The sequence below is a fragment of the Ruegeria sp. TM1040 genome, from assembly GCF_000014065.1.
Classification (GTDB): domain Bacteria; phylum Pseudomonadota; class Alphaproteobacteria; order Rhodobacterales; family Rhodobacteraceae; genus Epibacterium.
The window spans coordinates 2,465,308-2,695,993 of record NC_008044.1; the positions used below are offsets into that span (position 1 = coordinate 2,465,308).

Annotated in this window: 209 protein-coding genes, 2 tRNA genes and 2 riboswitches (1 of these 213 cut by a window edge); of the genes, 86 read left to right on the top strand and 125 right to left on the bottom strand. The window is 59.9% G+C overall.

All coding sequences use genetic code 11. The features are described from left to right. Nucleotides 1-24 precede the first annotated feature (24 nt). The 12 genes from TM1040_RS16140 (at nt 25) to TM1040_RS16195 (ending at nt 11,902) form a co-directional block, all read left to right on the top strand. Nucleotides 25-219 carry a Flp family type IVb pilin gene (locus TM1040_RS16140; RefSeq protein WP_011539664.1) on the top strand — a complete coding sequence of 65 codons (195 nt, stop codon included), beginning with the start codon at nt 25-27 and terminating at the stop codon, nt 217-219. A gap of 133 nt (nt 220-352) precedes the next feature. Beyond that, nucleotides 353-1,216 carry a Flp pilus assembly protein CpaB gene (gene cpaB / locus TM1040_RS16145; RefSeq protein WP_011539665.1) on the top strand — a complete coding sequence of 288 codons (864 nt, stop codon included), beginning with the start codon at nt 353-355 and terminating at the stop codon, nt 1,214-1,216. A 213-nt stretch (nt 1,217-1,429) separates the two neighbouring features. Then, on the top strand, nt 1,430-2,839 hold the full coding sequence (locus TM1040_RS16150) for a type II and III secretion system protein family protein (RefSeq protein ID WP_044026877.1): 1,410 nt from the start codon (nt 1,430-1,432) through the stop codon (nt 2,837-2,839). Between the two features lie 21 nt (nt 2,840-2,860). Beyond that, nucleotides 2,861-3,484: an OmpA family protein gene (locus TM1040_RS16155; RefSeq protein ID WP_011539667.1), complete on the top strand. Its 624-nt coding sequence runs from the start codon at nt 2,861-2,863 to the stop codon at nt 3,482-3,484. A 249-nt stretch (nt 3,485-3,733) separates the two neighbouring features. Beyond that, a complete protein-coding gene (locus TM1040_RS16160; RefSeq protein WP_011539668.1) occupies nt 3,734-4,978 on the top strand; it encodes an AAA family ATPase in 1,245 nt (414 codons plus the stop codon). Nucleotides 4,979-5,010: 32 nt separating this feature from the next. After that, nucleotides 5,011-6,468 (top strand): CpaF family protein, encoded by a 1,458-nt coding sequence (locus TM1040_RS16165; RefSeq protein WP_011539669.1) that lies wholly within the window; start codon nt 5,011-5,013, stop codon nt 6,466-6,468. Further along, on the top strand, nt 6,468-7,436 hold the full coding sequence (locus TM1040_RS16170; RefSeq protein ID WP_011539670.1) for a type II secretion system F family protein: 969 nt from the start codon (nt 6,468-6,470) through the stop codon (nt 7,434-7,436). The genes TM1040_RS16165 and TM1040_RS16170 overlap by 1 nt, the downstream gene beginning before the upstream one ends. Nucleotides 7,437-7,446: 10 nt before the next feature. Next, nucleotides 7,447-8,418, top strand: coding sequence for a type II secretion system F family protein (locus tag TM1040_RS16175; RefSeq protein ID WP_011539671.1), 972 nt, complete (start codon nt 7,447-7,449; stop codon nt 8,416-8,418). A gap of 9 nt (nt 8,419-8,427) precedes the next feature. Further along, nucleotides 8,428-9,033 carry a tetratricopeptide repeat protein gene (locus TM1040_RS16180; protein ID WP_011539672.1) on the top strand — a complete coding sequence of 202 codons (606 nt, stop codon included), beginning with the start codon at nt 8,428-8,430 and terminating at the stop codon, nt 9,031-9,033. 33 nt (nt 9,034-9,066) lie between these two features. After that, nucleotides 9,067-9,918, top strand: a complete 852-nt coding sequence (locus tag TM1040_RS16185) for a tetratricopeptide repeat protein (RefSeq protein WP_011539673.1) — start codon at nt 9,067-9,069, stop codon at nt 9,916-9,918. 15 nt (nt 9,919-9,933) lie between these two features. Continuing rightward, nucleotides 9,934-10,431, top strand: a complete 498-nt coding sequence (locus TM1040_RS16190) for a prepilin peptidase (RefSeq protein ID WP_011539674.1) — start codon at nt 9,934-9,936, stop codon at nt 10,429-10,431. Nucleotides 10,432-10,594: 163 nt separating this feature from the next. Next, nucleotides 10,595-11,902: an ATP-binding protein gene (locus TM1040_RS16195; RefSeq protein ID WP_011539675.1), complete on the top strand. Its 1,308-nt coding sequence runs from the start codon at nt 10,595-10,597 to the stop codon at nt 11,900-11,902. Between the two features lie 112 nt (nt 11,903-12,014). Here the strand turns inward: TM1040_RS16195 and folD are convergent, their stop codons facing one another. From folD to ruvC, 18 genes are all read right to left on the bottom strand, one after another. Continuing rightward, complete coding sequence (gene folD, locus TM1040_RS16200; protein ID WP_011539676.1) at nt 12,015-12,917, bottom strand: bifunctional methylenetetrahydrofolate dehydrogenase/methenyltetrahydrofolate cyclohydrolase FolD; 903 nt, start codon at nt 12,915-12,917, stop codon at nt 12,015-12,017. A gap of 44 nt (nt 12,918-12,961) precedes the next feature. Further along, a complete protein-coding gene (locus TM1040_RS16205) occupies nt 12,962-13,267 on the bottom strand; it encodes a chorismate mutase (RefSeq protein WP_011539677.1) in 306 nt (101 codons plus the stop codon). A gap of 65 nt (nt 13,268-13,332) precedes the next feature. Beyond that, the gene (locus TM1040_RS16210; RefSeq protein ID WP_011539678.1) at nt 13,333-15,009 is read right to left on the bottom strand and encodes a formate--tetrahydrofolate ligase; all 1,677 of its coding nucleotides are present in this window, start codon (nt 15,007-15,009) and stop codon (nt 13,333-13,335) included. Between the two features lie 176 nt (nt 15,010-15,185). Then, complete coding sequence (locus TM1040_RS16215) at nt 15,186-15,767, bottom strand: MOSC domain-containing protein (protein ID WP_011539679.1); 582 nt, start codon at nt 15,765-15,767, stop codon at nt 15,186-15,188. Between the two features lie 48 nt (nt 15,768-15,815). Then, on the bottom strand, nt 15,816-16,538 hold the full coding sequence (locus tag TM1040_RS16220; protein WP_011539680.1) for a hypothetical protein: 723 nt from the start codon (nt 16,536-16,538) through the stop codon (nt 15,816-15,818). 167 nt (nt 16,539-16,705) lie between these two features. Further along, nucleotides 16,706-18,619, bottom strand: a complete 1,914-nt coding sequence (ftsH, locus tag TM1040_RS16225) for an ATP-dependent zinc metalloprotease FtsH (RefSeq protein WP_011539681.1) — start codon at nt 18,617-18,619, stop codon at nt 16,706-16,708. Nucleotides 18,620-18,708: 89 nt separating this feature from the next. Next, nucleotides 18,709-20,001: a tRNA lysidine(34) synthetase TilS gene (gene tilS, locus TM1040_RS16230; RefSeq protein ID WP_011539682.1), complete on the bottom strand. Its 1,293-nt coding sequence runs from the start codon at nt 19,999-20,001 to the stop codon at nt 18,709-18,711. Continuing rightward, the gene (locus tag TM1040_RS16235; RefSeq protein WP_011539683.1) at nt 19,992-20,843 is read right to left on the bottom strand and encodes a tetratricopeptide repeat protein; all 852 of its coding nucleotides are present in this window, start codon (nt 20,841-20,843) and stop codon (nt 19,992-19,994) included. The genes tilS and TM1040_RS16235 overlap by 10 nt, the downstream gene beginning before the upstream one ends. Nucleotides 20,844-20,848: 5 nt before the next feature. Next, nucleotides 20,849-21,352: a peptidoglycan-associated lipoprotein Pal gene (gene pal / locus TM1040_RS16240; protein ID WP_011539684.1), complete on the bottom strand. Its 504-nt coding sequence runs from the start codon at nt 21,350-21,352 to the stop codon at nt 20,849-20,851. Nucleotides 21,353-21,455: 103 nt separating this feature from the next. Beyond that, the gene (tolB, locus tag TM1040_RS16245) at nt 21,456-22,781 is read right to left on the bottom strand and encodes a Tol-Pal system beta propeller repeat protein TolB (protein WP_011539685.1); all 1,326 of its coding nucleotides are present in this window, start codon (nt 22,779-22,781) and stop codon (nt 21,456-21,458) included. Then, nucleotides 22,778-23,929, bottom strand: coding sequence for a hypothetical protein (locus tag TM1040_RS16250; RefSeq protein ID WP_011539686.1), 1,152 nt, complete (start codon nt 23,927-23,929; stop codon nt 22,778-22,780). Before TM1040_RS16250 ends, tolB begins: the two co-directional genes overlap by 4 nt. A gap of 13 nt (nt 23,930-23,942) precedes the next feature. Beyond that, nucleotides 23,943-24,431: a protein TolR gene (tolR, locus tag TM1040_RS16255; protein WP_011539687.1), complete on the bottom strand. Its 489-nt coding sequence runs from the start codon at nt 24,429-24,431 to the stop codon at nt 23,943-23,945. 3 nt (nt 24,432-24,434) lie between these two features. After that, complete coding sequence (tolQ, locus tag TM1040_RS16260; protein WP_011539688.1) at nt 24,435-25,130, bottom strand: protein TolQ; 696 nt, start codon at nt 25,128-25,130, stop codon at nt 24,435-24,437. A 114-nt stretch (nt 25,131-25,244) separates the two neighbouring features. Next, a complete protein-coding gene (gene ybgC, locus TM1040_RS16265) occupies nt 25,245-25,631 on the bottom strand; it encodes a tol-pal system-associated acyl-CoA thioesterase (protein WP_011539689.1) in 387 nt (128 codons plus the stop codon). Beyond that, the gene (locus tag TM1040_RS16270) at nt 25,628-26,293 is read right to left on the bottom strand and encodes a hypothetical protein (RefSeq protein ID WP_011539690.1); all 666 of its coding nucleotides are present in this window, start codon (nt 26,291-26,293) and stop codon (nt 25,628-25,630) included. The genes ybgC and TM1040_RS16270 overlap by 4 nt, the downstream gene beginning before the upstream one ends. A 236-nt stretch (nt 26,294-26,529) precedes the next feature. Then, a complete protein-coding gene (ruvB, locus tag TM1040_RS16275; protein ID WP_011539691.1) occupies nt 26,530-27,549 on the bottom strand; it encodes a Holliday junction branch migration DNA helicase RuvB in 1,020 nt (339 codons plus the stop codon). Nucleotides 27,550-27,560: 11 nt separating this feature from the next. Continuing rightward, nucleotides 27,561-28,250 carry a Holliday junction branch migration protein RuvA gene (ruvA, locus tag TM1040_RS16280; RefSeq protein WP_011539692.1) on the bottom strand — a complete coding sequence of 230 codons (690 nt, stop codon included), beginning with the start codon at nt 28,248-28,250 and terminating at the stop codon, nt 27,561-27,563. Beyond that, nucleotides 28,247-28,744: a crossover junction endodeoxyribonuclease RuvC gene (gene ruvC, locus TM1040_RS16285; protein WP_044026883.1), complete on the bottom strand. Its 498-nt coding sequence runs from the start codon at nt 28,742-28,744 to the stop codon at nt 28,247-28,249. The genes ruvA and ruvC overlap by 4 nt, the downstream gene beginning before the upstream one ends. A gap of 373 nt (nt 28,745-29,117) precedes the next feature. Here ruvC and TM1040_RS16290 point away from each other — a divergent pair, with 373 nt between their 5' ends. After that, nucleotides 29,118-29,336: a DUF1127 domain-containing protein gene (locus tag TM1040_RS16290; protein ID WP_011539694.1), complete on the top strand. Its 219-nt coding sequence runs from the start codon at nt 29,118-29,120 to the stop codon at nt 29,334-29,336. A 152-nt stretch (nt 29,337-29,488) separates the two neighbouring features. Here TM1040_RS16290 and TM1040_RS16295 read toward each other — a convergent pair whose 3' ends face one another. The 4 genes from TM1040_RS16295 to TM1040_RS16310 all read right to left on the bottom strand — a co-directional run bounded on the left by TM1040_RS16295 (nt 29,489) and on the right by TM1040_RS16310 (nt 34,475). Beyond that, complete coding sequence (locus TM1040_RS16295; RefSeq protein ID WP_254658834.1) at nt 29,489-29,836, bottom strand: hypothetical protein; 348 nt, start codon at nt 29,834-29,836, stop codon at nt 29,489-29,491. A gap of 112 nt (nt 29,837-29,948) precedes the next feature. After that, entirely contained in the window at nt 29,949-30,818 is an 870-nt protein-coding gene (locus tag TM1040_RS16300) for a 50S ribosomal protein L11 methyltransferase (protein WP_011539696.1), read from the bottom strand. Between the two features lie 111 nt (nt 30,819-30,929). After that, nucleotides 30,930-32,165 (bottom strand): MFS transporter, encoded by a 1,236-nt coding sequence (locus TM1040_RS16305; RefSeq protein WP_011539697.1) that lies wholly within the window; start codon nt 32,163-32,165, stop codon nt 30,930-30,932. A 102-nt stretch (nt 32,166-32,267) separates the two neighbouring features. Next, nucleotides 32,268-34,475, bottom strand: a complete 2,208-nt coding sequence (locus TM1040_RS16310) for a primosomal protein N' (RefSeq protein ID WP_011539698.1) — start codon at nt 34,473-34,475, stop codon at nt 32,268-32,270. A gap of 180 nt (nt 34,476-34,655) precedes the next feature. On the opposite strand from TM1040_RS16310, the gene fsa reads away from it, so the two are divergent. The 5 genes from fsa to TM1040_RS16335 all read left to right on the top strand — a co-directional run bounded on the left by fsa (nt 34,656) and on the right by TM1040_RS16335 (nt 38,457). Then, entirely contained in the window at nt 34,656-35,309 is a 654-nt protein-coding gene (fsa, locus tag TM1040_RS16315; protein WP_011539699.1) for a fructose-6-phosphate aldolase, read from the top strand. A 182-nt stretch (nt 35,310-35,491) separates the two neighbouring features. Further along, nucleotides 35,492-36,205 (top strand): DUF484 family protein, encoded by a 714-nt coding sequence (locus TM1040_RS16320; RefSeq protein ID WP_011539700.1) that lies wholly within the window; start codon nt 35,492-35,494, stop codon nt 36,203-36,205. Continuing rightward, nucleotides 36,202-37,137, top strand: a complete 936-nt coding sequence (locus tag TM1040_RS16325) for a tyrosine recombinase XerC (protein WP_011539701.1) — start codon at nt 36,202-36,204, stop codon at nt 37,135-37,137. Before TM1040_RS16320 ends, TM1040_RS16325 begins: the two co-directional genes overlap by 4 nt. Nucleotides 37,138-37,261: 124 nt before the next feature. Continuing rightward, nucleotides 37,262-37,954 carry a CDP-alcohol phosphatidyltransferase family protein gene (locus tag TM1040_RS16330; protein WP_011539702.1) on the top strand — a complete coding sequence of 231 codons (693 nt, stop codon included), beginning with the start codon at nt 37,262-37,264 and terminating at the stop codon, nt 37,952-37,954. Nucleotides 37,955-38,151: 197 nt separating this feature from the next. Next, nucleotides 38,152-38,457: a hypothetical protein gene (locus tag TM1040_RS16335; protein WP_011539703.1), complete on the top strand. Its 306-nt coding sequence runs from the start codon at nt 38,152-38,154 to the stop codon at nt 38,455-38,457. A 116-nt stretch (nt 38,458-38,573) separates the two neighbouring features. Here the strand turns inward: TM1040_RS16335 and truA are convergent, their stop codons facing one another. Then, nucleotides 38,574-39,353 (bottom strand): tRNA pseudouridine(38-40) synthase TruA, encoded by a 780-nt coding sequence (truA, locus tag TM1040_RS16340; RefSeq protein WP_011539704.1) that lies wholly within the window; start codon nt 39,351-39,353, stop codon nt 38,574-38,576. 202 nt (nt 39,354-39,555) lie between these two features. Here truA and TM1040_RS16345 point away from each other — a divergent pair, with 202 nt between their 5' ends. Genes TM1040_RS16345 through TM1040_RS16355 form a run of 3 tightly spaced genes read left to right on the top strand, consistent with a single transcriptional unit; the run spans nt 39,556 to nt 42,391 of the window. Further along, nucleotides 39,556-40,953 carry a YcjX family protein gene (locus tag TM1040_RS16345; RefSeq protein WP_011539705.1) on the top strand — a complete coding sequence of 466 codons (1,398 nt, stop codon included), beginning with the start codon at nt 39,556-39,558 and terminating at the stop codon, nt 40,951-40,953. Continuing rightward, complete coding sequence (locus TM1040_RS16350; protein WP_011539706.1) at nt 40,950-41,414, top strand: GNAT family N-acetyltransferase; 465 nt, start codon at nt 40,950-40,952, stop codon at nt 41,412-41,414. The genes TM1040_RS16345 and TM1040_RS16350 overlap by 4 nt, the downstream gene beginning before the upstream one ends. Further along, on the top strand, nt 41,411-42,391 hold the full coding sequence (locus TM1040_RS16355) for a YcjF family protein (protein ID WP_011539707.1): 981 nt from the start codon (nt 41,411-41,413) through the stop codon (nt 42,389-42,391). The genes TM1040_RS16350 and TM1040_RS16355 overlap by 4 nt, the downstream gene beginning before the upstream one ends. 22 nt (nt 42,392-42,413) lie before the next feature. Here TM1040_RS16355 and TM1040_RS16360 read toward each other — a convergent pair whose 3' ends face one another. Then, entirely contained in the window at nt 42,414-42,827 is a 414-nt protein-coding gene (locus TM1040_RS16360; protein WP_011539708.1) for a group III truncated hemoglobin, read from the bottom strand. 290 nt (nt 42,828-43,117) lie between these two features. Here TM1040_RS16360 and ileS point away from each other — a divergent pair, with 290 nt between their 5' ends. Next, the gene (gene ileS, locus TM1040_RS16365; protein WP_011539709.1) at nt 43,118-46,042 is read left to right on the top strand and encodes an isoleucine--tRNA ligase; all 2,925 of its coding nucleotides are present in this window, start codon (nt 43,118-43,120) and stop codon (nt 46,040-46,042) included. An 82-nt stretch (nt 46,043-46,124) separates the two neighbouring features. Here the strand turns inward: ileS and TM1040_RS16370 are convergent, their stop codons facing one another. From TM1040_RS16370 to gcvT, 4 genes are all read right to left on the bottom strand, one after another. Next, complete coding sequence (locus TM1040_RS16370) at nt 46,125-46,574, bottom strand: hypothetical protein (protein WP_011539710.1); 450 nt, start codon at nt 46,572-46,574, stop codon at nt 46,125-46,127. Nucleotides 46,575-47,346: 772 nt separating this feature from the next. Further along, nucleotides 47,347-50,196, bottom strand: coding sequence for an aminomethyl-transferring glycine dehydrogenase (gene gcvP / locus TM1040_RS16375; RefSeq protein WP_011539711.1), 2,850 nt, complete (start codon nt 50,194-50,196; stop codon nt 47,347-47,349). A 126-nt stretch (nt 50,197-50,322) separates the two neighbouring features. Continuing rightward, nucleotides 50,323-50,682, bottom strand: coding sequence for a glycine cleavage system protein GcvH (gene gcvH, locus TM1040_RS16380; protein ID WP_011539712.1), 360 nt, complete (start codon nt 50,680-50,682; stop codon nt 50,323-50,325). Nucleotides 50,683-50,723: 41 nt separating this feature from the next. After that, nucleotides 50,724-51,848 (bottom strand): glycine cleavage system aminomethyltransferase GcvT, encoded by a 1,125-nt coding sequence (gene gcvT / locus TM1040_RS16385; protein WP_011539713.1) that lies wholly within the window; start codon nt 51,846-51,848, stop codon nt 50,724-50,726. Between the two features lie 186 nt (nt 51,849-52,034). Then, a riboswitch (glycine riboswitch) is annotated at nt 52,035-52,140 on the bottom strand. A gap of 170 nt (nt 52,141-52,310) precedes the next feature. Here gcvT and TM1040_RS16390 point away from each other — a divergent pair. From TM1040_RS16390 to TM1040_RS16405, 4 genes are all read left to right on the top strand, one after another. Beyond that, nucleotides 52,311-53,300, top strand: coding sequence for a type I glyceraldehyde-3-phosphate dehydrogenase (locus TM1040_RS16390; protein WP_011539714.1), 990 nt, complete (start codon nt 52,311-52,313; stop codon nt 53,298-53,300). Between the two features lie 170 nt (nt 53,301-53,470). After that, nucleotides 53,471-55,303 carry an autotransporter assembly complex protein TamA gene (locus TM1040_RS16395; RefSeq protein WP_011539715.1) on the top strand — a complete coding sequence of 611 codons (1,833 nt, stop codon included), beginning with the start codon at nt 53,471-53,473 and terminating at the stop codon, nt 55,301-55,303. Continuing rightward, the gene (locus tag TM1040_RS16400; RefSeq protein ID WP_011539716.1) at nt 55,300-59,307 is read left to right on the top strand and encodes a translocation/assembly module TamB domain-containing protein; all 4,008 of its coding nucleotides are present in this window, start codon (nt 55,300-55,302) and stop codon (nt 59,305-59,307) included. The genes TM1040_RS16395 and TM1040_RS16400 overlap by 4 nt, the downstream gene beginning before the upstream one ends. A 3-nt stretch (nt 59,308-59,310) precedes the next feature. After that, the gene (locus TM1040_RS16405) at nt 59,311-60,309 is read left to right on the top strand and encodes a glycosyltransferase (protein ID WP_011539717.1); all 999 of its coding nucleotides are present in this window, start codon (nt 59,311-59,313) and stop codon (nt 60,307-60,309) included. Nucleotides 60,310-60,376: 67 nt separating this feature from the next. Here the strand turns inward: TM1040_RS16405 and TM1040_RS16410 are convergent, their stop codons facing one another. Beyond that, a complete protein-coding gene (locus tag TM1040_RS16410) occupies nt 60,377-61,099 on the bottom strand; it encodes a WecB/TagA/CpsF family glycosyltransferase (RefSeq protein ID WP_011539718.1) in 723 nt (240 codons plus the stop codon). A gap of 171 nt (nt 61,100-61,270) precedes the next feature. Here TM1040_RS16410 and TM1040_RS16415 point away from each other — a divergent pair, with 171 nt between their 5' ends. From TM1040_RS16415 to TM1040_RS16450, 8 genes are all read left to right on the top strand, one after another. Next, nucleotides 61,271-62,737, top strand: a complete 1,467-nt coding sequence (locus tag TM1040_RS16415) for a membrane protein (protein ID WP_011539719.1) — start codon at nt 61,271-61,273, stop codon at nt 62,735-62,737. A gap of 188 nt (nt 62,738-62,925) precedes the next feature. After that, a complete protein-coding gene (locus TM1040_RS16420) occupies nt 62,926-69,378 on the top strand; it encodes a type I polyketide synthase (RefSeq protein WP_011539720.1) in 6,453 nt (2,150 codons plus the stop codon). A 3-nt stretch (nt 69,379-69,381) separates the two neighbouring features. Next, complete coding sequence (locus tag TM1040_RS16425) at nt 69,382-70,404, top strand: glycosyltransferase family 2 protein (protein ID WP_011539721.1); 1,023 nt, start codon at nt 69,382-69,384, stop codon at nt 70,402-70,404. Continuing rightward, on the top strand, nt 70,401-74,960 hold the full coding sequence (locus TM1040_RS16430; protein ID WP_011539722.1) for a MupA/Atu3671 family FMN-dependent luciferase-like monooxygenase: 4,560 nt from the start codon (nt 70,401-70,403) through the stop codon (nt 74,958-74,960). Before TM1040_RS16425 ends, TM1040_RS16430 begins: the two co-directional genes overlap by 4 nt. After that, complete coding sequence (locus TM1040_RS16435; RefSeq protein WP_011539723.1) at nt 74,957-75,667, top strand: 4'-phosphopantetheinyl transferase family protein; 711 nt, start codon at nt 74,957-74,959, stop codon at nt 75,665-75,667. The genes TM1040_RS16430 and TM1040_RS16435 overlap by 4 nt, the downstream gene beginning before the upstream one ends. Further along, entirely contained in the window at nt 75,664-76,629 is a 966-nt protein-coding gene (locus TM1040_RS16440) for a hypothetical protein (protein WP_011539724.1), read from the top strand. The genes TM1040_RS16435 and TM1040_RS16440 overlap by 4 nt, the downstream gene beginning before the upstream one ends. Further along, nucleotides 76,626-79,163, top strand: coding sequence for a hypothetical protein (locus TM1040_RS16445; RefSeq protein ID WP_011539725.1), 2,538 nt, complete (start codon nt 76,626-76,628; stop codon nt 79,161-79,163). The genes TM1040_RS16440 and TM1040_RS16445 overlap by 4 nt, the downstream gene beginning before the upstream one ends. After that, entirely contained in the window at nt 79,160-80,002 is an 843-nt protein-coding gene (locus tag TM1040_RS16450; protein ID WP_011539726.1) for a glycosyltransferase, read from the top strand. Before TM1040_RS16445 ends, TM1040_RS16450 begins: the two co-directional genes overlap by 4 nt. A gap of 10 nt (nt 80,003-80,012) precedes the next feature. Here the strand turns inward: TM1040_RS16450 and TM1040_RS16455 are convergent, their stop codons facing one another. Then, nucleotides 80,013-81,227 (bottom strand): glycosyltransferase family 4 protein, encoded by a 1,215-nt coding sequence (locus TM1040_RS16455; RefSeq protein ID WP_011539727.1) that lies wholly within the window; start codon nt 81,225-81,227, stop codon nt 80,013-80,015. Nucleotides 81,228-81,431: 204 nt separating this feature from the next. Between TM1040_RS16455 and TM1040_RS16460 the strand changes: the two genes are divergently transcribed. Further along, entirely contained in the window at nt 81,432-82,784 is a 1,353-nt protein-coding gene (locus TM1040_RS16460) for an oligosaccharide flippase family protein (RefSeq protein ID WP_044026886.1), read from the top strand. A gap of 8 nt (nt 82,785-82,792) precedes the next feature. On the opposite strand, the gene TM1040_RS16465 is transcribed toward TM1040_RS16460, so the two are convergent. The 4 genes from TM1040_RS16465 to TM1040_RS16480 form a co-directional block, all read right to left on the bottom strand. Then, nucleotides 82,793-84,067: a chain-length determining protein gene (locus TM1040_RS16465; protein WP_011539729.1), complete on the bottom strand. Its 1,275-nt coding sequence runs from the start codon at nt 84,065-84,067 to the stop codon at nt 82,793-82,795. A gap of 33 nt (nt 84,068-84,100) precedes the next feature. Then, the gene (locus tag TM1040_RS16470) at nt 84,101-85,291 is read right to left on the bottom strand and encodes an exopolysaccharide biosynthesis protein (protein ID WP_254658836.1); all 1,191 of its coding nucleotides are present in this window, start codon (nt 85,289-85,291) and stop codon (nt 84,101-84,103) included. 151 nt (nt 85,292-85,442) lie between these two features. Beyond that, nucleotides 85,443-86,156 (bottom strand): sugar transferase, encoded by a 714-nt coding sequence (locus TM1040_RS16475; protein WP_011539731.1) that lies wholly within the window; start codon nt 86,154-86,156, stop codon nt 85,443-85,445. A gap of 370 nt (nt 86,157-86,526) precedes the next feature. Continuing rightward, complete coding sequence (locus tag TM1040_RS16480; protein WP_044026888.1) at nt 86,527-87,555, bottom strand: AraC family transcriptional regulator; 1,029 nt, start codon at nt 87,553-87,555, stop codon at nt 86,527-86,529. A gap of 461 nt (nt 87,556-88,016) precedes the next feature. On the opposite strand from TM1040_RS16480, the gene TM1040_RS16485 reads away from it, so the two are divergent. Beyond that, nucleotides 88,017-88,823 carry a 2-dehydro-3-deoxygalactonokinase gene (locus TM1040_RS16485; RefSeq protein ID WP_011539733.1) on the top strand — a complete coding sequence of 269 codons (807 nt, stop codon included), beginning with the start codon at nt 88,017-88,019 and terminating at the stop codon, nt 88,821-88,823. 33 nt (nt 88,824-88,856) lie between these two features. Here the strand turns inward: TM1040_RS16485 and TM1040_RS16490 are convergent, their stop codons facing one another. Further along, the gene (locus tag TM1040_RS16490; protein ID WP_011539734.1) at nt 88,857-89,657 is read right to left on the bottom strand and encodes a TIGR03084 family metal-binding protein; all 801 of its coding nucleotides are present in this window, start codon (nt 89,655-89,657) and stop codon (nt 88,857-88,859) included. A gap of 112 nt (nt 89,658-89,769) precedes the next feature. Then, entirely contained in the window at nt 89,770-90,891 is a 1,122-nt protein-coding gene (locus tag TM1040_RS16495) for a THUMP domain-containing class I SAM-dependent RNA methyltransferase (protein WP_011539735.1), read from the bottom strand. 275 nt (nt 90,892-91,166) lie between these two features. Here TM1040_RS16495 and TM1040_RS16500 point away from each other — a divergent pair, with 275 nt between their 5' ends. The 8 genes from TM1040_RS16500 to TM1040_RS16535 all read left to right on the top strand — a co-directional run bounded on the left by TM1040_RS16500 (nt 91,167) and on the right by TM1040_RS16535 (nt 99,040). Continuing rightward, on the top strand, nt 91,167-92,900 hold the full coding sequence (locus TM1040_RS16500; protein WP_011539736.1) for an ABC transporter substrate-binding protein: 1,734 nt from the start codon (nt 91,167-91,169) through the stop codon (nt 92,898-92,900). A 197-nt stretch (nt 92,901-93,097) separates the two neighbouring features. Beyond that, the gene (locus tag TM1040_RS16505) at nt 93,098-94,174 is read left to right on the top strand and encodes an ABC transporter ATP-binding protein (RefSeq protein WP_011539737.1); all 1,077 of its coding nucleotides are present in this window, start codon (nt 93,098-93,100) and stop codon (nt 94,172-94,174) included. A gap of 9 nt (nt 94,175-94,183) precedes the next feature. Beyond that, a complete protein-coding gene (locus tag TM1040_RS16510; RefSeq protein WP_011539738.1) occupies nt 94,184-95,257 on the top strand; it encodes an ABC transporter ATP-binding protein in 1,074 nt (357 codons plus the stop codon). Between the two features lie 5 nt (nt 95,258-95,262). After that, the gene (locus TM1040_RS16515; RefSeq protein ID WP_011539739.1) at nt 95,263-96,126 is read left to right on the top strand and encodes a carbohydrate ABC transporter permease; all 864 of its coding nucleotides are present in this window, start codon (nt 95,263-95,265) and stop codon (nt 96,124-96,126) included. Between the two features lie 11 nt (nt 96,127-96,137). Continuing rightward, nucleotides 96,138-96,935, top strand: a complete 798-nt coding sequence (locus TM1040_RS16520) for a carbohydrate ABC transporter permease (RefSeq protein ID WP_011539740.1) — start codon at nt 96,138-96,140, stop codon at nt 96,933-96,935. Nucleotide 96,936: 1 nt separating this feature from the next. Continuing rightward, on the top strand, nt 96,937-97,215 hold the full coding sequence (locus tag TM1040_RS16525; RefSeq protein WP_011539741.1) for a DUF2160 domain-containing protein: 279 nt from the start codon (nt 96,937-96,939) through the stop codon (nt 97,213-97,215). 297 nt (nt 97,216-97,512) lie between these two features. Then, nucleotides 97,513-97,908: a BlaI/MecI/CopY family transcriptional regulator gene (locus TM1040_RS16530; RefSeq protein ID WP_044026890.1), complete on the top strand. Its 396-nt coding sequence runs from the start codon at nt 97,513-97,515 to the stop codon at nt 97,906-97,908. Further along, nucleotides 97,898-99,040, top strand: a complete 1,143-nt coding sequence (locus TM1040_RS16535; protein ID WP_011539743.1) for a M56 family metallopeptidase — start codon at nt 97,898-97,900, stop codon at nt 99,038-99,040. The genes TM1040_RS16530 and TM1040_RS16535 overlap by 11 nt, the downstream gene beginning before the upstream one ends. 79 nt (nt 99,041-99,119) lie before the next feature. Here TM1040_RS16535 and TM1040_RS16540 read toward each other — a convergent pair whose 3' ends face one another. Next, a complete protein-coding gene (locus tag TM1040_RS16540; RefSeq protein WP_011539744.1) occupies nt 99,120-99,995 on the bottom strand; it encodes a 3-hydroxybutyryl-CoA dehydrogenase in 876 nt (291 codons plus the stop codon). Between the two features lie 168 nt (nt 99,996-100,163). On the opposite strand from TM1040_RS16540, the gene TM1040_RS16545 reads away from it, so the two are divergent. Continuing rightward, a complete protein-coding gene (locus TM1040_RS16545) occupies nt 100,164-100,988 on the top strand; it encodes a DUF6473 family protein (RefSeq protein ID WP_044027261.1) in 825 nt (274 codons plus the stop codon). Nucleotides 100,989-101,058: 70 nt separating this feature from the next. Here TM1040_RS16545 and TM1040_RS16550 read toward each other — a convergent pair whose 3' ends face one another. The 6 genes from TM1040_RS16550 to TM1040_RS16575 form a co-directional block, all read right to left on the bottom strand. Further along, entirely contained in the window at nt 101,059-101,988 is a 930-nt protein-coding gene (locus tag TM1040_RS16550; protein ID WP_011539746.1) for an electron transfer flavoprotein subunit alpha/FixB family protein, read from the bottom strand. After that, entirely contained in the window at nt 101,988-102,746 is a 759-nt protein-coding gene (locus TM1040_RS16555; RefSeq protein ID WP_011539747.1) for an electron transfer flavoprotein subunit beta/FixA family protein, read from the bottom strand. Before TM1040_RS16555 ends, TM1040_RS16550 begins: the two co-directional genes overlap by 1 nt. A gap of 308 nt (nt 102,747-103,054) precedes the next feature. Beyond that, nucleotides 103,055-103,627, bottom strand: coding sequence for a cob(I)yrinic acid a,c-diamide adenosyltransferase (locus TM1040_RS16560; RefSeq protein ID WP_011539748.1), 573 nt, complete (start codon nt 103,625-103,627; stop codon nt 103,055-103,057). Nucleotide 103,628: 1 nt separating this feature from the next. Next, nucleotides 103,629-103,832 (bottom strand): twin transmembrane helix small protein, encoded by a 204-nt coding sequence (locus TM1040_RS16565; protein ID WP_011539749.1) that lies wholly within the window; start codon nt 103,830-103,832, stop codon nt 103,629-103,631. 71 nt (nt 103,833-103,903) lie between these two features. Next, nucleotides 103,904-104,734, bottom strand: coding sequence for an SDR family NAD(P)-dependent oxidoreductase (locus tag TM1040_RS16570; protein WP_011539750.1), 831 nt, complete (start codon nt 104,732-104,734; stop codon nt 103,904-103,906). A gap of 30 nt (nt 104,735-104,764) precedes the next feature. After that, nucleotides 104,765-105,448, bottom strand: a complete 684-nt coding sequence (locus TM1040_RS16575; RefSeq protein WP_011539751.1) for an SH3 domain-containing protein — start codon at nt 105,446-105,448, stop codon at nt 104,765-104,767. 305 nt (nt 105,449-105,753) lie between these two features. Between TM1040_RS16575 and TM1040_RS16580 the strand changes: the two genes are divergently transcribed. From TM1040_RS16580 to TM1040_RS16600, 5 genes are all read left to right on the top strand, one after another. After that, a complete protein-coding gene (locus TM1040_RS16580; RefSeq protein WP_011539752.1) occupies nt 105,754-108,102 on the top strand; it encodes a DNA topoisomerase IV subunit A in 2,349 nt (782 codons plus the stop codon). 134 nt (nt 108,103-108,236) lie between these two features. Continuing rightward, the gene (locus TM1040_RS16585; RefSeq protein ID WP_011539753.1) at nt 108,237-108,821 is read left to right on the top strand and encodes a hypothetical protein; all 585 of its coding nucleotides are present in this window, start codon (nt 108,237-108,239) and stop codon (nt 108,819-108,821) included. A 113-nt stretch (nt 108,822-108,934) separates the two neighbouring features. Continuing rightward, on the top strand, nt 108,935-110,110 hold the full coding sequence (gene tuf / locus TM1040_RS16590) for an elongation factor Tu (protein ID WP_011537605.1): 1,176 nt from the start codon (nt 108,935-108,937) through the stop codon (nt 110,108-110,110). Nucleotides 110,111-110,385: 275 nt separating this feature from the next. Next, nucleotides 110,386-110,461, top strand: a tRNA-Trp gene (locus tag TM1040_RS16595). Nucleotides 110,462-110,867: 406 nt separating this feature from the next. Beyond that, nucleotides 110,868-110,957, top strand: a tRNA-Ser gene (locus TM1040_RS16600). A 394-nt stretch (nt 110,958-111,351) separates the two neighbouring features. Here the strand turns inward: TM1040_RS16600 and TM1040_RS16605 are convergent. The 7 genes from TM1040_RS16605 to TM1040_RS16635 are packed head-to-tail and all read right to left on the bottom strand — an operon-like array spanning nt 111,352 to nt 116,790. Beyond that, on the bottom strand, nt 111,352-112,251 hold the full coding sequence (locus TM1040_RS16605) for a lysophospholipid acyltransferase family protein (protein WP_193339798.1): 900 nt from the start codon (nt 112,249-112,251) through the stop codon (nt 111,352-111,354). A gap of 37 nt (nt 112,252-112,288) precedes the next feature. Beyond that, on the bottom strand, nt 112,289-112,558 hold the full coding sequence (locus tag TM1040_RS16610) for an HPr family phosphocarrier protein (RefSeq protein ID WP_011539755.1): 270 nt from the start codon (nt 112,556-112,558) through the stop codon (nt 112,289-112,291). A gap of 3 nt (nt 112,559-112,561) precedes the next feature. After that, nucleotides 112,562-112,966 carry a PTS sugar transporter subunit IIA gene (locus tag TM1040_RS16615; RefSeq protein WP_011539756.1) on the bottom strand — a complete coding sequence of 135 codons (405 nt, stop codon included), beginning with the start codon at nt 112,964-112,966 and terminating at the stop codon, nt 112,562-112,564. Between the two features lie 9 nt (nt 112,967-112,975). Continuing rightward, nucleotides 112,976-113,878 (bottom strand): RNase adapter RapZ, encoded by a 903-nt coding sequence (rapZ, locus tag TM1040_RS16620; RefSeq protein WP_011539757.1) that lies wholly within the window; start codon nt 113,876-113,878, stop codon nt 112,976-112,978. After that, nucleotides 113,850-114,311 carry an HPr kinase/phosphorylase gene (locus TM1040_RS16625; protein ID WP_254658837.1) on the bottom strand — a complete coding sequence of 154 codons (462 nt, stop codon included), beginning with the start codon at nt 114,309-114,311 and terminating at the stop codon, nt 113,850-113,852. The genes rapZ and TM1040_RS16625 overlap by 29 nt, the downstream gene beginning before the upstream one ends. A 4-nt stretch (nt 114,312-114,315) precedes the next feature. Then, nucleotides 114,316-116,049, bottom strand: a complete 1,734-nt coding sequence (locus tag TM1040_RS16630) for a sensor histidine kinase (protein WP_011539759.1) — start codon at nt 116,047-116,049, stop codon at nt 114,316-114,318. Between the two features lie 39 nt (nt 116,050-116,088). Continuing rightward, a complete protein-coding gene (locus TM1040_RS16635; protein WP_011539760.1) occupies nt 116,089-116,790 on the bottom strand; it encodes a response regulator transcription factor in 702 nt (233 codons plus the stop codon). Nucleotides 116,791-117,188: 398 nt separating this feature from the next. Here TM1040_RS16635 and TM1040_RS16640 point away from each other — a divergent pair, with 398 nt between their 5' ends. After that, nucleotides 117,189-118,787, top strand: a complete 1,599-nt coding sequence (locus TM1040_RS16640) for a phosphoenolpyruvate carboxykinase (RefSeq protein ID WP_011539761.1) — start codon at nt 117,189-117,191, stop codon at nt 118,785-118,787. A 120-nt stretch (nt 118,788-118,907) separates the two neighbouring features. On the opposite strand, the gene TM1040_RS16645 is transcribed toward TM1040_RS16640, so the two are convergent. Together TM1040_RS16645 and TM1040_RS16650 are read right to left on the bottom strand one after the other, a co-directional pair. Next, nucleotides 118,908-119,588: an SGNH/GDSL hydrolase family protein gene (locus TM1040_RS16645; RefSeq protein WP_011539762.1), complete on the bottom strand. Its 681-nt coding sequence runs from the start codon at nt 119,586-119,588 to the stop codon at nt 118,908-118,910. 96 nt (nt 119,589-119,684) lie between these two features. Further along, nucleotides 119,685-121,382 (bottom strand): acyl-CoA dehydrogenase family protein, encoded by a 1,698-nt coding sequence (locus TM1040_RS16650; protein WP_044027266.1) that lies wholly within the window; start codon nt 121,380-121,382, stop codon nt 119,685-119,687. A 147-nt stretch (nt 121,383-121,529) separates the two neighbouring features. Here TM1040_RS16650 and TM1040_RS16655 point away from each other — a divergent pair, with 147 nt between their 5' ends. Further along, complete coding sequence (locus tag TM1040_RS16655) at nt 121,530-122,297, top strand: sulfite exporter TauE/SafE family protein (RefSeq protein ID WP_011539764.1); 768 nt, start codon at nt 121,530-121,532, stop codon at nt 122,295-122,297. A gap of 4 nt (nt 122,298-122,301) precedes the next feature. Further along, on the top strand, nt 122,302-123,216 hold the full coding sequence (locus tag TM1040_RS16660; protein ID WP_011539765.1) for a cation diffusion facilitator family transporter: 915 nt from the start codon (nt 122,302-122,304) through the stop codon (nt 123,214-123,216). Nucleotides 123,217-123,257: 41 nt separating this feature from the next. Here TM1040_RS16660 and TM1040_RS16665 read toward each other — a convergent pair whose 3' ends face one another. The 4 genes from TM1040_RS16665 to TM1040_RS16680 all read right to left on the bottom strand — a co-directional run bounded on the left by TM1040_RS16665 (nt 123,258) and on the right by TM1040_RS16680 (nt 126,718). After that, nucleotides 123,258-123,803 carry an NADPH-dependent FMN reductase gene (locus TM1040_RS16665; RefSeq protein WP_011539766.1) on the bottom strand — a complete coding sequence of 182 codons (546 nt, stop codon included), beginning with the start codon at nt 123,801-123,803 and terminating at the stop codon, nt 123,258-123,260. A gap of 173 nt (nt 123,804-123,976) precedes the next feature. After that, complete coding sequence (locus TM1040_RS16670; RefSeq protein WP_011539767.1) at nt 123,977-124,642, bottom strand: OmpA family protein; 666 nt, start codon at nt 124,640-124,642, stop codon at nt 123,977-123,979. A gap of 188 nt (nt 124,643-124,830) precedes the next feature. Further along, a complete protein-coding gene (locus TM1040_RS16675) occupies nt 124,831-125,520 on the bottom strand; it encodes a helix-turn-helix transcriptional regulator (RefSeq protein WP_011539768.1) in 690 nt (229 codons plus the stop codon). A 346-nt stretch (nt 125,521-125,866) separates the two neighbouring features. After that, nucleotides 125,867-126,718, bottom strand: a complete 852-nt coding sequence (locus tag TM1040_RS16680; protein ID WP_011539769.1) for a methylated-DNA--[protein]-cysteine S-methyltransferase — start codon at nt 126,716-126,718, stop codon at nt 125,867-125,869. Between the two features lie 201 nt (nt 126,719-126,919). On the opposite strand from TM1040_RS16680, the gene nth reads away from it, so the two are divergent. From nth to TM1040_RS16695, 3 genes are all read left to right on the top strand, one after another. After that, entirely contained in the window at nt 126,920-127,564 is a 645-nt protein-coding gene (gene nth / locus TM1040_RS16685) for an endonuclease III (RefSeq protein WP_044026892.1), read from the top strand. Next, complete coding sequence (locus TM1040_RS16690) at nt 127,561-128,553, top strand: adenosine kinase (protein ID WP_011539771.1); 993 nt, start codon at nt 127,561-127,563, stop codon at nt 128,551-128,553. Before nth ends, TM1040_RS16690 begins: the two co-directional genes overlap by 4 nt. 347 nt (nt 128,554-128,900) lie before the next feature. Beyond that, nucleotides 128,901-131,267: a methyl-accepting chemotaxis protein gene (locus TM1040_RS16695; protein ID WP_011539772.1), complete on the top strand. Its 2,367-nt coding sequence runs from the start codon at nt 128,901-128,903 to the stop codon at nt 131,265-131,267. 81 nt (nt 131,268-131,348) lie between these two features. On the opposite strand, the gene TM1040_RS16700 is transcribed toward TM1040_RS16695, so the two are convergent. Then, nucleotides 131,349-131,837 (bottom strand): MarR family winged helix-turn-helix transcriptional regulator, encoded by a 489-nt coding sequence (locus TM1040_RS16700; protein WP_011539773.1) that lies wholly within the window; start codon nt 131,835-131,837, stop codon nt 131,349-131,351. Between the two features lie 106 nt (nt 131,838-131,943). Between TM1040_RS16700 and TM1040_RS16705 the strand changes: the two genes are divergently transcribed. After that, nucleotides 131,944-132,828: a DMT family transporter gene (locus TM1040_RS16705; protein WP_044026895.1), complete on the top strand. Its 885-nt coding sequence runs from the start codon at nt 131,944-131,946 to the stop codon at nt 132,826-132,828. A gap of 42 nt (nt 132,829-132,870) precedes the next feature. Here TM1040_RS16705 and TM1040_RS16710 read toward each other — a convergent pair whose 3' ends face one another. Beyond that, a complete protein-coding gene (locus TM1040_RS16710; protein ID WP_254658838.1) occupies nt 132,871-133,425 on the bottom strand; it encodes a hypothetical protein in 555 nt (184 codons plus the stop codon). Next, nucleotides 133,394-133,876, bottom strand: a complete 483-nt coding sequence (locus TM1040_RS16715; protein WP_044027267.1) for an RNA pyrophosphohydrolase — start codon at nt 133,874-133,876, stop codon at nt 133,394-133,396. Before TM1040_RS16715 ends, TM1040_RS16710 begins: the two co-directional genes overlap by 32 nt. A gap of 194 nt (nt 133,877-134,070) precedes the next feature. Between TM1040_RS16715 and TM1040_RS16720 the strand changes: the two genes are divergently transcribed. Next, nucleotides 134,071-136,098, top strand: a complete 2,028-nt coding sequence (locus TM1040_RS16720) for an NADPH-dependent 2,4-dienoyl-CoA reductase (protein ID WP_011539777.1) — start codon at nt 134,071-134,073, stop codon at nt 136,096-136,098. Between the two features lie 72 nt (nt 136,099-136,170). Here the strand turns inward: TM1040_RS16720 and TM1040_RS16725 are convergent, their stop codons facing one another. Together TM1040_RS16725 and TM1040_RS16730 are read right to left on the bottom strand one after the other, a co-directional pair. Next, entirely contained in the window at nt 136,171-137,232 is a 1,062-nt protein-coding gene (locus TM1040_RS16725) for an NAD(P)H-dependent flavin oxidoreductase (protein ID WP_011539778.1), read from the bottom strand. 179 nt (nt 137,233-137,411) lie between these two features. Beyond that, entirely contained in the window at nt 137,412-138,317 is a 906-nt protein-coding gene (locus TM1040_RS16730; RefSeq protein WP_011539779.1) for a LysR family transcriptional regulator, read from the bottom strand. Nucleotides 138,318-138,525: 208 nt separating this feature from the next. Between TM1040_RS16730 and TM1040_RS16735 the strand changes: the two genes are divergently transcribed. The 3 genes from TM1040_RS16735 to TM1040_RS16745 all read left to right on the top strand — a co-directional run bounded on the left by TM1040_RS16735 (nt 138,526) and on the right by TM1040_RS16745 (nt 140,065). Next, on the top strand, nt 138,526-138,858 hold the full coding sequence (locus TM1040_RS16735; protein ID WP_011539780.1) for an NIPSNAP family protein: 333 nt from the start codon (nt 138,526-138,528) through the stop codon (nt 138,856-138,858). Further along, nucleotides 138,855-139,211 carry an antibiotic biosynthesis monooxygenase family protein gene (locus TM1040_RS16740; RefSeq protein WP_011539781.1) on the top strand — a complete coding sequence of 119 codons (357 nt, stop codon included), beginning with the start codon at nt 138,855-138,857 and terminating at the stop codon, nt 139,209-139,211. Before TM1040_RS16735 ends, TM1040_RS16740 begins: the two co-directional genes overlap by 4 nt. Before the next feature lie 266 nt (nt 139,212-139,477). Then, nucleotides 139,478-140,065: a LysE family translocator gene (locus TM1040_RS16745; protein ID WP_011539782.1), complete on the top strand. Its 588-nt coding sequence runs from the start codon at nt 139,478-139,480 to the stop codon at nt 140,063-140,065. Nucleotides 140,066-140,072: 7 nt separating this feature from the next. Here TM1040_RS16745 and TM1040_RS16750 read toward each other — a convergent pair whose 3' ends face one another. The 4 genes from TM1040_RS16750 to TM1040_RS16765 are packed head-to-tail and all read right to left on the bottom strand — an operon-like array spanning nt 140,073 to nt 143,198. Then, nucleotides 140,073-141,131, bottom strand: a complete 1,059-nt coding sequence (locus TM1040_RS16750) for an OmpA family protein (protein ID WP_011539783.1) — start codon at nt 141,129-141,131, stop codon at nt 140,073-140,075. Between the two features lie 20 nt (nt 141,132-141,151). Next, complete coding sequence (locus TM1040_RS16755; protein ID WP_011539784.1) at nt 141,152-141,724, bottom strand: peroxidase-related enzyme; 573 nt, start codon at nt 141,722-141,724, stop codon at nt 141,152-141,154. Nucleotides 141,725-141,753: 29 nt separating this feature from the next. Beyond that, nucleotides 141,754-142,479, bottom strand: a complete 726-nt coding sequence (locus TM1040_RS16760; protein WP_011539785.1) for a GNAT family N-acetyltransferase — start codon at nt 142,477-142,479, stop codon at nt 141,754-141,756. Next, nucleotides 142,476-143,198, bottom strand: coding sequence for a competence/damage-inducible protein A (locus TM1040_RS16765; protein ID WP_011539786.1), 723 nt, complete (start codon nt 143,196-143,198; stop codon nt 142,476-142,478). The genes TM1040_RS16760 and TM1040_RS16765 overlap by 4 nt, the downstream gene beginning before the upstream one ends. A 120-nt stretch (nt 143,199-143,318) precedes the next feature. On the opposite strand from TM1040_RS16765, the gene sfsA reads away from it, so the two are divergent. Both sfsA and map read left to right on the top strand, forming a co-directional pair. Then, nucleotides 143,319-144,017: a DNA/RNA nuclease SfsA gene (sfsA, locus tag TM1040_RS16770; RefSeq protein WP_044026898.1), complete on the top strand. Its 699-nt coding sequence runs from the start codon at nt 143,319-143,321 to the stop codon at nt 144,015-144,017. Between the two features lie 183 nt (nt 144,018-144,200). Beyond that, nucleotides 144,201-145,016, top strand: coding sequence for a type I methionyl aminopeptidase (gene map / locus TM1040_RS16775; RefSeq protein WP_011539788.1), 816 nt, complete (start codon nt 144,201-144,203; stop codon nt 145,014-145,016). A 154-nt stretch (nt 145,017-145,170) separates the two neighbouring features. Here map and rsmD read toward each other — a convergent pair whose 3' ends face one another. Both rsmD and TM1040_RS16785 read right to left on the bottom strand, forming a co-directional pair. Further along, the gene (gene rsmD / locus TM1040_RS16780) at nt 145,171-145,728 is read right to left on the bottom strand and encodes a 16S rRNA (guanine(966)-N(2))-methyltransferase RsmD (RefSeq protein ID WP_011539789.1); all 558 of its coding nucleotides are present in this window, start codon (nt 145,726-145,728) and stop codon (nt 145,171-145,173) included. Then, nucleotides 145,725-146,936, bottom strand: a complete 1,212-nt coding sequence (locus TM1040_RS16785; protein WP_011539790.1) for an NAD(P)/FAD-dependent oxidoreductase — start codon at nt 146,934-146,936, stop codon at nt 145,725-145,727. The genes rsmD and TM1040_RS16785 overlap by 4 nt, the downstream gene beginning before the upstream one ends. 122 nt (nt 146,937-147,058) lie before the next feature. Between TM1040_RS16785 and TM1040_RS16790 the strand changes: the two genes are divergently transcribed. Together TM1040_RS16790 and TM1040_RS16795 are read left to right on the top strand one after the other, a co-directional pair. Next, nucleotides 147,059-147,544 (top strand): peroxiredoxin, encoded by a 486-nt coding sequence (locus tag TM1040_RS16790; protein WP_011539791.1) that lies wholly within the window; start codon nt 147,059-147,061, stop codon nt 147,542-147,544. 49 nt (nt 147,545-147,593) lie between these two features. Further along, complete coding sequence (locus tag TM1040_RS16795) at nt 147,594-148,463, top strand: CHAD domain-containing protein (protein ID WP_011539792.1); 870 nt, start codon at nt 147,594-147,596, stop codon at nt 148,461-148,463. 144 nt (nt 148,464-148,607) lie between these two features. Here the strand turns inward: TM1040_RS16795 and TM1040_RS16800 are convergent, their stop codons facing one another. The 6 genes from TM1040_RS16800 to TM1040_RS16825 all read right to left on the bottom strand — a co-directional run bounded on the left by TM1040_RS16800 (nt 148,608) and on the right by TM1040_RS16825 (nt 154,576). Beyond that, nucleotides 148,608-148,904 carry a 4a-hydroxytetrahydrobiopterin dehydratase gene (locus TM1040_RS16800; RefSeq protein WP_011539793.1) on the bottom strand — a complete coding sequence of 99 codons (297 nt, stop codon included), beginning with the start codon at nt 148,902-148,904 and terminating at the stop codon, nt 148,608-148,610. Continuing rightward, nucleotides 148,901-150,088, bottom strand: a complete 1,188-nt coding sequence (locus tag TM1040_RS16805) for a GNAT family N-acetyltransferase (RefSeq protein WP_011539794.1) — start codon at nt 150,086-150,088, stop codon at nt 148,901-148,903. The genes TM1040_RS16800 and TM1040_RS16805 overlap by 4 nt, the downstream gene beginning before the upstream one ends. A 47-nt stretch (nt 150,089-150,135) precedes the next feature. Continuing rightward, nucleotides 150,136-150,912: a glycerophosphodiester phosphodiesterase family protein gene (locus TM1040_RS16810; protein WP_011539795.1), complete on the bottom strand. Its 777-nt coding sequence runs from the start codon at nt 150,910-150,912 to the stop codon at nt 150,136-150,138. An 8-nt stretch (nt 150,913-150,920) separates the two neighbouring features. Then, entirely contained in the window at nt 150,921-151,382 is a 462-nt protein-coding gene (locus TM1040_RS16815; protein WP_011539796.1) for a RidA family protein, read from the bottom strand. 111 nt (nt 151,383-151,493) lie between these two features. Continuing rightward, a complete protein-coding gene (locus TM1040_RS16820) occupies nt 151,494-152,816 on the bottom strand; it encodes an HlyD family type I secretion periplasmic adaptor subunit (RefSeq protein WP_011539797.1) in 1,323 nt (440 codons plus the stop codon). Then, nucleotides 152,813-154,576 carry a type I secretion system permease/ATPase gene (locus TM1040_RS16825; RefSeq protein WP_011539798.1) on the bottom strand — a complete coding sequence of 588 codons (1,764 nt, stop codon included), beginning with the start codon at nt 154,574-154,576 and terminating at the stop codon, nt 152,813-152,815. Before TM1040_RS16825 ends, TM1040_RS16820 begins: the two co-directional genes overlap by 4 nt. Before the next feature lie 190 nt (nt 154,577-154,766). On the opposite strand from TM1040_RS16825, the gene TM1040_RS16830 reads away from it, so the two are divergent. Both TM1040_RS16830 and TM1040_RS16835 read left to right on the top strand, forming a co-directional pair. Next, nucleotides 154,767-155,528 carry an MlaA family lipoprotein gene (locus TM1040_RS16830; protein ID WP_044026899.1) on the top strand — a complete coding sequence of 254 codons (762 nt, stop codon included), beginning with the start codon at nt 154,767-154,769 and terminating at the stop codon, nt 155,526-155,528. A gap of 3 nt (nt 155,529-155,531) precedes the next feature. Next, nucleotides 155,532-156,122: an MlaC/ttg2D family ABC transporter substrate-binding protein gene (locus TM1040_RS16835; RefSeq protein ID WP_011539800.1), complete on the top strand. Its 591-nt coding sequence runs from the start codon at nt 155,532-155,534 to the stop codon at nt 156,120-156,122. Between the two features lie 131 nt (nt 156,123-156,253). Here the strand turns inward: TM1040_RS16835 and smpB are convergent, their stop codons facing one another. From smpB to TM1040_RS16850, 3 genes are all read right to left on the bottom strand, one after another. Then, nucleotides 156,254-156,730 carry an SsrA-binding protein SmpB gene (smpB, locus tag TM1040_RS16840; RefSeq protein ID WP_011539801.1) on the bottom strand — a complete coding sequence of 159 codons (477 nt, stop codon included), beginning with the start codon at nt 156,728-156,730 and terminating at the stop codon, nt 156,254-156,256. Between the two features lie 95 nt (nt 156,731-156,825). Continuing rightward, complete coding sequence (locus tag TM1040_RS16845; protein WP_011539802.1) at nt 156,826-157,692, bottom strand: DMT family transporter; 867 nt, start codon at nt 157,690-157,692, stop codon at nt 156,826-156,828. A gap of 72 nt (nt 157,693-157,764) precedes the next feature. Then, nucleotides 157,765-158,328, bottom strand: coding sequence for a helix-turn-helix domain-containing protein (locus tag TM1040_RS16850; protein ID WP_011539803.1), 564 nt, complete (start codon nt 158,326-158,328; stop codon nt 157,765-157,767). A gap of 141 nt (nt 158,329-158,469) precedes the next feature. On the opposite strand from TM1040_RS16850, the gene TM1040_RS16855 reads away from it, so the two are divergent. Together TM1040_RS16855 and ilvD are read left to right on the top strand one after the other, a co-directional pair. Further along, complete coding sequence (locus tag TM1040_RS16855; RefSeq protein ID WP_011539804.1) at nt 158,470-159,648, top strand: benzoate/H(+) symporter BenE family transporter; 1,179 nt, start codon at nt 158,470-158,472, stop codon at nt 159,646-159,648. A gap of 138 nt (nt 159,649-159,786) precedes the next feature. Continuing rightward, complete coding sequence (gene ilvD, locus TM1040_RS16860) at nt 159,787-161,631, top strand: dihydroxy-acid dehydratase (protein ID WP_011539805.1); 1,845 nt, start codon at nt 159,787-159,789, stop codon at nt 161,629-161,631. 221 nt (nt 161,632-161,852) lie between these two features. On the opposite strand, the gene TM1040_RS16865 is transcribed toward ilvD, so the two are convergent. After that, entirely contained in the window at nt 161,853-162,671 is an 819-nt protein-coding gene (locus tag TM1040_RS16865; RefSeq protein ID WP_011539806.1) for a sulfotransferase family protein, read from the bottom strand. Between the two features lie 136 nt (nt 162,672-162,807). Between TM1040_RS16865 and TM1040_RS16870 the strand changes: the two genes are divergently transcribed. Continuing rightward, nucleotides 162,808-164,385: a DUF5928 domain-containing protein gene (locus TM1040_RS16870; protein ID WP_011539807.1), complete on the top strand. Its 1,578-nt coding sequence runs from the start codon at nt 162,808-162,810 to the stop codon at nt 164,383-164,385. A gap of 80 nt (nt 164,386-164,465) precedes the next feature. Here the strand turns inward: TM1040_RS16870 and TM1040_RS16875 are convergent, their stop codons facing one another. The 4 genes from TM1040_RS16875 to TM1040_RS16890 form a co-directional block, all read right to left on the bottom strand. Continuing rightward, on the bottom strand, nt 164,466-165,200 hold the full coding sequence (locus TM1040_RS16875) for a substrate-binding periplasmic protein (protein WP_011539808.1): 735 nt from the start codon (nt 165,198-165,200) through the stop codon (nt 164,466-164,468). A gap of 158 nt (nt 165,201-165,358) precedes the next feature. Then, on the bottom strand, nt 165,359-165,997 hold the full coding sequence (locus TM1040_RS16880; protein ID WP_011539809.1) for a DUF1523 family protein: 639 nt from the start codon (nt 165,995-165,997) through the stop codon (nt 165,359-165,361). Nucleotides 165,998-166,164: 167 nt separating this feature from the next. Continuing rightward, nucleotides 166,165-167,373: an aminopeptidase P family protein gene (locus tag TM1040_RS16885; RefSeq protein ID WP_011539810.1), complete on the bottom strand. Its 1,209-nt coding sequence runs from the start codon at nt 167,371-167,373 to the stop codon at nt 166,165-166,167. A gap of 179 nt (nt 167,374-167,552) precedes the next feature. Beyond that, nucleotides 167,553-168,338, bottom strand: a complete 786-nt coding sequence (locus TM1040_RS16890; protein WP_011539811.1) for an alpha/beta hydrolase — start codon at nt 168,336-168,338, stop codon at nt 167,553-167,555. A 103-nt stretch (nt 168,339-168,441) separates the two neighbouring features. Between TM1040_RS16890 and TM1040_RS16895 the strand changes: the two genes are divergently transcribed. Continuing rightward, nucleotides 168,442-169,914, top strand: coding sequence for an NAD-dependent succinate-semialdehyde dehydrogenase (locus TM1040_RS16895; protein ID WP_011539812.1), 1,473 nt, complete (start codon nt 168,442-168,444; stop codon nt 169,912-169,914). A gap of 23 nt (nt 169,915-169,937) precedes the next feature. Here the strand turns inward: TM1040_RS16895 and TM1040_RS16900 are convergent, their stop codons facing one another. After that, nucleotides 169,938-170,363 (bottom strand): globin, encoded by a 426-nt coding sequence (locus TM1040_RS16900; protein WP_254658839.1) that lies wholly within the window; start codon nt 170,361-170,363, stop codon nt 169,938-169,940. A gap of 173 nt (nt 170,364-170,536) precedes the next feature. Between TM1040_RS16900 and TM1040_RS16905 the strand changes: the two genes are divergently transcribed. Both TM1040_RS16905 and TM1040_RS16910 read left to right on the top strand, forming a co-directional pair. Next, nucleotides 170,537-172,708, top strand: a complete 2,172-nt coding sequence (locus TM1040_RS16905; RefSeq protein ID WP_011539814.1) for an esterase-like activity of phytase family protein — start codon at nt 170,537-170,539, stop codon at nt 172,706-172,708. A gap of 169 nt (nt 172,709-172,877) precedes the next feature. Continuing rightward, a riboswitch (FMN riboswitch) is annotated at nt 172,878-173,012 on the top strand. Nucleotides 173,013-173,102: 90 nt separating this feature from the next. Further along, nucleotides 173,103-173,996: a DMT family transporter gene (locus TM1040_RS16910; protein ID WP_011539815.1), complete on the top strand. Its 894-nt coding sequence runs from the start codon at nt 173,103-173,105 to the stop codon at nt 173,994-173,996. On the opposite strand, the gene TM1040_RS16915 is transcribed toward TM1040_RS16910, so the two are convergent. The 6 genes from TM1040_RS16915 to TM1040_RS16940 all read right to left on the bottom strand — a co-directional run bounded on the left by TM1040_RS16915 (nt 173,976) and on the right by TM1040_RS16940 (nt 180,194). Then, complete coding sequence (locus TM1040_RS16915; protein WP_254658840.1) at nt 173,976-174,566, bottom strand: TetR/AcrR family transcriptional regulator; 591 nt, start codon at nt 174,564-174,566, stop codon at nt 173,976-173,978. The genes TM1040_RS16910 and TM1040_RS16915 overlap by 21 nt on opposite strands. 151 nt (nt 174,567-174,717) lie before the next feature. Then, the gene (locus TM1040_RS16920; RefSeq protein WP_011539817.1) at nt 174,718-175,185 is read right to left on the bottom strand and encodes an Hsp20 family protein; all 468 of its coding nucleotides are present in this window, start codon (nt 175,183-175,185) and stop codon (nt 174,718-174,720) included. Nucleotides 175,186-175,325: 140 nt separating this feature from the next. Continuing rightward, complete coding sequence (locus TM1040_RS16925) at nt 175,326-176,180, bottom strand: trypsin-like serine peptidase (RefSeq protein WP_011539818.1); 855 nt, start codon at nt 176,178-176,180, stop codon at nt 175,326-175,328. Between the two features lie 92 nt (nt 176,181-176,272). Next, nucleotides 176,273-177,592: a glycolate oxidase subunit GlcF gene (glcF, locus tag TM1040_RS16930; RefSeq protein WP_011539819.1), complete on the bottom strand. Its 1,320-nt coding sequence runs from the start codon at nt 177,590-177,592 to the stop codon at nt 176,273-176,275. 4 nt (nt 177,593-177,596) lie between these two features. After that, nucleotides 177,597-178,688, bottom strand: a complete 1,092-nt coding sequence (locus TM1040_RS16935) for an FAD-binding protein (protein WP_011539820.1) — start codon at nt 178,686-178,688, stop codon at nt 177,597-177,599. A 57-nt stretch (nt 178,689-178,745) separates the two neighbouring features. Continuing rightward, complete coding sequence (locus TM1040_RS16940; RefSeq protein ID WP_011539821.1) at nt 178,746-180,194, bottom strand: FAD-linked oxidase C-terminal domain-containing protein; 1,449 nt, start codon at nt 180,192-180,194, stop codon at nt 178,746-178,748. 81 nt (nt 180,195-180,275) lie between these two features. Here TM1040_RS16940 and TM1040_RS16945 point away from each other — a divergent pair, with 81 nt between their 5' ends. Continuing rightward, nucleotides 180,276-180,998: a DUF599 domain-containing protein gene (locus tag TM1040_RS16945; RefSeq protein ID WP_011539822.1), complete on the top strand. Its 723-nt coding sequence runs from the start codon at nt 180,276-180,278 to the stop codon at nt 180,996-180,998. A gap of 35 nt (nt 180,999-181,033) precedes the next feature. Then, nucleotides 181,034-181,393: a hypothetical protein gene (locus tag TM1040_RS16950; RefSeq protein ID WP_011539823.1), complete on the top strand. Its 360-nt coding sequence runs from the start codon at nt 181,034-181,036 to the stop codon at nt 181,391-181,393. 5 nt (nt 181,394-181,398) lie between these two features. Here TM1040_RS16950 and rlmH read toward each other — a convergent pair whose 3' ends face one another. The 3 genes from rlmH to TM1040_RS16965 all read right to left on the bottom strand — a co-directional run bounded on the left by rlmH (nt 181,399) and on the right by TM1040_RS16965 (nt 183,916). Continuing rightward, on the bottom strand, nt 181,399-181,869 hold the full coding sequence (rlmH, locus tag TM1040_RS16955) for a 23S rRNA (pseudouridine(1915)-N(3))-methyltransferase RlmH (RefSeq protein ID WP_011539824.1): 471 nt from the start codon (nt 181,867-181,869) through the stop codon (nt 181,399-181,401). 129 nt (nt 181,870-181,998) lie between these two features. Next, nucleotides 181,999-182,358 (bottom strand): ribosome silencing factor, encoded by a 360-nt coding sequence (gene rsfS / locus TM1040_RS16960; protein WP_011539825.1) that lies wholly within the window; start codon nt 182,356-182,358, stop codon nt 181,999-182,001. Nucleotides 182,359-182,488: 130 nt separating this feature from the next. Further along, nucleotides 182,489-183,916: a mechanosensitive ion channel family protein gene (locus TM1040_RS16965; RefSeq protein WP_011539826.1), complete on the bottom strand. Its 1,428-nt coding sequence runs from the start codon at nt 183,914-183,916 to the stop codon at nt 182,489-182,491. Nucleotides 183,917-184,033: 117 nt separating this feature from the next. Here TM1040_RS16965 and TM1040_RS20090 point away from each other — a divergent pair, with 117 nt between their 5' ends. Genes TM1040_RS20090 through leuD form a run of 3 tightly spaced genes read left to right on the top strand, consistent with a single transcriptional unit; the run spans nt 184,034 to nt 186,222 of the window. Continuing rightward, nucleotides 184,034-184,144, top strand: coding sequence for an isopropylmalate isomerase (locus TM1040_RS20090; protein WP_084789033.1), 111 nt, complete (start codon nt 184,034-184,036; stop codon nt 184,142-184,144). 56 nt (nt 184,145-184,200) lie between these two features. Further along, on the top strand, nt 184,201-185,604 hold the full coding sequence (leuC, locus tag TM1040_RS16970) for a 3-isopropylmalate dehydratase large subunit (RefSeq protein WP_011539827.1): 1,404 nt from the start codon (nt 184,201-184,203) through the stop codon (nt 185,602-185,604). Nucleotides 185,605-185,616: 12 nt separating this feature from the next. Next, nucleotides 185,617-186,222: a 3-isopropylmalate dehydratase small subunit gene (leuD, locus tag TM1040_RS16975; protein ID WP_011539828.1), complete on the top strand. Its 606-nt coding sequence runs from the start codon at nt 185,617-185,619 to the stop codon at nt 186,220-186,222. A gap of 398 nt (nt 186,223-186,620) precedes the next feature. On the opposite strand, the gene pheS is transcribed toward leuD, so the two are convergent. After that, nucleotides 186,621-187,694: a phenylalanine--tRNA ligase subunit alpha gene (gene pheS / locus TM1040_RS16985; protein WP_011539830.1), complete on the bottom strand. Its 1,074-nt coding sequence runs from the start codon at nt 187,692-187,694 to the stop codon at nt 186,621-186,623. A 221-nt stretch (nt 187,695-187,915) separates the two neighbouring features. Between pheS and TM1040_RS16990 the strand changes: the two genes are divergently transcribed. Beyond that, nucleotides 187,916-188,899 carry an adenylate/guanylate cyclase domain-containing protein gene (locus TM1040_RS16990; protein WP_011539831.1) on the top strand — a complete coding sequence of 328 codons (984 nt, stop codon included), beginning with the start codon at nt 187,916-187,918 and terminating at the stop codon, nt 188,897-188,899. 113 nt (nt 188,900-189,012) lie between these two features. Here the strand turns inward: TM1040_RS16990 and rplT are convergent, their stop codons facing one another. The 6 genes from rplT to TM1040_RS17020 form a co-directional block, all read right to left on the bottom strand. After that, on the bottom strand, nt 189,013-189,378 hold the full coding sequence (gene rplT, locus TM1040_RS16995; RefSeq protein WP_011539832.1) for a 50S ribosomal protein L20: 366 nt from the start codon (nt 189,376-189,378) through the stop codon (nt 189,013-189,015). A gap of 15 nt (nt 189,379-189,393) precedes the next feature. After that, a complete protein-coding gene (gene rpmI, locus TM1040_RS17000) occupies nt 189,394-189,594 on the bottom strand; it encodes a 50S ribosomal protein L35 (protein ID WP_009178285.1) in 201 nt (66 codons plus the stop codon). A gap of 116 nt (nt 189,595-189,710) precedes the next feature. Next, nucleotides 189,711-189,932, bottom strand: a complete 222-nt coding sequence (locus TM1040_RS17005) for a hypothetical protein (protein ID WP_011539833.1) — start codon at nt 189,930-189,932, stop codon at nt 189,711-189,713. A gap of 36 nt (nt 189,933-189,968) precedes the next feature. Continuing rightward, nucleotides 189,969-191,414, bottom strand: a complete 1,446-nt coding sequence (pyk, locus tag TM1040_RS17010) for a pyruvate kinase (protein WP_011539834.1) — start codon at nt 191,412-191,414, stop codon at nt 189,969-189,971. A gap of 347 nt (nt 191,415-191,761) precedes the next feature. Next, nucleotides 191,762-192,766, bottom strand: a complete 1,005-nt coding sequence (locus TM1040_RS17015; RefSeq protein ID WP_011539835.1) for an NAD(P)H-quinone oxidoreductase — start codon at nt 192,764-192,766, stop codon at nt 191,762-191,764. A gap of 116 nt (nt 192,767-192,882) precedes the next feature. Further along, nucleotides 192,883-193,593: a COQ9 family protein gene (locus TM1040_RS17020; protein WP_011539836.1), complete on the bottom strand. Its 711-nt coding sequence runs from the start codon at nt 193,591-193,593 to the stop codon at nt 192,883-192,885. A 117-nt stretch (nt 193,594-193,710) separates the two neighbouring features. Here TM1040_RS17020 and rpsU point away from each other — a divergent pair, with 117 nt between their 5' ends. Continuing rightward, entirely contained in the window at nt 193,711-193,917 is a 207-nt protein-coding gene (rpsU, locus tag TM1040_RS20095) for a 30S ribosomal protein S21 (RefSeq protein WP_005614280.1), read from the top strand. 145 nt (nt 193,918-194,062) lie between these two features. On the opposite strand, the gene uvrC is transcribed toward rpsU, so the two are convergent. The 7 genes from uvrC to TM1040_RS17060 all read right to left on the bottom strand — a co-directional run bounded on the left by uvrC (nt 194,063) and on the right by TM1040_RS17060 (nt 201,675). Then, on the bottom strand, nt 194,063-195,955 hold the full coding sequence (uvrC, locus tag TM1040_RS17030; protein WP_193339815.1) for an excinuclease ABC subunit UvrC: 1,893 nt from the start codon (nt 195,953-195,955) through the stop codon (nt 194,063-194,065). A gap of 324 nt (nt 195,956-196,279) precedes the next feature. Then, nucleotides 196,280-197,086: an SDR family oxidoreductase gene (locus TM1040_RS17035; protein WP_256378206.1), complete on the bottom strand. Its 807-nt coding sequence runs from the start codon at nt 197,084-197,086 to the stop codon at nt 196,280-196,282. A gap of 6 nt (nt 197,087-197,092) precedes the next feature. Beyond that, on the bottom strand, nt 197,093-198,037 hold the full coding sequence (locus TM1040_RS17040) for a calcium/sodium antiporter (protein ID WP_011539839.1): 945 nt from the start codon (nt 198,035-198,037) through the stop codon (nt 197,093-197,095). Nucleotides 198,038-198,208: 171 nt separating this feature from the next. After that, nucleotides 198,209-199,006 (bottom strand): S49 family peptidase, encoded by a 798-nt coding sequence (locus tag TM1040_RS17045; RefSeq protein WP_011539840.1) that lies wholly within the window; start codon nt 199,004-199,006, stop codon nt 198,209-198,211. 238 nt (nt 199,007-199,244) lie between these two features. Then, nucleotides 199,245-200,006 carry an ABC transporter permease gene (locus TM1040_RS17050; RefSeq protein WP_011539841.1) on the bottom strand — a complete coding sequence of 254 codons (762 nt, stop codon included), beginning with the start codon at nt 200,004-200,006 and terminating at the stop codon, nt 199,245-199,247. Further along, the gene (locus TM1040_RS17055; protein ID WP_011539842.1) at nt 200,003-200,932 is read right to left on the bottom strand and encodes an ABC transporter ATP-binding protein; all 930 of its coding nucleotides are present in this window, start codon (nt 200,930-200,932) and stop codon (nt 200,003-200,005) included. Before TM1040_RS17055 ends, TM1040_RS17050 begins: the two co-directional genes overlap by 4 nt. A 197-nt stretch (nt 200,933-201,129) precedes the next feature. Then, a complete protein-coding gene (locus TM1040_RS17060; RefSeq protein WP_011539843.1) occupies nt 201,130-201,675 on the bottom strand; it encodes a CoxG family protein in 546 nt (181 codons plus the stop codon). Between the two features lie 201 nt (nt 201,676-201,876). Here TM1040_RS17060 and TM1040_RS17065 point away from each other — a divergent pair, with 201 nt between their 5' ends. Then, nucleotides 201,877-202,998, top strand: a complete 1,122-nt coding sequence (locus TM1040_RS17065) for a CaiB/BaiF CoA transferase family protein (protein ID WP_011539844.1) — start codon at nt 201,877-201,879, stop codon at nt 202,996-202,998. A 58-nt stretch (nt 202,999-203,056) separates the two neighbouring features. On the opposite strand, the gene hemE is transcribed toward TM1040_RS17065, so the two are convergent. After that, complete coding sequence (gene hemE / locus TM1040_RS17070) at nt 203,057-204,094, bottom strand: uroporphyrinogen decarboxylase (protein ID WP_011539845.1); 1,038 nt, start codon at nt 204,092-204,094, stop codon at nt 203,057-203,059. Between the two features lie 120 nt (nt 204,095-204,214). On the opposite strand from hemE, the gene hemC reads away from it, so the two are divergent. Next, on the top strand, nt 204,215-205,171 hold the full coding sequence (gene hemC / locus TM1040_RS17075) for a hydroxymethylbilane synthase (RefSeq protein WP_011539846.1): 957 nt from the start codon (nt 204,215-204,217) through the stop codon (nt 205,169-205,171). Between the two features lie 218 nt (nt 205,172-205,389). On the opposite strand, the gene TM1040_RS17080 is transcribed toward hemC, so the two are convergent. The 5 genes from TM1040_RS17080 to clpS form a co-directional block, all read right to left on the bottom strand. Beyond that, nucleotides 205,390-206,268 carry a glycoside hydrolase family 25 protein gene (locus TM1040_RS17080; RefSeq protein ID WP_011539847.1) on the bottom strand — a complete coding sequence of 293 codons (879 nt, stop codon included), beginning with the start codon at nt 206,266-206,268 and terminating at the stop codon, nt 205,390-205,392. Between the two features lie 121 nt (nt 206,269-206,389). Next, a complete protein-coding gene (gene hemF / locus TM1040_RS17085) occupies nt 206,390-207,292 on the bottom strand; it encodes an oxygen-dependent coproporphyrinogen oxidase (RefSeq protein WP_011539848.1) in 903 nt (300 codons plus the stop codon). Nucleotides 207,293-207,331: 39 nt separating this feature from the next. Next, nucleotides 207,332-208,135 (bottom strand): SDR family NAD(P)-dependent oxidoreductase, encoded by an 804-nt coding sequence (locus TM1040_RS17090; RefSeq protein WP_011539849.1) that lies wholly within the window; start codon nt 208,133-208,135, stop codon nt 207,332-207,334. Nucleotides 208,136-208,298: 163 nt separating this feature from the next. Continuing rightward, nucleotides 208,299-209,285 (bottom strand): class I SAM-dependent methyltransferase, encoded by a 987-nt coding sequence (locus TM1040_RS17095; protein ID WP_011539850.1) that lies wholly within the window; start codon nt 209,283-209,285, stop codon nt 208,299-208,301. A 39-nt stretch (nt 209,286-209,324) separates the two neighbouring features. Continuing rightward, nucleotides 209,325-209,666, bottom strand: coding sequence for an ATP-dependent Clp protease adapter ClpS (gene clpS, locus TM1040_RS17100; protein ID WP_011539851.1), 342 nt, complete (start codon nt 209,664-209,666; stop codon nt 209,325-209,327). Between the two features lie 90 nt (nt 209,667-209,756). On the opposite strand from clpS, the gene TM1040_RS17105 reads away from it, so the two are divergent. Then, complete coding sequence (locus tag TM1040_RS17105; protein WP_011539852.1) at nt 209,757-210,470, top strand: HAD family hydrolase; 714 nt, start codon at nt 209,757-209,759, stop codon at nt 210,468-210,470. 316 nt (nt 210,471-210,786) lie between these two features. Continuing rightward, complete coding sequence (locus TM1040_RS17110; protein ID WP_044027271.1) at nt 210,787-212,478, top strand: D-alanyl-D-alanine carboxypeptidase family protein; 1,692 nt, start codon at nt 210,787-210,789, stop codon at nt 212,476-212,478. A 199-nt stretch (nt 212,479-212,677) separates the two neighbouring features. Here TM1040_RS17110 and ccoS read toward each other — a convergent pair whose 3' ends face one another. The 9 genes from ccoS to ccoN form a co-directional block, all read right to left on the bottom strand. Next, nucleotides 212,678-212,836: a cbb3-type cytochrome oxidase assembly protein CcoS gene (ccoS, locus tag TM1040_RS17115; RefSeq protein WP_005629952.1), complete on the bottom strand. Its 159-nt coding sequence runs from the start codon at nt 212,834-212,836 to the stop codon at nt 212,678-212,680. 18 nt (nt 212,837-212,854) lie between these two features. Beyond that, a complete protein-coding gene (locus TM1040_RS17120) occupies nt 212,855-215,038 on the bottom strand; it encodes a heavy metal translocating P-type ATPase (protein ID WP_011539854.1) in 2,184 nt (727 codons plus the stop codon). Between the two features lie 78 nt (nt 215,039-215,116). Beyond that, nucleotides 215,117-215,593 (bottom strand): FixH family protein, encoded by a 477-nt coding sequence (locus TM1040_RS17125; RefSeq protein ID WP_011539855.1) that lies wholly within the window; start codon nt 215,591-215,593, stop codon nt 215,117-215,119. 3 nt (nt 215,594-215,596) lie between these two features. Beyond that, nucleotides 215,597-217,027, bottom strand: a complete 1,431-nt coding sequence (ccoG, locus tag TM1040_RS17130; protein WP_011539856.1) for a cytochrome c oxidase accessory protein CcoG — start codon at nt 217,025-217,027, stop codon at nt 215,597-215,599. 147 nt (nt 217,028-217,174) lie between these two features. Continuing rightward, nucleotides 217,175-218,059 (bottom strand): LysR family transcriptional regulator, encoded by an 885-nt coding sequence (locus TM1040_RS17135; protein ID WP_011539857.1) that lies wholly within the window; start codon nt 218,057-218,059, stop codon nt 217,175-217,177. A gap of 676 nt (nt 218,060-218,735) precedes the next feature. Next, on the bottom strand, nt 218,736-219,620 hold the full coding sequence (gene ccoP, locus TM1040_RS17140; RefSeq protein ID WP_011539858.1) for a cytochrome-c oxidase, cbb3-type subunit III: 885 nt from the start codon (nt 219,618-219,620) through the stop codon (nt 218,736-218,738). Then, nucleotides 219,617-219,814 carry a CcoQ/FixQ family Cbb3-type cytochrome c oxidase assembly chaperone gene (locus TM1040_RS17145; protein ID WP_011539859.1) on the bottom strand — a complete coding sequence of 66 codons (198 nt, stop codon included), beginning with the start codon at nt 219,812-219,814 and terminating at the stop codon, nt 219,617-219,619. Before TM1040_RS17145 ends, ccoP begins: the two co-directional genes overlap by 4 nt. Before the next feature lie 14 nt (nt 219,815-219,828). Then, nucleotides 219,829-220,557, bottom strand: coding sequence for a cytochrome-c oxidase, cbb3-type subunit II (ccoO, locus tag TM1040_RS17150; protein WP_011539860.1), 729 nt, complete (start codon nt 220,555-220,557; stop codon nt 219,829-219,831). A 14-nt stretch (nt 220,558-220,571) separates the two neighbouring features. Beyond that, nucleotides 220,572-222,176, bottom strand: coding sequence for a cytochrome-c oxidase, cbb3-type subunit I (gene ccoN / locus TM1040_RS17155; RefSeq protein ID WP_011539861.1), 1,605 nt, complete (start codon nt 222,174-222,176; stop codon nt 220,572-220,574). A 223-nt stretch (nt 222,177-222,399) separates the two neighbouring features. Between ccoN and TM1040_RS17160 the strand changes: the two genes are divergently transcribed. Further along, a complete protein-coding gene (locus TM1040_RS17160) occupies nt 222,400-223,239 on the top strand; it encodes a universal stress protein (RefSeq protein ID WP_011539862.1) in 840 nt (279 codons plus the stop codon). A 177-nt stretch (nt 223,240-223,416) separates the two neighbouring features. Here TM1040_RS17160 and fnrL read toward each other — a convergent pair whose 3' ends face one another. Then, a complete protein-coding gene (gene fnrL / locus TM1040_RS17165; RefSeq protein WP_011539863.1) occupies nt 223,417-224,157 on the bottom strand; it encodes a transcriptional regulator FnrL in 741 nt (246 codons plus the stop codon). Nucleotides 224,158-224,217: 60 nt separating this feature from the next. Here fnrL and hemN point away from each other — a divergent pair, with 60 nt between their 5' ends. Next, nucleotides 224,218-225,573: an oxygen-independent coproporphyrinogen III oxidase gene (gene hemN / locus TM1040_RS17170; RefSeq protein ID WP_011539864.1), complete on the top strand. Its 1,356-nt coding sequence runs from the start codon at nt 224,218-224,220 to the stop codon at nt 225,571-225,573. Between the two features lie 90 nt (nt 225,574-225,663). Here the strand turns inward: hemN and TM1040_RS17175 are convergent, their stop codons facing one another. The 4 genes in view from TM1040_RS17175 to TM1040_RS17190 are tightly spaced (at most 55 nt apart) and all read right to left on the bottom strand, a layout consistent with a single transcriptional unit that may run on beyond the window. Next, nucleotides 225,664-227,256, bottom strand: coding sequence for an ABC transporter ATP-binding protein (locus TM1040_RS17175; protein ID WP_011539865.1), 1,593 nt, complete (start codon nt 227,254-227,256; stop codon nt 225,664-225,666). A 55-nt stretch (nt 227,257-227,311) separates the two neighbouring features. Further along, entirely contained in the window at nt 227,312-228,418 is a 1,107-nt protein-coding gene (locus TM1040_RS17180) for an ABC transporter permease (RefSeq protein ID WP_011539866.1), read from the bottom strand. A 4-nt stretch (nt 228,419-228,422) separates the two neighbouring features. After that, a complete protein-coding gene (locus tag TM1040_RS17185) occupies nt 228,423-229,511 on the bottom strand; it encodes a microcin C ABC transporter permease YejB (RefSeq protein WP_011539867.1) in 1,089 nt (362 codons plus the stop codon). A 7-nt stretch (nt 229,512-229,518) separates the two neighbouring features. Further along, a protein-coding gene (locus tag TM1040_RS17190) for an extracellular solute-binding protein (protein ID WP_044026907.1) crosses the window boundary here: on the bottom strand, nt 229,519-230,686 show its 3' portion. Its footprint extends 773 nt past the window's final position; only the last 1,168 of its 1,941 coding nucleotides appear in the window; its start codon lies off the right edge, out of view; it ends in the stop codon at nt 229,519-229,521.

Genomic DNA, 230,686 nt, shown 5'->3' on the forward strand with positions numbered 1-230,686 from the left:
CGGCACGTTCGCTGGAGGACATCCATGAAGACACTGAAGACATTCAGAGACAGCGAAGATGGCGCTGTTACCGTCGATTGGGTGGTTCTGGCGGCAATGGTTGTCGCGCTCGGCGCCCTTGCGGGCACCGCGATGAACACTGAAGTCACAGCCTTCCTCGGCACGCTCGCCGGGGACGTGGAGGCTTTTGTAACAGGCGCGCATAACGGCACGTTCTGAGACGGCAGACGACATGCGCAAGCCTCGGCTGGCCGTTTACTGGCCTCTAGCCCGACGCCGGGACGCATGTATCACGCAACCTATTCATTGCCCTCGGTGCAAAACGCCCTGAGCATCACGGAAAGGGACCAACATGAGAGCCGCATTTGGATTAGTGCTCATCGTGGGTGTCGCCCTGGCTGGCGGCGCCGTCATGATGGCGAAAAACTACATCGAGGCCTATCAACACGCTCTGGCCCAGGAACGGTCGAACCGCGATGCCGCAGTTCCGACCGTAAACGTCTTTGTGGCCAACAAGACGCTGACTTACGGTGAAGAGCTCACCAAGGAAAGTGTGCGGTCTGTGGCGTGGCCCGAGAACGCTCTGCCCGAGGGCGTTTTCCATGAGGAGGCGGAGCTTTTCCCCTCTGACAGCCCCAAGGACGCGCGCTTCGTGCTGCGCACCATGGAGAAGAACGAACCCCTCTTGGCCGTCAAAGTCACCGCCCCCGGCGAGGACGCAGGCATTACCTCCCGGCTTGAGAAAGGCATGCGCGCCTTTGCCATCCGCGTGGACGTCGCCAGCGGCGTATCAGGCTTTCTGCGTCCCGGAGATCGGGTCGACGTCTATTGGAGCGGGCAGCCCCCCGCACGCGGTGGCCAGGAACTCGGCGGCGAAGTGACCCGCCTGATCCAGAGCAACATCGAGCTGATCGCGGTCGACCAGATGTCGGGCGGCGACTTCAGCAGCGCGATCATCGCGCGCACCGTCACCGTCAAGGCGCAGCCCGAAGAAGTGGCCCGTCTGGCACAAGCACAAGCCACTGGCCGTTTGTCGCTGGCCTTGGTCGGCGCGCAGGATGACACCATCGCGTCCCTCGTCGAGGTTGATCAACGTGCCCTCTTCGGGCTTGGCGACCTCGAAGCGGCGGAACCGGTGAAAGAAGACAGGGTCTGCACTATTCGCAATCGACGCGGTGCAGAGGTGGTGGAAATCCCGATTCCCTGCACCGACTAGATTTTTCGTAAATAAACAGACAGTTAGAACGGGCCCGCGGATCAATCTGATCCTGCGGGCCTCCTCTATTGTGGCTCTGCCCCCTCAGCTTTCTCTTTAATAAACGCCTCGAAGTCATTGATTCTTGCAATGAAACACGAAGTCGCGCACATTAGCCGCAAAATCGGGGCGCAAAGACCCCACATCAGAGGCGTGATCGGAAAGGCAGGTCACATGTCAATTAGACGGTATTGTGCGGCGGCCCTCACGGGGCTGGCCCTCCTATTTGCTCATTCTCCCTCGCCCGCAGTGGCGCAGGGGATCAGCGTATTGAAAAAGGGCACCAACGCGGTTCTCGATGTGCCGATGAACCGGGCCGTGGTGGTCGAAGCCGATGTGCCCTTTGCGGAACTCAGCATCGCCAATCCCAGCATTGCGGATATTTCCTCACTGTCGGATCGCACGATCTATGTGCTGGGCAAATCGCCCGGCCTGACGACGCTGACGCTGCTGGACGGCTCTGGCGGGCTGATCACCAACGTGGATGTGCGCGTCGCTGCGGATGTGAGCGAGTTCAAACAGCGCCTGCAGCAGATCCTGCCCAATGAAAAGATCGAAGTGCGCACCGCCAATGATGGCATTGTTCTCTCTGGCACCGTTTCCAGTGCCCAACGCCTGCAGCGCGCGCTGGATCTGGCAGAACGCTATGCTCCGGATCGCGTCAGCAACCTGATGACCGTGGGCGGTATTCAGCAAGTGATGCTGAAGGTCCGCTTTGCCGAAATGGAGCGCTCCGTCAGTAAGTCGCTGGGTGGCTCCATGCTGATCAGATCTTCGGATGGCGCGATTGCCACCGGCTCCTTCCAGAACCGTGGCGGCAACGGAAATATCTTTGGCGACAGTGTCACAAGCCCCGTTCAGCTCCAGAGCGAGACCCTTGGCGCAGCCCTGTTCGGTTTCGACATTGGCGCGGTGCAGTTCAACGTGCTCCTGGAAGCACTCGAGCAAAAAGGTCTGGTACGCACCCTGGCGGAGCCGAACCTCTCGGCCCTTTCGGGTCAAGAAGCCAATTTCCTCGCCGGTGGTGAATATCCGGTCCCCGTTGCGCAAGAAGATGGCGTGATCACGGTTGAGTTCAAACCCTTCGGGATTGAGCTGAACTTCATCCCGCGCGTGGTTGATGGCGATCTGATCAATCTGGAGCTCAAGGCTGCAGTCTCGGCGATCGACACCACCAATTCCGCGACCTTTGACGGGTTCTCCATCAACGCCTTCTCGCGCCGCGAAACCGCAACGACGGTAGAGCTGCGCGATGGTGAGAGCTTTGCGATTGCCGGTCTCATTGAGGACGAGTTCCGCGACGGGGCCGCACAGGTGCCTTGGCTTGGCGATGTGCCGGTTCTGGGCGCCCTCTTCCGCAGTGCAGATTACGCCCGCAACCAGAGCGAATTGGTTATCATCGTCTCGGCTCATCTGGTGACCCCGACCCGCGGCGAAGCGCTGGCGCTGCCAACAGATCGCATTCGCCCCCCGAGCGAGAAGAATCTGTTCTTGTTCGGACAGACCGAACGCGCACAGGCCGGGGCTGCAGGCGAAGTTGCAAATCAGGACTTCAACGGCTCTTATGGCTATCTACTTGATTGATCCAGACAAACGGTGGCGCAGATGTTGAAATATGCAGCAATTTTGGGATTGGCCTTGGCGACCGGGGCCTGCGCCTACAAAGAGGCGGGCGAGCCCCTTGATCCGAAGTATTTTGGGTCCGCAAACGCCAACAACACCGCCGTGCTCTCGGGTGATCGCAGCTACCGGGTGCAACTTGCCACCCGTTTTGCCAACGAAGTTCCGTCAACAATCAACTTCGACTTTGACAGCGCGCGTCTGGATGGCGAGGCCCGCCGGGTTCTGGACACACAGGCCAAGTGGATCCGTCAGTTCCCGGAGGTGCGGTTCCGGGTCTATGGCCACACCGATGCGGTGGGCAGCCAGACCTACAACAAACGCCTTGGCTTGAGGCGCGCCCGCGCTGCGGTCAACTATTTGGTTTCGCGCGGCATTTCGCGCTCGCGGCTTGAGGCCGTCGCCTCCTTTGGCGAGACGCAGCCGTTGATCGTGACCGACCAGCGGGAACGCCGCAACCGGCGCACCGTCACCGAAGTCAGCGGCTTTGTCGCGGCGCGGGTGAACGAACTCGATGGCAAATACGCCGCCGTGATCTATCGCGACTATGTCGAGAGTGCGGTCTCCCCGACTACGATTTCGGCCAAAACCGCGCTCACGGACGAGTGATCCTCGGACCGGACGGGCCTGAGACAAATGAGCTGCGCGCCGATTTCAGGCGGGCAGTTCACCGCCTGCCAAAGCGGTAACAAGTTGTTAGGCATGATTAACATTCCCTACAATCGGAGTTTTTTGGCCCCAATCTCGCCCATATTGCGAACGACACTGATCCCATAGGCGCCGTGTCCCTTGTGAAGGAACCGGCGCTGGTCCAACATCGGCTGGGTGCCGGGGCCAAACAATGTGGGGATACTGGCGATGACGAGTGGGATTTCGCAAACGGAGGCTGTGCCGATCGCAGCCTGCACAATCAGTCGAGACGTTCAGAACTTCGATCTGCTGATCGAAGACATGGAAGCGGTTATGGGCGAGGCTTGGGGCGACCTTGGCTTTACTGAATCGCTCGCGTTTTTCTATCAACCCGAAGCCGAAACTCTGGAGTTCGTGGCGCTTGCGATTGACGCGGAGGATGAGGACAATCTTCCGCTGATGATAGAGATCATCACCCAGGCCAAATCCCGCAACATCAAGGTCATTCTGGTGGCAGAGGATGTGACGCCCGCCGCGCTGCACAAACTGCTGCGCCAAGGCGCGGATGAATTCATCCCCTACCCTCTGCCGGAACAGGAACTTGCGGCCGCCATTGACCGCTTGCGTAAACCCGAAGAGGCGCCCGCACCCGCAGCGGCGCCACAGCGGGCACATAAGTTGCATGCAGACAGCCAGCGCGAAGGCGCTGTGATCGTGACGCAGGGACTTGCCGGGGGGACCGGTGCGTCCACATTTGCCGTCAACCTCGCCTGGGAGCTTGCGGAGCTCAACTCGGGCGATCGCCCCTCTGTGTGCCTGCTTGATCTCGACCTGCAAACCGGCTCGGTGTCGACCTATCTCGACCTTCCGCGCCGCGAGGCGGTGATGGAGATGCTGAGCGAAACCGAAGCCATGGATGAGGACATCTTTGGCCAATCCCTGATTTCCTTTCAGGACAAGCTGCAGGTGCTCACGTCTCCGGCCGATATGGTGCCGCTGGAGTTCATCACGCCCGAAGATATTTTGCGGGTGGTTGAGATGGCACGGAGCCACTTTGATTTTGTGGTCATCGACATGCCGCACACAATGGTGCAGTGGACCGAAACGGTGCTGAACCTCGCGCATGTCTATTTTGCGATGATCGAACTGGATATGCGCTCGGCGCAGAACGCCTTGCGCGTCAAACGGGCCCTTCAGTCCGAAGACCTGCCCTTTGAAAAACTGCGTTTCCTGCTCAACAGAGCCCCGAGATTCACCGACCTCAACGGCAAAAGCCGGGTGAAGCGCCTTGCTGAAAGTCTTGGCATTTCTATCGACGTGCAACTCCCGGATGGCGGAAAAGCGATCCTGCACAGCTGTGATCATGGCCAACCGCTGGCGATCTCTGCCCCCAAGAACCCTCTGCGCAAGGAAATCGCCAAGCTGGCGAAGAACCTGCATGAGCTGGGACAGGCAGAGGCGGAAGCCGCCTAAGTCGCAACGCGACAGCACGGGAAGGTATCGAAATGTTTTCCAAGTACAAAAAGCAATCCTCTGCGCCTGCTGCCCCCGCAGCGGCCCCTGCCGCGGCTCCAAAACCTGCCGCCAGCCCCAGCGCACCTGCCGCCGGGGTCAAGGCCGTTCTGCGCCGTCCCGACCAGCGCAACGCAGCTGCCGCCGCACCGCAGGACCGTGAGCGCAAGCGCAAGGAACGGCTGAGCGAGATCAAAATTGATCTGCACAGAGAGCTTTTGGAGAACCTCAACCTCGCCGCGCTTGAAAAAGCCTCTGAATCTGAGCTGCGCAGCGAGATCGCAGCCATCTCCAATGAGGTGCTTCAGGAAAAAAGCATCGTTTTGAACCGCGAAGACCGTCAGCAGCTCATGAAAGAGCTGTATGACGAGGTCACGGGTCTTGGCCCGCTCGAAGCGCTTTTGAAGGATGATACCGTTTCCGATATTCTGGTGAACGGCCCCCAGCAGATCTTTATCGAACGTGCAGGTAAGCTCGAACTGAGCGACATTACCTTCAAGGATGAAAAGCACCTGATGCGGATCATCGACAAGATCGTCTCGGCTGTGGGGCGTCGAGTTGATGAATCAAATCCCTATGTGGATGCCCGTCTCCAGGATGGGTCGCGCTTTAATGCCATGGTGCCGCCGATTGCGGTAGATGGCTCACTGGTGTCGATCCGGAAATTCAAAAAGGACAAGTTACAGATCGACGATCTGGTAAACTTTGGTGCCTTCACCGAAGAAATGGCCGCCTATCTTCAGGCTGCTGTCTCGACCCGTCTGAATGTCATCGTGTCCGGCGGGACGGGCTCTGGTAAGACGACCACGCTCAACGCGCTGTCGAGCTTTATCGACAACTCCGAGCGCATCCTGACCATTGAGGATACGGCGGAACTGCAGTTGCAACAGACCCATGTGGGACGCATGGAAAGCCGCCCGCCCAACGTCGAGGGCAAGGGAGAGGTCAGCCCGCGCGACTGTCTGAAAAACGCGCTGCGGATGCGCCCGGATCGCATCATCGTCGGCGAAACGCGTGGCGCCGAAGTGATCGACATGCTGCAGGCGATGAACACGGGCCACGACGGCTCGATGACCACGATCCACGCAAACTCTGCCCGTGACGGGATCTCGCGTCTCGAGAACATGATCGCCATGGCCGGGATCGAGATGCCGATCAAGGCTGTGCGCAGCCAGATTGCCTCGGCTGTGAACCTGATCGTACAGGCCTCGCGCCTTCAGGATGGTTCGCGCCGGATGACCTCCATCACCGAGATCACCGGGATGGAAGGCGATGTTATCTCCATGCAGGAAATCTTTCGCTTCCAGCGCGTGGGCCTTACCCCCGACAACAAGATCATCGGCCATTTTACCGCGACCGGCGTGCGCAGCCATTTCTCGGAACGCTTCCGCCTCTGGGGCTATGACCTGCCGGCGTCGATCTACGAGCCAACCGTGATGGAGAGCCGCTGATGGAATTCGGGATTGAACCGCTTATCTACGGGCTGATCTTCATCGGCGTCCTGGTGCTGGTCGAAGGCATCTATCTGGTTGCCTTTGGCAAATCCATCAGCCTCAACAGCCGGGTGAACCGTCGCCTCGAGATGCTGGAAAAGGGCGGCAACCGGGAACAGGTGCTTGAGCAACTCCGCAAGGAGATGCAGCAGCACCTCAAATCTCAGTCTATCCCACTCTATTCCCTGCTGGCCGAGAAGGCGCAGAAGGCGGCCATCGCCTTTACACCGATCCAGTTGATCCTCGTCATGTGCGGTCTCACCGGCGTGGCCTTCATCGGGCTCAGCGTCGGCACACAAGCCGCGCTTCCTGTGCGCGTTCTTGGCTCGGTCATTATCGGTGTCGGGGCCGTATTCTTCTGGGTAAATTCCAAAGCCAAGAAACGCATGGCCAAAATCGAAGAGCAGCTCCCCGATGGGGTCGAGCTGATGGTGCGCTCGCTAAGGGTCGGTCATCCGTTTTCCTCGGCAGTGCAGATCGTGGCCAAAGAGGTCGAAGACCCGCTGGCCACCGAATTTGGAATCATCGCCGATGAATGCGCCTATGGCCGTGACGTGGGCGAAGCGCTGAAGGAAATGGCCGAACGTCTGGACATGCAGGATCTGCGCTTCCTCGCGGTCGCCGTGACGATCCAACAGCAATCGGGCGGCAACCTCGCCGAAGTGCTTGCAGGGCTTGCCAAAGTGATCCGCGCCCGTTTTCGACTGTTTCGCCGCGTAAAGGCGATCACGGCCGAGGCGCAGTGGTCGGGCAAATTCCTCTCTGGCTTTCCGCTCTTCGTGCTTGCTGGCACGCTGGTTTCAGACCCGCATTACTATGACAACGTGATCGACCACCCGTGGTTCATGCCCGCCTGTTTCATCGTGGGCGGCATGCTGACGGCAAATATCTTCGTGATGCGCAAGCTGACGAACATCCAGGTCTGAGGAGACAGCCATGGACCCGTTGACCCTTGTTCAAGATCTCCTGATCCAGCACCTAGGTGAGTTTGGCCCGCTGATGGCGGTTGGATTTCTCGGGCTGCTCTTGGTGGTTGTCGCCGCTTTCTTGCTGTTTAACCAGCCCGAAGACCCGCTGAAGAAATTGCAGCGCAACCTCTCCGCCGACCAGAACGCCAAACCCCAGAATGAGCGTCTGCGCCAGGCCAGCCGCAACGAGCAGCTTCAAAAGTTTGCCAACTTCCTCGAGCCCCAGGACGCCGAGGAACTCTCTGCAATGCAGTTGAAACTGCGGCAGGCGGGATACCAGTCCAAGGATGCGGTGCGGCTCTTTCACTTCCTGCAGTTTGCACTTGGCTTGGCGGGTTTGGGCTTTGGCCTGTTTCTCGTTTACGTCCTCAATGCCGACGTTGAATATACGACCAACCAGCTTGCGATGCGTGTCCTCGGTCCTGGTGCTGCGGCCTACTACCTGCCCCGCTACTGGATCACGCGCCGCATCGAGGAGCGCAAGCAAGCGATCACCCGCGCCTTCCCGGACGCGCTTGATATGATGCTGGTCTGCGTCGAAGCCGGACAGTCTCTGGATCAATCCATTGTACGTGTCGGCAAGGAACTGCAGGCCTCCTACCCCGAGCTTGCAGAAGAATTCGAGATCGTCGCCCATGAAATGAAAGCCGGTAAGGAAAAGGACAAGGTTCTGCGCGACATGGCCACACGCTGCGGCGTGCAGGATGTCGCCTCCTTTGTGACGGTGATGATCCAATCGGCTGCCTTCGGTACCTCGATCGCCGATGCGCTCCGGGTTTATGCCGGGGAAATGCGGGACAAACGCGTGATGCGCGCCGAGGAAGCCGCAAACAAGTTGCCAACCAAAATGACCCTTGCCACAATGGGGCTGACAGTTCCGCCCTTGCTGGCGATCCTGATTGCTCCTTCTGTTCAGGGGCTGGGAAACATAGGAAAATAGGCCAACAAAATGCAGTTTCGAAACGGGCGCACCCACCTTTTCCGCCTTGTTTCACCCACAGCCGCCATCAGTGCCCTTGCACTGATGGCGGCATGTGTTTCGGGACAGGGACAGCCCCTCAAGCCGGTGTCGCCAAATGGTGTCTGGGCCCCCGGCGTCGATCAGCGCGGCGAAAGCGTTCGGGCGCTGGAGGTCGGGCACAGGTTGCTGGCCGCGGATCAGTACGAACTGGCGATCGAGGCCTTCAACCGTGCCGCCCTCGAAGAGGGGCTCACAGCCGAAGTGCTGTCGGGTCTTGGCTCGGCCAACCTCGGGCTGGGACGGCTCGGACAGGCGGAAACGCTTTTGCGTCAAGCCGTTGACAAGGAACCCCAGTGGCCCGAAGCGCTCAACAACCTCGGCACCGTGCTCCTCGAGAAGGGGGAATATGCGGAGGCCGAACAGATCCTGCGCCGCGCCTATGCGCTCGACAATGGCCAAAGTGACGCAATCCGCGATAATTTGCGCCTCGCTCTCGAAAATCTTGACAACACAGGGCATACTGCCCCCACAGGCGATCAAGATAAACTGGTGCGAAAAGGCGGGGGCGTGTTCCTCATCGAAACGACACCGTAGCGCCAGAGGCAGAGCAGAAAAGGACGCAGCAAAATGCGCCACATGGGTCTATTGGCCGCAGGGCTGATTGGGGCGCTGTCCCTGACAGCGTGCAGCAAGGAAATTGATAAAGAAGCCGTCGACCGCGCGCTTCAGGACGTCAATGTCGTTGATGAAAGCAACCTCAACAGTGTCGTGCTCAACAGTGCCGACCCCAATGAGGCCGTCTCGTACTTTCAGCGCAGTGTGAAACAGTCACCGGATCGGATTGATCTGAACCGTGGACTGGCAAGCTCGCTTATTCGGGCCAAGCGCTATACCGAAGCAGCTGCCGCATGGCAGCGCGTGGTCGATCTGCCCGAGGCCCAAAGCGCCGACAGCGTCGAGCTCGCCGATGCCCTCATCCGCAACAACGAGTGGGATAAGGCGCGTCAGGTGCTTGATACCGTGCCGCCCACCCATGAGACCTTCAAACGCTACCGCCTCGAGGCCATGGTCGCGGATTCGGAACAAAACTGGAAGGCCTCTGACAGCTTTTACGAGACAGCCGTGGGCCTGACGACGAAACCGGCAGGCGTGTTCAACAACTGGGGCTATTCCAAGCTCACCCGCGGAGACTTCAGCGGGGCCGAGCGTCTCTTTGGCGAGGCGCTGCGTCAGGACCCAAGCCTCTTCACCGCCAAGAACAACCTCGTTCTGGCCCGCGGCGCGCAACGCAACTACAGCCTGCCCGTGATCGCAATGACCCAGACCGAGCGTGCGCAGCTCTTGCATACGATGGCGCTCTCTGCGGTGAAACAGGGCGATGTCAGCACGGGTGAAGGCCTCCTGCGGGAAGCCATCGAGACCCACCCGCAGCATTTTGATGCTGCCGCCCGCGCGCTGGAAGCGCTCGAAAACGGCTGATCGGAGCCGCGACAGATGCATTTCCCGCCCGAGGCCGCCCTGTGGTTCCTGCCCTTCGTTGTGCCGCTGTGCTATGTGGTGGCGCTGAACGATCTGCGCAGCATGCGCATTCCGAACTGGACGGTCGACACGCTTGGACTGATCTACATCCTGCTTGGCCTCCTGGTGATGCCGACATGGGCGGACTACGGCTGGCAGCTGCTGCATCTGCCTGTCGGCATCGCCATCGGATACCTGTTCTACGCCAGCGGTCTGGTCGGGGCGGGAGATGCAAAATTTGCAGGTGCCGCAGCGCCTTATGTGGCTTTTGCGGACCTGAAGCTGATCATGATCATCTTTGCGATTACGCTATTGTCGGGTTTTCTGGCCCATCGCCTTGCGCGCCACACCCCCCTGCGCCGCCTCGCACCCCATTGGCAGAGCTGGAATACGGGCGCGAAGTTTCCAATGGGATTGTGCCTTGGCGCGACCCTTGCGATCTACCTCGGTCTAGCGGCCTTTGTTCCAGTCTAGCCCCCTGCCCTGAAACGTCGGGCAAATATCCTGAAAATCACCGTGGTCCTTCGCGGAATTGCTGCAGGGCTGCCGTGGTCTTGCCACAGTGTTGAATAGTCTCTTTCCAAGATCAAACGTGACGGCATCGCCGTCCCAACCCGCGTGAAAAGAGGCTCGCCTGATGAACATGCAGAACCAGACGGTCATGGCTCCCCCGCCCCCCAAGGGGCTGGCAGAAATGCGTCTGCCACTGGTGATGATGCGGGACATCCTGCTGAAGACGATGTTTCGAAAGAACCTCGACATGGTGACCGATCTGGCCGGCGCGATCTGCCTGCCGACGTCTGTCACCCAAGAGCTTGTCGACCTCGCGCGTGGCCAGAAGCTCCTTGAGGCCACAGGGACCCTCAATGCCAATTCCGGCAATGAGATGGGCTATCAGCTGACCGACGCGGGCAAGGCCCGCGCGCTCGATGCGCTGTCGCAGTCGGAATATTTTGGCGCAATGCCGGTGCCGCTTGACGTGTACCGCGAACAGGTAAAGCGCCAGTCGATCCGCAATATCATGGTGACGCGCCAGCAGCTTACTTCGGCCATGGGCCACCTGATCCTGCCCGACAGCCTCCTGGACCACCTCGGCCCCGCCGTAAGCGCAGGCCGGTCGATCCTGATGTATGGTCCACCCGGCAACGGGAAATCCTCTATTTCCAATGGCATCCGGGACGCGCTTGGTGACCGGGTCTATGTGCCCCGCGCGATTGAATACGCCGGCCAGGTCATCACGGTGTACGATCCGATCGTCCACACCGAGGTCGCAGCAGAGCCCGTGGACCCCAATGCCCTGCGCAAGCGGCGCCGTTTTGACGAACGCTATGTCTGCTGCGAGCGCCCCACAGTGGTCACAGGCGGCGAGCTATCGTTGTCGATGCTGGATCTCGTCTACAACCCCACCGCGCGCACCTATCAGGCCCCGTTGCAACTCAAGTCGACCGGCGGCATTTTCATCGTCGACGACCTTGGACGCCAGGCCGAGAGCCCGCAGGCCCTGGTCAACCGCTGGATCGTCCCTCTGGAGGAAAGCAAAGATATCCTCGCGCTGCAATCGGGTGAAAAATTCGAAGTCCCCTTTGACACGCTGGTGATCTTCTCCACCAACTTCCACCCCAATGAGATCTTCGATCAGGCGGCCCTGCGCCGCATCTTCTTCAAGATCAAAATCGACGGGCCGGATCAGGAAAACTTCCTCAAGATCTTTGCCATGGTGGCGCGCAAGAAAGGCATGCCCCTCGATGAGGCCGCGCTGGTGCATCTTCTGAAGACGAAATACCCCACCATCGACAATGTCTACGCAAACTATCAGCCGGTGTTCCTGATCGACCAGATGATCTCCATCTGCGAGTTCGAAGGCATCCCCTATCAGATGTCGCCAGAACTGATCGACCGCGCTTGGGCAAACATGTTTGTCAGAGACGAAGTCATCGTCAAATAGTCCCGGCTCAAACGCCCTGCAAAACCAAAAGGCGCCGGAGGCAACAGCCCCGACGCCTTTTTCATCTTTTCAAAAATATCTCCGCCGGAGGCAGCGGCCCCTCAGGGCCGCATCAGGCCGTCAGGCCTTCGGGCTCGGAGAGATTGTTCGCACGACAGCAGGCCGTGACCGTATTCGCCAAAAGACAGGCAATCGTCATCGGACCAACCCCGCCGGGCACCGGTGTAATCGCCCCGGCGCGCGCCGCTGCGCTCTCATAGTGGACATCCCCCACCAGACGAGTCTTGCCCTCGCCCTTCTCAGGAGCGTCGATGCGGTTGATGCCAACGTCGATAACGGTTGCACCTTCCTTGATCCAGTCACCCGGAACCATCTCGGGACGGCCCACCGCCGCCACCACGATGTCGGCGCGGCGCACCACCTCGGGCAGATCCTTGGTCCGCGAATGCGCAATCGTCACCGTGCAGCTGTCCCCCAGCAAGAGCTGAGCCATCGGCTTGCCCACGATGTTGGAGCGGCCAATCACCACGGCATCGAGACCAGACAGCGAGCCATGATAGTCGCGCAACATCATCAGACAACCAAGCGGCGTACAGGGGACCATGGATTTTTGTCCCGTCCCAAGCAGGCCCACATTGGAGATATGAAAGCCATCGACATCTTTTTCCGGCGCGATGGAGTTGATCACCAGATCCTCGTCGAGATGCTTGGGCAGAGGCAGCTGCACCAGAATCCCATGCACTTCGGAGTCCTTGTTGAGCTGGTCAATCAGCGCCAGGAGATCCGCTTCGGAGGTGTCAGCGTCGAGCTTATGCTCGTAGGAGTTCATGCCCACCTCAACGGTCTGCTTGCCCTTGGAGCGCACATAGACCTGAGAGGCCGGATCTTCACCGACCAGCACAACCGCCAGCCCCGGAGTGATGCCGTGTTCTTCTTTCAGGCGGGTCACATGCTCGGTCACCTGACCGCGGACCTTGGCCGCAAAGGCCTTCCCGTCAATGATTTCTGCTGCCATCGTATCTATCCTTCTCAGGGGGCCGAACTCGATTGTGAGTCGGCTCAAATCTCGGGGATTTCACGCGCTTCCCGCGAAATCGACCAATCCACCATATCGCGCCAGATGCGCTCCACCAGTTCCGTATCGAGACCTTCCTCATCGGCGGTCTGACACGCATTGGAAACCACCTCTTCAACCCGGGACTGGATGCGCGCGGGCCATCCGTTTGCCTGTTTCAGGGTTACGGCACGGTCGATGTAGTCAACGCGTGCCCGAAGCAGCTTTACCAGCTCCACGTCGATGGCGTCGATCGCCTGACGCAGCTCGGTCATATCTACACAGTCTTGCGGCGGTTTGCGGTGGGTCATCTCTCTATCAAAACTCCTACGGCCCGAGGCATATGCCCCGGGCCGCAGATTGCCGATTTCGTGCCTTAGAACAAGCCTTCGATCAGGCCCTCTTCATTGAGGCAGATGCTTTCCGCCGCCGGGGTGCGTGGCAGACCCGGCATGGTCATGATCTCACCGCAAACCACCACGATAAAGCCCGCACCCGCCGAGAGGCGCACTTCGCGAACCGGAACCGAGTGGCCGGTGGGCGCACCGCGCAGGTTCGGATCGGTCGAGAACGAATACTGGGTCTTCGCCATGCAGACCGGCAGATGGCCATAGCCCGCTTCTTCCCACTCTTTCAGCTGGTTGCGGATCTTGGCATCGGCCAGAACCTCGTCAGCGCGATAGATGCGCTTGGCGATGGTTTCGATCTTCTCAAACAGCGGCATCTCATCGGGATAGAGCGGACCGAAGTTTGCACCGCCACCCTCAACAAGCTCGACCACCTTCTCAGCCAACGGCGCGGAGCCCTCGGAGCCCAGCTCCCAGTGGCGCGACAGGATCGCCTCGACGCCGTGAGAGGCGACATATTCCTTGACCGCATTGATCTCCGCATCGGTGTCGGTGACGAAGTGGTTGATCGCCACGACCGCAGGCACGCCAAAGGATTTGACGTTCTCGATGTGACGACCGAGGTTTGCACAGCCGTTCTTGACCGCCTCGACGTTTTCCGCGCCCAGATCCGCCTTGGCCACGCCACCGTTCATCTTCATGGCGCGCACGGTCGCAACGACCACCACCGCAGAGGGGGCGATGCCGGCCTTGCGGCATTTGATGTTCATGAACTTCTCGGCGCCGAGGTCGGCCCCAAAGCCTGCTTCTGTGACAACGTAATCCGCCACTTTGAGCGCGGTCTTGGTTGCGATCACGGAGTTACAGCCATGTGCGATGTTCGCAAACGGGCCACCGTGTACAAACGCCGGGTTGTTTTCCAGGGTCTGAACGAGGTTGGGCTGCATGGCGTCCTTCAGGAGAACGGTCATCGCGCCTTCGGCCTTGATGTCGCGGCAGTAAACCGGGGTCTTGTCGCGGCGATAGGCCACGATGATGTCGCCGAGACGCTTTTCCAGGTCCTTCAGGTCGTTGGCAAGGCAGAGGATCGCCATGACCTCGGAAGCCACGGTGATGTCAAAACCGGTTTCGCGCGGGAAGCCGTTGGACACCCCACCCAGCGACGCCGTGATCTGGCGCAGGGCGCGGTCGTTCATGTCGACCACACGACGCCATGCAACGCGGCGGATGTCGATTTCCTGCTCGTTGCCCCAGTAGATGTGGTTGTCGATCATGGCCGACAGCAACGAGTGCGCCGAGGTGATCGCATGGAAGTCGCCTGTGAAGTGGAGGTTCATTTCCTCCATCGGCACAACCTGCGCCATGCCGCCACCGGCGGCGCCACCCTTCATGCCGAAGTTCGGCCCGAGGGACGCTTCGCGGATACAGATCATCGCATTTTTGCCGATACGGTTCAGACCATCGCCCAGACCAACGGTGGTGGTGGTCTTGCCCTCACCCGCCGGGGTCGGGTTGATCGCGGTCACCAGCACCAGCTTGCCGTCTTCATTGCCCTGCACGGAGTTGATGAACTCTTGGCTCACCTTCGCCTTGTCGTGGCCATAGGGCAGCAGGTCGTCGTTTTTCATGCCCAGTTTGGCGCCGATCTCCTGGATCGGGAGCTTGTTCGCCGCGCGGGCGATCTCAATGTCACTCTTATAGCTCATAGCCGGTATTCCTAAATGTCGCGTTGCAGAGCCCGGTGGCGGACACCGAGTATGCCTCTACGATTAGCGAGTCTGAAACAAACCGCGCCATTGGTTTCCGACATAATTGCGATCCAGAACGTCGCTCTTCGTATTCGCACGCTGATCGCTAACACCGAAGCCTGAGGGTCGCACCCTTAGCGCTCTGCCGCCCAAGCGGGCTGGTCGGGCACAAAAAGACGCATCTGATCACCAAGAGCGAGCCGACCGGGGCGTTCGACCCAAGCGGTCACGCCGCGGCGATTTTCGGCGGCGGTTTTAAATTTCGGGCCAAAGCCTGTGTGGTCTTTCTCGATCTCGCGACCGGGCAGGATGCAGGGACGATTCTCGATGTCGACGGTGATCGTGACCCCATTTTTGCCCTGCAGGCGCGACGCAGGCGGCAGGTGGGTCAGGTCGGGAATACCGCGCAGCACGACTGTTGCGCCGAGATACCGCGGGTCAAGCGCCTCAAGCCCCATCTCTGCCGCGATCAGCGCGAGTTCCTCTTCGGAGAGAATCGTCAGTTGGCGCGTATTGCGGATCTCGGTGCCGGGGACATAGAGGTTCTTGACCCGCACACAGGAGGGACGCTGGGCCCCTTCGTGCCGCTCGCCTGCGACGCCACTGAACAGCAGATCCAACTCAGTGCGGGGCTGCGCCTGAATACCTGTATCGGCGGGAACCATCCCCAACCAAGTGATCTCTGCGCTGAATTGGGTTTCGCGTAATACCGGCATGATGCTCACGTCCTGCTGTCAAATTTTGTCGGCAGTCTAGACGAAGTTTCAAGAGCAACAAGCCATTGACCGACCGCCCCGTGCGCGTCGTCTCTGACCCTCAAAGTGGCAGATCGACCACGCGACGATCGCCGCAGCAAATAGCTCCAGTAACTCCTCGTAGACCAGTGCGCGCGCGATCAGGGTGGGATCCAGAATAACGCCAAAATCCGCGAATTTGCGTCCGATGCCATCAACGCCTTTGGCGACAACAATTGCACTCACCGCAAGTGCACCACCCCAGGACCAGAGGCTCAGTTGACGCAGCCCCTTAAGAAGCTCGGGCAGGTTCACGCGCAGCAGACGCCACACCACCAAGAGCACCAAGGCAATTATGGCAATGCCGATCACCTTCTCCCACAAAGGCGCGCCCCCGGAATAAAGCCGCAGTTGCAGGATGCCCTCGCTCAGAAAGCGCTTGTCGAAGTCCAGCTCGCGGCCACACAGTAGGAAAAACAGCGCGGAGAGCTGCCACTGGGTGCGCAGCGCGGTGCCGCCCACAAAGTAGAGCACCATGACAGCGCAGAGCCCCCAAAGTACCGCAGAGACTTTCTCGACCGGGCCGTCCTCATGTAACGCATCCTGAAACGCAGGATAGTGGGCTGCCGCCCCCCAAAGTGCCACACCCACGGCGAGGGTGATGAGGCAAGCGAATATAAAAGGCGCAGAACGCGGGTGAAACGCAGCCTCTGCGCGGGAGGCGGAGACCTCTTGAGGGGATTGGGAATACACGACAGCACCGAGTTAATGAAGGTGCCACTGCATATTCGAACGAAACGGTTCAGGTTCAAGGGGACTGTAACCGCTTTGTGACGCAGCTGTGTAAACCGCATGGGGCGCCCCGGCATATAAAAAAAGCCGCGGCAGAACCGCGGCTTTTCGTAATTCTTATCAGAAACTTAGGAAGAAGGCTCAGGTTCCATATCCCCTTCGGGCGGAGTTTTCTTGGACTTTGCCTTCGGGATCGCGGTGACGGAGGTGGCACCGGTGTCGGCGTCATCATCAGCGTCATCATCCGCCTGCGGCGGCTCGCCGTTCATCACGCGCTTGATCTCTTCGCCTGTCAGCGTCTCATATTCCAGAAGACCTTGTGCCAGACGCTCCCATTCATCCTTGTTCTCTTCAAGGATCTGATAAGCGCGTTGGTAGGCCTCCTCGATGAAGCGGCGGACCTCTTCTTCGATAAGCTCTTTGGTATTGGCAGAGACCGAGAACCCAGCCGTGTTGCCGGAATAGCCCTCATGCGCTTCGGCGTAGTCGATGTTACCGACCTTGTCGGACATCCCCCAGCGCAGCACCATGGCCCGCGCCAGTTGGCTCGCCTGCTGAATGTCGCCGGCGGGGCCATTGGACACATGGCCGGGGCCATATTTGATGATCTCGGCAGCCTTACCGGCCATGGTCATCGCCAACTTCTGCTCGCACTCGTCCTTGTGCCAGTTCAGACGGTCCATCTCAGGAAGGCTCACCACCATGCCAAGCGCGCCGCCACGGGGGATGATCGTCGCCTTGTAGACTGGATCACATTCCGGCAGCTTCAGACCAACCACAGCGTGACCTGCCTCGTGATAGGCAGTCTTTTCCTTCTGATCGGCGGTCAGCACCATGGAGCGGCGCTCGGCCCCCATCATGACTTTGTCCTTGGCGTTTTCAAAATCTTCCATGGTGACAAAGCGGCGGCCCACACGCGCAGCCATCAAAGCAGCCTCGTTCACAAGGTTCGCCAGATCCGCGCCGGAGAAGCCCGGGGTGCCACGCGCAATGATGCGCAGGTCCACGTCCGCACCCAGAGGGGTCTTGCGGGCATGCACGCCGAGGATCTTCTCGCGACCTTTGATGTCAGGGTTTCCGACGGTCACGTTGCGGTCAAAGCGGCCTGGACGCAGCAAGGCCGGGTCAAGCACGTCCTTGCGGTTGGTGGCCGCTAGGATGATCACGCCCTCGTTGGCCTCAAAGCCGTCCATTTCAACCAACAGCTGGTTGAGGGTCTGTTCGCGCTCGTCATTGCCGCCGCCATAACCGGCACCCCGGTGGCGACCCACGGCGTCGATTTCGTCGATAAAGACGATACAGGGCGCATTCTTCTTGGCCTGTTCAAACATATCGCGGACTCGGCTTGCACCCACACCAACGAACATCTCGACAAAATCGGAACCGGAGATGGTGAAGAACGGCACACCCGCCTCGCCCGCGATCGCACGCGCAAGGAGCGTCTTACCAGTACCCGGAGGGCCTACAAGCAGCGCGCCTTTGGGGATCTTGCCGCCGAGACGCGAGAATTTCTGCGGGTTGCGCAGGAATTCCACGATCTCTTCGAGCTCTTCTTTCGCCTCGTCGATACCTGCAACGTCGTCAAACGTCACGCGACCATGCTTCTCGGTCAGCATCTTGGCCTTGGATTTGCCAAAGCCCATGGCGCCACCTTTGCCCCCGCCCTGCATGCGGTTCATGAAATAGATCCAGACGCCGATCAGCAGCAGGAACGGCAGAAGCGTCAGCAGGAAGGACTGGAAGGTCGATTGCTGCTGTTTTTCTGCGCGCACGGGGATGTTGTTGTCGATCAGCATTTGGGTGACTTCTGCGTCGCCCGGTTTGATCGTGGTGTAGCTCTGGCCATCCGAAGTCGTGTAGCGAACCTGTTCGCCGTCCAGCGTCACAGTGCTGACGTTTCCGCCCTCTACAGCGGTCACGAATTCCGAATAAGTCTTCTCGCGGCTCTGTAGTGTGCTGCCGGACCCGCTGAACAGATTGAACAGGGTCACAACGAGTAGAAACAGAACGACCCAGAAGGCGATATTGCGTGCGTTGCCCAAAATGGCTCTCCCAAGAATTCCAAGGACGTCACGGCCCTAGCACGCGACGACCATAAGTTGCACCTAAAATAGGGAGGTTTTGGTGAGGTTCAATGCGATAAAGCAGACAGTGCCCATGTCTCAGGCTGTCGAATTGCCGCAATCGTCCAGCCAGAGCGCTCCTGAAGCAGCGGCGCGGCGATCAACTGGCCATCACACCAGACCCCCGGAAGAGATTTCAAAAGGGCGCGCGGGGCGTCGTGACTGCGCCAATCGGGGATTTCGGCAAGGCCTTCGGCTCCGAGCGCGCGAATCTCGACGCGTCGGCTCCATCCGGCAGGCGCCTTGATGTGCCATGCCGCGTCCCAAGTTGCATCCATCGTTGCGACACCACCCTCACCGGGCAAGAGGGCGCATGCGGAGTGTTGCACGGAGGCATATTCGCGCCCAACCCAGATCGCACCGCCCCGCACGAGGATATGGCAGCCCTGCAAGGTTGCGCCCCGCCCCTCTTTCAGCGCCTTCAATGCATCGAGAACAGGCGCCCGGCGCGGCGGGTATGCGGCGCCGTTTGTGTGCAGAAGTGCCGACACCAGAAGACGACGCGCGATTTCGGTCTCAAGCCGATTAAACCCTGCACAATCAAGGACCACCATGCCAAGACGGATCTGCCCGATCGACGCGGCAGCGGTGCGTGTCGCACTGTCCAATGCCCTATTGGCCATGCGCATATTGTCAGCCACCGCTGTCAGCGCGTCCACGGTCAGACCCAAAGGCTCCAGCGCGTTGAGCGCATCGCGTATACGCACACGCTCGAACTTCATATCAAGGTTTGAGGGATCCTCGATCCAAGCCACATCGCGCGCCGTAAGATAAGCGCGCAGATCGCTACGGCGCAGATCCAGCATCGGACGCAGGACATCGATCCCGTCGCGGTGGTGACATGTCGGCATACCGCAGAGCCCGGCCACCCCAGAGGCCCGTCGCAACCGCATCAGAACGGTTTCAGCCTGATCGTCCGCGGTATGCCCGACCGCCACCGCGCCGAGGCCCTGCGTCCGTGCCCAGTCTCCCAGCAAGCGATAGCGCGCAGCGCGGGCCTCTGCCTGAAGGTTTCCGCTGTCAGCGGGATGTTGCCATGTCAGGGTCTGATGCGAGAGCCCAAGGTCATGTGCTTGCTGCGCCACAAACTCGGCTTCACGCCGTGATTCGGGGCGCAACCCGTGATCCACCGTGGCCACCGCCAGCGCTGTGTCTTCTGCACGAGCCATGGTCGCAAGCACATGCATCAACGCAACGGAATCGCTGCCTCCGGAGACAGCGACGCCAAGTTTTTCGGGCAAGGGACCGATACGGGCGCGGATCGCAGAGGTCAGCGCCTCTTCTGTCGGTGTCAGGAGCACGCCAGTTTGGACCGCTCCGCTTCGGCTGCGGTCACGGCGGGATCATTGGGGAAACGCACGGCGACCTCGGCCAGCGTGATACAAGCCTGATCGAGCTGCCCCAGTCGCCCAAGTGCCGCGCCCAGTTCAAACAGCGCTTCGGGTGCGATGGCGCCCGCCGTATCACCGGTAAACGCCGCCAGATAGGCCCGCGCCGCTTCACGGGTGTCGCCCAGACCGTCCAACGCCTTGCCGCGGCCGAAATCCACCTGAGCCGTCAGCGGACTGCCGGGATAGGCCTCTTTGAAGGTCGCAAAGCGGTCCGCAGCTGCCTGATAGTTCTCAGCCTCAAGATCGCTCATTGCCAGCTTGTAGTCGGCTTCCTCGCCTACGGCGAGCTCGCCTCCGCCAACCACCGTGCTCTCCCCATCGGTGCCAGGCACCGTGGTCTGCCCCAGCTCTGTTTCGCCTTCGATGTCGCCGCCCAGCGTCGTGGTCTCGCCCAGCGTGGAGAGGTCGCCGCCTTCCAGCTCAACGAGCCTGAATTCCAAATCACCGATCCGGTTGGTACCATCCTTCACAATGCTCTGAATGCGAAACTGCAGTTGCTCTGTCTTGGCGGTGAGCTTTTGCAGCTCGGTCTCAATTGCGGTGACCCGGTCGAGCACCGAAGATCCCGCCAGCGACGCCGAAGGGGCCCCCGTGGTCGACAGTTCCCGATTGAGGCGCTGAACTTCCACATGCAGGACCGTCAGCTCTTGGCGAATGTCCGCCAAGGTCTGTTCACGCTCCTGCGCCATGGTTGGGAGGGCGCTGGCAACTGCCAACGCCGACGCCAACAAGATCTGCCGCAGACCGCTCATGTCGATCAGCTCAGCGCGCCGCCGGCCAGCACGGTCACGGCACGGCGGTTCTTCTCATAACAGCTCTGTTCGGAGCAAATCTCGATCGGGCGTTCCTTGCCAAAGGACACCGTCTGGATCCGGCTGGCAGCAACACCCTTGGAGATCAGATAATCACGTGCGGAGTTCGCGCGGCTTGCACCGAGGGCGAGGTTATACTCGCGGGTGCCTCGCTCGTCGGCGTGGCCTTCGATGGTGACAACATAGGCTGGGTTGGCCTGCAGCCAGCGCGCCTGCCCATCGAGGATCACCTGCGCCTCGGGAGAGATGCTGGACTGATCTACAAGGAACAGGACACGGTCGCCCACGGCCTCGCGGAAATAAGCAGGGCTCGAGGGGTCCCCGAGTCCGCCGTCCACTCCGATACCGGAGCCGCCATTGCCCGCGCTGGTGTCGTCCCAGCGCGTGTCGGAACAGGCCGAAAGGGCGAGGCCCGCGACCAGTAGAATTGCTGTCTTGATACCGCTCATGTGAAATCGCCTCGTGTGCTCGGACATTTCTTACCGAAGTGTTAGCATATTGTACCCGGCCACGCCACGGGCTTGCACGCGTGGTTCTTGGCCGGGCGGTTCATCAGTTCTGCAGAGGGGACCAGGAGGGGTCAGACGCCCCATCCGGCGTCTTGACCGGCTTCAGATTGCGACCTGAAATATCCACCGAATAGAGCCGCGCCTGACCGCTGGCCCCCTGGGTTTCGCGCGTGAACATGATCACCCGACCATTGGGCGACCATGTGGGACCCTCGTCAAGAAAGGACGCCGTCAGCAGGCGTTCCTCGCTACCATCTGTGCGCATCACGCCAATATGAAACCGGCCCGCGTTCTGCTTGGTGAAGGCGATGTAGTCGCCACGCGGCGACCAGACTGGGGTGCCATAGCGCCCCTGACCAAAACTGATCCGCTTGGCCTCTCCACCCGACGCAGACATCACATAGAGCTGCGATGTCCCGGAGCGGTCGCTCTCAAACACGATCTGGCTGCCATCGGGCGAGAATGACGGGGCGGTTTCAATCGACGGCGCACTGGTCAGGCGCTGCGGGTTGCCAGAGTTGATGTCCATGGAAAAGAGGTCGGTATTGCCGCCTTGAGACTGCGAGTAGACAATCGTCTGGCCGTTGGGGGCAAAACGCGGCGCAAAGCTCATGGAGCCATTGCCCGCCGACAATACCCGCCGCTGCACGCGGCCGACATCCAGCACATGGATTTGCGGAAAGCCGCTCTCATAGCTGGTATAAAGCACGCGGTCGCCGGTGGGCGAGAACCGGGGCGCGAGCACAATGGCGTCCGAGTTGGTCAGATACTGCACATTGGCCCCATCGTAATCCATGATCGCAAGGCGCTTCTTGCGGTCATTCTTGGGGCCGGTTTCCGAAACAAACACGACGCGGCTGTCAAAATAGCCACCTTCGCCGGTCAGGCGAGAATAGATCGTATCGGCCACCTTATGCGCGATACGCCGCCAGCCGTCGGTCGTGCCCGAAAGCTGAAGCCCCGCGCCAAGCTCTTGCCCGGCGAACACGTCATAGCCGCGAAAGCGCACGGTGATGCGATCGCCCGACAGGCTCACCGCGCCTGCAATCAACGCCTGCGCGTTGATCGCCTTCCAGTCGGTGAAATTCACCTCAGCGTCAAAATCGGTGTAGGGCGAAATATAGGCGACCTTGGGAATTTCGCGAAACAGCCCGGAGCCCACAAGATCCTGGGCGATCACACGGGCAATGTCCGTCGCATACTGCGCCGCTGCCGGGGTGTCGGCGATGAAATCGGGCACCGCGAAGGGCAACGGTTCGATCACACCATCCGTGATCTCGATCCGGAGCGGCCCATCCTGTGCCTGCACCGCCCCAACGGGCAGCAGCATTGCAAGGCCAAGGAGTACTGTCGCAATTGCGTTTCTCATCTGATCCGCATTCCTTCGGGGTTAAATGTCATCTCAATATCACGCCACTGAGCGTATTTGTCAGCCGGAAGATCAAATCCTCTTGATCCACAGCGGATGATTGCACGGCGCGCGGCCTCATAGGCCTGTTTGGCAGAGCTGTCGGACCCACCAGTGCTCGACAGCAGGCGAATGGAACCAATATCCGGCACGCCCTCGCGCGAGAGGGTGACCCCCACGACAACCTCCGTAAGCAGCGCCTCGCTCGACAAAGAGCCGAGGTTCCAGCATTGCGACACCGCAATCCGAAGGGCATCTTTTTCTCCTCGTGTCATCGGCGGGCCGGAGGGTTCGGGCGCCTCCACCTCCCCCGCGCCACTCAGCGCTTCTGCAAGCGCATCGTTGACAGCGGAACGCTCGACCTCGGGGTTTTGCTCCGCATCCGGGGCGGGCTCTTCGTCGCGGGCGGCGGTTTGGGTCTGTGGTTCAGGGTCAGGCTCTGGTTCCGGAGCGGGTCGCGCCGGGCGCGCGCGCGGACGAACACTCGCCAGAGGCGCTGTGGGCTCGGCATCATCTGCTTCGGCCTCGGTGACGATACGGTCACTTGCGGCCTCGGGTGCCGTGGCTTCCTGCACGGGCTGATTGGCCTCTGCCTCGGCATCGGGTGCAACCTCTTCCTGCACCACATCGCCAATCTGTGTGTCCGGCTCGGGCGCGCGCACCGGCTCGGGCGCGACACGGTCCGTCTGCTGAGCAGTCTGAGGCTCTGCGGTTTGCGGCAGGTCCGTCACGATTTCGGGCAGCTCTGGTGCATCAGGCACACGGCTTGGCACCTCGGGATCAGGCTCTGGCGCGGGAGGCTCTGCCGCCGTGTCTGCGACCGGCGTTTCAATCGGCGCAGGTGTTGCGGGGGTCTCGGGCGTCTGGCTCGGGCGCTCGGGGATCGACGGGGTCGTCTCGGTGATCGCCGGTTCCTGTGGCGCCTCAGGGGCGTCAGAGACCTCGGGAGCAGCATATTGCTCGCTCAGTCGTGCAAACTCTTCTGCCGAAATGATCGACACATCCTGGCTCTGGAAGGGTAGCGGCTCAGGATTGAGCCACCCGCCAGCCAGCGCCCAGGTGATCAGGAGGCCATGCCCCGCGAGAGAGATCTTTGTGCCGGTTTGCACATCCGCACCCGTGTTACTCTGCCGGGGCGGCAGACCGCCCGTCGAGTGCAGGGCCGCCCTGGTCGGTCACAAGCCCCACATTGGCAAACCCACCCGCATTGAGCGCGCCCATCACCTGCATGACATCGCTGTAGGCAATCGCCCCATCAGCACGCAAATAGACCCGATCCGAGTCGCGTTCGGCCGCAATTGCCTGGAGACGCGCCACAAGCTGATCGCGCGCAACCGGCGTGGTCTGGATCTGGATGTCACCTGCGGCAGTCATGGTCACGGTGAGCGGTTCTTCATCATCCCCGGCCAGCGCGCCTGCGGCGGTTTTCGGCAACTCGACGGGCACGCCCACTGTCATCAGCGGGGCTGCAACCATGAAGATGATCAGAAGCACCAGCATCACATCCACAAAGGGCGTGATGTTGATCTCTGCCATCGGGCGCGCGCGCGACCGACGCCGTCCGCGCCGGCGGCCACCGCCTGCATCCTTTGTCTGAACACCGGCTCCCATGGCTCAGCTGTCCAACTGGCGCGAGAAGATGGTCGCGAATTCATCAGCAAAGGCCTCATAGCCGCCAATGATGCGATCAGAATCCGCCGAGAGTTTGTTATAAAAGATCACCGCCGGGATCGCAGCCAATAGCCCCAGCCCCGTCGCCAAAAGCGCCTCGGCAATCCCCGGTGCGACAACGGCAAGGTTGGTGTTTTGCTGCTCTGCGATCTCGATGAACGCATTCATGATACCCCAGACCGTTCCGAAAAGCCCGATGAAGGGCGTGGTCGAGCCGATGGTCGCCAGCACCTGTAGTCCGCTCTGAAGACCCTCGCTCTCCTTGGAGATCGCCACATCCATGGAGCGGTCGATGCGCGCCTGCGCGCCCGGTATCAGCGCTCCGTCCGTTCGGTGACTGCGGCGCCATTCGATCATGCCAGCTGCAAAGATGCGCTCTGACCGGCCCGAGGGCTCGGCTCCGATCTCCTCAAACAGCTCGTCCAGCGGGTTGCCGGACCAAAAGGCGCGCTCAAACACCTGCGCTTCGCGACGTGCTGTGCGATAGGTGATCACTTTCTGAATGATAATGGACCACGACCAGATCGACGCCACGATCAACATGATCATCACAAGTTTTACGGTGAGCGTCGCGCGTGCGAACAGCCCCCACATGGAGAAATCAATCTCCTGTGCCAGTGCCAGAGTTTCTGCTTCCATCTGCCTGCTCTATCGCCAGTTGCCGCGTCGTTTAGGTTGCGCAGCCCAATTGGGGCGAACGCTAGCGCAAAACAAGCGACATTGCCAAGGAAACAGGGGGATTGTCGCCTATTGTTACAGAGATGCGCGGACTTCTGCCGGGAGCCGGACAGGTTTTCCGCTGTACATGTCCATACAGACCGCAGTCACCTTGGCCCTAAACAGCTCTTGCCCCGCGCGCCGCACCACCTGAGACATCATCAGGCGAGCCGAGGTCATTTTCTCGGGCTGGGTTTCCACGATCAGCTCATCCTCGAACCGTGCTGGCGCGAGGTAGTCCGCTTCAATCCGCGTCACCACCCAGACGATTCCCTTGTCGCGCATCTCATTCTGATCCACCCCGAGGCGGCGGACATAGTCACTGCGGGCACGTTCGATGAAACGCAGGTAATTGGCGTGATAAACGACGCCGCCCATATCCGTGTCTTCGTAATAAACGGTGACAGGAAACTGGTGGCTCATGTGGTATGTTCCTGTTGATCCGGTGCCGGGCCTTGCAGACGCGCAAAGAGGCGCAGGGCGTGGCTTGCATCCTGAGCCGCCACCGGCATCATCCGATCGTAGGCCGCCGCAATGACGCCCGCGATCTCGGGGCGCAGAATAGTATTGCCATTTTCAGGCAGAACAGCGAGCGGCGAAACTTCGGAAAAAGCGCGTTCGCTCCACAAGAGCATCACCTGCACCGCCTGCGTGAGCGCCAGTGTCTCTGCCGGCACTTGCGCCATTTCGCCCTTCATGCGCAGGAAGACAAATGCCGCCTTTATCGCGCCCTCATCATCAAAGCGAAACGCGCGATACTGGCTGGCCTCTTCGGTCGACAGGCGATTCACGAGCGGAGCGAGCCCGGGGATCATGCGATCAAGGTCGGGCACCTCCAGAAGCTCCTCCCAGTCGCGAAAGAAGAAGAACATGAGGTTCGTTCCAAGCTCCGGATCGGTTTCAGCCATCTGATGCCCGGCCAAGGTGACAACGGCTTCGACCGCGCCTTTCACAATCGCCAGCGTCTCGTCTGCAACGCCAAAGACGATGGGCGCAATCGGGCGCCCCCAGCGCGCAAAGGCGTAAGAGCCATCCTCACGCGTAAAGAGCGCTTCGATTTCCTCTGGCAGCATAAGGGCGGGCATGCGCGGCCTCGATATTGTGATCATTTGTCGAGTGGTTTTAAGGGCGTGCAAAGGCCGCAGCAAGAGGGAAGCTCAGTGTCCTTCTCCCCTGGAGCGGCCCTCTGCGCGCTTGGCTCGCGGGGGTATCGTCTCTGCAATGGGCCCGCCGCCATTGGGCTGCATCAGGCGCGTTGCCGGCCTGTCATTGATCCGTGATCGATCTAGAAACTCTTCGGCCTGCGCCGCTACCCACGGTGTCAGCCAAAGAGATCGCTCTGGGATTTAGGCGGCGCAATCCCGAGATGAGTCCAGGCCTTTTGCGCCAGCATCCGACCGCGCGGCGTGCGCTGAATAAGGCCCTGCTGCAGCAGATAGGGCTCGATCACCTCTTCCAGCGCATCGCGGCTTTCGCTCAGGGCGGCGGACATGGTTTCGATGCCGACAGGGCCCCCACCATAATTCTCCGCAACCAGTCGCAAATAGCGTCGGTCCGCGCCATCAAGGCCCAGCTGATCCACGCCAAGCCGTGTCAGAGCCCCATCCGCCAGTTCGCGGGTGATAGTGCCATCGCCCTCGACAACCGCAAAGTCCACCACGCGGCGCAAGAGCCGTCCGGCGATCCTTGGGGTGCCGCGCGCGCGCCGCGCGATCTCACGCGCGCCTGCGTCATCGGCGGGCGCGCCCAGTTTGCGCGCGTTTCGGCTGACAATCTCAAAAAGCTCGTCGATGGTGTAAAACTGCAGCCGGGTTGGAATCCCAAACCGATCCCGCAGCGGTGTGGTCAAAAGCCCCATCCGGGTGGTGGCCCCCACAAGCGTGAAGGGCTGCAACTCGATACGCACCGTACGCGCGGCTGGCCCCTCCCCAATCACGAGATCCAGCTCGAAATCCTCCATCGCCGGGTAAAGGACTTCCTCGACGGCAGGGTTCAGGCGGTGAATTTCGTCGATGAACAACACATCGCGCGCCTCAAGGTTGGTCAGGATTGCCGCCAGATCTCCGGCCTTCGCAAGCACCGGGCCCGATGTCATCCGGAAATTTACGCCCAGCTCGCGCGCAACGATCTGTGCCAGAGTGGTCTTGCCGAGGCCTGGAGGGCCATGAAACAGCGTGTGATCCATAGCCTCGCCACGGCGACGGGCGGATTCGATGAACACCCGCAGGTTTGCCCGGGCTTCGGCCTGGCCAATAAACTCACCCAGGCCCTGCGGGCGCAGGGCGCGATCATTGTCTTCGGGCAGAGGCTCCGGGCGCAGGGTGGGGTCTGCATCAATCATTCAAAGCGTCCTCACCCTTTGGGTGCCAAGAGCCGAAGCGCGGCACGGATCAATTCCGCTTCGCCTGCGTCTGGATTGTTGGCGGCGGCCTCTGCGACCGCACCTGCGGCATCGGAAGGCCCGTAACCCAGGTTGCCCAATGCCGACAGTGCCCCCGCCGAAGCGGCTGCCGCGCCGGTGGGGGCCTTTGGGGCGGCTTTGCGCGCAGGCTTTGCCGGCGCCTCAGCTGCGGGTTCGACCACTGCGTCCAATTCCGGCCCCTCTAGCGCCTCTGTAACCGTGCCCCCCATCGCCATCACGGAGGGTGCCTTATCTTTAAGGTCGAGCACGATGCGCTGCGCGGTCTTGGGGCCAACCCCTTTGGCGGCTTTCACCGCCGCCCAATCGCCAAGGGCGATCGCACGGCTGACACCTTCGGGCCCCAGCGCACTCAGGATGGCAAGCGACACTTTGGCCCCTACCCCCTGCACCGAGGTCAGCAATCGGTGCCATTCCTTTTCCACCAAGGACGTGAACCCAAAGAGCTGCATGAGATCTTCGCGCACCAAAAGCTCGGTATAAAGCTGAACCGCCTCGCCTACAGCAGGCAGGCTCGCCAAGGTGCGATCCGAGCAGTAGACGATATAACCGACGCCGCGCACGTCGATCATCACATGGTCCGGAGTCTTGTAATCCAGACGCCCGGTCAATTTGCCGATCATGCGCCCACCTCTTTGAGTTGCCGCTGGTTGCTGCCTCCGTAATAGGCGTGACAGATCGCAATCGCCAGAGCATCAGCCGCATCCGCGCCCCTGGGCGCACAACCCGGCAGCTGCAGCTTCACCATATGCAGAACCTGTTCCTTTTCGGCATGCCCGACCCCAACCACGGTTTTCTTCACGCGGTTCGGCGCATATTCCCCCGTCGGCAGACCTGCTTTGGCCAAGGTCAGCAAGGCGACACCACGCGCCTGACCTAGCTTGAGCGTTCCCGCGCCATCCTTGTTGACAAAAGTCTGCTCAATGGCAGCCTGATCCGGTCGATAGGCGTCGATGATTTCCGTAACCTGATTGTGCAGCGACAGTAGCCGTTCGCCAAGGTCATCCCCATCAGAGTGGCACAGGCCATTAGCGACATGGCTGAGACGGGCGCCATTTGATTCGATCACCCCCCATCCAAGGGTCCGAAGCCCCGGATCGATTCCCAATATGCGCATTCCGCCGCCCGATCTTTGATTATTTATTGTCTGCTTGGAGGCCAGCACTAGCACAAAACGCGAACACATCCAATCGAATTCACGCCTCACGCATTTGTGTCAGAGCCACAATGCACGCGCGGCACCTAGCACAAAACGCCCCATACGGGGCAATTTTTGAGACAAATGCGACAGGGTAAAATACAGCTGCGACACGCATCCGCCAATACAGCCCCCAACCGCCTCAAAGCCCTTTTTTTCAGGGGTGTGAGGCATGCAAAATGCGCATGGGACACATGCAATTTCACCCCTTGCGAGGGCCGGTTTCGACCTCTATCTGCCGCTCACTCGCTATCGGGCGAGAAATCGGATCATACTGAGAAAGACCCTGGATATGGCTGCAATCGACACCACCCGCACCGCGCAAGGCACCTCCGGCCTGATCGGCCGTATCGGCGCTTTTTTGTACACCACATCTGCCAAGCTGATGGCATGGAATGATGCCCGCGTGACGCGCAAGTCGCTCAGCGCGCTGTCAGACCGCGAGCTTGCCGATATCGGCCTGTGCCGCGGCGACATTGATCAAATCGACGCGCATTCGCCGCTCGTCTAAGCGCGGGTCTGAATGCGGATCTGGACGTCAACCTGACGCGTCCCTGCATCACACACCCCAAAACGCAAACGCCGCGCCCGGCCAATCCGGGACGCGGCGTTTTTGCATGTGTAAATCGGCGTGGTCGCCTGTTGCGATGAGACGGCGTGCGGTCAGCGCAAAATGGGGCGCAACTCTTCCGCAATGCGGGTGGAAATCGGATCTCTTTGCATGAGGAACGCCCCGCCGCGCTCGACAAACGAGCCCTGCGCCAACTGCGCTACGCGCGCATCGTAGCTGGAATAGCCGAGCGCCGCCACGAGAAAGCCTTTGAACATCAACCCCACCACCAGGAACAGGATAAACACCTTTCCGGAAATGCGGGAGCGCACCACTTTTTGCGGCTCAACAACAATCAACCCATCAGAGCGCATTCGCGCCCTGAACCCATGCGCAGCCTTGCCATGCTTTCGATCCAATTGCCGAAGGCGCTCTTGGAACTCCGCGTGTTGATGGCTCATACAACTCACTCCGAACTGGCCCCCACCAGCGGATTATTAGAGTTTACTTAAGGAAATCGGCGAAGTCACGGCGATTACCAGCAATTTGACTAAATTGCCGCCGACCTCTGATTTACTTTGACAAAATCAAAGTGGTCCATTCACCAATTTCAGTCCTTTTGACAAGATTGATGCCGTTTTGTGCATAAACCGCAATCACATCATCGGCCTGCTCGTTCAAAATCCCGGAGAGAATCGCATACCCGCCTGCGCGCAAATGAGCCGCCATGTCCGGCGCAAGCGCCACCAGAGGGCCTTTGAGAATATTTGCGAAGATCAGATCATACGGTGCAGCAGCCTTTAGCGCTGGTGCGTCAAAGCCTGCGGCCTCCAGACATGCGACCGCGCCCTTCATGCCATTGGCGTCCATGTTGGCCTCTGCCACATCGACAGCGACCTCGTCGATGTCGCTCGCCAGGATCTGCGCCGTGGGCCAGACCCGCGCAGCGGCCATTGCAAGGACAGCTGTGCCACATCCAATATCGGCCACTTTCTTGCCTTCGAAGCCTTCGCAAAGCAGATGATCCAGCGCCTTGAGGCAGCCAAGCGTGGTGCCGTGATGCCCGGTGCCAAAGGCCATGGCCGCCTCGATCAGAAGCGGGATCTTGTCTGCGGGAACCTTGTCGGCGTCATGGCTACCGTAGACAAAAAAGCGCCCAGCCTCCACCGGGGCAAGCTCGCGGCGTACATGGGCCACCCAGTCGGTCTCTGGCAATTCGGACACGGCAAAGGGTTTGGCATCGTGCATTGCGGCCAACAGCGCCAGCCCCGCCTCATCCGGGGCTTCGGTAAAATAGCCGCCCACTTCCCATAGGCCTGAGCCATCCTCGACCTCGAAAACGCCAATGCCCGTGGGCTCGGGGGTCAGACGTTCCATTGCCTCGCCCAGCGCCTCTGCCTGAGCTTTTTCGGACAGCGTGGTGAGGGCGGTGAATGTGGGCATGGGGATCTCCAACGAAACATAGAGCGCGTCGCGCGCGGTTGATCAGCGCCTACGCGAGCCTTGTGTGATTGGTCAAGGGGTGAGCAGAGCCGCGCCGCCCTCCAGCGGTCCTTATTCCGCAGGTGTCGGGGCCGCGAACTGCGCAAAGATGGTCTCATTCCCGGGCTCGGGGTGGCGCGGAATCATCAGCGACAACAAGAGCGACACCAGCGCCATCATCGCTGCCAAGCCAAAGACCGCCGCCGGGGAGGCCACCCACAAAAGGCCCAGCATCACCGGCAAGAACACCGCTGCGATGTGGTTGATCGTAAACGCAACAGCGGCCGTGGGGGCAATATCGGCGGGGTCTGCGATCTTCTGGAAATAGGTCTTGAGTGCGAGGGCGAGGGCAAAGAGGATGTGATCCACCACATAAAGCGCTGCCGCCAGCATCACGCCCCAGCCGAACCAATAGATCCCGCCATAAAGGGCAAAGACAGTGGCCAGACCTGCGTATTCAAAGATCAACGTGCGCCGCTCGCCAAACCGGGCGACAAAGCGCCCGAGAAATGGCGCCGCCACCATGTTGACCAAGAGGTTGATGAGATAGAGCCCGGTCAGGTGATGCACCTCAAAGCCAAAGCGCTCTACCATCATGAAGCCCGCAAAGACCACGAAGATCTGACGCCGCGCCCCAGCCATGAACTGCAGCGCATAATAGAGCCAGTAGCGCCGCCGCAGCACCATCTTCTTGTTTTGCGGCGTCGGGCCGTCAAACTGAGGCACCGCAAAGAGGCAATAGAGTGCAATCAGGACCGTAAAGCCGCCTGCAGCCAGGTAGACCACATTATAAGAGAGGTTCATTGGCTCCCAGAGGACCACGATGGCACCATAGACCACAAGCGTCGCTGCCGATCCCGTGGCCACAAGCCAGCCCAGCATCTGCGGCGCGCGCTCCTTAGAGAGCCACTGCAACTGCAGCGATTGCGCCACCGTCTCGTAATAGTGAAAGCCGATGGAACTGAGGACCGTAATCATCAGGATCCCCTGAAGCGTGGGGAACCACGCTGTGACTGCCGTGGCCGCTCCCAAGAGCGCCAGAGACAAAAGCCCCAGAACCTGCTCGCGGATAAAGATGATCAGAAAGATCACAAGAAACGCCAAAAACCCCGGAATCTCGCGCATCGTGTGCAGGACGCCAATATCCGCGCCGTCGAAATTAGCCACCTCAATCACAAAGTTATTGAGCAGTGCCGACCACGTATTAAATGCGACGGGCATGGCGATCGCCATGAGGAACAAAAGCGTGATGGGGCGGCGCCAGAACGGCAGCGTGCGGCCCTGCGCAAGAGAGATGGGCGTAAACATGGCTTGGCTTTAGTGCGCTTTTTGTGCGTGGGCGAGAAAAGAATTGTACCAAGCCACGCACAGACGCCTCTGCATTTCTGCGCGCTACGACTGTGTGACAGCCTAAAGGAAGCTCTGTGGATCAATGTCCACATTGAGGCGCAGATCGCCCTTGAGCTTGAATGGCGCGATCCAGCGGGTGATCGCATCTTGAAGGGGCGCGCCTTTGTCGGCTTTCACCAGGAGCCGCACACGGTGCCGCCCCCTGACGCGCGCAATCGGGGCGGGCGCCGGACCAAAAAGCTGCGCGCCCACCTGCCGCAAGGGGCCATCGTTGCGTGCCAAGGCCCCGCCAAGATCAAAGACCTGCGCTAGATCGGTCCCCGACAGGATCACGCCCGCCATACGTCCATAGGGGGGCACCCCCGCTGCCTGTCGCTGTTCTGCCTCTGCGCGCCAGAAGCTCTCCTCATCGCCCGATAGGATCGCGCGGATCACAGGATGTTCGGGCTGAAAGCTCTGCATCAGGGCCTCGCCCCTGCGTTCAGCGCGCCCAGCGCGCCCCGCCACCTGACGCATGAGCTGAAAGGTCCGCTCCGCCGCACGCAGGTCAGAGCCTTGCAAGCCGAGATCAGCGTCGATCACCCCCACAAGCGTGAGCAGGGGGAAATTGTGTCCCTTCGCGACCAATTGCGTACCCAGAATGATGTCGGCCTCACCTGCGGCAATATCCTCGATCCGCTGTTTGAGCGCGCGTGCAGATCCAAAGAGATCAGAGCTCAGCACCGCGATGCGCGCCTCGGGAAAGAGGGCTGCCGCTTCTTCGCCCAGACGTTCGATACCGGGGCCAACGGGGGCCATTTTGCCCTCGACCTTGCAGGAGGGGCATTCGGTTGGCACGGGTTTGGTTTCACCACATTGGTGGCACATCAGGCGTTTCATGAAGCGATGCTCGACCATTCGCGCATCGCAATTGTCGCAGGCCACCTGCGCACCACAGGCCCGACAGATCGTCACCGGAGCAAAGCCGCGCCGATTGAGGAACAAAAGCGACTGTTCGCCCCGTTCGAGGCGCAGTTTCATGGCCTGTTTGAGCGTCGGCGAAATCCACGTGGAGGGCAATAGCTCCTCATTGCGCATATCAATCGCGCGCATCTCCGGCAGCACCGAGTCGCCAAAGCGCGATGTCAGATCAAGGCGCTGGTATTTCCCGGCCTCCGCGTTTGCCCAGGTTTCAAGGCTCGGGGTGGCCGACGCAAGAACCACCTGCGCCTGACACAAGGACGCGCGCCAGACCGCCAGATCCCGCGCGTTATACAGCACCCCTTCTTCTTGTTTATAAGACGTGTCGTGCTCTTCATCGACGATGATCAGCCCCAGATCGCGGAACGGCAGATAGAGAGAGGAACGCGCACCAATCACCAGTTGCGCCGCCCCCTGCCCCACCATGCGCCAGACGCGGCGGCGTTCGGTCATTGTCACGCCAGAGTGCCATTCGGCCGGAACCGCCCCAAACCGCGCCTCCACGCGTTTCAGGAACTCTGCAGTGAGAGCAATCTCCGGCAAAAGCACCAAGGCTTGCCGCCCCTTGCGCAGACAGGCCGCCACAGCCTCAAGGTAGACTTCGGTCTTGCCCGACCCTGTCACCCCCTTGAGAAGGGTCGTACCGTAGCGCCCAGATTCCACACCGGCCTCAAGGGCGGCGGCGGCTGCGGCCTGATCTTCAGAGAGCGTCTTGCCCGGCAGATCTGGGTCAAGAGGGGGAAATGGCAGGTCCCGGGGCGCTTCTTCTTCGCGGATCGCCCCCTGTTTTATCAGCCCCTTGATGACGGAAGTGGTCACGCCAGCCAGCTCAGAAAGCTCTGACGGGGTAAACGCGCCGCCCTCATATTCCTGCATCACATCAAGCACCTTGGCGCGGGCGTCTGTGATGCGGTCAGGTTCACGATCACCGCGCCGCAGGATCTTGCGCATCGAAGGCGGGTCCGCCAGACCCGGTGCGCGCGTTGCCAGCCGGAGCATCATCGACATCGGTGTGAGCGTATACTGACCTGCACGCTCCAGAAAGCCGCGCATCTCGGCGCGCATCGGTGCGAGATCCAGTACACGGATCACCGAGCGCAGCTTTGCCGCATCAAAGTCACCGGCGCCCGGACCCCAGACCACGCCGATCACCTTGCGCGGCCCAAGCGGCACCTCGACAAAGGCTCCGAGAAAGCAGCCGCCCTCGGGCGCGCGATAGTCCAACAGACGATCCAGCGGCTGCGCTGTCAGCACCCCGACCCGCTCGCCTTGGGCAAAAAACTCCGGGCTATCGCCTGCTTTACTCATCCCGCGTGTGACCCTGCTCTGTATTTCCTGCACCTGGCGGTAGGCGCGCGCCGCTGTTTACGCTAACATGCGCGCGGACGCGCCCTGCTTTGCCCCATGGTCTTTCGCACTTTCCGCCAGACCTCCTATCAGGTAAAGCCAAGGCACACCGAGGCCAAGCCATCCAGAGGACCAAAGCCCATGAAATTCTTCGTAGACACCGCCGAAATCGACGCCATTGCCGAGCTGAACGATCTTGGCATGGTCGACGGCGTCACCACCAACCCTTCGCTGATCAAGAAATCCGGCCGTGACATCATTGAGGTCACCAAAGAGATCTGTGACCTCGTGGACGGCCCGGTTTCCGCAGAGGTGACCGCTACCGACGCCGAGACCATGATCGCGGAAGGTCGCAAGCTGCTTGAGATCGCAGACAACATCACCGTCAAAGTGCCGCTGACCTGGGACGGCCTCAAGGCCTGTAAGACCCTGACCGACGATGGTCACAAGGTCAATGTCACCCTGTGTTTCTCTGCCAACCAGGCACTTCTGGCGGCCAAGGCTGGCGCCACCTTCATCTCCCCGTTCATCGGGCGTCTGGACGATGTGAACCTCGATGGGATGGATCTGATCGAAGATATCCGCACCGTTTACGACAATTACGGCTTTGAGACCGAGATCCTCGCAGCCTCGATCCGCACCGTGAACCACATCCTCGACAGCGCGCGCATCGGTGCTGATGTGATCACTGCACCGCCTGCCGTGATCAAGTCGATGGTGAACCACCCGCTGACCGACAAGGGTCTGGACGCATTCCTCGCCGACATCAAAGCGGCCGGGATCAAAATTCTCTGATCGCACGATGCACCAAAACTGATTTTATGGCGCCTCAAACGGGGCGCCATTTTCTTTGGGGGCAGCGCTTTGTTGCGGACCCAAAGAATTGCCCACTTGAGCCGTTTTTGCGATTTTTCGCGCGCGCGCTGAGACGCCCCATGTTATAGTCGCGAAAACCCGGCAGAGGTTGAGGCAAGACGATGAGCAGCTCAAACGCGGGGCTGGATGACAGCCTGCGCAAGAAAATCATAGAGAAACCCGGCGTGGTGCTGGACGACCCCAACGTGATGCGGGCGTTGGTGGCTGCGAATGAACGCGCGATGGGCTCCAATATCGTGGACCTGCGTGGCATCGCCATGGAGCGGCTGGAAACGCGGCTTGACCGGCTGGAAGACACCCATCGCTCGGTGATTGCGGCGGCCTATGAAAACCTTGCCGGCACCAATCAGATTCACCGCGCGGTGCTGCGGCTTCTGGACCCTGAGAGCTTTGCGGAGTTCATGGAAGTCCTGCGGGGCGATCTCAGGGACATCCTGCGTGTCGACGCCCTCGCCCTCATCCTTGAGACCACCCAAGAGGAGGCCGGAGCGGCGGTAGAGCGTGTTGGCGACATTCTGAAATTTACCGAATCTGGCTTCGTGCAATCTTATCTTGCGCAAGAGCGCGCCTATGGTGGCGACCGCTGTGTAACCTTGCGGCAGATCCAGGCTGGTCCGGCGCGACTCTACGGTGAGCGAGGCGCTGACCTTCGGTCAGAGGCCTGCCTGCGCCTCGACCTTGGTGCAGGACGCCTGCCCGGACTGCTTGTCTTTGGCGCCGAGGATCCCCATCAATTCACACCGCAACACGGCACCGACCTTTTGACATTTTTTGGTGGTGTATTCGAGCGCTGCATGCGCCGTTGGCTGTCTTGAGCGCGGGCGACCCGACGCTGATCTCTCCGGCGGCGCGCGATGCGTTGCAGCGCTGGCTGGACGGTCTCGGTGCGCTTGAAGGCGCGGCGGACAATACGCTCGCGGCCTATCGCGGCGATGTCGTGGAGTTCCTGTCGTTCATGAGCCTTCACTTTGGCGCCCCACAGGGACTTGGCGCCCTGCGCCAGATCACCACCGCGGACATGCGCGCCTGGATGGCCTCGGCGCGGTCGTCGGGCACGGGCGCGCGCTCTCTCGCACGCAAACTCTCCGCTGTGAAAAAATTCTACGGCTGGCTGGCCAAGCGCGAAGGGTTCGAACCCACGGCCGTTTTGTCGACCCGCGCGCCCAAGTTCCAAAAGAAATTGCCCCGCCCGCTTGATCAGGACGCTGCGCGAGCAATGATCGACACGGTCGAGTTGCAATCACAGAAGGACTGGGTGTCGGCGCGAGATGTCGCGGTTGTAACACTCCTCTATGGATGTGGCCTGCGCATCTCCGAGGCACTCGGCCTTCTTGGCAAAGACGCTCCCCTGCCAGCCACACTTCGGATAAAAGGCAAGGGCGGCAAAGAGCGGGTGGTGCCGGTCCTGCCTGCGGCGCAACAGGCGGTAGAGCGCTACTTGGCCCTCTGCCCCCACCCCAAAGAAGCCCATCTGCCCTTGTTTCGCGGCGTCCGTGGCGGCGCGCTGCATGCCCGCATGATCCAGGGCGTAATGGCAGGCGCGCGTCGGCAGCTGGGTCTTCCCGCAACAGCAACCCCGCATGCCCTGCGCCACAGCTTTGCAACGCATCTCCTTGAGGCTGGGGGCGACTTGCGCGCCATTCAAGAGCTTCTGGGTCACGCGTCCCTGTCGACCACGCAGGCCTACACCGCGGTGGATACGGCGCATCTCATGGAAGTCTACGCCCGCGCCCACCCGAAGGCCTGAGCCCGTAGATCGCGAGGAACCGGCACGTTTCAAGCGTGCAACGGGGAAGTTCCCATCGGAAAACACCGTTAAACGGCAGCGCTTCTGGGTTGCGGCCTGCCTCGAAATTCGTCATCACGGGCAGATGACGATTGAACTCCGTGCCCTCTCCGTCCACTTGCTCACCGCCACCGGTGCTGTCTTTGCCATGTTGGCAATGCTAGCGGCAGTCGATGCCGAGTGGGATCTGATGTATCTCTGGCTCGTGGTGGCCTTTGCGGTGGATGGCGTGGATGGCCCTCTTGCGCGGCACTTCGATGTCAAACAGAACGCGCCACAGTTTGATGGCGTGCTATTGGATTTGATCATCGACTATCTGACCTATGTGTTCATTCCGGCCTTTGCATTGTTCAAATCGGACCTGATGTCCGGCTGGACTGGCTGGGCGGCAATCATCGTCATCACTTTTACCAGCGCCATGTATTTCGCAGACACGCGGATGAAGACCAAGGACAACTCCTTTTCCGGGTTTCCCGGCTGCTGGAACATGCTTGTGCTGGTGATTTTTGCGCTGGAGCCAAACCACTGGGTCAGCCTTGGTCTGGTGCTGGTCTTGTCGGCAACTCAGTTCTTGCCGCTGAAGTTCATCCACCCGGTACGTACAGAGCGCTGGCGCAGTGTCTCCCTGCCCGTTGCGCTGGTCTGGACGGCCCTGGCGGGCTGGACCGCTTGGGTGGAATTTGCGCCCGGACAGCTTGTTCACTGGGCGCTACTGGTGACATCCGTATACTTGCTGTTTGTGGGTATTGCCCAGCAAATCATGCCCAGTCGCGACTGATTCTACGGTCAGGCCTCCTCAGCGCTGGAGCCCCCGACGCCTCCGGATTGCCCTCGGAGGCGTGTTGATCGTGCGTTTTTACTTATATTTTCCGGTCCAAAGCGCGGAACGCAGTCGCAGTAAACCGGCTATTAAGCATAACCCGTAAAAATCGACACATATGTTAGGTTTCCGAGTCTTGGCGCAGGAGTGCGATCATGTCGATGAGAGAGGACGGCCCGTCGATCAACCAACGGCAGCTTTCTGCTGTCGATGGCTACAAGAATTTCAGCAATAGCATGGCCTCGCGTCAACTCGCGCGCGCCATGGCGGAGCTACGCGAATCCGCTGCAGGCGCCAACTATCCCAGGGAAGTGGCCCCCTCCGACAAGCCCGCACCGAGCCCACTTCCGGCTGGTGATCGGGACATCGCGCAGCAAGCCTTTCTCGCCCACTGCACTCAGCACCAGATGTCTGGCCGAGAGGCCAGCCGGCTCTATGCCGGTGCCAAGGCGTTCATCTGATCGCGCCCGCAGCAAAAGCATCAACTTCGCCCTGCTCAAACACACGCGCCTGACTTAGAACACGCACGAACCGTCATGAGATCTGCACAAAACGCGCTGGGTCTCGTCAGCCGAGCTTACACCCGGTCGCTAGAAAAAACCGGATCAGGATAGCCCACCCGCGCCAGATAGAGCCCATGGCCCGGGCACACAGGACCACAGGCCGCGCGGTCCTTGGCCTCAAGCGCGTGTTTGACGTCCTCGGGGCTCCATGCTCCGGTGCCCACACGCTCAAGTGTTCCGACAAAACTGCGAACCTGATTGTGTAGGAAGCTGCGCGCGCGCACATGAAAATGCACCTCTGGACCCGATAGTCCCTGAACGCGCTCCACTCTCAGCTCATCCAAGGTCTTCACCGGGCTGGCAGCCTGACAGATCGACGAGCGAAACGTGGTGAAATCGTGATTTCCAAGCAGCATATTGGCTCCCGCCTGCATCGCCGCGACATCCAGATCATGTTTGATCTGCCAGACCTGCCCCTCATCGTGAGTCGCAGGAGCGCGGCGCATCAGGATGCGGAACAGATATTGCCGCTCCACCGCACTGAAGCGGGCATGCCATTCGTCGTCCACAAGGGCTGCATCCACGATCGCAACCGGGGCGGGCTTCAGGTGGTAGTTCAGTGCTTCACTCAGGCGAAACGGATCCCAGTTCTTCTCGAGGTCGCAATGCGCAACCTGCCCAAGCCCATGCACCCCCGTATCGGTGCGTCCGGCGGCGGCAATCGTGTGCTCACCCGGCTCGATCCGCGCGAGCGCTGCCTCAATCGCCCCCTGAACAGACGGTTGGTCCTTCTGCCGTTGCCAACCGGCAAACGGCTTTCCATGATATTCAACTTTGAGAGCAAAACGCGGCATGGGCGCGGCCTAGCGCGCGACGGCAATTCTGGCAAGACCTCCTGAACGCAATCCACAGCAGCACTGGCAACCAAAGGTGCGCCCCCTTATGTTCTGTGAACAAGACGGTGATCCGCGCGTGGACACAGGCCCCACACGCCCGCCGACATAAAAGGAGCAGAATGTGTCGCGAGGAACAGGTGTTACGGGGTTGGCCGCAGAGATGGCGGATGGCGTGCTGCGCGGGGCAGAAACACTCGGCGACGCCCTCACGAGCCCATTTGCAGCGCCTTCGCTGAGGCTGGGTGTGACCGGGCTAGCGCGTGCAGGCAAGACGGTGTTTATCACCTCGCTGGTCGCCAACCTGATCGACAGGGGACGGATGTCGCAGCTCTCGGCCCATCGTGACGGGCGCATCGAGGCTGCCTATCTGCAACCCCAACCCGATGACACCGTGCCCCGGTTTGATTTTGAAAACCATCTCGCCGCCCTGACCGGGCCGAGCCCACATTGGCCAGAGAGCACCCGGGCCGTCTCCGAACTGCGCCTGAGCCTGCGGATGCGCCCCGGCGGTATGTTCGGCGGTCTGACCGGCCCGCGCATCCTGCATCTCGACATCATTGATTATCCGGGCGAGTGGCTCTTGGATCTGTCCTTAATGGACAAGGACTACCTCAGCTGGTCCGAGGATGTGCTGCGCCGCATCAAGACCCGTGCGGAGGCTCAAGCGTTCTTGCGCGCGGCAGAGGCTGCATCCCCCGCCGAGAGCCATGACGAACCGCTGGCGCAGGGGCTGGCGCAGGCCTTCGCAGACTATCTGCAGGAGGCGCGCAACGCCGGGTATTACGATTGTACACCCGGCAGGTTCTTGTTGCCGGGGGATCTCGCGGGCTCTCCCGTTTTGACATTCGCCCCCCTGCCGCCGAGCGAGGCCCCGCGCGGCAGCCTCGCGCGCGAAATGGCACGCCGCTTTGAGGCCTATAAGTCGCAGGTGGTGCGCCCGTTCTTTCGCGATCACTTCTCGCGGATCGACAGGCAAGTGGTCTTGGTGGACGCTCTTGGTGCGCTGCATTCCGGCCCCCCCGCCATGGAGGATCTGCGCCGCGCCATGACGGATATCCTCAGCACCTTCCGCCCCGGGTCCAACCGTTTTCTGAGTCAGTTGCTACGGGGGAAACGCGTCGAGAAGATCCTCTTTGCCGCCACCAAGGCCGACCACCTCCACCATCAACAACACCCGCAACTCACGGCAATCATCGAAGCCTTAACTCATGAAGCCCGTGAGCGGGCGCAATTTGCGGGCGCTGAGACGGCGGCCCTCTCGCTGGCAGCGTTGCGCGCCACCACTGAGGAGCTCCGCATGCATGAGGGGGTGGAGTTGCCCTGCGTGCGCGGCATTCTAGCCGACAGCGGCAAGCCGGCTGCGCTTTATCCCGGCCGCCTGCCCGAAGATCCGCGGCATCTGCTGACGCCAGCCCGACAAGGAGCTGATACCTGGCTTGATGGCAGCTACGCCTCCATGCGCTTCGCGCCACAACCGCTGACCCTGAAACCCGGCGACGGGCCACCGCATATTCGGCTGGATCGCGCGGCCGAATTTCTGATCGGAGACCGTTTGTGAGCTCTGTCCTGCGCCCCGCCACACCATTGGATGCCAGCAAGCTTGGCGAGATACTCTATCGGTTTGAGCATGAGACACCCTGGATGCCCAAAGAGCACTCGCTGGCGGAGACCATCGCCTTTTGCGACCGCATGATCGCTCAAGGGTGGATCACAGTCGCGCAGGACCCCGCATCCGGGCAGATCCTCGGCTTTTGCGCAAAGGACGGGCCGGAAATCTGCGCGCTTTACTTGCTGCCAGAGCACACCGGGCTCGGCGTTGGCAAACAGCTGCTCGATCAGGCCAAGGAGACAAGCCCCGAGCTGCAACTCTGGACGTTTGAGGCCAATCATGCCGCACAGCGCTTTTACAGGCGCGAGGGCTTTGTCGAAACGCAGCGCACCAATGGTCACCGCAACAGTGAGGGCCTGCCCGACATCGAATATCGCTGGCAGGTCAAAGAGATGGAGCATGCCACATGAGCCGCGACCCGATAGTTTTCGACGTCGAAGACGATGACTCCGCCGCCCCGCATGTCAGCGATGCGCCCCCGGTGCCTGATCTCGACACCCCCACAGCGGTGCAAGCCTCCGCGACCCTATTGGGCGCGCGCGCGCGTTCCGGTTGGGGCGGGTGGATCTGGGGCGGAGTTGCAGGATTGATCACCACCCTCGCAACAGTGGCCGCATGGGATTATGCCACAAGTCTCCTTGACCGGATGCCGGTGCTCGGGCTGATCTTCTCGTTGGCTTTTGCAGGGCTGGTTCTTTTGGCACTGTTGTTCTGCGCCAAGGAACTTGCCGCCGTCGGCCGGGTCCGGCGCGTGGAGGGCTTGCGACAAGCCTGCAGCGAGGCCCGTGGGGGCACGCTGGCGGAGGCTCAGAACCAGGTCGGCGCTTTGGTGCGGTTCTACAACGGACGCGCGGATCTGGAATGGGGGTTGAAAAACCTCAAGGAGCGCAAGTCAGAGATCCTAGATCCAGATGCGCTGATCGACCTTGCAGAGGCAGAGCTGATGCGTCCGCTGGACGCGCGCGCCGTTGCGGAAATCGAAGCCGCCGCCCGTCAGGTTGCTGGCGTCACTGCCCTGGTGCCGCTGGCGCTGGCAGATGTGTTGACGGCACTCGTTGCAAGTCTGCGGATGATCCGCCGGATCGCAGAGATCTACGGCGGGCGCTCGGGCCTCTTTAGCTCATGGCGCCTGACACGCGCGGTGCTGTCGCATCTGGTGGCCACCGGGGCCGTTGCAATCGGGGATGACCTTCTGGAACCGATCCTGGGCGCTTCCGTCCTATCCAAACTCTCGCGGCGTTTTGGCGAAGGGCTGGTCAATGGCGCCCTCACGGCGCGGGTTGGCCTTGCGGCGCTGGAAGTCTGTCGCCCGATGGCCTTTGAGAGCGAAGACAAACCACGCCTCGGGAAGGTGCTTCAACGCGCGCTCAGCGGATTTGCCAGATAACACAGCAACACGTGACATCGGGTCAAATCAGTTTCGGCGGCTCATCTTTGGGCTGGCGAATGGATTCGATCCCGGTGCGGAACCCTTCGCCGATGCGATCGGCGAGATGGCCCCATTGCAGCGCCTGTTCAGCCGTAACCTCGCGCTCAAGAACCGCGTGGAACAGACCAAGCCAGACCGGGAAATGCTCTGCCCGCACATCAGGTCGGGACAGGTGTTCGCGCATCGGAAACCCGTCATAGACCCGCTCGCGCAGGATCGCGTTGCGCCAGAAATTGGCAATCTTCTCCTCATGTTGAGGCCAATCCTCAACATGCGCGTTAAAAACGGGCGCAAGTACCGGATGGCGGCGGACTTCGCCGTAAAAGACCGAAACCACCCGCCTGATGTCATCGGCGGAGATCTGGAACCGCGCCAATGGTTGCACGTCTTGCATGGTTATGTCCTTCACCCGGTTTCCCGCATCGTGCCTAGCAGCATTGGCAGGCCATCTAAAGCGCGCATGACGTCGCAGCGATTGTGGCCGCAGCTGCACTTTACCCTCGTGCGACAAGCCCCTATAAGCGAGCGCATGATAGCGACTGCAAAACAACGTGTGGCCTTCATTATTCGAATTATGACCCCGGCGCTCTGAACAGACGAGACGCCGGGCAAAGGTGCTTGAGTGATCGCACCGAACCGAATATCCCCAAAATCGACCCGTTGATGCAAAAGGACGCCACCGATATGTGCGCCGATAAGACCGAAGTCACGCCCGAATACAAAAACACGCTAAATCTGCCCAAAACCGATTTCCCCATGCGCGCAGGCCTGCCCAAGCGCGAGCCCGCATGGCTGGAGCGTTGGGAAAAGATCGGCGTCTATGACCGCCTGCGCGAAAAGGAAGGCCGTCAGCCGTTTGTGCTGCACGACGGTCCGCCCTACGCAAACGGCCACCTGCATATCGGTCACGCGCTCAACAAGACCATCAAGGATATGATCGTCCGCTCGCATCAGATGATGGGTTTTGACAGCCGCTATGTGCCGGGCTGGGACTGCCACGGCCTGCCGATCGAGTGGAAAATCGAAGAGCAGTACCGCAAGAAGGGCAAAAACAAGGACGCGGTGCCGGTCATCGAGTTCCGTCAGGAGTGCCGCAAATTCGCCGAGGGCTGGATCGACATCCAGCGCGAGGAGTTCAAGCGCCTGGGCATCACCGGCAACTGGCCCAATCCCTATATCACCATGGATTATCATGCCGAGGCGGTGATCGCCGAGGAATTCATGAAATTCCTGATGAACGGCACGCTCTATCAGGGCTCCAAGCCCGTGATGTGGTCGCCAGTTGAAAAAACCGCGCTGGCCGAGGCCGAGGTCGAATATCACGACAAGGAAAGCTTCACCATCTGGGTGAAATTCAAGGTGGTTGAACCTGCCGATCACAAGCTGGCCGGGGCGCAAGTGGTGATCTGGACCACGACTCCCTGGACCATCCCTTCGAACAAGGCTGTCGTCTACGGTGCGGACATTGCATATGGCCTCTACGAGGTCACAGGTACGCCGGACGAGTGCTGGGCCACAGTGGGCGACAAATACCTGCTTGCCGACAATCTGGCCGCGGATGTGTTCAAACGCGCGCGTCTCTCGGAAGATCAATATAAGCGCGTTGCAGATGTGTCTGCAGAGGATCTTGCAGGCATCGGCCTTGCGCATCCGCTCGCGGGTTCTGAAGGCTCCGAAGGCGAATGGGACGGCATCCGTGATTTCCGCGCCGCGCCCTTTGTGACCGACACCGAAGGCACCGGTTTTGTGCACTGCGCGCCGTCGCACGGTATGGAAGAATTCGAACTCTATCGTGATCTCGGCATGCTGGAGCAGATGATCACCTACAACGTCATGGACGACGGAGGCTTTCGCGCCGATCTGCCGTTCTTTGGTGGCAAATATATCCTGAACCGCAAAGGCGGCGAAGGGGATGCCAACAAGGCGATCATCGACAAGCTGGTCGAGGTCGGCGGCCTTCTGGCGCGCGGCAAGATCAAGCACAGCTATCCGCATTCCTGGCGCTCCAAGGCACCGATCATCTATCGCAACACGCCACAGTGGTTTGCCGGTGTGGATCGCAAGCTAGACGACGGCATGGGCGACTATGGCGACACCATCCGCGAACGCGCACTGCGTTCCATCGACGAGCTGGTGAAATGGACCCCGCAGACCGGCCGCAATCGTCTCTATTCGATGATTGAAAACCGTCCGGATTGGGTGCTGTCGCGCCAGCGCGCCTGGGGTGTGCCGCTCACCTGCTTTACGAAGAAGGGTGCTCTGCCTACGGACGCGGATTACCTGCTGCGCAACAGCGAGGTGAACGCCCGCATCATCGCCGCCTTTGAGGAAAACGGCGCCGATGTCTGGTACGAGGACGGCTTCAAGGAGAAGGTGCTCGAGGGCATCGTGGCCCCGGACGACTACGAGCAGGTCTTTGACGTGCTGGATGTGTGGTTTGATTCAGGCTCCACCCACGCCTTTGTGCTGCGCGACCGCGAGGATGGCACCGAGGACGGGATTGCCGACGTCTATATGGAAGGCACTGACCAGCACCGCGGGTGGTTCCACTCCTCGCTGCTGCAGGCCTCTGCCACCAAAGGCCGCGCGCCCTATCGCAATGTGGTGACGCATGGCTTTACGCTCGACGAGAAGGGCATGAAAATGTCCAAGTCGCTCGGCAACACCATCGTCCCCGAGGAAATCGTCAAGCAATACGGCGCAGACATCCTGCGTCTCTGGGTGGCGCAGACCGATTACACCGCCGATCAGCGGATCGGGGCAGAAATCCTCAAAGGGACTGCCGACAGCTACCGCAGGCTGCGCAACACCATGCGCTATATGCTCGGCAGCCTCAGCGACTTCAACGAGGATCAGCGGGTAGAGCCTGCGGATATGCCGGAACTGGAGCAATGGGTCCTGCATCGCCTGGCCGAGCTCGATCGCACCGTGAAGGCAGGCTATAAAGCGTTTGATTTCAATGGTGTATGGCAAGCGATTTTCAACTTTGCCACTGTGGATCTGTCGGCCTTCTACTTCGATATCCGCAAGGACGCGCTCTATTGCGATGGCGACACGCTGAACGCCCGTGCGGCGCGCACCGTGTTGGACATCCTGTTCCACCGCCTGACCACATGGCTGGCACCGATCCTCGTGTTCACGATGGAAGAGGTTTGGCTCGAGCGGTTCCCGGGCGAAGAAAGCTCCGTGCACCTTGTCGATATGCCCGAAACACCGCGTGATTGGATCAACGAGCCGCTCGCAGCCAAATGGGCCAAAGTCCGTCAGGCGCGCCGCGTCGTGACCGCCGCTCTGGAAGTGCAGCGCACAGACAAGGTTATCGGCGCCTCGCTCGAGGCAGCACCTGTCGTGCATGTGCGCGAGGCGGACGTTCTGGAGGCCCTGAAGTCGGTGAATTTTGCCGACGTCTGCATCACCTCTGACGTGCAACTCACCAATGATCCAAGTCCGGCAGAGGCCTATCGCCTGCCAGAGGTCGATGGTGTGTCTGTGGTGTTTGAAAAAGCCGAAGGGGAGAAGTGCCAGCGGTGCTGGAAGATCCTACCCGATGTGGGCAGCCACGCGCATCCCGGCACCTGTGGACGCTGCAACAGCGCTCTGGGCGGCTGACACCCGTACGCACCTCAGATCATGAAAAAACGCCCGGAGCAAAAGCTTCGGGCGTTTCTTGTTCAGTGGAGGCACACGCTGATCAGGCAGCAACTCGAGACAGCACATCCTGGGTGTTCGTGTACATCTCCTGTGCAAAGCTCCCCGAGGAGATCCCTCGGAACACGTTGTCCTGCGCGACCTGCTGCATCTGGCTGCTCAGCGCGCTTTCCAGCGGCGGCAGGCTGATCGGGTCAAAGCTCTGCGGCAGAGGCGAAAGCAGTCCCTCCGTCTCAATGCTGCTCGCAGACGCAGAAGACGACGAAGATTTCTCGTAAGCGGGCAGCGTGTCACTGCTGAAGAGGGAGTCGAGATCCCGGTCTCTGGGCGCGGGGTCATCACTCAGGAAATTGCCCAGACGGCTGTTGGCAAATTCCGCACCGGTCGCACCGCTGTCGCTCGAAGAGAGAGCGACCGTGTCGGTGACCGTAAACACAACGGGGGTCACATTGTTTGAAGGCACACCCGCATAGGGGCGCATCGCTGTAATCATCTCAATTCCTTTCCACCTGCGTGTCGGGTCGAGACTCCCCGGATCGGGCCAGATCGGGCGTCGCGCCTAGCATATCGGAAAAGAGTTGCTCCGGGCGCGATGCTTAGGGTTTTAGGTATTTTGTTGACGCTGCACCTTGGAAGCATTGTCAGGATGCACAGGCCAAAAGCGCCCGCTCGCTGGTCTGCTGCCTTATCCCTGCGCTCAATGGGGACGGTCCCGTGAACCTACGCGACATCCGGCCCGGCCATTGTCCGGCCTGTCAATGCGGTATCTGCTTGTTGACGCACGACCAAGCCCGTCACTCAAAACAGGATATTTCTGTTTTCTTACAATTTGTTGGCGGTCGCATCCCGGACCATTCAGGGTTTCGTCCTTTTGCAGCAGGGGTGACTTATCCCTTGATTTGCCGGTGCCTGGAACGCCCTAGGCATCCTGTCGAAAAGGCTGCGCAGAAAGATCCGCCAATATGGTGGTGCGCCCGTGCGTGTGGCCTCAAGTTCGTGAGCAGGGAGGTTCACTGAACCGGGTCCATCTGCGACAGCATTATACATTGCATTGTAAAGAAGCGATCTGAATTCCGATCGGCATTGTTGCCCACCAAAACCTGACGAAGGATACCGCTGGTCGCAAGACAGATCTCCTGTCGAGATGTTTTGGCCCAAAGCGTACACCGGCCTGAGCAGGCAATCCGCCCCTCCAAACAGGAAAGCCCCCCAAGAGAGGGGGGCTTTGCAAGTTCGCTTTTTAACGTCGCCGGAGCGATCGTGGATCACTCTGCCGCTTCTGCGTAGTCCTCAAGCGGCGGGCAGGTGCAGATCAGGTGACGGTCGCCATAGACGTTGTCGACGCGGTTCACGGGCGGCCAATATTTGTCGACACGGAAAGCACCCGGCGGGAAGCAGCCCTGCTCGCGCGAGTAGGGGCGATCCCAGTCTTTCACCAGATCTTCCATCGTGTGCGGAGCGTTCTTGAGCGCATTGTTCTCGCGCGGCATCTCGCCGGACTCGACCGCTTTGATCTCGTCACGGATCGACAACATCGCATCGACAAAACGATCCAGTTCCGCCTTGGTTTCGGACTCGGTTGGCTCCACCATCAGAGTGCCCGCAACGGGCCAGCTCATGGTAGGAGCGTGGAAACCGCTGTCCATCAGACGCTTGGCCACATCGTCCACGGTCACATCTGCGCTGTCGGCAAAGGGACGCGTATCGAGAATGCACTCATGCGCAACCCGACCTGTCGGTCCTTTGTAGAGCACGTCAAACGCACCTTCGAGCCGTTTGGCCAGATAGTTGGCCGAGAGGATCGCAACCTTCGTCGCCTGCGTCAGACCTGCACCGCCCATCATCAGGCAATAGGCCCAGGAGATCGTCAGGATCGACGCCGACCCCAGGGGCGCCGCAGAGACAGGCCCTTCGGATCCACCGGTTTCAGGATGCCCCGGGAGGTGTTCGACCAGATGCGCTTTGACGCCGATCGGTCCCATGCCGGGGCCCCCACCGCCATGCGGAATGGCAAAGGTTTTGTGCAGGTTGAGGTGGCTCACATCCCCCCCCAGATCGCCCGGACGGCTCAGCCCCACCATGGCGTTCATGTTGGCGCCATCGATATAGACCTGACCACCCGCATCATGGGTGATTTTGCAGACCTCATGCACGGTTTCCTCAAACACGCCATGGGTCGATGGGTAGGTGATCATGCAGCCCGCGAGGTTGTCGGCGTGTTTCTCGGCCTTGGCACGGAAGTCCTCAAGATCGATGTCGCCGCGCTCGTCGGATTTGACCACAACCACTTTCCAGCCAACCATCTGAGCGGAGGCCGGGTTGGTGCCGTGGGCGCTCATCGGGATCAGGCAGATATTACGGTGCCCTTCACCGCGCGCCTTGTGATAGGCGGCAATGGTCAGGAGGCCAGCATATTCGCCCTGCGCGCCAGAGTTCGGCTGCATGGAGATCGCATCATAGCCGGTAATGTCGCAGAGCTTCTTCGAAAGGTCTTCAACCATCTCGCCATAGCCAGCCTGCTGATCCGCAGGTGCAAAGGGGTGGATGGTCGAAAACTCTGGCCAGCTGAGCGGCATCATTTCCGCTGCCGCGTTGAGCTTCATGGTGCAGGAGCCAAGCGGGATCATCGCACGGTCCAGCGCCAGATCGCGATCCGCAAGGCGACGCATGTAGCGCATCATCTCGGTCTCGGCGCGGTTCATGTGGAAGATCGGGTGCGTCAGGTAGTCCGACTTGCGATGCATGTTCGCAGGCACGCGGTAGTCCGGGGTGAAATCATCATCCGCACGCACGATGCCAAAGGCACGCCAAACCGCTTCGATGGTTTCGGGGCGGGTGGTTTCATCCACCGAGATCCCCACACGGGTTTCACCCACGCGACGCAGGTTGATCCCTTCGTCCACCGCCGATTTCATGACGGCTGCCTGCAGCGGTCCAACATCGACGGTAATGGTATCAAAGAAAGCCTGCGGGTCGACTTTGAAGCCGGCCTCCTCGAGGCCTTTGGCCAGACGCACGGCCTTGCGGTGGATGCGTTGCGCGATCGCCTTCAGACCTTTGGGACCGTGGAAGACCGCATACATGGACGCCATCACCGCAAGAAGCGCTTGCGCAGTGCAGACGTTCGAGGTCGCTTTTTCACGGCGGATGTGCTGCTCCCGGGTCTGCAGCGACAGACGGTAAGCTTTGTTGCCATGTGCATCGACAGACACACCGACGATCCGGCCCGGCATGTTGCGCTTGTAGGCGTCTTTGGTCGCCATATAGGCCGCGTGCGGCCCCCCTGCCCCAACAGGCACGCCAAAACGCTGGGTGGAGCCGACCGCAATATCTGCTCCCATCGCACCCGGCTCTTTCAGCAGCGTGAGCGACATCGGGTCGGCAGAAACAACAGCGATGCCCTTGTGTTCGTGGAGCTTGGCAATGTGGTCGGTAAAGTCGCGCACATGGCCATAGGTGCCCGGATACTGGAACAATGCACCAAAGACAGCCTCGGGATCCATCTTGTCGGGGTTGCCAACGATCACCTCGATACCTAGCGGTTCGGCGCGGGTTTTCACCACCGCGATGTTCTGCGGGTGACAGTCGCGGTCGACAAAGAAAGCCTTGGCTTTGGACTTGGAGACACGCTCCGCCATGGTCATGGCTTCGGCGCAGGCGGTGGCCTCGTCCAGAAGCGAAGCGTTGGCGATTTCAAGACCGGTCAGATCAGAGATCATGGTCTGGAAGTTCAAGAGTGCCTCAAGACGCCCCTGCGAAATCTCGGGCTGATAGGGCGTGTAGGCCGTGTACCAGGCAGGATTTTCAAGAATGTTGCGCTGAATCGCGGGCGGGGTCACGGTGCCGTGATAGCCTTGGCCGATCAGCGAGGTCATTACCTTGTTCTTGCCTGCGACCTCGCGCATGTGAAACAGCAGCTCGCGCTCGGACATCGGGCGGCCAAAGTCCAGCGCTGCTTTTTGACGGATGGATTGCGGCACGGTCTCATCGATCAGCGCATCTAGGCTGTCGGCGCCGACCACCTTGAGCATCTCGGCCATTTCCTCGGGCGAGGGACCGATGTGGCGCCGATTGGCAAAGTCATACGGGAGGTAATCTGTCGGTTCGAAAGGCATCGTTGCCTCCTTCAGGGTCTGTCAGATCTCGGGATCAAAGGCGTGCACCATTGGGTCGGGCAAACCCGGTTACGCCCTTGCAGGTAAAAGAGGGGCCCGCACCACACGGCAACGGGCCCAAACGCATCAGCCAATGAAGTCTTTGTAGCCAGCCTCGTCCATGTAGTCGTCCATCGGCGACATGTCGGAGACTTTGAGTTTGAAGAACCAAGCTTCGCCTTCCGGGTCCTCATTGACCTTGGACGGCGCGTCCACGATGGCCTCGTTGACTTCGACCACTTCACCGTCGAGCGGCGCGAGAATGTCCGACGCTGCCTTAACGGATTCGATGACCACGATCTCGTCGTCCTTGGAGACTTCGCTGCCCACTTCGGGAAGCTCAACAAAGACCACATCGCCCAGCTGCTCGGCCGCGTGGGAGGTGATGCCAACAGTCACAACGTCGCCTTCGACCTGCAGCCATTCGTGTTCTTCGGTGTATTTCATGGGTTCTCTTCCTGTGTTGGCCGCTTTAGCGGGGACCGGTTTTAGCGTTTGAAGTTGGCCGCCACGAAGGGCAGCTTTGCAACAGTGACGGGCACGCGCTTGCCGCGCAGCTCGCCAAAGACCTGTGTGTCCAGAGCAGCATGCTCTGCGGTGACGTAGCCCATGGCGACCGGGCCGCCAACGGTCGGACCAAAGCCACCAGACGTGATGGTGCCGATAGGGTCGCCACCTTCGGCACTTGCGTAAAGCACAACACCCTCGCGCATCGGCGCACGGCCCTCGGGCTTCAGACCCACACGTTTGCGCGGGGCCTTGCCACCGAGATCAGCAAAGATCGCATCCGCACCGGGAAAGCCGCCCGCGCGGTCGCCACCCGGGCGGCGTACTTTTTGGATCGCCCAGCCAAGAGCGGCCTCAAACGGGCGGGTCTCAGTGTCGATGTCGTGTCCATAAAGGCAAAGCCCGCCCTCAAGGCGCAGGGAATCTCGTGCGCCGAGGCCAATGGCCTCAACGTCGGCATGTGCCAGCAGAGCCTTGGCAAAGGCCTCTGCGCCGGCTTCGGCGACGGAGATCTCATAGCCATCCTCTCCGGTATAACCAGAGCGGGAGATCCAGAGCTCTCCGCCTTCATATGCGAAGGTTGCCACATCCATGAACTTCATCGCCGCAACGCCAGGCACCAACGCCTCCAGCGCCGCCTCAGCGGCAGGGCCCTGAAGGGCCAGAAGCGCGCGATCGGTGACAGGCTCGACTGTTACTTCGGGTTCAAGCGCGGCCTTCATGCGGGCGATGTCAGCGTCCTTGCAGGCTGCGTTCACAACCACAAACAGGTGATCACCGCGGTTGGCGAACATCAGGTCGTCCTCGATGCCGCCCGTATCGTTGGTGAACAGCCCGTAGCGTTGGCGCCCCTCGGACAGCCCGAGTACATCCATCGGCACCAGCTTTTCAAACGCAGCGGCCAAGGCCTCATAGCTCTCTCCACGCAGAATCACTTGCCCCATGTGGCTCACATCAAAGAGCCCGGCTTTCTCGCGGGTGTGCGTGTGTTCTTTCATGATCCCGAGCGGGTATTGCACAGGCATGGAGTAGCCAGCAAAGGGCACCATCTTGGCCCCGAGGCTCTCGTGCAATTCAGTAAGGGGAGTGGTCTTCAGATCCGACATATCGGCCTGCCTTCCGCGTCTGCGGCCGGTGCGGTCAAATCATAACATGTCAACGCGTCGATTGGCATCCGGCATCCAAGGTTTTGCGCAGGCTGAGCCTGCACGCTTTGATGCCCCCTCTGTCCCTTCGCCTGAGATCGTTATCCCTTCGGCGGCCCGATCTGGTCGGGCTCTCTCCAGAGTAGTTACGCGCACACGGTCCTTGTGGCCTGAGAGTTTCCGGGGCGGTTGCTCCTTCGGCACCGATCAGCGAGGCGCCAAGCCTCTTGGTCGGTTCTCCCATGTGCTGCGGCGGACGCTAGCAGCGCGGCACGCGTGGCGCAAGACGGAATCGATCCCCATTCTGTCGCAAATAGTAGCCTTTCTGCGCCCGGGCTCCCTCCAGACGCGATTGTATCAAGCCTGCCGCATTATTGTGCGGGTGGATTGCCGGGCGCAAAAAGCGCTGCCATAGCTTTGCCCATGAAGATAGCGATCAACGGATTCGGCCGCATTGGCCGTACAATCTTGCGCCAGATCCTGACCAGCCCGCGCGGCTCCGGGATCGAGGTGGTTTGCATCAACGACATCACCGATGCGGAGATGTGCGCCTATCTGTTCCAATACGACAGCACCTTTGGCCCCTACCCGGGCGAGGTGTCGCTCGAGGCGGGTACGCTCTGCGTCGACGGACGGCGGATCGCGCTTCACCAAGAGGCCAATGTGACCAACCTCGACCTCGCGGGTGTGGATGTCTTGATGGAATGCACAGGCATTGCACGCACGACCGACCTGGCACAGCGCGGCCTGACCGCAGGAGCGCGCAAGGTTTTGATTTCCGGACCATCTCCGGCTGCCGAAGTCACCGTTGTATATGGCGTCAATGATGCTGACCTTGCAGGCGCGCAGATCGTGTCGAACGCCTCTTGCACCACCAATGCGGTTGCAGGGCTGGTGCAGCTGGTGGATGCGGTCGCCGGAATTGAAACCGGTCACATGACCACCATCCACTGCTATACCAACTCGCAACCGATGGTGGACACACCGCGCGGCGACTTCGCCCGGTCGCGGGGAGGCGCACAGTCCATGGTGCCCACGACAACCTCCGCAATGCATCTGATCGACGTCGTTCTGCCTCGCCTCAAGGGGCGGATTTCCGGCGCCGCCGTACGGGTTCCGACCGCCAGCGTTTCGGCGGTGGATCTCGTGGCAACCCTGCAATCAGAATGGGATCAATCCGATCTCCTGATGGCCCTGAAGGCATCGGCCAACGGCTCGCCCATCTTGGGATGGACCGAACAGCCGCTCGTTTCTTCGGACCTGCGGGCGCGGCCAGAATCGCTGATTATCGCAGCCCCCGAAACCCGCATGGTGGGGACGCAGCAGCTGCGCATCTTCGGCTGGTATGACAATGAATGGGGCTTTTCGGCGCGGATGCTTGATGTCGCGCGCGCGATGCAGCCCCAGGTCTGATCGGCGCATTTTCGCCACGCCACTACAGCAATTCTCCTCTACATGGGCTCGACCCGGCGGGCCGAGGTTTTATGTCACCGGCCATGCGTGTAGCCTCATTCATATGCCGTTGGCTTGTTTCTGCCAGCCACGGTTCTGCACCGCCCCGCCTGCCCGCTGCCGGAGATTTCATGTTCAGATTTTGCCAATTGCGCCGGACTGCCTTTCCCCTGTGCCGCACTCTGCGCCCCTTGTCGCTGGCCTTGAGCCTGAGTGTCGCCCTATCGGCCAGCCCCCTGTCGGCGCTGGATGCAAACCTCGCCGCTCCCAAGGCACCGGACGATCTCGCCGAACGGCTGCGCGGCGCAAGCGCGGCGCTTGGGCTGAGCCAAAACTCGGAAACACAAGAGATCATTGCGGCATCGCTCTCGGACTATCGGACCTTGGTTCAAGTCCTTTATGACGCGGGATATTTTGCGCCTGTCGTCAATATTCGTCTGGATGGGCGCGAGGCTGCGGCGATCAACCTGCTGAACCCGCCAAAGCGCGTGCAGAACATTGCCATCACCGTCGATCCGGGCCCGGCCTTCACCTTTGGCCGTACCGTCGTCACCCCCCTGCCCGCGGGGGGGACCGCGTCCCTGCCCGAAGGCTTTGCGACCGGCAAACCCGCCAACACCGGTGCCATTCAGGAGGCTGCAAACGCGGGCCTTGGCGCCTGGGATCGTGCCGGCCACCCGAAGGTAGAACTTGCCGGTCAATCCATTACGGCCAATGCGGTCAAACGGCGCCTCGATGCCGAACTCAGGATCGCGCCGGGACCACGGCTGCGCTTAGGCAACCTCAGAATTACAGGCGAATCCGACGTTCGACCTCAGGCGATCCAGCGGATCGCAGGCTTTGCCAAAGGGCAAACCTATCATCCCGATCTCGTCTCAAAAGCCGCCAATCGCCTGCGCCGCACGGGGGCGTTCTCGACCGTTGCGCTGCGACAGGCCGACGTGCCGAACCCCGATGGCAGCCTCGATTTCATTGCCGAAGTCGAAGATCTGCCCAAGCGGCGTTTCACGTTCGGGGTGGAGATTTCCTCGTCGCAGGCGATGGAACTCAGCACCAGCTGGATGCACCGGAACCTGTTTGGCGGCGCCGAGCGATTGAAAATCGACTTTTCGGTGAGTGGCATCGGCAGCAGCGACATCAACAGCAGCATCACCGCGCGTCTGGACCGCCCGGCTGCCCTGGGCACGGACCGGAACCTGTTCTACCTCGCCTCGATCGAGCAGTTGCGTGAAGAGCATTACACCGCCCGCAGCGCCTTGGCAGCGGTCGGGGTGCGGCGCATCGTTTCCGACACCACCTTTGTCGAAGGCGCGCTCGGATTGCGCTACATCAACGCGGACGACGCCTATGGCAGCAACCGCGAGTTCAAATATGTGGCCGCACGTCTGCGGGGCGAAAAGGACATGCGCAATATCAAGACCAACCCGACGGCTGGCTACTATCTCGACGGGGAAATCGTCCCCTTTGTGGGCGTATCGGGTGGCGATCCCGGGGTGCAGATCAACATTGATGCCCGCGGTTACAAAGCGCTAGGCAACTCTGATCGTCTGGTCCTTGCAGGGCGTGTGCAGCTTGGCTCGATCATCGGTCCAGACCCAAGCGATGTCTCTCCGACATTTCTGTATTTCTCGGGCGGTGCGGGCTCCGTGCGCGGACAGGAGTTCCAATCCCTCGGGGTTGACACCCCCGGCGGCACAGCCGGTGGGCGCGCCTACCTTGCGCTTTCGGGCGAGCTGCGCGGGCGGATCACAAATGCGATTTCGCTGGTGGGCTTTTACGACGTCGGCTTTGTCGACAAAGACAGTTTTATCAGTGGCGACAGCGAATATCATGCGGGGGCCGGTATTGGTGTACGCTATGACGTCACCGGTGTTGGCCCGATCCGGCTCGACCTCGCGATGCCGGTGGCGGGCGACACCGAAGACGGGTTGCAGTTTTACATCGGCATAGGACAGGCGTTTTGAAACAGAACCTCCAGAGCCTCATCTTCACCTGTGGCCTCGCCACCTGCCCGGTCCTGACTCCCCTGCCCACCCTGGCACAAGACGCGTCAGAATCTGGCGGCCTCTTGGTGTCCTTTCTCGAGGATACACTCTCCGGCGACAGCCGCACGGTGAGTGTCGAGGGTCTGGAGGGCGCGTTTTCCTCGCAGGCAAAGATCGCCAAGCTAACCGTCTCTGACGCAGAGGGCATCTGGTTGACGGTCGAAGGAGCCGAGCTCGATTGGAACCGCCTGGCACTGGTACGCGGACGCTTTTCGGTCAATCACCTCAAGGCAGATCGCATAACCGTGGCGCGCAGCCCGGAACCGGTGCCCGCAGACCCGGAATTGCCCATGCCCGAGGCGACACCTTTCCGGCTCCCGGAATTGCCTGTGTCAATTGAGATCGGCGACATCGCCGCAGGTGAAATCCGGCTTGGCGAAGCCCTGACCGGCCAAGCAGCCTCCCTGTCGGTTGATGGCGCGCTGACACTAGCGGATGGGGCGCTGGAGACCGACCTCAATGTGGCACGGTTGGACAGGCGCGGTGACGCGCTCCATCTTGCGGCGTCTTTTTCCAACACCACCGAACAGCTCGCACTGGATATTGCGCTCGACGAGGCACCCGGCGGCTTGCTCTCGACCGCGATGGACTTGCCCGGCCGCCCTGATCTACGCCTCGCCATCAAAGGCGAAGGCTCGCTTACAGATTTCACGGCAGACATCGGGTTTGCCAGCAATAGCCACGACCGCATCACAGGGACCGTGAGCCTGAGAGGCCTGGGAGATGTCGACAGCGATACTGATGCGGGGCTGGCGTTCTCGGCAGACATCGGGGGCGACATAGACCCGCTGCTCCCGCCCGCATATCGCCCCTTCTTTGGCCCCGGCATGCGCGCCAATGTCAAAGGGCGCAGCCTGAGCTCTGGCGGTGTCGAACTTGACAACCTCGTGCTGCGTACCCGCGCCTTGCAACTGACCGGCGCGCTACGCCTAGAAGCGGGCATGTTGCAGACCGCCAATATCAAGGCTGCAATCACAGCGCCCGAGGGGCAAGCCGCGGTAATCCTTCCGGTGTCAGGCGCCGACACCACGGTTGCTGCCGTGACGATGGATTTGAAGAAGCCGGAAGGCGAAAACTGGACCATCAACGCCGAACTCGACAGCCTGCGCACAGCAGACCTGAGCATCAAACGCGCGGTCGTGAACGCCGCAGGGGCGCTGGACCAAGACGCAGGTTTTAACCTTGATGGGGCACTTGATGCGCGGCTCAGCGGCTTTGTGCTTTCGGATCCTGCGCTGGCTGCGGCAACCGGCAGCAAACTCAGCCTCAGCGCACAGCTGACGACGAAAGACGGCGCCGATTTTCTGGTGCGCGATCTCGAACTGCAGGGCGACTCTTATAGCGCGCGGGGCGAGTTGCGTTTTGACAGGCTCGAAGGAGATCTGCGCATCGCCACCACGCTCAGTCTTCTGGCAGAAAACCTCAGCCGGTATTCGGTGTTGGCCGGGCTGGATCTGTCAGGATCGGCAGAGGCCGATGTGAGCGGGCATTTCCAACCTCTGAGCGGCGCCTTCGGGGTCGATCTTGCGCTTCTGGGGCGCGATCTTGGCACCGCAATCCCGAATGTGGACCCGCTCTTGGTGGGAGAGAGCCGCCTGAAACTGGTGGCCGCGCGCGACACGGCTGGAATCCGGATTGACCAATTTCACCTGCAAACCGCAGAAGTATCCGCCACCGGGCAAGGAACGCTCGATAGTGGCGAAGGCGCGCTGCGCCTTGATGCCACGCTCGCACGGCTCGACCGGTTTGTGACCGACCTGCCTGGCCCGCTCACGCTCTCGGCGAATTTCGACCGCAGTGGCAACCGTCTCGACGGCACTGTCGCTTTGCGCGGGCCACAGAAAACCGCGATGGATCTCGACGGCAGCTTCACGCTTGACGGTGCAGCCGATTTTGGGTTTGAGGCCTTTGTTGGTGCGCCCGAAGCCTTTGTTCCCGAACTCGCTGGGGCGCCGGTGATTGCAACTGGCACGGCCACTCGGCGCGCGGCGCAATGGACCGGGGATATGACGCTCACTGCCACCGGCGGTACGCGCGCCCGGATCAAGGGGGGATTTCATGAGGCCGACGGCGCGATCGACCTTGATCTCTCCGCGCTGTTGGCGCGAGTGGAGCAATTTGCCCCTGCCATCACCGGTCAGGCCACGGCAAGACTGATCGCATCCCGGCGGGACGGTCAGTGGCAGGCCAAAGGTGATGTCACGGCCCCCGGCGATACCACCGCAACTTTTGACGCAGGCTTTGTTGAAACCTCGGGCGATCTTGATCTCAAGCTGAAGGCGGAGGTGGCAGAAGTGCGCGCCTACGCGCCAACGCTTCCAGGGCGGGCCTCAGCGGATATTTCCGCTACCCGGCGGGCTGGCGCATGGGCGGCAGGGGGCAAGGTTACAGGGCCCGCAGGAACGGCGGCTGACCTCGATGTCGAGCTCAGTGAAACCGATGGCACGGCCCGCGTCCGCTTTGACGCCCTGGTGCGCGAGCTACAGCAGATTGTACCAGGGCTGGACGGGGCACTGAGCGCGAAGGGGGAAGCCCGCCGCGCAGATGGTATCTGGACCGTCGAGAGCACCGCAGACGGCCCACTTGGAATGGCCTCACGGCTGGCTGGAACATGGGATGAGGCGCGGGCAATCGCGGATGTCTCGGCCAAGGGAACGTTGCGGCTGGAAGGGGCCAACGCCTTTTTGAAGCCTAATCTCATCAAGGGGCTGGCCGAATTTGATCTCGCACTGCGCGGGCCGGCGCAACTCAATTCGGTGAGCGGCACAATCACCACATCCGGCGCGCAGATGGTTCTGCCCCAAGCAGCGCAGACCATCGAGGGGATCTCCACCCGTATCTCGTTGAATAGTGGTTCCGCCGCCGTGAATCTTTCGGCCCGTCCGCGTGACGGCGGGCGCATCGAGGTCAATGGCCCGGTCTCTCTTGCCGCGCCTTATGCAGGGGATCTGCGGATCTCGCTCGCTGACGTGGTGCTGACCGACAACCTGTCATTTGACACCTCCCTTGGCGGGCAGCTGCGCTTTTCGGGCGCGCTTGCGGGAAACAGTCGCCTCTCCGGGCGGATCGACATTGGCGAAACCAACTTCAACCTCAACACAGCCGGGGGCGCTGTATCAGCCGCGCCCATTCCGCCAATTCGCCACGTCGGCCAAACGGGCGCACAGATCGCAACCAGAGCCCGCGCCGGCTTGATTGAGACGGGATCTGCGGCTTCCAAGAGCAACAGCAATATCGCACTTGATGTGCTTATCAGTGCGCCAAACAAGATCTTTGCGCGGGGCCGCGGGCTCAATGCGGAACTGGGCGGCACAATCGCGGTGGGTGGCACCACCGCCAATCTTGCGCCTTCCGGGCAAGTGGGTCTGATCCGTGGCACCTTTGACATTCTGGGGCGCAGGCTGAACCTCGACGAAGGGCGCGTGACGCTCTTGGGCGACCTCAAGCCCTATCTGGAGTTTGTCTCGAGCGCCAATACCGAACAGGGCACTGCCACCCTCTCTATTGCCGGTCCCCTCGATGGCCCGCAGATCAAAGTCACATCAGAGCCACCTCGACCAAGCGAAGAGGCGCTGGCCCTGCTGCTGTTTGGGGACAACATCCAAGACATTTCACCGCTCGCGCTTGCGCGGCTGGCCAGTTCTGCCCTGACACTGAGCGGTCGCGGCGGTGGCGCGAACAAGGCGCTGCGTGACAGCACCGGCGCCGACAATGCAGATATTGGCATCGACAATCTCGGCGTGGGGCAGCTGGGGCTTGGCGGGTATCTTGCGGACAACGTGTACACGGACGTGAACGTGACCGCCGAGGGCAACAGCGAACTGTCGATCAACCTCGACCTTACCAAATCCCTCACCGTGGCCGGCAAGGCCGATAGCGAAGGCGAGACGGGGCTCGGGGTGTATTTCAAGCGGGATTATTAAGGCATGCGCACTGCGCCACCTTCCCAGTGCGACACGCGCCCAAGCGGGCCCCTGCGTGTTGATGCCATTGTCATTGGGCGCAATGAGGGCACGCGTCTGCTGGCCTGCCTTGACAGTCTCGCAGGTCAGGTGCAGCGGATCATCTATGTCGACAGCGGTTCGACCGATGGTTCGGTTGCGCAGGCAGAGGCGCGTGGCGCTGAAGTCGTCGCGCTGGACATGTCACGCCCCTTTACTGCGGCCCGCGCCCGAAATGCGGGGCTTCAGCATCTTGGCGTATCCGGGACACCTGGGCTGGTGCAATTCATTGACGGTGACTGCGTGCTGGATACGGGCTGGCTGGCCCAGGCCACAGATTTCTTGGCCCATCACCCGGATGTGGCGGTTGTCTGTGGCCGCAGGCGCGAGCGCGCACCCGAAGCCAGCGTGTACAATTGGCTCTGCGATCAGGAATGGAACACGCCAGTTGGCGAAACCCGTGCCTGCGGAGGGGATGCACTGATGCGCCGCGACGCGCTTTTGGCGGTGGGGGGATACCGTGACACGCTGATTGCAGGCGAGGAACCAGAGCTCTGCGTGCGCCTGCGACACGCCGGCTGGCGGGTCTGGCGGCTGGATCATGAGATGACGCTGCATGACGCACAGATGTTCAGGTTTTCGCAGTGGTGGAACCGCACGCGTCGTGCAGGTCATGCCTTTGCCGAAGGCGCGTTCCTGCATGGCGCGCCGCCTGAACGGCATTGGGTCACAGAAACACGCCGTGCGATTGTCTGGGGGGCGCTGCTGCCATTGCTGATCCTGCTGAGCGCCGTCGTCTCGCCACTGCTTGCAGCCGCTCTGGCCCTTCTCTACCCGCTGCAGTTCCTACGCCTGTCGCGCAGGATGAGGCCGATCGCGGCCTTCTATTCCGTTCTCGGGAAATGCCCCGAAGCCCTCGGCGTGATCGAGTTTCATCTCAACAGGCTGCGTGGCAGCCAGCGGGACTTAATCGAGTACAAATAGCTGCCCAGCCAGCGGCGACCGAGCGGTCTCCGTCCGCTCAGCGGTGAGTGGCGACCAGAGGATTGACCTAGATTTCGCGTCTTGCGGCGCTTGCGTCCATCCGCAGGCGCAACGCGTGGACGACTTGGCCCGGCAGGATCAGAATGCACTTGATATAGCGCGGCATCAAACGGAGCGGGTTGCTCAGCATGCGCCAGAACCACTCGAGCGCAAGTTTTCGCATTAGCCTTGGTGCACGCCGTTGAGCGCCCGCGATGAAATCCAACCCTGCCCCAATCGACGCAAAGCCCGTGCGCGGCGCAAGCTCCCGGCCAAGACGGGCAAAATGTTCCTGCTTGGGCGCACCGAGGGCGATAAAACACAGCCCGATGTCTTGGGCATCAAGGTCTTGCAGGATACCGCGCGCCTCTGCGCCAAACGGATCAAACCCTCTGCTGGGCGCGCGTACATAGACGACCTCAAGCCCCGGCACACGGCGGCTCAGCTCTGCGCCTGCTTTTTGCAACACGGCTTCCGAAGAGCCCACGAGCGCCACCTTGGCCTTGGCAGATGCGGCCAGTTCAGCGAGCGGCGTCACCATGTCGGACCCCGGCATCAAGTCGACAGGCTGGTTCGCAAGATAGGAGAGCCAGGTGATCGGGCGCCCGTCCGCAACGATAAAATCCTGCGCCTGATACGAAGTCAGAAAAGCCTGATCATGCCCCAGCTTCACCAAATGATCGAGATTGATCGTCGCCAGCGCAAAGCCGTCGCGCTCATGGAACCTGTTCGAAATTTTGGCTTTCAACATGCGCCAATTCGGGACATTGACCGTAATGCTTTGTTTATCAACAGAAAATTCATATTCCGACAGCTCTCTTGGTGCCTGCACAAACTTCTTTTTACCATATTTCCGAAAAACTTGTGCCCGATCTGAAGTATACCGTACTAGGGAATCTGGGTCGAAGTGAGGCGAGAATGAGTGCCTAACGCGATTGCAAACTTGATGTTGCTGGTGTGGCCAGTTGCGGTGCTGGTGTTTTTTCAACGGCTCCCCTTGCAACGTGCAATCTTGCTCTGTCTGATCGGGGGCTACCTGATCTTGCCACCTGTCGCCGCCTTTGACCTGCCGCTCGTGCCGGATCTCGACAAATTCTCGATCAGTTCGATCATGGCGCTTGTCGGCTGCGTCTTCGTGGCAAAAGCTCCGGTGCCGTTTTTACCCAGTGCGCTGTTCCTGCGCATTCTGGTCATCGTATTTGTGATCAGCGCGATCCCCACCGTGCTGACCAATTCCGATCGGATCCTGTTTGAAACGCTGCAAGACGCCGCGCCGATCATCTTTTATCATTCGGAACTGCCCGGTTTGCGCTGGCGCGATATGGGTTCGGTGATGATCGGGCAGGTCATCGTTTTGATCCCGTTTTTCATCGCGCGCCGCCATCTTTCGACGCCAGACGCGCATCGCGAATTGCTACTGGCCTTCTGCATTGCGGGTCTGTTCTATTCCATTCCCTCCCTGATCGAGATCCGTTTCAGCCCGCAGATGAATGTATGGATCTATGGATTTTTCCAACATGACTTTGCCCAGATGATTCGGATGGGGGGCTATCGGCCAATCGTGTTCCTGCCGCATGCGCTCTGGCTTGCTCTGTTCATGTTCAGCGCCTTGATCGCTACCGTGTCGCTGGCCCGCGTGGCAGAGTCAGGCAGCCGCGCACGCCTCTACGTGGCCGCGTTCTACCTCTTTTGTATGCTGGTTTTGTGCAAAAGCATGGCATCGCTGGCCTATGGGCTCGCCTTTACCCCCGTTGTCGCGCTGGCGTCCTATCGCCTGCAGGTTAAACTGGCATTGGCTATCGCGCTGATTGGTTGCATCTACCCGATCCTGCGAAACGCGCATGTTATTCCACTAGAGACGGTCTTGACCAAGATCGAAGAATTCAGCCCGGATCGCGCGCAGTCTTTGGGCTATAGATTTGAAAACGAGGAGGTTTTGTTAGAAAGGGCTGCTGAAAAACCCGTTTTTGGCTGGGGCGCCTGGGGAAGGAACCTGATCCGAGATGAAAACGACGGCCGCATCCTTTCCATTCCAGACGGCCGGTGGATCATCACCTTTGGGAGTTTCGGATGGGTGGGCTACCTCGCGGAGATGGGGCTTTTGACGAGCACGCTTGCCCTGCTCTACTGGGCGATGCGACGACAAGAGACATCCAGAATATCACCGCATGTCTCTTGTATATCGCTGATCTTGGGTGCCACCATGATTGATATGTTGTTGAATGATACGCTGGTGCCGGTCACCTGGATGTGTGCGGGAGCCATTTTGGGCTATGCGGAACGGGAACTTTACCCGAGGAGCTTTGCCCCCCGTCAAGCGCTGTTCGGTGGACGTCAGGCATTAGACATGCCCGCTACAAAGGGCCAGTCACATCCGGTGATGGACTAAAGCAGCTGCGCAACATGGCACTCAGATCCTCAGTTTGACCACAATCCCACCTCAGCACGGCCCAAGATGTTTCGTAACCCGCACTTAAGTCGCCCAGCGCTCAGGCTCCCAAACGCCATTGTGGCGCGCATGTGGCATCTGAATTTTGTGACACTGAAGTCGGCATAGTCCGAGATAGGTCGACAGAAATGGACAAGAAGACACCAAACGACGCGTTCAGCCCGGACGATATCGCCGTAGTCGGCATGTCGGTCGCTTTGCCGGGGGCAGCATCGGTTCAGGAATACTGGACCAACCTGCGCGATGGGATCGAGTCGATCCAGAGCGTCGATGAAGACAGTCTTCTTTCCGCTGGCGAGCGGGCGGAGACGCTGCGCGATCCCAATTATGTCCCCTCATGCGCGCCGCTAGATGGATTTGATGAATTTGATGCGGAGTTCTTTGGGTTTTCACCCAAAGAGGCGGCGATCCTGGACCCCCAGCATCGCAAGTTTCTCGAGGTGGCTTGGGGCGCAATGGAGGATGCGGGGCATACCCCAGAGAGCCTCAAAGGTCAGGTGGGCGTCTATGCGGGCTGCGGCATGGGCAGTTATTTCTATTTCAACATCTGCTCGAACCCAGATCTGGTGGATGACGTTGGCATGTTCCTTTTGCGCCACACCGGCAACGACAAGGACTTTCTCACCACCCGTGTGAGCCATGTCTTTGATCTAAAAGGGCCATCGGTCAACGTTCAGACCGCTTGTTCGACCTCGCTGGTTGCGATCCATTACGCCGCCGAGGCGCTGCGCAATGGCGAGTGCGACATGGCTCTGGCGGGGGGGGTGACGATCGAGCTCCCGCAGGGGCGCGGCTACCTCTACAAGGAAAACGAAATCCTGTCGCCTGATGGTCATTGCCATGCCTTTGATCATCGCGCTCAGGGCACCGTCTTTGGCTCGGGTGCTGGGGCGGTGGCGCTCCGTCGACTGGGCGATGCAGTCGCGGACGGCGACCATATCTGGGCCGTGATCAAAGGCTCTGCCATAAACAATGACGGCGCCGCCAAGGCCGGTTATCTGGCGCCCTCGGTAGACGGGCAGTCCGCCGCCGTGCGGAAGGCGCTGACAGCGGCGCGCGTGAATCCCGAGACCATAGACTATGTGGAATGTCACGGCACCGGCACCTATATCGGCGACCCCATCGAGGTGGCCGCCCTCACAGAGGCCTATCGCGACGGCACGGACGCCAAGGGCTATTGCCGGATTGGGTCGGTCAAAACCAATATCGGTCATCTCGATACCGCCGCTGGCGTGGCGGGTTTTGTAAAAACCGCGCTGGCACTGGAGCACAAAACCCTGCCGCCCTCGCTTGGCTTTGAGAAGCCGAACCCAACAATCGATTTTGAAACCTCGCCTTTTCAGGTCAACGACGCATTGCGCCCATGGATGTCCCACAAGGGCCCGCGCCGCGCAGCCGTGAATGCACTTGGCGTTGGGGGCACCAACGCGCATGCCATCCTCGAAGAGGCCCCGGTGCGCGCTGCCTCCGAGGAAAGCGATTTCCCGTTTCAGGTGCTCTGCCTCTCTGGCCAGACCAAAGCCGCGCTCGAGGCCAACACCCAGAACCTGATCGCCTATCTGCGCGCCAATCCCGAGGTTGAACTGGCCGATGTGGCCTTTACGCTCAAGGAAGGCCGCAGAGGGTTCGCCAAACGCCGCGTTGTGGTGGCCGAAACCGCCACCGAAGCCGCTGACAAGTTGGAAGCGGCCAATCCACGCGAGGTCTTCACCCATGATCACCTCGGTCCGCAGCCCGAAACCGTCTTTATGTTCCCCGGCGGTGGAGCGCAGTTTGCGGGTATGGCGCGTGATCTCTATGAGACCGAACCAGTCTTTGCGGATTGGATGGATCAGGGTCTGGATCACCTGGAAAAGAGCCTCGATTTTGACATCCGCGCGCTGTGGCTGCCTGAACCGGGTGAAGAGGCCAGCGCCAATGCGGCCCTCTTGAAACCTTCGGTGCAACTGCCACTCATTATGATCGTGGAATACGCGCTGGCGCAGCTATGGATCAGCTGGGGCGTTCGGCCCGCCGCCATGGTGGGGCACTCGATGGGCGAAAATACCGCGGCCTGTCTCGCGGGTGTAATGCGCTTTGAAGACTGCATCGACCTCGTACAACTGCGCGGGCGCTTGTTCGACACGATCGAGCCCGGTGGCATGTTGTCGATCTCGCTGCCGCTGGCAGAGGTGGAGACGCTGGTGGGCGAGGATCTGGACATCGCCAGCGTCAACGCCCCGGAACTCACCGCTGTCTCCGGCCCCAATGATCGCCTCGACGCCCTGTCCGAGCAACTTCGGGCGCGCGGCGTGGAGTTCCAGCGCATTCCCATCGATATTGCCGCCCACAGCCGCATGCTCGAACCTATCCTCGGCGCATATGGTGATTTCCTGCGCCGCCTTGATCTGCAACCTCCGACCCTTCCGGTGATGTCCAACCGCACCGGTCAGCCGCTCACGGCGGAACAGGCGATGAGCGCGGACTACTGGGTCGAGCAGCTGCGCAATACCGTGCGCTTTGCGGATTGCATCGAAACGCTCGGGGCCACCAAGGGACGCGTCTATCTTGAGGTAGGTCCCGGCAAGGCGCTGAGCGCTCTGGCTCAGATGTCTCCTGAAGTGGCACCGGGGCAGGTGCTGAGTTCTCTGCGTCACCCCGATCAAGACATTGCAGATGATGCCTATTTCTTTGGCGTAATCGGGCGCCTGTGGGCTTGCGGCGTCGAAGCGGATTGGCCGCAGGTCTGGGGCGACGCGCAGCGCAACCGCCTGAGCCTGCCCACCTACGCGTTCCAGCGCAACCGATACTTCATCGAGCCGGGGAAATCGGTGCAGCAACCCGAAGCCGCCCTGCCCGAACACCACAAAGACATGGCCGACTGGGGCTATCGCCCGGCCTGGCGGCCACGGCTGGCCGATTGTGCACTCGACATTGAAAACGACCTCGCGCTTGAGCCGCACAGCTGGCTCATTTTCGAAGATACCACGGGACAGGGGGCCGCCTGCGCCGAGGCGCTTCTCGCAGCCGGGCACCGCGTCGCGCGCGTGCGCGCAGGTGATACATATGCGCAGCTTGCACCCGATCTCTACCAACTGGCTCCCGAGGAGGGGCGATTTGGAACCGAAGCGCTGCTGGCGGATCTGACCGAGGCGGGCTATTTCCCAGATCGGATCGCACATTTCTGGCTGGTCACGGAAACTGAAGAGTACCGGCCGGGCTCTTCGTTCTTTGACCGCAACGTTGAGATGGGGCTGATGTCCCTTACGGCATTAGGTCAGGCGCTGGCGCAGGCCGATTTGCCGCACTCCGTGCATCTGAGCGTGATGACCACTGGTGCCATGCAGGTCCACGGCGAGTCCCTGCCCTATCCTGAAAAGGCGATGATCTCCGGGCCTGCCGGGATCATCCCGCGCGAGATCCCAGGTGTCACTGTCGCCACTTGCGACATCGAATTACCGCAAGCTCCAACCGGCTGGAACGCGCTCCTTGGGGGGTCAGCCCCTGCATGCATCACAACGCGGCTCCTCGAAGAGCTGCTTGCCATGCCAGGCAACCACAGCGCTGCTTGGCGCGGTGAAAAACGCTTTGAGCTTGACTACCGCCCGCTTCCTCTCTCGGAGCCGGACGCACGTGATCTGCCGCTCAAGAAAGGTGGCCATTACCTCCTGACGGGCGGCTACGGCGGCATTGGGCTAACGATTGCGGAACATCTGATGCGCACTTACGAGGCGCGAGTGACGCTTTTGTCGCGCGAAACGCTGCCGCCCCGCGCAGACTGGGGCAGAGAGCTGCGCCGCCGCAGCCCGTCCGATCGGATCGCGCAGCGCATCCGCGCGGTTCAGAAACTGGAGGCCACCGGACGCGGAGAGGTGCTGACGCTGAGCGCAGATGTCTGCAATCTTCAAGAAATGCGGGATGCTGCCGAGGCCGCCTCTGCTGCCTTTGGTCCGATCTCCGGCCTCTTCCATGGCGCCGGCTTTATCGCCGATGCGCCCCTCTTGGCCAAAACCGACCGGCAGATCGCTGAGGTGCTCGCGCCGAAAGTGAGTGGTTTGCGGGTTCTGGATCAGGTTTTCCCGGATGGCACCATTGATCTCATGGTGCTGTTCTCATCCTCGTCGACCGTCACGCGCCCCGCAGGGCAGGTAGATTATGTCGCAGCCAATGAGTTCCTCAATGCATGGGCAAAATCCCGACAGGGCGCTCAAACCCACGTGGTGGCGCTGGACTGGGGGATCTGGGCGGATACCGGCATGGCAGCGGACGCCATGGCCGCCCGGCGCGGCAGCGCTGCGCCTTCGGAACCACAGCCCTCAGAGGCCGCGCTCTGGCAAACCCAAGGATTTGATCGGAACGGCACGCCCATATTCAAAAGCCGCTTTGAGGCGGACAAACACTGGCTCCTCGATGAGCACCGCACCAAAGATGGCAGGGCCCTCATCCCCGGCACGGGCAATGTTGAGTTGATAGCCGAAGGGCTGACCGCGCTCGACGTCTCGCCACCATTTGAAATCCGCGATCTCTATTTTTTGCAGCCCTTTGTGGTTGAGGACGGCAGTCCGCGCGAAGCAGTGATGCATCTGGCTCCCACTCAAGGCGGCTATGACGTCCAGATCCACGCCGAAACCTCGGAAGGATACGCGCGCACCGCAGAGGCCGAAGTCGTGTCGCGTGCGCTGGACGCAGAGACCCCGCAGCTTTCGTTGGAGGCCATTGCCGCCCGCTGCACACCCAAAGCCGCAGATCCGGCAAGCGAGCGCCTGACATCGCCACAGGAGGCAAATCTGCGCTTTGGTCCACGGTGGCATGTGCTGCAATCCATGGCCCTTGGTCGCGATGAGGGGCTCGCCAAACTGTCGCTGCCGGATCTGGCCGACCAAGACGGGACACTTCTACACCCGGGCTTGCTGGACCTTGCAACCGGCTGGGCCATCGAATTGGCACCGGGATATGAGCCAAGCACGCTCTGGGTACCGGTGTCTTATGGATCGATCCGGGTCCACGCGCCCTTGGTGAAAACCGTCTTTAGCCACGTGCGCCTTGCGCAAGAAGGCGGCGAACGCGGCTCCGTGCTCTTTGACATCACCCTCTGCGACGAGACCGGGAACGTGCTGGTCGAGATCTCGCATTTCCGCATGCAACAGCTGAGCGGCGGCTTTGATCTCTTGCCCGCTCGCACCGACACCACAGCCGCCGCGCTTGGCCTCACCTCGGAGGCGGAGATACAGCCCCTTTCGCCGGATGAACGTCGTTTGCTGGCCAATCTCGAGAATGGCATTCGCAGTGAAGAGGGTGGCGCAGCGCTCGAGCGCGCACTCGCCGCAAAGCAGCCTCAGGTCATTGTCTCTTCGCTCGATCTTTCGGCCCTGCGCGCGCAGGCGGAAAACGGGGCTGAAATCACGTCAGAGAGCGAAGGTCAGAGCTTTGAGCGCCCAGATCTGGATACGGATTATGTGGCGCCCAGCACCGAAACCGAAGAAACGCTCGCGGGGCATTTTGCAAGCCTTCTGGGCCTCTCGCGCGTTGGTGTAGAGGACAGCTTCTTTGATCTTGGGGGGCATTCCCTGATCGCAGTCCGTCTCTTTGCTCAGATCAAACGCAGCTTTGGGGTGGAGTTTGCGATGTCAGTCCTGTTCGACGCCCCCACTGTCGGAGCCCTGGCGCAACGCATTGATAAGGAGGCCGGCCCTCCGGCGGTCACGGTCACATCTACCAGCGACACGGAAACCACCACCCCGCAGAGCTACAGTCACCTGGTCCGCCTTGCGCCCGGCGAAAATGGCGAAGCGGCGCCGATGTTCATCGTTGCGGGCATGTTCGGAAACGTTCTGAACCTGCGCCATCTTGCTCAAATCCTGGGAGAAGATCGCCCTGTCTATGGCCTGCAGGCGCGCGGGCTGATTGGCGCGGATGAACCCCATGAGCGGATCGAAGACGCGGCGCGCGACTATATCGCTGAGATGCGGCTGGTGCAGCCGGAGGGGCCCTATCTGATTGGTGGTTTCTCGGGCGGCGGCATCACCGCCTATGAAATCGCGCAACAGCTCAAGGCCTCCGGCGACGCTGTGGACGCACTTGTGCTTCTTGATACGCCGCTTCCGGTGCGCCCCGACCTGAAACCGATCGACAAGACCCTGATCAAGATCGCCGAAATCCGCGCCAAAGGGCCCGGGTTTGTGACCGAATGGGCGCGCAACCGCATTGCCTGGGAAATCCGCAAACGCCAGAGCCGCCCGTCCGAAGGGGCAGAGAATGCAGGCTTCAACAATCGTAAGATCGAATTGGCATTTTTGCGCGCTGTTGCCAGCTACACTGTGCAGCCCTGGAATGGACCGGTCACGCTCTATCGCCCGGTGCTGGACCAGCACTGGAAGGTCTCTGGCGGCCAGTGGGTGAGCCGCGAGCGCGAGTATGTTTATCCGGACAATGACTGGAAGCAGTTCGCTCCTGCGCTGGATGTATGCGAGGTGCCCGGCGATCATGATGGCATGGTGCTAGCGCCCAACGTCAGCGTTCTTGGCAAGAAAATCCGCGATCTGCTGGCGGCAACCAACAGTCGCGCGACCCGGCCTCACGACAGCTCTAAGGCGGCGGAGTAATTGATGGCGCGCAACACGATCCTCACGATCATCCTGAATTTTCGCACGCCTGCCATGACCCTCAAAGCGGCAGAAGCCGCATTGGAGGAGATGGAAGACCTGCCGGGCGAGGTGCTGATAATCGACAATGGCTCGGGTGATGGATCTTTCGAGGCTCTGCAGGCAGGCGCCGCCGCGCGCGGCTGGCTTGACAGCGGACGGTTGCGCATCGAGGCCTCCCCTGTGAACGGCGGGTTTGGTGCCGGCATGAATATCGGCTTTCGCGCATTGCTTTCGGACGGTACGCGGCCGGACTTCTTTTATCTGCTCAATTCGGACGCGTTTCCGGAACAAGACTGCATCTCCACCCTGAGGGACTTCTTGCTCAAGACGTCCGAGGCGGGGCTTGCAGGATCTTATGTCCATGGTGAGGACGGTACTCCGCATTGTACGCTCTTTCGATTTCCAACAATCGCAAGCGAATTTGAAGGGGCCGCGCGTACAGGTTTCATTTCGCGTTTGTTGAAACATGCCATCGTGCCCTTGGACATTCCATCTGCCGTGCAACAGGTGGACTGGACCGCCGGAGCCAGCATGATGATCCGCCGCAACGTGATCGAAGCCGTCGGCGGGTTTGACGAGACGTTCTTTCTCTACTTCGAGGAAACCGAACTGTGCCACCGCGCTGCGCGTGCGGGCTGGCGCACCTATTACGTCCCACACAGCACGATCACCCATGTCGGATCGGCCTCGACCGGAATGAAGACGTGGGCGCGCACGCCAGAGTTCTGGCTCGACTCGCGGCTTCACTATTTCACGCAGAGCCACGGAGCGCTCTATGCGGTTGCCGCGACCTGCGCACGGCTCCTCGGAGGGTCAATTTATGGCTTGCGTCGCCTGATATCCGACAAGCCCCGGGCTGATGCGCCACATTTTTATGGCGACTTGACGCGCCATCATGTCAAACGCGCGCTTCGGCCACGTCCCGCACCGCGCCCCGCACGGCCCTTTGCACCTGACCCCGTCTTGGAGGACAACAAGTCATGACTATTTCAACCGTCGTCATTGGCAATGAATCCCTGCTGATCGGTTGTTGCGAGGCCTTGCTGGCACGCGGTCATGATATTCGCGCCGTCGTCAGCACAGATGCTGAGATCACCTCTTGGGCAGCCTCCAAGGGTTTGAACACACATTCTAAGCCGCTAGAGATTGACATTGAATTCGACTGGCTTTTGTCGATTGCAAACCTGCAGGTCCTGCCAGAGGCGGTGATCTCCAAAGCGCGACTGGGGGCGGTCAACTTTCACGATGGCCCGCTGCCAGACCGGGCGGGTCTCAATACGCCAAATTGGGCCATTCTCGAAGGCGCTGAAGAGCATGGCATCACGTGGCACCTGATCGAAGGCGGCGTCGACGAGGGCGATATTCTGGCCCAGCGCCGGTTTGCGATTGCACCAGATGAGACGGCCTTTAGCCTCAACTCCAAATGCTACGGTGCTGCACTCGACAGCTTTGGCGAAGTGCTCGAGCAACTCGAGAGCGGCGCACTAGAGCGCACGCCGCAAGACCTCAGCCATCGCCGCTATCATGCACGCAAGGATCGCCCCGATGCGGCTGGCTTCTTGCGGTTTGACCGCAACCGCGACACGCTTTTGTGTCTGGTGCGGGGCCTTGATATGGGCGGCTATTGGAACCCGTTGACCACGGCCAAAATCCGCTTGCCGGGACAGGTCGCTGCGGTCGGTGCAGCGCAAGCCACCGAAGGCGAGGGTATTCCGGGGGAAGTTCTCGCGGTGAGCGCAAATGCTCTGACCGTCGCCTGCGCCGATGGTGCAATAGAACTGCGCGACCTGAAGACCCTCTCGGGAGGGGCGTTGCAGCCCTCTGCCCTCCTCGAAGTGGGTGATGTGCTGCCCACCCTCTCCGATCAAGAGGTGGAGGCCCTCAATGCGGCGGCGCAGACCTGCCAAAAGGCGGAACCTTATTGGCGCCGCTCTTTGGCTGAGATGCTACCCTTGCCCGTGCCACTGCAGGGCGCGGAACTCGACGTCGAGGCCACTGCCGACATCCAGTTGCCGACGGATTGTGCGCCCCAGACCCTGATGGCCGCAATGCTGGCGTGGCTGTTGCAGAGCCTCGGTGAGACCGCAGGCTCAATCGCGCTCTCGCTACCGGATCTACAAACGTCAGACGACTTGGGAGTGCTTTCAAACTGGGTGCCGCTGAGCGCGGAGATCGACGAAAAGATCAAAACTGTAGAGGCCCGCGCGGCCGAGGTTCTGGACCGCTTGGACAACATGGGGGGCTTTGCAACCGACCTCATCCTGCGCGCGCCGGAAGTCACGATTGAAACACCTCCAGAGGTTGCGCTGTGCCTTGGGACGAACCTCGCCCCCGCACAGGCCAAACTGGCCCTGATCCAGTCGGATAGCCGATTGCAGCTGCGCTCTTGCCAGCTATCACCCGAGGCGCTGTCGATGCTGGCTGCGCGGCTTCAGTGCCTCTTGAACACGCTGCCCGAAGACGGTGCAGCGACGCTCTCCACGCTGCCAATGCTGCCAGATTCAGAGCGGACGCGCCTGATTGAGACATGGAACGATACCGGTTGTGACTACCCCACAGATCAAACCATTCACGCCGCTTTTGAGGCGCAGGTGGCAAGAACCCCAGATGCGATAGCGGTCGTTTTTGAAGATCAACAGCTGACCTATCGCGCGTTGAACCAACGCGCTGACGCGCTGGCCCGACATCTGCATGACCTCGGTGCAAAACCGGGCAGCCATGTGGGCGTGTATCTGCGTCGCTCCATGGATCTGGTGATTGCAACGCTTGGTATTTTGAAGGCCGGCGCGGCCTATGTACCGCTTGATCCTACCTACCCTGCCGACCGTATCGCGCATTACATCACCGACAGTCAGGCCGCGGTCATTGTCACCCATGAAAGCCTCGCTGCGGAACTCCCCGAAAGCGATGCCAGGCAGCTGCATCTCGACGCGCTCGACCTCACAACCGAGGCGGACCCGATCCGGGCAGGTGCTGCCGAAGATCTCGCGTATCTGATCTATACCTCAGGCTCCACGGGCTTGCCAAAAGGCGTGATGGTGCGTCATCGCAATGTGGCGAACTTCTTTACCGCGATGGATGCGCGCATCCCCCATCAGCCGGGAGACGCCTGGCTCGCGGTGACAAGCCTCTCGTTTGATATTTCGGTGCTGGAGCTTTTCTGGACGCTTGCGCGCGGCTTCAAACTGGTGCTCTCCAGCGACGAAAGCCGCCTACAGCTGGCCAACGGTCCCATCGGGCTCAGCGATCGCAAGATGGATTTCAATCTCTATTACTGGGGCAATGACGACGGCGCGGGCGAAAAGAAATACGAATTGCTTCTAGAGGGCGCCAAGTTTGCGGATGCCCATGGGTTCAATGCGGTCTGGACGCCAGAGCGGCACTTCCACGCCTTTGGTGGCCCCTACCCGAACCCCTCCGTGACCGGTGCCGCCGTGGCAGCGGTGACCCGCAATATCGGTGTGCGGGCCGGCTCCTGTGTGGCGCCGCTTCATCACCCCGCGCGCATCGCCGAAGAATGGGCGGTCATCGACAATCTGACGGGCGGGCGCGCGGGTATTGGCTTTGCCTCGGGCTGGCAGCCGGATGACTTCATCTTGCGCCCCGAGAACACGCCGCCTGCCAACAAACCAGCGCTGTTTGAAGCCCTTCAGACAGTGCGAAAGCTCTGGCGAGGCGAAGAAGTCGCTTTCCCGCGCGCGGATGGTGGCCAGCATTCGGTGGTCACGCAACCACGCCCGGTTTCAGAGGAACTTGCCGTCTGGGTCACCACGGCAGGCAACCCGGAGACATGGCGCGAGGCTGGGCGCGTGGGGGCCAATGTGCTTACGCATCTTCTAGGCCAGAGTATCGACGAGGTCGGCGACAAGATCGCGCTATACCATGCCGCGCTGCGCGAGGCGGGGTATGACCCGGCGGATTTCACCGTGACACTCATGTTGCACACCTATCTCGCCGAGACCCGCGAGGCCGCCCGCGAGGTGGCGCGCGAGCCGATGAAGGACTACCTGCGCTCTGCGGCTGGGCTCATTAAACAGTATGCCTGGGCTTTTCCAGCGTTCAAACGCCCAAAGGGCGTCGACAATCCCTTTGAAATGGATCTTGGCAGTCTCAGCAGCGAGGAGCTGGAAGCCATCCTCGATTTCGCATTTGAGCGATACTTCGAAGAGTCAGGTCTCTTTGGCACGGTCGACGACGCAGTCGCGCGCGTCGAGGATCTCAAGCGCATCGGCGTCGATGAGGTCGCCTGCCTGATTGATTATGGGATTGCACCGCATGTGGTGCTTGAAGGGCTCAAACCCCTTGCAGAAGTCCTGCGCCGCTCCAATCGCGTGCAAGAGTTGGCAAATGATGACTTCTCGCTCGCCGCGCAGATCGTGCGTCACGGGGTGACGCATATGCAATGCACCCCCTCGATGGCGCGCATGATTGCCTCTGATGCAGATGCAAGCCCCGCGCTCGGGCGCTTGCGACACCTTCTCGTTGGCGGCGAGGCCTTGCCCGGCGATCTTGTTGCCGCCCTGCGCGAGCAGACCAGGGCCACGCTTCACAATATGTATGGCCCCACTGAGACTACGATCTGGTCCACGGTTGAAACGCTGGAACGCGCCCCAACGGGTATTGCCCCGATCGGAACGCCTGTGGCCAATAACTCTGTCTACGTTCTCGACGCCAAGGGGCAACTCGCCCCCGTCGGGGCGGCAGGTGAACTCTACATCGGCGGCGCAGGCGTGACGGCCGGGTATTGGCGGCGCGACGCGCTCACGGCCGAACGGTTCCCCGATGATCCCTTCCTGTCAGGGCAAAAGATGTATCGTACCGGGGATTTGGTGCGGTGGCGCGAGGACGGCAAGCTCGATTTTCTCGGGCGCACGGATCATCAGGTCAAGATCCGCGGCCAGCGGATCGAACTGGGCGAAATCGAAACCGCGCTGACCGCAGTCGAGGGCGTGACCGCTGCCGTTGTGATCCCACGCAAGGTCGGCTCAGACGAGCGGCTGGTTGGCTATGTCACCGCATCCGGCGTTTTCTCAGAGACCGAGGCCAAGGCACAACTGTCGCGGCAACTCGCCGGGGCAATGGTGCCGTCACACATAGTGGTGCTTGAGGCTTTCCCTCTGACGCCCAACAAGAAAATCGACCGCAAGGCGCTGCCCGACCCAACCCCCAGCCGACAAGAAGCACATGTAATCTCTGCCGAACCTCAGTCGCCCGTACAGCAGAAGATCTCGGAGATCTGGAAGGCGCTCCTTGGCGTGCCGGCTGTTGGCAAAAGCGATAATTTCTTTGCGCTCGGTGGGCATTCCCTATTGGCGGTTCAGGCTCATCGCGACATTCGCAGCGCGCTTGAGGTCGAGCGGTTGTCGATCACGGATATCTTCCGCTTTCCGACCCTTGACGGGTTGGCCTCACACCTGGAACACCTGCAGACCGGCGACACCACGGTTGCGGAGACGTCCCCTGCCGCCCCGGCAGGGCGTGCAGACACCATGTCCAAACGCCGCGCAATGCGCGCCAATCGCAAAGCCCGCTCTGGATGATTGCACCCCGACCCGCGCCACAGGATATCTCGCAGCAGCGCCAGCACGCGCTGCGCCAACTCTTGTCAGATCCGATCGCAATCGCCACCTGCGACCCACATGGTGACCTCCCGGAACCCTTTGCCGAAGAAAGCGCCTGCTTGTCGCCCAATGCCGTGGAAAAGCGGCGGCGCGAATTTGCCGCCGGGCGCGCCTCGGCGCATCAGGCGATGCGCGCGTTGGACCAACCCTGTGCGCCGATCCTTATCGGGCCGAAACGCGCGCCTCTTTGGCCAGAGGGTCTGACCGGCAGCATCACGCATTGTGCCTCCTGCGCCATGGCGGCGGTTGGGTTTACACGCGACTTTACCGGCATCGGCGTCGATGTCGAAGAGGACACCCCTCTGTCGCGCGACCTGTGGGACAGCATCGCAAGCCCCGCCGAACAGACCTGGATCGCTGCACAGCCTGACCCCGGCCAAGCTGGCAAACTGCTGTTTTCTGCGAAAGAAGCCGCCTACAAGGCTCAGTATTCCCGTTCAGAGCGCTTTTTCGGCTTCAGTGGGCTCGAACTTGTCTTTGACACAAACAAAGGGCAGTTCACGGCCTGTTTCACCTCGGATCAATTGCCTTACCGCAGCGGAGATCTCCTCCGGGGTCGATTTGCGATCACCACTGGGGTAATCATCACCGCGGTTGAAATCTCAAAGAATGAGCTGTGCCCATGATGAATCGCCTGCGCCATCTGCCGCGCCGCGCTTTGCTGCTGATCTGCGCCGCCCTACCGGTTGGCGCGCTCACGCTTTGGTCTCTGGGATCGCGCGGCTCCAGCCCAGTCGAGGTCCCACCACTTCCAGCCCCGCAGGCCCCATTGACGGTGTATCACCTCGGACACTCACTGGTGGGCGCGGATATTCCGCATTTCCTGGCGCAGTTTGCAGGCTCCGGCCACGCCTACAATGTCCAGCGCGGCTCAGGTACAGCGCTGAGAGCGCATTGGGAAGAAAGCGAGCCGATCCTCGACTTTGACAAGGTCAACGCCGCTCCGATCTGGCGGGACCCCAAAGAGGCGCTCTCCACGACGGACTATGATGCTGTGATCTTCACCGAAATGGTGGAGCTGCGCGATGCGATCAAGTATTTCGACGGTGCACGCTATCTCAATCGGTGGGCCGATCTGGCACGCAAAGGCAACCCGAACGCCCGGCTCTATCTGTATGAGACATGGCACCGGCTCGACGATGCCGAAGGGTGGCTCAATCGTATTGACGCCGATCTGGAGGCGCTGTGGTTGGATGAACTCGCTGCCCGCGATGACCGCGCGGCCTCGGACCAGCCCTTGTATCTCATCCCCGGAGGCCAGGTGCTTGCCGCCGTTACACGCGCAGCCGAAGCCGGGGAGATCAACGGCTTCTCAGACCGCGAGGCGCTGTTTGATCTGCTGCCGGACGGCACGCGCGACCAGATCCATCTTAGCCCGCTTGGCGCCTATATCGTCGCGCTTACGCATTATGCGGTGCTTTATCATCGCACTCCTGAGGGCCTGCCCCACAGGGTAGCCCTTGCCGATGGTACGGAATTCAAAGCACTCGACGCAGAAACCGCCCGCCAGTTGCAATCCATCGTATGGCGCACCGTCACCCACCTGCCCCGCACCGGCGTAGCAAGTGCCAAATCGGAGGCATCATGAGCACGGAGGCCCTCATCACTGCCGTGATGATGATTGGGCATTCTCTGATCGGTCCTGAAAATCCGCGCATGCTGCAACAGCTTCTTCAGGCCGGGCAAGAGAACCGACCCGTGGTCGAGTTCCAGATCATCAACGGTGCGCCCCTGCGGTATAATTGGGAACACGCCGACAAGGCCCAGGGGGTCAATGCCCGCACGCGCCTCGCCGAAGCTCCGGTGGATGCGCTGATCGTGACAGAGGCGATCCCGCTCGCCAATCATCTGCGCTGGAGCGATACCGAAGGCGCGATAGAAAAATTCTATAGCGTCGCCGCCCAGTCGAACCCCAATGTGACACTATATGTCCAGGAGGGCTGGCACAGCCTCTTGAGCGGAACCGGAGAAGAGGTGCCCTTTGATGACGGGGGCGACGTGGCCTGGCGCAGCCGCCTCGACAACGATCTGCCCCATTGGCAGGGTGTCGTAGAAAAAGTGCGCTCAAACACCGGCGGCGACATTCGCCTCTTACCCACAGGGCAAGCCCTTGGTCGTCTCGCGGACGCCATCGAAACCGGCACCGTGCCGGGGTTGAGTAGGATCAACGATGTCTTTTCGGACGACATTCACCCCAATGACATCGGGTTCTATTACCTCGCGCTTGTGCAATATGCGGTGCTCACCGGCACCTCGCCCGAAGGCCTGCCACGCGTCCTGAAAACCGAATGGGGCACACCCTACAAGGCGCCTTCTGCCGATCTTGCGCTGCGCTTGCAGGAAATTGCGGCGGGCGCGGCCACGGGATCACAAGCGCGCATGACGCTTCCACCGGATCCTGTCGCGTTGCCGCTCGAGCCCGGGCCTGCAATCCTGAATGACGAGACCTCTGTTGCTGCCCTGCCATCCGGGAAACCGATTGTACGCAAGCAGCCGATTGCGATGAACCTTGCCGCGATCCGCGATTGGAGCCCGCAGGCACCTTTCCTCGATCACTTCAAGACCGCGCGCGCCTGGATCGGACATTTGCCCGGGCGCTGGGGCGGTGTCACCGAAGAAGAGCTGCGCGCCGCAGGCTATCTCGACCCGGATGGCTGGCCGCTCGCTATTCCGCCCGAGCTTGGCTCCATTGGAACCGTGCTCTTGAACGATCTGCCAGAAACCGCCAACAGCCTCTCGGGGCGCTATGTCGTGCGCTTTGACGGCAAAGGCATCGTCGAGGCGGGGGGGCGGGCAAAAAATGTCCGCTATGGCAAAAACCAGGTCTCGTTTGATTTTGAGCCCGGTCCCGGCGCGGTGGATATTCGCATTCAACGCTCTGATCGCGCGGGTACGGGCGACTATGTGCGCAACATCACCGTGGTGCGCGAACGCGACCTGCCAGCCTATGATCAAGGGGCGCTGTTCAACCCGGACTGGCTTGACCGGATAGAAGGCTTTGCCGCGCTACGTTTCATGGATTGGATGGATACCAACAATTCGGACCAGATCGGTTGGGAGGATCGTCCGCGCTATCGCGACTACACTTGGAGCACCCGCGGTGTGCCCGCCGAGGTCCTCGTGACGCTTGCCAACCGCGTGGGCGCCGATCCCTGGTTCACCCTGCCACATATGTCCGACGATACTTATGTCCGCAATTTCGCCACGCTCGTGCGCGATGGACTGGACGAAGACCTAAAAGCCTATGTGGAATATTCCAACGAGGTCTGGAACTGGCAGTTCCAACAGGCCCAATGGGCAGACAAGCAGGCGCAGGAGGCCTGGGGCAAAGACGGTCTGTGGCTGCAGTATTATGGGGCAAGATCCGCCGAAATCGCCGAGATCTGGACCGAGGTTTTTGCTGAAGGCACGGATCAAGTACAGCTGCCTGACCGCCTTGTTCGGGTGATGTCCACTCAGACCGGCTGGCTCGGGCTTGAAGAGCAAATCCTGACTGCGCCGCTTTGGACGGCCGAAGACCCGGATCGCCAGCCACCCTACCGCAGTTTTGATGCCTATGCCGTCACCGGATATTTTGGAGCATCACTCGGAATGCAGGAACAGGCGCCCATGGTGCGCGCCTGGCTCGCTGACAGCCGCGAGCGCGCGCGTGATGCCGGGGTTCAAAACGGCCTGCGCGGGGCGGCGTTGGCCGGCTATGTTGAGGACCATCAGTTCGACATCGCAACCGCGCAGGCCCTGGTCGAATTGCAGGATGGGTTGAACAGCGGCTCGCAAGAGGGCGCGCTAAACGACCTCTTGGCGCGCATCCTCCCTTATCATGCCAAGGTTGCGGCAGAACACGACCTGGAACTTATCATGTATGAGGGCGGCACCCATGTGGTCGGCCACGGCCCGCTGGTCGATGATGACGCGCTGACCGCGTTTTTCACGCATCTGAACTACAGTCCGGAGATGGGCGAGCTTTATCGCAAGCTGCTCAATGCCTGGCCCGACATCGGCGGAACCCTGTTTGGCGCCTATTCCGATGTGTCGGTACCAGGGCGCTGGGGCAGCTGGGGCAACTTGCGGACCCTTTCAGACAAAAACCCCCGCTGGGATGTGTTGGAGGCAGCCAGGTGACAGCCCCTCCCCAGCGCCGGATTTCCATCCTCATCCCCGCCCACAACGAGGCCGACTATATCGGTGATTGTCTCACAGCGCTTTATGCGTCTGAGATTCTCGGGCACGAGATTGAAGTCTTGGTGCTGGCAAATGGCTGCACTGACGAGACGGTTGCACGTACGAGAGAGATCCCCGCCCCCGAAGGCTGGAGGCTGCGCATTCTGGAGCGGGCAGAGGGCGGCAAACTTGCGGCTCTCTCCGAGGGTGATCGCGCCGCAACTGGGGATATTCTGGTGTATCTGGATGCCGATGTTCAGGTTGAAACAGACCTGCTGGCGCAAATTGCAGAGGCTCTCGGCAAAGGCCCAGCCCTCTACGCCAGTGGCACGCCATGTGTGGTCCCAGCACAGAGCGCGATCACCCGTGCCTATGCACGCGCATGGGTCCGCCTCCCTTTTGTAAGGATTGGCACGCCGGGGTTTGGGATCTTTGCCATGACCCGCGCCGGGCGGGCGCGCTGGCAAGACTGGCCCGCGATCATCTCAGACGACACCTTTGCGCGGTTGAACTTTCGCCCTGAGGAGCGCATCCGCCTGCCCGGTCGCTATCATTGGCCCATGGTCGAAGGGTTTCGCAACCTCACCCGTGTGCGCAGACGACAGGATCGCGGCGTCGAGGAGATCAAGGAGCTGTTTCCACAGCTTTTGCAAAATGACGACCGACGCCCGTCTAGCGCACACAGCCTTGCTCGCGTCGCGCTGACACGTCCTCTCGATGCCACAGTCTATGTTGCCGTTGCACTGGCGGTGAAAACCAACCTGTTTGCTTCAAATGTGGTTTGGACGCGCGGGCGCTAAGCGAAGCCATTCACTCAGCGTTTTCCGCGATCGCATCTGCAAAATGTTGCGCCAACTTCTCGGCTTCACGGTCGATATCGTGGCGCTCGAGCACGCGCGAACGCGCCTTCTGGCCCATTTGCTCAAACTGCGTTCTTGGCAATGCGGCGACCTCTACCATGAGATCCGCCAAGGCCTGTGCATCACCCGCGGGCACCATCCAGCCAGTTTCATCTGGCACAACCAGTTCGGGCGTGCCGGCGACATAGGTGGCCAGCACTGGTCGTCCGGAAGCCATGGCTTCCATCACCACCATCGGCAACCCCTCGGCAAAAGACGGCAGCACCAAAGCGTGCGACTCCACGAGCGCCGTGCGCACGCCCGCCTCCGAGAGCCATCCGGTGAGGGTGACATTCTCGTAAAGCCCATGCGCTTTGATCGCGGTTTCCAGATCGGCGCGCATCTCGCCGTCACCAACCAAAGACACATGAATGTCAGGGACCGCGCGCACCGCTAGGGCAAGAGCCTGGATCAGAACCATCAGTCCCTTCTGCTCCACAAAGCGCCCGATGGCCACCAGTCGCAACGGGCCCTCTGGTACAGGGGCCGGGGCGCTGAACCGCGCGGGTTCGATACCGCAATGCACAATCTTGATACGCGGCCAAGCGCCATACGCCGCCCAGCGGCTAAGTTGACTGCGCCCGAAGCTTGAAATCGCCACGGCGAAACGGGCGCGGTCCACTTTCTCGCCCAACGAAAGCGCATGCGGCGCGTCGAATTCTTCGGGTCCATGGGTGGTAAAACTGTACCCCGGTGCGCCTAGCGCATTTGCCAAAAGTGCAACCGTTGTGGCATTGGTGCCGAAGTGCGCGTGAAGATGCGCGCACCCCACACGCGCAGTGACGCGGGTCACATAAGCCGCCTCCAACAGATAGATCAAATGCCGCAGTCGCTTGGACTGGGCCCTTCCAAGCCGCATCGCCAACAGGAAAGCGCGCCAGCCGGAAAGCGGCGCGCGCAGACCGCAAGCCAGAAGTGCTAACACAAGACGCGCCGCACCCGCAGCCAGCACATAGTGGCACTGCGCCGCCTCCGCCTGATCACCGGGATCCACAAGCGCCTGATCCGTCGCCCGCATCGCAAGCCGGACCACCGTGATCCCCCGCCGCTCGAGCGCTTGGATTTCACGGCGAATGAAGCTCTGCGAAGGTTGTGGGTAAGTATTGAGCACATAGGCAATTTTCACGCCGGTTGATCCCTTTCCGCGGTCCGCACTGAAACCTAGCCGGATCACCGGATTTTGCCCAGACTGAACCACCTCGCGCGCTCTTTTGCGCACACCCGTGGTCCAAAAGGCTACCCCACCCCATCTGCCCCGGTGCGGCGATTGACCTCCTGCCAGCGCGGACTTAGCCTTGGGACGACCCTCAATGGCTCGACCTGGATCCCAATGACACTCAGTACCACCAATCAGAGCCTGATGGCGCGCGTTGTGCGTTCGACGTCATGGATCGTTCTGGGGTTTGGGACTGGCCAGATCCTGCGACTCGGGTCGAATTTGTTGCTGACGCGCATCCTCTTTCCCGAAGCCTTTGGGCTCATGGCTCTGGTCACTGTGATCATCATTGGCCTCTCGCTGTTTTCGGATATGGGCATTTCCAATGCCATCGCGCAAAACCCCCGAGGCGATGAGCCGGATTTTCTCGACTCCGCCTGGACCGTTCAAATTATCCGGGGCGGGCTCCTGTGGCTGCTGACCTGCGCCCTCGCCCTGCCTGCCGCTTCTTTTTATGACGCCCCCGAACTGGCCTATTGCCTGCCGATCGCGGGGTTTAGTCTGGTCCTACAGGGGCTTTTACCGACACGGGTCGAGACGGCGTATCGCCATCTCCTTGTAGGGCGGGTGACGGCGATCAACCTCATGGCACAGGCCTGTGGCATCCTCTGCATGGTGACACTTGCCATCTGGACCCAATCGGTGATCGCACTCGCGATTGGCACTGTCGTTCAGGAAGGTGCCAAACTGGCATTTGTGCACTGGACGCTACCCGGGCGGCGCAACAGCCTGCGGTGGGAGCCCGCAGCCACGCATGAGCTGATCGGCATGGGCAAGTGGATCTTCCTTTCCACGGCCTGCTTCTTTCTCACGACCCAGGGCGACCGGGCGATCCTGGGCAAATACCTCTCGCTTGAGGCGATGGGCATCTACAATATCGCGTTCTTTCTGGCGAATTTTCCAGTCCAACTGGGCCAGGACGTCAATCAACGCCTCATGATCCCGGTCTATCGCGACAAGCCAGCGCTTGAGAGTGACGAAAACCGGCGCAAACAGCGCCAGCTTCGCTACGCGCTCACGGGGGGGATCCTGTCGATCCTGTGGCTGATGGCATGGATTGGTCCGTGGCTTGTGGAGCTCTTGTATGATGATCGCTATGCGGCGGCCGGGCCGGTGATCGTTCTGCTTGCGAGCAGTCTGGCCCCGTCGATCATCGTCCTGACCTACGATCGTGCCGCGCTGGCTGCTGGCGACACCAAGCGATTCTTCTTTTACACGGCCACCCGCGCCTTTGTTCAGACTGCACTGTTTCTGGCCGGGGTCACCCAGTTTGGACTGGTGGGAGGCATTGCGGCGATGGGGCTGGCTGTTTTCTGCTCCTACCCGACATTGATGCGACACACGCGCCCTTACCGGGCTCAGGACCCCGGGCACGATCTGGTCTATCTGACCGCCAGCCTCGTGATGTGTGGGAGCGCACTCTGGTACCACTGGCCCAAAATCGCAGCCAGTGTCGGGGTCATGTAACCAAATGCCTAGCTACGCGCGTGCCGTTCCGTGCCGCGTCCGCCCAGCGCAAAGAGGCGTGCAAACAGACCTTTTTTGCGCGTCGTCAGAACCGGGATCGTCACCACCGGGGACAGGCCGGTTTCCCGCTTCATCTGCCCGCTCGACCGCAGAACCGGATGGCGCAAGTCTAGGGCAAAGGCCGCAAGAACCCCCAAGACAAAGCTCGCAAGGGCGCCCTTGATCGCCAAAGACTTGCGGCCACCGCCCATCGCATAATCCGGCAGCGGTGCGGGCTCGATCACCCGCAGACGCTCGCCTTGACTGGCGGTCTCCAGTCGGAACCCGACCTCGGCCTCGGCGCGACGCGCGGTGATGACTTCAAGCTCGGACTGCATCTGCTGTTGACGCCGCTCATAGCTGGCCAATTGGCGATCCACGTCCGGGGTGAGCTCGAGAGACGCCTCCAGTTCGGCGCGGCGATCCACAAGCAGCTGGCGCTGCGCTGTCAAGCTTTCGAGCTGGGCGTCGAACTCTTCGCGAACCCGGCGCGCATAGGCTTCACGTTGTGTTGCCTCGGCCTCCTCAGCACCTTTGCGCAATTCGATCTCTTGTCGCGCGAGTTCCAGCAGGCTTTCATTGATCGCCGTAATTTCCGCGCCTCGCATCTCGATTGCACCGGGCAAGGTCACGGCGTTCTCGTGCCTGAAGTTGGCAATCTCTTCCTCAAGCGCCGTGATGTCACGCACCAATGCCGCTTCTTTTTCATTGAAAAAGAGCAAGGTTTCGCGCGCCTCGGCGAGCCGGGTGTTCTGGCTGAGGGCAATGGTGCGCTTGGAAAATTCGCGCGCGACGGCCTGCGCTTGCTCGCGGGTCGGCATATTCGCGGTGATCGTAAGCACCGAGATCGCGCCATCGTCGGACCCGCCTTCGCGGGCCGCGGCGGTCCCCATCAAAGAAACAGAGTTGCGCATCAGGGGGACAATTTCGGAATCCAGAAGCCCGGGACGGTCCGCAAAGAGGTCAAGCTGATCCACGATTTCTAGGATCGTTCCGCGCGCCATCAGCTGTTGTTCGATCAATTGGATACGTCGTGCAGAGGACCCCTCCGCAGTCGAGCGCGCCAGATCTCCGGCAATCTTTGGACGGGTAATCTGGATCACTTCGGTGCTGGAATAGATCGGCTGCTTCTGCAGCGCCAGCCAGACCGACACCACACAGCCCAGAAATGTGACGACAACGATCAGCGACACACGGCGGCGCAGCATGTCGATGAAATCTGCAATGGAATAGATAGACGCCATATCGAAATCTGTCCTCTTTTCCCGCGAGCCGTTTCAGGCGCCGCCGGAAAACTCATCCTCGTTGCGGGCACGGTTCAAAACCACCCCGAGAAGCTGGGTGTGCCCTGCAAGCATTTTCTCGCAGGCTTTGAGGTGACGCGCCGTTGTCTGGCTGCCATCCGAGACCAACAAAACGCCGTCGACCTGAGGCAGAAAGGCCGCCACATCATCGTTGTGAAGCACGGGCGGCAAATCGAACAACACGACATCGGCGCGGGTGCGCTCGACCAGATCGTCGATGATCGATGCACAACGGGTTTCGTGGAGCACTTCGGCAGCGTTGTGAAAGGTCGACGTATTCAGACCCAATGCAAGCCGGTCGGACGCGGCCACGAGATGCTCCTCGAGACGGATCTCACCGCGGAGGAACCCAAGCATATCGCCATTGTAAAGCGCCGAGCGTTCGAGGCCCAAGCTGCGGGCGATACCGGGATTGCGCAGGTTCATATCCATCAGCACCGTGCGGCTGTTGGGGACGCGTGCAAGGCTCAAGGCCAGATTGGCCGCGGTGAAGCTCGCGCCACATCCCGGTGTCGGACCACAGACAGCAACACGTTTCCACCCATGCGCCCGCAGGCTGTGCAGCATGCGGGTCCGCAACAGATCAAACGCGCGCGCCGTCGGCGAACTCCGGAAGAAATCCACCAGCGGCAGACGGCTGCGACGCTCGTTAAGCCCCGTCACTTCTACATGTCGCATGATATGCCAGGGGTCCGGCAAGGCGGCTGGCAAGCTGGCGTTGGCCTCACGTTGCAACGGCGGCGCAATATCGATCTGCGCGGCGGGCGTTACCGATGCGTCCTGCTCGGGCCGGCTCTCTCTCGAGGCCGGTTGCCGCGCGACACGACTGGCTGCAACAGACGTGTCATCATCAGCAGGCTGAAAGCGCCTAGCACTGCGTCGAGCGGTTAGGCTTTCGCGCGTCTCCGCGTGCACATCGGTCTCTACTTTTGCGGGCGACGGGCGCGAGGGCCGCGTCGGGCGCACCGGTGTCACAGGCGCAGAAGCCTCTTTGACCGACGGCGTCGACTGATCGGCCGGGGCACGATCAGCGGAAGGACGGTTCACAGATACACGGTCGGCAGTTGACGGTTCCGAAGTTGGGGCAGAACGCACGACATCCTGCGCAGGCGTTTCTTCACGCTTGCGCCGCCGCCGAAACTTTCTGAACCCGTGGTCCGTCATCCGTGTCTCTTTATCCTCTCTCAAACATAGGACAGAGGCTATGTTTTCACCATCACGATCTACGTAGTCTTTCACATAGCACCTATCAAAACTCTGCGAGCGCTTCGCTCTTGGCCCGTTTGTCCGTATGCAGGCGGGAAAACGGGCGCCGTCAGTACCCGGTGCTGCGCAATATGACACCAAGGGTCCTGAACAAAATGTTCAGATCTTCCTTGAAGGAGAGATTGCGGCAATAGGCCTCGTCAATTCGTGCACGATCCGCAAAGCTGGTCTCGTTGCGTTCGCCCACCTGCCAGGGACCGGTGATACCCGGGCGCAGCGCGAAATATGCATCGGCTTTGCCATAGATCGACAGCTGATCCACCATCATGGGGCGTGCACCAACAAGGCTCATATCGCCGATCAGCACGTTCCACAGCTGGGGCAACTCGTCCAGCGACGTCACCCGCATCATCCGACCCAATCGAGTCACGCGCGGGTCATCCTTGATCTTCTGATCGCGCTCCCATTCGCGGCGCAGCTCTGGATCACGCGCCAGGTGCCATTGTAGCAGCGCCTCGGCATCGGGCACCATCGTGCGCAGTTTCAGCATGGAAAACACGCGCCCGTCTTTGCCCAATCGCTTTTGCCGATAGAAAGGAGACCCGCTCTCGAACCAAAGCGCAACAACGCAGGCCAAAAGCAACGGAAGGGCGATCGGAAGGGCAAGCAGAACCAAGCCGATGTCGAGTGCACGCTTGCCAAAAGCCGCGTAGCCCCCGTGTGAATAGATGGGACCAACCTCGCGGAGCGCTTCCGCCAGTGCGATCTCTGGAAAGTCGCGCCCTGTCGGGCGTCTCAACGCCCCGTGATCGAGTGTTTTCATGTTCAACCCCCAAATATTCACACATCACTCAGACCTCCGAGAAGGTGACGTCGCTCTCCAATCCCCCGGAAAGCTTAGCCATCGGCGCGACCCATGCCCCCGCAGTGTGGTCGGTTCGATCTGTTGTTGCCCTTTGAGCGCATGCAGCTGCGCCCTGTTGTTATCTTAGGAATACCGAATTTATCGAAAAATCGACTTAAATCTGTCCAAATGGTTACCTTGCGCTCGAATGGAGCTTTTACGTCGCCAATTGCAGAAACAATCCCCTATTCGCGGATCGATTGTAGCCAGACATTATGATTGCGCGCCCCGACGAACAGGAATCACATTCACAGAGGGGAATGTTGGTTCCACCCATACTCTATTGATTTCAGGACTTCACAGCAGCCTCTTTGAGCGCATCGCTCCGATAGCTTCCGGGACTTTGGTCGTACCAACGCCTGAAGGCGTCATTGAAACTGCTCAGACTGGAGTAGCCCAAAGCAAAGGAGATCTCTGAGAGGGATTTCTCGTTTTGCTGGAGGTAGCGCAGGGCCAGCGATTTTCGCACCCCCTCCAGGATCGCAAAGAAGCTCGTCCCCTCGCTGGCAAGCTTCCGGGACAGCGTGCGCTGGCTCATATCCAGCGACTCTGCCACTTGCGCCAGGCTGGCATCTCCTTCTGACATGCCGTCCATAATCAGACGCTCAACGGTGATCGACAGATCATTGCTGTTCCTGTCCGGGCGGCGGCGCAACAGCTCCGCATGCTCCAGCAGGAGCCTCAGCAAGCCTGCATCTGCACTACGCAAGGGCTGGCGCAGATCCTGTTCGCGAAAGGTCAGACGATTCAGGCGCCCGCGGTAGGTTGGTTTGACACCAAAGGCCAGGACCGCCTGCTCTGAGGAGGATGGCGCAGTATGGGTGAACTCAACCCCTACCGGCGCAACCGCACCGGTGCAGAGGGTTTTTAAGCTACGAACCAAGAGGGTAGCGATGAACTCGCTCCAGTGACGCAGATCCAGTTTACCCTGCGATCCAAAGTCCCAGCGCAGATCCACAAGCCCGCCACTGGCGGAGGCAGAGACGACCTCAAAGACGTTGCTGAGGCGGCTTAGAGTGTACAGCGCCTCACCAGCAGTCTCCGAGGCGCTTACCGCATAGCCCACAAGTCCTGCATCACGCAGCGTGCATTGATAGGCCAAAGCGTAGCCAATCGACGTGTCGTTGCACACCCTCTCCGCCAGCCCGAAGACCAAGGAGTGTTCATAAACAGGGAGGACCTGAGCGCTCGAGCTCAGAGGTTCAGAGATTGCGAGCTTTTGGGCTAGCATGTTCTCGAAGTCATGCCCCTGACCGGTTACGTATTCGACCAGCCGGTTGATAAAGACCCCACCATTGGGGGCAAAAACATCCTTCACCACTCGCCTCCCGTACGCGCTCCGCATCTTTTGGAACGTTGGCACGGAACAGGAACGAAAAACTGTCGATGTTTCGTCGTTGTTGTTCTGTAGCCGTGCATTCCGAAGTCCTCGCAGATAGGCATACCCCATGTTTTCGCATGGGTTAACAGATTTCAAAAAATTACATAGTCAGCCGACAGGAAGTGAGGCAAAAGTTCCTGACTGTTGCCTTCATGGCAACGTTTCAACCATTAAACTTAGCAACACAACCTTGCCTTGAACGCCATCTTGGTGCGATCTCTGACAAATATGAGTGTTGCTGAGATGTTTAAAATTCGCACTATAGCATCCGCGTAATTTGCCAAACCAAAAGTATAGCGCACCTATCCTGAGTGCGCATTTCACGGGATGATTGAATTTTGCGCTTTTCCAAGGCATCAATGCCACCCGAGCTTCAGAATACGGAATAGCCGCGTCACATGTCCCAGCTTGCCGAAACCTGGTTTGCCTTTGACCAAACCCATCGTCCCGCTCGATTGTGGCGGATGCGCAATGCCTCTGCGGATGGGACGGTCCACATTGCTCACAGCCTCGACGAGGCCCGCGAGATCGCGCAGGACGCCTCACTTGTGACCCATGCTGCCTCCGACGGGTTGGCGCTGACCCTGCCAGCGGCAACCGCAGATCTGAGGCTCGCACCCAAGGACGGTGTCTTGCGCCTTGCGGCTATGGCGCAGACCAAACCGCACGCATGGCTGAGCGCTGCCTGCGTTCGCATCAAGGGCTTCCTGGAACTCAACAAGGACTGGGACGGCGTGTTATGCTTGCCGGGATTTGACACAACCTACTGGGTGCTCATCAGCGCCAATGAAGTGGTGAGCGCCCTCGGCTTTGTAACCTCACCTCTGGTGGAGGCGCTCTCTCCCGTTGCTCTGGATACCGAGATCGATCGAGATGCGCTTTTGGCCCCGCTTCAGGATGTCATGTCAAAGCCAGAGGCCCTTGCCCTGCGTCTCGCAGAGAGCCGCAGCCAATGGCAGAATACGGCGCTGAATGATGCGGGCGCGCACAGTCAGATATGGGGTGCAGCGCTTGGCGCGGAGCTTGCGGCAGCGCGGGCCTATTGGCTCGGCCAGAACATCGCGTTGATTGCGCCCTCTGCGCTGACCGCGCCCTACAAGGCAGCGCTTGCCAGCCAATATGTCCCCTTCACTGAAGCCGACGAAGCCCAGATGACCCTTAAGGGCTTCGCCTCGGCCTACGCCGCCTACACCCAATCCACCTAAGGGCGCTCAGACGCGCAGCATTGCGACATCGGGTCAGCTTGGGGCGCAGAAACGCGTGCCCGGTGCAGGGGGAGAGTTTGGTGGCCCAGCAAAACACTGCGCCTGCTGCATCCAACGCTGCGCCACCTCCGAGTTTGCTTTAACGGCAGTGTCCTTCCAGTTGCGCGTCTGCGCGACGATTTGAGCAAACTCGACCGCGGACCCGGTGACGCGATTGGCTTCCTGCGGCGCATTCCAGCTCCAGATCGCACCAGAAGGGGCGGTCAGCTCCACATAGGGCGCAGGCTCTGGGACGTCCTGTCCCCAGACCCGAAAACTCCACCCGAACGTAGCGACCCCAAGATGCGCGATATTGCGGATGCGATCGCTCTCGTGACGGGTCTCGCCAAGGAGATCAAAAATTGCCTGTCCATGTGACCAGGTTTCCATCTGTCGTGCCGTGATGGAGCTCAGGGCGCTCATTTCTGGGCCAAGCCATTTGACCCGCGCTTTGGGATCAGCCGCTTCATAGGCCTCTGCGACGCGCGCGGCGCCCTGTTGCCAGGCGTCGAACAGGGCGCGCCCTTGCAGATCCCCAAGCCAAGGAAACTGCAAATCGAGGATCTTGCCCCCCGAGGAGAACCTCTCCATGGCAGGAGCCATCATCGCGTCAAACGCGTCCGCTCCGGCCAGGGCAGCTTCGGCGGCGGCATTGAAGAAATGAAGATGACCAAGGATGTCGTCGACGGTCCAGGATTTGAACTGCGTTTTCGTGGCAAAGATGCGATCCGGCGCGGCCTCAAGGCAACGCGCCAAGATCTGGCTTTCCTCAAGAAAATCGCTGGCTTGCTGCATGTCGCCCTCCCGTTGGCACTTCTCGCGTCACAAGAGAGCCGCGCGGACCTGTCTTTGCAAGCCGCGATCTTCTGCGTGACGCAACGGATGGTGCGGGGTTGAGGCCCCGCGCTTAGGGGAGAGGGGCGGTCTGAAACAGGCGCACCTTCAAGCCGCCGTGCGCAATTGGCGCGCCAACGGGCAAGAATGGCAAGCCGGTGGCGCGCGCAAGGGCGGTATCGCTGGTGACGATCCCGACGCGCCACCCGGAAAACCGCGTTTTCAACACCTCGCCCATGGCGCCATAGACCGCAAACAGCTGTTTTTTGTTGCCAATCCTTGCCCCATAGGGGGGATTGACCATCACGAGCCCCGCCGGACCTTCTGGACGTTGCAGGTCACTGACGGCGGCATGGGTAAAGTGGCAAATCCCCTCCACGCCAGCGCGGTCGGCGTTCTGACTAGCCATCTCGATGGCACCCGTATTTCGATCCGAACCAAAATACCGACACACGGTGGGAACCGCCTCTGGCATGCTTGCCTTGAGATCAGTCCAAGCGGTCGCGTCGTGATTTGCTAGCTGCTCAAAGGCAAACGACCGGCTGCGCCCCGCAGTGAGGCCGGACGCGATTTCTGCCGCCTCGATCACAAATGTCCCCGACCCGCACATCGGGTCCACGACAGGTTCGCTCCCGTCATAGCCGCAGGCGCGCAACAGCAGCGCCGCGAGGGTTTCGCGCATCGGGGCCTTGCCAACAGCGACCTTGTGGCCGCGTTTATGCAGGCCCTCGCCAGAGGTATCGACACTGAAAATACAGGTGTTGTCGTCAATCCGAACCTTGAGCGTCACCGGCGCATCAGGGGCGATTGGCGCACCGAGTTCCTCGGTGATGGCGGTCTCGATCCGCTGTGTGGCCGCACCCGCATGATAGATCTTGGACTTCTTGTTGGTGACCACCTCAACCTTGACCGGTACGTCCTTGCGCAGAACATCCCCCCACGGGAATTTTCGCGCGCGCTTATCCAGCTGGGCAAGGTGGAAGGCGCGAAAAGAACCGATCCGCGCCAGAACACGCGTCGCACCACGCAGCACCAGATTGGCGCGTCGCACGTCCTCCCAAGTGCCTTCAAAGCTCACACCCCCAGCAACTTGGCGCGCCGCTTCAAACCCGGCCTCGCGGGCCTCTTCACACAGGACATGTTCCAGCCCCGGAGGAGCCACGAGAAAGATTTCAAAGGAGGTGTCAGCCATCATGCGCCACCTCTTAGCTGGAATCACTGGCCGGGGGTATCCCTAATGAGACATCGTCAAAACGCGCGCCCACAGTGACGCACAGGCGCGTGCCTCCCCCGCAAACTGTGCAACAGAACGCGAGGTAAGGCACCATGAAGACGCAATATAGATATTTATTATCAATGCACTATACGATTACTAAATAATTAGTTTGACATCACGGCTGGCTCGGTGAAATCCTTTAGGCCAGTCAGATGGGCAAAACATCTGACCTTGCAGACTTTAGGGAGGAAAAGATGCGGAAGTATCTTTTGACCGCAGTTGCAGCCGGGGCTGTAATTGCGGCAACGGGTTCGTATGCCGATGAGGCAGCGGCCCAGAAATGGATCGACGAGGAGTTTCAGCCGTCGGTTCTGAGCAAAGCAGAACAACTTGCCGAGATGCAGTGGTTCATCAACGCCGCCGAGCCTTACAAGGGCATGGAGATCAACGTACTGTCCGAGGGCATCCCCACGCACAGCTACGAATCCGAGGTGCTGACCAAGGCGTTTGAGGAAATCACCGGCATCAAGGTGAACCACCAGATCCTGGGCGAAGGCGAGGTCGTTCAGGCCGTGCAGACCCAGATGCAGACCAAGCGGAACCTCTATGACGCATACGTCAACGACTCCGACCTGATCGGCACGCACTCGCGCCTGCAGCTCGCTTACAACCTGAGCGACATGATGGAAGGCGACTTCAAGGATGTGACCAACCCCGGTCTCGACCTTGACGATTTCATGGGCACCCAGTTCACCACTGGCCCCGATGGCGACCTCTACCAGCTGCCCGACCAGCAGTTTGCGAACCTCTACTGGTTCCGCAAAGATTGGTTCGACCGCGAAGATCTGAAGGCCGCCTTCAAAGAGAAATACGGCTACGAGCTGGGTGTTCCGGTCAACTGGTCCGCCTATGAAGACATTGCCGAGTTCTTCTCTGAAGATGTGAAAGAAATCGACGGCACCACCATCTACGGCCACATGGATTACGGCAAACGCGCGCCTGACCTCGGCTGGCGGATGACCGATGCGTGGCTCTCCATGGCCGGTGCGGGCTCCAAGGGTGAGCCGAACGGTGTTCCGATCGACGAATGGGGCATCCGTATGGAAGAAGGCACCTGTAACCCGGTGGGCGCAAGCGTCACCCGCGGCGGTGCTGCAAACGGTCCGGCAGCAGTCTATGCGATCCGCAAGTGGGACGAATGGCTGCGCAAATACGCACCTCCCGGTGCCGCGTCTTATGACTTCTACCAGTCTCTGCCCGCACTCGCTCAAGGCAACGTCGCGCAGCAGATCTTCTGGTACACCGCCTTTACCGCAGACATGGTGAAGCCGAAGTCCGAAGGCAACAACACCGTCGACGACAGCGGCACCCCGCTGTGGCGCATGGCACCGAGCCCGCATGGCCCCTACTGGGAAGAAGGCCAGAAGGTTGGCTATCAGGACGTGGGCTCCTGGACCTTCCTCAACTCCACCCCGCTGGACCGCGCACAAGCCGCATGGCTCTATGCTCAGTTCGTCGTCTCCAAGACCGTCGACGTGAAGAAGTCCCACGTGGGTCTGACCTTCATTCGCGACAGCTCCGTCAACCACGAGAGCTTCACCGAGCGTGCGCCCAAACTGGGTGGTCTGGTGGAATTCTACCGTTCGCCCGACCGGACTGCATGGTCCCCGACCGGCATCAACGTGCCTGACTATCCCAAGCTGGCGCAGATCTGGTGGCAGCAGATTGGTGACGTGAACTCCGGTGCCTTCACCCCGCAAGAAGCGATGGATCGTCTGGCGCAGGAAATGGACATCACCATGGGTCGTATGCAGCGTGCAGACGAGCAGGCGAATGTCTATGGCGGCTGCGGCCCGCGTCTGAACGAAGAAAAAGACGCGGAGTGGTGGTACGCCAATGGCGGCGCCAAGCCGAAGCTGGAGAACGAAAAGCCGCAAGGCCAGACCGTCAACTATGACGAGCTGGTGGCGCGCTGGGCCGCGAACTGATCGCGCCTCACTCTCCCCGGGGATCTCTCCCCTGACGTGCCGGGCCTGATCTCACCTTGATCCGGGCCCGGCCCCACCTGCCCCGGCTGATTGGCCTGCTTTGACGCGGCCCGCCGGCCGGGGTTTTTCCTTCGACACCACGATTGCCCCGCGCGCACGCTGACTTTGGGCGCTGGGCGGGAAAGCTCCATACCACCATGGCACTCGAACTCAGATCCGTGACCAAACGCGTGGGCGGTGATCTCCATATCAAGGAGACCTCCCTGACGCTCGAGCCCGGTCACTTCAACGTCCTTCTGGGCGCCACCGGGTCGGGAAAGACCTCTCTTATCAAGATGATGGCCGGGCTTGACCCGATTGCCTCCGGCTCTGTCCTCATGGACGGGCAGGACGTGACCCGCCTCAACACACAAAAGCGCAACATCAGCCTTGTGCATCAGTTTTTCATCAACTACCCGCACATGACGGTCTACGACAATATCGCCTCGCCACTCAAAGTTGCGGGCATGGCAAAGTCGGAACTTGATGACCGCGTGCAGGAAGCGGCGAAAATTCTGCAGCTCACCCCAATGTTGCATCGCCGCCCGCACGAGCTCTCTGGCGGTCAGCAGCAGCGGACCGCGCTGGCGCGTGCGATTGCAAAGGAAAGCCGCGCTGTCTTCCTCGACGAGCCGCTGGCGAACCTCGACTATAAGCTGCGCGAGGAATTGCGCGATCAGCTGCCGGAGCTCTTTGCCGGTCGTGGCGCGGTTGTGGTCTATGCCACCTCTGAGCCCGAAGAGGCGCTCCTTCTTGGCGGCAAGACAGCACTCATGCGCGATGGCCGCGTGACCCAATTCGGCCCCACCGCAGAGATCTATCGCAATCCTGAAAACGTCGAAGCCGCACGCGTGTTCTCCGACCCGCCGATCAACACGGCGACAATCACCAAACAAGGCTTTGAGGCGCGTTTGGGGCCGGATGTGCGCTGGACCCTGGATGGCGCGGCTGCCAGCCTGAAGGACGGCACCTACACCATCGCAATCCGCCCGCATCATGTCACCCCGGTGGCATCCTCGGCAGGACTGGTAAGACTCAACGGTCGCGTGCAGGTGACAGAGCTATCCGGTTCCGAAAGCTCGGCGCATTTCGATCTTGCGGCCTCCGGGCAGGAAACCTCCTGGGTGTCCCTGAGCCACGGCGTCCACCCCTACGAGGTTGGCGAATTGCATGATTTCTATATGGACCCGCGGGCGGCATATGTCTTTGCCCCTGACGGCTCCCGCGTGGCGTGAGGCGACAACATGGCCAAGATTACACTGTCGAAACTGCGGCACAGCTACCTTTCAAATCCCAAATCCGACAGCGACTACGCGCTGAAGGAAATCGATCTTGATTGGCAGGACGGCGGCGCCTACGCGCTGCTCGGCCCGTCAGGCTGCGGCAAATCCACCCTGCTCAATATCATTTCGGGCCTTCTGGTGCCGTCTGAAGGGCAGATCCTCTTTGACGGTCAGGACGTCACCAAACTGCCCCCAGATCAGCGCAACATCGCACAGGTCTTTCAGTTCCCGGTCATCTACGACACCATGACCGTCTACGACAATCTGGCGTTTCCCCTGCGCAATCGTGGCCGGGACGAGGCCACGGTGGAACAGCGCGTCATGGCGATTGCCGAGATGCTCGAAGTCACCGAGATGCTGAACCAGAAGGCGGCGGGGCTGTCTCCTGACAACAAACAGAAGATCTCCATGGGCCGCGGCCTCGTGCGTGAGGACGTGAACGTAGTGATGTTCGACGAACCGCTCACGGTGATCGACCCGCATCTGAAGTGGAAACTCCGCTCCAAGCTCAAGGAGCTGCATCAGCGGGTCAAAGCGACCATGATCTACGTCACCCACGACCAGACAGAGGCGCTGACTTTTGCGGATCAGGTGGTCGTAATGCAGCTGGGTGAAGTGGTGCAGATCGGCACGCCGGTTGAGCTCTTCGAACGCCCTGCACATACCTTTGTGGGTCACTTCATCGGCTCTCCGGGCATGAACATCATTCCCTGCAGTTATGACGGCGCGGCGAAGGTCGAAGGTCACGACATTGTGCTGGAAGGGCCGGTGCGCGGCACCCCCAATGGTCAGACCGAAATCGGCATCCGTCCGGAGTTTGTGTCTCTCTCCGACAGCGGCCTGCCCGCGACTGTGACCAAAGTCTCGGACGTAGGGCGGCACACGGTCGTTGAATGCGACTGCCTTGGTCACAAGGTGAATGCCGTGATCGAAGAGGGCGCAGCACCTGAAAAAGGGGCGCAAACCCACCTCGCCTTCCGCCAAGACCAGACCCGCCTTTATGTGGATGGCTGGCTCGCCACTGATCCGGAGTAACAAAGATGAAAACCGAAAATCAAAAAGCCTGGTTCTTTGTGCTGCCGGTCCTGCTGCTGGTGGCTTTCAACGCGCTCATTCCGATGATGACCGTCGTCAACTACTCCGTACAGGAGACCTTTGGGGACAACGTGTTTTTCTGGCAGGGTCTGGACTGGTTCCAGCAGATCCTGCGTTCGGACCGTTTCCATGCCGCGCTGGGGCGTCAGTTCCTCTTCACCTTCCTGATCCTCATTATCGAGGTGCCGCTTGGTATCGCCATTGCGCTCTCCATGCCGCGCAAGGGGTTCTGGGTACCGGTTTGCCTCGTGCTGATGGCGCTGCCGATGCTCATTCCGTGGAACGTGGTTGGTGCAATGTGGAACATCTTCACCCTTCCTGACATCGGCCTGCTTGGCTATTTTCTGAACCATGTGCTCGGCATCAACTACGACATGACCCAAGATCCGGTCGCGGCATGGGTGACCATTGTCACCATGGACGTGTGGCACTGGACCTCACTTGTGGTGCTTCTGTCCTACGCCGGTCTCGTGTCGATCCCAGACGCCTATTATCAGGCAGCCAAGATCGACGGCGCGTCCAACTGGTCCGTGTTCCGCTACATCCAGCTGCCGAAGATGAAGACGGTTCTGACCATCGCGATCCTGTTGCGGTTCATGGACAGCTTCAACATCTACACCGAGCCCTTCGTGCTCACCGGCGGTGGTCCCGGCAACTCCACCACGCTCCTGTCGATCGACCTTGTGAAGATCGCACTTGGGCAGTTCGACCTCGGCCCCGCCGCCGCGATGTCGCTCATCTACTTTGCAATCACGCTTCTGGTCAGCTGGCTGTTCTACACGCTGATGACCAAAGACGACCAGAACTAAGGGAGGGTATGATGCAAAAACGATCCATCGTCCCCATCGTCTATATTCTCTTCCTCATGCTGCCGATCTATTGGCTCGTGGCGATGAGCTTTAAGACCACAAATGAGATCCTCTCCGGTTTCTCGCTCTTCCCGCAGACCTTTACGCTCGAAAACTACAAGGTGATCTTCACCGACCCGAGCTGGTACTGGGGCTACATAAACTCGATCCTTTACGTGTCGATCAACACGGTGATTTCCGTCGCGGTGGCGCTGCCTGCGGCCTATGCCTTCTCGCGCTATCGGTTCTTGGGCGACAAGCAGCTGTTCTTCTGGCTCTTGACCAACCGGATGGCCCCGGCCGCCGTTTTCGCCCTGCCCTTCTTTCAGCTCTATTCGGCTGTGGGGCTCTTTGACACGCATCTGGCTGTGGCACTGGCGCATTGCCTCTTTAACATTCCGCTGGCGGTCTGGATCCTCGAGGGCTTCATGGGTGGCGTGCCGAAAGAGCTGGATGAGACGGCCTATGTGGACGGCTATTCCTTCCCGCGCTTCTTCGTGTCGATCTTCTTGCCCGCCATCAAGGCTGGCGTGGGCGTGGCGGCGTTCTTCTGCTTCATGTTCTCCTGGGTGGAGCTCTTGCTGGCAAAGACCCTGACGGCCGTGGCTGCAAAGCCCATCGCGGCCACCATGACAAAGACCGCATCCTCTGCGGGCTATGAGCTGGGGCTTTTGGCAGCCGCAGGCACCTTGACCATCATTCCGGGCGCCATCGTGATCTATTTCGTCCGCAACTACATCGCGAAGGGCTTCGCGATGGGGAGAGTTTGATATGTTGAGCTGGATGGCCTGGACCTGGCCCACCGCCCTTGTCTTCATCGGGATCTTCTCTGCCATTGGCGTTCTGATCCTCTTGGAAATCCGCAACCCCGGCGGGGATGCCCGCAAAGGTGTGCTTGGCCTCACCACAACACGCGGTGACCGGCTGTTCATCAGCCTCCTTGGCACCTCCTACATCTTCCTGGCCTGGCTGGGCCTGATGGGGATGCCGCTCTGGACACCGCTAGGGCTCGCGATTGCATGGGGCATCTTCTGTTTCTGGAAGGTGTGACCGCCCGCACGGCAAAGTCAAAACCGGTCCTGAGGGCACGTCTGCCCCTCAGGACCACCCCAGCCCCAACAAAAGCCCCCTGCGCCATAACCGGACATGTCTAAGATCCAGCGCATCTCTTCTGGCGGACAATCGGCGCGCGGAAGCGCACAATTTAACACCCCTCAGATGGCGAAACACGCATCTTCTAAAAAAGTAGTTTTCGAAACCGCCAAAATCCCCTACCCTCGCCTGTGATCTCTTATGGATCACTGCGACTTCTCCCCGGTCGCGGCCCGAACAGCAAAGCTTGGAAAAATGCGCAAGAAACAGACCCACTCCCTTCTGACCGAGGTTGAACTCGAATTCATGACCGTGGTCTGGGATCTCGAAAAAGGGTCCGTGCGCGACATTCTGGCTGAACTGAACAAAGTACAAGAGCGCGCCTACACTTCTGTGGCCACGGTCCTCAAGATCATGGAGCAAAAGGGCTTTTTGACCAGCGAGCGGGTTGACCGTTCCCTTGTTTATCGCCCTGCAATCCCGAAGGCCGAGTATCAGAAAACGTCGCTCAAAAACCTGTCGAGCAAGCTCTTCAACGATGCTCCCGCGGCCCTCGTGGCGCGGTTGGTCGATGATGAGGATATCACTGATGCCATGCTTGAGGAAATGCGGGCCTTGCTGAACGAAAGGCTGGGGGACAATGAAAGCTGATGCGCTTCTGAACTCTTATATCGACCTGAACCTTCTGGTTTGTGCCGGCGCCCTGCTGTGGCTCGCCGCGCGTTGGGTTTTGCGACGAACGGCTCTGGCGACCGCCTATGGGCCGCAGCTGCGTTTGCTCAATGGGATGACTGTCCTACTGGCAGCCATGCCGTTCCTTGTTGTCGCCCTCAATGCCATCGGTATCGGTCACCCGCCCACCCTCTCGGATGTCCTCGTATCCCAATATCTGCAAGGCAATGTCGGCATGTCCGCAGTGCAGTTTGAATCGATGATTGGCCTGCGCGAAGATCTGGTCCGAGACCTTGTTTACGGCGCAACCTTTGGGAGCCGGGTTGCCACTGTCTTTGTGGTGATCGGAACAGCTGTCTCGCTCTTTTTGCTGGGCTCCGCCATTCTGCGCCTGCACCGTGCATTGGCCTCCGCCTATCGCTGGAAGCGCATTGGCCGCGTTGATCTGCTTTTGAGCGACGATACCGCAGTGGCATACTCCACCCGCGGCCTCTTTCGCCGGTATGTGGTGTTGCCGACGTCGCTGCTGAATGACCCGCAAGATCTGCGCCTGACGCTGGCGCATGAGCTTCAGCATTTTCGCCAGAGGGATGTGGAAATCGCCTTCCTGATGGAATGCCTGCGACCGCTCCTGTTCTGGAACCCCGCCTTCTATCTTTGGCGCCGCGACATGCGGGCGGTCCGCGAATATGCCTGCGATCAGGCTCTTAGCACCAAGGGCCGCTTCGACCCGCGCAGCTATTGCGAATGTTTAATCCGCGCCACCGAACGGGCGCGCAAATCCCCTGTCTTCCTCAGCCCGCGCAGCCCCTCTGTCGCCCTGCTTGAGCGTCGCGAAATCTTGCATACGCCCATGCTTGCACGCCGCATCATCGCGGTTACCGAGCAGCCGCCACGCGGCCGGCTCGGGCTTGTCTGGGGAGGTGTCTCTACAGCCATTGGCTGCGCCGTTATCGCAACTGCCTTCCTGATCCAGCGCCCAACGGACTGGAGCCACGATCGGCTGATGCTCTCAACAGTAGTCAATCTGGAGCGCATGGCGCAGCGCAGTTCGAACCAGGTCGCCGGGCCGCAGTGGACAAGCTCCATTTTGATCCCCGCAGGTCGCTAAAAGACCCCAAGCCCCACCCTATCCGGATCGAGGCTTTGCCCATCGCGTTCAGGCTGGGCAATTGTACCTGCCCCTGCCTTCAGCGTGTGGGAACGGGAACCTCGCCACGGTAGTCGTAGAATCCGCGCTGGGTTTTACGCCCCAGCCAGCCGGCCTCGACATATTTTGTCAGCAGCGGGCAAGGGCGATACTTTGTATCCGCAAGCCCGTCATGCAAGACGTTCATGATTGCAAGACAGGTATCCAAACCGATGAAATCTGCAAGCTCTAGCGGACCCATCGGGTGATTGGCGCCAAGCTTCATCGACTCGTCAATCGAACGCACGCTGCCCACGCCCTCATAAAGCGTGTATACCGCCTCGTTGATCATCGGCATCAGGATGCGGTTGACGATAAAGGCAGGGAAATCCTCGGCGCTTGCCGCTGTTTTACCCAGCTTTTCCACCACGGTTTGACAGGTCTGGAACGTCTCCTCATCCGTCGCGATGCCGCGAATGAGTTCCACGAGTTGCATGACCGGTACCGGATTCATGAAGTGGAACCCCATGAAACGCTCGGGCCGATCGGTGCGGCTCGCCAGACGCGTGATCGAAATCGACGAGGTGTTGGACGTTAGAATCGTATGGGGTTCCAGATGCGGCAGCAGATCCTCAAAGATCGCCTGCTTCACGGTTTCGCGCTCGGTGGCGGCCTCGATCACCAAATCGGTCTTGCCCACATCCGCCAGTGTCAGGCTGGTGGAAATCCGCCCCATGGCTGCGGCGACCTCGGCGTCGGCAATCTTGCCCTTGCTGGCCTGTCGGGCAAGGTTCTTCTGGATCAGGGACAGAGCGCTGTCGAGTGCTTGTTGGCTTATGTCGTTGAGAACAACATCAAATCCAGCCAGGGCCATGACGTGAGCGATACCGTTGCCCATCTGACCTGCACCAATAATTCCGACTTTTTTCACGTCCATGATGAATGGCCTTTCCTTGCGCCTGCCCAATGCCTGCGGGCGGATACTAAAGGCTTCGCGTCCGCAGAAACAAGGCCGATTGCCTCAGTTTTCAGCAAATTCACGGATTAGCAGTTTGGAAAGATTCGGACGGCAGTATGGCTCTTGGGTGAAAAAGTGGTGGAAGAAATGAGCTATGAACTCAAAAGCGCTGATGCGCTTGTGAGCGAGTTATGCAGCTATGGCGAGTCCAAGCTGCGCGTCAGGGGACCAGAGCGGGACTTTGGGACACCTTACATCAGTTTTCTCGGCGGAACCGAAGTCTTTGGTCGCTTTGTGGAGCGGCCCTTCACGCAGGGCATAGAGAGCCAGCTTGGCCTGACCTGTATCAATCTGGGATGTGTGAATGCCGGTATTGATGCCTTTCTCCATGATGAGCCCCTGATGGAGATCGCGGCAAGCGGACAAATGACCGTGTTGCAGGTCATGGGGGCACAGAACCTCACCAACAGTTTCTACAAGGTACATCCGCGGCGCAATGACAGGTTCCTGCGCGCCTATGATACGCTGGCGCATCTGTTTCCAGAGGTTGATTTTACCGACTTCAACTTCAACAAGCATCTGCTCACATCTCTCAAGGCGATCTCGGAGGATCGGTTTGAGCGGGTCTGTGCAGGCTTGCAGGAAACCTGGCTGACACGGATGGGACGCGTTGTTGACGCGCTCGACGGGCGCGTTGTTCTGCTGTGGATGCGCTATGATATGTCCACAACCGACGTTTTGGGCCCCGCCCCCTGCCTGGTGGACCGATCAATGGTGGATGTCTTGCGTCCGCGTCTCTTTGATGTGATCGAACTGGAAGTCACAACTGCAGGCCAGGCTCAGGACATTCCGGGGATGATATTCGGTCCGATGGATCTGCCCGCTGCGCGGTTGATGATCGGCCCCAAAGAGCATGACCGGATCGCCGATGTGGTGGCATCACGGCTGCTAAAGATGCTCTCGACAGCGTAACTCGAGCCCTTCGCTCAAGAAAAAAGGCCCATGCGCTGCATGGGCCTTTTCAAATCCAAAGCGGTGGGGTTTAACCCAGCTTTTCCGTCAGCTCAGGCACGGCCTGGAACAGGTCTGCGACCAGACCGTAGTCCGCCACCTGGAAGATCGGCGCTTCTTCGTCTTTGTTGATCGCGACGATGATCTTGGAGTCCTTCATCCCGGCAAGGTGCTGGATCGCACCGGAGATGCCAACTGCGATGTAGAGCTCGGGCGCTACGACTTTACCGGTCTGACCCACCTGCCAGTCGTTCGGCGCAAAGCCGGAGTCGACGGCTGCGCGGGACGCACCAACAGCCGCACCCAGCTTGTCGGCCAGGGCTTCGATGATCTTGAAGTCTTCTTCGGAGCCAACCCCACGGCCGCCGGAGACAACCACACCCGCAGATGTGAGCTCTGGACGATCGCTTTCGGCGAGCTTGTCTTCGACCCAAGAGCTGAGGCCGGGGTTCTCGGTCGCGGAGATGGTCTCCACAGACGCCGCACCGCCTTCTCCGGCTGCATCAAAGGTGGAAGTCCGGAAGGAGATCACCTTTTTTGCATCCGCAGATTTCACCACCTGAATGGCGTTGCCTGCGTAGATCGGGCGCTCGAAGGTGTCAGCGTCGACAACGGCCGTCACGTCGGAGATCACCATCACATCCAGAAGTGCCGCCACGCGGGGCAGGATGTTTTTGGCGTCGGTGGTAGCAGGCGCGACAATGTGGCTGTAGTCGCTGGCCAGCGCAGCAACCAGAGCCGCTGTGGGTTCTGCAAGACGGTGGCCGAGGCTTTCGTCTTCGGCTACCAGCACCTTGGCTACGCCATCGATTTTGGCGGCAGCTTCGCCCGCTGCAGCGGCGGACGCCCCAGCAGCCAGAACAGTAACATCGCCCAGCGACTTTGCAGCAGAAACAGCCTTTGCGGTCGCATCAAGCGCCAGTTCACCCGCGTTGACTTCGGCAAGGAGAAGAACAGCCATTACACAGCTCCCGCTTCTTTGAGTTTCGCAACCAGCTCGTCCACGGATCCCACGATGACACCTGCGGAGCGGGCTTCGGGTTCCTTGGTCTCCACCACGGTGAGACGCGGTGTGACGTCAACGCCGTAGTCAGCGGCAGTCTTCTCGTCGAGCGGCTTTTTCTTTGCCTTCATGATGTTCGGCAGCGACGCATAGCGCGGCTCGTTGAGGCGCAAGTCCACGGTCACGATGGTCGGCATCTTGACCGAGATGGTCTGCAGGCCGCCGTCGACTTCGCGGGTCACTTTGGCGCTGTCGCCATCGATGTCCACCTCAGACGCGAAGGTCGCTTGGCTCCACCCGAGGAGAGCAGAAAGCATCTGGCCGGTGGCGTTCATGTCGTTGTCGATTGCCTGCTTGCCTGCCAGCACAAGGCCGGGCTGCTCTTCTTCGACCACTTTGGCGAGGATCTTTGCAACCGCGAGCGGCTCGATGTCCTGGTGAACATCATCTGCGGCAACCACGAGGATCGCGCGGTCGGCACCCATGGCCAGAGCAGTGCGCAGGGTTTCCTGAGCTTGCTTGACGCCGATGGAGACTGCGACAACCTCATCCGCCTTGCCTGCTTCCTTGAGGCGAATGGCCTCCTCGACGGCAATCTCGTCGAAGGGGTTCATCGACATCTTGACGTTGGCGAGATCGACACCGCTGCCATCCGCTTTCACGCGAACTTTAACGTTGTAGTCAATCACGCGTTTGACAGGCACGAGTACCTTCATAGTGCGTTTCTCCTTAACAATCGGAACCCATTTCCACGGATCCCATGAGTGCTCTCGTGGTGTTGATACCGACTAGAGGGCGACGGCAACAGGGTAAAATCGTCACGTTTTGGCTCGGGGACGTCGCGTTTGCAGCAATAGTACCGATTTTTGCTACGAAATTTTCTGTCCACAAACCCCTGAGAGAGGCACAAAAACATCATCGTCCAGAGAGGGGTCCCAGATGTTTGCGGAAACATCGGCGAATCGACCTCGCAGTTGCGGCATTGCAAGTGCAGCATCACCTACTCCAACGCCGCCCTGATGTTTCAGCGGTTGGCGCCGGGCACCCACAGAACGTCCTTGGCACCGTGTTCATTTGCAACGCGCGACGCGACGAAGAACCAGTCCGACAACCGGTTGAGATAGATCAATGCGGCAGCATTGACGTCTTCCGCCCCTGCAAGCTCGGTCGTCAGCCGTTCGGCCCGGCGCGCAACGGTGCGGCAGACATGCAGATGCGCCGAGAGCGCACTGCCACCCGGCAACACAAAGCTGCGCAGCGGCGAGAGATCCTTGTTCATCGCGTCAATCTCGGCCTCCAGCCGGTCCACCTGGCTTTGTGCGATCCGCAACGGCGGATATTCGGCTGTCTCATCCAGATGCATATCCGGGCGGCACAGATCAGCGCCCAGATCAAAGAGATCGTTCTGGATGCGGGCAAGCGCTGCGTCCATCTCTGCTTCGGCCGCCAAGCGGGCGACACCCACCTGCGCATTCAACTCATCCGTTGTGCCATAGGCGGTTACACGAGCAGAGTGTTTCGCCACGCGCGCGCCATTCCCGAGCGCAGTGTCGCCCTTGTCACCCGTACGGGTATAGATCTTGTTGAGAACAACCATGTCAGTTTCCAAATCCAGCGAAATAGGCAAAGGCAAGCATGAAAACCACGGCTACGAACTGAAAGAAAAGCCGCAGCTGCATCATCTTGTTGCCGTTCTTGCGGTTGAATTCCCCGCCCACGCCAAAGCCGCCGATGCCGATTGCGAGCACCACGACCACGGCGGCCATTGCGAGGATACCCAGAATGTAAAGTGGAGAGCCCATGATCGGTGTGATCCTTTGTTGTCGTTTGCTGCCGGGAGCGTGCTAGGTCGTCGGCCAGCGCATTGGAACGTCTATCTATACCGCAACAGGATGCGGTCAATCGCGCGCGTCGACAGTATCCTGCGCAATGTCCCGGCGATATAGGTCGGGGTGGTGACATAGTAGCGCGGCTTCGGGCGTCGGGCCTCGAGAGCATGCGCAAGTTTCCGGGATACCGCGGAGGGAGGCAGTTCAAACGCATCTGGCCCGCTGGAGTGATAGAGCCGTTTCAACAACGACCCTTCGTAGCGGTCCCGGATTGGCGAGTTTTTCCAGTCGATATGCTTCTCAAAATGCGGAATCGCGTTTTCACGGATCTTGGATGTGACCGGCCCCGGCTCGATCAGGATGACCTCGATCCCGCTTCCCGTAAGCTCAAGGCGTAGCGTGTCACTCAGCCCCTCGATAGCAAATTTCGTCGCCGCATAGGCGCCGCGCCAAGGATAGGTCACCAGCCCCAGCACCGAGGAATTCTGCACGATACGCCCATGCCCCTGAGCGCGCATAACAGGAATGACCTGCCGGATAAGCTCATGCCAGCCAAAGACATTGGTCTCGAAGATCTCGCGCAGCGCCTCGGTCGGCAGATCCTCCACCGCACCCGGCAGGCCATGCGCACCGTTGTTGAACAGCGCATCTAGCCTACCGCCGGTGGCAGCCAGTACCTCAGCAAGCCCCGACTGGATGCTTTGGGCATCGATGTAATCAATCCGCGGACTTTCAAAGCCTTCGGCTCGGAGCCGGTCGCAATCACGCTGCTGCCTGCAGGAGGCAAAAACCCTCCATCCGCGCGCGCGCATGTCGTGAGCTGCCGCATGGCCAATGCCCGACGAGCAGCCGGTAATCAGCAAAGTCTTGGTCATTGTGGTTCCCCGGATCTGTCCGGGGCCGAGTTATGACTGTTTCGCGCTCAGCAGGGAAGCCGCAATCCAGCCCACCTGGCCGGTCTTCGGGTTTTCCAGCAGGGACCAGCCGGACTCGTCGTCATTGAGAACCCGCACATTGTCCCCGGCCAGAAGTTGCATCAAAACCGGATAGTTGGTGCCGGGACCAAGGCGAACGTTGGCGCGCGACGCGCGCACCTTGCGGAACTCACCGATCGGTTCCGGCTCGATTGCTTGGCGGGTGGGTTCTGGTGCCTCAGCCGTGATCGCGCCCAACCCCGCTTCGACGGAGGCGATGCGAAGCCCCGTCACCGGCAGGTTCAGGGAAATGGGCTGGGGCAAGGACGCCACCGACGCGGGATCGCGCAAGGAGATGCTCACTGCGGCAGCGCCTTCGGTGCCGGTGCGCTCGACGGCTGGCTCAACACGGCTGCCGGTCGCGGCCGTGATCAGATCTGCTCCACCATCAGCGACGACAGAGCCACTTGCTGCAGAATAAGGCGTCAGAACCGGGTTCGCGAGTTGGGTTTCTGCAGGACGGCTGACGATTCGACCACGCTCACGCGCCGTACTTGTCTGTTCCTGCGCCACATCAGTCGCGGGGCGTTCTGGTGGCGCAAAATCCGCACCACCACTCAATTCATAGAAAGCGAGCGCCAGACCAGCAAAAGAAACCAACACAAACCGCGACATCACACATCCCCCAAAACCTGACGCTACGAACCAAAAACAGCTCCGCTTGGCCCAGCCGACAAAGCGACAGACCAGCAGATCGTCCAAAACTGAAATTGGCAGCGAGAATCGCCTTGCAAGCGATCAATACAGGACAATCTTAACATAAAATGAGGGGAGAGGTGGCGGTTTCCTCCCCCATAGGCGCGGCTTGGCTTTGGATTTCCCTGTCAATTCAAGGCATGAACGCCACGCCAAGGCGCTCTTCTGTGGAAAACCAGCGTTGCCCGCTTGCCGCCTGACGAGGGGGGAAGTATCAGAATTAAATGACCGACATCGTTGATGATCCCACTTCCCCCGAGATGCCCGCAAATGGCGAATTGCGCGAACCTTTGCGCCGCGCCATTGGCGAACGATATCTGACCTATGCGCTTAGCACGATCATGCACCGGGCCTTGCCCGATGCGCGTGACGGCCTGAAGCCTGTGCACCGGCGCATCCTTTACGCCATGAGCCGATTGCGCCTGTCGTCATCGGGCGGTTTTTTGAAATCGGCCAAGATTTCTGGCGACACGATGGGGGATTTCCACCCCCATGGGGACGCGGCGATTTACGACGCCATGGCGCGTCTGGCGCAGGATTTTGCGGTGCGCTATCCGCTGGTTGATGGTCAAGGTAACTTTGGCAACATCGACGGCGACAACCCTGCGGCCTCGCGCTACACCGAGGCGCGGATGACCTTCATCGCCGAAGCGATGCTCGAAGGGCTGGGCGAGGACGCGGTAGATTTTCGCGATAATTACGATGGCCGCCTGCAAGAACCGAGTGTCCTGCCTGCGACTTTCCCGAATATTCTCGCCAATGGCGCCAGCGGTATCGCAGTGGGGATGGCCACCAATATTCCCCCGCATAACATATCCGAACTGATCGACGCCTGTGTCCACCTGATCAAAGCGCCCAATGCTGCTGATGACACGCTGCTTCAGTATGTGCCCGGACCGGATTTTCCCACCGGCGGCACCATTGTAGAGCCGAAAGAGAACATCGCGCAGGCCTATCGCACAGGGCGTGGCTCGTTCCGGTTGCGAGCCAAGCACGAGATCGAGGATCTGGGTCGGGGCCAGTGGCAGGTTGTTGTCACCGAAATCCCTTATCAGGTGCAGAAATCCAAGCTCATCGAGAAAATCGCAGAGCTGATCCAAACCAAGAAAGTGCCGATTCTCGCGGATGTGCGCGATGAAAGCGCCGAAGACATCCGCATTATCCTCGAACCCAAGTCCAAGAACGTCGACCCGGAGGTTCTGATGGGTCTGATGCATCGCAACTCCGATCTGGAGGTGCGATTCTCACTCAACATGAACGTGCTGATCGACGGCGTGACGCCCAAGGTCTGCTCGATGAAGGAGGTGCTGCGCGCCTTTCTGGATCATCGCCGCGATGTGCTTCAGCGCCGTTCGCGCCACCGGATGGCAAAGATCGACCACCGGCTTGAAGTGCTCGATGGTTTCATCATCGCGTTTTTGAACCTCGACCGGGTGATCGACATCATCCGCTATGACGAGGACCCCAAAGCCGCGCTGATGCGCGAAAACTGGGATCGCGAACACCCCCGCGCCTTTACCGAGGCCGAGTATGTCACGCCTGCCGCAGGTGACGGCGAACTCTCCGAGGTGCAAGCTGAGGCGATCCTGAACATGCGTCTGCGCAGCCTGCGCAAGCTCGAAGAGATCGAACTCACCCGCGAGCGTGACGCCCTGCGCGAAGAACGTGCGGGCCTCGTGGAACTTCTGGGCAGCGAAGAGCTGCAGTGGAAGAAGATCACCGAGCAGCTGCGCGAGACCAAGAAGCAGTTCGGCAAAAACTATGAAGGCGGCGCACGGCGGACGCAATTTGCCGAAGCGGGTGAAATCGAGGACGTGCCGCTCGAGGCCATGATCGACCGAGAACCGATCACCGTGGTCTGCTCGCAGATGGGCTGGATTCGCGCGATGACTGGCCATATCGACCTCAGTCGTGAGCTGAAGTTCAAAGACGGCGACGGGCCGCGTTTTATCTTCCACGCGGAGACCACGGACCGGCTGTTGGTCTTTGGTTCAAATGGGCGGTTTTATACGCTCTCGGCCGCGAACCTTCCCGGCGGGCGCGGCATGGGGGAACCTGTGCGCCTGATGGTCGATCTGCCCAACGAGGTCGAGATTGTCGATCTCTTCATTCACAACCCCGAGGGTCGGCTTCTGGTGGCATCGGATGCGGGCAACGGGTTTGTCTGCGCCGAGAAAGACATCGTCGCCCAGACCCGAGGCGGCAAGCAGGTGCTGAACGTCAAGGATGACGAGCGGGCCAAGATCTGTATCCCCGTCGCCGGGGATCACGTCGCGGTGGTCTCGGAGAATGGCAAGTTTCTCGTCTTTGCGATCGAAGAGATGCCCGAACTCACACGCGGCAAGGGTGTGCGCCTGCAGAAATACAACATGGCGCGCGGGCGCCAGGGCGCGCTCGAACTTGATGGTGGGCTGGCGGATGTCACCACCTTCAACTGGGACGAAGGGCTGCACTGGGAGATGGGTGGTGGCAAAATTCGTCACGAGACCGACCTCACCCAGTGGCTGGGCAAGCGCGCGGGCATCGGCAAGCGCCCCCCCTACGGCTTCCCCAAGGACTACAAATTCAAATAGCGGCAATATATTGCCGGAAAACATGTGGCCCCCGCGCAACCGCGCGAGGGTTCGCTTTTGTGCGGGTTTACCGGAAGGGAAATCCCGGTCTATCACTTGGCGACCCTGATCCCAGAGCGAGATAGAGAAATTTGATGTTGCGCACCATTGCCCTTCTGGCCCTGACCGTTTTTGTCGCCGCCTGCACACCGCCCAGCCCGGATGACGCGCTGCGTGATTTGGGTAGCTTCAAGCTCGGCCACAACATCGTGGTGGCGCCCAAGGTCCAGATGGTTCCTGGCTCTCGCCCAGTTGAAGCACAGGAATGGGTGGATCTCCTGACCAATGAGATGTCCACGCGGTTCTCGCAATATGAGGGTGATCAACTCTATCACTTTGGCCTGAGCGTGGAGGGGTATTTTGTCGCTCCCGGCGGCGTGCCACTGGTCTTGAGCCCAAAATCCGTGCTCGCCATCAAGGTCACGGTCTGGGATGACGCGGCAAACAAGAAGCTGAACGACGAGCCCAAGACCTTTACCGTGTTTGAGACCACTTCGGGCGAGAGCTTCTTGGTTGGCTCAGGGCACGCGCGCACACGCGAGGAACAAATGCTCGGACTGGCGCGCAATGCCGTCCGTGAAATCGAGACCTGGATGGAAGAACAGCACAAGGAGAACGGCTGGTTTGACGCCCAGATCGAGAACCCAGAGGAAAATGCCGCTGTCGCGGCCAGCGAATAGCATGTTTGTCAAGAACGAACCGCTTGATTTTTGCGCGCAAACCAAATAAGCCGCGCGCGCAGAGGAAACCGGGTCTGATGTGGACCCCCCAATTTTCAAAGGGCGCCTAAGGAATGGCAAAGGAAAAGTTTGAGCGTAATAAACCGCACGTCAACATCGGCACCGTTGGCCACGTTGACCACGGTAAAACCACGCTGACCGCAGCAATCACCAAATACTTCGGCGACTTCAAGGCATACGACCAGATCGATGGCGCGCCGGAAGAAAAAGCCCGTGGTATCACCATCTCCACCGCCCACGTGGAATATGAAACTGAAGGCCGTCACTACGCACACGTCGACTGCCCCGGCCACGCTGACTATGTGAAAAACATGATCACCGGTGCGGCGCAGATGGACGGCGCGATCCTGGTTGTGAACGCAGCCGACGGCCCGATGCCCCAGACCCGCGAGCACATCCTGCTGGCGCGTCAGGTTGGCGTTCCCGCGCTGGTCGTGTTCATGAACAAAGTGGACCAGGTCGACGACGAAGAGCTGCTCGAGCTCGTCGAGATGGAAATCCGCGAACTGCTGTCGTCCTACGACTTCCCCGGCGACGATATCCCGATCATCGCAGGTTCCGCTCTGGCGGCGATGGAAGGCCGTGACCCGGAAATCGGCGAAAACAAGATCAAGGAACTGATGGCGGCTGTGGATGAGTACATCCCGACCCCCGAGCGCGCTGTTGACCAGCCGTTCCTGATGCCGATCGAAGACGTGTTCTCGATCTCTGGCCGTGGTACCGTTGTGACCGGTCGTGTTGAGCGTGGCGTGATCAATGTTGGCGACAACATCGAAATCGTTGGCATCAAAGACACCACCACCACCACCTGTACCGGTGTGGAAATGTTCCGCAAACTGCTGGACCGCGGTGAAGCAGGCGACAACATCGGCGCCCTGCTGCGTGGTATCGACCGTGAAGCGGTTGAGCGTGGCCAGGTTCTGTGTAAGCCGGGCTCCGTGACCCCGCACACCAAATTCGAGGCAGAAGCTTATATTCTGACCAAAGAAGAAGGTGGCCGTCACACCCCGTTCTTTGCGAACTACCGTCCGCAGTTCTACTTCCGCACCACCGACGTGACCGGCACCGTGACCCTGCCGGAAGGCACCGAAATGGTGATGCCGGGCGACAACCTGAAGTTCGAAGTTGAACTGATCGCCCCGATCGCAATGGAAGACGGTCTGCGTTTCGCGATCCGCGAAGGCGGCCGCACCGTTGGCGCGGGCGTTGTGTCCAAGATCCTCGCGTAAGCGAAGATCCTCGCCTGATTTAAATGGCGAGTGACAATAGAGAGGGCCTCCCAATGGGAGGCCCTTTTTTGTTGCGAGGCGCTGCCTCGCGCTCCGAGGTATTTGCGAAAGAGATGAAGAGCGGTCACGTCTGGTGTGCTGAACTGCTAACTGACGTGACGATTTGCAAAGAGGCGCGCATTCTCCAAGCAGGTCAATTCCGCCTCAAGCACGCCCAAAAATGTTGTTTTTCCTCTTGCCACTGAGGGATGTCTCGCTTAGGAACGGCGCACCACAGGGGTATAGCTCAGTTGGTAGAGCGACGGTCTCCAAAACCGTAGGTCGCGGGTTCGAACCCTGCTGCCCCTGCCATTAAATCACCCACACTCTGCCGTTTCGCATTCCGTGCTTTGACGTCTATCGAGCATCCGTGTCGCCGAGCGCGAGCTGCAGCTGAGACTGAATGCGACGCCTCAACGTGTCGCACATGGCGCAGAGCCGGATCCCAAATTCCATCGTGCGAGAAGGCCAAGTTCTCGGTGGAGCTGCTTCCCTACTCTAAAGGCTCCAGTTGCACCTTTTTGCTCCTCTGAAGCGCTCTGTGACGCTCCATTGCGAAACCACCCAGGCGTTTTTGGGTGGCCTCATGTGAGAAAGAACACCGAACGTATGTCCTATTTCAAAGCGAATACCGTTGGTAAATTTTGCGATGTGATCGTCGTAGAATTTTTAAAAAAACGCCTTGTTTCTCCGGGCACTGGAACATATACGGGTCAGCGGAGACGTGGCCGAGTGGTCGAAGGCGCTCCCCTGCTAAGGGAGTAGGCGGGAAACCGTCTCGAGGGTTCGAATCCCTTCGTCTCCGCCATCTTACACACTTATGTGGCGAGCCAGAGCTCAGAAAATTTCTGGAGCTGCAACGGTATGCCCACCAATCACCGTGTTTGTTACGCGCTGCTTCAGTGCACGCTTCCTATAGCCGATCTTGGTTTGAAATTTCGCAACTGAAATGGGCATTGAGAGTGCAGGCAATTCATCGCGTGCCCTCCGCTTTGAGGCTGTATCGAACCCAGTATCGCCAACCAGCCGAGCAGCGGCGCGACACCAGCGGGACATCGCGCCTCGTGGTACCGCACAAGTGGCCCTGCAGGGTTCGTACAGCGCCTTTCGGACGCGAAGACCAAAGGACGCGGCCGCTGCTTCATTGGCGCCAAGATCGGCGCTCGTAGCCTAGCAGATACCCGCAGGAGAAGTCGTCGGTGTCAGCGCTTTGAACCGAGGTTCAGAGTATGCTCGCGCAGCCATGCCATAAAACCACGCGGGTCGCTGTGCAGGCGCTCCATCTGCGCATCCGTCAAGGGCTCTCCGACAACAGGGGCCTGCGGTTTGTTGCAGGAACGCACGATCTCGTGCAGCAGCAGCCCTTGGCGCAGGATAGGTGAGATCTGGCAGGCAATCTGATAGGCGCGAGAGTTTCGGCCCGGGAAGAACATCGGCACAACCTTTGCGCCAGACCGGCGAATAAGCTGCGCGGTGAACACATTCCATTCGCGCTCCACCGCCGGTCCCCACCAGCTGTCGGAAGACATCACAACACCCGAGGGAAACAGAGCAACAACCCCCCCATCTTTGAGGTGTGCCATCGCCTTGGCCCGCATCTCCACCATCTTGCGCTGTGCGTCTGGATCGTGCGGGAACGGCACTGGGATCATGAATGAGGTCGCGGCTTCATCGAGGCCGGTCAGTACCGATCGGGTCAGAATACGATAGTCCAAACGTCGCCGCCCAATAAGATCCGCAAAGATCATGCCGTCCACCATGCCATGGGGATGGTTTGCAACCACGACGACCGGGCCGGTTTCAGGGATATTATTGATCTGTTCTTCGGGGGTCTTGAGCTCGATGCCCATCACATCGAGGGCCCCACGCCAGAATTTGTTGCCCCGGTAGTCGGCGTTACGGGCCTCGAATTTTGACACCATCCGCAGGATCGTAAACTTGCCTGTCAACCATTCCAGGGTCCGGATCGCCAAAGACGTCCAGCGGTCGTCAAAGGAGTTCGCATAGGTCAAAGTACGCCGGTCGTAAATCTCGCCGGAACCTCCCTCCTGGGGGTCTTGCGATGTCATGCCAGAGTTGTTGTCATGCGCGGTGTCAGCCACTTTCACCCGTCCCGTCATTTTGGACCGTTCCGCCAGATTAGTAGCCTTCGCCAAACTTGTCAGCCACCAAGGCTTCGACGGCGGAGGCCAGCGCTTCAGCATCAGGTCCAGAAGTTTCGACGTCAATAGTCGTTCCCTTCGACGCTGCCAACATCAAAAGCCCCATGATGCTATCGCCTGACGCAGACATCCCGTCTTTGATGACCTCGGCAGTGGCATCAAAGCCTTCGACCACTTCGACCAGTTTGGCCGACGCGCGTGCATGCAGACCCTTTTCGTTTACAATCTTGAGCGTTTTTCGAGCCATTGATTATGCCACGCCCCCTTCAGGGTTCACATTTTGAGAATTGATATACTTGCGCCCCGCCTCCATGGCGTGACGCACAGCATCTGCAACCGGCAGATGCCGCGACTTGGCCAGTTTGATCAGCATAGGAAGGTTGGCACCGTAAAGAATGCGCCGGTTCGCAGGCGCACAGGCCCGCAGGCTGAGGTTTGACGGGCTACCACCAAAGAGGTCCGTCACCACGACCACACCATCCCCGACATCAACTGAATTGGCGGCAGTGCAGATCTCATCTTGCTTGGCATCGCGGTCGTCTTCAGGGCCGATGGCAATCGCCACCAGCGCAGGCTGACGCCCGACAACATGTTCAACGGCAGCCAGGTATTCTTTGGCCAATCCGCCGTGTGCGACGATCACGATCCCGATCAAGGATTTCTCTCACTTCAATTGCTGGCCAGGCAGCTCGCGGTGCCTAATTGACACCTGCTGCCCCTCGCGCGCAAGGGCCTTTGCCAGTGTTTCTGCCAAGGTGACGGAACGGTGTTGCCCCCCGGTGCAGCCAAAGGCGATGGAAAAATGCGATTTGCCCTCCTCGCGATAGGCAGGAAGCAACGACAAGGTAAGGTCCAGCACGCGATCAAAAAAGCCCTGAAAGCGCGCATCAGACATCACATAGTCCTGAACTTCCTGGTCACGCCCATCATGGACCCGCAAGGCCGGCTCCCAGTAGGGGTTCGACAGAAATCGGCAGTCAAACACCATATCGACGTTGCGGGGGATCCCACGTTTGTAGGAGAAACTGTGCAAGGACACCGCAAGCCTGCGCCCGCTTGGGGCAAAGAGACGTTCCACCTCGGCCCGCAATTGATGCACGTTGAGATCCGACGTGTCGATGACCACATCGGAACGCTCCTTCACAGGCTGCATCAGATCAAGTTCACGGCTCACCCCCAGTTCTGGGCTTTCTGCGGGGGAAAGCGGGTGGCGACGGCGGGTTTCGGAGAACCGGCGCAGCAGGATTTCGGCATCCGCGTCGAGATAGAGCACCGTCGTCTTCAAACCGCGTCGCGCCTTTAGCATGTCGATCATGTCGACCATGGCCTCGGTCGAGAAATCCCTGTTGCGCGGATCGAGTCCCAGAACAAGCGCGCGATCCGCACCGCCTGCTGCAACCAGTGCGGGGACAAGACGCAGAGGCAAATTGTCGATGGCCTCAAAATCCAAGTCTTCGAGTACGTTGATTGCAGTGGTGCGCCCCGCCCCCGAGGGACCGGTGACCAACACCAGTGGCGGCTCGGTTACCGCACCAGTCTCAGAGTTTGGGCTCTGTTTCGGGGTCAAGTGCTCCACCTTTCACATATTGGATCAAAGCTGCCGGAAAATGCGCGCCGTCGATTCGGTTCACCTTGGGCAATGAAATTCCCAACACCTCTTCCTTTAGGTGGCGCGGCAGACGGTCGGTTTCAAGTTGACCCAAGTCGACCACGACGCAAAGTCGCACCTGCGCCAGCGTCTCAGCGCGGAGAAGCCCCACACCGCGCGCCTCAATGAGGCCTGAGATCGTTTCGGGCGCACGCGCGCGCAAAACCGCGCCGTCCCTAAAGACCTCGGTCTTATCGTCGGCCACTAGGATCGCACCACGTGCCATCAGTTCCAAAGCAAGCGCCGATTTACCGCTCCCGGAGGGGCCACAGAGCAAAACGCCGCGCTCATCGAGCGCGACGCAACTGGCGTGCAATAAAATGACGTCGAGGTCGGGCGACGCGGTATTCACCCGCTCAGACCGGCAGACCGACCACAAAACGAGCTCCGAGCGGCTCGGAGGTCAGATCCGCCTCGGTGGGGCGAATGTTCTCCGCCCAGATCACGCCGCCATGCGCCTCAACAATCTGCTTGGAAATCGCAAGCCCAAGGCCGGAATTGTTGCCAAAATGCTCTTCGGGGCGCTGAGAATAGAAGCGCTTGAAGACCTTGGACAATGCCTGCTCTGGAATGCCGGGGCCGGTGTCTTCGACCACGATCAGGACACGATTGTCCCGCCGCCGCGCCCAGACACGGATCGCATCGCCCTCTTCGCAGAACGAAATTGCGTTGGTGATCAGATTGACAAAAACCTGCGCCAAACGGGCCTCGAGACCCCGGATCAAGATCGGCTCATTCGGCAGCTCGGTGATGTAATCGATTCCCTTGCCGCGGGCGTCTTCGCCCAAATACTGGTTGAGATTGCCGAGCATCTTGAGAAGGTCAAAGTCTTCTTCGTCCTCTTTCACCAGCTCTGCATCCAACCGGGACGCATTGGAAATGTCGCTCACCAACCGATCGAGACGGCGCACATCATGTTCAATCACTTCCATCAGCTTCTCCCGTTGGTCTTCTCGGTGAACCATCCGGAGCGTGCCGACCGCAGACTGCAAACTGGCCAGAGGATTCTTGATCTCATGTGCCACATCAGCTGCAAATTGTTCGTTACTATCGATACGATTATAGAGCGCTTTGACCATTCCACGCAGGGCGCGGCTCAGGCGGCCGATCTCATCCGGGCGCGCCGAGAGGTCCGGAATGCGAATGCGTCCCGGTTTGACCTTGTCGTTGTCGCGGTCCTTGCCGAGCTCTGCCGCCTCGGCCAGATCGGCAAGGGGGTTGGCGATCGTGGAAGCCAGCACGAGGCTCAACCCGATAGAGACCAGGAGGGCGACGATGAACATCTGCAATACCCGCTCACGTTCGATGCGGACGAGACGGTCGATTTCGCCAGTTGCCGAAGTCATCAACAGAACGCCCGTTGCCTGGCCCTGCTGCAAAATCGGATTGGTCGCGGCGTAAACGGTTCCGCCTGCACTGTCGGGCACCGCCCCCACCTGTGTTCCATCGCTGAGCGCACGCTGAATGAGAGACAAAAGCTGGGGTTCGGTCAGGTCGATCTCGGCCACGACGTTTTCCGGCGCGCTTTCGCCGCCCACCGCAGACCAGATCGCCTTGAGCGTGTCAGTGATCAGGGTGCGCCCGCCCTCATTGTCGTTGAGCCGATTGAGCGCATCCGCACGCATGACGCCTTTTTGCTGGTCCAACAGGGTCAGCGACGTATCAAACACAAAAATTTCAACGCCGCCACGCAACGAAATATTATCGAGCGTGCGCGAAATATCCTCCGCGCTGGGTGTGACACCAGCCTCGCCCCCCTCAAAAAGCTGCACCTCAAGTACATCCGTAGCCAGCATCGCCTCGGATACCAATGTGCCAAGCCGCTGGTATACAAGGCTCTGCCGCGCGGAGTTCAAATAGAGGATCCCCGACACAAGGATGATCAGTGCAATCAGGTTGAAGGTGATGATTTTACGCGCCAGCGGAGAACCGCGCAGCGAAAACCAGCCACGCCGCGCCCGTTTGGCCCGCATTTCGCGCCCGACCGTCTGCTCTGGTGCGACCCAATCGTCACCCAGCACCAGATCCCCGTCCCGGCGTGAATCCCGGCCCGTCTGCCGGTGTGTATCGGTCATGCTACTATCGCGCATGCACGCATGTCTCCGCCAAAGACCCCGAAAGTCGGGGTCTTATTCTTCATTGTAGCGGTAGCCGATCCCATAGAGGGTCTCGATCGCTGCGAAATCCGCATCGGCGCTGCGCATCTTTTTGCGCAGGCGCTTGATATGACTGTCGATAGTCCGGTCATCCACATAGACCTGATCATCGTAGGCCACATCCATCAGCTGGTCGCGGCTTTTGACAAATCCGGGGCGTTGCGCCAGCGCTTGCAACAGCAGGAATTCCGTCACGGTCAGCGAAACATCCTGCCCCTTCCAGCTCACGGCGTGGCGCAGCGGGTCCATCCGCAGATGGCCGCGTTCCATCACCTTGGTTTCCGGCGCGGTGCCCACCTCATCGGTGGCGACAGCTTCCTGTCGGCGCAGAAGGGCGCGAATACGCTCAACCAGGAGACGCTGAGAGAACGGTTTTTTGACGTAATCATCGGCGCCCATGCGCAGACCCAGAACCTCGTCGATCTCGTCATCCTTGGAAGTGAGAAAGATCACCGGCATCTGGGTTTTCTGGCGCAGGCGCTGCAACAGATCCATGCCATCCATGCGCGGCATCTTGATATCGAGAACGGCCATATCCGGCAGTTTCTTGTTGAAGGCGTCCAGTGCCGCCTGCCCGTCATTATAGGTTTCGACTTCGAACCCTTCGGCCTCCAGTGTCATCGACACCGAGGTCAGGATGTTCCTGTCGTCATCGACCAAAGCAATCTTTGACATCGGATTTGCCCTTATCTGCTCATTATTCGTTTATTTTATGCCCTTTGTCGCTTGGAAGGCGCCTCGAATCAATCCCTGATTAACGAATCAGGCGAAACTTTGGCGCCTATTGACGCAAAAATACCTTATCATCTGTTAAAGAGCGTCGCGTGAAACATCGCGAGCGGCTCCGTGAAACACCCCTGTTCACTATGGGAAACTTTTGGTGGCGCTAAAGGTTTGCTTGGTTGCGCTAACGACCTGAAACCCTCCTGTTCATCCTGCAAAACCTCGTGTTAAGACCGCCTCATGAGTGCGATTATTGCGCTCCGGCGCCCTATGGCGCAGCCTTTGATCTATGCGGTCCCTGTCACAGCTCCATTGCATCATGCAGGGCCGACACCAGGAGAGACAACAAGATGACATCTGGACGGGTAAACCCGAACTTCCGCCTCGAGGATCAGGGAATAGAGGGTCTGGGCAATGTCTATTATAACCTCATGGAACCGGCCCTTGTTCAAGAAGCGCTCAGCCGTGGCGAAGGCAACCTTGGAAAAGGGGGCGCTTTCCTCGTCACCACCGGCAAGTTCACGGGTCGCTCCCCCAAGGACAAACATGTGGTGAAGACGGCCTCTGTTGCCGATACGATCTGGTGGGAAAACAACGCCGAAATGAGCCCCGAGGGCTTTGACGCGCTTTATGCGGACATGGTCGAGCACATGAAAGGCCGCGACTATTTCGTGCAGGATCTCGTCGGGGGCGCGGACCCCGTGCACGCGATCAATGTGCGCATGGTCACCGAGCTGGCGTGGCACAACCTCTTTATCCGCCACCTGCTGCGTCGCCCCGACCGCGAAGATCTGGATGACTTCATCGCCGATTTCACCATCATCAACTGCCCCTCTTTCCAGGCAGACCCCAATAAGCACAACTGCCGATCCGAAACCGTGATTGCGCTGAACTTCGATCGCAAGATGATCCTGATCGGCGGCACCGAGTATGCGGGTGAGAACAAGAAATCCGTCTTCACCCTTCTGAACTACCTGCTCCCCGAAAAGGGCATCATGCCGATGCACTGCTCGGCCAACCATGCCAAGGGCAACCCGGTCGACACCGCCGTGTTCTTCGGCCTGTCAGGCACCGGCAAAACCACGCTTTCGGCAGACCCGGACCGCGTGCTGATCGGCGATGATGAGCATGGCTGGGCGTCCAACGGCACCTTCAACTTTGAGGGCGGCTGTTACGCGAAGACGATCAACCTCAACCCCGAGGCGGAGCCTGAGATTTACGCCACGACCGAGAAATTCGGCACCGTGATCGAGAACATGACCTTCGATCCGGAGACTTTTGATCTCAACTTCGATGATGACAGCCTGACGGCCAACATGCGCTGCGCCTACCCGCTGCATTATATCTCGAATGCATCTGCTTCGGCGCGTGGCGGACATCCCAAGAACATCATCATGCTCACCTGTGATGCCTTTGGCGTGCTGCCTCCGATTGCCCGTCTGACGCCGGCCCAGGCGATGTACCACTTCCTCTCCGGCTTCACTTCCAAGGTCGCCGGGACCGAGCGTGGCGTCACCGAGCCGGAGCCCACGTTCTCCACCTGCTTTGGCGCGCCCTTCATGCCGCGTCGCCCCGAGGTCTATGGCAACCTCCTGCGCGAAAAGATCGCGGCCCATGGTGCAACCTGCTGGCTGGTGAACACCGGCTGGACCGGCGGCGCCTATGGCACGGGTTCCCGCATGCCGATCAAAGCGACCCGTGCGCTTTTGACTGCTGCGCTTGATGGCTCGCTGGCAAATGCAGAGTTCCGCAAAGATCCGAACTTTGGCTTTGACGTGCCAGTCGCTGCTCCCGGCGTTGCCGAAGTGCTGCTCGACCCGCGCCGCACATGGGACGACAAAGCCGCCTATGACGCGCAGGCCGAGAAGCTGGTGCAGATGTTCTCTGACAACTTCGAACAGTACCTGCCCTACATCGATGAGGACGTGAAAGCAGCCGCCATCTGCTGATCGACGCTTCCCGCAAAAAATACAAAGCCCTCTCCGTTCAATCCGGAGGGGGCTTTTTTGTGTTCCGCGATAAGGGGGCGGCAGGGCTTAGCCCCGCAAGGGCGCGTTCCACCCTTTGGCTTATCGCTGTGCGTTGATGATGGCGGCCACCCGCTCTGCGATGATCCGGCTGGCTTTGGGCGAAGGGTGAATGCGGTCCGGGGCGTGAAAGCTCAGATCGCCATAAGGGACCAGATCGGCCGCAGGCAGAAACGTCACACCGGCATCCCCAGCCGCCAGCTGCGCAAGCCGCGCATCCAGCAGGTCGCCTTCGTCTCGGCAATTCTCGATCGGAGATGACCGACCCGGCGTGCGCAAATATCCGAGCATGATCACTCGGGCGTCGCTTTCGCGAATGCGCATGACAAGTTCGGGAAACGCCCCGGTTGCGCCATCCTGCGAGATGAGCTTGTCCATCTTGCGGTCACATTGCCCGCAGCCACAGCCCAGCCAAAGATCGTTGCCACCGCCATTGAGGATCACCCACTCCCATTTCCCCCCGCGGTATTGCTTTGGGATCGACAGACCCGCCGCACCGCTGATCGGCAGACGATAGATCATGCGCGCGCCCAGCACGGAGCGATCAGCGACCGGCTCGCCCAGTTCTTTGGAGACAACATCGGGGATAGATTGCTGGGACAGACCATTCCACGCCATCAGGGAATCGCCTATCGCGAGGATGCGGGTGTCGGTTCCGGTGACGGTTGCGCCACAGGCTGTAAGAAAGCAAAAACTGAGCAATAAGAGCGCGCGACGGATCATAAACGAGGTCTAGCACAAAAGAGGCGTACAGGAAGTTAAACCTCTCGTCGGACAGCGCACCCCGGGATGGAAACGCTGTCCGCCCATTGCGCCACCTTACGCCAGAAGACGCCGCGCGATCACCTGTGCCTGGATCTCAGCTGCGCCCTCAAAAATATTGAGGATCCGCGCATCGCAGAGAACGCGAGAGATCTTATACTCCAGCGCGAACCCGTTGCCGCCATGGATCTGCAAGCCGTTGTCCGCCGCCGCCCAGGCCACACGCGCGCCGAGGAGCTTGGCCATTCCTGCCTCAAGATCGCAGCGGTGGCCGTTGTCTTTCTCCCAAGCCGAGAAATACGTCAGCTGCCGCGCCACCATGACCTCGACCGCCATCATCGCAAGCTTGGAAGACACGCGCGGGAAATTGATCAACGCCTTGCCGAACTGTTTGCGATCCTGTGCATATTGCATCGCAATATCGAGCGCCGATTGTGCTACGCCAATCGCCCGGGCCGCGGTCTGGATCCGGGCCGATTCAAAGGTTTCCATCAACTGCTTGAAACCTTTGCCCTCTTCGCCACCGAGGAGATTCTCGCCCTTCACATGAAAGCCATCGAACCCAAGTTCGTATTCTTTCATACCGCGATAGCCGAGGACCTCGATTTCGCCCCCCGTCATCCCTTCGGTCGGGAAGGGGGTTTCATCCGTCCCCGGCGTTTTTTCCGCAAGGAACATGCTGAGACCGCGATGGTCCGTAGTCTCGGGGTCCGTGCGCGCGAGAAGCGTCATCACATGGGTACGGGCAGCATGGGTGATCCAGGTCTTGTTGCCGGTGATCTGATAGTCACCCGCCGCGTCCTTCACCGCGCGGGTGCGCAGGCTGCCGAGATCAGATCCGGTATTGGGCTCGGTAAAGACTGCCGTGGGAAGAATCTCGGCGCTCGCGATCTTGGGCAGCCATTGCTGTTTCTGCGCGTCGGTGCCCCCGGCAAGGATCAGCTCGGCGGCAATTTCGGAGCGGGTGCCTAGAGAGCCGACACCGATGTAACCGCGCGACAGCTCCTCAGAGACCACACACATCGACGCTTTGGAGAGCCCGAAGCCGCCAAACTCCTCTGGGATAGTCAGACCAAAGACCCCCATTTCCGCCAGCTCTTCAATCACGTCGAGAGGGATCAACTCGTCCTTCAGGTGCCAGTCGTGCGCAAAGGGTTCGACCTTTTCCTGCGCGTAGCGGCGGAATTGATCACGGATCATCTCCAGCTCTTCGTCGAGCCCGGAGGCCCCGAACATCGTGCTCCCCGCCTGCTGCTCCATCAATTCCACAAGACGGACCCGCGCGGCCTGCGTGTTTCCCGACTGCGTAAGCATCATGACGGCGGGTGCCATCAGCGCGCGCTGATCGTCTTGCGACAGCCCCAGATCCTGAAGGCGCAGCACTTCGCCCTGGTTCATCTGGATCCCGCCATAGATCTGCCAGAGATATTCTCCAAAGGCGATCTGGTGGATCAACTGCTCCATCTCGCCAAACTTTGCGTCCCGCTCAAGCGCCTCTGCCCAGCGATGCATCTGGCGCAGGGAATAGACGTAGGTGGCTAGCCATGCGAGCCCATGGGCGGCATATTGGTGCTGCTCTACCAGCGCCCCGGAAACCCTGCCGTTGTTGCTGACGTTGTCACGCACCCGTGCGGTCGCGCGCTCCAGCAGCTCGTCCAGAGGCGGCAGCGCCTCCTTGGTCAATGCCAGAAGCTCCGGCAGCAGAGGGGTGTTGGGTTTCATATCCTGTCCGTCCAATTGTCCGTCATGGGGCATGCGCATGGTCCTCCTCAGGGCTTGCCCCCTGATAGGTCATTTTGCACCTGCAGCGCAATATTAAATCTCATATGGGCAAATTTTCATTCGATAATTACCCAGAGGTTTTGCAGTGCAGCACGCGCTGGGTGTGCTAAAGGCAGTGGTATGACTGATCTTATTCCCTTTCTCGCGCCGGCCGGATTCGTGCTCGCCTTCATCATTGCGCTTATTGCAGGCACCATAAAAGGCCTTGTGGGCTTTGCCATGCCCATGATCATGGTCTCGGGCCTAAGCTCCATCATGGCACCGGACCTGGCTTTGGCAGGGCTGATTCTCCCCACGCTCGTCACCAACGGGTTTCAAGCCCTGAAACAGGGACCGGCCGCCGCTTGGGCGTCGATGAAACGGTTTCGCACATTCCTTCTTGTGGGGGGGCTCTTCTTGCTGATGAGTGCGCAACTGGTGCGCCTGCTTCCGCCACAGGTGATGCTGCTCATCATTGGTGCGCCAATCACGCTCTTTGCGTTGACGCAGCTGCTTGGAAAACAGCTCGTTCTGCATGAAGCCTCGCGCCGGATGGAGATCGGCATTGGCGCTTTTGCAGGGTTCATCGGTGGCTTTTCAGGTATTTGGGGCCCCCCGACCGTGGCGTATCTCACCGCGCTCGGGACCGAGAAAAAGGAACAGATGCGCATTCAGGGCGTGATCTACGGCCTTGGGGCCGTTGTCTTGTTCTTTGCTCATATCGGGTCTGGTGTGATGCGCGGCGAGACCCTGCCTTTTTCCATTCTGATGATAGTACCAGCACTCCTTGGCATGTGGGTCGGCGGGCGGCTGCAGGATCGGATCGACCAGAAGACATTCCGCCGCGCCACCTTGTTTGTGCTGCTGATCGCGGGTCTCAACCTGCTGCGCCGCGCCTGGGTGGGCTGAGGCGATGCCCTTTGGCCTCAATACCCGGCTGACAGCCAGTCAGATCGCAAGCGGGACCATTGTGGTATCCGTTGTGGTCCTGCTGCTCAAGCTCGGGGCTTGGGCCATGACCGGATCGGTCGCATTGTTCTCTGATGCGATGGAGAGTCTCGTCAATGTCTCGGCGGCGGTGCTTGCGTGGTTTGCGATCCGCTATGCCCAGCGCCCCGCCGATGACGGACACCCGTTTGGACATCACAAGGCCGAGTATTTCTCTGCCGTGATCGAAGGGATCATGATCATTCTCGCCGCGGTTCTGATTTTGCATCAGGCCTTTGCCACATTGACCGCGGGCACCCGGGCAGATCTCTCGGCGATTGGACTGGGCGTCAATGGCATCGCGCTGGTCATCAACCTGGTCTGGGCGCAGGTCCTGCTGCGGGCCGGCAAACGCGTAAACTCGCCTGCATTTGCGGCCGGTGGCCGCCACCTGATGGGCGACGTGTGGACCTCTGCCGGAGTGATGGTTGGGCTTTTGTTGGTGCTGGCGACGGGATGGCACATTCTTGACCCAATTCTTGCGCTGCTGGTTGCGGTCAACATCCTGCGAGAAGGGCTGCATGTGGTCTCTGACTCTATCGATGGGCTGATGGACAAAGCCGCCTCACCTGATGAGCAAGAGAAAATAGCCTCGGTTATTCTTGGTTCCGGTGGCGGTGCGCTTCAGATCCATGACATCAAGACCCGGCGCGCGGGCAAAGCCATATTTGTCGAGTTTCACATGGTTGTGGATGGCGAAATGTCGGTCGCTGAAAGCCATGACATCTGTGACCGCCTTGAAGCAGAGATCGAAGCCGCCCTGCCCGGCGTTCATGTAACCATCCATGTCGAGCCGGATAACAAGCTCGAGGCGGACGGCATCGAGCCGCCCGCGCTCTGACGCCCCTTGCTGTGGGGCAACTGGCGTCGCCCCGCACCTTCTCAGGCGCGCGTCGCCAAGGCGCGCAGCCCGGTCATCAGGGCCAGAAGGGTTTTGGTGTACTGCTCGCTTGTGAGCCGCCCGGCGTCGTCAAACTCCTTGCTGGAGCCCGCAAGGTGCACTTCTGGCCCCGGCAGGACATTGGCTCGAAACGGCACCATGAAGCTGCGCAGCACCATCTGCGCCCGCTCCCCACCCGCACGCCCGGCGGCCGCGGACATCACTGCAACAGGCTTGTCCTGCCATGGATTGCCCTCGGTGCGGCTGACCCAATCAAGCGCATTCTTGAGCACCCCCGAAGGCCCTTTGTTGTATTCCGGTGTCGAGATCACAACCGCGTCCGCGCGCGCGATCTGATCTGCCAGAGCCTGCACCACTGCGGGAATGCCCTCAGCGCTTTCAAGATCCCCATCATAGAGCGGCATATTCAGACCGCCCTCGATCACCTCGGCGGACCCAAATAGCCGCGCGGCCTCACGGGCGAGTTTGAGGTTGGTTGCCTCCTTGCGCAAGGAGCCGGAGAGAATAAGCAATACCGGATCAGCCATCGATAAGTCCTTTCAGAAAATCTGTTTCGTGTTGAAAGCTAGGCTCTTCCCCGGCTCAGACAAACAGGGATCACCGCAGGCGGGGTGTGCATTGCCACACATGGTGCCCCGAGGTACGCAAAAGGCCGCGCTCTGGGAGCGCGGCCATATCTTGTGCACCTTTAGAAGTGCGATCAGCTTGCTTGCGGGATGATCACGATTTCAACCCGCCGATTACGCGCTTTGCCTTCGGGCGTGAGGTTGCTGGCAACGGGTTGGTCTTCGCCGCGCCCAATGATCCGCATACGGCCGTAGGACACGCCGCCTGCTGCAATCTCATCCGCGACGGCGTTGGCACGGCGCTCGGACAAGCTGTAGTTATAAGACGCAGCCCCATCGCTGTCCGTATGACCGATAACTTGCACGATGCTGCCGGGATAGCGCTGCAGGCTACCCGCCACCTTGCGCAGGTCGCTGCGCACCACCGAGGAGATCGCTGCACTGTCGGTGGCAAACGTCAGATCATTGGGCAGCGAGACGATCAGGCGATCGCCGGTATTGACGATCGAAATTGAGTCATTGTCGAGACTCTGGCGCAGCTCGGCCTCCTGCTTGTCGAGTTCACGACCAATCAGCCCGCCCGCAAGCGCTCCAACCGCAGCGGTCCCGATAATCGTTTCCGCCTTGTCGTCATCCGCAGTCGCAGCGCCAATGCCAGCCCCGATCAAGCCACCGATGATAGCCCCGTTCTGAGAGCGGTTGATCCCGCCGGGCGCACCGTAGGACGCAGGATCATCACAGGCACTGAGGGCAACGGCGGCGGTCAATACGCCAAGAGCGGGGAGTTTTGCAAAAGACATACTGTCTACCTTTTCTTCTTCAAACCTGTCTGGCTTTGCGCGCGTGTTCTGCTCGGCGCACCGACATTATGTATAGATATTGTGCGCATTACGCCGCGCAGCAAGCACCAAGACCTCCGGTTCGGCGAAATGCCGCGCACCATGGCGCCGCCAATCGGACGCATCTGATCGGTCGCCAGTGGGCTCGACTACGCTTTGTAGACATAGGTGTTGCTCTCCTGCTCCTGCCAGAGCTTTCGCAACACATCTGCCTCAGCGGCAAAGGAGCAGTCGAGCAATTCTGCCGACATCATGCGCTCTGTGCGAAAGTGGCGAAAGCCGCCACGCAACTCGCACCACGCCGCAAGCAACGTGCAGTCGGTGTGATAGATGAGCGCGAGAGGGCGCAGAACCCGTTCGCTGCGTTCTCCAGCGCCATTCACATAGGCCAGGTGCAACTTTTGCGAACTGCGCACCGCTTGGCGAAGGATGGCCTTTGAGACACACCCCTCCTCGGGATTGTCAAGCGGGGCGCCATAGGGCGCGACCTGCAGCCACTCAGCGCTGGCATGTACGTCGCAGATCTTGCGCCCTACACGCGCAGCTGGCTGCTGCAGCGCACCATCCCCGGTGCGCATCAACATTGCGAGGCCGACGTGCAGCGCTTCGATTTCCTCTTCGTCGAAATTGAGAGGCGGCAAATCGTAACCCTTGCGTAGCATGTAACCGATGCCCGCCTCGCCCTCGACCGGGGTACGCATGGCCTGAAGTGCGGCGATATCGCGGTAAATCGTGCGCTTGGAAACCTCAAGCTGCGCCGCAAGATCCTCGGCCCGTACCGACGCAGGCGCCGCGCGCAGGATCTGGATCAGCTCGAACATCCGATTGCTGCGAGTCATGAAACCTCCGGTGATGGCACCTCTCTGGCACCTGATTTGACAGCCTGCTGCCAATCTAACAGATCCCGCTGACAACAGGGTGTCAGCAGCGTTCTGGTTGTCTCGCGGATACTACAACCCGAAACGGAGATCACCATGTCCGCTTATGATTGGCTCGCACTCGCCACCCTCGGTCTTGACCACTGGCAACAACCGCGCCAGCCGCGCACCACCTATGAGATCGAACGCCAAGAGGCCTGGGATCAGATCGAGGCCCTTCAACGGGCGAAACGGCGCACAAGGCGCACAAGGCGCACAAGGCGCAAAGCCTTGATGAAAATGATAAACCTGTCAATCCGCGTGCCGTTCAGGCGACGGCCTTCGGGTCGGTCTCGGTACGGGCCGCCTCAAAAGCCAGCATCGCACGTTTGACGGGCACACCCCAGTGATAGCCCCCCATGCCTCCGCCTTTGCGAAGGACGCGATGGCAGGGAATGAGCCAGCTGAGCGGATTCTTCCCCACGGCCGTGCCAACGGCGCGCACGGCACGTGGGTTATCGATCGCCTCCGCGATATCGCCATAGGTGGTCGCTTGACCTTCAGGGATCTGCAACAGCGCCTCCCAGACCTTTATCTGCAGCGGGGCGCCAATCAGATGGAGGGCGGTTTCTCCCTTTTGGGCAAAGGCGGCCTCAACCCGCGGGCGAAGGGCATCGGGGTCTTCGACAAACTCCGCCTTCGGCCAGCGGGCGCGCATGTCCTCCCAAGCGGCCTCTGGCCCAACCTCGGCGGCAAAGGCCAGCCCACAGAGCCCCTTCTCTGTCCCCATCGTAAGCGCCTGCCCAAAGGGGCTGTCAAACCACCCCCAGCGCACAGTAAGCCCCGCGCCACGGCGGGCATAATCTCCTGGGCTCATGGCCTCCCATCGGACAAAGAGGTCGTGCAACCGTCCCGATCCAGAAAGGCCCACCGCATGTGCGGTCTCCAGAAGAGGCAGATCCTCGTGGAGCAGCGCTTTGGCATGACCAAGGCGCAAATATTGCTGATACCGCTTGGGGGAAACGCCAGCCCAAGAGGAAAAGACGCGCTGGAAATGCGCGGCGCTCATGCCCATGCGCGCCGCCAGCTCCTCCAGCGACAGATCGCCACCATCCGCATCGATGACCTCGATAGCGCGCCGGATCACCCCGTAATGGTACGCCTGTTCATCCCGTTGCATGGCACCTCGTCCTCTTGTATTGGGTCAATACTCTGGAGACGCACCTTAGCCAACGTGCCGCGCGGCGGCGACCCGGAACCTGCGGTTTGGCCGTCCAGGCCCATGGTTAGCGCGTCTTTTGCATCGCAATGCGCCGCCCGCGGCAAATGCTTTGCGTTTTTAATTTGCGCCCCCGTTCCGCAGCGGGCAAAAGAAGCCCCGATGGCCAAGCAACTCGATTATCATACGCTCCGCGAGATCTTTACGCGGTTCCAGGACGCCGAGGCCGAACCCAAGGGCGAACTCGACCATGTCAACGTCTACACGTTGGTGGTGGCCGTGGCTTTGTCCGCTCAGGCCACGGATGCTGGCGTGAACAAAGCCACCAAGGATTTGTTCAAGATTGCCGATACACCCCAAAAGATGCTCGACCTCGGCGAGGAGGGTGTGATCGAACACATCAAGACGATTGGCCTTTATCGTAACAAGGCCAAGAACGTCATCAAGCTATCGCGCATTCTCGTCGACGAATACGGCGGCGAAGTTCCTTGTTCGCGCGCCTCACTGGAGAGCCTACCGGGGGTCGGGCGCAAGACCGCAAATGTGGTTTTGAACATGTGGTGGCGGTACCCGGCACAGGCAGTGGACACCCATATCTTTCGCGTCGGCAACCGGTCGGGCATCTGTCCGGGCAAGGATGTAAACGCGGTCGAGCGCGCAATCGAAGACAATATCCCGGTCGACTTCCAGCTGCATGCACATCACTGGCTGATCCTGCATGGCCGTTATCATTGCAAGGCGCGCAAACCTCTGTGTGCGACCTGCATCATCCGTGACCTCTGCCTCTACGAGGAAAAAACACTATGACCAAAACCTACCAACTCGTTGGCATCGGCAATGCTGTTGTCGACGTGATCTCGCAATGTGATGACAGTTTTCTGGATCACATGGGGATCGAAAAAGGCATCATGCAGCTGATCGAGCGCGAACGGGGTGAGGTGCTTTATGCCGCGATGAAAGAGCGGGTGCAGACCCCGGGCGGATCCGTCGCCAACACAATCGCCGGGGCAGGTGCGCTGGGGCTGTCCGCCGCGTTTATCGGGCGGGTGCATGACGACGCTTTGGGGCGGTTTTACGCAGAAGCCATGCAAGACGATGGCGTTGATTTTGTGAACCCACCCGTCGCTGGCGGCGAGCTGCCAACCTCGCGTTCGATGATCTTTGTCTCGCCCGACGGCGAGCGGTCGATGAACACCTATCTTGGCATTTCATCAGAGCTTAGCTCGGCAGATGTCTCCAACGCGGTCGCCGGCCAAGCGCAGATCATGTTCCTCGAGGGCTATCTGTTCGACAAGGACAAGGGCAAATCCGCCTTTATGGAAGCCGCACGCGACTGCCGCGCGGGCGGTGGCAAGCCCGGCATCGCCATCTCCGATCCGTTCTGCGTCGAACGCCACCGCGCGGATTTCCTGAAACTGATTGAGACCGAGCTGGAATTTGTGATCGGCAACGAGGATGAGATCCGCTCGCTGTTTGAGACAGATGATCTGGAGGCGGCGCTCGCCAAGACAGCCGCGATTTGCCCGTTGGTGGTCTGCACGCGCTCTGGCGATGGTGTGACCGTCGTCAGTCAGGAAGGCCGTATCGATGTCCCTGTGATCAAGGTTGTGCCTGTCGATGCAACCGGCGCTGGAGATCAATTTGCGGCAGGTTTCCTGTTCGGGCTCGCCGAGGGACGGGATCTGGAGACCTGCGCACGCATGGGCAACGCCTGCGCCGCAGAGGTTATCAGTCACATTGGCCCCCGCCCCAAGGCAGACATGCGCGCTGTGCTTAAACAGGCGGGTCTCCTCTAATCGATCTTGCGGCCGGGCGGAGTTGAACTTTGGGCCGGTCCCGCATCGCTGAGACTATTCGTCTTACCCAAAACCACCCAACCGCAGGTAGATTTCAAATTACGAAATATGTGAATGGGTGTTTCCGCTGAGCGACCCCTATTCACATAGACGAACCGATTCGCACGAACCCAGCAAAACCATCAAATTACGCAATACAGACACCCGTGACCTGCATTCAGAACAAAAAGCTTGCATAATCGTATATCCGCGACCCAAAAGCATGTGCCGGCCGGTATGTTTGCAAATTTTTAAAGCACGCGCCGAGAAAATCCTGTGAAGGCTCAGAAAACCCACAGGACACCAAGATGTTTCGCTCAAAAAACATGCGAATTTCTCGCAAGCTGCCGCTGCTGTTTGCAGGCTTTTGCGCGGGAACCAGCTTTCTTCTCATTGCCGCTTCCTTGATCGCCTTCAACCGCTTTGCAGAACGATCTGTGCAGGACCAAATGGTGTCCCTTCTGGCCGATCGAAGCTATTCGGTGCGGCAAATCATCTCCAACATCGAGACTGATCTTGTTTCTTTGTCCCAGTCGCCCGCGACGTCCTCTGCCCTGGTGGCGTTTGACGAAGGCTGGGAGGCTCTGGGTCCGGATGCACAAGCCGCCCTGCAAACGGCCTACATCACTCAAAACCGCCACCCCAGCGGTGCAAAGCACAAGCTTGATCGCGCGGAGGGAGAGGCCGCCTATCACGACGCCCATGAGACCTTTCACAATGGCCTGCGAACGCTGATTGAAGTCAAAGGCTATTATGACGCCTTCCTGATCAATCCCGAAGGCGACATTATCTATTCGGTCTTCAAGGAGCTGGATTACGCCACCAACCTCAGCGATGGAAAATATGCACAATCCGGCCTTGGTGCTGCCTATCGCGCGGCCACTAAGGCGGCGGAACGCGAGGTCGTCTTTGCAGATATGGATCCCTATGCGCCCAGCGCGGGCGCGGCGGCAGCATTTCTGGCAACCCCTGTCAAAGGCTCCGATGGCTCCCTCATCGGTGTGATCGCCGTGCAAGTACCCGTCGATATGCTAGGCGTGATCACCAACAACAGCGATGGGCTTGGCAAAACCGCGCAGGTCTTTCTTGTAGGTGCTGATTTTAAGGCCCGCACCAAATCCCGTTTCGACGGCGGCTTTGGCGTGCTGGAGACGCTGCCCGAAGTCGACCACATCAAAGAAGCCCTGCGTGGCGAGACGGGCTTTTCCGTTGGAACAATCGGCCTGGATGGCCACCCAGTATATGCGGCATCGCGCCCCCTGGGCCTCGAGCTGGCCAATTGGGCTCTGGTGGTCGAGCAAGATGTTTCGGATGTGATGGCTCCTGTGCGCCAAAAAGCGTGGGCCTTGGTTCTCATCGGGCTCGCGGTCTGCACGATCATGTCATTGATTGGCTGGCGGATCGCAACCTCGATCACGCGCCCCCTGCATCAGATCGCAGTGGGGATGGATCGCGTCGCCTCTGGAGATGTGGCCACCACAGTCGAAGAAGCCCAGCGCAGCGATGAAATCGGCGACATCGGGAAATCGCTTCTGTCGCTGCAAGAGGACCTGAAAGTCGCGCGCGATGCAGAAGAGCAGCGCATCGAGCAACAGCGCGAACAGGAGAAGGTTGTCGAAAACCTGAGCGCGGGGCTTTTGCAGCTTTCTCAAGGTGACTTCTCCGCCACGATTGATACGCCGTTCTCCGGCGAGCATGAGACGCTGCGCGCGGACTTCAACAAGACCGTCACCACACTGAATGAGACGCTTGGGCATGTGGTGACTGCGGTGAGCCGCATCCGAAACGGCGCTGCAGAGATCAATCAATCTTCCAACGACCTGTCCCATCGCACAGAGAGCCAGGCCGCGACACTTGAAGAAACTGCCGCTGCATTGGAAGAAATGACCGCAAGCGTGAAATCTGCGGCGGATAGCGCGCGCAGCGTGGAAACCATCACCGGCGAAGCCAAACAGGAGGCAGAAGCCAGTGGCAAAGTGGTGCAAAACGCTGTGACCGCGATGACCGAAATCGAAGAATCCTCAAAACAGATCGCGCAGATCATTCTGGTGATCGACGACATCGCCTTTCAGACAAACCTGTTGGCGCTGAACGCAGGTGTCGAGGCGGCGCGTGCAGGTGAAGCCGGTCGCGGGTTTGCCGTGGTCGCAAGCGAAGTGCGCGCATTGGCGCAGCGGTCTTCGGACGCCGCGATGGAAATCAAAACGCTGATCGGTGAAAGCTCCAAACAAGTGGAATCGGGCGTTGATCTGGTGGGTAAAGCCGGCGAAGCCCTCAACATGATCGTCGAGCGGGTCAATAATATCGCGCAGCTGGTCTCCGGCATCGCCGAAGGCGCTTCAGAGCAATCCAACGGGATCGAGGAAATCAACACTGGCATGGTGCAGCTGGATCAGGTCACGCAACAAAACGCCGCGATGGTCGAAGAGGCTTCAGCAGCTTGCCAGATGCTTGACACTGACGCATCCGAACTGGGTGGCGTTGTGGCCAAGTTCAAACTCTCCGGTCAAACTGCACAAAACACCCCAACCACATCCACGGCTGTGTCCTCGGCGGCTGCCAGCGACAGTTGGGATCTGGACGCGGAAACGGATGAGACGCCCATGGCGCCTACAGCACATGGGGTCCCCACCAGCAACGGCAACGCGGCCTATAACTTTTACGAGGACTTCTGATCGCGCACCACGCTGGGTCCGAGGTATCCGTCCAGCTGATGGGCACCAGCACTTGCGCCGCTCCATGAGGGGTGCGCCACGTCAGCTGCGGCCTGCGGCGGTCAGGGCCTTTGACAAAAGCTGCGCCAGATTTTCCACGTCGGCCGTCGACAGCCCCTCAAGAAGCGAAGCCTGCGTGGCCACATGTGCCTCGACGACCTGATCGATCAGAGCAATCCCCTTGTCGGTCAGCGCAATCAGGAAACTCCGGCTATCGCTGGGATTTGTCGTACGCGTGACCAGCCCGTCCGCCTCAAGACGATCGATCCGGTTTGTCATCGTCCCGGAAGCCACCATCGTTGCCTTCATGAGGTCTCCGGCAGAGAGACAATGCGGAACCCCAGCACGCCGCAGGGTCGCCAGAACATCGAACTTCGCACCGTTCAACCCAAAGCTGGCAAAGGTTTTCGCCATTGCCTTGGAGTATTCAAGCTGAAGCCTGCTCACCCGGCCGATCACCCCCATTGCGGTGACATCAAGGTCGGGGCGTTCCCGTCGCCATTGCTCTAAAACGAAGTCCACATGATCCATTTGCCAGTAATGTGCCGCCGCACGAAGAACGTCAATGTCGGCATATATCTTGACATCGAGACATACGTCAATTATCTCGACATCAAGATATACAAGAGTAGAAATCATGACACAGACAAGAGACCTTGCGCTCACGGCGCTGGCGCCCGCGATTTGGGGAAGCAGCTATTTTGTGACCACAAGCTTCCTGCCCGGAGAATCTCCCTTTCTGGTCGCACTCTTGCGCGCGTTGCCCGCAGGAATCTTGTTGCTGGCACTGGTGCGCCAGCTGCCGCCTGCGGCCTTGTTGCCAAAGATCATGGTCCTCGGTGCGCTGAACTTTTCCGTCTTTTGGACGCTCCTGTTCCTGTCGGCCTACCAGTTGCCAGGCGGGGTCGCGGCGACATTGGGGGCGGTGCAACCTCTCTTTGTCGTTGGCCTGTCGGGTGCGTTGCTCGGAACACAGATCCATAGCAAAGCCGTTGCCGCCGCGATGCTGGGGATGGTGGGCGTCGCACTGTTGGTTCTGGGACCGGATGCGCGCCTCAACGTAACGGGTGTGCTGGCAGGTCTGGGTGGCGCGCTCTCGATGGCATCCGGAGTGGTTCTGAGCCGCAAATGGCAACCTGACGTCCCCGCGCTGACCTTTACCGCGTGGCAACTCACCGCCGGGGGAATCCTGCTTATACCCGTCGCCGTGATCGCACTGCCAGAATGGCCAAGCCTCAGCGCGCATAACCTTATGGGTCTTGGCTATATGAGCTTGATTGGCGGCGCGCTGACCTATGTCCTTTGGTTTCGCGGCATCGCGCGCATCGCCCCCGCACAAATCTCGCTCTTGGGGGTGTTCAGCCCGCTGACCGCCGTGATCCTCGGGATGGCTTTTGCAAACGAGACCTTCTCGATCTGGCAGGCTATCGGGGCATTTGTCGCCCTGTTCTCGGTCTGGTTGGGCGGGCAAGCGCCGCGCGCGCGCCCCAAGTCCCCCGCCACGCAGGTGCCAGCCGAATAACTCTGGCGCGCCCTCGACGGGGGTGCGCTTGCAAGCTTCAGCTTATTCCTTATCCGACGGGATCAACGCGCCGTCGAAATTGTCGGGCAACTGCGATGGGCACGCCCCGCCCTGATGGCATTGAAGAACCGTATCACCGGCGCGCCCGTCTTCGGCGGAAAAGAAGAAACCGCCACATGGCTCGACAACCGCAACCACGCGTCCTTCGATCTGTCGCGCAAAGAACAAATAGCGCGTTCCGGACACCAGACTGCCACACCACGGGCCAAGGCAATGGGCCTCCAGAATGATCTCCCCCTCGACGGGTTGGTCAAACATCCGTTGCCCCAACAAGAGCCCCGTCACCTGCGCCGGAATCTCGATTGGCTCTTCCGTCGCGCTGGGGTTTGCTTCGGAATATTGAGGCAACAGCGCTTCGTCAAAACTTACGCGGCCTTCAATGACCACAAAAGCGTCCTCGCGTTCGGACACGATCCGATAGACATCCCCCGGCCCCATCGGCAAACAGCTGAGCGCACCGGCCTCGGTCACCGTCAAGAGGGCCAGCCCCGCAGCGAGGGCAATGTTACAAATGGGCTTTGAATTCCTCGACAACACGGGCGTAGACCTCCTTTTTGAAAGGAACAACCTTGTCCACCAACTGCTCCACGGGCTGCCAGCACCATGCTGAAAACTCGGGGCTGTCGGTTGCAATATTGATCTGATCGTCACGCCCAAGAAAACGCAACAGAAACCATTTCTGCTCCTGACCACGATACTTTCCGCCCCAGAAATGCGGCACAACGTCATGGGGCAAGTCATAGGGTAGCCAGCCATCGCTTTCGGCAATGACTTCGACCAGATCTGGGGTGACGCCGGTTTCTTCTTCGAGCTCGCGCAACGCCGCGACACGGGCATCCTCGCCCTTATCAATACCGCCCTGAGGCATCTGCCATGCTTCTTTGTGGCGATCCATCCGCTGCCCGACCCAGACTGCGCCTGCAGCATTGATCATCATGACCCCCACGTTTGGGCGGTATGGCAAAGCGGCGATCTGCTCTGGGGTCATTTCCTTGGCGGGTATTTTGCTCATGCCTCAGTCTCCGGTGAGGGTTGCTCCGCCCCTCTTAGACCGTTTGCCGCCGGGGCACGCAAGGGGGTGACGCCGCGTCTGCAGGTGACATTCCATGCGCTTCGGGCGATCCTTGCGCCCTCACGCGGTGCCCGTAACAAGTGCCGCGCAGTACACAGAGGGAGAGTGTCATGGCTGCGTACCCACATCTGCTGGCCCCGTTGGATCTGGGCTTTACCACGCTGAAGAACCGGGTTCTGATGGGCTCCATGCACACCGGGCTCGAAGAGACCCGCGACTGGAATCGCGTGGCCGAGTTCTATGCTGCGCGCGCGCGTGGCGGGGTGGCCTTGATGGTCACCGGCGGCATTGGCCCCAACCTCGAAGGCTCCGTGCTGCCGGGTGCGGCGATGATGACCACAGAAAAAGATGTCGAGAACCATTCGGTCGTCACGAAGGCCGTACATGAGGCAGACGGCAAGATCGCAATGCAAATCCTGCACGCAGGCCGCTATGCCTATGGTCCCAAATGCGTTGCACCGTCGCCCGTCAAGTCGCCCATCTCGCCCTTCCCCCCGACCGAGCTCGACGAGGAAGGTATCGAAAAACAGATCTCCGACATCGTGAACGCCGCGCGGCTGGCGCAAGAAGCAGGCTATGATGGTGTCGAGATCATGGGGTCGGAGGGGTACTTCCTCAATCAGTTCCTCGTCACACATACCAACAAACGCGAAGACCGCTGGGGCGGATCCTATGAGAACCGCATGCGTCTGCCGGTCGAGGTGGTGCGCCGTGTACGCGAGGCCGTGGGGCCGGAGTTCATCCTGATTTATCGTCTCTCGATGATCGATCTTGTGCCTAATGGCTCCACCTTCGAGGAGGTCGTGCAACTGGCCAAGGCGGTCGAGACCGCCGGGGCGACGATCATCAACACCGGCATTGGCTGGCACGAAGCGCGCATACCGACGATTGCCACATCGGTGCCGCGCGCGGCCTTTGCCTGGGTGACGCAGAAACTGATGGGGCAGGTCTCGATTCCGGTGATCACTTCGAACCGGATCAATACGCCCGAGGTTGCAGAGGACGTCCTCGCGCAGGGCTGTGCCGATATGGTCTCCATGGCGCGGCCAATGCTGGCGGATGCGGATTTTGTGGCCAAAGCCGCCGCCGGACGCGGAGATGAAATCGCGCCCTGTATCGCCTGCAACCAGGCCTGTCTGGATCACACGTTTGGTGGCAAGCTCACGTCCTGCTTGGTGAACCCCCGCGCCTGCCACGAAACCGAGCTCACTCTCACCCCTGCTGAGACGATCAAATCCGTCGGGATCGTCGGTGCTGGACCTGCGGGTCTGTCGACCGCGCTTGCCGCGGCAGAGCGCGGCCACAAGGTCACGTTGTTTGATGCCGCAGATGAAATCGGCGGGCAGCTCAATATGGCCAAACAGGTCCCCGGCAAAGAGGAGTTCTGGGGGCTTGTTGATTGGTATCGCACTATGATTGCAAAGGCAGGCGTCACTCTGGAATTGGGCCGCCGCGTCGATGCCGCAGATCTCAAGGACTTCGACGAGGTGATCATCGCGACCGGAGTCACGCCGCGTGATCCACACATTCCGGGTCAGGACCACCCTTCGGTCCTGAGCTACATCGACGTCCTGCGCCACAAAGCTCCGGTTGGAGAAAAGGTTGCGGTCATCGGGGCGGGCGGCATCGGGTTTGATGTGTCGGAATACCTGCTGCACGAGGGCGAAAGCCCCGCTGAAAGCCTACCACTTTGGATGCGCGAATGGGGGGTGACCGACCCGGCCGATCATCGATCGGGCCTCGCTCCCGAGGGCCCTCAGCCCGAGGCTCCGGCACGCAAGGTCACCTTGCTGCAGCGCAAGGCAGAGCGCCACGGCAAACGTCTGGGAAAAACAACCGGCTGGATTCATCGCGCAACGCTCAAGATGAAAGACGTCGAATTTGTCGGTGGCGTCAACTACGAGCGCATCGACGATGATGGCCTGCATGTGAGCTTTGGCGAAGCGCGCGAAAACCCAACCGTGATCAAGGCAGACAACATCGTGCTGTGTGCCGGACAGGTCAGTGAACGCTCTCTTGCGGACAAGCTCGCCGAAATGGGAATCACCGCCCATGTCATTGGCGGCGCGGATGTTGCGGCAGAACTCGACGCCAAACGGGCCATAAATCAGGGCACCCGCCTCGCGGCCACGCTCTGAACAGAGCCCTCTCGTTCATTGGCGCAGCCGAACGAGAGGGTCCTCCTCGCCCGACGGAGAACACGCCACATTTCAGATTGTAGCGGCAAGTTCAGCCATCAAGGTCTGCACCAGGGCCTGCGCGGGCATAAACCGAGCGCGATCTGCGCCCATGCCTGCCCACTGCGAGCCAAAACTGCTGACGCCCTTGGCCGTTGCCACTGCATTCAGGGCTTTGCCAAGATCATAAGCGCATGGGTAGGCTGGAATTTCTGCAATCGGGACATCTGAGGCCCATTCGGTGAAGGCATTGCTGAGACATCGCGCCGGACGACCGGAGATCGCTGCGGTCATCACCGTCTCATCTCCAAGCGCCAGCCTGTCCCGATAGGCAGCATCGGCGTTGCTCTCCGGGCAGCCGATAAACGCGGTGCCGAGCTGTGCCGCGACTGCCCCCGCCGAGAGCGCCCGCGCGATCTCCGCGCCCGTCATCAGGCCACCGGCTGCGATCACCGGCAGGGTGGTCTGTTCGGCCAGCACCGCAACCAGCTCCAGCAGGCCAAGGCGTGCATCCAAGGCGCCAGGTTCAAAAACACCCCGGTGGCCGCCGGCCTCCCACCCTTGTGCTATGATCCCATGCAGCCCCGCCGCTTCGATCTGGCGGGCCTCCTCCAGCGAGGTGGCGCTCGCCAGCAGTGTCAGCCCTGCGGCCTTCATGGCGCTGATCTGATGGGGCTTGGGCAAACCAAAGTGGAAACTCACCACCGCAGGCCGCAGGTCCAGCACCGCCTCGAGAAATGCGTCTGTATCCCGAAAACTGGTATATATTTCAGATAGCTCTTTGGGTGGCTCCGCCTGCATGCGGGCAAACAAAGGCGCGCTGCGTTGGATCCAGCGACCCTCGATCTCAGGGTTGCGCTGCGGCGTCTGATGGCAAAAGAAATTCACATTGAAGGGCCCATTGGTCAGATGCTGCAGCTCTTCGATCTGCTTGCGAGTCGCGCTAGCATCCAGGGCCCCCACCCCGATCGAACCAAGCGCGCCGGCGTCCGTCACTGCTGCTGCGAGCCTCGGAGTTGAGACCCCGGCCATCGGCGCCTGTATCAGAGGCAGCGAAATCCCAAGACGATCCAGAAAAGCCTCTCCCTTGGTCATAGCAACATCCCTCCGCCGTGTGATCTCGATTGCCATCACAATGGCTCAATGCAGCCGGGAAGGCCACTCCGACAGGGTCGGAGAAAAAAGCCCCTCGCTTTTCGGGCGAGGGGCAAGTCTTTCGAGGGAGTCTTGAATTGACCTTGCGGTCAGGGAGGAAGGAGATCGCACGTGGCGACCTACCAGGTTTCCATGCCTTTTTCGGCAAAGGCATGAACGAGAAAGTCAATGAATGCGCGCACCTTGGGTTGGGTAAAACGCCCCGGCGGGTAAACCGCATAGATCCCGAGCGTTTCGACTGGCAGCGAGGGCATCACGTCCTCAACCAGTCCTTCGGCCTTGGCCTCAGCGTAAAGATAGCTGGGCAGATAGGCGATCCCCAAACCAGAGATCGCTGCGTTCAGGAGCGACTGGCCATCGTTCACCGAAAGCCAACCTGTCGAGCGCACCTGTCGCTTCTCGCCCGAGGGCGCGGTCAGCTTCCAGACGTTGCCGCTGGACTGGTTGGAATAATGCAGGAGCTTGTGCTCGTTCAGATCATCAATCTTCTGCGGTCGGCCATATTTCTCGAGGTATTCGGGGGCGGCCACCATCCGCTTGGTGGTCTCTGTGAGCTTGCGCGCCCGAAGTGAGCTGTCTTCCAGCTCTCCGATGCGCAACGCCATGTCAAAACCTTCGGAGATCAGCTCCACGAAGCGATTGTTGAGCACCATGTTGACCGTAATATCGGGAAAATCGCGCAGGAAATCCGACAGCACCGGCGAGAGATGGTTGACCCCAAAATCTGTCGCTACGGAGATCCGCAGAAGCCCGGAAGGCGCCGATTGCATCGAGGTGACCAATGCATCGGCCTCGCCTGCGTCATTAAGCACCCGGCGCGCGCGATCATAATAGGCAAGGCCGATCTCGGTAGGAGAGACCCGCCGCGTGGTGCGGTTCAACAAGCGCGCGCCAAGGCGCGCTTCGAGACTGGACACATGTTTGGACACAGCCGACTTGGAGATTCCCATCTTCTTGGCGGCGTCGGTGAAGCCACCCTGATCCACCACATTGGCGAAGGCTTCCATCTCGGTCAGTCGGTCCATCTCGCTTTCCTCGTCGCACATTCTGTATCTTGCTCTTCCTGCGCTGCAAATCGGGCAAGAACGGGGCGCGCTTGGGATAATTGCGGGGTTTTCGCCGGATCGTTCGGGTTCAGGAAACAGGGCACAAAACACTTCGCTACAGGCCGAAACCTTCGATCTCCGGGTTGGTGTAGTCGCCTTAGGCACCTGAAACACAAAGGAAAGACCAATGCTGACATGTGTTATCCGTTATCAGATCGACCCGACCAAACAGGATCAGTTCCGCACCTATGCGCAAAACTGGGGGCAGGCGATTCCGCGAAATGGCGCAGAGCTCATCGGCTATTTTGCCCCGCATGAGGGCTCCACGACGCTCGCCTATGGGATCTATTCCATTCCCTCGCTGGCCGCATACGAGGCCTATCGCGCCCGCCTTGCCCAAGATCCTCTCGGTCGAGAGAACTACGCATTTGCGCAAAAGGAAAAGTTCATTTTGCGCGAGGACCGCACATGGCTCACACTGGCGTCCAATCCCCACGGCAGCGCAGGAGACAGAGCGTGATTGCAGTCATATTCGAAGTTACCCCCGCAGACGGCATGACCGACGCCTACCTCGATCATGCAGCAACGCTGCGGCCCCTGTTTGAGGATATGGAGGGCTTTATCTCAGTGGAGAGATTTCAGAGCCTCACGACGCCCGGCAAACTCTTGTCGCTGTCCTTCTGGGAAGATGAAGCGGCGCTGGCGCGCTGGCGCAAGATGGAGAAGCACCGGGCCGCGCAGGCAAAAGGACGGAGCGGCTATTTTGCGGACTACCGGTTGCGCGTGGCAGGTGTGATCCGGGACTACGGCATGATGGAGCGTGAGCAGGCTCCAGAGGACAGCCGCGCCCTGCATGATCGACCCGGGACATAAAAACGGACAACTGACCGTCGGTCAGGAATGCATCACAGATCCATCAAACTCCCGTTCGGGGCCGCACCACGCTGCGGTCGCTGCCCTTATGGCGCCGACGTGTCTTCGGCGCGCGCACAGGCGCTTGCGAGGGGGGCACCGGATGCATAGAGCCGCTGGCGCTTGGCAGCGGGCACGCCTAGAATGCGCAAGCTTCGGGTCGGCATGGGATCAGACACTGTGGCAGAGGAGACAGATCCCATCTGTCTCTCGTCGGAGAACTAAGCTTGATCCTGCCCCTTATGATTTTTCTGGCTCCGCTCGCCTATAGTCCGGGACCGGGCAATCTCTTTTTCGCCGCAGCTGCCGCCAGACTAGGGCTGCGTGCGACCCTGTTGGCCCTGGCCGGATATCACATTGCCACCCTCATCATCACCCTTGCGATCGGGATGGGCGGATTTGCTGCTCTCGCGCAACGGCCCATGGCCTTCGAGATCATCAAGACCACGGGCGCAGCCTATGTCCTCTGGCTGGCTTGGCGGTTTTTTCGCGCCACTCCGATAGAGGGGGACCAACCGCAATCAACTGTCCGCTTCTCCGACGGGGTTTGGCTGTTGCTGCTCAACCCCAAGGCTTATGTGATCATCTCGTTGATGTTCTCGCAGTTCCTCTCGCTTGATGCTGGACACAGATGGCACGAGATCTGGATCATCAGTCTGGTGTTTACGTTGAACAATCTTCTTGCATTCACAGTTTGGATTCTTGCGGGGACGCAACTGCGGCGCGTCTTTTGCCATTCTGTGCAAGCGCGAGGGATCAACACCGCCTTTGCATGCCTCTTGGTCGGGATCGCAATATGGATGCTTTTCGGATGATGTGTGCTCAGGGGCGCACCAGAACCGCCTCGACGCGGCGGTTGATTTCGCGCCCCTCCTCGGAAGTGTTGGGCGCCAAGGGAGCCATATATCCGGCCCCCGCCACCTGAATGCGCGCACCGTCGACCCCGTAGCGCGTGATCAAACGCTCGCGCACGCTTGCGGCCCGGCGTTCAGAAAGCGCGATATTGCCCTGCAGCCCCCCAACCGTATCGGTGTGACCCACGAGCAAGATGACCGCGCTTTCATGATCGCTCATGAAGGTCGCAAGGTGCTTGAGGCTATCATAAGGCCCCTCGCCCACCTGTGCCGACGCCGTATCGAATTCGAGATCCAGCAGCGGGACATGGCCCTGCAACTGCAAGACATCCCGAAGGGCGCCGGTGCTCAGGCTTCCACCCTTTTTGATCGCATCAACGAGCAGAGCTTGTTCCAATCCGTTCTCGGTATTGCTTGCGGCACCCTGTGCGCTGGCATCCGCTTGGATGGTGTCGCGGTCCACAGGCTGCGTGCTGGGGCCCAGTGCGGGCAGCGTTTGCGGGCGCAAAAGATGCGCCGGGTCATGACGCTCTATGACTTGAACGTATATGGAGCCCCCCAGCCGGGACACCAGAAGCGACACCGCCGTCCCGGATTGAGGCTCCTGCGCTGAGAGAAACTCGTAGTTTGAAAGGTTGACTGCCATATCCGGTGCAGGGATCACCTCGATCCCAAAGCGAAACCCAAACCCGCCGCAGGCCTGCGCCGTGCAGGCATAGACTTCCTCAAATCCTCGCGCGGTGAGCGCGTCCCGGATTGGCGCAAGCACCTCCAATGGGCTGAGGTCCGCGTCGATCCGCCAACTACGCCGGTGAACCCGCCCCTCAAGGGCTCGGGTGGGAACATCATCGCCGGACACCGGACCAATGGGCAACAGCAAGGTATCAAGCGGCGTCTCTTGCGTGCGCAACAGCTCCGGTGCGCCGGGCAGAGGGATCTCGACCGTGGCCGCCTGCACCGCACCTCCGAACAACACGACCGCCATGGACGCAAAAGACAGCGCAACAAGCGCAGCCTTCAGATCCATGAGAGAGCCAGCCTTCGTGGTCACCGAAACTGCCCGTGGTATTCTGCGTTTGGCATCATGGCAGTGGCGCTGGCGACACGGTTTGTCATGTTGAAGAAGCCGGTGACATTGGCAATGTCCCAAATGTCACGATCGTTGAAACCGTGGCTGCGCAGCACCTCGCGGTCCGCCTCTTCGATCTCGGCACTTGCGCGGGTCATCTTGGCTGCGAAGTCCAGCATCACGCGCTGACGCGCATCCAAGGGGGCAACACGATAGTTCATCACCAGCATCTCGCCCAATTGCGGATCTCCGGACAATTGTCGCACTGCCGCACCATGGGCTACGAGGCAATAAAAGCACTTGTTGATCGAGGAAACCACAACCGCGATCATCTCGCGCTCCAGCTTGGAGAGTTGGCTCTCCCCAAGCATCAGATCATTATACATCGCCGTGAAGGCATTCAGCTTCTCGACGTTAAAGGCATAAGCCTTGAGCACATTTGGAACCATGCCCAGCTTCTCTTGGCAGATCTCGAAATATTTCTGTGTCTCGTCGGGAAGTGGATCAGCCATGGGCAGGTCTAGCGCGGTTGGCTCCTTTGGTTTCGTCATTTCAACGCCCTCCTCCGGCGCGTGGTCTTCTAGCGTTTGATCCGGTAGTGATAACCGCCAGCCTGCTGCATCCCCAGACGGGCATAGAGCGCATTGGCGCCAGCATTGGCACGGGTACACAGGACCGCAAGCTCGGTTGCGCCTTGCTCGGCAGCCCAATAGGCGGCTTGCCGCATCATCCAAACGCCCATGCCCTTGCGCCGTTGATGCGGCAGGATCTCAAGCGCATGCAGCATGGCAATACCTTCATGCATCCCGACAAAGGCTGCCCCTGCAGGTTTATCGTCCCAACGCCCCAAGATCGAAGTCTTGGGACGAGTTGCCCGCTCCATGATGGCCAGACGTTCAGGTCCAATGCCACCAGTGGCCCAGATTTCTCGCTGGATGGCCAAGGGCTCCCACAGGCAAAACGTCGTCACCCGCGGGATTTCGACATCCGTCAACATTGACGGTGCGACCGTCCAGAGGGCGACCGGGTCCATCACCGCATAGCCCAAGCGTTCCAACTGACCGTCGAGCGCGTCTTGCCCATCGCGGATCATAAACAGGCGCGGCTGGTCGAAGTCCTGCATTGCCGCTTCGGCTTGGGCGATCTGGGCGTCACTCACCAAGGCGTCGCAGGTTGCGGCACTCACACGGCTCCCTCCGCCTGCACCGACGCGCAAAGTGATATCGCCTAGCTTTTCGCATCGCAGACAAGGCCATGTGGCCTCTACCACATCATAATATTTGGGATCGGTCTGCGCCTCTGTCACACGCCGAGATCCCGTGCAAGCTCTGTGATTGCGGCGTCCACACGCGCGCCTTCTGTTCCGCGCACAACGACATTGGCGCCAAAAGCACCGTTGACCTGAAACGGGTAGCAGCCAATCGAGAGGTCGCCAAATTTTTCTGCCAGCGCCGACAAGGTCGCGGCAATCTCGCCCTCCCCGCGCTCCACACGCAAGGTTTGACTCAGGAGGGGCTTACCCCCAGCCAGAGTGGCCAGAACGGTTTCCACCATTGCCTGAAACACCGCCGGCACCCCCGCCATAACGTGAACATTGCCCAAGGTAAAACCGGGCGCGCGCGATACGGGATTGTCAATCAACGCGGCCCCATCGGGTATGCGGGCCATGCGCAAACGCGCCTCGTTCAGCTCTGCGCCTGTCTTGGCGTAATGCTCTTCGAGGATCGCGCGGGCATCGGCGCGCACATCAATCGCGGCCCCAAAAGCCTCGGCAATGCAATCTGCGGTGATGTCATCATGCGTGGGGCCAATCCCGCCAGAGGTAAACACATGGTCATAGGCCCCTGACAGCGCTTTGACGGCAGTAACGATTGCAGCCGCGTCGTCGCTCACCACGCGGACTTCCTTTAGGTCAACGCCGTGTTTGGCCAATTCGCCAGCGAGATAGTACATATTTGCATCGCGTGTGCGCCCAGACAGTATTTCATCCCCGATCACAAGCATCGCGGCGGTGGGGTTGGGCATGGCTCGTCTCCTGTGAGTTTTGCGGCGTCCACCAAGAGGATAGCCGCCCCGACAGTCGGTGCAAGCGGATTGGGCCTCTGACGCTTTGACAGCGCGCGGAATATGGCCCATCACCACGGCATGAGATTTCCGACCCCCTTGATCCCCGCGACCTTGATCAAACGCTACAAACGCTTTTTGGCGGATTGCCGGCTTGAGGACGGCCGCGAGATCACGGCCCATTGCGCCAATCCAGGCTCGATGATGGGCTTGGCCGAGCCGGGCATGCGGGTCTGGCTGGAACCCAACGACGACCCGAAGAAAAAGCTCAAATACGGCTGGCGGCTGGTGGAGCATACGAATGGCCATTTCACCGGTGTCGATACATCTGTTCCAAATCGTGCGCTCAAAGCCGCGCTGGAGGCGCACGAAATTGCAGAATTCGCCGCCTACTCCGAGGTTCAGGCCGAGGTGAAGTACGGGCAGAACAGCCGGATCGACTTTTTGCTGACGGATGCGAAGCTGCCGCGGTGCTATGTCGAGGTCAAAAGCGTGACACTGTCACGCCAGCCGGGCCTTGCGGAGTTTCCCGATAGCGTCACCGCGCGGGGGACCAAACACCTTCGCGAACTAGCAGCTATGGCGGAAGCCGGCCACAGGGCCGTGATGCTCTATCTCGTTCAGCGTACGGATTGCGACCGCTTTGCTCTCGCCGCTGATATAGACCCAGCCTACGCTGCCGAGTTCGAAACCGCCCACGCCAAAGGCGTTGAGCGGCTGGTGATCGGCACCACCATCACGCCAGAGGGCGTAAAAATAGGCGATATCCTCCCGAGCTAACCCCAAAAAGACGCCTCTGTCGCGGAGCCGCGCGCAGCCCTCGACCAGAGGCGTTTCGCCCAAGATCCGAGCAAAACCACCGCATTTCGGTCCTCGGGGCAGCGAAAGAGGCACCGCTGCCTCTGGCTCTTTGGCGATGAAACCCCTAAATAGCAGTCAAACAAACGTGATGGAGCACGCCCAATGAGATCCAAGACCGGCCGCACCACCAAAGACGGCATCCGCATCTATGAGCAAGCCGACTTTGCTGGCATGCACAAGGCAGGTGCGCTTGCGGCCAAGATTTTGGACGACATCGCGGCGCATGTGTTTCCGAGCCAGACCACAGGCGAGATCGACCGGATCATCACCCAGATGGTCGAGGATGCCGGCGCGACCTCGGCCACCATCGGCTACAAAGGTTACCAGCACGCAAGCTGCATTTCGATCAACCACGTGGTGTGCCACGGCATTCCCGGGGACAAAAAGCTCAAGGACGGGGACATCCTCAATATCGACGTCACGGTGATCGTCGATGGCTGGTTTGGGGATACCAGCCGCATGTATGTGGCAGGCAAGCTGCCCCGCAAGGCGGAACGCCTGATCCAGATTACCCATGATGCCCTGATGAAGGGGATCGAAGTGGTCAAGCCCGGCAATACCTTCGGTGACATCGGTCACGCGATCCAGTCCTATGCGGAGAGCCAGCGCGTGAGCGTGGTGCGCGATTTCTGCGGTCACGGCCTAGGTCAGGTCTTTCACGCCCCGCCAAACGTACTGCACTACGGCCGCCCGGGTACTGGGCCGGTGCTCGAAGAGGGCATGTTCTTCACCATCGAACCGATGCTGAACCTTGGCCGGGCCGAAACCAAGGTCTTGGCCGACGACTGGACGGCTGTGACACGCGATAAATCGCTGTCGGCACAGTTTGAACATTCTGTTGGCGTGACATCTGACGGGGTGGACATATTCACGCTCTCGCCCGCAGGCCGGTTTCACCCGACGTACGACAAAGACTGACCCTGACGGGGCAAGGGGCGCTGCCCCTCTGGCCCTTACGGGCCATTCACCCCGGGATACTTGAGGTTAGAAGAAAGCCAAGCCTGCACCCCAGTGCAGGCTTTTTTGTTGGCCTGTGTGGTGATGCAGCGCTGCAAGGCGGCGGGTGTGACCTCTACGTACCCTGCGACCAGAGAAACGTCACGTGCGTGTCGCCGTATTTGCGCTGATCGTCCAAATCGAATCCCTGAGGTGGGGTCATGGGGGCGCTCTCTTCCCAGACGACAAGCGCGCCGGGTGCAATCCAGCCGCCGTCCCGCAGCGCGTCGAGCGCCTTGTGCCCAAGCGATTTTCCGTATGGCGGATCCAGAAAGACGAGATCGTGACCCTCGGCTGGATTTTGTCCGAGTTTTAGCGCGGAGCGGCGCAGGATTTGGCAGCTTTCGCCAGCGCGACACAGGTCAATGTTTTTGCGGATCAACCCCTGCGCCACCCGACCATCATCGACAAATGCGACGCTCTCGGCCCCGCGCGACAAGGCTTCGAGGCCGAGCGCGCCCGTCCCGGCAAAGACGTCCAGCACCCGCGCGCCCGAGACATCCATCTTGTGCGCCAGGACATTAAACAGGCTTTCGCGGACCCGGTCGGTGGTCGGGCGCAAATGCGCGCCCGCATCGCCCTTGCCCACGGAGGCGAGGGCGCGGCCCCGAAACGCGCCGGCAATGATCCTCATGCCTTGAGGAGCGGCTTCAGATCCGCTTCGGGATCGACCACAATCGCCTTGTCCGCCGTTTTTCCGGCTTCGATCAAGCGTTTTGCTACCATGTAAGCGCGTGGATCATTCATCGCATCCACAGCCACCAGTTGATCCCCGGTGTAATACCAGAAGGACATGGAGCCATCTGCGCCCTGACGCGTCACAACATTGTCATAGCCTGAATTCAGACCCGCAATTTGCAGTTTCACATCGTATTGATCCGACCAGAACCAGGGCGTAGCCACATAGGCTTTTTCTGCCCCTAGGAGATTTTCCGCCACCACTTCGGCCTGATCAATTGCGTTTGGCACGCTTTCCAAGCGGATTCGCTGGCCCTTATACGGAAAGGATGCGCAATCGCCTGCGGCCCAGATTGCCGGATCCGAGGTGCGGCCCAGCTCATCCGTGCGAATGCCGTTTTCGATCTCGAGCCCCGCGTCTGCGGCCAGTTCAGAGGCTGGGGTGATCCCGACACCAACGACCACAAAATCCACATCGAGACGGGTGCCATCCGCCAGCACCGCGCAGGTCACCTTGCCTGCGTCTCCCTCCAGATGCGACAGGCCCACGCCCTCGCGGATGTCTACACCTTGCGCGCTGTGCAGCGCGCGGAAGTAATCGGAAGTCTCTGGCGCGGCGACTCGTTGCAAAATGCGGTCCGCCATTTCAACCAACGTGACTGATACACCCCGTTTGGCGCAGACCGCGGCCGCCTCGAGGCCGATATAACCGCCGCCGACAATCAATGCGCGCGCGCCATCCGTAACCGCGGGGGCCATCGCGTCTACATCCTTAAGGTCGCGCACAACATGCACACCGCCCAAATCGCCACCGATGGCAGCAGGCAGGTGACGTGGGTGCGACCCAGTCGTGAGCACAAGCTGATCATAGGACAGCGTTTCGTCGCCGATCTGCAAAGTCTTTGCAGCCGCGTCGATCGCATCCACCTTGGTACCAAGACGCAGGGTGATGTTGTTCTCGGCATAAAAACTCTCGGGCCGCAGAAACAGGCGCTCAAGTTCCATTTCACCCAGCAAATAGGCCTTGGACAGCGGAGGGCGTTGATACGGGAGCACCTTCTCGGCACCGATCAGGGTGATCTCACCGTCAAATCCGCATTTGCGCAGCTTGGCAACCAGGGAGGACCCTGCCTGACCTGCGCCAATCACAGCGATATGAGTCATCTGGGCTCTTGTCTCCTGATGCAGTTGATATACCGTTCGAGCGAACCCTACATGGAGGGCGCGCCGGGATGCAATTGCACAAAATCGCCAGGGCGCCCCAGAGAGCATAAAGGATCGACCACATGATATCTGTTGGAGACAAACTCCCCGAGGCCACCTTGACCCGACTGGGCGCCGAAGGCCCCGAAGCGGTTGCGATCCAAGACCTCGCCAAGGGGCGCAAGCTGGCCATTTTCGCTGTGCCGGGCGCCTTTACTCCCACTTGCCACTCTGCGCATGTGCCGAGTTTCATTCGTACCAAGGACCAGTTTGCGGCCAAAGGCGTTGACGAAATCATCTGTATCTCAGGCAACGATCCCTTCGTCATGAAAGCCTGGGGCGAGGCCACCGGGGCAACCGAGGCGGGAATCACCATGCTGGCAGATGCGGAGTGCAGCTTTACCGATGCAATCGGGATGCGTTTTGACGCGCCACCAGCCGGGCTCATCGGGCGTTCCAAACGCTACGCAATGATCGTCGAGGATGGTGAGGTAAAAATCCTGCACCTCGAAGAAAGTCCGGGAACATGTGAAGTGTCTGCTGGTGAAGGGCTGCTGGATGCGTTGTAATCGGGTCAGTTCGAACCGCCCGTATTGCTAAGGCTTTGTACAAAGACGAATGACTGACGCGCACAGCACCGCGAAGCACCCCGCCGCGATTATGGCCGAGGTACTGGATGAAATCGACGCCGCGCGCACCTTCGTGGCGCGCGACGATTCCTTTGACAGTGCACAGGCACTGAGGGTGGCGCTCAGGCGATTGCGTAGCGGGTTGACCCTGTTTCGCCCGATGCTTCCCACCGAGCACAACAAAGCCCTCCTTGAAGAGGCGCGCTGGCTGGCAGCAGAGGTCACGCGTCTGCGGGATCTCTACTTGCTATGGCAAGATACATTGACCCCGGCGCGCGTCGCCTTGCCGGACAACACCGCCTTGCAGAGCCTCGAGGTGCGCGTCCTCAATCGCATTGAAAAAGAGCGTCAGCAGCTTCGCACGCTGCTCGTGAGTGACCGGGTTCAGGCGCTGATCGCGCAGGGAAACGAAATGCGCGACACTGAGTTCTGGAAGCCGGCTGCGCATAGTCCTGAGAAGCTCGAAGATCTCTGCATCGAGACCCTTGATTTGCGCCTCAGCCAGGCTCTCAAGCACGGAGAGACCCTGAAACGCCTGGATTCCCAGGCACGCGACAGCTTCCGCAAGAGCCTGCGCAAGCTACGGGCGACGGCTGAATTCACTCAGTCGATGTTTCCCTCAAAAAAGACCAAAGCCTTTCTCAAACAGCTGAAAAAGCTGTTGGATTCCATGGTCGCAGCGCGCGATGCAAGTGCCGTGCGTGACCGGCTCGAGGATCTGATGCAAGATATGGAAGAGGGCTCGGCAGAGCGCCATATCGCGCAGGAGTTGATCAAAGCCAAAGAGGCAGGGGTCGGGCTCGATCACAAGCGATTGCAGAAACTCTGGCGCGCGACGGTTGGCTTGCCACTTCACTAACCCCTGGCGCGGTGCCCTCGTGGCGCAGCGCCTCGATGCTTGAACACCGTCTCTGACCTGAAGAACGCGATGAGACTGCGCGCTGGCTGCCTAGCGCCTTCCGATCTGGCGCACCTGTTGTGTCCTTACCGCTCTCTGCAAGAGCTAGGAGGTCAGACCATCCATCTTTCGGGCGAGCTTTGCATCGAGGGAGCTCACCCCGCCGACGTCATGGGTGGTCAGAACAACCGTCACTTTGTTGTAGATATTGCTCCATTCTGGATGGTGATTCCATTTTTCCGCCCAGATCGCGGCCTTTGTCATGAAGGCAAAGGCCTCCACAAAGTCCGCAAACTCATAGGTTTTTCGAATCGCATCTCGTCCTGTTTCAAGTTCCCATCCCGTAGCGAATAATGGCTCCAGCAGGGGGCCTCGGGTTTCATCGGAAAGCTTCTCGGTCATTCCTGTTCCTCCACATGGGTCTTCTTGAACGGCCCATAGGAGGTGAGGATCTCGATCTCTTCTCCTACGGCAGCCCGTTCTGCCTCCAGATATTGTTCGATAGCTGCACGAAACCCCGGATCTGCGACCCAATGCAGGCTGTGGGTCTCGGTTGGCAAATAGCCACGCGCCAGTTTGTGCTCGCCCTGCGCGCCAGCCTCGACCCGATCCAGTCCCATCTCGATGGCAAGATCGATCGCCTGATAGTAGCACAGCTCAAAGTGCAGGCAGGGGTGATGTTCCATGCACCCCCAGTACCGGCCATACAACGTCTTGGCCCCGATAAAGTTCAGCGCACCCGCGACCGGCACGCCGTCCCGCTCAGCCAAGACCAACGCCATGTCCTCGGCCATTGTGTCATGGATGATTTCGAAAAACGCACGCGTCAGATAGGGCGTGCCCCATTTTCGGCTGCCAGTATCCTGATAGAACCGCCAGAAAGCATCCCAATGCTCGGAACGCAGGTCTGCGCCGGTGTAGGTTTCGATACTGCCGCCAAACCCCTGGGCCTGTTTGCGTTCCTTGCGGATGTTCTTGCGCTTGCGAGATGAGAGCGCCGCCAAGAACGCCTCGAACCCCGCGTAGCCGTCATTGAGCCAGTGAAACTGCTGAGAGCTGCGTGACATCAGGCCGATTTCGCGCCCGGCCTCAGCCTCGTCGGAGGTGCAGAATGTCACATGAAGAGAGGACAGCTGATTGTCAGACGCCAATTGTACCGCGCCCTGAAGCAAGGCGGAGATGCCGATTTCTTCATAGCCTGGACGCACAAGAAATCTGCGTCCGGTGGCCGGGGTAAACGGCACCGCGACCTGCAGCTTTGGGTAGTAGCGCCCACCCGCTCGCTCATAGGCATGCGCCCAATTGTGATCGAAAATATATTCGCCCTGACTGTGCCCCTTGGCATAGAGCGGCGCGCAGGCGACCAGTTGCCCATCGAGATAGCAGGTAAGGTACTGCGGCTGCCAGCCGGTCCCCTGCCCTACCGAGCCGCTGTCTTCGAGCGCGCTCAGGAACCGGTGCGTGGTAAAGGGATCAAGCGGTCGCCCGCCGGCCTCAGCCTCTGGGCAGGCACAGGCGTCCCAGTCCGATGCCGCGATCTGCGACAGGCTGCTCAACACCTGGATTTCGATTTGCGCCTGATCCATCTTGCCCCCGTCGTCTTCTTCCCTATTTGGGCGCCGGACGCGTCCGATCAAGCGCCGAAGGCAGAAAGATAGTTTTCAAACGTGACGTTATCGACGAGACTGGCGATCTCTGCCTCCTGCGCCGGAGTGCGTAGGGTCCAGGACAAGACGGGCACCCCAGCGGCGCGCAGGCTGCGCACCCGGTCACAGCCCACGTCACTCGCCTCGTGACTGATAAAGCTCGCGCTGACACGCTCGAAGTCCGGAATGTCTCGCAATTCGTCGCAGCGCGCCGGCGACAGCGGCGCCCACTCGAGCGGATCATAGGCGCTAGTGGTCAGGCCCCGCGCCAAATGGGGCGCGAGCCGCGCCACTTCGGCCATGCTGTTGGGATTAAAGGACATGAGCGCGACATCGCCCTGATAATCGCGCAAATCCGTAATCGCTGCAGCCTCCAGCGCCCCTACATTTGTCCCCATCGCGCCGTCCTGATCCTTGATCTCGATCAGAAGCGGCACCTGCCCGGCCACCAGTTCCAGAACTTCGGCAAAGCTTGGGATGCATTCACCGTCCCCATGACGCAGCGCGATAGTGCCGAGCTCCACCGCGGTGCGCGCGCGAACGGGACCGGTGGCATCCGTCAACCGGTCGAGTTCATCATCGTGAAAGACCATCGCCTGCCCGTCGGCGGACAATTGCAGGTCGATTTCGATGCCATACCCCGCCGCGATTGCCGCGCGGATGGCGGCGCGGCTGTTCTCGGGGCAATTTTCGTCAAGACCATGCAGCGCTCGATGCGTGATCGGGCGCTGCAAAAAGGCCAAAGGCAGGCGTGGGGCTGTCATGAGGGGTGTCAGACTTCGATTTCAAACACGCCGTCGATCTCGACCGCGACACCCATTGGCAGCGACGGCGAGCTCACAGCCGAGCGCGCGTGACGGCCTGCATCGCCAAGGATTTCGACCAAAAGATCGGAGGCACCGTTGACCACCTGCGGCTGCTGCGTGAAATCGGCGGTCGAGTTCACGAAGGCGCCCAGTTTCACAACGCGCTTCAGCTTGCCGAGGTCGCCCCCACAAGCCGCCTTGACCTGAGCCAACAGCGACAGAGCGCAACGTTTTGCCGCGGCCTGACCCGCTTCGACATCGAGATCCGCACCGAGACAGCCGGTGATCAGACCATTCTCATCCGCAGAAATCTGTCCAGACACATAGACCATGTTGCCGGACACGACAAAAGGCACGTAGTTCGCAGCCGGAGCCGGGGCCTCTGGCAGGGTCAGACCGAGAGATTGCAGTTTCGCATCGATGCTCATGATTGGGCTCCTGTATCAACGTCCGTGTGTCATTTCGCCGGACGCTACAGTGGAAGCCTCAGCGGGAAAAGAGGCAAATGCGACCCCTTTGGACAGGTTTCTACGCGTTCCTCAACTTTCGCGGAACGCGCGTACGAAATAGTCCGAAAGTGGTTTTACAAGATAGGCCAATGGCGAGCGATCAGCAGTGCGGATAAAGCTTTCGACCGGCATCCCCGGGATGAGAACCGTGCCCTCCGGGAGCCGATCCATTTCGCCCGCATTCAACTCGATCTCGGCGCGATAGTAGGAGGCCCCGGTGGTTTCGTCCTGGAAAGCATCCGCCGAAAACAGCGTCACCGATCCAAACAGCTCCGGCGTTTGGCGCTGATCCAGCGCGGGCAATCTGATCGAGACCGCCTGGCCGACATGGATCTGGTCAATATCCGTCGGCGCAACCCGCGCAGCGATCACCAGGGGTCGGTCCTGCGGCACCAGATAGAGTACAGGGTCGGCGGGCCGGATGACGGAACGTGGGGTGCGCACACTCATCCCATAGACCACGCCCGAAACAGGCGCGGTAATGTCCAGACGGCCCAGTCGATCAATCAGAGAACGGCGCGTTTCAATCAACTCGAGCTCTCTGTAGCGCAGGTCGCGCAGGCGGGTGATGGCCTCCTCGCGGCGCTGATTACGGAGCTTCAGCGCCTCGATTTCGATCTCGGTGATGCGACCGCGTGCCTGCGCCTCACTCGCAATCAACTCGCCCAGCGTCCCTTGCAGGTTGGCCTGATTGCGCCGGAGGTTCAGCACCACCGACGCCTGCGCAAGACCTCGATCCAGCAGGGACTGCTGGTTGCTGAGCTCTTCTTTGATCAGAACCAGCTGTTCTCGTGTGGCCTCCTGCTGGGCGCGCACGCCAGTGATCTGATCCTCGATCTGGACCGCGCGCTTTTCAAGTTGCTCCACCTCGCGGCGCACCGACTCGCGTCGGGCGCGAAACAGGCGGGCTTGCCCTTCGACGAGTTCAGCCACTTCGGGGCGTTGCTGCGCCAGCGTCAGGAGTTCTGCATCAAAGCTGATGGTGTCCACCTCATCGCGCTCGGCCTCGAGCCTGCCTCGGCGGGCCATCATCTCAAACAACTGTCCTTCGGTAATCGTAAGCTGCGAGCGCAGGTCCACCGCGTCAAGACGAACCAAGGTCTGGCCAGCGGTGACCAGATCGCCTTCGTCCACAAGAATGTCTTCCACGACTCCGCCATCGATGTGCTGCACAACCTGACGATTGCGATCCACTTCGATCTGGCCAGAGGCGACAACCGCCCCGGCGATATTGGAAAAAACCGCCCAGGTACCAAAGCCGCCAAGCAGAATGATCACACCCAACGCGCCCGCGATCAGGGCTCCGCGTACGGACCAGCTTTTGTGCGCTGTCTCAGTCATTGGGTCGATCATCGAGGGCCTCCCTTCAGCGCATTTGCTCCCTGAGCCGGGCGGCGCGCACCAGAGGGTTGCAGTTCGCGGTGATTTGCAACCATTTTCCGCAGCACCTCATCTTTGGGGCCAAAGGCCACCATCGCGCCTTGCTCCACGACCAAAAGCTTGTCGCATTCCTGAATGGCAGCGGGACGATGGGCCATGATGAGAACAGATTTCCCATGTGATTTCAGCCTCTTGATTGCATTATTCAAGGCAACAGAGCCATCATTGTCTAGATTGGAGTTCGGCTCATCCAGGATCAGGATCACCGGGTCGCCATAAAGGGCCCGAGCCAGGCCGATGCGCTGCATCTGACCGCCAGAGAGGCGACCACCGCCAGAGCGCACCTTGGTGTCATAGCCGTCGGGCAGGCTCACGATCATCTCATGCGCCGCAGCGGCCTTCGCGGCCTCGACCACCGCCTGCGCGTCGGGGGACGAGGCGAGGCGGGCAATGTTCTGCGCGATCGTACCTTCAAAGAGCTCTACCCGTTGCGGCAGATACCCGATGTGATCCCCGAGCACCGAGGGATCGTATTGTGACAGCGCTGCGCCATCCAGGCGCACGGTCCCAGCCGCCGCACGCCACGCCCCGGTCAACACGCGCGCAAGGGTAGACTTGCCGGATCCCGAGGGGCCGATCACGCCGATGGCTTCGCCCGGCTCCACCCGAAAAGTCACGTTGCGCAGCAACGGGCGCGTCTCGCCGGGGGCGGTGGCGGCGACCGCCTCGACCTCCAGTTTCGCCTTGGGCTTTGGCAAGGCTGTCCGAATAGGCTCTGGCGGGGTCTTGCTCAGGAGGGTTTCAAGATTGCTCCAGCCCTTGCGTGCGCGCTGCACCAGAGGCCACTGCCCCAGACCGACCTCAATCGGTGAGAGCGCACGTCCCAAAAGGATCGAACCCGCGATCATTGCGCCCGCACTTACCTCGCCCTGAAGCGTCAAATAAGCGCCAAGACCAAGCATCGCCGATTGCAAGAACAGGCGCAGGGTTTTGGTCACAGTGCTGAAGCTCCCGGTGACATCCGACGCGACAACGTAATCCGCCAGCGCCTTGTCTCGAGCGTGTCTCCAACGCTGGAATGCGGATTCGCGCATGCCCATGGCCTGAATCATCTCCGCCTCGGTGCGGATCTCTTCAGATTGAAGGGTCGCGTGATGACCACTGACCATCGCGGCTTTGCTGGGGGCCGCGCTCAAGAGCTGATTGAGCAGCGCAATCGCGATCAGCACGCTGCCACCTCCAATCGCCAGCATCCCCAGCCACGGGTGAAACAAGGCAATCCCCGCCAAGAAGATTGGGGTCCACGGCAGATCGAATGCGGCCATGAGACCGGGAGAAGCAATAAATTTCTGCACGCTCTCCAGATCGCTCAGGCCCGTCTGCGCCTCGGGATCATTGGCAATCGCCGAGCGCCGGATCATTGCATCAAACACACGCTTGTCCAGCGCCGCCTGAAACCGCGCCGCGACGCGACGCATGATCCGCCCGCGCACGGCGTCCAAGAGCCCCATCATCGCATAGAGGAAAATCACCAACAGAGTGAGCGCCAGCAGCGTGGCCTCAGATCGGCTGCCCAAAACCCGATCATAGACCTGCATCATATAGAGCGGTCCGGTCAGCATCAGCATGTTGACGAATGCGCTGAACAGAGCAACCGTCCAATAAAGTTTGCGGCTTTGACGGCGTACTGCCAGAAGCTCTGCGCGTCCCGCGTTTGCAAATTTGTTGTTCATAACTTTCCAGTACAGCGCCTCTACACTTCCTTATAAAGCCTCGGCACTCATTTCAAAGAGTGACTGGAATCTGTTCCATATCTGTCACATTATATGGCTTTGCTGTGATCCGGGCTGGGAAGTGACGCAAAGATTGCTAAGTGACCCTAGGATGCGTGACCCGGCGCCAGTTATAACTGAATTGGTAGACATGATTGCCCTGTTTAAAAAATCCGTGACCGCGATGGCCTTTTCCGCGGCGGTCCTGACTTCGGCCTGTGCCACCCAAGACCCTGCCGCCAAGGCCGCCGGTGAGATTTTCGACCCCTACGAGAATACAAACCGCTCCATTCACCAGTTCAACAAAGGGCTCGACCGCTATGCGTTCCGCCCGGCGTCCAAAGGCTACGTCGCTGTGGTTCCGCCCGATATGGTTACGGCTTTTGGCAATTTTGCCGAGAACCTGTCCAAGCCTGGCGACGCAGTGAACTATCTGCTACAGGGAAATTTCAAAGGTGCTGGGCAAGCGCTGGGGCGTTTTGCCGTGAACACCGTCCTCGGGATCGGTGGGCTTGGCGATCCCGCATCTGATTTCAAGATGCCCGAAGCCCGGACCGACTTTGGTGAGACCCTGCATATCTGGGGTGCGGGCGAAGGCGCCTATGTGGAGCTGCCCGCTTATGGTCCCTCCACCACCCGTGATGCTGTCGGGATCGTGGTCGACTTTTTCACCAACCCGCTCAGCCAGTTTGAGAACAATCCCGCCGAAGACCTGCAGATCCCGGCCGAGATCGTGGATCAGCTTGGCAATCGCGGTACATATTCCGACACGATCGATTCGATTCTTTACGAGAGCGCCGACAGCTACGCACAGGGCCGCCAGATCTACCTGCAGAACCGCCGTTTCGAGCTGGGGCAGGAAGACGTGAATTCCGAGATCGATCCGTTCGAACTAGATACCGGAGGGTTCTAAGCCATGCTTCGCCGTCACTTCCTCGCCTCGCTTGCAGCGGTTGGCGTATCCACCACAGCGTTGCCCGCCCTTGCGCTCAATGAAAGCTCGGCGTCGGCCCTGATCAACGGTCTTGTGTCCGACATCAACAAGGTGATCGCCTCTGGCAAGTCAGAGCGCGCCATGTACGGCGATTTTGAGCGCATTTTCCAACGCTACAGCGACACCTCCTATATTGCGGCCTACGCGATGGGTGTGGACGCCCGCCGGGCCACCAACGCTCAGAAACGCGCTTTCTCCAACGCGTTCCAAGGCTATATCGCCCGCAAATACGGCAGCCGTTTTCGCGAATTCATCGGCGGTCGCCTTGAGGTGACCGACGTCAAGAAGGTCAAGAGATGGTACGAGGTCTCCTGCGTTGCCTATCTGCGCGGCCAATCCCCGTTTGAGGTCACTTTCCATGTGTCAGACCGTTCGGGCAAGGATCTGTTCTTCAACATGTTCATTGAAGGCGTTAATCTTCTGCTCACCGAACGCACCGAAATCGGCGCGATGATCGACCGCAACGGCGGTGATATCGACAAGATGATCTCGGATCTCCAGAAACTAAGCTGACCTGTTCAGACCTCATAAATAAGGCCCCGGAAGAGTGCGCTCTTTCGGGGCTTGTTGTTTGGCAATGAGATCTGAATGTAGGCAAGCCATGCTTGATCACTCAAGCGCGCGCGGAAACCCACAGACTCTGGTTAGCCGTGATCCTTGAGAAGGCGTTGTTTCTGGCGTGACCAATCGCGTTTGGCCTGGGCTTCGCGCTTGTCGTGGTTCTTCTTACCCTTCGCGATGCCGATCTTGATCTTCGCCATGCCACGATGGTTGAAATAGAGAACCAGCGGCACAAGAGTCATCCCCTTGCGCTGGGTTGCGTTCCACAGATCCGCCATTTCCTTGCGCGACACCAAAAGCTTCCGGCGGCGGCGCTCTTCGTGCTTGAAAACCTTCGCCTGCTCGTAGGGCGCGATATAGGAATTGACCAGCCACAGCTCGCCTTCCTCCACCGCAGCATAGGACTCCGCGATGTTGGAGCCACCCGCGCGCAGGGATTTCACCTCGGACCCTTCAAGCATGATGCCGCATTCGAGATCCTGCTCGATCGCATAGTCAAACCGCGCGCGCCGGTTTTCAGCTATGACTTTGTAATTCGGGTCTGTCTTTTGTTTCGCCATGGGGCGCAGATGTAAGTCGCCGAGCAACGGCGTGCAAGATCACCTGATGCACAAAGCAGGCATTCTGTGCTGCAAAGGCCATGCTCGGCGCGCTTTCACGCCTTCTGTCGCTGATTGCGCAGAAGCGTAAAGATCCCGCTGCCCACCACCAAGGCGGAGCCCAAGAGCGTCATCACATCCGGGCGCTCTCCAAATACTGCAATTCCTAGCGCCATGGCAAAGACAAGCCGGGTGTAGCGAAACGGCGCAACCACAGAGATTTCTCCGGTCCGCATCGCGCCCGTAAGTGCCATATAGGCCAGGACCCCGACCGCCACTGCCGCCGCGAGCGTGCCGCTCTGCGCAACGGTTGGCCAAACTGCTCCGCCCGTCCAAGACAACAGGATCACGCCCGCAATCACCAGCATTGCAAAGCCAAAAAGCCCAAGCTGTGCATTGCTCATGGTTTTGGGAGCTGCGCGGGTCGCCAGATCCCGCCCCGCGAATCCAAGCATGCCCGCAACTGCGAGCAGAGAGGTGGCCTCAAATCCACTGAGCCCCGGGCGCAGGATCATCAAGACGCCGAGAAACCCGACACAGATCGCCAGCCATCGCCGCCAGCCCACGGACTCGCCAAAAAACACCACAGCCCCGGCGGTCACCACAAGCGGGGTGGCCTGCAAAATGGCTGAGGCCAGGGACAAAGGTGCCAGAACAATCGCCAGGGTGAAGAACAGACGCCCCGAGACTTCGGCCACAAAGCGCCACAACAGCGGACGCGTGCAAAACCCCGGGTGCCAGAGCGCGGAGCCTTGCGCACACGCCATGATCGCAAAGATCACCATCCCGCCCAGCCCAAAAAGGATCAGCACTTGCCCGGTGGGCATCGCAGCGGCGACCGACTTGATGATCATATCCTCGACGGCAAAGGCCGCCATTGCGAGCGCCATCAACAGGCTGCCTCGCAGGGTGTCACGTTCCATACTGAATGCCCTGATCGAAAATCTTGCGCTCAGTGGTACGCGCATTCACAACCGCAGGACAAGCCAGTGGCGTCAATCTGCCGCGCGTGACAGGGCCGCCTGCCGGTAGTGGTGCATATTCAGAAAGGCGGCTCCCGTGCTCAGGCTGCGATACCCATGCGGCTGATCGGCATCAAACCGCAAGCCCTGCCCTGTCTCCAGCGCAACCCAGTCACCGTCCCGCAGCACCTCCATACGCCCCTCAAGCACAAAGACCTCTTCCGTCACGCCCGTATCATGGGGCAGCGACTCATGGCTTTGCCCGGGTTTGAGGCTGACGTGAAATGTTTCTGCGCCCAGGCTTGGGTCATAGGGAAAGACGATTTTGACTGCGATGCTGCCGGGAAACTCGACCGTGCGATAGACTTCACCACTGCGCCCCGAGGGCCGGGTGCTCTCTTCAATCAGCGCCGTCAGAGGGAGGTGGAAGCCTTTGGCGATCTTCCACAGCGTCGCGATCGTCGGGCTGGATTCGCCGCGTTCTATCTGCCCAAGCATCGCCTTGCTGACCCCGGTAAGTTCCGCAGCCCGGGACAAACTCAGACCCGCCGCCGCGCGAATTTCGCGTAAGTTCAACGTGATACTTTCGTCGCTCATGCTGCTCCCCTGACCATTTTGGCCAATGCGGCCCTCATCCACGGGCCATAGAAAAAATGACTTGTGCGTTATAGCGCACGAACTGTAGTGTGCGCTATAACGCACAACGCTTACCCCAGCCCTTGCCCGAGGAAAACCCTGATGCTGCGCAACCTCAAACTCTCTCACCTCGCTGCGGGAGCGATTGTTGTGCTGGTAGGATATACCAGCTCGGTCGCCATCATCTTTCAGGCCATCGAGGCGGTGGGGGCAACGCAGACACAGGCCAATAGCTGGCTGGTGGTTCTGGGGCTGGGTATGGGGCTCACGAGCCTTACCCTTTCCTTGCGGTTTCGCATGCCCATCCTCACGGCATGGTCGACACCGGGTGCCGCACTTCTGGCAACGGGACTGGATGGGGTCTCATTGCCACAAGCGGTGGGGGCCTTCCTGTTTTGTGGCGCACTCCTGACCCTAACGGGGCTCACGGGCTGGTTTGAACGACTGGCAAAACTGATCCCCGACTCGCTTGCAAACGCGCTCCTCGCTGGGATCCTGTTCCAGTTTGGACTCTCGGCGTTCCACGCCCTGAGCGATGATGCAGCACTCGTGGGGGCCATGGGCGTCACCTTTCTGGCGGGCAAAGTCCTTTTCCCGCGCTATGCGATCCCGGTCGTGCTGCTCGTCGGCTGCCTCTGGGCCGCGGGGGCAGGATCGTTTGGCGACCTTGATGCCCTCACCTTCAGCCTCAGCATGCCAGAATTCGTGGCACCAGAGTTCTCACTCCCGGTCCTGATTGGTGTGGGACTGCCGTTGTACGTCGTGACCATGTGTTCGCAAAATATGCCGGGCGTGGTGACATTGCGCAGTGCCGGATACCCGCCCCCGGTCTCTGCCAGCCTTACCGTCACCGGGCTAGCATCCCTGATCCTGTCACCGTTTGGTGGCTTTGCCTTCAACCTGGCCGCCATCACGGCCGCCATCTGTGCCGGACCCGAAGCTGACGAGAATCCCAAGAGCCGCTATCTCTCAAGCGTGATTGCCGGGGTTCTCTACTGTCTGGTGGGCTTGGGTGGCGCGACCGTCATCAGCCTGTTTCTCATCGCCCCAAAGGCCCTGATCGCCACCGTTGCAGGGCTCGCGCTCCTGTCGACCATCGGCAACAGCCTCTCGGCCGCATTGGCTGAAAGCCGGGGGCGCGAGGCCGCGCTGATCACCTTCATGATGACAGTTTCGGGCGTGACTTTTGCGGGAATCGGTGCCGCTTTCTGGGCTCTCCTGATAGGACTTGCTGTCACCCGTCTGACGACGCTGCCACTTCCGCAACCCATCAAGACCTGATGACCTGAACCGCCGCGGTTTTGCAAAACACTGAAATCGCGGCCCCTTGAGTAATTTCGTGACCACAAACCGCCCCGACATGTTGCCTTTACTGCGCGAATAGTGTCCCTGTGGGCAAAAATATAGGGAACCAGCAATATGCCGATGTACCGATCAAGAACCTCCACCCACGGTCGCAACATGGCCGGCGCTCGTGGCCTCTGGCGCGCCACTGGCATGACCGAAAGCGACTTCGGCAAGCCGATCATCGCCATCGTGAACTCCTTCACCCAATTCGTCCCCGGCCACGTTCACCTCAAGGATCTGGGGCAGATGGTGGCCCGTGAGGTTGAGTCCGCTGGCGGTGTGGCCAAGGAGTTCAACACCATCGCTGTGGACGACGGCATCGCCATGGGCCACGATGGCATGCTCTATTCGCTCCCCTCGCGCGAGGTGATCGCGGATTCGGTTGAGTATATGGTCAACGCCCATTGCGCCGACGCGATGGTCTGTATCTCCAACTGCGACAAGATCACCCCCGGCATGATGATGGCCGCAATGCGCCTCAACATCCCGGTGATCTTTGTGTCCGGTGGCCCGATGGAAGCGGGCAAGATCGACATCGACTCCCTTGATGCCAAGAAAATCGACCTCGTGGACGCAATGGTTGCCGCCGCAAGCGACAAGCTGACCGACGAGGAAGTCCAGCACATCGAGGAAAACGCCTGCCCCACATGTGGCTCCTGCTCTGGCATGTTCACCGCAAACTCGATGAACTGTCTGGCCGAAGCCCTTGGGCTTGCGCTGCCCGGCAATGGCTCCACCCTGGCCACCCACTCGGATCGCAAGCAATTGTTCCTCGAGGCGGGGCGCAAGATCGTCGAGATCACCAAGCGCCACTATGAGCAGAACGAAAAAGGCCTGCTGCCGCGCGAAATCGCCACCTTTGAGGCGTTTGAGAACGCCATGAGCCTTGATATTGCCATGGGCGGCTCCACCAATACCGTTTTGCACCTCCTCGCCATCGCGCATGAGGGCAAGGTAGACTTCACCATGCAAGACATCGACCGGCTGAGCCGCAAGGTGCCCTGCCTGTGTAAAGTCGCGCCCAATATCGAGAACGTCCATATGGAGGACGTTCACCGCGCCGGTGGGATCTTCTCGATCCTCGGGGAGCTGTCCCGTGCAGGCCTCCTGCACAATGACGTCCCGACGGTCCACAGCGACAGCATGGGTGAAGCCATCGCCCATTGGGACATCGCTGTGGCGGACAACCAAGCGGCGAAGGACCTCTTCAAGGCCGCTCCCGGCGGAGTGCGTACGACGCAGGCCTTCAGCCAGTCCAACCGCTTCAAGGATCTCGACATCGACCGCAAGGGCGGCGTTATCCGCTCCAAGGAACATGCCTTCAGCCAGGACGGCGGCCTCGCGGTGCTCTTTGGGAATATCGCACTGGATGGCTGCATCGTGAAAACGGCGGGCGTGGACGCCTCGATCCTGAAGTTCACCGGCAAAGCCTATGTCTGCGAGAGCCAGGACCAGGCCGTCAATGATATCCTCACCGGCAAAGTTCAGGCGGGCGATGTAGTTGTCATCCGCTATGAGGGGCCGCGCGGGGGACCGGGCATGCAGGAAATGCTCTACCCAACGTCCTACCTCAAATCCAAGGGGCTCGGAAAAGACTGTGCTCTGTTGACCGATGGGCGTTTCTCCGGCGGCACGTCGGGGCTTTCCATTGGCCACGTCTCGCCCGAAGCCGCCGAAGGTGGCACCATCGGCCTCGTGGAGCATGGCGACACCATCGAGATCGATATCCCCAACCGTTCCATCCATCTGGCGGTGGATGAGGCCACCCTTGCAGCGCGCCGCGCCGCGCAGGATGAGAAAGGCTGGAAACCTGTTGCCAAGCGTAAACGCAAGGTATCAACCGCGCTCAAGGCTTACGCCTTGCTGGCCACATCTGCAGCCAAAGGCGCTGTGCGCCAACTGCCAGACGACGAGTAATCAACGCGGTTGATCGCAACGCAAAGGCCCCTCAAGCGCAAGGCTGAGGGGCCTTTTTTACCTTCGGAGTCAGCGCCACGGGTCACGGGCCGCAGAGCCGCCAATCTGCTTTGTTTTCCAGAAAGCGCAGGCCGGGCACGCGCCCGGCGCTCGGCCCAACTGGATCAGATCATTTTAATGAACGCAGCACAGGCCGGAGCCCTGCCCGCGTGCCCCGTGGATCAATCCCCGAGCTTGGCGTGGAGCTCATCAAGATCGATCTCAGCAATCGGCATCTTGTTTGCAGGGTTTTCAAAATCGTATTTGAAAACCTCGAAATCGCGTTTGTAGATCTCATAAACGAGGTGCATTGACAGATCGTCAAAATAGTCCTCGACCGGATGCGCGCGTTTGGGACCGTGCCCCTCGCTTTCGTTGAACCGGGGGATTGACGCCAGATCGACAGGATGCGGCGTTTCAATCGCATCCAGCACCTGCTGCATGCCTTCGTTGAACTTCTCCGTCCAGATCACCTTGTCGTAGCGGCCTCCGTTGACGATGAATGTCGCCACATGCCCCGAGGTTGCCGACCAGTGAATGTCTGGCTCCATGGGGCGACGCCACCGGATCGTATCCCGCGCAAACAACAAGAAACGCCGAAAACTCTTGATCTGGTCAAACTCCTGCTTGCCATCCTCGCCGCCGACCTCGATGCCGTATTCATACGTCAATTGTGGTACCAGGTTGCCCCGATACCGGCGCCCATTGCGCTGGATGCCGCAGATCTTGTCAAAAAACGAGCTTAGGATCCGAGTGTAGGGATTGCGCACGCAGGTAAACGCATATGCACGGTGCGCTGTCACATTGCTCTCGATCAGGGGCTTGCTCTCGTCTTGCGCCCATTTGTGCAGCCCCGCCGTCGAGTCGTGAATGTCGCCGTCAAAGAACCGCCCGTGATCTGAGTAATACATGATCTGGCCAATGGTCGAACAGGCGCATTTTGGCACCACGCGGTAGACCACGCTCTCACTCTCGGTCATCCAAGTGCCCGGAAATCCCATCTCTCACACTTCCCTTGTGTCGCGTGGGGCAAGAATGCCCTATCTGGCGGTCAATGAAGAACAATCTGGTTTATTCAGCCCTCCTTCCACTTTATCAAGGAAACAGTTCGATAAAACAGGCTATTGCATCCTAACTATGGCAAAAATCGCCTATATTCTGCTCTGTCACAAGGATCCGGAGGCCATCATTCAGCAGGCCAACCGGCTCACTGCGACCGGCGATTTTATGGCGATCCACTTTGATGCCCGTGCCAAGACCCGCGACTATCGTGCTATCCGCTCAGCGCTTTCAGACAATCCCAACGTGACGTTCGCCAAGCGTCGGGTGAAATGTGGTTGGGGCGAATGGTCCTTGGTGCGCGCCACGCTCAATGCGCTGGAGGCAGCTGTCGACGAGTTCCCGCGCGCAACGCATTTTTATATGCTGTCGGGGGATTGCATGGCGATCAAGACGGCGCAATACGCGCGCGCCTTTCTCGATCAGCACGACAAGGATTTCATCGAGAGCTTTGATTTCTTCGAGAGCGACTGGATCAAGACCGGGATGAAGGAGGACCGGCTGATCTATCGCCACTACTTTAACGAACGCACCCAGAAACGCCTGTTCTATGCCGCGTTCGAGCTTCAGAAGAAGCTCAAACTGACGCGGGAGGTGCCCGCCGATATTCAGGTCCAGATCGGCAGCCAATGGTGGTGCCTGCGCCGACGCACCGTCGAAGCTGTGCTTGCGATGACACGCAAACGCCGCGACGTGATGCGCTTTTTTGCCTCGACCTGGATTCCGGATGAGACGTTTTTTCAGACGCTTGTGCGCCACCTCATTCCTGAAGATGAGATCGAAAGTCGCACACTTACGTTTTTAATGTTCAGCGACTACGGCATGCCGGTGAATTTTTATAACGATCACTATGATCTGTTGCTGGGGCAGGATTTCCTGTTTGCGCGCAAAATCAGTCCTGATGCAAAAGAACTGAAAACGCGCCTCGGGCGTCTGTATGCCGCGCGCGATGTGGAGTTCAAAATTTCCAACGAGGGGCGCAACCTTTACAAGTTTCTGTCCGAGCGCGGGCGCACCGGACAGCGTTTTGCACCGCGCTTCTGGGAAACCGAGAGCAGCCTCGGGCGCGAGCGTGAATTGTTGATCCTCACCTGCAAGAAATGGCATGTGGCCAAACGTATGCTGGAGCAGATCCGCACGCTCACCAATACGCCCGCGATCGAGTATCTTTTCCACGAAGAAGGCACGCCCCTGCCCGATCTTGGCGGCATCCAGCGCACCCTCGCCAAACGCACCCGTCATCGGCGCGCCCTGGTGCGGATGCTGTTTGACTATTACGAGACCGACCGGCTGATTATCTGCCTTGATCCGTCCGCGCTCGAACTGATGCATGATTTCTATTCAGACCGGTCCCACACGCGGCTCCTGCGGATCGACTGCGATTTTTCGGACAGCTACCTCATTGGCCACGCGCATCGGGTCGGGCTCGCCGGTGAACATGCGGCCAAGGCAACGCTTGAGCGGCTGCTGCCCGCAATCCGCAACGACATCAGCAATGAAATTGACCAAATCCGCGATGCGGGTTTTGTGCGCCATTGGACGGTCGCGGAACGCGGCCCCGAGAGCGACAACGCTCTTGCGGTTTCACAGTTTCTGGACGTGCCGGTTGAGACCGCCCTTGAGGTGGTGCGCACGCCCTATCTGTTCGCCGACTAGTCAACACTGTTGTCCTTCGAGGCCGCGTATTGCCCAAACGACGGGCCTCAGTCTCACAAACAGAGCGTGCACTCGCAGGGTCACAACCCGTGCTTGGACTTCAACTCGGCGATCACATCAGGGTTGGCTGCCATCCAGGCATCGAATTTTTCCACCACCTCTGAATGTGTAGCGGACGAAAGATGGTAGTTTGAAACCGAGTGCGGCAACCCTTCGTCGAACACGAGGGCTTCGGCCTCCATGCCAATATCAGTCAGAACGCGGCGCACTACGTCCTGATTGGCATATGCACCATCAATCCGTCCAGCAAGCGCCTGGCGCACCATGCCAGAGAAGCTGGAATTTTCAGTTAGCGCGACTGCACCACTCTGAATTCGGTCCATCCAAGCAAACGCAGTAAAGCCCAAGACGGTGCCCAAGCGTTCGATCGACTCCACGGGCTGACCTAGATTTTCGGGTAGAACCATAACACCGTCGATCGCTTCAACCACTGGTGCAGAATAGGTGATGCTCTTGCCTTCCTTGAGGTCGGCAGACCAGAACGCGTTGTCGGGATACTTCAGATCGACGTCCCCGTTGACCATCGCCTGCATAAGCCTGGAGATCGGCAGCGCGCGATAGGTGAGCGTATAGCCCTCGTCCTCGGCAAAACGATTGAGCACATCAGCCCCAAACCCAGAATAGCTATCTCCGTCCCAATAGTAATGTGGGAGGTACTCGATGTTTTCAACGCCGACGACCAAAGTCTCGGCTGAATGGGCCGTGGGGATCCATGACACGGTGGCAAGGCCAAGCGCCGCGATCAGTTTTTTCATTATATCTCTCCGTGATGAGGTCTACGTCAGATCAACGGAGTGTTAGCCGTCTGCGCTTTCGGCCCAATTAATCGGCACAGGACACAGGACCCATATTCACGGCAAAAACCAAGTAGGACTTTCAAACGAAACCGCGCGTTGGAGGATGCGGTTTCGCGTCAAGACTTTCGACCAAACCAGCGCCGCAGGCCACGGGTGCGGTCATCAATCGCATCCCCGGCGGCATAGAATCCATCTTCGACGTTCTCGAACAACGGATCCAACCGATTGCGTTTGAAGCGACGCAGACGCACAAATATCGCCCAGCTCACAGCCGCGAGCAGCACCAGAATACTGATCGAAATCCAATTGATCGGCTTGTCATCCGGTCCCGCCGCCGGAGAGATGGACACCGCATTGGGGAACGATGTCAGAAGCTGACTGCGCCAGCCATAATGCATGATCCGTACCCACTCCGGGTCGTCTTTGGTGGAAATCGCATCATTCGCCTCTGTGTAGAGATTGGCGGTGTCGAATTTGAAATAGGGCGGCCAATTCCAGCCGGTGTCCTCGTTGCGATAGACAATAGCATCGCCATTGGGGCGCACCGCCTGAATGAACTGTACATCGCGATTGAGGAGCGCGGCGCTTTGGCTGTCTGGCGTCGACCAGAACATACGCGTCCAATCGCCCAGCTCCTTGCGCTCTTCATAAGTGTTGACGATGCGCACGACGTCATATTGGGGCAACGTGTAGTGCAGAAAGCTCCCAACAAAGAGCCAGAAGATCAGAATGAAAATCCACTTCACATAGGCCATTTTGCCCCCTCAAACACTGCGCCACCTTATCTAATGTCGGATCTGCGGCGTCGCAAAGCAATGACATAAGGCGAAATTTTGCGGCGACTGAGCCCGAGATCAGGGCTCAGCACCGGCCCGCGTTGGATGCAAGTCCCGCGCGCGCCGGTCAAGGGTTTTATCAGGGATTAGCCCACAACGTTGAACTCGGGCCCGTAGGGATATTTGGTGATATTTTCATTGCCGTCTTCGGTAATGATGAGAATATCATGCTCGCGATAGCCCCCTGCACCAGGTTCGCCGTGAGCAATTGTCAGCATGGGCTCCATCGAGATCACCATGCCCGGCTCCAGCACAGTGTCGATGTCTTCGCGCAGCTCAAGCCCCGCCTCTCGGCCGTAGTAGTGCGACAAAACCCCAAAGGAATGCCCGTAGCCAAACGTGCGATATTGCAGCAGGTCGCGCTCTTCAAAGAAGCGGTTGATCTTATGCGTGATCTCCGCGCAGCTCGCGCCGGGCTTCAGAAGCGACATGCCATATTCATGCGCCGCGACATTGGCCTCCCAGATCTTGAGGCTCGCGGGGTCGACCTCCTGCACAAACATCGTCCGTTCCAGGGCAGTGTAATAGCCCGAAATCATCGGGAATGTATTGAGCGACAGGATGTCTCCACGCTGCAGCTGGCGTGCGGTGACCGGGTTATGCGCTCCATCGGTGTTCAGGCCAGATTGGAACCAAACCCAAGTGTCGCGATACTCCGCATCAGGGAAGCGGCGTGCGATCTCCAGTTCCATTGCGTCCCGCCCGGCCATGGCAACATCGATTTCTCTCACACCGGCCTTTACCGCGTCGCGAATAGCAAACCCGCCCACATCAGCCACCGCAGCACCGGCGCGGATCATCTCGAGCTCTGCCGGTGATTTGTGCATGCGCTGCACCATGGTCGCCTCGTAGAGGTCCACCACTTTTGCAGGGGCGAGGAAATGGTCGAGCTTGCCGCGTTGCAACAGCGTCAGATGATCACCTTCGATGCCGACAACGCGTTGCGCGCCCACCACCGACAGAATAGCCCGCCAGAAGTTGTCACGCTGCCAGTCGGTGTAGGTGATGTTGTCACAAAAACAGCGCCGCCACGGCTGGCCCGCGTCGATCCCCGCACTGATGGTCACCGCCTGATCCGCCGTGACCACCAGCCCATAGGGTCGCCCGAAGGCGCAATAGGTAAACCCCGAGTAATAAGAGATATTGTGCATGGAGGTGAAGACAGCGGCCTCCACTCCCAGATCGGACATGGTGCTGCGCAAGCGCGCGATGCGCTCTTCGTATTCCGCGACAGAGAACTGCAACGGCGCTTTTTCACCGTTATGGAAGCGATACATTTCAGGACGAGCAGTCATGCTGGACCCTCCTTTTGACAAGAAGATCCCGGCGTACAGGATGTTTTTTGAGATGTTGAACCCGTGGCCAAACCACGCGCGACGCCATCGCTGGTTCTGGCGGGATGATGCGAGGAATCTCCGCATGCGGCAAGCGCTTTTTTTCCTTGCCCGAAGCATACTCCGGGCAAGGCAGATCCTCAGGCGGTTATCACCGCAACCAGATCGCTTTCTGGGTCCGCAAGCGGTTCGATCACGTTGAAATGGTGTTTTTCAAAGGCGATGACGTGATCCGCATCCCAGGCTTCCACCAGCCAGATCGCCTGATCAAGAAATGCGGGCCGCTCCGCCCCGCCGACCCAGACGGTCACTTTGGCGTCATAGCGGTTTTGCATCTCGACCGGGCTCTCAGCAATGGCGGCGTCGGCGTCCATCTTGAACTTCTCGTTCATCGAGGTGCGCAGCAATGGACGCAGATCTGAGAGTGGAGAGATCGGCACAACGTTGCGAATACGTGCCCCAACGGCCTCCGGCAGCACTTCGGGGTCAAGCATCCGCGCAACCAGATGCCCCCCGGCGGAGTGGCCCGCCAGAACGATCGGACCATCGATCTCTTTTGCAGCTGCCGTTACAGCCTGCGAAATCTGCTGCGTGATCTCGGAAATGCGCACCTCGGGGCAAAGTTCGTATGACGGCATCGCCACCGCCCATCCTTTTGAGAGCGCCCCAACCGCCAGATGCGACCAGCTCGATTTATCGAATGCCATCCAGTACCCGCCATGCACAAAGACAAACAGCCCCACGGGGGTGCCTTCGGGCAGGAACAAATCAAACTTGTGTCGGTCACCTTCGCCATAAGAAAGGTTCAAGCGCGCCCGGTCCTGCAGACTGTTGCGGAAATCTTCTGCGGAGGCCGCCCAGCGCGGAGGATAGTCTGCGGCTCCTTCGATATAGGCTCCGTTGGCATAGGCGTCGTCGAGTTCCATCATTTTCCCTTAATATGTTAAGCTTATGGACTTATCGGTGTCACTGGACAACATTAGGCCCAACTGCTTTTGATTTGCGAGACTCGAATTTGCGGAGGAACCGATGCTCGACGCGACAACCGACCTGAAATCCCTTCTGGCGGACCCCACCCTGCTGGAAGACCGGGCCTACATCAATGGCGCTTTTGTCGCTGGCGAGGGCACATTTGAAGTGACCAACCCGGCGCGCGGTGATGTGATCGCCAATGTGGCGGATGTCAGCCGCATGCAAGCCCGCGACGCCATTGCAGCAGCACAGGGCGCGCAAAAGGAATGGGCGAAATGGACTGGCAAGGAGCGCGCAGGCGTTCTGCGCAAATGGTTCGACCTGATGATGGCCCATCAGGAAGATCTCGCCGTGATCCTGACGGCTGAAATGGGCAAGCCGCTGGCCGAGGCACGCGGCGAAATCGCCTACGGTGCCTCTTTCATTGAATTCTTTGCCGAAGAGGCCAAGCGCGTCTATGGCGAAACCATTCCTGGTCACCAACGCGACAAACGGATCACCGTGATCAAGCAACCCATTGGCGTTGCCGCTTCGATCACGCCATGGAATTTCCCCAACGCCATGATCACCCGCAAGGCAGGGCCGGCACTGGCGGCCGGCTGTGCCTTTGTGGCGCGCCCGGCCTCTGAAACACCGCTCTCCGCCACCGCACTCGCCGTATTGGCAGAACGCGCGGGCATCCCTGCGGGTGTTTTCAATGTCATCCCCGCTTCGGACGCCTCCGGCATTGGCAAGGAATTCTGCGAGAACCCGATTGTGCGCAAGCTGACGTTTACCGGGTCAACCAACGTCGGTCGAATCCTGCTCCGCCAAGCAGCGGATCAGGTGATGAAATGCTCCATGGAGCTCGGCGGCAACGCACCTTTCATCGTGTTCGATGACGCCGATCTCGATGCGGCGGTCGAGGGCGCCATCATGTGCAAGTTCCGCAATAATGGCCAAACCTGCGTCTGTGCCAACCGGATCTATGTGCAGTCTGGGATCTATGATGCGTTTGCCGCCAAGCTGAAGGAAAAAGTCGAGGCCATGAAGGTCGGAGACGGGCTTGAGGATGGCACGCACTTTGGCCCATTGATCTCTGAGGCTGCAGTCAAGAAGGTCGAAGACCACATCGCGGATGCCATGGACAAGGGTGCCGAGGTAATCCTAGGCGGCGCGCCATCAGAGCTCGGTGGCACCTTCTTTGAACCCACCATCGTGACCGGCGCGACACCGGACATGGCTTTCGCGCAGGATGAGACCTTTGGCCCGCTCGCGCCGCTCTTCAAGTTTGAGACCGAAGACGAGGTGATCGAGATGGCGAATGACACCATCTTTGGCCTTGCATCCTATTTCTATGCCAAGGATCTGAGCCGCGTGTACAAGGTCGCCGAGGCGCTGGAATACGGAATTGTGGGGATCAATACAGGGATTATTTCTACCGAGCTTGCGCCCTTTGGAGGTGTAAAACAATCCGGGCTTGGACGGGAAGGCAGCCATCACGGCATCGAGGACTATCTCGAAATGAAGTACCTCTGCATGTCCGTTTAAACCCCTTGACCGTAAAATGAATCTCAGGCGGCTGGGGGTTCGATCCCGGCCGCCAACGCCCGACACAGACGACCAATTGCATTGTCCCAGGCAGAAACCTCGGCCGCCGTGAGTTCAGCTTGCATGACCTCGCAAAACGCCAGATGCAACGCCCGTTGTGCCGTATACATCTGGTCCAATGTCAGCCCCAGGTGCTTGTGTCGTTGCAACAAGTCATCAACCAGAACCATCATTTCCCGATCTCGTCCGAGACTCTGCATCCCAGTGGTCAGAACGCGGGCAAACATTTCTGTTTGATGCGAGAAATCACGGGTGAACATGACCTCGGCGTCAGGTAGCTCAAGAAACAGATGATGGTAGAACTTTTCTGCCAACGCGGCCTTTTGTGCAAAGACCCTATTAAAGCTGACCTTGATGAGTTGCACTTCAATCTGACGCAGTATCGCCATTCCCATCGCACACCTCGAACATTTTGGAGGGCCGGTTTCCGTCCACGAGGATAGCAATGTTGTGTAAACACCGGCTTACACAGACGTCACGAAACATACAAAAAACCGTTGCGAATAGTTTGCACAGCGCGGGCATGGCCTTGGCATCGATTTCATTCCTACAGGAGCTGCCGATGTCCCTGCGCCTAGTGTGCCTGACCTCCGCCCTCGCGCTGACCGCCGGTTTTGCGCAGGCTGAAAAAGCCTTCAACCGGATCGCGTCTTTCCCCGTCATCAAGAACATGGCCGAAGGTGCCGACCAGAGCCGCGAAAGCTCGCCCGAGATCATCGACGTGACCGCCGATGGCATGACGCTGGTCTATACCGACAGCCCGCTGGGCGCGCTTGGGATGATCGACATCACCGATGCCGCCAACCCGGTGCCCAAAGGCAATATCGCCCTTCCGGGCGAGCCCACCTCGGTCGCAGTGGTCGGTACCATCGCATATGTCGGGGTCAACACCTCGGAGAGCTACACCCAGCCTTCCGGGCAAGTCATGGCCTTTGACACCGCAACAGGCGCGGAACTTGCCTCCTGTGATTTGGGCGGTCAGCCGGACTCCCTCGCAAAATCCAAGGACGGCGCCTTCCTGTCCATCGCAATCGAAAACGAACGCGACGAAGACCTGAATGACGGGATCATTCCGCAATTGCCCGCAGGCAACCTCGTTATGATCAACACCACGCAAGACGGCCTGAACTGCGCCAGCATGAAGATGGTGGATCTGACCGGTCTGGCCGAGATCGCAGGATCGGACCCGGAGCCAGAGTATGTCTCGATCAACAACCTCGACGAGACGGTTGTGACGCTGCAAGAGAACAACCACATGGTCGTCGTGTCCAGGGATGGTGAGATTCTCAGTCACTTCTCCGCAGGCGCCGTGGACCTCGATGGCATTGATGCCACCGACGAGCGCGGTGCACTGATCTTTGACGAAAGCCAGAAGGGGCGCCTGCGCGAACCTGATGCTGTGACCTGGATTGACGCAGATCACTTTGCCACCGCAAACGAGGGGGACTACAACGGCGGTTCGCGCGGTTGGACCATCTTCCACAAAGACGGCTCTGTGGTCTATGACTCTGGCGTTTCTTTTGAGCATGCGATCATCCAGATCGGCCACTACCCGGACAAGCGTTCCGATGCCAAAGGTGTCGAACCGGAATCTGTGACCTTCGCAGAGTTTGACGGCACACCTTTCGTGTTTGTCGGGGCAGAGCGCGCTTCGGTTGTTGGCGTCTATGACGTCACCGACCCGGCAAAACCGGTTCTGACACAGTTGCTGCCCTCTGGTACCGGCCCCGAAGGCTATGTGACCATTCCCGAGCGCGGCCTTCTTGTTTCAGCCAACGAGAAAGACCTCCTCGAAGACGGTGGCGCACGGGCGCATGTGATGCTCTTTGAGCTTCAGGATGGCGCAGCCACATATCCTCATCTGACCTCGGCAGGAGCCAAAGAGCTGATCGGCTGGGGCGCCATCTCCGGCATGGTTGCGGATGAAGACGGTATGATCTGGGCGGTCAATGATAGCTTTTACGGCTTCCAGCCCTCGATCTTCAAGATTGACCCCTCTCAGACCCCAGCGCGCATCACCGATGTGATCCGCATTCATCGCGCCAATGGCGACGCTGCGCAAAAACTCGACCTCGAAGGGATCACGCTTGATGGCGAAGGCGGCTTCTATGTGGCGTCCGAGGGCCGCACGGAACGCGCGATCCCGCACGCGATCTATCACGTCAGCGCCGAGGGCCTGATCAAAACCAACAAGGGTGAAATCGCGATCCCCGCAGAGCTGCAGTCCGTCGAGAAGCGCTTTGGCTTTGAAGGCATCACCAAGGTTGGCAACACGCTCTGGATGGCGGTGCAGCGTGAGTGGAAAGACGATCCCGAAAACCATGTAAAGCTGGTTTCCTACAATCTGGATACCAAGGAATGGGGCGCCGTTCTTTATCCAAAGGCAGCGCCGGCCACCGGCTGGGTTGGTCTGTCGGAAATCGTGGCGCATGGCGATCATGTCTATGTGATTGAGCGCGACAACCAGCATGATGACCGCGCAGTCACCAAGAAGATCTATCGCATTGCGCTCTCGGATATGGTTCCTGCCCCGCTTGGCAGCGATCTCCCTGTCGTGACAAAGGAAGAGGTCCGCGACCTGCTGCCTGACCTGAAATCCACCGGCGGCTATGTGCTCGACAAGGTTGAAGGTTTGGCCATCCTGGCAGACGGCACCGCTTGGGTGTCGACCGACAATGACGGTGTCGATGACAGCTCTGGCGAGACGATGTTCTGGTCGTTCAAGGTCGACTGATCCGACCCGCGATCTGTCCGGCGCCTGCCATCATGGCGCCGACGTCGCCGCACAGCAAAGGGGTCCCTAGCGGGGCCTCTTTTTTGCATCTTACGTCGCGCGCAATTCGCAGCTGCGTGCTTTTCTTTGCACAATCGCTTCGCTATCAGGTTCATGCCTCATCATGAGGCGATATTCTCAGGGCAGGGTGAAAGTCCCTACCGGTGGTCACAGCCCACGAGCGGCCCTTGGTTTGACAAGGGTGACAGCAGACCCGGCGCAATTCCGGGGCCGACGGTTACAGTCCGGATGAAAGAGAATGGAGAGACCCGCGCCCTTCGCCATGTGCAGGAGGGCTTTGGGTCTATTCGTTTGCCTTGGGTCAATTGCGGACCGAGGAAAGGACAACACGCAGATGACTCAATCGCTTCCTACCCCGCTCAAGGCGGCTGGCCTCATGGTCATCGCCGGAGCCTGCTTTGCGCTGGTGAACACCGCACTGCAATCGGCCACGATGCTGCATGGGGCCTCTGCTCCGATGGTGACCTTCTGGCAGTATCTGATCGCGCTTCTGTTTTACATCCCATGGATCTGGCGCAACTGGACTGCCGTTCTGTCGACCCGGCAAATGATCACCCATGTGATCCGGGTCGTGCTGGCCGTTGCCGGTGTGCAACTCTGGACGCTTGGGCTGGCCCATGTGCCAATCTGGCAGGCGATTGCCTTGATCTTGCTTTCGCCCTTTTTTGTCACCATCGGCGCGGGTCTTTTCCTCGGCGAAGATGTTTCCTTGCACCGCTGGGGCGCTGTTGTTGTGGGCATCTTTGGTGGCATGGTGATCCTGGCCCCGTGGTCAGATCGCTTCCAGATCGCGGCCCTTCTGCCAGTCGCTGCGGCGGCCTTTTGGGCTGCGAGTTCCGTTGTGACCAAGCACCTCACACGGCGCGATAGCACCGAGACGGTCACGATCTATCTGCTGCTGCTCCTCAGCCCTGCAAATGCGCTCCTGTCACTTGGTGGCGGCTTTGCACTGCCAGAAGGCACTATCTGGCTTGTGATTGGCGCGGGACTGTTGACGGCTCTGGCGCAGCATAGCCTGGTGCGGGCCTACACGCTGGCAGACGCAGCGTTCCTTCAACCCTTTGATCACCTGAAACTGGTCTTCAACGTGGGGCTGGGCGCAGTTGTCTTTGGGTTCTTGCCGGATGGCAACATGTGGCTGGGCACCGCGCTGATCATTGTTGCAAGCGCCTATCTGCTGAACAGAGAGGCCCGTGCTAAACCGGGTTCAGCCGCGCAAAACGCCTGAGACCATCTCGGCAAATGGGGCGCGGGCCTGAACCTTAGCCGTACTCAGCACGCTGGCATCGTAATATCGCCCCCAGGCGTCGTGCGTACATCCCATCAGGGACGCAGCTCCCAAGAGCTGCGTCACCACGCCCAATGCCCCGGCAACGCCTTTGCCCTCCCAGCGCTCGGTGGCTTGCACGGTGGCGACGAGGCTTTCAAACAAGGTCGCAAAAGACGTACCTCCGTCACGTGGCAGCGCCTGATCCAAGAGCTCTCGCAGCACGATCTGGGCCGAGGCGCAATCCGCCTGCAGCGCCGATTGGTAAGCTGCAAAGAACGTCTCCAGTTGCTCTTCTGGCGGGCGGTCATCTTCCATCGCATCAAACAGCAGTTGAAGTACCGACGACGCAGCCTGTTCAACCGCCAAAGCATAGAGCGCGTTCTTGCTCCCAAAATGGTGCAACAGCGCCTGTTTGCTGAGGCCGAGTTCCTGTGCGATGGCTGAGATGGAGGCCCCGGCATACCCATGTGCCGCAAACAAGCGGCAAGCGCTTTCGATCAACTGTGTGCGGGTACTGGTAGATGTCATCTCGGCCAGGGTCATACATCCATTAAGGCAGGCATTCTGCCGCAGGACAACCTACCGCTTGGTAAATAACGTAAATCCATGAATAAAAAGAGCTCCCGTCTAACCAGCCGGGAGCCCTCGGAATAGGACGCAACTCGCATCCTGCGTCAGATCAGTTCACGGTCGAGCCCGAAATTTCCTTGGGCTTGGACGCCGCAGCGGAGGAAATCTCGATCCGGCGCGGCTTCAGCGCCTCAGGCACTTCTCGCACGAGATCGATATGGAGCATGCCGTCGCCGTGGCTGGCGCCCTGCACCCGCACATGATCTGCAAGGGTGAAACGGCGTTCAAAGGCTCGGGTTGCAATCCCGCGATGCAGGTAGGTGCGCTCGCCGTTCTCTTCGGACTTGCGCGCGGACACGACCAGGGCGTGCTCTTTTACCTCGACGTTCAACTCGTCTTCGGAAAAGCCCGCGACAGCGATCGAGATGCGGTAGGCATCGTCCGAGGTTTTTTCAATGTTGTATGGGGGGTAGCTTGGCTGCTGGAGATCCGAGCTCATCACCCGGTCCATTAAATCGGCAATCTGGTCGAAGCCGACAGTTGCACGGTGCAGCGGAGCAAAATCAAACGTACGCATGGTTCATCCTCATCTTTGAGCGATAACTGCTATAAAGCCCTCCCAACACGGGACGGGTGGATTGATCCAAGGCCCAGTCTTTGGCGCCTTGGGTACCTCCCATGTATGAAGGGTCATTTTTGTTTCAAGAGGGGGCGAATTCAGTTGGAAATGAATTTTGCACCAATGTCGCTGCGGCGCGGTTCCCCGACCTGAACGCGACCAACCCCCTGAGGCATCCGGCTGCCGACATGGGCCCCGGTCAGCTGTGACTGCAAAAGCGCCAGTTCCTCGGCCAGCGACGCGCCCAGAGAAACGGCAGAACCCTCGACACGCGCCTTGGCTGAGACCACCGATACGATCCGCGGGCGTCCAGCGTCAAACGAAAACACAGGGGCGCCAGAGGCCCCGAAGTCCACGTCACAGGACATCACCAGGACACCATCCTGACGAGCAATCACCTTGCAGACCTCTTGGAGCGAGGGCGCCTCGGAGCGGTCCTGCGCGTAGGACACCACACCGACCCGGGCCCCCTCGCGGGGGCGCGCGTCGGTTTCAAATGGCGTGACGGTAGTGTTGCGAATGGGGCGTTGCAGTTGCAACAGGGCAATGTCGTTCCGGACTCGTTTTGCCGACAGTGTCCCGTCATAGACATAGCGCGGATGCAGGACCGCCCGCTTCACCGCGCGATAGGCCGAGGCTCGGCCGTTGCGCCATCCCGCCAAAAACTCGATTGAGGTCGGGTCGATCTGGGCCATGGTGTCGCGATCATAAAGGCAATGCGCCGCCGTCAGCACGATATCCGGAGCAATCAAGGCCCCGGTGCAGAACCCCTCGCCCGCACGATCCAGCCGCCCTACCGCTTCCCAGTCTCGGCCTGCATCTGTGGTTTCAAGACTTTTAAGACGCGTATCATTGCCGCGCAGTGTTGTGCCCGCCACCGCAGCAGCAGACAACACGCATAAAACACCACTAACAATCAATTTCTTAATCGGCAGCACGGGCAAACTCCACATCCCCTATGCGACAGCCTAGCCAACGCTTCGGGCAAAAGTTGGGCGCAGAAGGACGATTCCGCGCGCCTTTCTGTGATGCCGCCTGTGCAGCTTCAGCGCAAGATGGGAACTGAGGGTCGGCTGCGCTCCGCCGTGAGAGCGGGTGGCTGAGGGCCTCCGGTTGCCCAGTCCAAGAGCTCCACAGTGTGCACGATCGGGATCTCGGTGCCAGATCCGATTTGCATCATGCACCCGATGTTCCCCGCAGAGATGATGTCGGGATTTTTCGCCTCAAGCGTGCGCAGCTTGCGTGCCTTTAGTTGTGCGGAAATCTCCGGCTGCAGCAGATTATAGGTCCCTGCAGAGCCGCAGCACAGATGGCTGTCGGCTGGTTCAACCACTCGAAAGCCCGCGCGTTTCAGCAGCGTCTTGGGATGCGTCTTGATCTGTTGGCCATGCTGCAGCGAACAGGCGGCGTGATAGGCGACCGTCAGCCCCTTATCCTCAGCCTCTGGCATTTCAAGCTGCATCAGCAACTCGGAGATATCCATCGCCAGGTTCGACACAGTTGCCGCATCCTGTGCCAGCGCATCATTGCGGAACATGTGGCCGTAGTCCTTGACCGTGGTACCACAGCCCGATGTGTTGATGACAATCGCATCAAGGCCCTTGCCGTTCTTCTCTGCCATCCACGCGCGGATGTTCTTGGCGGCGGTTGCGTGGCTTTCGTCCTCACGCCCCATGTGATGCGTCAGAGCCCCGCAACAGCCGGCCCCGTCCGCCACAACCACCTCGCACCCCAAACGCCGAAGGAGCCGGATGGTGGCGTCATTGATATCCGTATTGAGCGCCTTTTGCGCGCAGCCCGTCATAAGCGCCACGCGTTTCACTTGCCGCCCTTCCGGCGCAAAACTCTGCGGGTCGTCATTGCGGCTCACCGGGGGGATGACCTTTGGCGCCATCTCCAGCATCGCCCGCAGCCTTGGGTCAGGCATCAGTCCCCGGAAGGGACGCGCAATCTTTGCTCCCAACAGCGCGAGGCGAAACCGCGTGGGATAGGGCAGGATGCGCGCCAGGATCCACCGCAGTGCCCGATCACCAAAGGGGCGTTTGTAATGCTTGTCGATATAGGCACGCGCGTGATCCACAAGATGCATGTAATGCACGCCCGATGGACAAGTGGTCATACAAGCAAGGCACGACAGGCATCTGTCGATATGCTTTACGGTTTTCTCATCCGGCACGCGCTCGTTCTCGAGCATATCCTTGATGAGGTAAATCCGGCCTCTCGGGCTGTCCAACTCGTCCCCGAGCACTTGATAGGTCGGACAGGTCGCCGTACAAAAACCACAGTGCACACAGGTGCGCAGGATCTCGTTGGCCCGCTGCGTACCGGGGTCCTGCAATTGCGCGTCGGTGAAACTCGTTTGCATTGTCTTACCCCATCAAACCCGGATTGAAGATCCCACGCGGATCAAATTGCTGCCGCAGCCCAGCTGAAATCGCCGCCAAAGGCGCAGGCTCCGGGTGATGCCGCGCCAGCGGGCTGCGCCCCTCGGACCGGATCAAGGTGGCGTGACCCGCTACCGTCATCCGCTGACGCAGATCGACGCCTTTTGGCATGACGGCCCAGATCAGCCCCCCGCCCCAATCACAGAAACACCGCGTCGCCCCAAGCGCCGGGATCAAGGCCACCGCATCCGAGGGTTTGACGGACAGTCGCCAGACGTCACCCTCCACCCCAGCCAGGGCCTTGAGATCGCGAATATCGCGCCAGAGCTCTTCGGAGCCTGAAACCTCCTCCACTTCCCCGAAAGGAGCAAGCAGCGCGCGCAGGGCTTCTGCACGATAGCGCACCGCGCCCTCAAAACCCTCAAGGCGCACATATGCGACCCGTTCAGTCGGATCATATGCCGCCCCAGTCACGTCATAGGGCGACCCAAGTGCTGCCGACAAGGCGGCAACCCCCTCTGGCAGATCCACACCCCGCACCGCGAGTGTGGTTTGTGTTTCCGCGCAGGGCAGCACTTTGAGAGAGACTTCGGTCAGCACACCCAAGGTGCCATGTGCGCCCGCCATCAGTTTGACGAGGTCGTAGCCCGTGACGTTTTTCATGACCCGGCCGCCGTTGCTCAGTACCTCGCCGCGCCCGTCTACAAACCGCACGCCCAGAAGAAAATCTCGTGCAGCGCCACATTGAATACGCCGTGGACCCGAGGCATTGGTGGCAAATGCGCCGCCAATGGTCGGCGCGCCTCCCGTACCGAGAAGCCCGCGCAGATCCAGAGGTTCGAAAGCAAGGCGCTGGTTCTCTGCCGCCAACAAGGTTTCGATCTCCGCCACCGGCGTCCCCGCACCGACCACCAGCGTCAGCGCGCCCGGCTCATAAAGTTTCACGCCCGACAGTCCCTGCGTCGTCAACACCTCTCCGGGGACAGACACACCCCGGGTGCCCCCACCCTGTATGCATAGAGGCTCATGCGCTCCGGCAATGATGTCGGCAAGCTCTGCCTCGCTCTGCGCTGTCATCATTTCACCTTTTTCCAATTATCCTTGGGGGTTCGGGGGCAACGCCCCCGCTTTGAGCTACTGCGCCGCAATCGCGACGTTGCGCCGGCTCTGCGTGGTTGACAGCGGAAAGACCTTTGCCGGGTTCAACAGCCACTTCGGGTCAAACACATCCTTCACGCGCAACTGGGCTTCGATGTCAGCAAGTGCATATTGATGCAGCATCAGATCTCGCTTTTCGATCCCAACGCCGTGTTCGCCGGTCAGACACCCCCCGACCTCGACACAGAGCTTCAGGATCTCGGCCCCGAAGGCTTCGCACAGCTCCAGATCACCGGGTTTGTTGGCATCAAACAGGATCAGCGGGTGCATGTTGCCATCCCCTGCGTGAAACACGTTTGCCACTTTCAGGCCGAACTCCGCGCTCATCTCCCCGATGCGACGCAGAACCTGCGGCAGGGCAGAAACGGGAATCGTCCCATCAAGACACATGTAGTCGTTGATCTGTCCCATCGCACCAAACGCGGATTTGCGTCCAAGCCAGATGCGCGCGGCTTCCTCGGAATCCCCCGCTTCGCGCAACTCCACCGGGTTGTGGCGCCGCGCGATCTCGGTGATGAGCTTCAGCTGATGGTCGATTTCTGCTTCTGACCCTTCGACTTCGATGATCAGCAAAGCTTCGCACATCGGATAGCCCGCTTTGGCAAACGCTTCGCAGGCTTCAATGCAAGGACGGTCCATGAACTCAATCGCCACCGGCAGAACGCCCGCTTTGATGATATCAGAAACACAGGCCCCAGCGACTTCATTGCTGTCAAAGGCCACAAGCACGGGCCGCGCCCCTTCGGGTTTGCGCAAAATCCGGAGGGTGGCTTCGGTCACCACGCCCAGCTGCCCCTCACTGCCGCAGATCACCCCGAGGAGATCAAGCCCACCGGCATCCAGATGCGCGCCACCTATTTCGACAACCGTTCCGTCCATCATCACCATGGTGACCCCAAGAAGGTTGTTGGTCGTCACCCCGTATTTGAGACAATGCGCCCCACCGGAATTCATTGCGATGTTGCCAGCAATCGCACAGGCGAGCTGTGAAGAGGGGTCAGGCGCATAAAAGAAATCCTCTTCTTCCACGGCGCCGGACACCGACAGGTTGGTGCGCCCGGTCTGAACACGGATGACACGATTGTCGTAGTCCGTCTCCAGCACCTCGTTCATCCGCGCCACCCCGAGGATTACGCAGTCTGCGGTAGGCAATGCGCCCCCCGCCAGCGATGTTCCAGCTCCACGCGGTACAACGGGTACATTCATCTGGTGACATATCCGCAGAACGTCTGACACTTCCTGAGTAGAGCGCGGCAGAACCGCCAGCATCGGCGGACATTTATAGGCCGTCAGCGCGTCACACTCATACGCGCGTGTCTCTGCTTCATCCGAAATCAGCGCATCCTTTGGCAACACCTGTTGCAGGCGCTGCAAAAGCTCTGCCTTCAAGGACAGGATGGCGGCATTGGGGGGTGGCATCTCCATGCGGGCTCTCCTCTTTGGTAAAATAATATTACCAATCTATCACCTCTGGCAAGGCTGAACTGACTAAGCTAGGGTCGCCCTATGATTTGGATCGAGCGCCTGAGCCAGTTTTCTACGTGGGATTTCATAAGCCTGGCCTGCTATTTGCTGGGCTGGCTCTGGATTGGCTGGCGCATCGAAAATCCCAGCAAATCGCGCCCGTCCGTCTCGATCCTGATGGCAGATTTTCGACGCGAGTGGATGAAAGAGATGGTGACGCGCTCGCCCCGGATATTTGATTCGCAAGTCATCTCCTCCCTGCGCCAAGCCACGGCATTCTTCGCGTCGGCCACCATGCTCGCGCTTGGGGCGGGGCTTGCGCTCATTGGCAACACAGATCAGCTTGCAGGTGTTGCGCAGGATCTGGCACTCGGGCAAACCCCGGATTTTGTCTGGGAGATCAAGATCATCCTCGTTCTGGCTGCGCTCACCAATGCGTTTCTCTCTTTTGTCTGGTCGCATCGGCTCTTTGGCTATTGTTCGGTGCTGATGGCCGCCGTCCCCAATGAACCGAGCGACCCCCGTGCCTATCCGCGCGCCTGCCAAGCCGCAGAGATCAACATCACTGCCGCGCGCAGCTTCAATCGCGGTCTGCGCGCCACGTATTTTTCACTGGCCGGACTGGCATGGCTGGTGAGCGCCGAAGCCCTCATTATCGCCACGGTCATCACGCTGGCCGTGCTCTACAGGCGAGAGTTCATTTCCCGGTCACGTCGCATCCTGATGCAATCAAAACCCGAAACCACGTCGCCCACCGAATTGTGACCTGCACAGGTCGCAACATCGGCTAGACTGGCCCCATGCTGAGATATGTCCTGATCCCGTTCTTGGGCCTGGCCGGCCCATTTGCTGCCCATGCTGCAGATCCCGTCATCGAACAGGCGACCGCAGAGCCGAGCGGCGACACGTGGCGTTTTTCAGTTACGATCTCCCACCCCGATACCGGTTGGGAGCATTACGCGGACGGTTGGCGCGTGCTTGATATGGCGGGTAACGAACTCGGGCTGCGCGTGCTGGCCCATCCGCATGTGAATGAGCAACCCTTCACACGATCGCTTGCAGGTGTACGTCTTCCTGCGGGCACCACACAGGTGCAAATTCAGGCACGCTGCAATCTCGACGGATGGGCTGCCACAACAACCGTGATCGACCTGCACTGACCAGATCAGACCCGGTGATAGGGACTGCCCGAGAGGATCGTGGCGGAGCGATAGACCTGCTCAGCCAGCATCAGGCGCACCATCATGTGTGGCCAGACCATCTTGCCAAAGGAAATCGAAAAATCCGCTTCGGCGCGCAACGAGGGGTCGATTCCATCGGCACCACCGATGACAAAGGCCAGGTCCTGCCGCCCCATGTCGCGCCACCCTGCAAGCTTCTCGGCAAAATCCGGCGAGGATATGACCTTCCCCCGCTCATCCAAGGTGCAGATCAGCGCCCCTTTGGGCAGTGCCTTGCGCAGCAGATCCGCTTCGGCGCCCATCCCTGCGTTTTTCTTGTCTTCGACCTCAATCACCCTGGCCGGGCCAAGACCCAGAGCGCGCCCGCTGCGGTCAAACCGCTGCAGATAGTCATCAATCAACGTCTTTTCCGGCCCAGCGCGCAGACGCCCGACCGCGCAGATATGTACGCGCATTCAAAATCCGATGTTAGGAGAGCTCTGCGCATGCAGGATGCATCACGCGAGAGGATAAATTGAACGGGCCGTGTGACCTGCTCGGGTCAGGCGAGGCCCGACCCGCAACATGTCACTGCGGAACCCGTGTCAGCTAGCGACAGCGCCAGCGGGCAGCCACATCTTCTCGATCTGGTAGAAGTCGCGCACTTCGGGACGGAAGATATGCACGATCACATCACCGGTGTCGATCAGAACCCAGTCACCTGCATCCTTGCCTTCGACTTTACAGGCGACGCCGAATTCATGCTTCAGCTTCTCAGTCAGTTTTTCGGACATTGCCGCAACCTGACGGGTCGAGCGGCCAGAGGCCACGACCATATAGTCACCGATGGAGGTCTTGCCGCGCAGGTCGATCTGCGTGACGTCCTCGGCCTTGTCTTCATCGAGAGAGGAAAGGATGCGCTCCAGCAGATCCTCGCTGGAGAATTGGGTTGCGGACGCTGCCATCACGGCTGCTCCGGACGGGGCGGCGACGGCCGCCTGAGGTTGGGGTGCCAGGACATTGTCCTCCTTGCTGCGCGCCGTCAGACCCCCGGCGCTGGGGTCGTCTCAAATGTAGCAACTGCGCCGCGCCTTTTCAATCAAGCTTCGGGGCTGCACCGCGCGACTGTGTCGCGCGCTCCGCATTGCCCTGCTCCTCGCCCTCGACGTCACCCTTAGGCCCCATACGCCCTTCGGCCATCTCGACAGCCAGACTATTGTTTAACAGGCGCAATTCCCGCTGCGGGAAGGGGATCGAAACCCCCTCGGCCTTGAAGGCGTCCCAAAGCGCGAGAAACACATTGCCGCGAATATTCGTAAGTCCGCCCGTTGGATCCGCGATCCAGAAGCGCAGGATGTAATCGACGCTGCTGTCCCCGAATCCAACGATATGACAGACCGGCCGCATACCATCGCGATCCAGCACGCGGTCCACGGTCATCGTCGCAGCAATAGCCACTTTGCGCACCAAATGGGGATCGTCATCATAGCTTGTGCCAAAGTGAATATCGAGCCGCACATAGCGGTTGGAATGCGACCAGTTCACCACTTGCGAGGTAATCAGATCCTCGTTCGGGATCAGGTACTCCTTGCCATCCCGCGTCACCACAGAGACGTAGCGCGCGCCCAGGGCATTGATCCAACCAAAGGTCTCTCCAAGGGAAATCACATCTCCCGGCTTAATCGAGCGATCCATCAAGATGATGATGCCTGAGACCAGGTTGGAGACGACTTTTTGCAAGCCAAAACCAATCCCGACGCCCACCGCCCCCGACAGGACGGCCAGCCCCGTGAGATCAAACCCGATGGAGCGGATCACAATCACAAATGCGATCCCGTACAAAAGCACCTGCACCGCCTTGCCGGCGAGCACCTTCATGGAGGGCGACAGATCCTCGTTGCCGCTGAGGCCACGCTCAGCCAGAGCAGAGCCCATGCGCGCAAATGTAAGCAAAGCGGTCGCCAACACCAGAGCCTTGAGCACAACCAGCAGCGAGAGATGGAAGGACCCAATATCAAAGGCGGTGGAATCGAGAACCCGCGCGGTATCATCCACCAGGTTGAAGACTGCAAGCGTTGCGTAGATCCACAAGAGCCAAGAGGCGAGTTTGCGCAGGGTTGGGTTGGCAATAAAGCGCGCCATCAGCGCAATCACCAGCCACGCGGTCGCCAGTTTTGCAACCGCCCCGATAAGATAGCTGCGGGAGGGCCATGTCACCTCTTGCATGACCGCGAAGACCACCCAAGAAAAAACAGTGAAATAGATCAGCGACAGCCGCCTGAGCACTTGCACGGCCAGGCGAAGGCGCCACTTTGGCCAGCCCTCACGCGACCGCGCCCAAGCTTCCCAGCGCCCTTGGGTCAGCTTTCGCATCAGGATCGACGCCAGAACCAGAGCGATCACGATCAACACCTGGTACTGCCGCCACCCCGGGGTGAGCGCGATTTCCCAATAGTCTTGCGCCAGTTCCAAAAGGTAATCCAACGTGCCCTGTACCTCTTCGGGTAGAATGTCTTGCTCCATTCCTGTCCTCCTTCGCACCAGCATGTGCCGCAGTTGGGGCACTCTGCAAGGGGAACTGCCTGTCTTGTGATCGGACTGCACGGAGAACGAATCTTGATTGTCGCGAGGTGTGGATATATGCCACTGAGCATGACTCACGTATTGGCTCAGACGATTGCCCTTCAGGACCGCGCGCGACTGCGTGAACGGTTCTTTGGTGCCGCCCGCACGGTTCTTGCGCGCCTATAAGCTGCGCAGCCAGACCAGTTTCGCCAGCACATTTACCCACATACGGGAGAGGACCGATGTCCCCCAAAACACTCTATGACAAGATCTGGGATGCGCATGTCGCGCAAGAAGCCGAAGACGGCACCTGTCTGCTTTATATCGACCGTCACCTCGTTCACGAGGTGACAAGCCCGCAAGCCTTTGAAGGGCTGCGCATGGCAGGTCGCAAGGTGCACGCGCCAGAGAAAACCATCGCGGTGCCAGATCACAACGTCCCCACCACTGCAGGACGCGAAAACCCCGACCAGATGCCGGAGGACAGCCGCATCCAGGTAGCCGCCCTTGACACCAACGCGCGTGAGTTCGGCGTGCATTACTATCCGGTGACCGACATCCGCCAGGGTATCGTGCACATCGTCGGCCCCGAGCAAGGCTGGACCCTGCCCGGTATGACCGTGGTCTGTGGCGACAGCCACACCGCGACCCACGGTGCCTTTGGCGCGCTGGCGCATGGCATTGGCACCTCGGAGGTGGAGCATGTGCTTGCCACCCAGACGCTGATCCAGAAGAAGTCCAAGAACATGAAGGTCGAGATCACCGGCAAGCTGTCGCCGGGCGTGACCGCCAAGGACATCGTTCTGACCATCATTGGCGAAACCGGCACCGGTGGCGGCACTGGCTATGTCATCGAGTATTGCGGTGAAGCGATCCGCGATCTGTCGATGGAAGGCCGCATGACAATCTGCAACATGGCCATTGAGGGCGGCGCACGCGCCGGCCTGATCGCGCCCGACGAGACCACCTTTGAATACGTCAAAGGCCGCCCGCATGCCCCCAAAGGCGCGCAGTGGGAAGCCGCCGTGAACTGGTGGAAAACGCTCTACTCTGACGACGACGCCCATTGGGACAAGATTGTGACCATCCGCGGCGAAGACATCGCGCCGACCGTCACATGGGGCACCAGCCCCGAAGACGCGCTGCCGATCACCGCAACCGTCCCCGCCCCCGAGGATTTCACTGGTGGCAAAGTCGAGGCCGCGCGCCGCGCGCTTGACTACATGGGCCTCACCCCCGGGATGAAGCTGTCGGACATCGAGATCGACACCGTGTTCATCGGCTCCTGCACCAACGGCCGCATCGAAGATCTGCGCGCCGCTGCGGATGTAGTCAAAGGCAAGAAGATCAAGGACGGCATGCGCGCCATGGTGGTTCCGGGTTCCGGCCTCGTGCGCGCCCAGGCAGAAGAAGAGGGCCTTGCCGAGATCTTCAAGGATGCCGGTTTCGAATGGCGTCTGGCGGGCTGCTCCATGTGTCTGGCAATGAACCCCGACCAGCTGAGCGAGGGCGAGCGCTGCGCCTCCACCTCCAACCGGAACTTTGAAGGCCGTCAGGGCTTTAAGGGACGCACGCACCTGGTGTCGCCAGCCATGGCCGCCGCTGCTGCCGTTACCGGCAAACTCACCGACGTTCGCGAGCTCTGAAGGACAACACCCATGGAAAAGTTCGAAACCTTCACCGGGATTGCGGCGCCAATGCCGCTGGTCAACATCGACACCGATATGATCATCCCCAAGCAGTTCCTGAAAACCATCAAACGCTCCGGCCTTGGTGTGCATGCCTTTGACGAGATGCGGTATGATCGGCAGGGCAACGAAGTGCCTGACTTCGTGCTGAACAAACCGGCCTACCGCGAGAGCTCCATCCTGGTGGCAGGCGACAACTTCGGTTGTGGTTCCTCGCGCGAGCACGCGCCTTGGGCACTGGCAGATTTCGGTATCAAAGTGGTGATCTCCACCTCTTTTGCCGACATCTTCTTCAACAACTGTTTCAAGAACGGCATGCTGCCGATCGTTCTGCCGCAGGAACAGGTCGACCTGCTGATGAAGGACGCGGAGAAGGGCGAAAACGCCCGCATGACCGTGGATCTTGAGGCTCAGGAGATAACCACCTCCGAGGGTGATGTGATCAAGTTTGACGTTGATCCTTTCCGCAAGCACTGCCTGATCAATGGCCTCGACGACATTGGTCTGACGCTTGAGAAAGCAGATGCGATCAAGGCATATGAAGAGCGCGCAGCGCAAGAGCGCCCCTGGGTCTGAGCCCAATGACATCTGAAAGTTAGAAAAGGCCGCCCTGAATGGGGCGGCCTTTTGTTTGGATAATGTGTTGAACGCACTCTTGATCGCGGCGAAACTGCCTAACGGTTCCTAGACCTCTCAAGCAGCTTTCGGCTCTTTTGATTTTGCACCTGAAGCGCAGAAACGTCATCGGCGCGCTGGCGTCTGCCCCGAAATGCCGAGAAAGCAAAAATACCGACCGGAATTGCGATCACAACTAGATACACTGCCGCAACCCAGACAGGCATGAGTTTGACACAGAGCACGAACCCGATGAATGAGGCCATCTCAATCACAAGGATCTGCCAATGCCTCATTCTACGCGAAAGCGCGGCACACCAGTCGATGTACCGCGCCAGATACAAGCCGATTAGAAACACTTAGCGGCTCAGGCCGCCATGCAGTGTCGGCACGTCCAGACAGCTGAAGCCATAGTGACGCAACCAGCGCAGGTCGCTCTCAAAGAAGGCGCGCAGATCTGGGATTCCGTATTTCAGCATCGCCAGCCGGTCGATCCCGATGCCAAAGGCAAAGCCTTGATACTTTTCGGGGTCGATCCCGCCAGCGGCGATCACCTTCGGATGCACCATGCCGGAACCGAGAATTTCAAGCCAGTCGTCGCCTTCGCCGATCTTCAGCTGACCATTGTCCCAGCTGCAGCGGATGTCGACCTCTGCGGAGGGCTCCGTGAAGGGGAAGTGCGACGCGCGGAAACGCAGCTCAACCTCGTCCACTTCAAAGAAGCTCTTCACGAACTCCTCCAGAACCCATTTGAGGTTCGCCATGGAGATGTTTTCGTCCAGCGCCAGCCCTTCGACCTGATGGAACATCGGGGTGTGGGTCTGATCATAGTCGGCGCGGTAGACGCCACCGGGACATATGATGCGCAAGGGCGCGCCCAGTTTCTCCATCGAGCGGATCTGAACGGGGCTTGTGTGCGTGCGCAGTACATGCGGCGGGCGATCATCGCCCTCGGCGCGGTGCATGTAGAACGTGTCCATCTCGGCACGGGCCGGGTGATGGCCGGGGATATTCAGCGCATCAAAGTTGTACCAGTCGGTATCAACCCGCGGGCCTTCCTGAGCGGAGAACCCCATTTCCGCAAAGATCGCAGTCAGCTCCTCGGACGCCTGAGAAATCGGGTGGATCGACCCTTGGCGGCGCGGACGCGTTGGCAGCGTCACATCGAGCCACTCCGAGCGCAGACGCTCATCCAGGGCCGCATCGCCAAGCGCTGCCTTCTTGGCCGCCAGCGCCGCGTTGATCTCATCCTTGAGCGCATTCAGCGCCGGGCCGGCCACCTGGCGCTCTTCCGGTGTCATCTTGCCCAATTCACGCATTTTGAGGGCGACTTCGCCCTTCTTGCCCACAGCCGCGAGGCGCACGGCCTCCAGCGCGTTTTCATCCGTGGCTTCGGCGATCTGGCCGAGGTATTTTGCTTTAAGATCGTCCATGACGGCCCCTCAAGTCTCGCTTTGATGTCCTGCTACCACACGAGGCGTCGAAAGCAAGCACCCGAGGCGCCGGAGCGACGACATAGCCCATTCCTGTCGCCCTGCGTCTACGATTGCCCCCTCATTGTCGCCAAAGCTGTGCTGTCATTGGAAACCGCAAACCCCTTGCATGCGGCGGCGCGAAAGCCCACTTTGGGCCTGTATTCATTTGGGCCCTTGCTATGCATGATCGCATCACCCGCAAATTGACAACGATCCTGGCCGCGGATGCCGAGCAATTCAGTGCGGCGATGACAACCGATGAGGTAGGCACCTATACGGAGCTGCAGTCGGCGCGCGATGTGTTTTTCAAGCTGATCGAACGCCACGGCGGGCGGGTCGCCAATACCGCAGGCGACGGGCTGATTGCCGACTTCCCCTCGGTTGTCGAGGCGGTGCAATGTGCGATCGAGGTTCAGCAGGAGCTTGCCGCCAAGGACAGCGCCCTCTCCTTTCGGATCGGCGTAAATCTGGGCGATGTGATCTGTGATGGCGAGGATCTGATTGGCGAGGGCGTGAACCTCGCAGCCCGCTTGCAAACGATGGCAGAACCGGGTGGCGTCCTGATCTCGCAACAGGTCTATGACCACGTCAAGAACAAGCTCTCCATCGGGTTTGAGTATCTGGGGGATCGCAGGCCACGCAACCTTCCCGAAGATGTCGCAGTCTATCGCATCTCTTTGGGCGCACCGCGCCCGAGCCGCGCCAGCCATCCACGCAGCAGCGCGCAGGTATGGTCGGACCCCGATCCGTTTGCCGACGCGCCTCAGCGTGACTATGGGCTGACGGATGACGCTGAGGACCCAGAAGAGGTGCCCCTGCGCGGGCTGGATCGGCTCGTTGGCCGCCGCCTGCCGCTAAGCAAGCGCAGCAAGACACTGGTGCTTGTCGCAGCCGGGCTTTTTGTGATCGACCTTGCCTCAGGACGGGGAATCTGGGCGCACTGGCCGCTGCTGGTGATCGCAATGGTGATCGGGTTGCGAGACGGGCCGCGCCTGCTTGGACGCACGGAGTTTCGTGGCATCCCGGTCAAACTATGTGTGATCGCAGCCTTTCTGCTACTGGTGAACCTTTTCAGCTGGCAGGGCGTCATGTGGTCCCTCTGGCCAATTGGAGGGATGGCTGCCTATTCTCTCCTGAAGCGACGCTGGTCAGAAGCCGAGTGAGGCCACTGCCCTGTGCGGACCTAGCACCGCTCTTGAAGAATTATCAGGATATAAAAACAAGAAACCCGCCGAATTGCTTCGGCGGGTTCAATCCGTTTGGCTTCACCTGAAAATCAGGCAGCCAGCGCGTCCTGTGCCTGACGCACGATCGCACCGAAAGCTTCGGGCTCGTGTACGGCGAGGTCGGCCAGAACCTTACGGTCCACTTCGATACCGGCCAGGTTCAGGCCGTTGATGAAGCGGGAGTAGGTCAGAGCCTCGTCGTGGCTGCGGACGGCAGCGTTGATACGCTGGATCCACAGGGCGCGGAAATTACGCTTGCGGTTCTTCCGGTCACGGGTTGCATACTGGTTGGCCTTATCGACGGCCTGACGGGCAACCTTGAAGGTGTTCTTGCGACGGCCGTAGTAACCTTTGGCTGCCTTGATGACCTTCTTATGACGGGCGTGAGTGACGGTACCACCTTTAACGCGGGACATATCTCAGATCTCCTCTTAGCGGTCGTAGGGCATGAAGCCCTTGACGATCTTTGCGTCCGGTGCGGACAGGGTGGTGGTTCCGCGTGCATCACGGATAAATTTCTTGTGACGTTTGATCATGCCGTGGCGCTTGCCGGCCTGACCAGCCATGACCTTGCCGGTCGCGGTCACTTTAAAGCGCTTTTTGGCGCTCGATTTTGTCTTCATCTTGGGCATTTCCGTCTCCTTATTCGTAGGTTCGCTACACACGCGACTCGGCATGCCACACTGGCCGGTCGCGCGAACAGGGCTGCCCTTTACGTCAGCCACTCACAAAGGGCAAGCGGTTTTGATCATAGAAAGCGCCCGATCACCCGAAAAAAGACATCCGGAACATCAGCGAGGCTATACCCACCCGGGTGGTTCAGCACTGCCCAAGCGATGCAGCCACCCCCTAGAATCAGCATCGCCGCAGCCGTTATCGGGCTGCGGCGATGGGCATAGGCTGCAAAGAAGGCAGGCACACCAAGCCAGGCGAGTATCAGCCCAGTCACCAATAACAGGTCCGTGTCCATACGCCTCACCCCCTAATACATACGGGGGAAAGGGTATTATTCCGGGTCGGTATTGTAAATCAGGCGTTCATCACAAGGCGCAATGCGCAAGATATTGGTGGTGCCCGGTACGTTGAACGGCACACCGGCAGTGACGACAACCTGATCCGTCTCAGAGGCAAAGCCACCCGAACGCGCGGCACGCGCAGCAGATACCACAGCCCCCTTGAAGCGATCCACCTTGGGCGTAACCACACAGTTGCAACCCCAGGTCAGGCAAAGGCGGCGGGCGGTTTTTGCCAGCGGTGTCAGCGCGAGGATCGGCACATAGGGCCGCTCGCGCGCAGTCAAAAGCGCGGTGGTTCCGGACTGTGTAAAACAGCAGATCGCCTTGATCTCGGTCTTCTCCGCAATCTCGCGCGCAGCTGCCACGATGCCATCCGCGATGGTGTCACCCTTGGAAGAGCGGGAAGCGGCGATAATGTCGCGATATGTCGGGTCCTGCTCCACTTCGGTTGCGACCTTGTCCATCGTCTGAACCGCTTCGATAGGGTACTGACCCGCTGCAGACTCCGCGCTGAGCATGATAGCGTCGGTGCCCTCGTAGATCGCGGTTGCCACGTCAGAGACCTCTGCACGGGTGGGCATCGGGCTCTCGATCATGCTCTCGAGCATCTGTGTCGCCACAATCACGGGCTTTGCGGCCGCGCGGCTCTTGCGGACCAGGCGTTTCTGGATCGGCGGCACATGCGAAACCGGCAGCTCAACGCCAAGATCTCCGCGCGCTACCATGATGCCATCGGAGGCATCCAGAATTTCTGCAAAGTTGTCGACGGCGGCGGGCTTTTCGATCTTGGAGAGGATTGCGGCGCGCCCATCAGCCAGAGCGCGGGCCTCAAAGACGTCTTTTGCGCGTTGTACGAAGGACAGCGCCAGCCAGTCGACACCGAGCTCGCAGACAAACTCCAGATCCGCACGGTCTTTTTCCGAAAGTGCCGCCAACGGCAGGATCACATCGGGAACATTCACACCCTTGCGGTTCGAGATGGTGCCACCGGTGGTCACGACGCAATTGGCATAATCCTCGCCGCAATCCTCCACCTTGAGACGGATCTTGCCATCGTTGACCAGAAGCGAAGCACCGGGCTCCAGCGCCTGAAAAATCTCGGGGTGCGGCAGGCAAACGCGCGACAGATCGCCCTCGGCCGGATCGAGATCAAGGCGGAAATTTGCCCCTTCTTCGAGTTCCTCGGCACCATTCGCAAACACGCCGACGCGGAGTTTAGGTCCCTGCAGGTCGGCCAGAATGGCGATGGTGGAGTCCAGGTCTTCTTCGACCTGGCGGATGATCTTGTGCTTCACCGCGATTTCATCGTGGCTGCCGTGGGACATATTCAGGCGGAACACATCCGCACCTGCCTCATGCAGAGCGCGAATGGTCTCGTAGGTCTCGGAGGCAGGACCGAGCGTGGCCACGATTTTGACATTGCGCGTGCGTTTCATGGGATCTCCATCCTTCGGCAGCCGCATTTTTGAACGGCAAATCTTGATAACGAATTTACGTGGTAGGGCGCTATGCAACCAAAAGCTTCACACAGACCGTTAACGCAAACATTTCTGCGGGCCTTATGGCCCAATTCACGCTGTGCCGCAACTATTCTCGACTTTGATCACCAATTGATGTCGCTCTGATGACCCCAGCATGACACCTTGATCCTATGTGATCGCCCTGCGCGCGGGCAACTGCGTTTGAAGCAAGAAGAATGCTCTTGGCTAGGGACTTGCCCCCTCTCGCCGATAAAAAATCGACAAATGATCGGATAAACGCCAGCAGCTGTATCTCCAGCGCGTCAGTCGGCGCCTGCGACCTCCAGCACGATTTTTCCGATATGGGTCGATCCCTCCATGCGCGCATGTGCAATGGCGGCCTCCGCCAATGCGAAGGTCGAGTCCATCACGGGGCGCAGTTTTCCAGCCTCGATCAGCGGCCAAACGGCCTCCAGCAGATCCCGGGCGATGCGCGCCTTGGCGAGGTCGCTTTGGGGACGGAGAGTTGATCCCGTGACCGTGAGACGGCGCGCCATGATCTGCGCAAAATTCAGCTCCGCCTTTGGGCCTTGCAGAAAGGCAATGTGGACCAGCCGCCCATCATCCGCGAGCGCCTTAATGTTGCGGGGGATGTAGTCCCCACCCACCATGTCCAGAATAAGATGTGCGCCCCCGTCTGCCCTGAGGATCTCGACAAAATCTTCATCGCGATAATTGATCGCGACATCTGCCCCGAGTCCGACGCAGGCAGCGCATTTGTCGTCCGACCCCGCGGTGGCATAGACCCGCGCCCCCAGCGCAGACGCCAACTGAATGGCGGTGGTGCCAATTCCCGAGGACCCGCCATGCACAAGGAAACGCTCTCCGGCGCGAAGGCCGCCGCGCGTGACGACATTCGACCAAACCGTGAAACAGGTCTCGGGCAGGCAGGCGGCTTCCTTGAGGCTCAGCCCTTTAGGAACCGGCAGGCAATGGGCTGCTGGCGTAGCGACATAGTCCGCGTAACCGCCGCCGGGCAGCAAGGCGCAGACGCGATCACCAAGATTCCAGCCGGTTACACCTTCGCCCAGCGCGACAATCTCGCCTGAGGCCTCCAGCCCAGGTAGGTCGCTCGCGCCTTTCGGCGGCGCGTAGGCGCCGGCACGCTGCAAGGCGTCCGGCCGGTTCACTCCGGCATATGCAACGCGGATCACCACCTGACCATAGCCAGCGGACGGCACCGGGCGCTCCACAAGCTTGAGCACATTCGGCGCGCCAAATTCCGAGATTTCAATCGCGCGCATTGTCTGCGGGAGTTCTAACGTCATCGGAACGGTCCTCTGCTATCTGTTGCCCAGAGACCTAGCATCCCCGCTTCAATCGGCCAAGCCATGCAAACTCTCGCCGCGCCCCGCGCGCGGGCCACCCGCCTCCGAGACCGCGCTCAAGCGCGGGGCTGCCAGCGGCCCGGCAGGTCCTCGCGGCGTTCTGGCGCGCGAACATGGCTCATCAACCAGTTGGGCCCGGCCAGCAATGGTTTCAGGAGCGGGTTCTTGTTGACCTGTGCCTTCAGACTTTCAAACTGCATAACATTGTCGATGCGCCGATCCAGAAAGGCCCAGCTTGCCTGATGTTCCGGGCTGTCATCGCCCAGCCAGAACAGCACCGTCGACGAATAAACTCCCGAAAGCGTGGCACGTTTGGTGTACCAATTGGCATCCTCTGAGGTGTCCCCGAGCGCCGTCCAGATCGCATCAGCTGTGCCCCAGATCAGCTTTGCGCCTTCGGCGGCGTGCTGTGGCAGCGCAAATAGCGTTGCTCCGCGACGCACGGCCTCTTTGTCTTCCACGGCCTCCAGACGATACCGGACGGCCGCTGCAACTCGGTCCCGGAACCGCAGGCTACCAAGGTCGGCCTCTTTGAGGCGCGCCAGCATCATTGCATCACCGCGCTTGTGGTAGGCCACCGCCAAATCCACGGCACGACGCGGGAACAGGGCCTCTGCAAGAGTGGAATCTACGCCCGAATCAGCGACCGACGCATCCCAGGTTGCCGGGGTCCAGCCATCAAAAGTCACATGCATCAACGCAGCATCCAACAGTTTTTCCTGTATTTCCGTGCTGGGATCGGTGAAATTTCCTTGATTTTCAGCCATAGCAGCGATGCTCCTTTGTCCTGGCGGTTCCAGTACTAGACAATTTAGGACCATCTTGCTATACGGCCACCTCCTGCAAATCCTTGCAACTCAACTTAGAAAGGTGGTGAAAACCACATGCAGGTTAGTGTTCGCGACAACAACGTCGATCAGGCGCTCCGCGCCCTGAAGAAGAAGCTGCAGCGCGAAGGCGTCTTCCGCGAAATGAAGCTGAAGCAACATTTCGAGAAGCCCTCCGAGAAAAAAGCGCGCGAGAAAGCTGAAGCTATCCGCCGTGCCCGCAAGCTGGCACGCAAAAAAGCACAGCGCGAAGGTCTCCTCTGAGGTCACTCGCACGTCTCCAGTCGCTTCTGGATACTGTTTAAGAATAAAACCCCCGCAGACCTCGGTCGCGGGGGTTTCATTTTGTGGGCACCACAGGTTCGAGATCCAGTCACGATCCGGCGAGCCCCGGACCCACAAATGGCAATCAGCGCACCTGAAAATAGTTGTAGATCGTTTCCGCCAGCGCGTCTGAGACGCCGTCCACCGCCTTGAGATCCGACAGGTTCGCGCGGCTCACCGCCTTGGCGCTGCCAAAATGCGTCAGAAGTGCCTTCTTGCGACGCGCGCCGACGCCGGGAATGTCATCCAATGGATTGGCCACAAGAGATTTTGCCCGCTTGGCCCGGTGGGTGCCGATGGCAAACCGGTGCGCCTCGTCGCGCATGCGTTGAATGAAGTAAAGCACAGGATCATTGCGTTGCAGCGCAAAGGCGTTTTCGCCGGGGCGGTAGAACTCCTCCTTGCCATGGTCGCGATCGACACCCTTGGCCACCCCGACCATGGGAATGTCCTGCACGCCATGCTCCTCCATGATCTCGGCCACGGCCGATACCTGCCCCGCACCGCCGTCAATGAGCAGAAGATCCGGCCACATGCCCTTTTGGCGGTCGGGGTCTTCTTTCAACAGGCGGGAGAAGCGGCGGTTCAGCACCGCCTTCATCATGCCAAAGTCATCGCCTGCAATGACCTCACCATCCTTGATGTTGAACTTACGATAGGCGTTTTTCATAAAGCCCTCAGGCCCCATGACGATCATGCCACCGACGGCGTTGGTGCCCTGAATGTGAGAGTTGTCGTAAACCTCGATGCGGTTTGGCGGAGCTTCCAGCCCAAAAGCATCAGCAATGCCGCGCAAAAGTTTGGCCTGTGTGGCGCTCTCGGACATCCGGCGAGCGAGGCTTTCACGGGCATTGCGCACAGCCGAGGCCACAAGCTCGGTCTTCTCGCCCCGCTGGGGCACCACGATTTCCACCTTGCGCCGGGCTTTCTCACTGAGTGCCACAGCCATCAGATCTGCGTTTTCGATGTCATCCGACAAGATGAGCTGACGTGGAACATCCTTGTTGTCATAGAACTGGCCAATGAAAGCCTCCATGACTTCGGCGGCGGACATATCCTCGGCCACGCGCGGGTAGAAGTCCTGATTGCCCCAGTTCTGATTGGCGCGAATAAAAAACACCTGCACGCAGGCCAGCCCGTTTTCCAAATGCAGGCCAATGATGTCAGCCTCGGACACGCCACGCGGGTTGATGCCCTGCGCCGATTGCACCTGCGTCAGCGCCTTGATCCGGTCCCGCAAGGCTGCCGCGCGCTCATATTCCATCGCTTCCGAGGCGGCTTGCATCTCAGCGCCAAGCTCTTCCTGGATCTTTGTGGAGCGTCCCGCCAGAAACCGCTCTGCATCCCGGACACTGTCGGCGTAATCCGCCTGCGAGATCTTTCCCACACATGGGCCAGAGCAGCGTTTGATCTGATACTGCAGGCAGGGCCGGGTGCGGTTTTCAAACATGGTGTCTGTGCAGTTGCGCAGCAAGAACGCTTTTTGCAACTGATTCAACGTCCGGTTCACCGCCCCGGCACTGGCAAAGGGCCCAAAGAAGCTCGCCTTCCCCTTGCGTGCGCCGCGGTGCTTTTTCAGCTGCGGAAAAGCATGGTTCTTGCTCACCATGATGTAGGGAAAACTTTTATCGTCGCGCAGCAGCACATTGTATTTGGGCTTCAGCTGCTTGATGAGGTTTTGCTCCAACAAGAGCGCCTCGGTTTCGGTGCGCGTTGTCAGGAACATCATGCGGCTGGTTTGTGAGATCATCGTCTCGATGCGCTGCGTATGTCCCGGGCGGGTGTAATTGGACACCCGCGCCCGCAGATTGCGCGCCTTGCCGACATAGAGCACCCTGCTTTCGTGATCGAGCATACGGTACACGCCCGGCGATGAATCAAGCGTCTTCAGGTATGCCTGAATGACACCGTATCCGGTGCGGGGGGGCTCGGGTTGGTCGGGCGATTCTGCGCTGATGTCGTTCATAGTCTCTGACATATGATTCTGAGCCATGTGCTGCAATCTTCAGGCGTGAAGTTCAAGCTGTGATGAATCCACCATTCCTGTGGATAACAATGCGGGTAACTTTGGGCTTGTTTGAATTTTCCCTTTATGTTGGGCGACTTCGCTGATTTGCTTAAAATTTAATCAATCCGGTAGCACACTGATTTTTTTGACATTTTCCCACCCATCGCCCCAAATCATTGAAAACACTTGGGTTTTTGTAACGACTCTGTGACGGTGCTGTGATGGGTGCATAAGTCGCGCCGGAAACCCTTCTTTTGCACCCCAAAGATGAAGCTCGCGCCCTTCTCTGACAGGTTATTCCGGTAGCAACGCATCTGGCGTCTGCCAGGCCAAATGCTGCCCGCCATCGACGCAAATGAGCTGTCCGGTAATGGCCGGCGCGCCGACCAGATAGCGCAGCGCCGAGGTGATGTCCTGCTCTCCCGCGCCGCGCTGCAGCGGGGTGGCGCGACGTTGCGCAGCAAAGTCGGCAACACTCTGGCGCGGCCCCTGAAGCGTCGGTCCCGGTCCAATTGCATTCACCCTGATCCGTGGCGCCAAGGCCTGCGCTGCCGTCTGCGTCAGGGTCCAAAGCGCGGATTTCGCCAGTGTGTAGCTCAGGAAGTCCGGGGTGAGCTTGTTGACCCGCTGGTCAACCATGTTGATCGCCACAGCCGCAGCGCGGGGCTCGCCGGCCTCATCCGAGAGATCCGGCAGAGACTGCGCGGCCAACGCCTGAAGCAACAGCACAGGCGCTCGCAAATTGCTCTGCATATGACGATCCCAACTGTCGCGGGTCACGGAGGCGAGATCATCAGGTTCAAAAATTGACGCGTTGTTGATGAGACAGGTGATGTCCCCACCGAGCGCTTCAGCTGCCTGCGGGAGCAACGCCTCGGTTTCTGTATCTCGCAACAGGTCCGCTCGCAACGCGACGGCCCGCTGGCCTCGTGCCTCGATTTGCGCCACGACATCGTTGGCGTCTTGCTCCGATGAGGCATAGTGGACGGCAACGTCATAGCCGTCCTCTGCAAGCGCCAAGGCCATTGCCCGCCCCAAACGCTTACCCGCTCCGGTTACCAATGCCCGCATGTTTGATCCCTTTGTCTTTGTGGCTTTCACAAAGACCTAGAGCAGAGACCATACATAGACCACATAAAGCCCCGTCAATATGATCCCCCAGATGCGCGTAATGTCCTGTCGGAAGAACACAAACGGGATGATCAGCAAGGACGACGCCAGCATCACCCAGAGATCAAAGCGCAGGAAGGCCGGGTCGACGGTGATCGGCCCCACAAAAGTGGTCAGACCGATGATTGCCAGAAGGTTGAACATGTTTGAGCCGATCACATTGCCCAAGGCAACGTCCGCCTGTCGGCGCAGGGCCGCAACCAGCGTTGTGGCCAGCTCAGGCAGCGAGGTGCCCAGCGCCACCAACGTCAGGCCGATCACGGTTTCAGAGAGCCCATACATGCGCGCGATGATGGTCGCGTTCTCGACCAAAAGCTCTGCACCAAGAGGCAAACCGATCAAACCGAGCACCAGATATATGCCGATGCGCCAATACGGCATGTCCGGGTCGGCTTCGTCAATCTCTTCGAGTTCGTCGTCTTCCCCGGCAGCACGATGCGCCTGAGCCTCGCGAAAAGCCGTAAACAGTACGCCAAAGAGCGCCAGCAGAAGGACAACGCCCGAGACCCAAGTGAAGGTCCCAACAAAGGCCAGCGCGATAAACAGCACCGAGGCCGCAATCATGAAGATGTAGTTCTTGCGCGTGTTGCACTCGCTTGTGTGCAGTGCACGCATCAAGGCGGGCAGCCCGAGCACCAAAAGTATGTTGGCCGTATTGGACCCCACCACGTTACCCAGTGCGATACCGTCGGCATTTTCATGCACCGCCTGGATCGCGATCAGCAGCTCTGGCGCAGAGGTGCCAAATGCCACGATGGTCAGGCTGACGATCAACGCAGGAATACCAACCCGCAGACTGAGGTTCACCGCGCCGCGCACCAGCGCATCACCTGCCAGCAACAGAATTACCAAGCCTAGGACAGAAAGCAGCCAGGGCATCATGGTTTTGGACCTCCTCGTCCACAGTCACAGGCGCCCCTGCCGATTTTGAAACGTCCACAGGACGGGCAGCGAGCCGAATTGAGTTTCTTTTGTCCCGGAAAACGCAAACGCCCGAACATGGCGAGGACAGCCATGACAACCAGAAACAGAGAGACGATCTTGAGGATCACGTCAAAGGCCAAAACGCGCAAACTGGGCGCGCTCCTCAACCGCTGCCAACGCATCTTCGGCCATGGACAGGCCAAACCGGCTCAGGAAGGGCTTTTTGATACCGTGGCGGCGCAGGCGCACCTTGTCCCCAAACCGCTCTTGCAGAACTGGCCTCAGATGGCCGATGCCGTCGATCAAACCGAGCTCCTTGGCGCGCCGCGCCAGCCAGATCTCTCCGGTAAAGAGCTTTTCCTCGGTGGAGAGCTTCTCTCCCCGACGGTCGGTCACATGATCGATGAAATTAGCGTGGATATCGTTCAACAGCCCCTTCAGGCGCGCCACATCCTCTTCGTTTTCCGGGCGGAAAGGATCGAGCATGCTTTTGCTCTCGCCAGCAGTGTGCACGCGGCGCTCCAGCCCCTGTCGCGCCAAGAACACATGCGCGCCAAAGCCCGCGGAAATCACGCCGATCGACCCAACAACCGAGCTCGCATCCGCATAGATCTCGTCCGCAGCCGCAGCGAGCCAATAGCCGCCCGAGGCCGCCACGTCCTCGACGAAAGCGATCACAGGAACGTCGCGTTCCTCAGCCAAGCGGCGAATACGCGCCCCGATCAGCGCGCTCTGCACCGGGCTGCCGCCGGGGGAATTGATCTCAAGGGCGACGGCCTTCGGCTTGCCCTTCGTAAAAGCGCGTTCCAAGACCGGAGCGAGCGTGGAGTCGTTCAGGCTTCCGCGCCCAGCCATGCCAATGGCTCCGGACAGGCGCACCACCGCCACTTGGGGCGGGCGTTTTGTGAAGGGCAATCGAAAACTCATGGCGCCGATGTAGAATGCCCACCCCTTGGAAACAAGGTATCGGGAGGGAGGAATTATTTCGTTGTTACGTTTGCGGCCCTGCAACGGGTAAAAATGCAACGTATTCAAACCGGCGCTGTGTCGCGCCTCCGGGGCAACCTGACGCAGCCGCGCCGCCCTCCTCAGGGGGGGCGGCGCTCGGCCCAACGGGCGGGACTGCATTCCAATGCAGGCGTGACTGGCGGGAGAGCCCCGGAAGTCAGGAGCGCAAGCGCCAGCCCGAGCGGAAAATCCAGCCAATCACCAGCAAGCACAAGCCGGTGAACAGCGCGATGGCCAGAAGGCTCAATCCAATCGGAACATCCGCCACCCCAAAGAAAGACCAGCGAAAGCCCGAGATCAGATAGACAACCGGGTTGAACAGGGTGATTGTCTGCCAAACCGGCGGCAGCATCGAAATCGAGTAGAACGAGCCCCCGAGAAAGATCAGCGGTGTGATGATCAGCAGCGGCACCAGCTGGAGTTGCTCAAAATTCTTGGCCCAAATCCCGATGATGAACCCCAAGAGCGCAAAACTGATGCACGTCAGAACCAGGAACAGGATCATCGCAAATGGATGCGCGATGGTAATATCCACAAAGAGATAGGCCGTGCCGAGGATCACAACCCCAATAAACAGCGCCTTGGTCGCGGCGGCACCGACGTAGCCCAGAACAATTTCGAGGAAATTGACCGGTGCCGACAAGAGCTCATAGATCGTCCCAATGAACTTGGGGAAATAGATCCCGAAGGATGCGTTTGAGATCCCTTGTGTAATGACGCTGAGCATGATGAGCCCCGGCACAATAAACGCCCCGTAAGAGACGCCTTCGACCTCATCAATGCGACTGCCGATGGCCGCGCCAAACACCACGAAGTAAAGAGAAGTCGACAGAACCGGAGAGATGAAACTCTGCGCAAGCGTGCGAAAAAATCTCGCCATTTCAAAACGGTAAATGGCGGCAATAGCAGTCCAGTTCATGCGTCTTCTCCAGATACAAGCCCGACAAAGATGTCTTCGAGGCTGGATTGGCGTGTCGATACATCCGCCAGCACCAGCCCAGCGGCGGCCACATCATTCAACAGCGATGTGATGCCGGTGCGTTCGGCTTTGACATCATAGGTGTAGATCAAGGACCGCCCATCCTCGCCCAGCCGCAATTCATGCTGCGCAAGCGCCTGCGGCACCGTTGAAAGAGGCTCGGTCAGGATAACCTGCAGTTCCTTTTTGCCCATCCGGGCCATCAGATCGGATTTTTCCTCGACCAAGAGAATTTCACCTGCGGCAATCACTGCCACACGGTCGGCCATGGCCTCTGCTTCTTCGATGTAATGCGTGGTGAGAATGATGGTGACACCGCTTTCGCGCAGCTCTCGCACCACGTCCCACATGTCCTTGCGCAACTCGACATCCACGCCGGCGGTGGGCTCATCCAGGAACAGCACCCGCGGTTCGTGGCTGAGCGCCTTGGCGATCAGAACCCGGCGCTTCATCCCGCCTGAAAGTTCCTTGATCTGACTCTTCCGCTTGTCCCACAACGACAGCTTCTTCAGGATCTCTTCGATCAGGGCATCATTTTTGGGTTTGCCAAAAAGCCCCCGTGAGAACCGCACGGAGTTCATGACGGTCTCAAAGGGCTCCAGGTTGATCTCCTGCGGAACCAGACCGATCATCTCCCGCGCCGCACGATAGGCACGCTCAATGCAGTGCCCGCCAACCGTCACGGATCCCGAGCTCGCGGTCGAGATACCGCAGATCGTTGAAATCAGGGTTGTTTTCCCAGCACCATTGGGGCCGAGCAAGGCAAGGATTTCGCCTTCTTCGATGTCAAGGTTCACCCCCTTCAGCGCCTCGAACCCTCCCGCATAGGATTTTCGCAGGTCAGTAATGGACAAGATGGTGCTCATGCGGCCTCCAGTTCGGATCATGCTCGGACAACAGCAATCAGAGGGTAAACCGCTCTGTTCACCTTTTGTGTTAGGGGTAACGCCTGAGCCCTGTTACCGCCACCCCCAATCACCGCGCATCTGCATGTGCATGGATGCAGTCTCGTCCTGACCGATACGGCTCCCGCATCGACCAGCACCAAAAGGCTAATCTACCTTTACGTATTCTCCTCCGACGCGCCCCCCAAGAGTTTGCGGAACCACCCTTTTGGCTTTGCACCACCCGCTTCCGCATCCTCCTCTGCATCTGCTGCATCAAGAGGGGCCGGAGCCAGCGCATCCTGCAGGTTGGTAAAGAACTGATCCGCCATCTTCTTGGCGAAACCGTCGATGATGCGACTGCCCAGTTGTGCGAGCTTGCCCCCCACCTTCGCCTCAACCTCGTATGACAGCAAGGTCCCGGTTTCACTCGGCGTCAAGGTGACAACCGCGCCACCTTTGGCAAAACCTGCGGCACCACCCTTCCCCTCGCCAGAGATCGTCAGTTTTTCGCCCGGGACCATATCGGACAGCGTTACATGCCCTGTAAACGTCGCTTTGACTGGCCCCACCTTCTGCGTCACCTTGGCTTCAAACCCCTCCTCGGGGGATCCGCTGACATCTTGCGCGCCCGGTACACAGGCCTTCAGCACCTCCGGGCTTAGCAAAGCCGCGTAAACGCTCGCTGGATCGGCGGCAATTTCCTTCTGATCACTCATTTGCATGGCGCATCTCCCCTCGTTTTCGGTCCGTTTTGGCCCCGCCCCTCACCTAGACGTAATTTCGCCTCTCTGCCAAGAACCATCCTCGGGCCAGTATCGACGCCAAGGCTACGTTGCGTCGCCTCAAAGCCAATAGGTTGACAGCAAAGCCCACCGCCTGCGCAAGCTGAGCCACCTTATCGGCCAGTTGCAGGAGGACAGAAATTGCTCGAAGGCATACGCATCATTGAAATCGAAGCGCTCGGTCCCGCCCCATTTGCGGCCATGATGCTTTCGGATCTCGGCGCCGAGGTCATCTGCATTCACCGCAAAGGCGCTGCGGCCACATCCATCATGCCAGAGCGCTCTATCCTGGATCGGGGCAAGAAATCCATTGCTCTGGACCTCAAGGACCCGAGCGATCTGAAGATCGCACAGGATCTCATTGCAACCGCGGACGGCTTAATTGAGGGGTTCAGACCGGGCGTGATGGAACGTCTCGGGCTCGGCCCCCAAGCCATGCAGAGTAATAATCCACGCCTTGTTTACGGCCGGCTAACGGGGTGGGGGCAAGACAGCCCCAGAGCCAACGAGGCTGGACACGACCTGAATTACATCGCGCTCTCCGGCGCGCTTTGGCCCGCGTCGAATGCCGGTAACGCCCCTATGCCGCCGGCCACCCTTGTGGGTGATATCGGGGGCGGCGCGCTCTACCTCGTCGCAGGGCTTCTGGCCGGCCTCTTGCGCGCCGCACAAACCGGCATGGGCACCGTTGTCGACGCGGCGATCTACGATGGCTCCGCACATATGATGACTCTTTTGATGGCCCTGCGCCAAGCTGGCAGCTTTGGCGAAACACGCGGCGAGAACCTGCTCGACGGTCCCCATTGGAGCAGAACCTATCGTTGCAGATGCGGAGGCTATATCGCGGTCCAATGTCTTGAGCCGAAATTCTACGAAATTTTTCTGGAGAGACTAAACCTCGCGCAGGATACCGATTTTCAGCAGCAGTTCGACAAGGCTTCGTGGCCAGCTCTTACCTCGCGGCTCGCTCGCCTTTTTGCCACGCAAGACCGCGAGCACTGGTCAGCCCTGTTTGCCACCAGTGATGCCTGCGTCACCAAGGTTCTGTCCCCGTCCGAGGCTGCCAAGGACCCGATGAACGACAGACAGACCTGGCACACCACAGGGGGCATACTGCAAGCGGCCCCCGCACCTCGCTTTGACGGGCAGACACGAGCGCCCAAAAAGCCGCCAAATCGTGACGAGCACCGAGCGGAGATACTTGCGATGCTGCGCGCGGACGTCTCCCCCTCTTCCAACGAGAAATACCCCGGGGGTGTTTGAGGGGGCAGCGCCCCCTCATCGGAATGACCAGATCTTTGTAGCGTGCAATCCTGCGCGCCTAAGCGCCTTCGCGTACGGTATCGATCATTCGTTGCACGTTGTCGGGATCCGCATCCGGCGTGATACCATGTCCGAGGTTGAAAATATGCGGCCCCTTCGAGAACGCCTTGACGATCCGGCGGGTGTCCTGAACGAGCGCCTCTCCACCGCTGACCATGTGCCGCGATGCAAGGTTGCCTTGCACGCAGCCTGCGACCTGCACATGCTCCGCCGCCCATTCCGGGTCGACGGAGTTGTCGAGCGCAACACAATCCACACCTGTCGCTGCGTGAAAACCGATGTACTTCTCGCCGGCCTCGCGCGGAAAGCCGATTACGGGGACATGCGGGTGGCGCGCCTTCAGGGCCGCGGTGATCTGACGTGCCGGCTCGAGCGCGTATTTGTCAAATGCCTCTCCCTTGAGCGATCCCGCCCAGCTGTCAAAGATCTTCACAACCTCTGCGCCAGCTTCGATCTGGGCTGAGAGATAGCTGATGGTCGCCTCGGTAATCCGTGCCAAAAGCGCCTCGAACAGGGGGGTGTTTTCCTGCATCAAGGCATGCGCCGGTCCCTGATCCGGCGTTCCACGTCCTGCGATCATATAGGTCGCAACCGTCCATGGCGCGCCCGCAAACCCGATCAAGGTGGTCTCCGACGGCAGCTCTTTCGACAGAATTCGCACCGTCTCGTAAATCGGGCTCAGGGTTTCGTGCACATCACTGGCTGGCCCCAGCTTGGCAAAATCCGCATCTGTCGTGATCGTGGAGAGGCGCGGCCCCTCGCCGGTGACAAACCAAAGGTCTGCCCCCAGCGCCTGTGGCACCAGAAGAATATCGGCAAACAGGATAGCCGCATCAAAGCCATAGCGACGAATGGGCTGCAGTGTCACCTCTGCCGCCAGTTCGGGATTGTAGCATAGACTCAGAAAATCCCCGGCCTGTGCCCGGGTCGCGCGGTATTCGGGCAGGTAACGCCCGGCCTGACGCATCATCCAAATCGGCGGCACGGCCTGCGTTTCGCCTGCCAATGCGCGTAGGATCGTCTTCTGTTGGCCCATGCTCTGCCCCTCTCATTGCGGTCCCCCTGAGGTCTAGCCTCAGCGGCAAATTGTCAAGGCTTGCCAACCTGCGCATCCAAGCGCTTGCCACGGCATAATGTCGCGACTAATCCTGTCGGCATGACTTTGACCCTGCCCTCTCCCGCTTCGCCCCTCAAGATCGGCACCCGTGGCTCGCCGCTCGCGCTTGCACAGGCTTATGAGACCCGCGACCGACTGGCGCGCGCCTTTGAGCTGGAGCCCACGGCCTTTGACATCGTGGTGATCAAGACCACGGGCGACAATCGCGCCATGATCGACGCCGACCGGCCGCTCAAGGAGATCGGCAACAAGGGTCTCTTCACGAAGGAGATCGAGGAGGCCTTGCTCTCTGGCGGGATCGACATTGCGGTTCACTCCATGAAGGATATGCCGACACTGCAGCCCGAGGGCTTGACGCTTGACTGCTATCTGCCTCGGGAAGATGTGCGCGATGCGTTTGTGTCACCCGGGATTCACAGCATTGCAGATTTGCCCGAAGGCGCAGTTGTGGGCACCTCATCGCTGCGCAGACGCGCGCAGCTGTTGCATCGCCGTCCCGACCTGCAAGTGGTAGAGTTCCGCGGCAACGTACAAACCCGGCTGCAGAAACTCGAAAACGGCGTCGCCAGCGCAACCTTTCTCGCCATGGCGGGACTGAGGCGCCTTGATATGGCAGAAGCCGTGCCTGCGACGCCCATTTCGGTCGACGACATGCTGCCCGCAGTGGCTCAGGGTGCAATCGGCATCGAGCGCCGCAGCAGCGATATCACCACTGCCGCGATGCTTGAGGCGATCCATCACGCCGAGACAAGTTTGCGCCTTGCCGCCGAACGCGCCTTCCTCGCCGCCTTGGATGGGTCCTGCGAAACACCGATTGCCGCACTTGCCGATCTCTCTGGCGGCACCATTCAGTTGCGCGGTCAGATCCTGCGCCCCGACGGTTCAGAGGCCCTCAGTGACGAACAGGACGGCGCAATCGAAGACGGCGCAGAACTCGGTCGCCAAATGGGTGAGACGCTCAGAGCCCGCGCAGGCGCAGGGTTCTTCGCGCACTAGTGCCTATGGCGCCTGAACTCAGGGCGGCTGTCCTCAGAGCGGCTCTTACATACGGACCAACCCGCTGTCCTTCAAACGGCGGGCCTATACCTAGGCTGCAGTGGAAACGCTGTCTCTCTCAAAGGGCTTGAACCCAGCAGGCGCAGCGACATGGACGATGTGCTCGCCCTGGGCGATCCGCTCAAACGGAGCGCAGAGCCTCTCAGAGAGGGAATGGCTTACTCCTCGGGCCGAGAGGGTACTTGTTCTGACTCCACATACTTCTGGTAGCCTAGCCACTTCAGCCAGCCTTCGGCACTCCCGGCAAAGACGTTGAGATCCACATCCCCCGTAATGCCCGGCACCGACCCGGTACCGGTGTACTGCCAAAACGCCCAAGATGCGCCCGGATAGACCTGTTCCGGGTGGCCAGCCACCGAACGGAGCCAAAAATCGACACCGCGCAGTCGACCGATGTTGGTGTCGCGGTAGAAGTCGACAGTTGTATAAACCACGGGCCTGCGCCCGTAATGCTGCGTGATCTTCTTGATAAAGCGCTCCGCCTCATGGCGCGCTTCCGCGCCAGACGGGCGGCGCTTGCAACTCGGCGACGTGTGGTTCCACTCAATATCCAGAACCGGGGGCAAACTGCCCGCTTCTTTTGGGACATTGCGAATAAACCAGCGCGCCTGATCTTCGGGACTACGGCAGAAATAATAGAAATGATAGGCGCCCCGCCGCACCCCGGCCCGCCGTGCGCCGCGCCAGTTGGACTTGAACTCGGGATCAAGGAGATCGCCACCTTCGGTCGCCTTGATCCACGCAAAGGACACGCCTGCCGCGCCCACCTGCCGCCAATCTATCGCTCCTTGGTATCGCGCCACATCAATACCGTGAATAGGGTAAGCCCATGGCGTTCCCCCCTCCCAGTCATGCGGATCGTTGTCGCCGTATTTTGGATAGGTCGACAGAGCGGCATAGGCACGGGCGAAGGCAGGGTTTACGACCTGTTCGGCCGCTGCCTCCAGAGGCGGGGGAGGCACTGCATCCTGTGTAGTGCTGCCACAGGCTGCGAGAGCCGCGAGTAGTCCCATGCTTAACAAACGATGAAAAATCATAATACCCGCCTCAAAGAATTGCCTGTCTCCATAGAGCCGGAGACAGAGCAGTGCTTCAACGCAGAATACGAGATTTACGCAGGGCTCACGCCAATTGAGCGAATTTACACCTATGCCGCGATCAAATCCATTTCGCCAGCGGAGGCAGGCTCATCAGGACTGCATTGGCATCGTGCCCGGTCTCGAGACCAAATTTTGTGCCGCGGTCGTAGACGAGGTTATATTCGGCATAGAGACCGCGATGAATGAGCTGAGCCTCTTTGTCATCCGCAGAGCACGCATGCCCCCGTCGCCGCTCCACCAAAGGCAAAAAGGCGGGCAAAAAGGCGCGGCCAATGTCCTGAATCAATGCAAAATCCTGCGCCCAGTCACCCGTGTTGTGGTCATCCAGAAAGATCCCGCCAACACCCCGCGCCCGACCGCGATGGGGAATAAAGAAATACTCATCCGCCCAAGCCTTGAGGCGGGGATAAAGATCCGCTCCATGGGGGTCGAGATGCGTCTGCTGCACCTCATGGAAATGCGCCGTATCCTCGTCGTACTCGATGCAGGGATTGAGGTCTGAGCCACCCCCGAACCACCAGCCATGAGGGGTCCAGAACATGCGGGTGTTCATGTGAACCGCAGGCACATGCGGATTGCGCATATGCGCCACGAGGGAAATGCCAGAGGCCCAGAAGCGCGGATCTTCCTTCATGCCAGGCAGCCCCTTGCGCGCCGCCATCGCCTGTTGCGCGCGTGCTCCCAGCGTGCCGTAGACCTCGGAGATATTGACACCGACCTTTTCAAAAACGCGCCCGCCACGCATCACGCTCATAAGGCCACCACCCGCGTCGGAACCATCCTCGGCGGTGCGTTTGGTGTCGCTCACATCAAACCGCCCGGCGCCCATCTCGGTAAAGGGACCTTCGTGGTGGCTGTCCTCAAGCCCTTCGAATGCAGCAACGATCTGATCTCGCAGCTCTCGAAACCACGCCGCCGCGCGCGCCTTCTCGTCACGCATTTCTGCCGTGTTCTGTGCCATGACGGCCTCCCTCATCAGATCGAGTTTTAGACTGCCGCCTCAATGCACCGGCGCTGTGACAGGATCAAGCAGGGTACGCCCGCCGTCGAGCGTCAGTACCTGCCCGGTCATGAAGCCCGAGGCTTCCGAAGCGAGAAACTGCGCGGTCTCGGTCAGCTCGGTCGGCGGCGCAATCCGATTGAGCGGGGTGTGCTCTTCAATGTCCTGGCGCAAGGAACGGTTGTCCTTCAACGTCGCCTGCATGGATGCGCTCATCACGGAACCGAACGCGATGGAATTCACCCGTATCCGGTGCGGCGCAAGCGAAACCGCCAAAGAGCGCGTCATCTGATCGAGCGCCGCCGAGGCCACCGAATAGCCCATAAGGTCGGGGTGGGTGCGCCGTGCGGCGATGGACGACAGGTTGATGATGGCGCCATTGGGGCCCTCATCGTCACGCTCCTCAGCCTGACGGATCATCCGTTTGGCCACATGCTGCGACAGACGCAGCGTGGACATGAGGTTTTGCTTTAACAGGAACTCAACGCTTTCGTCGTCGGGGTTCAGTGGCTCGCTGGGCACGACCTTTCGGGCGCCATTGACCAGAATGTCGACCTGATCAAACGCGTCGATGGTCGCTGACAACAGGTTGGCAATGGTCAGGCGTTCGCGCAAATCACCCGCGAAATGGCGGATATTGCTGTCCTCCACGTCACCGCCCAGCTCTTGCAGGAGCGTTGGCTCATCGTGATCCACAAACATTACATTTGCACCTTCACGGGCGAACTGCCGACCAATCGCCAGGCCGATACCATTGGCCGCGCCAGTCACAATGGCTGTCTTGCCAGAGATGGAAAAACTCATGGGGGTTGGATCCTTGCTTGCATCAGGCCTTGGGCCTGTGTCTTGGGCCAGGGGTCAGAAGAAACGCGCGTCTGTGGCGCACTCTGGCGAAACGATAGCCCGAAGATTTTCAGATTTGAACAGGTTTTGATCCCTGCCCGTCGTCTTGACCTTGGGTTACGCGCTAACCTTTGCGGCGCGGGCGAACACCATGCAGGATCTTGAAGCGGTTGTCGCCTGCCGCCTCCTCAAAGGACACGAAACACTCGCCAAGAAGGGCCTCATAAGGCAGATGCCTATTGGCCACCATCCAGAGCTGGCCTGCCGGTTTCAGCAGACGGGCCGCATTTGCAATGAAGGCTTGGCCCAACGAGGGTTCAGCCGCGCGGCCGCTATGAAACGGAGGGTTCATGACAACCGCATCCAGACTGCCCTTTTGGCCCCAGCTGCGCGCATCGGCCCAGTGAAACTCAGCATGCGCATCGGTGACATTGGTTTGCGCACAGGTCAGCGCGACATGGTCGGCCTCAACCAGATGCAAAGTCTCCAAATTGCTGCGCCGCAGGATTTCAGCCGAGAGATAGCCCCAGCCCGCACCAAGATCGGCCACCTCTTTGCCGAGCTTTTTGGGCAGTGCCCGCGCCAACAAAGCAGAGGCTGGGTCGATGGCATCCGCAGAGAACACACCCGGCGCGGTTACAAATCCGCCGTCTACTTCACTCGGTCCTGGCACCCAATCAGAGAGGTCGATCCCGCCCTCAATGCAAAACGCCTTGCCATGCGCCTTGGAAATCGCATGACTGGGACGGGTGCGCTTATTCAGCTCTTTCAGCAGCGAGTCGATGCCGTCAGTCTTGGCACCATCGACCAAAACCGGCCCCTGCGTGGCCGCGACAGCCTGCGCCACGAGTTGGCGAGCCAAGGGCTTTGAGCGCGGAATGAACACCACTGCGGCATCATAGGTCGCATCTTCCGCAACCTCCGCCACAGAGGTCAGACCACGCCCCGCCCAATAGTCATATTCGGGCTTCAGCGGTTGGATGATCTCCAGCCGCGCATCTGGCAAATCAGAGAGATCATGCCCCTCGCGCGGATGAAAAACAGCGATTCGCCCCTCATCGGGAACGCGAAAATCGCCTGATTGAACCACGAGGCTCAGGCGTTGAGACATGTGAAGAGACCTTTCCCAGACCAGACGCGCAGACGCGGGTCAGTCGTCTTTTTCCATGGTGCACTGCAAAGGATGCTGATGGCGACGGGCATAATCCATCACCTGCGCAACCTTGGTTTCGGCAACCTCATGGCTGAATACACCCACTACCGCGAGACCTTTTTTGTGAACAGTCAGCATGATTTCAAAGGCTTGCGCGTGATTGAGACCGAAGAACCGCTCCAGAACGATGACCACGAACTCCATCGGTGTGTAGTCGTCGTTCAGCAGCAGCACCTTGTAGCGCGGCGGCCGCTGCGTACGCGGGCGCGTCTTGGTCAACAGACCAAGATCGCTCTCGTCATCCGGATTGTCCGACATCATTAAGGGCTGCATTAGCATAGGATCAACAGTTTCCAGTGGTGCATCTGATTTCGTCACCGGCTTATATAGCGGAAGACCCCACAAGGAAAAGAGATTGAGGCCGGGATAATGTCTAGAACGCTCACGACCATCGGTTTTGACGCAGATGATACGCTTTGGCACAACGAACGCTTCTTTCGTGTCACTCAGGATCGCTTTGCCGAACTCCTTATGGATCACACATCCGAAGACATGGGGCCGGAAGCGCTGGATCGCAAGCTGCTGGACGCAGAGAAACGCAATCTTGGCGCCTATGGCTACGGGGTCAAAGGCTTCACGCTCTCGATGATTGAAACCGCGATAGAGGTGACTGAGGGGCGCGTTCCGGCGGCGGTCATCAAAGAACTGCTGGAGGCTGGCCAGATGATGCTCTCCTTTCCGATCGAATTGCTACCCCATGCGCAGACCGCAGTTGAAACCCTCGCCAAAGAGCACCGAGTCATCCTGATTACCAAGGGCGATCTGCTCGATCAGGAGCGCAAGCTCGCCCAATCTGGGCTGGGCGAGTTGTTCGACGCGGTCGAGGTGGTCTCAGAGAAGACACCGCAGGTCTATATCGACATTTTTGAGCGTCACGGTGACGGCGCCGCGCGGGCCTTGATGGCCGGAAACTCCATGCGTTCCGATGTGGTTCCGGTTGTGCGGGCTGGCGGCCACGGGGTCTATGTCCCGCATGGCGCAATTTGGGAAGTCGAGGCCGCAGAGCCCCCCACAGAAAGCCCGCGCTATCACGAAATCCCCGACCTCGGCGCGCTCCCTGAGTTGGTTGAACGACTCGCCTAAAGGGGGAATTCCGAGGGTTATGTTAACCCTTCATTCATAACTGTGACTTTAGCGCTTCATTTGATCGCTAAATATCGGCGTGATCCCGCTTTTTGCACCACAAGACGAAGAGAATTTTCCGCAGAGTTTCCACAAAAGGATCGCCTTATTTAGCGAGGGCACGCGCAGCAACCACTACATATCGATTCTCAAGATATTCCAACGCTTTTCGTCCACGTCATGTTCCGTAACGACCGGTTTATTCGAATGATCAGCTGTGGTAGCTTTTGCTGACAAGACAAAACGCCAGTTGGAAAACCAGCGGCACGAGGCAGACATGGCAGTATTTTCAGAGGTCGACGACGGTCGCCCCTCCTCCTTGTGGGTGAGGTTTGGCCGTGGACAACGTCGCGGCACAGTACAAACATTTCGCAACAAGTTCAGGGCGTTGTGCAGGCGCAGTGCGCAGGCGCTGACCCTCGCACTTGGCGTGGCGTCCATTGCGCCGGAGCGCGCAACCGCTGCCCCCTACGCGGCGATGGTCATGGATGCGCGTACCGGCGAAGTGCTGCATTCGCGCAATGCGGATACTCGGCTGCACCCCGCCTCGCTGACCAAGATGATGACCCTATACATCGCCTTTGAGGCGGTGCGGAACGGGGAAATCACCCTCGACACCCAGATCACGGTTTCGCGCAATGCCGAGGCAGAACCTCCTTCTGAGTTGGGCCTGCGCCGCGGGCAAAAAATCGCACTACGGTATCTGATCCGGGCCGCAGCGGTAAAATCCGCCAATGATGCGGCCACGGCCATTGGTGAGGCGATCTCCGGGTCTGAGGCGGCCTTTGCGCGGCGAATGAATCGCACCGCCAAGGCACTGGGAATGACCCGCACGACCTTCAAGAACGCGCATGGGCTGACTGCCAATGGTCACATGTCGACGGCACGCGACATGACAATCCTCGGACGTCATATGCTTTATGACTACCCTGAGTATTATAATCTCTTTTCGCGCACCTCGACCAACGCGGGCACCAAGGTTGTCTACAACACCAACCGCCGCTTTCTCGCGGCCTACCGCGGTGCGGATGGCATCAAGACCGGCTATACGCGCGCAGCCGGGTTCAACCTCGTCTCCTCTGCAAAACGGGGCGATGAGCGCATCATTGCAACCGTATTTGGCGGGAAATCCACCGCGGCACGCAACGCCAAGATCGCAGAACTCCTGGACCTCGGCTTCCGGCGCGCTCCGGCCTATGCCAAACTGCAAAAGCCCCCTATGCCGCCCTACCTCGGCAACAGCGGTGTGCGCCTGGCAGAGGATGACACGCATGGCATGGCCGGAAAGACGATCCGCGTCAGCGGGGTGATTTCAGAGACCCTGCGCCCACGGCCCCGTCCGCTGCCAGAGCCTGCCCCGGAAACGCTACTTGCAGAGGCTGAAACAGAGGTCGAGACCGGTACTGTTGCCGCACCTGAAGAGGTGCAGCTCGCCGCGCTGGATAGCGATGCCCTGAAATCCGGCATCAACGACGCTCTTTTGGAAGTCACCGAAGTCTCCGATGTCTCGGCAATCCAACCTCAGGCGCGGCCCGAGGCTCTTCAGGCAGAGGTGGAAGGTGAGCAAGCCCTGCAGGCGGAAATCCGAACAGCGGTCGCGCGCGCCGTTGAGGCCCCGACGCAACCGCGCTACACCGGGCCACGTCCACAGGCGCGCCCAGCAAAATTCAACACCGAAGTTGCTTCGCTCGAGGAACCAGTCGTGGTGACACGCCTGTCGACCTCTGGCGGCCGCTACTGGGGGATCAATGTCGGACGCTACACCAACCGTTTTCAGGCCGAAAAAGTCTTGTTGCGCACGGCTTTGGCCGAAATGGAGACGCTCGAAGGCTCTCTGCGCAAGGTGGTGCAGAGTCCGCGCGGATTTGACGCCAATTTCCTTGGGATGACCAAGGAAAGCGCCGAGCTCGCATGCAAGCGCCTCAACTCTCGCAATGTCACCTGCGAGACACTTGGCCCCTCCTCCTAAGCCCTGACGTGCAAGTCAAAAGCCCCGTACCAAAGCCATTGGTGCGGGGGTTTTTCCATTCTTCCAACCAGAAATATCCCGGGGGTGAATTGCCCGGGACGGGCAAGAGGGGGCAGCGCCCCCTGCCAGTGGGCCTTGTAAAACCTGACGACCAATATGGTATCTGACCGGTTTGAGCCCCCTCAATGAGGTCGCGCCATCAAGGTTTGGGGTGATCATCCCACTCGTCACTCAGGATACGGCGCGCATCCCCTTCCGGGTCGTCATATTGCTCCGAGCGCACCGTATAGATGAACCCAATCAACCCTGCCCCGCCGAGGATAAGGGAAATTGGGATCAGATAAGACAAAACAGTCATGACGGCACTCCCGGCTTTCTAACGCAGACGCAAGGCGTTGAGTGAAACAGTTATGGATGACGTGGACATCGCCAGCGCCGCGATCAAGGGGGTGGCCAGGCCCGCGATCGCAAGGGGCACCGCAATCACATTATAGAGTGTTGCGATCTGGAAGTTTTCCCGGATGCGTCTGGTCGCACGCTCTGCCACGCCGCAGGCTTCAGCGATGGGCGCTAGATCTTTGCCGAGCAAAACAATGTCTGAGGCAACCCGTGCTGCATCCAGTGCCGAAGCCGGAGAGATCGACACATGCGCACCTGCCAATGCAGCGGTATCATTGAGCCCATCACCCACCATCAGCACCTTGCGCCCTGTCTGGGTCAGCTCCGCAATGCGAGCGGCCTTGTCCTCAGGCAGGGCCTCAGCCACCCAGCTTTGAATGCCCAGGCGCTTCGCCAGATCCTCCACTGCGGCTGTGGTGTCACCAGATATCAGCAGAACATCCTTGCCCGCCCCCTGTAGCGCGCGCACGACCTCTTCGGCACCGGCGCGAAGGGCATCTTTGAAACAAATTGCGACAGGCGCCCCCTCTCCGAGATCCAGCCAGGTCGCAGTTTGCTCTTGCGTCCCTCGAGCACCGACCCATGCTGCACGCCCAAGCCGAACCGGCTGGCCGTTCAGACGCGCCTCGGTGCCATAGCCGGGCACTTCGCGCAGATCTTCAAGCACAGCTGGCTCCGCCCCTGCATCTCTCGCTGCCCGCGACAGCGCAATGGCCAGCGGGTGACTTGAGCCAGACGCCAAGGCAAGCGCAACAGAGCGTTCTTTGGGGCTGAGTGTATCGAGGTTGACAACTTCCGGCGCGCCCTCCGTCAAGGTTCCGGTCTTATCAAAAACTACCGTATCAACCTCGGCCAGCCGTTCAAGCGCGGTGGCGTGTTTGACAAGAAGCCCGGCCCGGAACAGCCGCCCCGATGCCGCAGTGGTCACTGCAGGAACCGCAAGACCAAGCGCACATGGGCAGGTGATAATCAGAACAGCTGCGGCGATATTGAGGGCCGTGCGCAGATCGCAGGTATAAAGATACCACCCAACAAACGCAAGAGCCGAGAGGATATGTACCCCCGGCGCATAGAGCTTTGCAGCGCTATCTGCCAGAGAGGTGTAGCGCGACCGGCCCGACTCGGCGATCGCAACCAGATCCGCCATTCGGTGCAGCGACGTCTCTGCGCCAACAGCTGTGGCGCGGATCGTCAGCGGCCCCGTGAGGTTCACTTCCCCTGCAGAGACAAGGCCCCCGGGCTCTGCCAGCACCGGAAGGGTTTCCCCGGTGAGCAAAGAACGATCAAGTTCCGAGCGCCCCTCGGTGATCTCTCCGTCTACGGGCATGCGCCCCCCGGGTCGCACGCGGATCAAATCCCCGATGGTCAGATCGGCGACCGAGACCTCGACCTCTTGTCCCTGTTTGTCCAGTCGCCAGGCACGCGGCACCTCAAGCGCTGCAAGCTCCTCGGCGGCAGAGCGGGCCGCCGCGCGTGTCCGATGATCGAGATAGCGCCCCGCCAGCAAGAAGAACGTCAGCGTCAGGGCGGCATCAAAATAGGCATGCTCCCCGGACAGTGTCGTCTCCCAAAGGGAGGTCAGCAGCGCCAACAGCAGCGCAAGAACAATCGGCACATCCATATTGAGCCGCCGCGCCCGCAACGCCTGCCATGCGTTCTTAAAGAAGGGATGCCCAGAATAGACGATGGCCGGGAATGTGATCGCCGCCGAAATCCAGTGAAACATGTCACGGGTGGCATCGGAAGCCCCGGACCAGACCGAGATCGACAGCAGCATCACGTTCATGGACGCAAACCCCGCCACTGCCAGACGCAACAACAGTTCACGCCCCGCCCGATCCGTCTCCGTAGCGGCCAGGGCTGCCAGATCCAACTCATGCGCCTCGTAACCAAGCGACGCGCAGATCGGGACCAAGTCGGCGGCGCGCATTTCTGGTTCGGCCTCCACCAAGGCGCGCTTCAACGTGAGGTTCACCCGCGCAGACCGTACACCCGGCACTTGCGACAGACCGCGCTCAACGGCGGAAATACAGGCCTGACAATGGATTGTTGGCAACGAGATCGCGAGACGCGCCTCGGTCGGGGCCTGCGCAATAGCTTCTGTCGGAGCGGCCGCGCAGCCCGGACAAACCGCCGTTTGGTGGTGCATCTGGGCAGTCATCGTCTAGCCTCAGGCCTCTGCACAAAACGGGCAGTCGCCCCCCCGCAGGCGCCGAAAAAGAAGGCATCTCGCATGATCTCAGTCCTTTACGTGCAGGATCACCCGCTGCGTGAACTCGGTGCCATCTTCGGCGCGCGCGATCATCCGGATGTTCCAGTTCCCCGGGGCCAGCTCTGCGGGGGCCACATAGGCCGACCCGTCAAAGCGGAACTGCGGCTTTTGATCGTCCCTGACATGCGTGGCGCGTCCCAGCGTCGCAGTGAGCGAGGCGACCTCAACCGGCTGGCCGTCACGATCGCTGATCTCGAGCTTCACCTCGTTCCCTATCGCCGAGGCGTAGACCGACCAGCCCAGCGCTTCTTGCGCGGCGCGGCGCGTATCAAATTGCTGGCTCGCAACATAGGAGTTCTTGACCTCGACACCCGGAAACGTGCTCACCGCGCTGTAGGCCATGTAGAGGTTCACCGAAATGATGATCCCAAAGGCCCCCACACAGACTGCAAGCATATGTTTGCCGGTGAACTGGCGGGGTGCTTTTGTGGTTTCGCTATGCATGGATCAGTTCCCCCGTCCGTTGAATGTCGTGTCACGATAGGCGCGCTCGCCTGAGGTCAAATCTTCGACCCAGAGTCTCAGGCCAGTGTTTTCCGCCTCTGCCGGCGCGCTGTCCCGTGGTGCAGAGACATAGACCCGCTGCAATTCGGCGCTGTCTGCGGGCACCTCGACCTTGGTGCCTTCTTCGCCCTCAAGCGTGACAGAGAGCGTAGGATCACCAACAATCGACATCTCAAAGATCCGAGCCTCCCCGTTCTTGTTCGAGAGGCGCACGTCGTAGGTGTTGCGGATAGTGCCATCCGACAGAGTCACATAAGTCGGGTTGCGCACGGGTGCGACGGTCATGTTGATGTCTGCTCGAATGAAGAGCGCAAAGACAAGCGCCAGACCAACACCTCCCCAGAGGGTTGTGTACATGATCGTACGTGGGCGCAAAATGTGCTTCCAGACCGGGCGCGGCGGCTTGCCTGCACGTTCCTGTGTCTCGTCTGAAAGCGCCATGTAGTCGATCAGCCCGCGTGGTTTGCCCACTTTGGCCATGATGTCGTCGCAAGCGTCGATACAAAGCGCGCAGGTGATGCACTCCATCTGCTGCCCGTCCCGAATGTCGATTCCCATCGGGCAGACGTTCACACAGGCCATGCAGTCGATACAGTCGCCCAACTGCTCCGCCTCAGCGGATTTGCGGTGTTTGCCGCGCGGCTCACCACGCCAATCGCGATAGCCCACCGTCAGCGTGTCCTCGTCCATCATAGCCGCCTGGATACGGGGCCATGGGCAGGCATAGATGCAGATCTGTTCGCGCGCAAAACCGCCAAAAAAGAAGGTCGTAAAAGTCAGGATCGCCATCGTCGTGTAGGCCACCGGATGCGCTTGCCCCGTCACCAGATCCTGAAGCAGTGTCGGCGCATCTGCAAAATAGAAGACCCACGCCCCACCAGTCGCAAGACCGATCAACAGCCAGGCGACCCATTTGGTGACCCGCAGGCGAACCTTTTTGAAGTCCCATTTTTTCTGACGGTGCAAGCGCAGGCGCGCATTTCGATCCCCTTCGATCCAGCGCTCCACCAGAATGAAGAGATCGGTCCAGACAGTTTGCGGACAGGCATAACCGCACCAGACCCTCCCCAAGGCCGAGGTAAAGAGAAACAGCCCTAGGCCGGCCATGATCAAAAGGCCCGCCACAAAATAGAACTCATGTGGCCAGATCTCGATCCAGAAGAAGTAAAACCGCCGCCCGGCCAGATCGAGGAGGACCGCCTGATCCGGCAACTCGGGTCCACGATCCCAGCGGATCCATGGCAGCAGGTAGTAGATCCCCAGTGTGACGGCCATGATCACCCATTTGAGGGTGCGAAACTTTCCCGATACGCGACGGGGAAAGATTGGCTCTCGCGCGGCGTAAAGGCTGGGGGTTTGGCTCGAATCGCTCAACTTCTGGCTCCGATCCTGTGACAGGTCTGATTGTGTTCTCTCAGAGGCCAGCGGTCGAGACTTTGACGTGGATCAAAAATCGCATCTCGCATGTGCATTTTGCCCATCTGTCGCTGGCGCTGCGAGCGCCGCACAAGAACTGTACGGTCAGATCAAGGGCGTAGAGTCGCGCTCTCGCCGCAGCCAGTTGACGAAATGCCGCGCACCCGGACGCAGCAAGCACGGGCGGTGCACTATGTGATAGCCACGGCCCTTTTCTTCGCAGAAAAGCTCGGTCAGGCGGCCCGCCGCCACATCGAGCGCGACGAATTCACGCACCGACACCGCAACCCCCTGCCCCGCGCGCAGCGCTTCCATCAACAAGTTGCCCGGCAAAACGACTCGCCCCGCCTTAACGCCATCTTGAACGCCTCGGGAGCGCAGCCAGACCGACGCCTCATTGGTGCCGATTTCCTCAAGCCAGGGCAGGTCCAGCAGGTCCTCCGGCGTTGTGACGGCGCGTTTATCCAAGAGACCCGGCGCAGCCACCACGACCATCGGCGAAGCGAGCAGCATCTCTGCCTCGAGCCCCGGCCATGTGCCTGTTCCATAGCGCAGGGCAATATCGATCCCACCTGGGGCAAGACGCACCACTTCGCCGGTGGGGTCGATCACCAGATCGACATCGGGGTAGGCCTGACGGAACCCCGCCAGCCGTGGCATCAGCCAATGAGTCGCAAACATTGGCGTGCAGGTAACATGCAGAGGCTGCCCTGCGCCGCGTGAGGTCAGGTCCTGCACGGCGCTGCGAATCGCGCCAAACCCAAGCGCCAGCGCCTGTGCTAGCTGCTCGCCCTCGCTCGTCAGACGCAGCGAGCGGCCAGAGCGGTCCAGAAGCGGCACCCCCATATGCGTCTCAAGGTGGCGCAATTGCTGACTGATGGCAGCGTGGCTGACGTTCAGCTGCTCGCCTGCCTGTTGCAGGTTGCCGGTCTCCGCAAAGGCCGCAAAAGCCCTCAGGGCCGACAAGGGGGGCATGTCGCGCCAGTTCATATGTAAGCCTTACTTACACGTTGAATTTCTTCCTGACTCGCATATCAGGCGCACTCGGGCAAGCATGAGCGCAGTTTCCTTCCACCCTGCCCCTATCAAGGAGTACAAGCATGTTAGTTGATATTTACGCCCGATCGATGCTGAACGCGACCCGCCACTCGGATCTGCCGGTGCGGCCCCTACCCGCTCCAGCCCGGCGATCGCGCCTGTCCCTCAGTGGCATGCTGCGGTTTTTGAAGATCCGGGTGGGCGCGCGTCAGGCAAACGAAAGAAGAAACCTACCCCACGCCACACACCCTGTGGCGTGCAAGTAATCGCCCAGCGCCTGCGGCCTGTACCACATCCAGACGACCGGAAGACAAAAGACGCCAGTTCTCCAGGAAACGCGCAAACAAGCAGAGAACTGGCGTCAATTGAGCCCGTCCGTTCCCGGAACGGGATCAGGCGAAAAGCAAGGTCTGACACAAAGGCCTTCCCAACCATGACCCTGGATTTCGTCTTGTTCCCACTGTGCCTCCGGCCTTGGTTGGCGGCCTTGATACAGATCAACCCGCTGCGCATTTGTCCCTCAAAGACGTCGCTAGAGCCTGGATTCTAGAGGCTTGGACGCCATTGTCCCCCAAACGAAAAGGGCCGCCCCAGATGGAGCGGCCCAGTCTTTTCAGTGTTATGGCGCTTACTCGCCGCCACCCAATTGGTGGACATAGGCGCTGACTGCGCGGATCTCAGCTTCGCTCAGACGGCTGTCCCAGTTCGGCATGACCCCAAAACGCGAGTTCCAGACTGTCTCGTAGAGAGTGTCGTAGTCGCCCCCATAGAGCCAGATCGCGTCCTTCAGGTTCGGCGCACCTTGGTAGATATCACCCGATGCGTCCGCCCCATGACAGGAGGCGCAGTTTTCTTCGAACACAACCGCGCCCGCAGCCACTTCGCTTGCGTCTTTGGGCGTGTCTGACAGGGACATCACGTAGTTTACGACCTGACTGACCTCTTCTTTTTGGAGCAGTTCATCACGACCAAAGGCGGGCATTGCGGAATAGCGGGCATCGTCGCTTTCCTCGTTGCGAATGCCATAAGAGACCGTGGCATGAATGTCTTCCATCGTGCCACCCCAGAGCCAGTCATCATCCAAGAGGTTCGGATAGCCTTTGGCCCCCGCCGCACCAGACCCGTGACACTGCGCACACCATGTCTTGAAGACGGCGGCCCCGGCAGAGACGGCGTAGCCCTCAAGCTCGGGATGGCCCGGAATGGCGGCAAGTTCCAGCGCTTCGAGCTGGGCGTTGATGGGCGCGTTGGCCTCATCGACGGCGGCAATCTCGGCCTCGACCTGACCACGCGAAGACCATCCGGTGATCCCGGAGGTGGCCGCGCTGACCATCGGCCATGCAGGATAGGCGATGGTATATCCGATGCCCCAGATGATCGTGGCGTAGAACACCCACAGCCACCAGCGCGGCATCGGGTTGTCGAATTCCATGATCCCGTCCCACTCGTGGCCGGTGGTGTTTGGATCGCCCTCGTGGATCTTTACTGTCTTTTTATTGCCCGTTTCACTCATTGCTGGGCCTCCGGTTGAGCGGCGCGCTCGGACGCCGGCTTGTCCGCGTTGCGGAAGGGGATGTTGGCTGTGTCCTCATAGGTTTTGGTGGAACCCGGGCGGAACGCCCAGATCACAACACCAATGAAGAAGAGGAACAGAAAGAGAAGCATCCAGCTGTCGGCGAACTCTCGCAGCAGCGAATAGGTTTCCATGGCTCAATCCTCCCTTAGCGGCTTGCGTCGGGTGTGAAGGTCGAGAAATCGACCAACGTGCCGAGCATCTGCAGATAGGCGATCAATGCATCCGCCTCGGATACACCGGGCTGACCATCAAAGTTGCGCACATTGACGCTCTCGCCGTAGCGCTCCAGCAGCCCGTCATAATCGCTGTCGGGATCGGCTTGTGCGCGGAAGTCGCGACGAGCTTCTTCGATCATCGCCTCGGTATAGGGGACACCGACAATCGCATTGGTGGCCATCAGTTCTCCGATGTATTTGCCATCAATACGGGTGCGCTCCAGGAAGTCATACTTGGGCATGACCGACTCTGGCACAACCGCCTGCGGGTCACGCAGGTGATCGACGTGCCACTCGTCCGAGTAGCGCCCGCCAACCCGGGCCAGATCCGGCCCGGTGCGCTTGGAGCCCCACTGGTGCGGGTGGTCGTACATCGACTCCGCCGCCAGCGAATAGTGACCGTAGCGTTCAACCTCATCCCGCATCGGACGGATCATCTGGCTGTGACAGACGTAGCATCCTTCGCGGATGTAGATCTCCCGCCCCGCCAGCTCGAGGGGGGTGTAGGGACGCATGCCCTCCACCTCCTCGATGGTGTTCTCTAGATAGAACAGCGGGGTGATCTGTACCAGGCCACCGATGGTAACCACGAGAAAGGAACAGATCAGCAGAAGCGTTGCGTTGGTCTCGAGGATTTTATGTTTGTCGAGAATTGCCATCTCTCCGGCCCTCCTTATTCAGCCGGGACCGCGACGGACAGGCTGGCCTCTTTGGCCGGCGCCCGACGAACGGTCATCCAGAGGTTATAGCACATGACCAGCGACCCGGTGAGGAACAGAACCCCGCCCAAACCACGCATCACATACATCGGAAGCTTCGCAGCAACGGTGTCGGCAAAGGACCACACGAGGAAGCCGTTCGCATCCACTTCACGCCACATCAGGCCTTCCATGATACCGGTCACCCACATGGACGCCGCATAGAGAACGATGCCGATGGTCGCGAGCCAGAAGTGCCAGCTGACCAGGCTCAGGGAGTAGAGCCGCTCACGCTTCCACAGAACCGGGGTCAGGTAGTAGAGCGCACCGAAGGTGATCATACCATTCCAGCCCAGCGCACCAGAGTGCACGTGACCAATGGTCCAGTCGGTGTAGTGGCTCAGCGAGTTCACCGCACGGATCGACATCATCGGACCCTCAAATGTGGACATGCCGTAGAAGCCAACCGAGATCACCAGCATCCGCAGGACCGGATCGGTGCGCAGCTTGTCCCAAGCGCCCGAGAGCGTCATCAGACCGTTGATCATGCCACCCCAGGAGGGCATCCACAGCACGATCGAGAACACCATGCCCAGCGTCGAGGCCCAGTCCGGCAGCGCGGTATAATGCAGGTGGTGTGGGCCGGCCCAGATGTAGATGAAGATCAGCGCCCAAAAGTGGATGATCGACAGTTTATAGCTGTAAACCGGACGATCTGCCTGCTTGGGAATGAAATAATACATCATGCCGAGGAAGCCTGCGGTCAGGAAGAAGCCCACCGCGTTGTGGCCATACCACCACTGCACCATGGCATCCTGTACACCAGGCCAGACAATCACGGACTTGGAGCCCCAGATCGAAACAGGAATGGTCAGGTTGTTGACGAGGTGCAGCATCGCGACGGTCACGATGAAGGCGAGGAAAAACCAGTTGGCCACATAGATGTGGCGCTCTTTGCGGCGAATGATGGTACCGAGGAACACCGCCAGATAGGCCACCCAGACAACGGTCAGCCACAGGTCGATGTACCACTCGGGCTCAGCGTATTCCTTGGACTGCGTTCCGCCCAAGAGATAGCCGGTTGCCGCAAGCACGATAAACAGCTGATAGCCCCAGAAGACAAACCACGCGAGGTTGCCGCCCCAGAGTCGTGCCGCCGAGGTGCGCTGCACGATGTAAAAGGACGTCGCGATCAACGCGTTACCGCCAAACGCAAAAATCACTGCAGATGTGTGCAGCGGACGCAGGCGGCCAAAATTCGCAAACCCTTCGGACCAATCAAAATTCAGAACCGGAAAAGCCAGCTGGAACGCAATGAAGGTCCCCACAAGGAACCCCGCGACACCCCAGAATGCGGTTGCAATGACACCTGCGCGCACCACGCCATCGAGATATTCCCCGGTGACGGGAGCCGGAACCGGCTCGTCGGTCTCGCGCAGTGTCCACAAGAACAGGCCACCTGCGACGAGCATCAAGATCACCGCATGTACCTGATACGCCAGATCCCTGGCGTAGCCGGCGGCGATCATGAAGAAGACCGTCAATACGCCAAGCACTATCAGCTTGAGATAATTAGACATTTCATGCCCCTTTGAATGATTCACCCGAATCGTGTCCCTCGCAGATACACTTCGGGCGTCGTTTCCCCGTCCCTGATGCCAGAGCGCGGTTCTTCAAACATTGATCTGTATCAAGATACGGGCCCGCGAAATGTGTCATATCGGCATGTGGGACGCGGGGCGTTCACGATGTGAATCCCTACGCCTGCCACCGACCTCATGGGATTTGGGAAGAGGTAAGCTCATGACATACAAAACAATTCTTACCGTGCGATCCGCGCCTGACGGGTCGACGACAGCATTGGATCAAGCCGAAGCGATGGTACGCCGCGCCAATGGACATCTGGACGTATTGTGCCTCGGCGTGGATCGTACACGCGTCGGCTATTACGATGGCGGAGCCAACGCGATTGCCATCAACACCCTGTTGGATCGTGCCCGCGAGGAAGTTCAGGCGACCGAAGCCCATACGGAACAACATCTCGCTGGCAGCGATGTGCCCCGCGCGATCTCAACCGCGATTGCGCCTTTTGGGGACATCTCTCGCATCACCTCTCACCACGCACGCTTTAGCGATCTCGTGGTGATGGACCTGCCTTACAGCAAAGGCCAAGGGCCAGAAGTGGAACCCATCGTCGAAGCGGCTCTCTTTGACACCCGCACCCCCGTTCTGGTCATGCCCGAAGGCACGGAGCTCGCCGCTTCGCCCAAGACCGTTCTCGTCGCCTGGGATGAGAGCATCGAAGCGCTGACAGCGGTGCGCAAGGCGCTGCCTTTGCTGCAAGCAGCCGATCTCGTGCGGATCACGATCATCGACCCGCCAAAGCATGGTATCGAGCGCTCTGATCCGGGTGGCATGCTGTGTCAAATGCTGGCGCGTCACGGGGTGGCTTGCGAGATCGATGTGCTGAGCAAAACTCTTCCGCGAATCTCGGACGTGCTGTGTCGTCATGCCACCGACACCGAAGCCGAGCTCATCGTGATGGGCGCTTATGGGCATTCCCGTTTCAGGGAGTCAATCCTCGGCGGCGCGACCCGCAACATGCTTGAGCATGCCAAAGTTCCGGTCTTGATGGCGCATTGATGGTTGCGGCGGCAAAGGAAGGCAAAAGTCAGCTCTACTTGGGCTGACTTTCCTTTTTTGTCGGTCATTCGCATCGCGCGCAGGCACAACTTTTGCAAGAGCGCCTTTCGATGTCACTATGGGGACTTCGTGAGTGAGCGGATGCGGTCAACGGACATCTACACATCAACGCTGCCTCTAGCCCAGAACGCCACCGTCGCTGTCATCGCCCGCCTCTTCGATCAGGCGATGCATGTCTGGGACCGTCACATGACGCTTGCCTTCCAGCTGGATCACACCCGCCTTTTTCAACGCAGAAATCTGGCGGCTTACGGTTTCGAGCGTCAAGCCGAGATAGTCCGCCATCGCCTCGCGGGTGAGTTTCAAATCAAAGCTGACAGCTCCGTTCGAAGGATCCACCGCCAACGATGCATCGCGACGCGCGATGATCGACAGAAGGCTGGCGATCTTTTCGCGTGCGGTCTTGCGGCCCAAGACCAGCATCCACTCGCGCGCAGCATCAAGCTCGTCGAGCGTCATTTCCAGCAAACGATGCGCGATATGCGGTGTGCGCACCATTAGGTCTTCGAAAGGTTTCTTTCTGAAACAACACATTATCACGTCTGTGGTGGCCACAACGTCATAGGCGGATCCCTCCCGCCCGGGCCGCCCCACAAAATCGCTCGGCAACAGCAGACCGACCATCTGGGTGCGCCCGTCTTCCATGGTTTGGGTCAAGGTCGCGATACCCGAGACAACGGAGCCCACAAAATTCATCTGGTCCCCGGACCACACCACAGTTTGCCCGGCCTCATAGCTGCGATAAAACTTGATCGCATCGAGCGCCTCAAGCTCATCGGCATCGCAACGGGCGCAGACCGCGCGATGGCGGATCGGACAATCCGCACATTCGACGGACTGAAATTGAGCAAGGGACATGTGTGCCTCTGGTTGATCTGTGTCAAAGCCGACGGTGCCAGCTGACCCTACCCTAGTCGCATGACACAGGAATCTCAATTGGCGCGGCTCGGACTTTTCGACGCAAAGGTGCCCAGATATACAAGTTACCCGACTGCGCCACACTTCAACAATGACGTGAGCGCAGCGCGTTTTGCCTCCTGGATCGGGTCTATCAAGCCCGGCGCAGAAATCTCGCTATACGTGCATGTGCCCTTCTGTCGCAGGCTGTGCTGGTTTTGCGCATGCCGCACGCAGGGCACGCAGTCCGAGTCACCTGTGCGCGCCTACATAGAGGTGTTGAAGCAAGAACTTGCGCTTCTTGCGCGTGCCCTACCCGAAGGCGTCCGCCTTGCGCGGCTGCATTGGGGCGGCGGGACGCCCACGCTCCTCAGTGCCGAAATGATCTCTGATCTGGCGGAGGCGATCTTTGCCGTGACGCCGATGGCGAAGGGCGGCGAGTTCTCCGTTGAGATCGACCCAAATGAAATCGACGATGCGCGCCTCGACGCCCTCGCGGCGGCGGGGATGAACCGTGCCTCGATCGGCGTTCAGGATTTTGACCCCCAGATCCAGGAAACCATCGGTCGCATTCAGCCTTTTGATCTGACGCGCGACGCCGTCGACATGATCCGCGCGCGGGGCATCACAAGCCTCAATGCAGATATTCTCTTCGGGCTGCCGCATCAGAACCGGATGCGCATGACCGAAAGCGTGCAAAAACTGCTGTCGCTCTCGCCGGATCGCGTGGCACTCTATGGCTATGCCCATGTGCCATGGATGGCGCGGCGCCAGAATATGATTCCAACCGACAGCCTACCGTCACCTCAAACCCGACTACAGTTGTTTGAGACCGCGCAGCGATTGTTTCAGTGGGATGGCTATCGCGAAATTGGTATCGACCATTTTGCCACGCCCCACGATGGGCTGGCGGTTGCGGCCCGGACGGGGCGGCTGCGCCGGAACTTTCAGGGTTACACCGATGATCGGGCAGATGTGTTGATCGGCCTTGGGGCATCCTCTATCTCGCGTTTTCCGCAGGGCTATGCTCAGAATGCTCCATCCACATCGGCCTACACCAAGGCTATTCGTGACGGACAGTTTTCCACCGCGCGCGGCCATGTGTTTTCGGGCGAGGATTTGCTGCGTGGGCGCATGATCGAAGCCCTGATGTGTGATTTCGAGATTGCAACCGACGATATTCGGGCACAGTTCGACATCACGCAAGACGCATTGGAGCGCATGTATCGCGAGGCCTCCGTCGCCTTTCCGGAAATGCTCGACGTCACCCCATCGGGGCTGCGGGTAAGACCCGAAGGCAAGCCCCTGACGCGAATGGTGGCGCGCCACTTTGATGCCTATGACCTGAGCAAGGCCGGACATAGCTCGGCGATCTAGACATTCGGCGGTGGTGCAGCCCCATTCGTGGCAAGATGCGAGGGCTCTGCCCTCGCGCTCCCGGGATATTTTCTGTTAGAAGAAGCGGCGCTAGGCACCCGTCACGGCAGAGAGCAGATGCCGTGTGTATTCTTCTTTGGGATTGGCAAATACCTCCTCGGCGGGGCCTTGCTCGATCACGTCTCCGGCTTTCATCACCAGGATGTCATGCGACATGGCGCGCACCACATTGAGGTCATGGCTGATGAAGAGATAGGCAAGCCCGTAGCGGGCCTGAAGATCGCGCAGCAGGTTCACGATCTGCACCTGGACCGTCATATCAAGGGCCGAGGTCGGCTCGTCCAGAACCACCAGCTTGGGGCGCAGAACCATTGCACGGGCGATGGCAATGCGCTGACGCTGCCCACCTGAGAATTCATGTGGATAGCGGTCCATGGTGGCAGGGTCGAGACCCACTTCCTGCATTACATCAGCCACAAGATCACGCGGCTTACGATGTTGGTCAACCTCATGAATTGCCAGACCTTCGGCAATGATCTGCTGGCATGTCATACGCGGAGACAGCGAGCCAAACGGATCCTGAAACACGATCTGCATGTCCTTGCGCAACCGGCGCAGGTCCCGCGTGGACCATTGGCGCAGGTCCTGATCCTGAAAGCGCACCTCGCCTTCGGAGGCGATAAGGCGCATGATCGCAAGTGCCATCGTGGTTTTGCCCGAGCCGGATTCGCCTACAATTCCCAAAGTTTCCCCGGCGCGCACCGAGAGCGACATGGGATTGACCGCCTTGACATGGCCAACCATGCGCTTCAGTAGCCCCCGCTGGATGGGAAACCAGACCTTGAGATCCTTGGCACTGACGAATTCGGTTGCCCCTTCCGGGATCGGCGCGGGTCGACCGGAGGGTTCTGCCGCCAGGAGTTTCTGGGTGTAGGGGTGCTGTGGGTTTGCAAACAGCTCAGCCGTTGGACCTTCCTCGACAATTTCACCGGATTTCATCACGCAGACCCGATCCGCAATACGGCGCACAATCGAGAGGTCATGGGTGATGAACAAAAGCCCCATCCCCTCGCTCTGTTTCAGATCCGCAAGGAGATCGAGGATCTGCGCCTGAATGGTCACATCGAGCGCCGTTGTGGGCTCGTCCGCGATCAGAACGTCGGGTTTGTTGGCGAGCGCCATTGCGATCATTACACGCTGACGTTGACCGCCAGAAAGCTGGTGCGGATAAGCCCCCAGTCGGGTTTCCGCGTCCCGGATACCAACCTTATTCAACAGGTCCAGCACACGCGCGCGGGCGTCCTCTCCCATCACTCCCTGATGTAGCGCAAGCGCCTCGCCCAACTGTTTTTCGATCGTATGCAGCGGGTTCAGAGAGGTCATCGGCTCCTGGAAAATGAAGGAGATGTCATTGCCGCGCACCCGTCGCAGGGTACGTTCATCGGCGCCGATCATTTCCTGTCCGTCATAGTTCACCGAGCCGGAGACCTCGGCGCTATCACCAAGGAGCTGCACCGTCGAAAGCGCCGAGACCGATTTGCCGGAGCCCGACTCGCCCACCAAAGCCACCGTCTCGCCACGAGACAGGGCAAAGGACACCCCTTTGACGGCCTCAACCCGCTGACCGTCCTGACGAAAGGCGACCCGAAGGTCCTTGACCTGCAGAATTGGCGCTTGTGTCATTGGCCCTGCCCTTCCCGATGCGAAACCAAGTGCTCCGTTCCCTTGTCTCGACGCGTCATGAAAAGGTCTTTCTCGGGTCAAACGCGTCCCGCACGCCTTCAAAAATGAAGACCAGAAGCGAGAGCATGATTGCAAAGGTGAAGAAGGCGGTAAAGGCAAGCCAGGGCGCTTGCAGGTTCTGTTTGGCCTGCAAGGTCATCTCCCCCAAGGAGGGCGCCGACGACGGCAGCCCAAAACCAAGGAAGTCGAGGCTTGCCAATGTGCCGATGGTCCCTGTCACGATGAACGGCAGCATGGTGAGCGTCGCCACCATCGCATTGGGCAGCATGTGGCGGAACATGATCGTTACATTGCCGACCCCCAGCGCCTTGGCCGCGCGGACATACTCGAGGTTGCGGGCGCGCAGGAACTCCGCGCGCACCACCCCCACAAGAGCGGTCCAACTGAACAGGATCATCAGGAAGACAAGGAGCCAGAAACTTCGCCCGAGGATCGCAAACATGATGATGATGACATAGAGCGACGGTGTCGCTGACCAGATCTCGATGACACGTTGGAAGATCAGATCAACCCATCCGCCAAAGAACCCCTGCACCGCGCCCGCAACAATCCCGATCAGGCTCGCCGCAAGGGTGACGATCAGGGTGAAAAGGATGGAGAGTCTGAAACCATAGATAACGCGGGCAAGCACATCGCGTTTGGTGTCATCGGTCCCGAGCCAGTTCTGCCCGTTTGGCGGCAGCGGGGCTGCGCCCGCGCGATCAACCGGCGTGTCAAACCGGTAAGGGATCGGCGGCCAGAGCGACCAGCCTTCGACAAAATCCTCGGCTGCATATGTGCCTGAATCAATCGCAGCCATGATCCCTTCGGGATCGTCAAAACAATCGAGACTGCCTCCAGAGGCAATCAAACATTTCACTTCGGGATCGCGGTAGACGGCTTCGGTCTGGAAATCACCGCCAAAGGTGGTCTCGGGATAGAAGTTCCAAACAGGCGTGTAATAGTCGCCGCGATAATTCACGAGGATCGGTTTGTCGTTCGCGAGAACATCCGCAAACAGCGACAGGCCAAACAGCACCAAAAAGATCCTGAGCGACCACAGGGCGCGACGGTTGCGTTTGAAGTTGTTCCACCGCCGCTGATTGAGAGGAGACAGGGCCATCAGATCATCCCTCCCGCTTTTCAAAGTCGATGCGTGGATCCACCAGCACATACATAATGTCTGACAAGATCCCAACCACCAGGCCCATCAGACCAAAGATGAAAAGTGTCCCAAATACAATCGGGTAGTCACGCGCGACCGCAGCCTCAAACCCGAGCCGCCCGAGACCGTCGAGCGAGAAGATCGTCTCGATGATCAGGCTGCCGGTGAAAAAGATCGAGATGAACACCCCCGGAAAACCAGCAATCACGATCAGCATCGCATTGCGAAACACATGCCCGTAGAGCACCCGGTTTTCCGTCAACCCTTTGGCACGGGCAGTCATCACATACTGTTTCTTGATCTCGTCCAAAAAGGAGTTCTTGGTCAGCAAGGTGAGCGTCGCAAAGGCCGAAATGGTCGAGGCCACCACCGGCAAGGTAATGTGCCAGAAATAGTCGCCGATCTTGCCCAGAAGGCTCAGCTCTTCCCAATTCTCGGATGTCAGGCCCCTTAGAGGGAAAATCTGCCAGTATGACCCCCCGGCCAGAAGCACAAGAAGGAGGATCGCAAACAAGAAGCCCGGGATTGCATAGGCCGCGATGATCACGCCACTGGTCCAACTGTCAAAGCTGCTGCCATCGCGCAGCGCCTTTTTCACACCAAGCGGGATCGAGATCAGATAGGCAATGAGGGTGGACCACAGTCCCAGCGAGATCGACACTGGCATCTTTTCGAGCACCAGATCAATCACGCCGATATTGCGAAAATAGCTCTCGCCGAAATCAAGCCGGACGTAGTTCCACATCATGTTGAGGAACCGCTCGAGGGGAGGTTTGTCAAAGCCGAACTCGCGCTCCAGTTCCTCGATGAATTCAGGCGGCAGCCCCCGCGCCCCGGCGTATTGGCTTTCGGCCTGACCAACGGTCTCTGCCCCGGCATCATTCGCCGCCCCAGCAAAGCCGCCAAAGACATCGCCACCGCCCTCAAGGCGGGCAATCATCTGCTCCACCGGTCCACCGGGGACAAACTGCACGAGCGCGAAATTCACTACCATGATCCCGATCAGTGTCGGGATCACCAGCAGAAGACGCCGCAGAATATAGTTTAACATCGGGAGCTTACCTCAGCGCGCCAGCATCGCGCAGCGCTTTGGCCTTGTCCTCGTTATACCACCAGAAGTCCAGATACCCGAGGCTATAGGGCGGGATTTCCGCCGGGTGCTCATATTGATCGTAATAGGCGGCCCAATGGTTCGGGTTATACCACAGCGGGATCATGATGAACTCATGCCGCAAAGCGCGATCCAGCGCCGTCATGACGGTAGTTTCTTCTTCGCGGGTCTCAGCGTGCAGCGATCTCGTGATGATCTCATCCACCAGCGGGGAGGCCAAACCGGCGGGGTTGAACAGCGAGAAGGCTGCGGCCTCGGACCCAAACCGCTGCTCCAGACCGGTACCGGTGCCAAGGAACGTGGTGTAGCTGTCGACCACCAGATCATAATCGCGGTCCCGTTCCCGGCTGGTGTATTGCGCCGTATCCACCACCTCGAAATTGACCTGAACGCCAAGGTTTTCGAGGTTGTCGACGAAGTTCTCCATCACCCCGCGCGTGGTGGGCGAGGATGAGGAGGAAAACAGGAAATCCAGCTCAAACGCAGAGCCATCCGGAGACATGCGCATGCCGCCATCGCCCACCGTATACCCGGCCGCATCCAGCAAGGCCGCTGCCTTGCGTGCGTTGCGGCGGTCAAACAGTCGCGAAGGATCGGAGGTCGGCGGGATATAGACCTCCTCGGTCAGCATCTCGTCCGGAACAAGGTCGCCGAGGCTCTGCAGAAACGCGCGCTCGGCGCCCTCGGGCACACCTTTGGCCATCAGGGGGGAGTTCTGGGTGAACGACGCACGGCGATCAAAGAGACCATAGAGAAGGCTCTCGTTGGACCACTCGAAGTTGAACGCCAGAGCCAGCGCTTCGCGCACACGCCGATCTTGCAATTCGGGAGAGGCGAGATTGAACACGATGCCCGATGACGCAGGCGGTGCACCATTTGGCAGCTCTTCGAGTTTCACCGCGCCGCTATCGACCTTCGGAAAGTCATAGCCGCTGGCCCATTTCTTGCTGTCGCCTTCGGCGCGGAAGGTATACTCGCCCGCCTTGAAGGCCTCAAAGGCTGCCGTGTCGTCGGCAAAGATTTCCACCCGCAGCGAATCAAAGTTGTGCCGCCCCTGGTTGACCGGCAGATCCTTGCCCCAATAATCAGGGTTGCGTTTCAGCACGATACGACGC

Coding starts and splice junctions, on each gene's coding strand:
- TM1040_RS16290 (WP_011539694.1), top strand. CDS start 29,118: ATGGCTGCAATCGACACCACCCGCACCGCGCAAGGCACCTCCGGCCTG.
- TM1040_RS16310 (WP_011539698.1), bottom strand. CDS start 34,475: ATGAGTAAAGCAGGCGATAGCCCGGAGTTTTTTGCCCAAGGCGAGCGG.
- TM1040_RS16190 (WP_011539674.1), top strand. CDS start 9,934: ATGCATTTCCCGCCCGAGGCCGCCCTGTGGTTCCTGCCCTTCGTTGTG.
- TM1040_RS16835 (WP_011539800.1), top strand. CDS start 155,532: ATGCTTCGCCGTCACTTCCTCGCCTCGCTTGCAGCGGTTGGCGTATCC.
- TM1040_RS16900 (WP_254658839.1), bottom strand. CDS start 170,363: ATGGCGATACTGCGTCAGATTGAAGTGCAACTCATCAAGGTCAGCTTT.
- TM1040_RS16155 (WP_011539667.1), top strand. CDS start 2,861: ATGTTGAAATATGCAGCAATTTTGGGATTGGCCTTGGCGACCGGGGCC.
- TM1040_RS16465 (WP_011539729.1), bottom strand. CDS start 84,067: ATGGCGTCTATCTATTCCATTGCAGATTTCATCGACATGCTGCGCCGC.
- TM1040_RS16530 (WP_044026890.1), top strand. CDS start 97,513: ATGCGCAAGAAACAGACCCACTCCCTTCTGACCGAGGTTGAACTCGAA.
- TM1040_RS16470 (WP_254658836.1), bottom strand. CDS start 85,291: ATGACGGACCACGGGTTCAGAAAGTTTCGGCGGCGGCGCAAGCGTGAA.
- TM1040_RS16435 (WP_011539723.1), top strand. CDS start 74,957: ATGATTGCACCCCGACCCGCGCCACAGGATATCTCGCAGCAGCGCCAG.
- TM1040_RS16410 (WP_011539718.1), bottom strand. CDS start 61,099: ATGTTGAAAGCCAAAATTTCGAACAGGTTCCATGAGCGCGACGGCTTT.
- TM1040_RS16495 (WP_011539735.1), bottom strand. CDS start 90,891: ATGATGGCTGACACCTCCTTTGAAATCTTTCTCGTGGCTCCTCCGGGG.
- TM1040_RS17110 (WP_044027271.1), top strand. CDS start 210,787: ATGGCAGTATTTTCAGAGGTCGACGACGGTCGCCCCTCCTCCTTGTGG.
- TM1040_RS17080 (WP_011539847.1), bottom strand. CDS start 206,268: ATGATTTTTCATCGTTTGTTAAGCATGGGACTACTCGCGGCTCTCGCA.
- TM1040_RS16305 (WP_011539697.1), bottom strand. CDS start 32,165: ATGTTTACGCCCATCTCTCTTGCGCAGGGCCGCACGCTGCCGTTCTGG.
- TM1040_RS17055 (WP_011539842.1), bottom strand. CDS start 200,932: ATGAGCACCATCTTGTCCATTACTGACCTGCGAAAATCCTATGCGGGA.
- TM1040_RS16630 (WP_011539759.1), bottom strand. CDS start 116,049: ATGCGCGATAGTAGCATGACCGATACACACCGGCAGACGGGCCGGGAT.
- TM1040_RS16670 (WP_011539767.1), bottom strand. CDS start 124,642: ATGTCTTTTGCAAAACTCCCCGCTCTTGGCGTATTGACCGCCGCCGTT.
- TM1040_RS16815 (WP_011539796.1), bottom strand. CDS start 151,382: ATGAGCATCGATGCGAAACTGCAATCTCTCGGTCTGACCCTGCCAGAG.
- TM1040_RS16510 (WP_011539738.1), top strand. CDS start 94,184: ATGGCCAAGATTACACTGTCGAAACTGCGGCACAGCTACCTTTCAAAT.
- TM1040_RS16540 (WP_011539744.1), bottom strand. CDS start 99,995: ATGGACGTGAAAAAAGTCGGAATTATTGGTGCAGGTCAGATGGGCAAC.
- TM1040_RS16875 (WP_011539808.1), bottom strand. CDS start 165,200: ATGAAAAAACTGATCGCGGCGCTTGGCCTTGCCACCGTGTCATGGATC.
- TM1040_RS16795 (WP_011539792.1), top strand. CDS start 147,594: ATGACTGACGCGCACAGCACCGCGAAGCACCCCGCCGCGATTATGGCC.
- TM1040_RS17090 (WP_011539849.1), bottom strand. CDS start 208,135: ATGAGTTTTTCCATCTCTGGCAAGACAGCCATTGTGACTGGCGCGGCC.
- TM1040_RS16405 (WP_011539717.1), top strand. CDS start 59,311: ATGCGCACTGCGCCACCTTCCCAGTGCGACACGCGCCCAAGCGGGCCC.
- TM1040_RS16180 (WP_011539672.1), top strand. CDS start 8,428: ATGCAGTTTCGAAACGGGCGCACCCACCTTTTCCGCCTTGTTTCACCC.
- TM1040_RS17160 (WP_011539862.1), top strand. CDS start 222,400: ATGACATACAAAACAATTCTTACCGTGCGATCCGCGCCTGACGGGTCG.
- glcF (WP_011539819.1), bottom strand. CDS start 177,592: ATGCAAACGAGTTTCACCGACGCGCAATTGCAGGACCCCGGTACGCAG.
- TM1040_RS17040 (WP_011539839.1), bottom strand. CDS start 198,037: ATGATGCCCTGGCTGCTTTCTGTCCTAGGCTTGGTAATTCTGTTGCTG.
- TM1040_RS16750 (WP_011539783.1), bottom strand. CDS start 141,131: ATGGATCTGAAGGCTGCGCTTGTTGCGCTGTCTTTTGCGTCCATGGCG.
- TM1040_RS17095 (WP_011539850.1), bottom strand. CDS start 209,285: ATGTCTCAACGCCTGAGCCTCGTGGTTCAATCAGGCGATTTTCGCGTT.
- rpsU (WP_005614280.1), top strand. CDS start 193,711: ATGCAGGTTAGTGTTCGCGACAACAACGTCGATCAGGCGCTCCGCGCC.
- gcvH (WP_011539712.1), bottom strand. CDS start 50,682: ATGAAATACACCGAAGAACACGAATGGCTGCAGGTCGAAGGCGACGTT.
- TM1040_RS16335 (WP_011539703.1), top strand. CDS start 38,152: ATGTCGATGAGAGAGGACGGCCCGTCGATCAACCAACGGCAGCTTTCT.
- ruvB (WP_011539691.1), bottom strand. CDS start 27,549: ATGATTGATGCAGACCCCACCCTGCGCCCGGAGCCTCTGCCCGAAGAC.
- ileS (WP_011539709.1), top strand. CDS start 43,118: ATGTGCGCCGATAAGACCGAAGTCACGCCCGAATACAAAAACACGCTA.
- tolB (WP_011539685.1), bottom strand. CDS start 22,781: ATGAGAAACGCAATTGCGACAGTACTCCTTGGCCTTGCAATGCTGCTG.
- TM1040_RS16635 (WP_011539760.1), bottom strand. CDS start 116,790: ATGTCAAAGATTGCTTTGGTCGATGACGACAGGAACATCCTGACCTCG.
- clpS (WP_011539851.1), bottom strand. CDS start 209,666: ATGCTAATGCAGCCCTTAATGATGTCGGACAATCCGGATGACGAGAGC.
- TM1040_RS16730 (WP_011539779.1), bottom strand. CDS start 138,317: ATGGACCGACTGACCGAGATGGAAGCCTTCGCCAATGTGGTGGATCAG.
- TM1040_RS16805 (WP_011539794.1), bottom strand. CDS start 150,088: ATGGATCAGGCGCAAATCGAAATCCAGGTGTTGAGCAGCCTGTCGCAG.
- TM1040_RS17050 (WP_011539841.1), bottom strand. CDS start 200,006: ATGAACTGGACTGCTATTGCCGCCATTTACCGTTTTGAAATGGCGAGA.
- pheS (WP_011539830.1), bottom strand. CDS start 187,694: ATGGACGATCTTAAAGCAAAATACCTCGGCCAGATCGCCGAAGCCACG.
- pyk (WP_011539834.1), bottom strand. CDS start 191,414: ATGAAACGCACGCGCAATGTCAAAATCGTGGCCACGCTCGGTCCTGCC.
- TM1040_RS16890 (WP_011539811.1), bottom strand. CDS start 168,338: ATGGAACTCGACGACGCCTATGCCAACGGAGCCTATATCGAAGGAGCC.
- TM1040_RS16610 (WP_011539755.1), bottom strand. CDS start 112,558: ATGGCTCGAAAAACGCTCAAGATTGTAAACGAAAAGGGTCTGCATGCA.
- TM1040_RS16175 (WP_011539671.1), top strand. CDS start 7,447: ATGGACCCGTTGACCCTTGTTCAAGATCTCCTGATCCAGCACCTAGGT.
- TM1040_RS16640 (WP_011539761.1), top strand. CDS start 117,189: ATGACATCTGGACGGGTAAACCCGAACTTCCGCCTCGAGGATCAGGGA.
- TM1040_RS16580 (WP_011539752.1), top strand. CDS start 105,754: ATGACCGACATCGTTGATGATCCCACTTCCCCCGAGATGCCCGCAAAT.
- ruvC (WP_044026883.1), bottom strand. CDS start 28,744: ATGCGCATATTGGGAATCGATCCGGGGCTTCGGACCCTTGGATGGGGG.
- rsmD (WP_011539789.1), bottom strand. CDS start 145,728: ATGAGGATCATTGCCGGCGCGTTTCGGGGCCGCGCCCTCGCCTCCGTG.
- TM1040_RS16965 (WP_011539826.1), bottom strand. CDS start 183,916: ATGGAGCAAGACATTCTACCCGAAGAGGTACAGGGCACGTTGGATTAC.
- TM1040_RS17180 (WP_011539866.1), bottom strand. CDS start 228,418: ATGGCCCTGTCTCCTCTCAATCAGCGGCGGTGGAACAACTTCAAACGC.
- TM1040_RS16865 (WP_011539806.1), bottom strand. CDS start 162,671: ATGGGATTTCCGGGCACTTGGATGACCGAGAGTGAGAGCGTGGTCTAC.
- TM1040_RS16905 (WP_011539814.1), top strand. CDS start 170,537: ATGTCCCTGCGCCTAGTGTGCCTGACCTCCGCCCTCGCGCTGACCGCC.
- TM1040_RS16725 (WP_011539778.1), bottom strand. CDS start 137,232: ATGACCAAGGGAGAGGCTTTTCTGGATCGTCTTGGGATTTCGCTGCCT.
- truA (WP_011539704.1), bottom strand. CDS start 39,353: ATGCCGCGTTTTGCTCTCAAAGTTGAATATCATGGAAAGCCGTTTGCC.
- TM1040_RS16535 (WP_011539743.1), top strand. CDS start 97,898: ATGAAAGCTGATGCGCTTCTGAACTCTTATATCGACCTGAACCTTCTG.
- ccoN (WP_011539861.1), bottom strand. CDS start 222,176: ATGTCTAATTATCTCAAGCTGATAGTGCTTGGCGTATTGACGGTCTTC.
- TM1040_RS16585 (WP_011539753.1), top strand. CDS start 108,237: ATGTTGCGCACCATTGCCCTTCTGGCCCTGACCGTTTTTGTCGCCGCC.
- TM1040_RS16430 (WP_011539722.1), top strand. CDS start 70,401: ATGACTATTTCAACCGTCGTCATTGGCAATGAATCCCTGCTGATCGGT.
- TM1040_RS16810 (WP_011539795.1), bottom strand. CDS start 150,912: ATGACAGCCCCACGCCTGCCTTTGGCCTTTTTGCAGCGCCCGATCACG.
- rplT (WP_011539832.1), bottom strand. CDS start 189,378: ATGTCCCGCGTTAAAGGTGGTACCGTCACTCACGCCCGTCATAAGAAG.
- TM1040_RS16210 (WP_011539678.1), bottom strand. CDS start 15,009: ATGAGCTATAAGAGTGACATTGAGATCGCCCGCGCGGCGAACAAGCTC.
- TM1040_RS16520 (WP_011539740.1), top strand. CDS start 96,138: ATGCAAAAACGATCCATCGTCCCCATCGTCTATATTCTCTTCCTCATG.
- TM1040_RS16870 (WP_011539807.1), top strand. CDS start 162,808: ATGGCAAAAATCGCCTATATTCTGCTCTGTCACAAGGATCCGGAGGCC.
- TM1040_RS16185 (WP_011539673.1), top strand. CDS start 9,067: ATGCGCCACATGGGTCTATTGGCCGCAGGGCTGATTGGGGCGCTGTCC.
- TM1040_RS17125 (WP_011539855.1), bottom strand. CDS start 215,593: ATGCATAGCGAAACCACAAAAGCACCCCGCCAGTTCACCGGCAAACAT.
- TM1040_RS17185 (WP_011539867.1), bottom strand. CDS start 229,511: ATGTTAAACTATATTCTGCGGCGTCTTCTGCTGGTGATCCCGACACTG.
- TM1040_RS16885 (WP_011539810.1), bottom strand. CDS start 167,373: ATGACTGCTCGTCCTGAAATGTATCGCTTCCATAACGGTGAAAAAGCG.
- TM1040_RS16700 (WP_011539773.1), bottom strand. CDS start 131,837: ATGGATCATGTGGACTTCGTTTTAGAGCAATGGCGACGGGAACGCCCC.
- TM1040_RS16550 (WP_011539746.1), bottom strand. CDS start 101,988: ATGGCTGTTCTTCTCCTTGCCGAAGTCAACGCGGGTGAACTGGCGCTT.
- TM1040_RS16720 (WP_011539777.1), top strand. CDS start 134,071: ATGGCTGCGTACCCACATCTGCTGGCCCCGTTGGATCTGGGCTTTACC.
- TM1040_RS17120 (WP_011539854.1), bottom strand. CDS start 215,038: ATGACTGCCCAGATGCACCACCAAACGGCGGTTTGTCCGGGCTGCGCG.
- pal (WP_011539684.1), bottom strand. CDS start 21,352: ATGAGCGGTATCAAGACAGCAATTCTACTGGTCGCGGGCCTCGCCCTT.
- TM1040_RS16215 (WP_011539679.1), bottom strand. CDS start 15,767: ATGCCGGTATTACGCGAAACCCAATTCAGCGCAGAGATCACTTGGTTG.
- TM1040_RS17135 (WP_011539857.1), bottom strand. CDS start 218,059: ATGAACTGGCGCGACATGCCCCCCTTGTCGGCCCTGAGGGCTTTTGCG.
- rpmI (WP_009178285.1), bottom strand. CDS start 189,594: ATGCCCAAGATGAAGACAAAATCGAGCGCCAAAAAGCGCTTTAAAGTG.
- TM1040_RS16165 (WP_011539669.1), top strand. CDS start 5,011: ATGTTTTCCAAGTACAAAAAGCAATCCTCTGCGCCTGCTGCCCCCGCA.
- TM1040_RS16475 (WP_011539731.1), bottom strand. CDS start 86,156: ATGAAAACACTCGATCACGGGGCGTTGAGACGCCCGACAGGGCGCGAC.
- hemE (WP_011539845.1), bottom strand. CDS start 204,094: ATGGGCCAACAGAAGACGATCCTACGCGCATTGGCAGGCGAAACGCAG.
- TM1040_RS16690 (WP_011539771.1), top strand. CDS start 127,561: ATGACCAAAACCTACCAACTCGTTGGCATCGGCAATGCTGTTGTCGAC.
- TM1040_RS16850 (WP_011539803.1), bottom strand. CDS start 158,328: ATGAGCGACGAAAGTATCACGTTGAACTTACGCGAAATTCGCGCGGCG.
- TM1040_RS16300 (WP_011539696.1), bottom strand. CDS start 30,818: ATGCCCACATTCACCGCCCTCACCACGCTGTCCGAAAAAGCTCAGGCA.
- TM1040_RS16705 (WP_044026895.1), top strand. CDS start 131,944: ATGACACAGACAAGAGACCTTGCGCTCACGGCGCTGGCGCCCGCGATT.
- TM1040_RS16950 (WP_011539823.1), top strand. CDS start 181,034: ATGCTGAGATATGTCCTGATCCCGTTCTTGGGCCTGGCCGGCCCATTT.
- TM1040_RS16715 (WP_044027267.1), bottom strand. CDS start 133,876: ATGACCCCAGAGCAGATCGCCGCTTTGCCATACCGCCCAAACGTGGGG.
- TM1040_RS16525 (WP_011539741.1), top strand. CDS start 96,937: ATGTTGAGCTGGATGGCCTGGACCTGGCCCACCGCCCTTGTCTTCATC.
- folD (WP_011539676.1), bottom strand. CDS start 12,917: ATGGCAGCAGAAATCATTGACGGGAAGGCCTTTGCGGCCAAGGTCCGC.
- TM1040_RS16675 (WP_011539768.1), bottom strand. CDS start 125,520: ATGACTCGCAGCAATCGGATGTTCGAGCTGATCCAGATCCTGCGCGCG.
- TM1040_RS16445 (WP_011539725.1), top strand. CDS start 76,626: ATGAGCACGGAGGCCCTCATCACTGCCGTGATGATGATTGGGCATTCT.
- TM1040_RS17005 (WP_011539833.1), bottom strand. CDS start 189,932: ATGGACACGGACCTGTTATTGGTGACTGGGCTGATACTCGCCTGGCTT.
- TM1040_RS16575 (WP_011539751.1), bottom strand. CDS start 105,448: ATGTCGCGGTTTGTGTTGGTTTCTTTTGCTGGTCTGGCGCTCGCTTTC.
- ccoP (WP_011539858.1), bottom strand. CDS start 219,620: ATGAGTGAAACGGGCAATAAAAAGACAGTAAAGATCCACGAGGGCGAT.
- tolR (WP_011539687.1), bottom strand. CDS start 24,431: ATGGGAGCCGGTGTTCAGACAAAGGATGCAGGCGGTGGCCGCCGGCGC.
- TM1040_RS16880 (WP_011539809.1), bottom strand. CDS start 165,997: ATGGCCTATGTGAAGTGGATTTTCATTCTGATCTTCTGGCTCTTTGTT.
- TM1040_RS16565 (WP_011539749.1), bottom strand. CDS start 103,832: ATGGGCTCTCCACTTTACATTCTGGGTATCCTCGCAATGGCCGCCGTG.
- TM1040_RS16855 (WP_011539804.1), top strand. CDS start 158,470: ATGCTGCGCAACCTCAAACTCTCTCACCTCGCTGCGGGAGCGATTGTT.
- TM1040_RS16505 (WP_011539737.1), top strand. CDS start 93,098: ATGGCACTCGAACTCAGATCCGTGACCAAACGCGTGGGCGGTGATCTC.
- TM1040_RS16920 (WP_011539817.1), bottom strand. CDS start 175,185: ATGCGTACGTTTGATTTTGCTCCGCTGCACCGTGCAACTGTCGGCTTC.
- ccoO (WP_011539860.1), bottom strand. CDS start 220,557: ATGGCAATTCTCGACAAACATAAAATCCTCGAGACCAACGCAACGCTT.
- cpaB (WP_011539665.1), top strand. CDS start 353: ATGAGAGCCGCATTTGGATTAGTGCTCATCGTGGGTGTCGCCCTGGCT.
- TM1040_RS17045 (WP_011539840.1), bottom strand. CDS start 199,006: ATGAGTTTTCGATTGCCCTTCACAAAACGCCCGCCCCAAGTGGCGGTG.
- TM1040_RS16545 (WP_044027261.1), top strand. CDS start 100,164: ATGAGCTATGAACTCAAAAGCGCTGATGCGCTTGTGAGCGAGTTATGC.
- TM1040_RS16925 (WP_011539818.1), bottom strand. CDS start 176,180: ATGTGGAGTTTGCCCGTGCTGCCGATTAAGAAATTGATTGTTAGTGGT.
- TM1040_RS16440 (WP_011539724.1), top strand. CDS start 75,664: ATGATGAATCGCCTGCGCCATCTGCCGCGCCGCGCTTTGCTGCTGATC.
- uvrC (WP_193339815.1), bottom strand. CDS start 195,955: ATGTCAGAGACTATGAACGACATCAGCGCAGAATCGCCCGACCAACCC.
- TM1040_RS16195 (WP_011539675.1), top strand. CDS start 10,595: ATGAACATGCAGAACCAGACGGTCATGGCTCCCCCGCCCCCCAAGGGG.
- tuf (WP_011537605.1), top strand. CDS start 108,935: ATGGCAAAGGAAAAGTTTGAGCGTAATAAACCGCACGTCAACATCGGC.
- TM1040_RS16785 (WP_011539790.1), bottom strand. CDS start 146,936: ATGACTCATATCGCTGTGATTGGCGCAGGTCAGGCAGGGTCCTCCCTG.
- sfsA (WP_044026898.1), top strand. CDS start 143,319: ATGAGATTTCCGACCCCCTTGATCCCCGCGACCTTGATCAAACGCTAC.
- TM1040_RS16330 (WP_011539702.1), top strand. CDS start 37,262: ATGACGATTGAACTCCGTGCCCTCTCCGTCCACTTGCTCACCGCCACC.
- TM1040_RS16555 (WP_011539747.1), bottom strand. CDS start 102,746: ATGAAGGTACTCGTGCCTGTCAAACGCGTGATTGACTACAACGTTAAA.
- smpB (WP_011539801.1), bottom strand. CDS start 156,730: ATGGCGAAACAAAAGACAGACCCGAATTACAAAGTCATAGCTGAAAAC.
- TM1040_RS17015 (WP_011539835.1), bottom strand. CDS start 192,766: ATGACGTTAGAACTCCCGCAGACAATGCGCGCGATTGAAATCTCGGAA.
- ybgC (WP_011539689.1), bottom strand. CDS start 25,631: ATGAGCCACCAGTTTCCTGTCACCGTTTATTACGAAGACACGGATATG.
- TM1040_RS16295 (WP_254658834.1), bottom strand. CDS start 29,836: ATGAGCCATCAACACGCGGAGTTCCAAGAGCGCCTTCGGCAATTGGAT.
- TM1040_RS16665 (WP_011539766.1), bottom strand. CDS start 123,803: ATGGCTGATCCGGTATTGCTTATTCTCTCCGGCTCCTTGCGCAAGGAG.
- TM1040_RS16940 (WP_011539821.1), bottom strand. CDS start 180,194: ATGGAGATGCCACCCCCCAATGCCGCCATCCTGTCCTTGAAGGCAGAG.
- TM1040_RS16425 (WP_011539721.1), top strand. CDS start 69,382: ATGGCGCGCAACACGATCCTCACGATCATCCTGAATTTTCGCACGCCT.
- TM1040_RS16370 (WP_011539710.1), bottom strand. CDS start 46,574: ATGATTACAGCGATGCGCCCCTATGCGGGTGTGCCTTCAAACAATGTG.
- gcvP (WP_011539711.1), bottom strand. CDS start 50,196: ATGCCTTTCGAACCGACAGATTACCTCCCGTATGACTTTGCCAATCGG.
- fnrL (WP_011539863.1), bottom strand. CDS start 224,157: ATGTCCCTTGCTCAATTTCAGTCCGTCGAATGTGCGGATTGTCCGATC.
- TM1040_RS16490 (WP_011539734.1), bottom strand. CDS start 89,657: ATGCAGCAAGCCAGCGATTTTCTTGAGGAAAGCCAGATCTTGGCGCGT.
- TM1040_RS16820 (WP_011539797.1), bottom strand. CDS start 152,816: ATGATCGACCCAATGACTGAGACAGCGCACAAAAGCTGGTCCGTACGC.
- ruvA (WP_011539692.1), bottom strand. CDS start 28,250: ATGATCGGCAAATTGACCGGGCGTCTGGATTACAAGACTCCGGACCAT.
- TM1040_RS20090 (WP_084789033.1), top strand. CDS start 184,034: ATGCCACTGAGCATGACTCACGTATTGGCTCAGACGATTGCCCTTCAG.
- TM1040_RS16655 (WP_011539764.1), top strand. CDS start 121,530: ATGACTGATCTTATTCCCTTTCTCGCGCCGGCCGGATTCGTGCTCGCC.
- TM1040_RS16990 (WP_011539831.1), top strand. CDS start 187,916: ATGCATGATCGCATCACCCGCAAATTGACAACGATCCTGGCCGCGGAT.
- TM1040_RS16680 (WP_011539769.1), bottom strand. CDS start 126,718: ATGCAACGGGATGAACAGGCGTACCATTACGGGGTGATCCGGCGCGCT.
- TM1040_RS16945 (WP_011539822.1), top strand. CDS start 180,276: ATGATTTGGATCGAGCGCCTGAGCCAGTTTTCTACGTGGGATTTCATA.
- rlmH (WP_011539824.1), bottom strand. CDS start 181,869: ATGCGCGTACATATCTGCGCGGTCGGGCGTCTGCGCGCTGGGCCGGAA.
- TM1040_RS16150 (WP_044026877.1), top strand. CDS start 1,430: ATGTCAATTAGACGGTATTGTGCGGCGGCCCTCACGGGGCTGGCCCTC.
- hemF (WP_011539848.1), bottom strand. CDS start 207,292: ATGGCACAGAACACGGCAGAAATGCGTGACGAGAAGGCGCGCGCGGCG.
- TM1040_RS16895 (WP_011539812.1), top strand. CDS start 168,442: ATGCTCGACGCGACAACCGACCTGAAATCCCTTCTGGCGGACCCCACC.
- TM1040_RS17175 (WP_011539865.1), bottom strand. CDS start 227,256: ATGACACAAGCGCCAATTCTGCAGGTCAAGGACCTTCGGGTCGCCTTT.
- TM1040_RS16790 (WP_011539791.1), top strand. CDS start 147,059: ATGATATCTGTTGGAGACAAACTCCCCGAGGCCACCTTGACCCGACTG.
- TM1040_RS16420 (WP_011539720.1), top strand. CDS start 62,926: ATGGACAAGAAGACACCAAACGACGCGTTCAGCCCGGACGATATCGCC.
- TM1040_RS16460 (WP_044026886.1), top strand. CDS start 81,432: ATGACACTCAGTACCACCAATCAGAGCCTGATGGCGCGCGTTGTGCGT.
- TM1040_RS17020 (WP_011539836.1), bottom strand. CDS start 193,593: ATGGCTGAAAATCAAGGAAATTTCACCGATCCCAGCACGGAAATACAG.
- TM1040_RS16270 (WP_011539690.1), bottom strand. CDS start 26,293: ATGCCCGCCCTTATGCTGCCAGAGGAAATCGAAGCGCTCTTTACGCGT.
- TM1040_RS17105 (WP_011539852.1), top strand. CDS start 209,757: ATGTCTAGAACGCTCACGACCATCGGTTTTGACGCAGATGATACGCTT.
- hemC (WP_011539846.1), top strand. CDS start 204,215: ATGACTTTGACCCTGCCCTCTCCCGCTTCGCCCCTCAAGATCGGCACC.
- TM1040_RS16645 (WP_011539762.1), bottom strand. CDS start 119,588: ATGATCCGTCGCGCGCTCTTATTGCTCAGTTTTTGCTTTCTTACAGCC.
- hemN (WP_011539864.1), top strand. CDS start 224,218: ATGACACAGGAATCTCAATTGGCGCGGCTCGGACTTTTCGACGCAAAG.
- TM1040_RS16845 (WP_011539802.1), bottom strand. CDS start 157,692: ATGGAACGTGACACCCTGCGAGGCAGCCTGTTGATGGCGCTCGCAATG.
- TM1040_RS16235 (WP_011539683.1), bottom strand. CDS start 20,843: ATGAGCGGTCTGCGGCAGATCTTGTTGGCGTCGGCGTTGGCAGTTGCC.
- TM1040_RS17145 (WP_011539859.1), bottom strand. CDS start 219,814: ATGGAAACCTATTCGCTGCTGCGAGAGTTCGCCGACAGCTGGATGCTT.
- ilvD (WP_011539805.1), top strand. CDS start 159,787: ATGCCGATGTACCGATCAAGAACCTCCACCCACGGTCGCAACATGGCC.
- TM1040_RS16500 (WP_011539736.1), top strand. CDS start 91,167: ATGCGGAAGTATCTTTTGACCGCAGTTGCAGCCGGGGCTGTAATTGCG.
- TM1040_RS16355 (WP_011539707.1), top strand. CDS start 41,411: ATGAGCCGCGACCCGATAGTTTTCGACGTCGAAGACGATGACTCCGCC.
- TM1040_RS16830 (WP_044026899.1), top strand. CDS start 154,767: ATGATTGCCCTGTTTAAAAAATCCGTGACCGCGATGGCCTTTTCCGCG.
- TM1040_RS16915 (WP_254658840.1), bottom strand. CDS start 174,566: ATGACATCTACCAGTACCCGCACACAGTTGATCGAAAGCGCTTGCCGC.
- TM1040_RS16825 (WP_011539798.1), bottom strand. CDS start 154,576: ATGAACAACAAATTTGCAAACGCGGGACGCGCAGAGCTTCTGGCAGTA.
- TM1040_RS16560 (WP_011539748.1), bottom strand. CDS start 103,627: ATGGTTGTTCTCAACAAGATCTATACCCGTACGGGTGACAAGGGCGAC.
- nth (WP_044026892.1), top strand. CDS start 126,920: ATGGCCAAGCAACTCGATTATCATACGCTCCGCGAGATCTTTACGCGG.
- TM1040_RS16910 (WP_011539815.1), top strand. CDS start 173,103: ATGACTCAATCGCTTCCTACCCCGCTCAAGGCGGCTGGCCTCATGGTC.
- TM1040_RS16695 (WP_011539772.1), top strand. CDS start 128,901: ATGTTTCGCTCAAAAAACATGCGAATTTCTCGCAAGCTGCCGCTGCTG.
- TM1040_RS16650 (WP_044027266.1), bottom strand. CDS start 121,382: ATGCCCCATGACGGACAATTGGACGGACAGGATATGAAACCCAACACC.
- TM1040_RS16160 (WP_011539668.1), top strand. CDS start 3,734: ATGACGAGTGGGATTTCGCAAACGGAGGCTGTGCCGATCGCAGCCTGC.
- TM1040_RS16205 (WP_011539677.1), bottom strand. CDS start 13,267: ATGACCCACCGCAAACCGCCGCAAGACTGTGTAGATATGACCGAGCTG.
- TM1040_RS16390 (WP_011539714.1), top strand. CDS start 52,311: ATGAAGATAGCGATCAACGGATTCGGCCGCATTGGCCGTACAATCTTG.
- TM1040_RS16320 (WP_011539700.1), top strand. CDS start 35,492: ATGAGCAGCTCAAACGCGGGGCTGGATGACAGCCTGCGCAAGAAAATC.
- gcvT (WP_011539713.1), bottom strand. CDS start 51,848: ATGTCGGATCTGAAGACCACTCCCCTTACTGAATTGCACGAGAGCCTC.
- TM1040_RS16395 (WP_011539715.1), top strand. CDS start 53,471: ATGTTCAGATTTTGCCAATTGCGCCGGACTGCCTTTCCCCTGTGCCGC.
- TM1040_RS16755 (WP_011539784.1), bottom strand. CDS start 141,724: ATGACGAAACCAAAGGAGCCAACCGCGCTAGACCTGCCCATGGCTGAT.
- TM1040_RS16765 (WP_011539786.1), bottom strand. CDS start 143,198: ATGCCCAACCCCACCGCCGCGATGCTTGTGATCGGGGATGAAATACTG.
- TM1040_RS16800 (WP_011539793.1), bottom strand. CDS start 148,904: ATGACCGAGAAGCTTTCCGATGAAACCCGAGGCCCCCTGCTGGAGCCA.
- TM1040_RS16170 (WP_011539670.1), top strand. CDS start 6,468: ATGGAATTCGGGATTGAACCGCTTATCTACGGGCTGATCTTCATCGGC.
- map (WP_011539788.1), top strand. CDS start 144,201: ATGAGATCCAAGACCGGCCGCACCACCAAAGACGGCATCCGCATCTAT.
- TM1040_RS17060 (WP_011539843.1), bottom strand. CDS start 201,675: ATGCAAATGAGTGATCAGAAGGAAATTGCCGCCGATCCAGCGAGCGTT.
- tolQ (WP_011539688.1), bottom strand. CDS start 25,130: ATGGAAGCAGAAACTCTGGCACTGGCACAGGAGATTGATTTCTCCATG.
- TM1040_RS16660 (WP_011539765.1), top strand. CDS start 122,302: ATGCCCTTTGGCCTCAATACCCGGCTGACAGCCAGTCAGATCGCAAGC.
- TM1040_RS16485 (WP_011539733.1), top strand. CDS start 88,017: ATGTCCCAGCTTGCCGAAACCTGGTTTGCCTTTGACCAAACCCATCGT.
- TM1040_RS16140 (WP_011539664.1), top strand. CDS start 25: ATGAAGACACTGAAGACATTCAGAGACAGCGAAGATGGCGCTGTTACC.
- TM1040_RS16570 (WP_011539750.1), bottom strand. CDS start 104,734: ATGACCAAGACTTTGCTGATTACCGGCTGCTCGTCGGGCATTGGCCAT.
- ccoS (WP_005629952.1), bottom strand. CDS start 212,836: ATGACTGTTTTGTCTTATCTGATCCCAATTTCCCTTATCCTCGGCGGG.
- fsa (WP_011539699.1), top strand. CDS start 34,656: ATGAAATTCTTCGTAGACACCGCCGAAATCGACGCCATTGCCGAGCTG.
- TM1040_RS16935 (WP_011539820.1), bottom strand. CDS start 178,688: ATGACAGCGCAGAGCGAGGCAGAGCTTGCCGACATCATTGCCGGAGCG.
- TM1040_RS16515 (WP_011539739.1), top strand. CDS start 95,263: ATGAAAACCGAAAATCAAAAAGCCTGGTTCTTTGTGCTGCCGGTCCTG.
- TM1040_RS16345 (WP_011539705.1), top strand. CDS start 39,556: ATGGCGGATGGCGTGCTGCGCGGGGCAGAAACACTCGGCGACGCCCTC.
- TM1040_RS16735 (WP_011539780.1), top strand. CDS start 138,526: ATGCTGACATGTGTTATCCGTTATCAGATCGACCCGACCAAACAGGAT.
- TM1040_RS16360 (WP_011539708.1), bottom strand. CDS start 42,827: ATGCAAGACGTGCAACCATTGGCGCGGTTCCAGATCTCCGCCGATGAC.
- leuC (WP_011539827.1), top strand. CDS start 184,201: ATGTCCCCCAAAACACTCTATGACAAGATCTGGGATGCGCATGTCGCG.
- rsfS (WP_011539825.1), bottom strand. CDS start 182,358: ATGGCAGCGTCCGCAACCCAATTCTCCAGCGAGGATCTGCTGGAGCGC.
- leuD (WP_011539828.1), top strand. CDS start 185,617: ATGGAAAAGTTCGAAACCTTCACCGGGATTGCGGCGCCAATGCCGCTG.